The following is a 229,549-nucleotide window of genomic DNA, read 5'->3' as shown; positions in this document are numbered from 1 at the left end:
TCCGTGTGGATGGAGGAAGGCTCACCGCTGTTGGTCTACAGCCGCCGCCAACAGCGGGAACTGGCGGCACGCATGCCAAATACCCCGGTTGAACTGGGCATGAGCTACGGTTCACCCAGCCTGGCACAGGCCATCGACAGCCTGTTGGCGCAGGGCGTGACCAATCTGGTGGTGCTGCCGCTGTATCCGCAATACTCCTGTTCAACCAGCGCAGCGGTCTGGGATGGCATTGCGCGGGTGCTGAAAGGCTATCGCCGCCTGCCGTCGATCGGCTTTATCCGCGATTATGCCGAGCACCCGGCGTATATTCTGGCCTTGCAGCAAAGCGTGGAACGGGCGTTCGCTGAGCATGGCAAACCAGATCGCCTGTTAATGTCATTCCACGGTATTCCAAAGCGTTACGCCACGCTGGGCGACGATTACCCACAACGTTGTGACGATACCTATCGTGCACTGACGGCGGCCATACCGTTGTCTCCAGATCGGGTGATGATGACCTATCAATCACGTTTTGGCCGGGAACCTTGGCTGACGCCGTATACCGACGAAACCCTGAAGAGGTTACCGGCGCAGGGAGTGAAGCATATCCAGCTGATTTGCCCCGGTTTCTCGGCGGATTGCCTGGAAACGCTGGAGGAGATCAAAGAGCAGAACCGCGAGATCTTCCTGAAGGCGGGTGGCGAGAAGTTTGAATATATCCCGGCATTGAATGATGACGCCGCCCACATCGATATGATGCAACAGCTAGTGGCGCAACGGCTGTAATCAAGGCGGTTTTTCGCGCTATGGTTGACAAAATGCCAACGTGAAAGCGCAGCAATCGGGCTGGAATGTGCTAACATTCCCGCCTGTTCACCGCAACTCACCGCCAATCACATGAAATTTCCTGGTAAACGTAAATCCAAACATTATTTTCCGGTTAACGCCCGCGATCCGTTATTGCAGCAGACACAGCCTGAAAGTGAAGTCAGTACCTCTTACGTCGTCGGTATCGATCAGACGCTGGTCGATATCGAAGCTAAAGTGGATGATGCGTTTGTCGAACGCTACGGCCTCAGTCTGGGCCATTCGCTGGTCATTGAAGACGACGTTGCCGAAGCGCTGTATCAGGAGCTTATCGACAATAACCTGATCACTCACCAATTTGCCGGTGGCACCATCGGTAACACCTTGCACAACTATTCGGTGCTGGCGGACGATCGCTCGGTGTTGCTTGGTGTGATGTGCAGCAACGTCAAAATTGGCAGCTACGCTTATCGCTACCTGTGCAATACCTCCAGCCGTACCGATCTCAACTACCTGCAAGCGGTGGATGGGGCCATTGGCCGCTGCTTTACGCTGATTAGCGAAAGCGGCGAGCGCACCTTTGCCATCAGCCCTGGTCAGATGAATCAGCTGCGCCCGGAAAGCATTCCTGAAGAGGTGATCGCCGGGGCTGCGGCATTGGTGCTGACCTCTTATCTGGTGCGTTGCAAACCGGGTGAGCCGATGCCGCAAGCGACCATGCAGGCGATTGAGTTTGCCAAGAAGCATGATGTGCCAGTGGTGCTGACGCTGGGCACCAAATACGTTATTGCGGATAACCCGCTGTGGTGGCGCGACTTCCTTAAGGAACATGTCTCCATTCTGGCGATGAATGAAGATGAAGCGATGGAGTTGACCGGATTGAGCGATCCGCTGATGGCGTCAGAGATGGCGCTGGACTGGGTGGATTTGGTGCTGTGTACCGCGGGGCCGAATGGCCTGTATATGGCAGGCTATACCGAAGAGGCCAACAAGCGTGAGACTCAGCATCCGCTATTGCCGGGCCATATCGCCGAGTTTAACCGTTTCGAATTCAGCCGTGCGATGCGTCGTGAAAGCTGTGAGAACGCACTTAAAGTCTATTCGCACATTGCCCCGTATATGGGCGGCCCGGAAAAGATCATGAATACCAACGGTGCGGGCGACGGTGCGTTGTCTGCGCTGCTGCATGATATCGCCGCTAACGGCTATCACCGCAATAACGTGCCAAATTCCAGCAAGCATGTGCGCAGCTATCTGACCTATTCGTCTTTGGCACAGGTCTGTAAATATGCCAACCGCGTAAGCTATCAGGTGCTTAACCAGCATTCGCCACGTTTGACACGTGGACTGCCGGAGCGGGAAGACAGTCTGGAAGAGTCTTACTGGGAACGGTAAAAACGTCGCATTTTCCCCCCAACCCTCTCCCAAAGGGCGAGGGGGCTGACCAGAGCCCGTGGTTGGACTGTGCTGCTTCGGAAGGTGTTGGGGAATCAACGAACTCGATCGGTCCCCTCTCCTTGGGGTTGGGTGAGGGGCATCAAATGACGCCCCGGCTTAAATCACCACCTCAGATTGGGCAGGCGGCCATCTTCTCTTCTTCCGACAGCGAATCCAGCTTGAGGATATTCAACATGCTGTTGGCGATTTCGCGTTCACCCATCACCACCTGATCGGCACCCCGGTCGGAAATATACGAAACCTCGTCGTCATAATGCGCACGGGCGATAATCTCCAGAGTCGGGCGCTTGGTGCGAGCCGAAGCGACGATCTCACCGGCTTCGTAACCGTTGGGGATAGTCAGCAGCAACCAGCGTGCACAGTCTAGCCGCGCCAATTCCATAATTTCTGGATTAGCCGCATTGCCTAACACTGCCTTGATCCCTTGAGCACGCAGAGCTTCAACCCGCGGGCGGGAGTTTTCTATCACCACCATCGAGACCCCTTCTTCGGTCAGTTTGGCTCCTAACAGGCTGCCCACCCGGCCATAGCCAACTACGACTGCGTGATTGCAGATATCGACCGGGATCTGCTTCTCTTCCTCCACGGCTTCTTCCAGGATCTGATCCTCGATGGTTTCCGTCTTGGCCAGATAGCGCTCCAATAGGGTAAACAGCAGCGGGTTGAGCATGATTGACAGGATCGCCCCGGCCAGCACCAGATTGCGGCCATGCTGATCCATCATACCCAACGTGACCCCCAGTCCTGCCAGAATAAAGGCGAACTCACCAATCTGCGCCAGGCTGGCGGAAATGGTCAGCGCGGTACGCTTGGAGTGGCCGAACATTTTGACCAGCGCGAAGGCCGCCACCGACTTACCAAACAGGATAATCGCCAGAGTAGCCAGCACCGCCAGCGGCTCGTGCAGCAGGATCATCGGATCGAACAGCATGCCGACCGAGACAAAGAACAGCACCGCAAAGGCGTCGCGCAGCGGCAACGTATCGTGTGCCGCCCGGTGGCTCAGTTCTGACTCGTTCAGCACCATGCCGGCAAAGAAGGCACCCAGGGCAAATGAGACGTCAAACAGACCGACAGCGCCGTAGGCAATGCCCAGCGCCAGTGCCAGCACGGCCAGCGTAAACAGCTCGCGTGAGCCGGTACTGGCGGTTCTTGCCAGGATCCAGGGCACCACCCGGCGGCCAACGACAATCATCAGCGCGATAAAGGCAATAACCTTGCCAATGGTGATGGCCAATTCGGTCAGCAGTTGCGTGGTGCTGGCGTTATTGCTGCCGATCATATTGGCAAACGCCGGCAGCAGAACCAGGGCCAGAACCATGGCCAGATCTTCGACAATCAGCCAGCCGATGGCGATCTGCCCACGCTGGCTATCGATCAGTTGCCGTTCTTCCAGCGCGCGCAGCAGTACCACGGTACTGGCGGTGGACAGACACAGGCCGAACACCAGGCCGGAAACCAGATCCCAGCCCATCAGTTTGGACAATCCCATCCCGAGCACCGTAGCAACGGCGATTTGGGCAATGGCCCCTGGGATAGCGATATTTTTTACTGCGAGAAGATCTTTAAGCGAGAAATGGAGACCAACACCGAACATCAGCAGGATCACCCCAATCTCCGCGAGTTCCGGCGCCAATGAGGTATCGGCGACAAAACCGGGGGTAAACGGGCCGGCAAGTACGCCTGCGGCCAGATACCCTACCAACGGGGAGATGCGCAGGCGGTTTGCCAGCATTCCGAAGAGGAAGGCGAGTACTAACCCTCCAACAATAGTGGTGATCAAGGGTGTTGAATTATGCATCCATACTCCTCTGGTTGTGCTCACGGGTGTTACGAAAGGATACATTTAGTTTATTGCATTTGTGCGCGCATTGCTTAGCTAATTTAGCCTTTTGTGTAAAAAACCAGACTAATCGTCTATTTTGGCAGGAGGAAGGTGAATTATGGCTTAATTAACCAGATTAAATGGGGGTAAGGAGTAGATAACCCGGCTTAACCACTTCGCTAAGCCGGGGTGCTGTCAGGGTTATTGCTGGTTATGATCCATATTTGGTAGCAATGCAGTGATAATACCGATAAGCGGCAGGAATGCGCAGATTTGGTAAACCAGCTCAATACTGGTCAAATCGGCAACATAACCAAGAACTGCCGCGCCTAACCCGCCCATACCGAAAGCAAAACCGAAGAATAGTCCGGAAACCATCCCCACTTTACCGGGGATCAACTCTTGCGCATACACCAGTATCGCCGAGAAAGCCGAGGCCAGAATAACCCCGATGATCACCGTTAAAATGCCGGTCCAGTACAGGGATGCATAGGGTAAAGCCAGGGTAAATGGCGCTGCACCCAGGATAGAGCCCCAAATAACATATTTACGCCCGAACTTATCACCCAGAGGCCCGCCAATGATGGTTCCTGCCGCTACGGCAAACAGGAAGGCGAACAGGTGGATCTGGGCATTCTGTATCGAAACACCGAACTTATGCATCAGATAAAAGGTGTAATAGCTGCTTATGCTCGCCAAGTAGAAGTATTTGGAGAATATCAGCACCAGCAGGATGCTTAACGAGAACACTACCGTACGTTTTGGCAGCGGTTTGACCAGGGAAGCGGCTTTTGGCTTGCCTTGGGCCGCCCGATGTTGTTGCTGATACCATTTACTGACCTGGAGCAAAACCACAATGGCCAATAGCGCCGCCAAAGAGAACCAGGCGACATTGCCCTTGCCGTAGGGCGCGATAATCAGCGCGGCTAACAATGGGCCGAGGGAGCTGCCGAAGTTACCCCCTACCTGAAACAACGACTGGGCCAGGCCGTGCCGTCCACCAGATGCCATGCGTGCGACGCGGGATGACTCTGGATGGAACACAGAGGAACCCGTCCCCACCAAAGCCGCTGCCAGCAGCACCAGAGGGAAGGTGTTGGCCACCGAAAGCAGCAGCAAGCCTGACAGCGTGAAGCCCATGCCGATGGGCAGCGAATAAGGCTGCGGATGTTTGTCGGTGTAATAACCAATCAGCGGTTGCAGCAGCGAGGCGGTGAGCTGATAGGTCAGGGTGATCATCCCGATCTGCACAAAGCTGAGGTTGAAGTCGGCTTGCAGGATTGGGTAAATCGCCAGGATCAGCGATTGGATCATATCGTTGAGCAGGTGAGAAACGCTGATAGCACCGAGAATAGAGAACGCCGTGCCCTTAACCGCGCTGCTTTTTACCGGTGCAATAGCCGTTTCACTACGATCAGTCATAGTATAATTAGCCTGGTAAGTGAGAGAGGACAGAGCGACATCTTATAACGTTCATCTTTCGTCCGACAACGGGGTTGCCGATTCTGGTCGATCATTACGTGCTATTGAGAGTGGGCATTGATCGACAGGCCGATCCACCCATCGTTGCCTTTCCGACATAATTTGACGTATGTCGCAAAAAATTGAAATTAGTTGCAGCTGATTCGCGTTACAATTTCGTCCTCATCAAAAATACCCATTATTAACAATGGAGATCTGCCATGCGCTTTTCGCTTCACACCACCGCATGTGCGTTGGCTGTTTCCCTGACGTTGTTTGCGGGAACCGCCAGTGCCTGGGAAAAGGATAAAACCTACGATATCACCATCCTGCACACCAACGACCATCACGGCCATTTCTGGCAGAACGATCACGGTGAGTACGGCCTGGGGGCGCAAAAAACGCTGGTGGACAGCATCCGCAAGGAAGTGGCGGCACAAGGTGGCAGCGTGCTGCTGCTGTCTGGTGGGGATATCAATACCGGTGTACCAGAGTCGGATTTACAGGATGCTGAACCCGATTTCCGTGGCATGACGCTGATTGGTTACGACGCGATGGCAATCGGCAACCACGAATTTGACAACCCGCTCAGCGTATTGCGCCAGCAGGAAAAGTGGGCTTCTTTCCCGCTGCTGTCCGCCAATATCTATCAAAAAAGCACCCAGCAACGCCTGTTCAAGCCTTATGCCCTGTTTGAAAAGCAAGGGGTCAAGATTGCGGTGATCGGCCTGACTACCGATGACACGGCAAAAATCGGCAACCCGGAATACTTTACCGATATCGAGTTCCGTGTCCCGGCACAGGAAGCCAAACAGGTAGTAGATCAGTTGCGCAAAGACGAGAAGCCGGACGTGATTATCGCCGCCACCCATATGGGCCACTACGACGATGGTAATCATGGCTCCAACGCACCGGGGGACGTGGAGATGGCGCGCAGCCTGCCTGCGGGCTACCTGGATATGATTGTCGGCGGGCATTCGCAAAATCCGGTGTGTATGGCGAGTGAAAACCACAAACAGGTGGATTACGTGCCAGGCACGCCTTGTGCGCCAGACCGTCAGAATGGAACCTGGATCGTGCAGGCCCACGAATGGGGGAAATACGTAGGTCGTGCGGACTTCCAGTTCCGCAACGGTGAGCTGAAGCTGGTGCATTACCAACTGATCCCGGTCAACCTGAAGAAAAAGGTAGAGAAGGCCGACGGCACCAGCGAGCGGGTATTTTATACCCAGCAGATCCAGGAAGATCCGGCAATGATGAAACTGCTGACGCCGTTCCAGGATAAGGGGCAGGCGCAGTTGGAAGTGAAGGTGGGCAGCGTTAACGGCAAGCTGGAAGGGGATCGCAGTAAAGTCCGCTTCGTACAGACCAATCTGTCGCGTGTATTGCTGGCCGCACAGATGGAGCGTGCCAACGCTGATTTTGCCGTGATGAGCGGTGGTGGCGTGCGTGATTCGATCGAAGCCGGTGATATCACCTATAAAAACGTGCTGAAGGTGCAGCCGTTTGGCAACACGCTGGTGTATGTGGATATGAAAGGCAGCGAGGTTGAACCGTATCTGGCAGCGGTAGCCAATATGAAGGTGGATTCCGGTGCCTATGCGCAGTTCGCCAACGTCAGCTTGGTGGCGGACGGTAAGGGCGTCAGCGATGTCAAAATCAAGGGCGAACCGTTACAGGCAGACAAAACCTATCGTCTGGCGACGCTGAACTTCAATGCGTTGGGCGGCGATGGCTATCCGAAGATCGACACTCTGCCAAGCTACGTTAATACCGGCTTTATCGATGCGGAAGTGCTGAAGCAGTATATCGAGAAGCACTCACCGCTGGATGCGGCGGCGTATGAGCCTAAAGGCGAAATTGTCTATAAGTAACGTCAGGCGCAGGCGTTAACCTGTGCCACGCTAGGTTTCCTCTCCCTTTGGGAGAGGAAACCTCTTAATCCCGCTTGGCGATCTCGGCAAAGCTACCGGATAGCAGACGGCACAGGTCGCTTGCCGCCAATTCGATATCCAGCCCGCGCTTGCCGCCGGAAACGAAAATGGTGGTGAACTGCTGCGCCGGGGCGTCGATCACCGTCGGGAGGCGTTTCTTTTGCCCGAGCGGGCTGATCCCACCGACCAGATAACCCGTTACTCGCTGTGCGATTGTCGGATCGGCCATTTCGGCCTTCTTGGCTCCGAGCGCCTTCGCCACCTTCTTCAAGTCCAACTGGGTTGCCACTGGTGTCACCGCGACGGCCAGGTTTTTTGCATCACCATTCAGGGCTACCAACAGCGTTTTGTAGACCTGTTCGGCGTTCAGCCCCAGCTTTTTTACCACCTCGTCGCCAAAGTGGGTTTCTTCGCTATCGTGGTGATAAGCGTGGAGGGTGAAGGCCACCTTTTGTTTTTCAAGCAGAACCACTGCGGGTGTCATAGTGTATTTTCCAAAACCGAGGGAAGTTGCAATCGCTGGCAACAAAATTACAAAAATGGAAGCAAATGAGCAACCTGTGCCTAGGAACGTGAAAGGCAGTTGCCAATAGGTTCGTCAGGTTGCTACCCTGTCTATTGTAATCGTTAACACGGTTACTATGCGTATAACTAAAATATGAAAAATTCCTCTTTGACTGGCCAATAGCGATATTGGCCACTTTTTTATCGTGCCTGCAGCATGGCGGGTAAATTGTCCTCGCCATACAGGTGCAAAGCCCCGACCGCCACCACATAGTTGCCTGGCGGTAACGCTTCCAGTTTTTGCTGCCAGTGGCGATTGCGGCGCTGCATCAGAACGTCATACAGCTCGGCGCTGAAGGTGGAGGGGAGTGTTTCCTCCGTGGCGTTTGGCTTGGCATCCAGCCACCAGCTCACCATGGTTTGCAGCAAACGGGCGTTGGTATGCCAGTGCTCCAACGTATCGTGCAGCAGCGCCATGCCGCCTTCTGGCAGTTGCTCCAACATGGTCAGCTGTTCCTCTGCTCCTTCCAGTTCGATCACTGGCGTCTGTTGTACTTTAGCGGCTTGCAGCAACTGGTAATCGATCCCGTATTCGGCGCGTAATCCCAGCCGCTGAGCCTGCCGTGCCTGCATCATCAGCGCAATCTGCCAGCCGGGAAGGGCAGAAAAGCCTGCTACGTCCGCGCCCAGTTCCTGGCATAGCACCCGCAACCGTTGGAATTGTTCATCGCCAAGACGTTGTTCGAGTTCAAGCTGAGGTTCAGCGTGGCCAAAGGGGGAAGAGGAGCCGGTAATATCGGCCTCGACGATCAATGCATCGGCCTGGCGCAGGCGTGCCGCCAACCGGGCAGGCAGAGGCGACATATCGACGGTGCCCATATGAATGCTGCCGACCAGATGCAGCTGGCGATTGCCGCTAAGCCTGATGTCCAAAGCCGGGTAGGTGTAGCTCTGCGGGGAAAGAATACCGAGAAAGGCGGCAATGCGGCGTAACAGTTGACCCATACAGCGTGGCTCCTGATCTTTCTCACCAACTGGCAGGATAGCCGCTGGCTTTTCCCCATGCTAAACGCTAAGTGGCTGACAATAAAGCCCGAGGGCAGAGGAATTATCTCAAAAGGCCGGAGCGCGTTGGCTTGCGCTCCGGTTGAGGGTTACTGCTTGGGTTTAAAACGCAGTAATCGGTTGGCGTTGCTGACCACGGTGATGGAGGAGAGCGCCATTGCCGCCCCGGCGACCACCGGACTGAGCAGGGTGCCCGTCAGTGGGTACAGCACACCGGCGGCAATGGGGATGCCAAGCGCGTTGTAGATAAAGGCCCCGAGCAGGTTCTGCTTCATATTACGCAGTGTCGCCTTTGACAAGGCCAATGCGTCTGCCACACCGTTCAGGCTATGGCGCATCAGGGTGATGGCGGCAGTCTCAATGGCGATATCGCTGCCGCCGCCCATGGCGATCCCGACGTCGGCCTGGGCTAGCGCCGGGGCGTCGTTGATGCCGTCGCCGACCATCGCTACCCGGTGGCCTTGGGCCTGCAGCTGTTTGATCGCTGCGGCCTTACCGTCTGGCAAGACACCTGCAATCACGCGGTCGATACCGGCTTCTTTGGCAATCGCGTTGGCAGTTATCGGGTTATCCCCCGTCAACATCACCAGTTGATAGCCTTGTTGGTGCAGACGCTGCAACGCACTGACGCTGTCGCCGCGTAACGGATCGCGGATGGCGAACAAGGCGGCCGGTTTGCCATTGGCTGCCAACAGCACGGGGGTGATACCGCGTTCGGCCTGCTGCTGTATCTGCTGCGAGAGTGCATCGGTCGCGATCTGATTTTCTTGCAACAGCTTGGCGTTGCCCAACAATAGCTGCACACCTTCAACTTCACCGCTGACGCCGGAGCCGCGCAAGGTGCGGAACTGTTCCACCGCAGGCAAGGGCTGCCCTTCGGCGCGATCGACGATGGCGCGCGCCAGTGGGTGGCTAGCCCCTTGTTCCAGCGCGGCGGCCCAGCGTAATGCCTGCTGCTCATCCACCTGGTTAAAGGTGAGGATTTCCACCACACGCGGTTGGCCTTCCGTCAGCGTACCGGTTTTATCAAACACCAGCGTATCGAGATTGCTGGCCTGTTGCAGGGCATCGGCATCACGCACCAGCACCCCAAACTCTGCAGCCCGGCCAACGCCAGAGATGATAGACATCGGCGTGGCCAGCCCCAGGGCGCAAGGGCAGGCGATGATCAGCACCGTGGTCGCGATCACCAGCGTGTAGACCAACTGCGGCTGCGGGCCCAAAAAGTACCAGATCGCGGCGCTGAACAGAGCAATAGCGACCACGGTGGGGACAAATACCGCCGAGATGCGGTCTGCCAGCTTGCCGATTTCCGGTTTGCTGCTTTGCGCCTGACGTACCAGCTTGATAATGCGAGCCAGCGTGGTTTGGGTGCCAATGGCCGCCGCGCGGAACAGCACGCTGCCGTCATCCACTACCGTACCGGCATGCACGGTATCGCCGACGCTTTTTTGCTGTGGCAGCGCTTCGCCGGTCAGCATGGCCTCATCGATCCACACTTCTCCTTGCACGATCTCACCGTCAACCGGGATACGATCGCCCGTCGTCAGGCGCAATGTCATGCCTAGTTGCACCTCTGCCAGGGGGATACTTTGCTCACCAGATTCAGTCACCAGTCTGGCGGTTGGCGGAGTCAGATCCAGCAGCCGTTCCAGCGCCTGAGAAGAACGCTGGCGTGCGCGTTGCTCCATGGCATGGCCAAGGTTGATCAGGCCAATGATCATCGCACTGGCTTCGTAATACAGATGCCGTGCTTCCATCGGGAAGAAGTCTGGCCACAGGTTGACGCTGATGGAGTACAGCCAGGCGGCACCGGTCCCCAGGGCGACCAGCGTATCCATGGTGGCGCTGCCGTTCATCAGCGAGCGCCAGGCATTGCGGTAGAAGTGGCCTCCGGCAAACACCATTACCGCCAGGGTGATGATGCCGACCACCAACCACGGCCGCTGGGTGTCTGGCGTCAGCGACATGCTGCCACCCAACACGCCCCAGGCCATCAACGGCACGCCCACCGCCAAACCCAATGCAGCCTGCCAGCGGAAGCGTTTCATATTGGCCTGGGCGGTTTGCTGTTGGCGTTCGCGGCGCTCGGTTTCGTCCTGGATCATCTCTGCGCCATAGCCAGCCTTTTCTACCGCCGCGACCAATGCCTGCGGGGTGGCGTTACCGGTAATCAGCGCGCTGCGCTCCGCCAGGTTTACCCGTGCCAGCTCAACGCCAGGGACGTTCTGTAAAGCCGTCTGGACTTTATTGACGCAGCTGGCGCAGGTCATCCCATTGAGCAGCAGTTGGATGCTGTCGTCGGTGTCGATTGCCGGAAGGGAAGAGGGGGCCGCTGCCTGGGTTTCCGGCAAGCTTGGGGCAGATTCAGTCAGCGGCTCAGTTTTTGGGTGGCTATTGGCTCCCGCCTGGCTGGCGTGATAACCCGCATCCTCCACGGCAGCGATGAGCTGCTCTGGGCTAGCATCGCCATAGATTTTGGCACCTTCGATAGTGACATCGGCGGCAATCACACCCGGCACCGCTTCCAGCGCTTTGCGGGTGCTACCCACGCAATGCATGCAGGATAGGCCAGAGAGTTGTAGCTCGGTGTCTGCCTGTTGGGCGATTTCGGCCTGGTAACCAGCGGCAACGACGCTGTCGATCAACTCAGCAGCCGGAGCCGCACCGGTGATTTTGGCGTAGTGAACGTTAACGTTGGCCTGCTCGACATCTGCACGGCTTTCCAAGGCTTTTTTCACCTTTTGCGCGCAGTTCATGCAGGATAATCCCTGCAACGCTAGCACGGTAGTTTGTGACATGATGGCTTTCCTCGCAAAATAATGGCGGTTGACCGCCTGGTTTTCTCCACTAAGAATGAGCTTAAACCTTCCAGCAAGGGTAAGGTCAACCTGATACCAAAGAATTTTTATTAACGGTGTCCACAACGCGACCCCGATTCGACATAAGGCCCGGTAACAGAACCCCCGCCAGAAGCGGGGGAGAGGGGGATGTTATTGCTGGACGTTGCTGATCCGTGATAATGCCGCTTCTGCCAAAAATCCAGAACGACTTTTAAATTCTGGATGCGTGGCCACACAGCGATCTATACGGTCAATCAACGACTTGGGAAGTGTGACGTTGATTTTTTCTGAGCCACCGAGCAGTCGCGACACATCAATGTCTACTACGGCCCAAGTGTAACCAGCAAACTCAGGATCTTTTGCCAGTTTGCCAACACTGGAAACGGCCGGAATATCCTGACCCATTTCGATCAGGACTTCTATGTGGCCAGTAATCGCTTCTTTGGCGGCTGAGATTGCCTCATCCAAGGTATCACCAGCCGAAAAACAGCCTGGTAAATCAGGGACAATCACACCGTATGCGTGGTGATCATCTCCAGCTTCAATTGCAATGGGATAAAACATATTTTAAGCCTCGTCGAGAAAACGGGGTTAAATCCCCGCCTGTTTCCTGATGCTTTTTACCGTGCCTGCCGGTAAATCTTTTTTAGGATGCGGGATGGTAACTAGCCCCGGCTTTGTTGGGTGGGTGAAGTGATGGTGGCTGCCGTTAACTCTGACTAAAATCCATCCATCTGCAACCACATCTTTCATAATCTGTTTGCTGTTCATCTCCCTGCCTTATTCTCGCTCCGTCGAAATAATAATAACTCCAATAACCCTACAATACAAGCCTCATAGGGTTATTGGGGTTATCGATAGCTGTCATCTACCGCGCGAACATTACCTGGCCTTCTTGTGGGGGCAGAAAGCCCTAGTCCTTATATTGCGTCCGTAGATTGAAAGTCAAAAGGGGGTAATAGAAGGATAAAAAGGTTATAGTTTATTACGCTCGCAAAGCCGCCTTGCAGGCTGCTAGCAAAGAATAAGGTCAAGGGGGATAGAGTGAATATCAGCGACGTTGCCAAAAAAACCGGTCTGACCAGCAAAGCCATCCGTTTTTATGAAGAGAAAGGGTTGGTTACTGCGCCGATCCGTACCGACAACGGCTACCGCAGCTACAACGCCCGGCATATTGAAGAGCTGACGCTGCTGCGCCAGGCTCGCCAGGTGGGGTTCAATCTTGATGAGTGCCGCGAACTGGTCGCGTTGTTTAACGATCCGGCGCGTCACAGTGCCGATGTTAAAGCCCGTACGTTGCAGAAAGTCGCCGATATTGAAAAGCACATCAGCGAACTGGGGGAAATGCGTCAACGGCTGCTGGCGCTGGCGGATCAATGCCCTGGCGATGAAGGCGCAGACTGCCCGATCATTAATAACCTGGCAGGCTGCTGCCACTCACGCTAGCGTATTATGGCGCGGATCACCAAGGTGGTGCCTTCGACCGCCACCACTTCAACTTCGGTGCCGATCGGCAGATCCTCGTTGGCTTGCGCACGCCAGCTGCTGTCGGCGATATTGATGCGGCCATGGCCGTTATGCATCGCCTCGGTCAGCGTGGCGCGGGTGCCGATCAACTGCCGGTTACGCTGGTTGAGCACCGGTGACCCGCTGGTCGCCGTTGGCCGCTTGCGCAGCCAATACCACCACAGGTAGGCCACGGCAATGGTCATCACGGCAAACAGAGAACCTTGCCACTCCCAACTCAACTCCGGCAGCAACCAGACAATCACCCCGACGATCACCGCAGAGACACCGCTCCACAGCAGATAGCCGCTGGCACCGAGCATTTCCGCAGCCAACAACAGCCCGCCAAGCGAGATCCAGAACCATTGTGGGTTTGCTGCGATCTGTTCCACCATAATTACTTACCTTTGCTGTCTTTCAGCAACTCGGTAATACCGCCGATAGACCCCAGCAGGCTGCTGGCATCCAGCGGCATCATGATCACTTTGCTGTTATTGGCAGAACCGATCTTTTGCAGCGCATCGGTATATTTCTGCGCCACGAAGTAGTTGACTGCCTGGATGTTACCGCTGGCGATGGCGTCAGAAACCAACTGAGTGGCTCGCGCTTCCGCTTCAGCAGCACGCTCACGCGCTTCTGCCTGCAAGAACGCCGACTGACGCTCCCCTTCGGCTTTCAGGATCTGCGATTGCTTATCCCCTTCGGCGCGCAGGATCGCAGCTTGACGTACCCCTTCCGCTTCCAGAATATCGGCACGTTTGGTACGTTCGGCCTTCATCTGGGCGTTCATCGCCACAATCAGCTCGGCCGGTGGGCGAACGTCACGGATTTCGATACGGGTGATTTTGACGCCCCAAGGGTTGGTGGCCTCATCGACGATATGCAGCAGGCGGCTGTTGATGCTATCGCGCTGCGACAACATTTCGTCGAGTTCCATGGAACCGAGCACGGTACGGAAGTTGGTCATGGTCAGGTTAACGATTGCCTGCTCGAGGTTACTGACCTCATAAGCGGCGCGGGCCGGATCGACCACCTGGATAAAGCAGACGGCATCGATCGCCACGTTGGCGTTATCGCGTGAGATAATCTCCTGGGACGGGATATCCAGCACCTGCTCCATCATATTGATCTTACGGCCAATACGATCCATGAAAGGCACCACCAGGTTTAAGCCCGGCATTAGCGTTTTGGTATAGCGGCCGAAACGTTCTACCGTCCATTGGTAGCCCTGCGGCACAATTTTGATGCTCGAGAAGACGATAATCAACGCGACAACGATCACGATGGGGATAATAGTAAACATGGCACAACCTCCTGTCAGACATATTGCCAGATATTACGCTAGCGCCAGGGAGATTGCCTAATGCATCACGAGGATAAGCCCATTTTTTGCAGAAAATCGCCGGAATTCACCGTGAGCAGGTTGTTTCTACATGCTTTTCTCGACACGAAGAACCTATTGCTGCCAGGAAGTCATGATGGACACTTCCTCTGGAGCCGCGTTGAACTTGCTGAGCGTCACCGTATGACCGTCAGTCAGCAATACGCTGACCGCCATGCCGAGCACGCCGGACTGCAGTGCGGTTTGTTCGATATGCTGAAGTGCTTTGAGACAAACGAATTGCTGCATCTCAGGCAGGTGTTTGAATCTGTCGGTTTGGGTCTTTTTCAAGATCGTTATCCTTTGGCGGTGTCGACTTGCTGACCATGACTCAACAACGGCAGCAGAAAGGGGACCTGGCTTGATTATTTTTTGGGTTCGCCACGCTGGCATCGTGGTGCTCATGCGTTAATTTTTAGATATTTTTACGAACCTACTAGCTACGTAGCAAAACCCTTGTTCGACCTGGCTTTACGTCTCGATGCTACAGATTTTTCTTAGGTATTCCTCACGTTTTAGCCATTATTTTGACGGATGTCAATTTTATTAGCTACTGAGAATGTTTCTCAAAATCAATTAACACGTAGCTATTAGCTCCTTTTTCGGGGGTGTCAGGACTGGGGGAAGCGGGTTTTCCGTAGCTGTGGGGGACGGGATTAATGTGCTAAACTGCGGCAAGTCTGTGGAAGGAAAGAGGAAACCGCAAGGTGGAAAATCAAGCAGAGTTTAAAAGCTATCTGGAACGATTAGACATTGAGCAGCCTGCACTGTGCATTTTGTTGGGCGTGCAGCGCAGTACCTTGAATAAATGGGTCAACGGTACCGTCACCGCTATTCCGGCCATCGCCACGACCGCGGTTAAAATGCTGTGGTTTATCAAAGAGTCCGAACCCGAGCTGTTCCAGCGCTGGATGATGATCCAGGACTTTGGCGTACCGGCAGAGTACGCCACCAATGAGAAGGCGTATGAATTCCTGCACGTGCTGAAGCGGGAGCCTTCGTCGCCGATAAAGAAACTCCGGGCCCAGATAGCGGCCCAGAAGCAATAAATCAACTGCGTTAAACCGGTAAATCGATATCTTGCAGAAAGCCGCTGATACGCTCATCGCGCCGTTGAAACAGCGTGACAATTTCTTCCACGGCTTTACCGCAGTCGTTACGCCAGGCGAGGGAGAGCGGTGAAGGTTGCCGCTGATTGACGACTTCGCGGGTGATCAACTGGCCACTATCCAGATAGGGCTGGCACAGCTTTTTCGGCAAGAACCCGACGCCTAACCCCTGTAGGTGACATTCGAGTTTACTGCGCAGGTCTGGGACTTTAATCTCTTTTTGGCCAGGCAGCAGCCAGGCAACGCGTTTGGTCAGGTTGCGTGAAGTATCTTCCACGTTGATCGCCGGGTAACTGCGTAGCCGATCTTCATGTAGCGCCGTGTCCTGACAGGCGGTGAGCGGATGATCTGGCGTGACCACAAACACCCAACTGATGCCCCCCAATTTCAATACGCTGACGTCATTGGCCAGCGATTCAGATCCGGTGGTGCCAATCGCCAGTTGGAAATCCCCATGTAATAACGAATCCCAGACTCCCATATACACCTGACGCGAGATGTGAAACTGCGTGAAGGGGTAGCGCTGTTGCAGATAGGCCAACAGCCGGGCGACGCTCGCGGGGTTATACAACAGGTTGTTGATCACGATATTGACCTGATGCTCCACACCATCGTTGATCTGGCGTAGTTCATCGGGCATGGAGTCGAGCCAGTTGTGCCATTGGCGGCAACGTTCCAGCAGGTATTCACCGGCAGGCGTCAGGTTGACGCTGCGGGTAGTACGAATGAAAAGCTGGGTGCCGATGCTTTCTTCCAACGTTTTAATGCGGTAACTGATGGTGGCGGTGGTCTTGTGCAGTAATTCGGCGGCGCGGGAAAAGCTCTGACATTCCGCGACCTTGATAAACGATCGAATTGTTTCGTGATCCAGCATTGCGCTTCCTTAACCGGTGCGGCCATCGTTCCCCTAGTGTTGCAAAAGAATTTACTTACCTTAATCGCCATGGGTTAGTCATAAAGCCGCTTCCCGTGATCGCGCTCACGCTTTATCGCCCTTCATCTGTTGAACTCTGCCTAAAGTGACAACTCTGTTAATGAACTGTATCGCGGTGGTTTGTTTTTTAATTGGTTGATTATCAATGTAATATTTTTATGGTGGTGCAAAAAATGTGCGGTCGATCGTATTGTGGAAAATCTTTCCAAGATTAGCTTTTAAATTCTCTGCTACCTGATTAGAGTTAGCGCATTCGGTAATGTTCCTTTTTGAAACGATCCTGGAGAAACTGATGGACCTGATTGCCGTTGAGTTAACGCCTGAAGCCTTTGCCCCTTATGGCAATGTGTTGCAGATCGAGGGCGCGCCTTTCTTTCATATTAATGATGGAAAAACAGAGCGATACCATGACCTTGCTAAAGTAGAAGTCGCTGATGATCACCGGGTGCTGGTCAGCATCAACCGATCTGAACCCTGTACACTTCCGTTGGAGTTCTCAGTTCTGGAGAAACATCCTTTGTCTTCACAGGCTTTTATGCCCATGCGAGGGGAACGCTTTGTGGTGATCGTCGCTGAAGCCGGGGAGGGGGACGAAATCCCGTTGCACACCTTGCGCGCCTTTATTACCAACGGCAGGCAAGGGGTGAATTATCACCGCAACGTCTGGCATCACCCGCTGTTTGCTTATGGCGCGATCACCGATTTTTTCACGGTCGATCGCGGCGGTGTCGATAACTGTATCGTCAAGAATTTGCCGGAGACTTACCGGGTGGTGCTTGGATAGCGCTGTCCCCAAGCGCACAGGCTGTTTATTATAGCCGGGAAACCTTGAGCTAAATAAAGGAAAGCCTGAATGAACGAAGTACGCAGAAAGGGAAGGCCAACGACAGAAGCAGGGGCGACGAAAGGCGCACAGGCGTTGGATCGTGGGTTGGAGATCCTGCAATTTCTGGCCAACGCCGGGGGAAGTTCGTCCGTTTCCGTGCTATCCGAGAAGTTGGCGTTACCGCTATCCACAACTTTCAGATTATTGAAAGTCTTAGAAAAATCGGAATTCGTTTTTCAGGATCCACAGCTTGGCTGGTGGCATATCGGCATCCAGTCGTTTACCGTCGGCGCGGCCTATATGAATGACCGGGACGTGGTTTCGGTGGCCGGGCCTTATATGCGGCGGTTGATGCTGTTGTCAGGCGAAACCGCCAATCTGGCCATCAGGAATAATTTTGACGCCGTGTTGATCCGTCAATGTGAGTGTCAGGCCATGGTGCGGATGTGTGCGCCACTTGGCAGCCGCTTACCGTTGCACGCATCCGGGGCGGGGAAAGCGCTGTTGTACCCGTTGGCGGAAGAGGAGATGCTGGATTTGTTCGTGCGTTCGGGGCTGCACTCGTTTACCCCGAAGACCCTGACCAGCGTCAACCTGTTACGCAAGGATTTAGCGCAATCGCAGGATCTAGGCTACACCGTTGATGCTGAAGAGCACGCACTTGGCCTGAATTGCCTGGCCTCGGCGATCTTTGACCGCAGCAACAACGTGATTGCGGCCATCTCCATTTCGGGGCCCAGTTCGCGAGTCAGCAGCGATCGATTCAAGGAGTTGGGGGAGTTGGTGCGTGATGTGGCCAACGACATCAGCACCGCACTAGGTGAGTCGCGCAGTAAAAAAGACCACTTTTAAAGCAAGGCCTGTAGCCGCGATTGTGGCTACAGGATGAGGACACCTCCCCGTTTATCCCTTAAACGGGTTTTTTTGAACTCACTTTAAATTTGGAAAATTTTTCCAAAAATTTAGGAGAATAGTTAGATGGCAATTATGCGAGCAGTAGATGCGGCAATGTACGTGTTGGCAAAGGAAGGCGTGACGACCGCATTCGGCGTGCCTGGCGCGGCGATCAACCCTTTCTATAACGCGATGCGTCAACACGGCGGCATCAAGCACTATCTGGCGCGCCATGTTGAAGGTGCTTCCCATATGGCGGAGGGCTACACCAGGGCCAAGGCAGGCAATATCGGCGTGTGCCTTGGTACTTCAGGGCCAGCGGGAACGGATATGATCACCGCGCTTTATTCTGCCTCTGCCGATTCCATTCCTATTTTGTGCATTACCGGCCAGGCTCCCCGGGCGCGGTTGCATAAGGAAGATTTTCAGGCGGTAGATATTGAATCGATCGCCAAGCCGGTCACCAAAATGGCGGTCACGGTTATGGAGCCGGCGCTGGTGCCGCGAGTGCTACAGCAGGCCTTCCACCTGATGCGCTCCGGGCGCCCTGGCCCGGTGCTGGTCGATTTGCCTTATGACGTGCAGATTGCCGAGATTGAGTTTGATCCAGAAACTTATTCCTCGCTGGGTGCCTACAAGCCCGCAGCCACGCAGGCGCAAATCGATAAAGCCCTGGATATGCTGTGTGCAGCAAGCAAGCCGCTGATCATCGCCGGCGGTGGCATCTTTAACGCCGATGCGGCCGACCTGCTGCAAGAGCTGGCGGAAACCTGCAACGTGCCGGTGATCCCAACGCTGATGGGTTGGGGCTGCATCCCGGACGATCACCCGCTGATGGCGGGGATGGCCGGATTACAAACCTCGCATCGTTACGGTAACGCCAACCTGCTGGATTCGGATCTGGTGTTTGGCATCGGCAACCGCTGGGCCAACCGCCATACCGGCTCGGTAGATAAATACACCGCCGGTCGTAAGGTGATCCACATCGATATCGAACCGACCCAGCTTGGTCGCGTGATCTGCCCAGATCTGGGCATTGTTTCCGATGCCAAAATCGCTCTGCAAATGTTAGTGGCAAGAGCGCGCGAACGTGCAGACCAAGGGACGTTGCCAGATCGTTCGCAATGGGTGGAAACCTGCCTCCAGCGCAAACAAACGCTGCTGCGTAAAACACACTTCGATAACGTGCCGATCAAGCCTCAGCGCGTTTACGAAGAGATGAACCGGGCGTTCGGGCGTGATGCCTGCTACGTCACCACCATCGGGCTTTCACAAATCGCGGCGGCGCAGATGCTGCACGTGTTTAAACCGCGCCACTGGATTAACGCCGGGCAGGCTGGCCCATTAGGCTGGACCCTTCCTTCTGCATTAGGCGTCTGTGCCGCCGATCCGCAGCGCAAAGTGATCGCGCTGTCGGGCGACTACGACTTCCAGTTCATGATCGAAGAGCTGGCCGTTGGCGCACAATTCAAGCTGCCGTACATCCACGTGGTGGTCAACAATGCCTACCTGGGGCTGATCCGCCAGTCGCAGCGCGGTTTCGATATGGATTACTGCGTCCAACTGTCCTATGAAAACATCAACAACCCGGAAGTGGGCGAATACGGTGTCGATCACGTCAAGGTGGTCGAAGGGTTGGGATGTAAGGCGATCCGCGTGGTGAAACCGGAAGATATCGCTGCGGCCTTCCAGCAGGCGCAAGAGCTGATGCGTCTGCATCAGGTTCCGGTGGTGGTGGAGATTATTCTTGAGCGAGTCACCAACATCTCGATGGGGACGGAGCTGGATAACGTCAATGAGTTTGAACCGGTTGCCGAGTCGCCAGAAGATGCGCCGACCGCAGTCAGCTACTTTAACTATCAGTAGGGAGCAGGCTCATGCCAAAGTTTTCAGCCAACTTATCGATGCTGTTTAATGAAGTCGATTTCATGCAGCGCTTTCGCTGTGCCAAAGAGCAGGGATTCACGGCAATTGAATATATGTTTCCCTACGATTATTCCGTGCAGGCGTTGAAAGGCGCGCTGGAAGAGAATCAACTCACGCAGGTATTACAGAACCTGCCTGCCGGGGATTGGGCTGCGGGGGAACGTGGGATCGCTTGTTTGCCGGGGCGCGAGTCTGAGTTTCGTGATGGCGTAGGCATGGCGGTGGAATATGCCCGTGCGCTGGGGTGTGCGCAGATCAACTGCCTGATCGGTAATCCGGACAAGTCCATCGCGCAGCATAAGACCGATGAGACCGTGGTCGCCAACCTCAGCTATGCAGCCAGAGAGCTGGCCAAGGCCAATATCCGTTTGTTGGTTGAACCGATCAATAAATACGATATGCCTGCCTTCTACCTGCAAACCACTCGCCAGGCGTTGGAACTGATGGACTGGGTGGCCAGCCCCAACCTGTTTATTCAATACGATATCTACCATATGCAGCGCATGGAGGGCGAACTCGCCCAGACCATGGAAAATCTGCTGAGCAAGATTGCCCATATTCAGGTTGCCGATAATCCGGGGCGTCATGAGCCTGGTAGCGGGGAAATCAACTACGACTATCTGTTCCGCGCGCTGGACAAGATGGGTTATAGCGGTTGGATCGGTTGCGAATACAAACCCGCCACCACGACGGCAGCCGGTCTGTCATGGATCAAGCAATATCAACATTGAGGGACATATCATGAAAGTAGGCTTTATCGGTTTAGGGATCATGGGTACGCCAATGGCTGAAAAGCTGATCGCAGGCGGCCATCAGCTGTATGCCAACACCTTGAATCAGGTTCCGCCGGAGCTGGTGGCAAAAGGGGCCATCGCCTGTGCGACGCCAAAACAGGTGGCCGAGCAGGCTGACGTTATTTTTATCATGGTGCCGGATACGCCGCAGGTGGCAGAGGTATTGTTTGCCGCCAATGGCTGTGCCGAGGCGCAGCTCAAAAACAAGATCCTGGTGGACATGAGTTCCATTTCACCGCTGGAGACGAAGGAGTTTGCCAAGCGCATCAACCAACTGGGGGCCGATTATCTGGATGCGCCGGTCTCTGGTGGTGAAGTGGGCGCCAAGCAGGGTAGCCTGACCATTATGGTCGGCGGTGACGAAGCTATCTTTGGGCGGGTAAAACCGCTGCTGGCGCTGATGGGGAAAAACATTACGCTGGTCGGTGGCAATGGCGATGGCCAGACCTGTAAGGTCGCCAACCAGATTATTGTGGCCCTGACCATCGAAGCGGTTTCCGAGGCGCTGATATTTGCTTCCAAAGCAGGTGCCGATCCGGCGCGGGTTCGTGAAGCGCTGATGGGCGGATTTGCCTCATCGCGTATTCTGGAAGTCCACGGTGAGCGGATGATCAAACGAACGTTCGAGCCTGGTTTCCGTATCTCTCTGCATCAAAAGGATCTGAATTTGGCATTACAGGGCGCGAAGTCGCTGGCGCTCAGTTTGCCTAATACCGCCACTTGCCAGGAGTTATTCAACCTTTGTGCGGCCAATGGTGGAAAAGATCTCGACCACTCGGCGTTGGTTCAGGCATTGGAAATTATGGCCAACCATAAAGTGGCTGGCTAAAAGTAAAGTCGTAACAAGTTGCAGGTGCTATCTGCCTGCAACTTGTATCCTGGTTATCGTATTTCTTTAATGGTTATATTCTTGTTTGTCTTGGTATCTTCTTAATATAAAGCTTAGAACATCAGTTTTTAATGAATAATAAATTAGCTTACCTACGCTATTTCCTTATTGAAGATAGGAAGGACTTGTCATGGACTCTATCAATAGCAAGCAACGAGAGATTTACCAGCAGCGCGGTTATCATGAGGATTTATTACCCAAAGAAGCAGATAAGAAAACCTGGAAGGGTATTAACTATTTTACCTTGTGGATGGGGTCGGTGCATAACGTTCCTAACTATGTGGCCGTCGGGGGATTTTTTATTCTCGGGCTTTCTACCTTAAGCATTATGGCCGCCATTATTCTCAGCGCATTTATTATTGCCTTTGTGATGGTGATGAACGGTGCAGCTGGCTCGAAGTACGGTATTCCGTTTGCCATGATCCTGCGCGCTTCCTATGGCGTGCGTGGCGCGTTGTTTCCGGGGATCCTCAGAGGCTGCGTGGCCGCCATTATGTGGTTTGGCTTGCAATGCTATGCCGGTTCGTTGGCCTTCCTGATCCTGATTGGCAAACTGTGGCCGCAGTTTCTGACCTTGGGCGGGGACTTTAACCTGCTGGGGATCGGCCTGCCCGGGCTGATCGCCTTTCTGATTTTCTGGGCAGTAAACGTGGCGATTGGTCTGGGTGGCGGCAGTATCCTCAACAAGTTTACCGCGATCCTCAACCCATGCATTTACGTGGTATTTGGCGGCATGGCTATTTGGGCCATCTCAATTGCCGGTCTGGATAATATCATTGCCTACGTTCCGGCCAATGCCATTACGACCAACAACGGTGGCTTCATGTTCCTGGTGGTGATCAACGCAGTGGTGGCGGTATGGGCTGCCCCGGCGGTCAGCGCTTCGGACTTTACCCAGAACGCCAGCAGCTTCCGTCAGCAGGCCTGGGGACAAACGTTGGGATTGGTGGTTGGCTATCTGCTGTTTGCCGTTGCCAGCGTCTGTATCCTGGCCGGAGCCAGTATTCATTACGGCGTCGATACCTGGAACGTGTTGGATATCGTACAAAAATGGGACAGTATTTTTGCCTCGGTGTTTGCGGTACTGGTGATCCTGATGACCACCATCTCCACCAATGCGACCGGTAACATCATCCCTGCGGGCTATCAGATTGCCGCCATAGCGCCGAAAAAACTCACCTATAAAAATGGCGTAGTGATTGCCAGCATTATCAGCCTGCTTATCTGCCCTTGGAAACTGATGGAGAACCAGGAAAGCATTTACCTGTTCCTGGATGTGATCGGTGGGATTTTAGGGCCGGTGATTGGCGTGATGATGGCGCACTATTTTATCGTGATGCGCAGCGAGATCGATCTCGATACGTTATATACCGAACCCGGCAATTATAAATACTATGATAACGGTTTTAACAGTGTGGCATTTATTGTGACTCTGTTCGCAGTGCTGTTGTCGTTGGGAGGCAAGTTTATTGAAATTCTCGAGCCTTTATCGCGGGTTTCCTGGTTTGTTGGCGTTATCAGCGCATTCTGTTTATATGCGCTTATCAAGAGTAGAGCAGTAGTTAATCGGCAAGAATATACCTGAAGTGAATATGAGAACACGGTCAATTACCCTCAAGTAAAAACATGCTAATTTTATTTCACGAAGGAGAATGATATGTCATACGATTTGATTATTAAAAATGGCAAGGTTGTTTTTGAACACGATGCCGTCATTACCGATATTGCGGTCAAAGATGGCAAGATAGCCGCTATTGGCAACGGCCTCTCCGGGGCCAAAACGGAGATCGACGCCAGCGGAATGGTGGTGGCTCCGGGGATGATCGATGCCCATGCGCACATGTCCGAGCCGGGGCGTACCCATTGGGAAGGGTATGAAACCGGTACGCGTGCGGCGGCTAAAGGCGGCATCACCACCATGATCGAAATGCCGCTGAACCAACTCCCGGCCACCGTCGACCGAGCCTCGATAGAAATGAAGTTCTCGGCAGCGGAAGGCAAGCTCACCATCGATGCGGCCCAGTTTGGCGGTCTGGTTTCCTACAATCTGGACCGGTTGCATGAACTTGATGAGATCGGCGTGGTGGCCTATAAGTGCTTCGTAGCGACCTGCGGCGATCGCAGCGTCAGCAATGATTTCCGCGACGTAAATGATTTTGAATACTTTAAAGGCCTGCAGACCCTGGCCAAGCTGGATCAATTAGTGGCGGTGCATGCAGAAAACGCCCTGATTTGCGATGCGTTAGGGGAAGAAGCCAAGGCAGAAGAGCGTGTGACGGCACATGATTACGTGGCCTCTCGCCCGGTATTTACCGAAGTTGAAGCCATCCGCCGGGTGCTGTATCTGGCGAAGGTCGCCGGTTGTCGCCTGCATATTTGCCACGTCAGCAGCCCGGAAGGGGTCGCGGAGGTGACCCGCGCACGTCAGGAAGGGCAACAGGTTACCTGTGAATCCTGCCCACACTATTTCGTGCTGGACACCGATCAGTTTGCAGAAATCGGCACCCTGGCCAAGTGTTCACCACCGATCCGCGATGCACAGAATCAGCAGGGGCTGTGGGATAAGTTGTTTAACGGTGAAATCGACTGCCTGGTGTCCGATCACTCGCCGTGCCCACCGGATATGAAAGCGGGCAATATCATGCAGGCCTGGGGCGGGATCGCTGGGATCCAGAACTGCGTCGATATCATGTTCGATGAAGCGGTACAGAAAAGAGGCATGACGCTGCCGGTGTTTGCCAAATTGATGGCGACTAACGCCGCCGATATTTTTGGTCTCAAACATAAGGGACGCATTGCCGTAGGGAAAGATGCTGACCTGGTGTTCATCCAGCCGAACAACAGCTACGTATTGGCTACCGGCGATCTGGAGTATCGTCACAAGGTCAGCCCGTATGTGGGGCGTAAAATCAACGCGCGGGTGACCAAAACCATTCTGCGCGGTGAAGTGATTTACGATATCAAAGCGGGCTTTGGTGTGCGTCCAATGGGCAAGTTTGTGCTTAAACATCAGCAATAATATTGGCTAATCAGCGCCCGCCGCAGGGCGGGCGTCTGAATGATGAGATCCTGGATATGAAGGAAGCCCCCATGAACGGGTTGTGTTCCAGCCGTAGCGGCTGGTTATCGGGTTTGCAGTGGTTCTTTTTCATTTTCTGCAATACGGTGGTGATCCCGCCGACCCTGCAATCTGCTTTTAACCTCTCCCCCGATGTGACCTTCTGCATTACCCAGTACACCTTTATCTCAACCGCGCTGGCCTGCCTGGCGCAGGTATTTTTCGGTCATCGGCGGGCGATTATGGAAGGGCCAACGGGCTTATGGTGGGTGACCATCTTAACCCTGACCTTGGCAGAGGCAGCCAACGGTACGCCGTTGCCAGAAATCGGTGGCAGTCTGGCGGTGGGTATTTTGATCTCCGGCATCTTGACCATACTGATTGGGGTTAGCGGATTGGGCTTTCGCCTGGCGCGGCTGTTCCGCCCGGCGGTGATGGCCACGTTTATGTTTTTGCTGGGGGCGCAGCTGATCACCATCTTTATGAAAGGGATGTTGGGGCTGCCTTTTGGCGTTTATACCGGCGTGGTGACCATTAACTACCCGGCCTTTTTCTGGGCATTTACGGTGTTGCTGATGATTATCGGCATCATTGCCTTTTTACCGCGGGCGATCGGCAAATATGCGCTGCTCATCGGCACGCTGCTTGGCTGGGGTATTTACAGCTGGTGGTTTGCGCCAACCGGTGAGCCGATCAAGGGCAGCGGCTGGGTGCTGTTCCCACTAGGCTGGCCGCAGGAATTACATTGGGGGATCGTGATTAGCGCCGTACTGACCGGGTTGGTCAACGTGTCGAATAACTTTGCCGCTATTCATGGCACCGATATTTTTTATACGGATGGCCCGGCGGGCAGAAGCCTGTTTCGGCGCAGCTTTATGGTTTCCGGCGGGTTGACCTGCTTGGCGGCTCCTTTGGGCATAGTGCCATTTTCGCCCTTTGTGTCATCGATTGGCCTGCTGACCCAGACACAAGACAGCAGCCGGCGCTCGTTCATTATCGGTAGCGTGATATTTCTGCTGGTGGGGATTATGACGCCGCTGGCGCAATTCTTCTGTAGCATTCCGCTCACGGTCAGCAGCGCCGTGATGCTGGCATCTTACCTGCCTCTGCTGTTCTCATCGGTGTTGTTTATCAACAAAATCGAACTCAATAGCCGGAACATTTATCGGCTGGCGCTGCCGCTGTTTCTGGGCGTTTTCCTGATGAGCATGCCCTCATCTTTCTGGCAGGGAGTGCCGATCACCATCCGGCCGCTGTTCAGCAATGGCCTGTTGATTGGCGTGCTGCTGGCGGTGTTGGTTGAGAATATCATTCCGTGGGATAAGGTTAAGTAAATGGTATTTGATGTCACTAAACAGCTGCGCCTAATAGTGCTACAGGTGGGGAGCTTGCAGAACGCCGACACGCCGTAAACCCGTCCGTGGGAGCTCGCAGTCGGGCATCCCTGCGCTCAACGGTCGGCTAACCTGTATGTTCCCCGCCAGTCTCGGGCTTGTGGTGTAGCGGTATTAAACTCAGTTATCAGACCTCATCAGTGGATGTCATGAACACCTGTTGGAGGAGGGGCTGGGGGCGAGTTATTGATTGTCCGATGTTAGATAAAAAGCTGTTGCAATAAGTTAGGCCACGCGAGGTACAGCGTGGCCTTTATTTTGGGAAGTCGCTGTTGCTGAGATGAACTCTTCACCTACGAAATAGCTGGGGCTAACAGCTTCCTCTCCCTGTGGGTTAGGGGTTTAGAAGTCGACGTCGCGGTTACAGTCTTTTGAATAGATATAGCTGAACTCTTCCTGGCCCACCGCATAGCCGGCTTGCGGCACGTAGGCGGCCATAAAGATGTAATCCCCTTTCTTGACCGGGATCCACTCGTTGTCCAGGTTATAAACCCCGGCACCGCTGAGAATATACGCGCCATGCTCCTGCACGTGAGTTTCAATGTAGCCATGGCTGGCACCCGGTTTAAAGGACAGGATATGGATGTTCATATCGAACCCCAGATCCTTCGGCAACAGATCCTGCAAGATCACATCGCTCATGCCTTCATAGTGAATTCGTTCCAGCTGGTTGACGTTGTTGCTGACTACATGGGCTTCGTAGCCCTTGATGCGGTTGTAGACGCGCTTATACAGGAACAGCTGGCTTGGTTTGCCACCGTTGGTGTTTTCCAGGCGCAGCATGACGCCCGCCGGGCAATACAGATAACCGCCGGTGGTGAGGGGATAATCGGTGCTGTCGGCGGAGGCGGTAATGTTACCTTCGATCACGTAGACCAAGGTTTCAATATTCTCGCCGCCGAAGCCCTGTTGGTTACGGCCGCCGTCATGCAGCGTCACCAGATAATCGACAAAGGTGGCGCCCAGCTTCGGGGTGGCCAGAATGGTGACGTCGCAGTTCTCAAAGCCAGGGATGTTGTTACGCACCAGGCCATCTGGCGGGATCACCGCATAGTTGTCACGTTTGATAATGGAGCGTGAAGCCAGGATGTCTTTTGGATAGCCAATCTGATTATTAATGTAACCCACGATAATTCTCCTGATTAGTCAGGGCCGCAGCCCTGCAATAAAAATTTATGCCTGCGCCGTCGTCTGGCGTTTATTTTTCTGTTTCATCAATACGTTGACGGTAAAGAAGATCACGGTACCAATCAACAGAATGGCGGCCGAGATATAGAATCCCATCACCTTGGAGCCGGTACTGTCGGAGATCACCCCGGTGAGGAATGGCGCAATTACCGAAGAGGACATGCCGAAGAAGTTAAATACGCCGAAGCTGGTGCCGTAGCCTTTCTTCGGTGCGTTATCTGCCACAAAGGAGATCATGATCGGGTCAACCGCCAGCTTGCCGAGCAGGCCGTACAGCACCAGGCTGATCAGCAGGGTCGTGGAGTCTGGCGAGATCACGGTGCAGACCAGCATCACTGCGGCACAAATTTGCAGGAAGATAATCAGCTGCACTTTCTTGGCGCGGAAACGGTCGGACATGCGGCTGAAGAACAGCGCCCCCGGTACGGATGCAAAGGCAACCAGCGCGGCAGAGAAGCCGATGGCCACGCCTTCAAAGCCACGTTCCTGTTGCAGGAAGGACGGCAACCAGGTCACGATCATGTAGTAGCCATAGCAGGTGGCAAAATACATCACGTAGGCGGAAATCATCCGCAGGCTGAACAACCCACTGACTTCCTCGGTATCTTCAACCACCGTGCTCGTCTTGGCTGCCGGGCTGGCGGCCAGTGAAGCAGTGTAGGAGCCTCCTTTGATCACCAGGAAGAACACCAACGTCATCACCACCAGCAGACCGGTGATGATAAACAGCATGATCTGCCAGTCCATCCCCATGCTTTTCACCAGCAGGCTGGAAGCGATCAGGCCGATGGCCATCCCCAGCGCGGAGCCGCTGTTGATAATGGCGGTAGCCAAACCACGGCGTTCCAACGGGATGTTTTCAGAGGAAAGCGAGTAAGCAGAACCGTAGTAAGAGCCACACCCCATCCCGGCCAGCAGACTACCGGCGTAGATCATGGCCAGGCTGGTGGCGTTACCAATCAGCAAGGTGGCGATGATAAACAGACAAAAGCCCGGGATCAGCACCACTTTCTTACCGAATTTATCCACCAGGATCCCGGCCGGGATCTGCATGCCGGTATAGGCAAAGAAGTAGAAGCTGGCGATCAGGCCCATCTCGGCGTTCGAATGTTCGCCGATGGTGGCTTGCATCTCAGGGAAAATCGGCGTCAGTACCGTGCGATAAATCCAGATCACCGCCCAGCCCAGACACAGAACCACCACGATTTTTTTCCAGTACAGCGGGTCAAACCCGGTGTTGGAGGCGGTTTTACCATTGCTCATAGGCGGGCTCCCTGCTCGGTATAGGCCAGTTGATATAAGGTATGTGCCAGAATTTTCACCCCTTCAGCCAGATCGGCCAGCTCGGTTTTTTCCGCCGGGTTATGGCTGATACCGGCAATGCTGGGCACAAACATCATGACCGTTGGCACGTGTGGGGCAAAAATCTGTGAGTCATGACCGGCGCCGCTGTGGATCATACGGTAGTTCAGCTTGTGGCTTTCGCACAGGTGGCTGACGCAGGCCAGCAGCTGCTTGTCCATCGGGATGGGGGTTTCATCCATCCACAGGTCGATTTCCACCTCGATGCCCATTTCGGCGCAGATGCGCTGGATATCGGCTTCGATCTCCTGGGTAAAGCGCAGCAGCGTCGCTTTGTCGGTGTGGCGGCAATCCATGGTGAAATGGGTAAAGCCGGGTACGACGTTGACGGTATTCGGTTTGGGTTCGACCTTGCCGAAGGTCAGCACCAGCGGGTCGCCTTCCGCTTTGGCCTTGGCGATAGATTCGCAGCAAATCCGGCTGAAGGCATACACCGTATCCTTGCGGTAGCCCATTGGCGTGGTGCCCGCGTGGTTGGCCTCGCCCTTCAGTTTGATATCGTAGCGGCGCTGGCCGACGATGCTGGTGACGACGCCAATGGTTTTTCCTTCGGTCTCCAGCACTTTGCCCTGCTCGATATGCAGCTCAACAAAGGCGGCGATATCCTGGCGCAGCGGCTGGTTTGCCGGGCGGAAGTCAAAACCGGCACCGTGCATGGCATCAACGAAATTCACCCCTTTGGCATCACTGATATTACGCACGTCTTCCGCACGGGCCGAACCGACGATATTCTTGCTGCCCCAGAAAACGTAAGGGAAACGGCTGCCTTCTTCCTCGGCCAGCGAGATGACTTCCAGCGTACGCAGCGGCGTGCCGTGAGTTTCTTGCAGATGCTTGATCGCCAGATAGGCGGCTTCGATGCCAAACTGCCCATCAAGGTTGCCGCCGTTGACGACCGTATCGATATGCGAGCCGGACAGGATCACCTGGTCGGGATATTTGCTGCCTTGCAGACGCCCGGACAAATTGCCGATGGCATCATAGGAGGTTGCCAGACCGGCAGTTTCAAAGGCCTGCTTCAGCGCCTGCTGGGCTGCCACCCATTCAGGGGTATACAGCAAGCGCGTCATGCCACCGCTGGGATCGGCCCCAATCCTGGATAACCAGCCGGAAGTTTCGCTAATTTCTTGTTGGAAATTTTTCATATTTATCTGCCTGCTTGTAACTTCCCTGAGACATGCGCCAACTTTGCTTTGTCGGGAGGGAGATAATGGGAAATGGCGGTGAAAAGAGCATTTCTCCGCCAGCGTGAATTTATCTGCCGCTTAACTGGCAAACGGATCTTTGTGGTCGTAGGAGCGTTGATAAATATCGTCAGATATCAGGTATTGATAAATATCATCGACAATATCGATGCCGTTCTTTTCATTTTCTATTTCACGCATATGGCTACCCTGCCCAGGATAGAGCACTTGTTTCACGCCAGGAGCCGGTTTGATTTCATTCAACTCTCTCATGACCTGGCTGATATGTTTGCGGAAGGTTGCTTCGTTGGTGAAATAGCTTGGGTTGAGCACGATATGCAATTGGCCCAATTCCCGGCCAGCGCTTAAGTCGTGATACATCGAACTGACATGTTTACCGAACGGTAGGCCAAGCAGTACGCCGGAGAGAATATCGACCATCATCATCAGGCCATAACCCTTTGGCCCGGCGATAGGCAACAGCCCGCTGACGGCGAAAGGATCGGTGGTATTTTTACCTTCGCTGTCTACTGCCCAGGTATCCGGTATAGGCACGTTACGTGAGCGGGCATCCAGCACCTTGCCCCAGGCTTGAACCGTGGTGGCCATATCAAAGGTCATGATGTCGTCGCCTTCGGCCGGTGCCGAGAAGGCGATAGGGTTGGTGCCGTAATAAACTTCTGCGCCGCCATAAGGAACGACCATCGGGTCTGATTGACAGACCGAGATACCAATCATGCCAGCACGGGCGGCCTGCTGCACAAAGTAAGACAGCGCGCCACTGTGGCCGATACGCCGAACGCCTACTACCGCCACGCCATTCTCTTTCGCCATTGCGATGGCGTGATCCATACTCAGTTTGGCCGCGACGTGCCCGGCACCGTTGTCGCCATCAAAAACTGCGCTGCAAGGGCCGGTTTTTTCAAAGGTGAAATGCGGGTTGTTATTGGTACCGCCTTTGCTGATACGTTCAGAATAATATTCCACTCTCACTGCGCCATGTGAATGGATGCCGCGCGCATCCGCATGGACCAAAACGTCCGCGACAATCCCAGCGTGTTCCTGGCTCAGGCCTGCGGAGTGGATTTTATTTTGAATCAGTTGATGCAGTTGTTGCTTAGAGACTTTCATAGACAGTCCTTTCGTTACTACGGGTTATTTAAACTATCTCTGACGCCTACTGTATAAACTTGGGTTGGTAATAATGTGATCCAGACGGCTATTATTTTATTGGCTTAAATTTTCATTGAATGACTTTATCATTGTTAGATTATTTTTAACAAAGCCGTCGGTTTCGGCTGACTGAATTTAACTAATCCCCGATAGACTGGATGATTTTTTCTAACAATGGATAAAGTGTGATGACTCTCACCTTAATGACAGGTTTTTATTTGTAGCTTGGCAAGCAAGAATATGGAGTCCGAAATAAATAGGTTGCTAAAAATATCTGAGATATTCCATTGCGAAGTTTAAATGCTGTTTTAAGGATATCACTATGATCCATGCTTTTATCAAAAAAGGGAGCTTTCAGGATTCGGTCAGCCTGATGCTAATTTCCCGTAAACTCAGTGAATCACCCAACGTCGAAGAAATATCGGTCATGATGGGGACGCCGGCCAATAAATCATTACTTGAAGCGACCGGCTTCTGGCATCCGCAATTCAGTGAAGCGACCCCCAATGATATTTGTGTAGCCATCAAAACGGACTCTGCGGATGACAGCATCACCGAGGAGATTGACGAAGCGTTAGGGGCAGCCCTGAAGGCTATTGCCCAGGGGCAGCAAGGTGGTAAACGCCTGCTCAAGGCACGCAGTTGGCGCATGGCGCGGCAGAAGCTGCCGGATGCCAATATGGTGTTGATCTCCATTGCTGGTGAATATGCCGCCGGGCTGGCCGATCAGGCGCTGGACGATGGCTGCAACGTCATGATGTTTTCCGACAACGTCAGCGTCGAGCAGGAAGTGGCACTCAAAACCAAGGCGCGCGATAAGGGCCTGATCGTGATGGGGCCGGACTGCGGCACGGCCAACATTGCCGGAGCACCGCTGGCTTTTGCCAACGTCGCGCCGCAAGGCATGATTGGCATCATCGGCGCTTCGGGTACGGGTATTCAGGAACTGACCTCGCAAATCACTCTGGCCGGGCAAGGCATCTCCCACGCCATTGGCTTGGGCGGGCGTGACTTAACCGCCGAAGTTGGTGGCATCAGCGCTATCAGCGCACTGCACATGTTGGCGGCCGATCCGCAAAGCCAGGTGTTGGCGTTTGTCTCCAAGCCTCCGGCAGAAGCGGTGCGCCAACGGGTGATCGCCGAAATGAAAACCCTTGGCAAGCCGGTGGTTGCGCTATTCCTTGGCGCTAAAATCGCGCAGAAACAGGAAGATAACATTACCTTCGCCAGCACATTGGATGAAGCCGCCCGTCTTGCCGCAATGTTGGCAAACGTGCAGCAGATGGCCGCGCAGCAACCGGCGGTGTCTGGTGGCAAGATCTCCGGCCTGTATGCGGGCGGCACCTTGGCGGCGGAATGCGCCATGCTGCTGGCCGAACGCTTGGGCGTGGAAGCCGATAGCAAGCATCAACACGGCTCAATGCTCGATGCCGACGGGCACCGCATTATCGATATGGGGGACGATTTCTACACCCAGGGCAAACCGCACCCGATGATCGATCCTTCTGCCCGCAATCAGGAAATCGCCCGCCTGGCTCAGCAACCGCAGATTGGCGTGCTGCTGCTGGACGTAGTGATCGGCTATGGTGCGCAGGCCGATCCCGCAGACTCACTAGCTACCGAAGTGAAACGCGTACGCGAAAAACGCGGTAGCGCTCATCCGCTGGCGGTTATCGCCACGGTGACCGGCACCGAGCAGGATCCCCAACGGCGTTCCCAACAGATTGCCACACTCAACGAGGCAGGCATCGCCGTGATGAATTCACTGCCGGAGGCGGTTGCCCTGGCCTGCCAGCTAATCGCTCCCCCAGCGTTGGGCACAGCCGAACCGGCGCCCGCCATGCTGGCCGGTGTTTCCGTGATCAATGCAGGCTTGCGTAGCTTTGCCGACGATCTGCAAACCAACGAAATTTCAGTGGTGCATTACCAGTGGGCTCCGGTGGCCGGTGGTAATCAACGATTAGCTAACATACTGAAAAATTTAAAGTAAGGGATTGATATGTACGCATCTATTGAACAAGCAAATGCTGCCGTTATCGCCAGGATCCGTGAAGCCCGCCCCCATTGGCAGGACGTTGATTTAGCTAAAAACCTGATCCCGCAGTTGGCTCAGGGGAGAAAACTGCTGCATGCCGGGCCGCCGGTAACCTGGCCGGAAATGAGCGGCCCGGTTCGCGGCGCCTGCATCGGGGCCTGCCTGTTTGAAGAGTGGGCCGAAAACGAACAACAGGCGCTGGCGCTGCTGGAAAACGGCGAAGTTGAATTCATCCCTTGCCATAACGTCAGTGCCGTTGGCCCGATGGGCGGCATCACCTCGGCGCATATGCCGCTGGTGGTGGTGAAAAACACCGTTCATGGCAACTATGCCTACTGCAACCTGAACGAAGGGATTGGCAAGGTGATGCGCTTTGGTGCCTATGGGCCAGACGTGCAGGAGCGTCATCGCTGGATGCGGGATTCATTGGCTCCGGTATTGAAAGCCGCGCTGAGTGCTTTTGAAGGCGGCATCGATCTCACCGCCCTGATGGCGCAGGCTATCACCATGGGGGACGAGTTCCACCAACGTAACATTGCCGCGTCCGCGCTGTTGATGCGCCAGTTGGCACCGCAAATCAGCCTGCTGGAACGGGATAAGGCCGAATTGGCCAAGGTGATGCAGTTCCTCAGCATCACCGATCAGTTCTTCCTCAACCTGGCGATGGCCTATTGCAAGGCGGCCATGGATGCCGGGGCAGAGATCAAGCAGGGCACCATCGTGACGGTGATGACCCGCAACGGTAAAAACTTTGGCGTCAAGATCAGCGGCATGGGCGACCAGTGGTTTACCGCACCGGTCAATACGCCGGAAGGCTTGTTCTTCTCCGGTTTTAGCCAGGCCGATGCCAACCCGGACATCGGTGACAGCGCCATTACCGAAACCTTCGGCATTGGCGGTGCGGCCATGGTCGCTGCGCCTGGTGTCACCCGCTTTGTCGGTGCCGCCGGTGGCATGAGTGCCGCGACCGATATCTCGGAAGAGATGGCCGAGATTTACCTGGAACGCAACATGATGCTGCAAATCCCAACCTGGGACTTCCAGGGAGCCTGCCTGGGGCTTGATGCTCGCCGAGTGGTGGAAACCGGCATTACACCGTTGATCAACACCGGGATTGCCCACCGTGAAGCCGGGGTTGGGCAGATTGGTGCCGGTACCGTGCGTGCTCCATTGGGCTGTTTTGAAAAGGCCATCGAAGCACTGGCAGAGAAACTGGGTATCAGCGCGTAAAAAACCGCTTTGCCCGGAGGTGACTCCGGGCTTGGGAGGAAGTTATGGATATCACTGCGTTAGCCGTCAGCCACTCAGCCACACAAGATTACGGTCCGTTGCGCTGCGTGGGGCGTTTCAATAATGCCATCAACTTTCTCTCACCCAACGATCGGCTGCTGACGCTGCACCGGGAAGGGCGCGGGCTTAGCCCAATGGGCTGGGAAATTGGCGATGACGATTTCGATGAAATCTTTGACAGCCTGCCTGCGGCACAGCATTGCCAGCTTTCGCCTAAAGGGATCGAGCTGGAGGATATTGCCATACACCGTCAGGGGAGGCGTCTGGATCTCCGCCTGAACGTGAGTGGTGAAATTGCGCTGCCACCGCTGGCGGTCGCGCTGGCCGATGTTGCCGCCCATACCGGCTTGTTTGGGCGTCTTGGGAGCCTCGTTGAGCAACCGCACTGCCTGGAAATCCGCGCACTACAGAGGCACTTTACTGCCTGGCTGTTGGGACAGGAGGTTGATTGGAGCGCCATGCTTGGCAAAGGACCCGGTTTGACGCCAAGCAATGACGACACGCTGGTGGGCATGTTGCTGGCGGCTCATCTGGATAGCCGTGTGAGTGTCGCAAGGCTGCCGTCCTTTTTTGCCGCCAGCCAACCCTTGAACCAATTGACCACCTTGGTCAGCGTCCACTATTTGCAGTTTGCCGTGCAGGGGATCTTCTCTACCCCGGTACAACTCCTGGCGCGCGCCTTGCTCAGCCCGAAAGAACTGCCCTTCGCCATCAACGACATGTTGGCAACCGGGCATTTTTCCGGCGCGGATACGCTATTGGGCGTTTTGCTGGGCGTCATGGCAATCAATCGCCTTTATTAATTTATCAGCGAGAACCGTGCCGAATACCGTTCGGTAAGGGCAGCTATTACTTAAAAAATGGGTATCTGAATGGAAACGTTAGTAATTGCCTTAGGGGGCAATGCCCTGTTACAGCGTGGTGCGGTGTTATCCGCAGAGAATCAATACCAGAGCATCTCGTTAATTGCCGATGCCATTGGCAAGTTGGCCAAAAAATACCGCATCGCCATTGTACACGGTAACGGCCCACAGGTCGGCCTGCTGGCGTTGCAAAACCTGGCCTACAGCGACGTTCCTCCTTATCCGTTGGATATTCTGGTGGCGGAAAGCCAGGGCATGATCGGCTATATGCTGGCCCAGCAACTCGGCGCGTTCCATCCCGCCCAGCCGGTGTCCACCTTGCTGACTCGCGTCCTGGTGGATAGCGAAGACCCGGCGTATCAGCAACCCAGCAAATTTATCGGGCCGGTGTATGACCCCCAACAGCAAGCCGAGCTGGAACAGAAATATGGCTGGAGCATGAAGCTGGATGGCAAATACCTGCGCCGGGTGGTGCCTTCCCCGGAGCCGAAAAAGATCCTCGATATTGAAGCGATCAATCTGCTGTTGGCGAAAAACCACGTCGTGATTTGCAACGGCGGTGGCGGTATTCCGATGGTCACTAGCGCAGAAGGCATGGTCGGCAGCGAAGCGGTGATCGATAAGGATCTGGCCTCCGCGTTACTGGCAGAAGCGCTGGATGCCGATCATCTGGTGATCCTGACCGATGCGGATGCGGTGTATCAGCATTGGGGCACTCCACAGCAAAAAGCCATCCGTTCGGCCACCACCAAAGAGCTGGCCCCGATGGCGGTCGCCGATGGTTCGATGGGGCCAAAAATCATGGCGGTCAGCCGCTTTGTGCAGCGTAGCGGCAAAGTGGCGCATATCGGTGCTTTGCAAGATATCGAATCGGTACTGGCCGGTACTGCGGGGACATTAATTACGCCGTAATACGGCTTTTCAGTAAACGGGATGGGCGTTCAGCCCATCAAACCAGGGAATATGAATATGCAAACAACAAAAACAGAGCGAATGCCCTATTGGATTAAAACCGTCATTATCTTCTTCCTGGGCTGGGTGGTTATTTACGCCGGACGATCGGTACTCAGCCCCATCATGCCGCAGATCCAAACCGAGTTTGGGCTGTCAAAAAGCCATCTGGGATTAATCAGCAGCCTGTTCTTTCTGACCTACACCATTTTGCAGGTGCCAGCGGGATTATTAGGCGACCGCCTGGGCCGCAAGCGCATTCTGGTTAGCGGCTTCATGCTGTTTGCGCTGTTTATCGCTGCCGTCAGCATTTCATCCAACTTTCTGATTTTCATCGTGCTATGGATGCTGACCGGCGCTTCGCAAGGCGTCTATTACGGCCCGCAGTATGCTCTTTCTTCCGAAGCTATCCCCAAAAAATGGATCACCTTGGGCAGTGCGGTGATCGGCAGTGGCATGTCGTTTGGGATCGCGCTGGGCTATTACCTTTCCAGCTTTATGATCGAGCACTTTCATACCTCGTGGAAGATGCCGTTCCTGGCGATGGCGATCCCGGTATTTATCGTTGCGTTGCTGATGCTGTTTTTCATTCGGGAAAAGGCCCCGCAAAGTGCCAGCGACGCCCCGGCGGCCACGGCAACCAAGAGCGAATTCAGCTTCCTGGATCTGTTTAAGAACCGCAACCTGCTGATGGCGTACATCACCATCTTTTGCTCGATCTACGGCTTCTTCGTGATCATTACCTGGCTGCCGTATTACCTGCAAAAAGAGCGCGGGATGGATATCGTGCATGCCGCCAGCATCGCGTCTATTGTACCGTGGATATCGGTGGTGGGGACGCTGATTTGCAGCTATGTCTCCGACAAACTGGGCCGCAGAAAGCCGGTGGTGCTGTGTATGCTGCCTTTCTCACTGCTGGCGATTTTCGGCATCGTCTATTCCACCAGTGAAGCGGCGTTGATCGGCGTATTGGTACTGTATGGCCTTATCGGCAAGATCAGCCTCAACCCGGTACTGATTGCACTGGTGGCAGATAACGCCCCACGTGCCGCGCTGAGCACTGCTTTCGGGTTGTATAACTTCTTCGGTATGGCGGCGTCGATCTTTGCGCCATACGTGACCGGCTTCATTGCCGACAGTACCGGGACGTTGAATGCGGGCTTCTATTTTGCTGCGATGATCACGGTGGTGGGCTTTATCGCCATGCTGTTTGTCAAAGAGGGGAAAACGGCGCAGGCGGCCTGATGTTTGAGGGGCGCAGCAAGCTGCGCCCTGTTCGATTAATACAGCAGTGAATACAGCTGGCGACGATACTTGGCGGCCAGCGCATCGCCGGTCCCCAGTGCAGCCAGAATATCCATCAGGGTCTTGCGGGCGCTACCGTTAGCCGCCGCCAAATCTTTTTTCAAATGGCCCATCAGCAATTCCAGCGCCTCTTCGTTACGGCCAACCTGATGCAACTGCAAGGCCAACTGAACGGCCAACTCGACGTTTTCCGGCTGTTGCTGAACCTGCTGCTGCAACTGCTGAATTTCCGGCGTATCGGCGGCCTGCTTCATCAGCTCAATCTGTGCGACCAGACCCAGGTAACGAGTATCGCGATCCTGCAATGGAATAGTAGCCAGCACCGCTTCGGCATCTTCCGTCTTGTTCAGGCCAATTTGGGTTTCAGCCAAGGTCAGACCAATATCGCTGCGCTTATTGCTGAGGCTCCAGGCATCTTTCAGCAAAGGCAGAGCGTCAACCGCACGGTCTTGCTGCAACAGTTCGGTGGCTTCTGCCAGCTTGAGATCTTCGGCCTTGGGCAGGAAACGCTGCAAGAACTCGCGGATCATCTCTTCCGGCTGTGGCCCTTGGAAGCCATCAACGGGCTGGCCATCTTTGAACAAATAGACGGTTGGCAGGGAACGCAGGCCAAACTGGGCGGCGATCGCCTGTTCGGTATCGCAATCCACCTTCGCCAGAATGAACTGACCTGCGTATTCCGCCGCCAGCTTATCCAGTATCGGGGTGAGTTGCAGACAGTGCTGGCTGCGATCCGACCAGAAATAGAACAGCACCGGCTGAGACATGGACTGTTCCAGCGTCTGGTGCAGGTTAGTTTCGTTAATATCAACAACGGCTTGAGCTAGCATGGTTTCTCTCTAATCTGTTCTTGCGGAGCCAATTTATTCTAAATGGGGGCGAACTGGCGCGCTTCAACCCTTGCCCCCATTTGCTTAACCATTACTGCGCAGTATCCAGTCCAGCGCACGGCCCGGCAGCAGGCGGCGCAGGATGCTCATGGTATGCGCCAGCAGGGTAACCGGGTAGCGCAGCTTGGCTTTGGGGCTTTCCAATGCGTGACGCAACTTCGGTAATACCGCTTCGGCAGGCAGCGTCAAACGCTTGGCGATGCTCGGGTTATGCACCGGCTTATCGCTTTGCGCCTGATTAACGTTCTGCGTGAAGTGGGTGGTCAGCGGGCCAGGCTCGATCAGGCTGACCTGAATGCCGCTGCCGTGCAACTCCATACGCAATGCATCCGACCAGGCTTCCAGTGCAAATTTACTGGCGGCATAGGCCCCACGCCCGGCGCTGGAGATTAATCCCATCACCGAACTGGTCTGAATAATACGCCCTTCACCGTGCGGCAGCATCGCTGGCAGTAACAACTGGGTGAGCTGATGGGTGCCAAACAGGTTGGCAGAGAATTGCCGTTCCAACTGTTGGCGTGAAATGGAGCTGAGTGGGCCATAAACGCCGAAACCGGCATTGTTGAACAGGCCGTACAGTCGCCCATTGGTCAACTCGATCACCTGTGCGGCGGCGCGCTCTACGCTGGCGCTGTCGTCTAAATCCAGCTCGATGCCTTCCAAGCCGAGTTGACGCATATTTTCCACGTCTTCCGGCTTACGGCAGGCGGCCAGCACGCGATAGCCACGGTTGCGCAGATCCTGCGCCGCAATCAATCCTATCCCGCTGGAACAGCCGGTTATCAATACCGCTTTTTGCATAACTTTACCTAGTAGACAACCCTATTTAGTTAGACTCATGTTTTACTAGAGGTTCCAGCTGTTGCGCCATCCAACTGGTGATAAACGGCTGGGCATCCTGATTAGGGTGCAAGCCGTCATCCTGCATCCATTCCGGTTTGATCACCACCTGTTCCATATAAAACGGCAGCAGCGGAATGTTGTGCTGCTTGGCCAAGGCTGGATACAGTGCACCGAAAGCCTCGGTGTAGCGGCGGCCATAGTTTGGCGGAATATGAATTTGCATCAGCAGCGGTTTGGCACCGGCCTGCAAAACCAGCGTGATAATCTGGTTGAGATCGCGCTCGATATCCGCAGCCGGGAAGCCGCGCAGGCCATCATTGGCGCCCAGTTCGATCAGCACCCAGCGCGGCTGATGCTGTTTTAATAACTCGGGCAGGCGTGCCAGCCCCTGAGCGGCAGTATCGCCACTGATGCTGGCATTCACCACCTGCGGGTGGCCAGGCTGTTTCTGCCACTCATCGGCCAGGCGAGTTGCCCAGGCCTGCGCTACCGGTAACCGATAGCCAGCACTTAAACTGTCGCCTAAAATCAACAAGGTATCGGCAGCCACAGCACGTAAACTGAATAATCCCAACAGCAAAAGGAAGGGAAGATGCCAGCGGAAAACGTTCTTGAAGTTCATCATCTTAGTAAACACGTTGGTCAGGGTGAGCATCAGCTTACCATCCTTACCGGAGTCGAGCTGGTTGTCAAACCCGCACAGACAATTGCGCTGATCGGTGAGTCGGGTTCCGGTAAATCGACCCTGCTGGGCATCCTCGCCGGGTTAGACGATGGCAGCGAAGGGGAAGTTCACCTGCTGGGGGAATCGCTGACCACGCTGGATGAAGAAGGGCGCGCCGCACTGCGGGCGAAAAATGTCGGCTTTGTGTTCCAGTCTTTCATGTTGGTCCCGACCTTGAACGCGTTGGAGAACGTACAGCTACCGGCGCTGCTGCGTGGTGAAAGCGATCGTCAAAGCCGCGACCAGGCGGTGCAACTGCTGGAACAACTGGGGTTAGGTAAGCGCCTAAGCCACCTGCCAGCGCAACTTTCTGGCGGGGAACAACAGCGTGTAGCATTGGCTCGTGCGTTCAGTGGCCGCCCACGGGTACTGTTCGCCGACGAACCCACCGGCAACCTGGATCGCCAGACCGGTGAGCGTATTGCCGATCTGCTGTTCTCGCTTAACCGCGATTTTGCCACCACCCTGATCCTGGTCACCCATGACGAGACCCTGGCGGCGCGTTGTCAGCGGCGGCTGCGCTTGCGTGAAGGCAAGCTGTGGGAGGAAGCATGATTTGGCGTTGGTTCTGGCGTGAATGGCGTTCGCCTTCGCTGCTGATTGTCTGGCTGGCGTTGACGCTGTCGGTCGCCTGCGTGTTGGCTCTTGGCAGCATCAGCGATCGTATGGACAAAGGCTTGAGCCAGCAAAGCCGTGACTTTATCGCCGGGGATCGGGTATTGCGTACCGCGCGCCCGGTGCCGGAAGGTTGGCTGCTCGATGCCCAGCAACAGGGGCTGAAAGTCAGCCGTCAGTTATCTTTCACCACCATGACCTACGCCGGGGATCGCCCGCTGCTGGCCAATGTGAAGGCCACGGATGCGGCCTATCCGCTGTATGGGGAACTGGAAACCCTGCCAGCCAATCTCAAACCCATGCCGGGCAGCGTGCTGGTAGCTCCGCGCCTGTTGGCATTATTGGATATCAAGGTCGGCGATAATCTGGAGGTAGGGGATACTACCTTGCGCATCGCCGGGGAAGTCGTGCAGGAGCCGGATTCTGGCTTCAATCCGTTCCAGACTGCGCCGGGCATCATTATCAATCTGGCGGACGTGGATAAAACCGGGGCGATACAACCGGGCAGCCGCCTGACCTACCGCTATATGTTCGCCGGTTCGCAACAAGATATTCAACGCTATGAAGATCGCCTCAAGCCTCAACTCAAACCCGATCAGCGCTGGTATGGGCTGGAGGAATCTGGCAGTGCGTTAGGCAAGTCTCTCCAGCGTTCCCAACAATTCCTGCTGCTTTCGGCGCTGCTGACCCTGTTGTTGTCGATTGCCGCCGTAGCTGTGGCGATGAGCCACTATTGCCGCAGCCGATATGATCTGATCGCGGTGTTGAAAACCCTGGGCGCCGGCAGAAAAGCGCTCAGCAAGCTGATTATCGGCCAATGGCTGGCGGTATTGTTACTGGCAGGCGCCTGCGGCAGCGTAATTGGTCTTGGGTTTGAGGCGGTATTGATCCGCCTGCTGGCTCCGGTGTTGCCGGGTGAGCTTCCTGCAGCTGGAGCCTGGCCGTGGCTGTGGGCGATGGGCGCACTGGTCATGATTTCGCTGTTGGTCGGGCTACGCCCCTATCGCCAACTGCTGGCCACCCAGCCGCTGCGCGTACTGCGCCGGGACGTGGTGGCAAACGTCTGGCCGCTACGCTATTTCCTGCCTGCTACTGCGGTGATTGTCGTGGGGTTGCTGACGGCATTGATGGGGGCAAGCACGCTGCTATGGTCAATCCTGGCTGGAATGGTGGTGTTGGCCCTGTTACTGGGGGGAATTGGTTGGGGCAGCCTGTTGTTGTTACGCCGTATCACGCTAAAAAATCTGGCGCTGCGCCTGGCGGTAAATCGCCTGTTGCATCAGCCTTGGGTGACCATCAGCCAGTTGGCGGCATTCTCGCTGTCGTTTATGTTGCTGGCCTTGCTGCTGGTATTGCGTGGCGATCTGCTCGATCGCTGGCAACAACAGTTACCGCCAGACAGCCCGAATTATTTCCTGCTGAATATGACGACGGCTCAGGTGCCCCAGGTGAAAGCCTTCCTGCAACAACATCAGCTGCATGAGGAGACTTTCTATCCCATAGTGCGTGTACGCCTGACGGAAATTAACCAGCAGGTGGCAACGGAGCGGGTGCATGAAGACGATCCGGGCGGCGAAGCGGTTAACCGTGAACTGAACCTGACCTGGCAAAGCGATCTGCCTGATCACAACCCACTGACGGCTGGCACCTGGCCGCCGAAAGCAGGCGAAGTTTCGATGGATGAAGGGATTGCCGGCCGGCTCAAGATCAAGCTGGGCGATACCCTGACGTTCAGCGGCGATACCCAATCGTTCAGCGCCAAAGTGACCAGTATGCGGCAGGTGGATTGGGAAAGCCTGAAACCGAACTTCTACTTTATCTTCCCGCCGGGTGCATTGGATGACCAGCCGCAAACCTGGCTGACCAGCTTCCGTTATGACGGTGATGGCAAGGTGCTGACTCAGCTCAACCGCCAGTTCCCAACCCTGAGCCTGCTGGATATCGGCTCGATCCTGAAACAGGTTGGCGGCGTGTTGCAGCAGGTGAGCAGGGCGCTGGAGGTGATGGTGGTGCTGGTGGTGATCTGCGGCGGTTTGTTGTTGCTGGCACAGGTGCAGGTCGGAATGCGTCAGCGTCGGCAGGAACTGGTCGTTTACCGTACGTTAGGCGCTGGCAAGCGCTTGCTGCGAGGCACGCTGTGGTGCGAGTTTGCCTTGCTGGGGCTGGTGGCCGGGATTGCGGCTGCGTTGGGGGCTGAAGCGGCGCTGTGGCTGTTGCAGACTAAGGTGTTCGACTTCCCGTGGGCACCTACGCCGGTGCTGTGGTGGGCGTTACCGTTGCTGAGTGCTTTACTGCTTTCGCTGTGTGGCGGCTGGCTTGGCGTACGTCTGCTACGTGGGCGCGCACTGTTTCGCAGCTATGAAGGTTGACCCCCTCACCCCAACCCTCTCCCACAGGGAGAGGGAGTTGTCCGGAGCGCTTGGTGGGCTTGTGCAGCTTCGGATAGTAGCGAGTAACAAGTCACAAGACAGGTAGGGTATTACGCGAGAAGATCAGCGTACTCGATCGGTCCCCTCTCCCTGTGGGAGAGGGTTAGGGTGAGGGGCTATCCCAGCTTCTGCTGTGCCCAAGCCAAGCCGCTTTGATACTCGGCTGGCAGCAACGGAGCTAGCGCCTGCAATGCTTGCTGTATTGATGCGGCATCAGGATCGTTAAGATTCAGATGCCCGACCTTACGACCTTCACGCACCTCTTTCTCATACCAGTGCAGATGCACCAGCGGTAATGCCAGCCATTGCTGATCCACCGCTGTGCCAATCAAATTGACCATCACCGAGGGCGTGTTCACCACCGGCTTAGGCAACGGCAGCCCCAGGATGGCACGCAAATGCAGTTCAAACTGGCTGATGGAAGCGCCGTTTTGCGTCCAGTGGCCGCTGTTATGCACACGCGGAGCCAATTCGTTGATTAACAGGCTGTCACCGACGATAAAGCATTCCATCGCCATCACGCCCACGTAGTTCAACTCGTTGAGGATCGCGGCCAGCATCTGCTCGGCCTGCTGCTGCAACGCCGGGTTTGGCTGTGGTAGCGCCACGCTGGTACGCAGAATGCCGTCTTCATGCAGATTGTGGGTCAGCGGATAGAATACCGACTGGCCATCGTGACCACGGGCACCGACCAGCGACACTTCGCCAGAGAAATTGATCCCCTGCTCGACGATACATTCGCCATAGTTATCCGCCGGTAGCTCTGCCTCTTGACCAGGGCGCAGACGCCATTGGCCACGGCCGTCGTAACCCCCAACGCGGCGTTTAACAATCGCCAACTCGCCCAAGGTGGCGAACACATGGGGCCATTCGCTAGCGTTTGCCAGCAATTGCCAAGGGGCGGTGGCGAGATGGAGTTGATCGAGCAGTTGTTTCTGAGTTAGGCGATCGGCCAAACGCGGGAAAATATCGCGGTTGACGAAGTTGCTGTGGGTCGCCAACTCGCGGGTGAGGGCGGTTTCCGGCCAGCGCTCGATCTCTGCGGTGATCACCGCATTTTGATACGGCACCGCTTCCGGCTCGGCATCCAGACCAACGGGATAAACCGCAATTCCCAAGGGTTCACCGGCCTGACGCAGCATCCGCCCTAGCTGGCCGTTACCCAGTATGCAAACCGGCTTCATGCGTCCTCCCGTGGGTCCGGGTTATTCAGCACATCGTCGGTCTGAGCCTGACGCCACTGCTTCAAGCGTTGTGCCAGCCCGGCATCGTGCAGCGCCAGAATTTGTGCTGCCAGCAACCCCGCGTTTGCCGCACCGGCTTTACCGATGGCGAGTGTGCCAACCGGAATGCCACGTGGCATTTGTACGATGGAATACAGGCTATCGACACCGCTTAACGCGGCGCTTTGTACCGGCACGCCCAGTACCGGCACCAGCGTTTTGGCCGCCAGCATGCCCGGCAGATGAGCCGCACCGCCGGCACCGGCGATGATCACGTCAAAACCCATGGCGCTGGCATGTTCGGCAAAGCTGAACAGCTTGTCTGGCGTACGGTGGGCAGAGACAACTTCGACATGGAACGGGACATCCAGCAGGGTCAGAACTTCGGCCGCGGACTGCATAGTAGCCCAGTCACTTTTTGAACCCATTACGATTGCGATTTTAACCCCAGCGTTGGCGGCTGAAGTGGCGGTGGCTCCCATGAGTGCATGGCTCCTGTGAATTTGGACAAACGTCGGCTGGCAGGCCGTATGAGGGCGTAGAGCATATCATGGGTAACGGGCGAGGAAAACGGTTGCGTAGCCGGTTTTCACCAGCAAAACGCTGAACATGGCTTAAAAAGGGAACTGGATCAGCTCGACGGCTTCTGCCGTGACTTTAATCATTGAGCCTTCCGCATGCCAGGCACCCAGCACGGCACGATGGGCTTCACCGTCAGGTAATGCCAGCGGATGAATTGCCGGGCGATGAGTATGGCCGTGGATCATCCAGTGGACGTGATTGCGCAACATCGCCTGCTCAACGGCTTGCGGATTGACGTCCATAATCGCGGTGGATTTGTATTGGTTACTTTGCTGGCTACGCGCCCGCATTTTTGCGGCAATCTTCAATCGCCAGCGCAGAGGCAGTGCCAGAAAAGCGCGTTGGATCCAGGTGTTATGAACTTTTTTGCGGAATTCCTGATAGGCCTGATCGTCGGTGCACAGGGTATCGCCATGCAGGATCAGGATTTTGCGGCCATACAGCTCGACGACCTGCTCTTCCGGCAGCAGGATCATGCCGCTCTGCCTGGCAAAACGCTTGCCCAGCAGAAAGTCACGGTTGCCGTGAATGAAGTAGCAGGGCACTCCGGCCTGCTGCAACGCCTTTAGCGCGGTGGCAATTTCGCGATGTAATGGCTCAGGATCGTCATCACCAATCCAGGCTTCGAACAGGTCGCCCAAGATATAAAGTGCGTCGGCGCGAACGGCTTCCCGCTGCAAAAAACGCAGAAAACCGGCAGTAATTGCCGGTTCCTGTGCGCATAGATGCAGGTCTGCGATGAACAGCGTGCTCATGCAGCCGCGATTACTCGCTGACGGTAACGCTGGTGATCACCACGTCTTCAACCGGGACATCCTGGTGCATGCCGCTACGGCCAGTTTTGACGTTTTTGATCTTCTCGACCACGTCCATGCCTTCTGCCACTTCGGCAAATACGCAGTAACCCCAACCCTGTGCGTTTTCAGCACGGAAGTTCAGGAAGTCGTTATCCACTACGTTAATGAAGAACTGGGCGGTGGCAGAGTGTGGATCGTTGGTACGAGCCATTGCCAGGGTGCCACGGGTGTTTTTAAGGCCGTTGTTTGCTTCGTTCTTGATGGTTGCTTTGGTATCTTTCTGATTCATACCTGGTTCAAAACCACCGCCCTGAACCATAAAGCCGTTGATAACACGGTGGAAGATGGTGTTGTTGTAGAAGCCTTCACGGCAGTAGTTCAGGAAGTTTTCAACGGTAACCGGTGCTTTGTCTGCAAAGGTCTTGATAACGATATCGCCGTGATTGGTGTGGAAAGTAACCATAGTTTTAGTCCTAGCAAGATGAAATGAGCTGTCACATGGGAAGGCGTGTGAGCAATCAGACCGACTTTATAACATATCTCAATTAATCAGTCAGCAGTGGCTAGAGTGGCAGTTCTGCGGCAGAAATACCTGTGCTGTAGTCTTGCGTCAGGGGAGGATGTTTCCGATCTTGGGCCATTTTCTGTCGATCAATTCAGCAATCCTTGGGCTTGACCTTGCAATAGAGCAGCCAACGGGTTTCAATATGCGGATATATTTGTTATCACGCACACCACGGACAGCCCTGATGCTAAAGATTTTTAATACCCTGAGTCGTCAAAAAGAGGAATTTAAGCCCATTCATGCCGGTAAAGTCGGTATGTACGTGTGCGGGGTAACCATTTACGACCTGTGTCATATCGGCCACGGGCGTACCTTTGTTGCTTTCGACGTGGTAGCGCGCTATTTGCGCTATCTCGGCTATTCGCTGAACTACGTACGTAACGTGACCGATGTGGACGATAAAATCATTCGCCGTGCGGCTGAGAACGGGGAAACCTGCGATCAGCTGACCACGCGCATGCTGGCAGAAATGCACGCCGATTTTGATGCGCTGCTGATCGATCGCCCGGATCAGGAGCCGCGTGCCACCCAGCATATCGAAGAAATCATCGAGATCACCCAACGCCTGTTGGCGCGCGATCATGCCTACGTTGCCAGCAATGGCGACGTGATGTTCTCTATCGATAGCGATCCACAATACGGCCTGCTGTCTCGCCAGGATCTGGATCAGCTGCAAGCGGGTGCGCGCGTTGAAATCGACGACGTGAAACGCAACCCGATGGACTTCGTGCTGTGGAAAATGTCCAAGCCGGGTGAACCAAGCTGGGAGTCCCCGTGGGGCCCAGGCCGTCCGGGCTGGCATATCGAATGTTCGGCGATGAACTGCAAACAGCTTGGCACCCACTTCGACATTCACGGCGGTGGTTCCGATCTGATGTTCCCGCACCACGAGAACGAGATCGCCCAGTCCAGCTGCGCGCACGACGGCCCGTACGTCAACTACTGGATGCACTCCGGTATGGTGATGATCGATAAAGAGAAGATGTCGAAGTCGTTGGACAACTTCTTCACCATCCGCGACGTGCTGGGCTACTACGACGCCGAAACCGTGCGTTACTTCCTGATGTCTGGCCACTACCGTAGCCAGCTGAACTACAGCGAAGATAACCTGAAGCAGGCTCGTGCCTCACTGGAACGTTTGTACACGGCGCTGCGTGGCACCGATGCTAATGCCATACCTGCCGGTGGCGAAGTCTTCGAAGCGCGCTTCCGTGAAGCGATGGACGACGATTTCAACACTCCGGAAGCCTATTCTGCTCTGTTCGATCTGGCGCGTGAAGTCAATCGCCTGAAGAGTGAAGACATGGCGGCGGCAAACGGGTTGGCGGCAGAGCTGCGTAAACTTGCCAAGGTGCTGGGCTTGCTGCAACAGGAACCCGAGCAGTTCCTGCAAGGCGGCGCGCAGGCGGATGACTCGGAAGTGGCAGAGATCGAAGCGTTGATCAAACAGCGTAACGATGCACGTGCAGCCAAAGACTGGGCATTGGCAGATGCTGCCCGCGATCGGTTGAACGAGATGAACATCGTGCTGGAAGATGGCCCTCAGGGAACCAGCTGGCGTCGTAAGTAAGCTAAGAACTTATTAAGTTAAGAAAACCGGGTGGCGTTTGTCACCCGGTTTTTTTGTGTCTCAGGCATGAGCCTCGTTGAGCAGGCGCTGGTTGATGTAAGCAATAGCCTGCTCTGGGTCCATGATTTTGTTCACCACGTTTGTCACCCCCTGACCAATAATGATCTCCGCATGGCGCAGGTTAAACAACTCACCCTGTAATCCCCGGGATTCGCGGATGCCGCTGCTGGGATTATCCCTCAGCAAATTGAACCACGGATAGAGATGCAGGATACGCTGGTTTTGATAGATGCTGCGATGGGCACTGTTGCCGCCTAACAGCACCAGATGCTCGGTAATTTCTGCCGAATACAGCCAACGAAAGAACTGCTCTACCTGCGCTTTCTTATCACTGAAACGGGACATACCCAGTGAGCCACCACCCATTTGCGGGGTGTTGCCCGGAACGGGGGCGTAACCAATTGCGGGTGATATAGGGCTGTGAGCGACGTCGTTGAACAGATTCATATATATGATCAACATCGCCAACTGGCCCTGCTCAAATTGGGCCACCGAACTGTTCCACCATTCACTGTTCAGATTGGTAGTGACGGTAAGTTGCTGCTGATATTGCCGCAACGCTTCGACGGCCAATGCAAGCTCCAGTTGCACCGGTTTATCCTGGTGCACCAACCTGCCCCCCAGGGCGTAATAGCGCAGCAGATATTCGGTAGCAATCAGCCCTGAACTGCCAAGCGTGGTCGATGAGCCTACCGGACGTTGCGGGTTGCCGGATTGATGAATTGCGGTGAAAAAGGCCGTGATGTCATCAAACTCGTCAAAACTCGTCGGGATTTTCAGCTCTTTGCCCGATTTCTCATAAAACATGCGTTTGACCGTTGGGTCATCGAACAGGTCACGGCGATAAAACAGTAACTGGGTACTGGCATCAAACGGTAACGCATAGGCTTGGCCGTCGATCTGGCTGAAATGATGGCCGATTTCTGCTGAAAAGTTATTCAGCAAGTCTGGCAACTGTGGATCAATCTCCGCTAACGGCGTGAGGGCTTTTTCCGCAAACCAGGGCAGGCAGGCCATATCGATACGCAGTAAATCGTAGTACGGATGCAGATGCAGGTTCGAGAGGATTGCAAACACTTCATCATAAGGATAAACGGCGAGGTTAACCTTGATGCCGGACTGGCGATAGAAGTGCGGCAACAGCTTCTTCAGCGCATCGGTAGAGGGGCTTGGCAGGATCAGCATGTTCAGCGCCTCGGCCTGCTTTGACGTGGCAGGCGCGTAACTGACATCCAGAGCAAACCCACGATTCTCCAGCATCAGCTCGCCAGCTTGCGGCCCCGAACCACAGATATGGCGGGCAATTTCCAGACCCAGCCGGGCGTAATCCATTTGGTAGTTGTACTGATTGCTTACCACAGAGGGTTCATTGTCACTCAGTTGCCAGATCGGGGGGCAGGGGGCTGCGCTACCCAGATAGGCTGCCTGCGTAAGGCATCGGCCTTTCTCAGTATCTTGGGCAATCAGGATTTGTGGTGGCTGGTCAGCAAAAAAAGCAAACGCGGCGGTATGGCATTCGCTGGCCGGTGATGGCATGACCGTCAGCTGGGTCGATGGGCTTAGCTGCGCCAGCGTATTTTTCAACGCATCGACAAAGCAACGGCTGTTGGTATAAGTGAGAGGCTCACAAAGTACACCTACATGTGCAGGCCGATCGCGGGCGACCTCAGTGGCAATTGCCTGACCCGCCTGACCAAAATCCAGACTGAACTTGGCCTGCGCCTGCGTTGGATGGCGATAAACAAACAGGATCTGTTCCGCTGGCAACCGCAGCGTCTGGTAATAACTCTCACTGTCGGCCAGACAAGAGACGGTAACGATGGTTTGGTAGGATTTTGCCGCCAGCGTTTGCAAGATATCCGTTTCGGCAGAGGGGAGATCGTTGGTGACGTAAAGATCCAGAGCGCCTGGGAAAGAGGATTGTAATGATTGCTGGAGCCCGCGGTAGAGCTGGTGATATTGCTCGTTGTTGATATCGGGCAGGATCAGCGCTACGCCACTGTTTTTACTGGCACGCAGTGACTGTGCCTGGGCATTGATCTGATATCCCATCTGCTGGGCAGCCCGTTGAACCGCCTCGATCTTCTCTACGCTGACGTTGCCGCGCCCGTTCAGGACGTTGGAAGCGGTGCCGTGTGATACCCCCGCCAGCTTTGCTATATCCTTGATAGTTGCCATTTTTCCTACCGCCTTGATCGACCTGTTTCGATGCTAACACCGGCATGGTCGCTTCGCTATCTCGATTTCCCTGTAATTGTAAAATTTGGATCGTTCCACACATTGTTGAGCGTTATTTATGCTTTTAACCGTTCTGTTAAATAAAAAAGAAAAGCGACTTAAATTTAACTTGTTGTTATTTTTTGTTTTTATAATTAATTGATTTTTATTGATATTTAATTAAATACTTTGAAGCCGATCACCAATGTCGCTTGCGTCGGTAACCGTTTTTTATCCTCAGGATTATGATTGACACGTTCCAAAATCAACTTCGTGGCTCGGTTTGCCGCAAGGGTTAGGAACGATAGGTCAGTAATTTACTGAATAAAAAGGATAAAAAATGAAAATACATTTCCTGGGATCGGCTGCCTCTGAAGGGATCCCCAATCCGTTTTGCCGCTGTGAACATTGCCAACAGGCCCGTTTCCTGAAGGGGAAAGATCTGCGTACCCACTCCTCGGCGATTGTTGATGATGTGATGCTGATCGATGTCGCTCCCGAGTTTAGCCAACAGCTGTTACGTGATGGGTTGGACGCGAGTGGCATTACCGATCTGCTGTTCACCCATACACATCCAGACCACTTCAACGTCGGTGAGCTGTTTAGCCGGATGGAGGGTTACGGTTTCAATATCGATCACCCGCTGGAGATTTTTGGTAATGACCGGGCGATCAACGGTTGTGCTGCGGTATTGCCGGGCTATAGCAAACAGCGCTTTGCTTTCCACTGCCTGGTGCCGTTCGTCACCGTCGAAAGCCATGGCTACAAAATCACACCGCTGCTGGCCAACCATGCCAAGTGGGAGCTGTGCTACGTGTATGTGATCGAAAAAGACGGCCAGACGATTTTCTATGGCCATGACTCTGGCTGGTTCCCGGAACTGACCTGGCAGTGGCTAGAGGGTAAAGCGTTGGATTTGGTGGTGCTGGAATGCACCTACGGTTTCAACGGCGACGATCGCACTGACAACCATATGAGCCTGGAAACCGTTTTTGCCGCCCAGCAGAAACTGCGTGCGATGGAATGTCTGCATGCTGGCAGCCAGATCGTGGTGTCGCATATTTCTCACAGCGGCAAATTGCTGCATGAGGAGTTGGTAGCGGCCTGCCGCGATAAAAACATCACCGTCGCTTATGACGGCCTGATCGTTAACGTGGCGTAGGGGGAGATCTCATGGACTTTAACAAGACTCCTCGCCTGCTGATCATGATGTTCGTGCAGTATTTTATGCAGGGCGCCTGGAATATGACGATGGGCCTGGTGCTGAGCACCTACGGCATGGCCGCCATTATCGGTTCATCCTATGCGCTGCTGGGATTGGCGACGATACTTTCGCCGCTGTTTATCGGCATGGTCGCCGACCGCTTCTTTGCTTCGCAGAAAGTCATGGGGATCCTGCACCTGATAAACGCCGGAGTGATCCTGTGTGTGCCGCAGTTTATTGAAGCGCAGGACACCACCATGACGTTGGTGATGATCTTCCTGGTCGGCTTGCTGTTCTATCCGACCACCGCGCTGGCTAACAGTATCAGCTTCAGCCATATCAACGGCGTGAAGTATTTCCCGGTGATCCGTGTGTTTGGCACCTTCGGCTTTATGGTGATAGGGTTCATCATCGGGCAGATGGGATATTCCGGCGATACCATGACCTGGTACATTGCTTCGGCTGCCGGGGTGGCATTGGGGCTGTACTGCTTTACTCTGCCGGATACACCGCCGAAGGCCAAGGGTAGCAGCTTCGCCCTGCGTGACTTGCTGTGCCTGGATGCGCTGGCATTATTCAAAGATCGCAATTTCTCCATTTTAATGCTGAGCATCTTTGTATTGATGATCCCCAAAACGGCCTATTCCGCCTATATTCCGGTGTTCCTGAAAGCGCTCGGGTTTGATAACGCTGCCTCCATGATGCAGGTGGGGATCGCCTGTGAAGTGGTGTTTATGTTCCTGCTTTCGTTCTTCCTGCTGAAAGCGGGCTTCAAGGTGACGTTGATGATGGGGGCGGTGTGCTGGATCATTCGCTCGGTGCTGTTCTCCCAGGCCGCGCTTGATGCCAACATGACGTTTGTTTTGATTGGCCTGATGCTGCAAGGGTTCTGCTGGGACTTCTTTTTTACGGTCGGGGATATCTATGTTGACCGCAAAGCGCGGCCAGAAATTAAAGCTCAGGCACAGAGCCTGCGCTTTATCGTCTCTAATGGCTTTGGCTTGCTGTTCGCTTCCACCATTTGCGGCCAGATCTTCAACAACACCGTGACGGAGCAGGGGCCCCAGGCATTGCCGCAGTGGGAAAGCTTCTGGCTGTTCTCGGCGATCATCGCCGCTGTGGTTTCGCTATTCTTCTTTATTTTCTTCAAGGACGATCTTTCCAAAGAGAAAGTACTGAAGCCCGCTCAGCAATAGGGAGCAACATGGACAGCCTGTTATCGGTGCTGGGCGGGTTAGGGCCGCTCCATCTGGCGACGGTAGGCAAGATCGTCGCGGCGTTTGTTCTGGGGGGCGTGATTGGTCTGGAACGCGAATCCAAAGGTAAGCCCGTTGGATTTAAAACCTGCGTGATTATTGCCGTTGCCAGTTGCGTATTAACGGTGGTGTCGATCCAGTCTGCGGAGTATTACGCCGAGATATCCGTCAATATCCGCAGCGACCCGATGCGGCTGGCCGCCCAGATTATCAGTGGGGTCGGCTTCCTGGGGGCCGGTGTCATCTTGCATCGTCGTGATGATGCGATTTCTGGCCTGACGACCGCCGCGATCGTCTGGGCATCGGCGGGCGTCGGGATTGCCTGTGGAGCCAGTTTCTATCTGCATGCGTTATTGGCGACGGCGCTGTTTTTGTTGGCGATAAAGATCAGCCCCTATATTTTCTTGCTGCAATCAAGGAACCAGCACCTGGGGAAGGTCAAGGTACGTCTGATACTCGATGAGAAGGAAGGGCTGCCCTGCCTGATGAGCCAGCTTAACCAGCAGAGAAACCTGATCGATGCGATGACGATACGCGACATCAAAAGACACAAGATTGAAGTGAACTTCAAGCTGACGGTAAGGAAAAGGATGACTCTGGATGAGTTGTACAACATGTTGTGCGGGATTGACCATGTGTGCTCGGTTGCCTTGGATCATTAGGCCGCTTTAGCGGATCAAAAATGCCGGGTAGCTTGGCTGACCCGGCATTTTTTTCTTGGCGCTTGAACAATCAGGCTTTAACCGTGACGCTCATGCCTTTGTAGCTGACCTTCTGGCCATCAACGATCTTGCAGCGCTTACGCGTTTCGACCTGACCGTCTACTTTGACCTGCCCATCGGCGATCACTTCTTTCGCGGCACCGCCGCTGTCGCACCAGCCCTGGAACTTCAGCAGGTCGCACAGTTCGACGTGAGGGTGACTTTCCAGATTAAAAATTTCCATACTGCCTTACTTATTTAGGTTGAACGTCGTGAAATTCCTCGCAGGCTTGCAAGGTATTTTGGATCAGTGTAGCAACGGTCATGGGGCCGACGCCACCTGGAACCGGGGTAATGTAGGCCGCGCGTTCGCTTGCGGCTTCAAAGTCTACGTCGCCGACTACTTTACCACTTTCCAGACGGTTGATGCCGACATCGATCACGATCGCGCCCGGTTTGATCCAATCGCCAGGAATAAAGCCCGGTTTGCCCACGGCGACGATCAACAGATCGGCGTTTTCGATATGGTGACGCAGGTTCTTGGTGAATCGATGCGTAACGGTGGTGGTACAGCCGGCCAGCAACAGCTCCATACTCATTGGGCGGCCAACGATGTTGGAAGCGCCGACGACCACGGCGTTCAGGCCATAGGTATCGATGTTGTAGCGTTCCAGCAGAGTGACAATGCCACGTGGGGTACAAGGGCGCAGTTTGGGCGCACGCTGGCACAGACGGCCAACGTTATACGGGTGGAAACCGTCCACGTCTTTATCCGGGCTAATGCGCTCCAGCACCTTCACGTTATCAATGCCCGCAGGCAGTGGGAGCTGTACCAGAATGCCATCAATTTCTTGGTCGGCGTTTAATCGCTCGATCAACGCCAGCAATTCAGGTTCGGTGGTGGAGGCAGGCAGATCGTAAGAACGGGAGATAAAGCCCACTTCCTCACAGGCCTTGCGCTTGCTGGCGACATAAATCTGCGAAGCCGGATTCTCACCAACCAGTACCACCGCCAGGCCCGGCGCGCGCTTGCCAGCGGCCAGACGTTGTTTCACTTGCTCAGCTACTTCGTTTCTAACCTGCTGAGCAATCGTTTTGCCATCAATAATCTTTGCTGCCATCAGTGAGGAAATCCATCATTTAAGAAAAGCGGGGGATGGCGCTATTTTGTCAGAAGAGAGGCGCGCTGTCAGGCTTTGGATCGGGGTTATGTTGAGAATAAGCACACGATTGCGTCGTGGTTGATGTTTTTTTACGGCAATGGAATGATCCTCGACGTTTTTTATCTCCATTGTCTTCATCTTCAACTCATGGTCACCAGCATACTGAGCAATGGCCTTTCAAGCCGTAGGTCTAAGGGATAAGGTGGGGGAGAGGAGGCGCTTTGAGTGGATATTTACTTAATCAGATCATCGCGTTAGCTTGGCTTTTAACGGTTTATTTGTGCGAAAAATCACCATAAAGCACGCTGTTGGCCAGCACACCAACAAAATGCATTGACTCGTTGACCTCTGACCGTATAATCCAACTCCGCAACTTCGGTTGCCGCATCCGCATTTCAATGCGCCCTTAGCTCAGTTGGATAGAGCAACGGCCTTCTAAGCCGTAGGTCACAGGTTCGAGCCCTGTAGGGCGTACCATCAAATTTCAATGAGTTACGTAATCTTCAATTCAGCCTGAGCCTCTCTGCGTACCGTATTTGTGTCGCAAACATCCAAAGATGTAGTCAATGGGCCTGGTGTCTGGTTAACCAATGAAAGGCGCAGTCAGTGTCGATCATGGGCAATGCAAAATCCTGCCATATCTTCACTTAACCTTATCAATAAAACACCTCAGCCAATACATAGTGTGCATCACCGCCGGTTGTGTGGCACGGGCATGCGTCATGGTCAGCACTTTAGGAATGGCTTATAACCGTTGGTTTTTATGAAAATTTATTTATTGTGTTGGATCAAGGTTTACCATCAATTTCGTTTGTAAAAATGCTACCTAGGATTAGATTGATTACGATTATCACTAACTCTTAATAGGTGCAATATGGTGAATTGGTTCAATCGCGTAATGGATCGCCAGGATCTGGGTAAGTTCATCCTGCGTCTGGCATTCGGCATTATGATGATATTCCATGGATGGCATAAGCTGATCGGCGGCATCGATTATATACAGGGGCTACTGGTGCAGCATGGGCTACCAGGGTTTATCGGTTACGGTGTTTTCATCGGCGAGTTGGTGGCACCCGTGTTGATCATTCTGGGGATTTTTACCCGCCCGGCTGCGTTGGTATTTTCATTTACCATGCTGGCGGCCTACCTGCTGATCGATCCCGGTAAGGCGTTGATGCTGACGAAGGTAGGGGCTTGGGGCGCAGAAGATATGGCCGTGTATTTCTTTGCTGGGCTGGCCATCGCCTTCCTTGGTAGCGGCCGCTATTCGGTGATGAAGAATTCGAATTGGCGTTGAGGGCTGCCGGAAAAGCCGCGTTTAAAAGACAGGGGGCGCACATTGGTTCGCCCCTTAATTGGGGAGATATTTTTTTACGATATACATCAATCAGCTAGAACGTTTACAATAGCGTAAAATTCACTCGAAATGGATTTCTATGGGTAATATCAGCAAGGCTAAACGGGTGTTAGATGAAAACACCAAGGTGCTGTATGGCATCTTTGCCATCATTAGCGGTTCTGGCTAGTAAATTTTTTCACTCGTACTACAGATGCCCTGTTGTGCGGCTAACCTTAACGCAGGTCTAGATGCAATTGCAGAGTACCCCCCACTAGATCAAACGCTGCTCATGCAATTGCATATTATGCATAATGCTATCCATCATCACCTGAACCCTATGGGGCAACACCCCACGCTGACGATAAATCAGAAAGGCTTGCATATCGATACAGCGCTCGCGTTCAATGCAAGGCAACAGTGAACCTGATTCCAGCGCAGAAGCGACGGAGTAGTAGGGGGCATAAACAATGCCCAGCCCCTGTTTTGCCAGCTCGATGGCCGGTAGAATATTGTCGCATATGCTGCTACCGGTGACTGCCACCTGCATCAATTGGCCCTGCGAGCTATAGCTGCTCCAGATATTGTTGCTCCCTCCCAGCACCCGCAAGGTAATGCAGCGATGCTCTTTCAGCTCTGTTGGTTCGACCAGAGGCGCGTTAGCGATATAGCTAGGCGATGCAAACAAGCCGACGCGGAAACGGGTTAAGGGCCTGGCGATCAGGCTTTCATTTTGCGGTTGGAAGAAGCTGATTAGCAGATCGCAGTCACTGTCGAAAACGGCCCCGTACTTTTTCTCACGTTCATCCGGATTGCGGGTTACTAAATCGACGATCAGTTCGGGGTATTCGCGCAGTAAGGGGGGCAGCAGATAACGGGTCAGGAACGAATGGATGCCGATTGGTGCGCCGAGTGTCACTGTGCCGTTCAAGCTGCGTTTATAAGTACCCGACATATCGAGCAGGTTGCTATGTTCATCTAATAGCTGAGTGGCCCGACGTAAAAAATCTTCGCCAAACTCGGTCAAAGACAGCGTGCGCGGAGAGCGTAAAAAGATCTCCAGACCAAGTCGTCGCTCCAGGGCTGTCAGGGTTCGCGACACATTTGACTGCGGCATATCTAACCGTTGAGCGGCCTTGCTGATGCTGGCCGTCTCGGCGACGTAGCGGACGATCCTGAGTTCGTCGATCTTGAAGTCTTTTGGTTTCACTCTGCTCGCCAGTCTGATTCTGTATATCAAAAATGATATACACTTTTGACGGTATTGTCATATGACTTATCAGTAACTAGTGGGTATTATTTTGAACCATTATTTGCTATGTATTAAATTAATATTGGGAATTATGATGAGAATAACGCGTGCGACCATTTTGCCTTTGGTATTAATTCTGGCAGCCTGTTCATCCACGGTCACTGAAAAGGAAAGATACTCAAGATTCCTGAATGATTACAATGATATTACTAAAGGTACATCAGCCTCTGGCAAGGACGTCTTATATTGGAAAGAGACTAACGTTGACTTTGCTAAATACAAATATTTGGTTTACCAGCCGATGATCTACTTCCCTCGGCCGAAACCCACTGAAATGGTAAGCCAGAGTACACTGGATAATATCCTGAACTATACCAACCAGCAGTTTAGGCAGGCGATGGCGTCTCATTTTATCTTAGAGGATATGCCGCGTGAAAATACGCTTATTTTTCGCGGGGCTATAACGGCTATCGATATGCAGAAAAAGGGGCTTCAGGTGTATGAGGTACTGCCAATCACACTTCTGATCGCTGCAACACAGAGTGTGACGGGGCACCGCACCATGGAGAGTTCCGTTTATATGGAAGGCGAGTTTATCGATGCTTCGACCAATCAGCCAGTTATCAAAGTGGTGCGAAAAGCCTCCGGAAATAATTTGAATAATGAAAAATCAAAATTGACAGTGAAAGAGGTTAAAAACGCTATCGATATCATTGCTAAAGACATTAAAGAGTATAAGGCGGCATAAAATCCCGATGAGTTATTCAGCGTAATCAACCAGGGTGTAGCATGTTTCTAGATTATTTTGCTTTAGGCGTATTAATCGCCGTGTTTTTTATTTTATTTTATGGTGTGATTATTATCCATGATATTCCTTATTTGTTGGCCAAGAAGCGGCAACACCCTCATCAAGATGCCATTCATGTAGCGGGCTGGGTTAGCCTGTTTACCCTACATGCTATTTGGCCACTGCTGTGGATCTGGGCAACATTATATCGACCAGAGCGGGGATGGGGTATGGCTGCAAGGGCTGAGCAACCTGAAGTGTTGCAAGCGCGAATTCATCAGTTACAAAGCGAGTTGCAGCGCATGCAGATGCCTGTTGCAGATGAAAGCTCGTTGTCTGATAAAGGTAGTTGAAAAGGTATGGATCTCTTAATTATTCTCAGCTACGTTGCGCTGAGCTACGGCGTATTCAAACTGTTCCGTATCCCAATCAATAAATGGACCGTACCGACCGCAGTACTTGGCGGTATTTTTATCGTGGGTGCTTTGATTCTGGGGATGAATTACAACCATCCATATACCTATCGAGCACAGAAAATCGCTATTTCAGTGCCTATTGTTCCCCAGGTATCGGGAGTGATTGTCGAGGTCACGAATAAGACCAATATGTTATTGCATAAAGGGGATGTGCTGTTTCGCCTTGATGACACCCGTTACCGTGCCCGGCTGAACAAACTGCAGGCAGATCTTGCCAGTACACAAGCGGATGTCAGAACACGGCAGGCTGCGTTGCAAGAGTCTTCAGCCAATGTGCAGCGGGTTTATGCCGAGTATGAACGAACCCGCAAAGATTATCTGCGCTATGCTAAAGGCGCGACAATGGCAGTGAATCCTTTTTCTGAACAAGACATCAGCCATGCCCAGCAGCAGTTCCAAGCGCAATCTGCAGCGCTGCAGGTTGCCAAGTCTCAGCATCAGCAGGCGCGGGAACGGCTTTCGGGCAACTACAACGGTGAGGATGCTCGCATCGCCAGCCTGAAATCACAGATTGCAGAGGCGACCTACAATTTGGAACAAACGACCGTTCGAGCACCAAGCGATGGTTACGTCACTCAAGTGCTGGCAAGGCCAGGCACGACGGCAGTGCGTCTGCCGTTCAAACCGGTGATGACTTTTATTCCGCAGCAAAAACGGCAGGTGGTGGCGGTATTCCGTCAAAACTCGATCTTGCGTTTAACCCAGGGCGACAAGGCTGAGGTGGTATTTAACGGTTTGCCCGGGAAAATCTATGGCGGCTCGGTAACGCGGGTGCTGCCTGTGGTACCCAGCGGCAGCTATCAGGCCAGCGGTGTATTGCAGGGGCTAAATCTCGGCGCTCAGCAAGAGGGGGTTTACGTGATGATTGATTTGGACCCTGTTCCAGACCTCGATAAATTGCCTGATGGGGTCACTGCGCAGACTGCGGTCTATACCGAGCACTTTGAGCATCTTTCCATCATGCGCAAGGTCCTGTTACGTATGACCAGTTGGCTACATTATCTCTATCTGGATCACTAACGGTTAGTTGTACCAAAGGATCGTGCTGCAGACACAAAAAAGCCCGCAATGTGAATTGCGGGTTCAGATTGCTGTAGTGGAACCCATCAACTCTCGGCATTCATTATTTAAGGTTTTCCAGCATTTCATAAATCGTTTTCCCCACCTTCTGGATCGCCCGCTCAATCTCACTGGTCATGGGTTTGCTGTAACTGAGCCGCAGGCAATTGCGGTATTTTCCCGCCGCAGAACTGATAAAGCCGACGGCAATCTGTACGCCCTGTGGCAACAGACAGCGGTTCAGCCGCAGGCTATCGAATCCATAAGGCAGCTCAACCCACAGCATAAAGCTGCCTTGCGGCCTGCTCAGGCAAGTATTCGGTGGGAAATACTTCATGATCCAGCCCGTCATAATGTCGCAATTACGCTGATATTGGCGGCGCATACGGCGTAAATGCTGGAGGTAATGCCCTTGCTTGATAAATTCAGCCATTGCCAGCTGTGGTAACGTGGGAACCCGCCCGGCAGAAATGTATTTCATATGCAGTGCTTTTTCCAGGTAACGCCCTGGCGCGATCCAGCCCACGCGCAAACCGGGCGCAACGGTTTTAGAGAAGGAACTGCACAACAATACGCGACCATCATCATCAAATGAGGCGATGGTCGGTGGACGAGGGTATTGATAAGCGAGTGCGCCATATACATCGTCCTCAATAATGGCAACGTCATAGCGTTGGGCCAGCGTCAACAGCGCTTTCTTGCGCTCATCCGGCATGTTGTAACCCAGCGGATTATTGCAGGTCGGGGTCAGTTGGATGGCCTTGATCGGCCACTGATCCAGCGCCATTTCCAACGCTTCCAGGCTGATCCCCACCACCGGGTCAGTGGGGATTTCTATCACCTTCATCCCCATTCCTTTCAGGGTCTGCATTGCGCCATGAAAGCTGGGTGAATCCACCGCCACGATGTCGCCAGGCTGGCAAACGGCCCCTAAGGCAATAGCCAGTGCGCCATGGCAGCCAGAGGTGATGATGATATTTTCTGCCGACTGATGATTGCCGCTGTCCAGCATCAGGCGGGCAATCTGCTCACGCAACGCCAGGGTGCCGTAAATACTGTCGTAATCCAGCACTTCCTCGCTTTGGTGCAGGCTGATACGGGCGAGCAAACGGCTGAGTATTTTCAGGCCAGGGCCAGAAAGGTCGGGCGTGCCGACACCCAGATGCAGTACATCTTTTTGAGTGCTCCCCCGTAAAAACTCCAGCGTATTTTCCCACTGGGATATCTCGACCGGTCTTTGTGCATGGCTGCATAGCGCAGGTAAAGCTGGCAGGTTTGAGCTACAACGCACGAAGTAGCCCGATTTCGGCCGCGCTTCGATCAGCATGCACTCTTCAAGCTGCCGGTACGCCTGTTGTACGGTGCTGATACTGACCCCATGCTCGTCGCTCAACACACGAACCGAAGGCAACCGCTCTCCGGCAACATACAGCCCTTCTTTGATGCGCTGGCTAAGAATATCGGCCAATTGTTGGTAGCGAGTCATTGATATCACCTGATAAAGAGAGAGGGACCAGTACAGATGGCGCTGATTTTGGCCATTCAGACTGTTTATCACATATCTGTATGGAAATAATAGCCGACTTTTGCATCTGTCAGGTTTTTCGCCAAAGTATCATGCTAATGGCTCAGCTACTAACGGGGAGTCGATAATGAGCAATGTGATTGAAAATCAAATGAATGAAAACGGTTTATCGGCTGCGCGAGCAACACGGAAACGCCGTAATATTGTTGTCCATTTATGGTTGAAAGCATACAGATGGGTAAATCGTTGGAATGAGCGGCGCAAAGCCGCCAATACGCTGGCAAGGCTGAATGGCGATCAGTTAAAGGATATTGGCTTGCATCGAGATGATATCAAGCGTGACTACAGCCGTCCTTTTTGGCGCTGAGAATAAGAAAAAGTGGAAGTCATTCCTCTGTTCGTTAGGTTGTTCGCCGCCAGGGCGATACCGATCGGTGGCTTATCGCTCGGCTAGCTGGTACGGTATCACCTTGATGGAAAGCAAGGACATGGAATGTTAGAGAGTATTGGTGAGCTACTGCACATGGTGTTCAGAGTGATTGTTGGGACGGCTTCATTTTTGCTGGAAGTTGTCTGCGAAATTGGGGATGTCCTGCATATCTCTGGCTCTGGCAAAAGGCGCAAGCGGGGCGGGAAGTTAATCCCGGTGTTGGTGTTTTTGGCCGTTCTGGGTGTGATCTGCTGGTGGCTGTTTTATTAAAGCGTCTGGTTGACTATTCGACGCCTGTTTCACAAGAACCCTTAACCCTAACCGCTGCCTGGGCTTTTGCTGAGGTGTCGTGTGCTACATTAATTTCTTTTCAGGGAGGAAGAGCCAAAAAATGATCCATAACCCTACGCCACTGCTTATATTTCTTTTTCTAGTGTATGTTGTAATACCTCTGTCAGTGATCCTGATTGTTATCGGTTTATTCCGAAGAAAAAGAAAGAAAAGCGGAGTAAGGAGGCTGATAGGGTCCGGCCTTGGTATGCTCGTATGGGCAGTAGTGTGCATTAAGTATTGGTTATGACTTACGGATTGCCTTAGCGCTACTAAAACTGCCAATTGACTCCTTCATCAGAACCTCCCACAACTGATAGTTCTCGATCTGCCAGCGAAGACTGGCCAATCTCACTTAATCACAAATTTTTACAGCAATCCTGGTTGAAACCTTGCAATTTATGAGGTATTTATAAGGTAAGCTTATGGATGGGGTGATTGCAAAATGGAGTGGTTAGTTTTTGGTTTTATTTTACTGGTAATTATTGCGGCGATATTTAAACCGCGTCGCTGTGATGTCTGTAATATTAGTTTCAAGAGAAAATATTTTACCTGGGAGATAGATGGTAAGAAGCAGCATCTGTGTCCTAATTGCAATAGCCAAATGAATAGACGGCAAAGTACACGGCGATTTAAGGATCGATTTGGCTAATCCGTGGGGCGCTCCTGATTATAATGTCGAAAAATCGACCTATGAATCAGCCATCAGCGTGAATGCTATCTATACAATAATTACCATAATAAATTATTACTTCTTGAATAAAATACCGAGAGGGATAAATCCTGTTTGCATTCTTTGACCCGCAATTGAGTGATGACTGCATTTCTAGGGAACAATCCATTTAAAAATTGGCCTGAAATGGCCATATTCAGCGGCGGATAATTTCGCTATGTATTGACTGTCAAAGGAGAGAAGTATGGGACTTAAAACGGGTCCAAAACCAATTGCAGAATCAACCGGTAAAGAGGATAAAAGACGTCGAGTCACGCCAGAGAACAAGCAGAAGCATCCAGATTTGAAAGAGCATGAGCACAAAAAAGGCGACTGACAAACTATCTCGCTAGGGAGGAAGGATGGCTTAATGATGCTATCCCCACACTCATGGAAAATTTAGGCGCTGTAACAGCGCCTATGAACAAAGGATTATCTACTATGTCCAAGTCCGATCATGATTTTGTAAACACGGGTAAAGCAGAGCAGTATGAATTAGAGGACTGGCTATACAAGCGCCACGGGTTCTCTAAAAAACAAGATAATGTGGATAAACTGATAGATATCATCAATACCAAAGTAAAAAACGAAAGTACTGCTGATAACATCACCTGGGCTGAACTCGATGAAGCCTTGAAGAACAATCCTGACTGGTTCAAGTCATTGGTTGCTATTGGCCAGTAACACCAATCAGGTTGTTCTTTCCGTCTGTCCATGCCAGCCAGACGGATTTATCTAAGTAATCGCATAAAACTGCTCGGCTGAGGGGGAGCATCCCCACACTACGTTATTCCAGCCTCGCTAAGGGTAAAGCTTATATTTCTCCCGCAGTTGCAAATAACTATCCACCTCAGGCTGCCACTGAGCCTCGATAAAATTGACCGTTTCATCAACGGACAGCTTTCTATCGCTGGCATCATTGAGCAACGTCACCAGTTTGCTGGTACCGGTGAGCTTGGCTAACCAGGTCGGGCGGATTAAAAAGAACTCCTCCTGATAATCCAGGTACTGCGCCTCTTTTGCCGCTGGGATCACCATCGCAAAGCCTGCATGTTGAAACTTGAACCACCAGTCGACCAGGTAACGGATCGTCGGCTTAACCTGGCTGATATCGGTGCCGGTAAAAATCTCACCACACACCTCTTTCCCTGCCTGTGGCCAACCGGTTTTCTGCTGGTTGCTATCGACCTGATAGCAGGTATTGACGTAAAACTGGCGCGTAGGAAAACCCAGTTGTTCAAACGGATGATCGGAACCTCTGCCCATATTGACGCTGGTGGCTTCAAACAGGCCCAGAGAAGGGTAAAGCTGAATAGCCAAATCGCTGCGCAAGTTCGGTGATGGCCGCACTGGCAGTGAATACGGTGTGTCATGCGTATAGTTAGCCATGCCGATCACCATCAGGTCTTTAGCGGGAAACTGATACTCTTTGATACCAAAAGCCTGCCGGTTGGTATCGTTGAAATTCGTCAACCAACCTTCGCCAGTGATCATGCGGGCAAACTCGCCGGAGGTGAGCCCATGGACCATCGGTATCGGGTGCATGCCAATGCCTGAGATGTTCTGTTCCTCAAGAATGGGGCCATACACATGGCTGCCGAGCGGGTTGGGCCTGTCAAATATCATCATTTGCTTATGGTATTTTTGCAGGCTTTCCAGCATATGGTGCAGGGAGATGGTGTAGGTAAAGAAGCGAACGCCAACATCCTGCAAATCGTAAATCACGATATCGACATTGGCTAACTGCGCCTCGGTGGGATGAGCACGAGCCCGCCCATCTTCATCCCGGCCATATAAAGAAACGATTGGCAGGCCGCTGTTTTTATCGAGATGATTATCGTCACCCAGTCCGGCATCCGCGTTGCCGCGGATACCGTGTTCCACCGAGAACAGGGTCGTCACGGTAAACTGATATTTATCTTGCTCAGAGAGCAGTTTATCGATGGTATGGCGGCCCTGTTTATTGATTGAGCTTTGATTCACCATCAGACCTACCCGCTTGTTTTTAAGCAGTGGCCCATAGGTTTGTTCCTGATCGACGCCGAGTACGATGCCAGGTACAGCGCTGGCATGGCCAGCGCTGAGGGCAAACGATGCGCACAGGAATAATACCGTTTGCAGCAGGTATCTCATTCCTTATTTCCCTCTATTAATGGGATCAAATATCCGTCAGAAGTTATGCCGCAGTTCCAGCGCCCAGAACCAGAAGTTGTTGCTGGTCTTATCACCGTTCATCCAGGTTTGTTCCGGGCGATAGTAACTGTCGACAAACAGCGACGTCTGTTTGGTAAATGGATAGATCGCCTGGAAACCATAGCGGCTGCGGTCCTTCTCTTTATACACCGTCTCCTGGTTTCTGGAGTCGCGGAAGCTTTGCGTCCCTTTGGTCAGCGCCAGCCGGGTATAAGGCATTAACATCACGCCATTATCGAGCTTGTAACGGTAAATCGCCCACAGGAAATGTTCCTTGTTATACAGCGTATTGACCAATTGCTCATCGATATACAGATAGTTGAGCCAGAGGGAGTTTTTCTGGTTAAAGGTAAAATTCGCCCCTGCGAAGTGCTCATTGATCTGGCTCCAGTCGCGTTTGTAGACCCCGTAATCGCCTTTGGCCCGCGCATAGTCCAACTTGCGGTCAATCAGGCGGAAGGAGAGGCTGGCATTAAAGCTCAGGCTATCAGAATATTTGTAGTATGCCTGTGGACGGATCCAGATCTCGTGCCGTTCCTCGCCCTTGCGGATATCTCCTTTATACTCCGGTGCTGCCAGCGCCGGGTTGCTGATGGACGGGAAATGCCAGTTGTCGTTACGGTAGCCCAGGCGCAGTTTGGTGTTGCCACTTTTACCTGCCAGGGTGAAAGGAAACGTTCTGGTGACGCCCGCTTGCCAGCGTGTACGGTCATATTCTGGCGTATTGTCCAGATAGGTTTTCAAAAATTGAACGTCATACATCCACAATGAATCATTCTGGTAAATAAAGGCACCGACATAAGGCGAGGTTGCTACGCTGCCGCGGATATATTTCCAGCGATCGTCACTGTCTATCTCTTGCTCGGTGCCAATATAGGTATCGAAGCGCCAGGTTTGTTGATGCACTTTATCCTGTGCTGCTTTCTTTTCTTGTTCTATTTGCTGAATACGCTTATTGAGTTTAATGATCTCCTGATCATAATCTGTCTCAGACTCATCAGCCAATACCGGTTGCGCCAGGAAAATGGCACTGAAAATCACTAGCCCTGTTAAGATCTTCATGTTTTACCTTCAGAGATTTTTATAATGCTGTTAATCCGTAACCGCGAGGGTAGAGTACATCTTTGTTATCTGGGGTTTTAATATCTACCGGTAATTTACCGCGAGCTGTGGCGAGAATATCTTCTTTTCCGGCTGGACCCTGGAACAGGGTTCTTAAGCCACTGCGAATATTGGTTTCCAGGCTGTTGCGCACGTTATTGGTCACATCAAAACCGGTAATACCATAAATCGCAATATTGGCCTTTACGTCAGATAAATAGGCGATGTCGTACGGGTTGCGCGTCGCAATCACCACCAGAGGAATATTTTTCTTATTGGCGACGTCGATGATCCGCTGTGCATTGGCCGGATTTAACTTCAGATTATAGGTGGCCAGAATAACAAACTGCCGATCTTGCAGTAGCTGTTCAATTTCTGCCGTTGTTAACTGGTCTTGATCCAGTTTAACTACCTGATCCTTGATGTTTAATTCTACCTTCAGCTCATTGGCAATCTGATTCAAATGCTTCTTGATGAGCTCATTGCGTGGGCCTTCATCCGAAAATACCATGATGCTGTTTTGCGCTTTCAGTGGATAAGGCAGGACGCCTTCATTTTTGATCAGCGTAATGGCCTGTTCTGAAATGGCATTTTCCAGATCCTTGTGCGCCTTGGAAGCGACAATAGTTTCAGCCTTGGCTGCATCATGAGGCGCTGGGGAGATGCGCTTATTCAGTTTGGTGTAAATTACGCGCCGGGCAGAATCCTCAATGCGTTGCTTAAACACCGGATCTTTTTCTGCTTCAGCCTGCAAATAAGCGTACAGTTCGCCGAGTTGTTCAATGCTGGCGTTGTCTTTAATGCCGATTGGCATCAACACAATGTCATTACCGGCTAAAATCGCCTGCTTGATTGACCAGTGGCGATCAAAATTACCGGTAATCGCCCCCATATCCATCGCATCCGTCAGGATCAGGCCGTTAAATTTCAGTTGATTGCGCAAGGTATCGGTCAGGATCGCCTTGGACAAGGTAGCCGGAGTACCGATTTTTTCGCCCTTGATGTTGGTCAGGATGGTGCTATCGAGCGCGGGTACCACGACATGAGCGGTCATGATGGCATCGGTAGCTGGCATGACATCGACAAAGGGTTGCAGTTCGGTCTGCTGCCATGAAGCCTTATCCGTATTGACGCTGGGTAAAGCAAAGTGGGTATCGGAAGCAACGTTACCGTGACCAGGGAAATGCTTCAAAGAAGTGAGGACCGGGTATTGGTGAATACCTTCGATATAGCTGCGGGCTAATTTTCCTACCAGAATAGGATCGTCGGAGTAAGAGCGGACGCCGATCACCGGATTATTCTGGTTATTATTGACGTCCACCACCGGGCCAAAGTTAAAGTTAAACCCGAGGCTGGTTAACTCATAACCATGGATATTCCCGGCTTGCTTGGCCAGGTCAGCGATACCCGTAGCCCCCAGAGCCATATTCCCCGGCATCTCGGTGCCAACGCGTAGACGTGTGACATAGCCGCCTTCCTGATCGGTGCTGATAAACAGCGGTAAATTATCGCGTGCGCTCTGGAAGTTATTAATCAACTCAACCGTTTGCGGGGTATTAATCAGGTTTTCACGGAACAGGATCACCGAACCCAAATGATAGTCGGCGATCATTTTACTGACGTTGGCATTCATCTCGGTAAATGGGGTTTTAGTTTCGCTGCTGTTTTCATCCCAGGAACGAATATCAACCATTAACATTTGACCGATTTTTTCTGCCAAACTCATGTTGGCTATGAGCTGCTCTGCCGCATTCTGCGGTGAACGCCACATCTCTTTAAGTTGGTTATCTGGAATGGCGGCAGCATAGCTTCCTGCGCTAAATAGAAACATAGCCGGTATTATTTTTTTCATGAGATCACTCCGAGGTATCAATTTCCGGCGATTGTACATTCCAAAACGCTTAATAAAGTGATAATTATCACAGTTGATCGATTCGTGTTTGTGGGGCGGTAAGGAATAATGGCTATTTTTTATGCTCGTGTTTTATCTTGCCGCTTGGAGGGCAAAGGGATAGCGTAAGGAATAACCATTTAATTATGAGAATATTTTTGGTTAATTATTTAAACCCGGTTGTCTATAGCAAGAAAACTCTTAATACTCCTTTAGTGTCAGTCAATTTGTTCCAGGATCAGTCATCCAGATTGTTAATTGTCATACTCGCGTTCAGCACCATAGGCTTGGCAAGCTCCTTTCGCTGTTGCATTAATGCCAGAAAAATCAGATCCGTCAGGGTATTCTGCGCGGTTCTGGACGAAATCGAAGAGCTACGCCATTCGTTTTCATCCGAGACACTTTCCAGCACGTAATCGGCTATTTTGGCCAAAGGATTGCCTTTGTTGCCGGTTATGGCTATCACCGTCGCGCCTTGGGCTTTGGCCATCGAGGCGGCGATATGCATGTCTTTCCTGCGGCCACTGAAGGAAATCACGATCTGCACGTCTTTGGCCGTCAGCGCTTGAGCGGTGGCAATCTGGACGTGAAGGTCGGCTTCCACCAGGCTCAGGATGCCTATCTTTTGTAATTTATAGCTCAGATCTTTGGCGGTGAGGCCGGAACCCCAAATGCCGACGATCTGCACGCGTTGGGCGTTATCGATGGCATCGACCACCTGTTTGAAAATCGAGAAATTTATCCTTCTGGTCGTTTCCACGATCGCGGCGTTTTTCTCATGGGCCAGCTTTTGTGCCACCACCATCAAGGAATCCTCTGATGAAATGGCGTTATGCAAGGCCTCATGCGGAAAAGACTTGAACAGATTATTTCTACCCAGCTCCTCGCTGATGGCAATTTTCAGGGCAGGGAAGCCTTTCATACCAATCTTCTGGCTAAACTTGACGATGGCAGACTGGCTGACCCCCGCATCTTCAGCAAAGCGCGAAGAGGACATGCTCAGGATCGCTTCCGGGTTATCAAGGATGTATTTGGCGATTTTTTGCTGGTTCTCAGCCAAGCTTGGCAACAACCAGGTGATTTCGTTTAGCACGGACATCAACAATACCTCCGCTGTATGTAATAGATTATTCCAGTCATAGGGGGTTCCATTCCTTTGATTTAGTTATTTGAAATTGTTGAGAATAAATTTTTAAATGGCGATTATTTTTGCGATTTATTCCTCCTGTTGCTAGCCTCGAGAATCGATTTAGCGTGATAATTATCACATTTGTTGAATAAATAATTCCTTAACATTGTCGAAAATCTTAACCCATTGGAAGCCCCCATGAAGATTAATTTAAGCAAGATGGTGACGGAAAGTCGCAACCCGGCCAGTTCGCAAATTGATACGCTGCCCACTCTGGACATGCTCGCAGTGATCAACAGCGAAGACCAAAAGGTGCCGTTGGCGGTCGCCGCCACCTTGCCAGCCGTTGCCAAGGTGGTGGATCTGGTGGTCGAGGCGTTTGCCAACGGTGGCCGCTTGATTTATTGCGGCGCGGGTACCTCAGGCCGGTTGGGGATCCTGGATGCCAGTGAATGCCCCCCGACTTATGGCACCCCGCGTGAGCAGGTGGTTGGGCTGATCGCCGGTGGCCATACCGCGATTTTGCAGGCGGTGGAAAATGCCGAAGATAACCCGGAAATGGGGGCTCAGGACCTACGCGATCTCGGTTTCAACGCGCGTGATGTGTTGGTAGGTATCGCGGCAAGTGGCCGCACCCCGTATGTCCTGGGGGCGATGGCATATGCCCGTAGCATTGGGGCGACTGTCGCAGCTATCTCCTGTAATCAGAATAGTGAGATGAGTCAGGCGGCCGATATTGCTATTGAAGCGTTAGTCGGTCCAGAAGTGGTGACCGGTTCGTCGCGTATGAAAGCGGGCACGGCGCAGAAGTTGATCCTGAATATGATCACCACCGGCGCGATGATCCGCAGCGGCAAGGTCTACAGTAACCTGATGGTCGATGTCGAGGCCACCAACGCCAAACTGGTACAGCGCCAGGTCAATATTGTGGTCGAGGCGACGGAGTGCAGCCCCGAAGAGGCTGAGGACGCGCTTAATCAATGCCAGCGCCACTGCAAAACCGCGATTGTCATGATCCTTGGCGGCCTGTCTGCCCCAGAGGCCAGCGCGGTATTGAGTAAAAACCAAGGATTCATCCGTCAAGCACTGCAAGGGATACAGGCATAACCATGGCGAAAATAACCGTTTCGATGATAGAGCAAATTTTACTTCTGGTAGGTGGCGGTAAAAATATCATTATCTGCGGTAACTGCATGACCAGGCTGCGTCTGACGCTAAAAGACCGTCAGCAAATTCAGCTCGATGAGTTGAAGAAGATACCTGGCGTGATGGGCGTCGTTAACGGCGACGATCAGCTGCAAATTATCCTCGGCCCTGGCAAAGCCCAGACCGCCAGCGAGATGATGAACACGTTGTTATCGGCGCAACCGCAGCAGGAACGGGGGAGTGTTGAGCAACCTGATTTACAGGCCTTGGCAAGCGAAAACAAGCAGCAGATGAAGGCCAAGCAAAACAGCGCGGTGCATAATTTCCTGACTAAATTTGCCACGATTTTTACGCCGTTGATCCCAGGGTTTATTGCCGCAGGGTTGCTATTGGGGATCGCTACTCTGATGCAGCAAACGCTGTTGGTGGAAGGTGTAGCGCCGGCCGCATGGCTAAAGGGGCTGATTGCTTACATGAAAGTGTTCAGCATCGGCTTGTTTACCTTCCTTAGCATCCTGATCGGCTATAACACCCAGAAGGCGTTTGGCGGCACCGGGGTTAACGGTGCGATCATCGCTTCGCTGTTTGTTTTACGCTATGTCCCGGAAGGCACTACCGGCTATTACGCGGGCATGAGTGACTTTTTTGGCCTGGTGATCGATCCGCGCGGCAACATTATCGGCGTTCTGCTGGCCTGTATTCTGGGCGCATGGATAGAAAGGCAGGTGCGCCGGGTTATTCCCGATAATCTGGATATGATCCTGACCTCGTCAATCACCTTGTTGATCACCGGTGCCATTACCTTTGTGGTGATTATGCCGGTGGGTGGCGAGCTGTTTAAGGGGATGTCGTGGCTGTTTATGCACCTGAATGGCAACCCATTCGGTACCGCGATCCTGGCTGGCTTGTTCTTAATCGCTGTGGTGTTTGGTATTCATCAGGGCTTTGTGCCGGTTTATTTTGCCTTGATGGATGCGCAGGGCTTTAACTCACTGTTCCCTATTCTGGCTATGGCCGGTGCCGGGCAGGTGGGGGCGTCACTGGCGCTGTTTGCTCGTTCACCTAAAGGATCACTCCTGCGTACCCAGATTAAAGGTGCCATTTTCCCTGGCCTGCTGGGAATTGGTGAGCCGCTGATTTACGGCGTAACCTTACCGCGCTTGAAGCCATTCGTTACTGCCTGCCTGGGGGGCGCGGTTGGCGGCTTCTTTATCGGCCTGGTTGCCTGGATGGGCTTGCCGGTAGGATTGAATACGGTGTTTGGTCCTTCGGGTCTGGTGTCTATTCCACTAATGACCTCGGCCAAGGGCATTTTCGCCGGGATGCTGGTGTATGTTGCCGGTATTTTGATCTCCTATATTGCCGGATTTATTCTGACCTGGCTGTTTGGCAGCAAGGATGTGGATTTAAGCTGATCATAATCAGGTTTTAACCGGCTTATACCCTAGGGGCGCTGCAATGCAGCGCCCCTAGTCGTCACCACGAACCACAGTAACCCAATATCTATCAAGCCTTGCTGCCTTGCCCAACGCGGCCCCAAACCATCTCGCCCTTATGGAACGTGGCGGTTCTTGGGGATATGCGTGCCACCGCTTCGGCGGAGCAGGAGGCATCGACCAGCACGAAGCTGGCATCGTCCTGGGCTTTCGGCCAGACGCGTTCACCCTTATCGTTCAGCGGCAATACATCACCGGTGGCGATCGCCAGCGAGCGCGACAAGGTTCCCTCATTCGGGCGAATGTAGAGCTGGGCATAGAGGTTGGCTTTCTCCAACATGTCACCCAGGCCATACGGCGACCAATGATCGATCACGCTGTCGGTGCCGGTCATCAAGAACACGCCTTTCTTACGCAATTGGCTGAGCGGCATATGCATAGTGCCAATCGGTACCGTGCTGGCTATGGTGATCTGCTGTGCCGCCATGCGGGTGGCGATCTCGTCAACCTGCTGTTCATTCATCATCGCCAGCGCAAAGGCGTGGCTAATGGTCAGCTTGCCTTTAAGCTGTGGCGTTTTCTCAACGGTTTCCACCATGTAGTTCACCGCCGCGATGCCTGCCGGGCTGGTTTCGTGCAGATGGATATCCACCCCTTTGTTATAATCCAGTGCGATCTGGAACATGCTATCGAGCGACTTTTCCATGGTGCCATCGACGTTGGTCGGATCCAGGCCGCCGACGTAATGTGCTCCCGCCTGCATCGCCTCACGCATCAGCGGTTCTGATTTTGAATACAGCAGGCCATGTTGTGGGAACGCCACAATCTCGCACTCAAAGCCCGATTTGCGGCGTGCCAGCACCTGTTGCAGGTTCTCGAGGTTTTTCAGCCCCGAAGTTGGCTCAACGTTACAATGGCTACGGGCGATGGTAGAGCCATGTGACTGCAGCAAATCGATCAGCCTTTCGGCCCGCTCTTGGGTGTAGGGTTGCAGCTCCGGCAGCATTTTCTGCTCCAGCGCAATCATATCCTTGATGGTGGTGCCTGCCGGGCGATTGAGTGAACGCCATGGGCCGCCGTAAAACGTTTTGTCCAGATGGATGTGCATATCACGCATCGCAGGCAGCAGCAGTTTGCCGGCAGCGTCGTAAACCGGCACGGTACCGTCCGGATGCTGGCGGTTATCGCGCAGGGCAACGATCTTGCCCTGGTTAATCTCCAGCGTTTTCAATTCGGTGCGGGTACCGATCGGTGTTGCTCCGTCAAACTCGAAGCCCGCCTCCAGCAGAACGTTATCTAGATAATAGTGTGGGTCGGTAATTTTCATGCGCTGGTCTGCCTCACAGTTCGCGGTTGCCGGGTTAGCAGCATAACCGACGGAGGAGGTCGTGCCCAATAGCGCACAGGCGGCAGCCACTTTGCCGCTATGGCTCAAAAACTCACGGCGGCTTTTGTTCTCATTCATCTGTGGTTCCCTCTCAGAGGTTAACGATATGGGTGCCCGTTTCTCCGCGCAGTGCGGCAGGCAAGCAATCCGGCGAAGTGATCACGACGCGTTTACCGCCGTCGCGCAAGAACGCCAGGCTGGCGACAATCTTCGGCAGCATGCTGCCCGCAGGAAAATGCCCTTCAGCCATATAACGGGTCATCTCTGCGACGTTCACCTGGCCTAACGCCTGCTGGTTCGGTTTGCCAAAGTGAATGCACACTTGTTCTACGCCGGTAGTGATCACCAGCACGTCGGCACGGATTTCTCTGGCCAGCAATGCGGTGGAGAGATCTTTATCGATCACCGCGTCTACGCTTTGGTAATCGCCCTGCGGATCGCGAATGACAGGAATGCCGCCACCGCCAGCACCAATAACCACGAACCCTTGTTGTGTCAGTGCTTTGATGGCATCAGCTTCCACAATCCTGATCGGTTCTGGTGAGGCGACCACCCGACGATAACCGCGTCCGGAGTCCTCGACAAACCGCCAGCTTGGGTATTGCTGCAATAGCGTGTCGCGCTGCTGTTCGTTAAAGAAAGCGCCGATCGGTTTGGTCGGGTGGGTGAAGCCGGGATCGTTTTTATCCACTTCGACCTGGGTGATCACCGTGACCGCTTTCTGCCCACCGTGCTGCGCCAGGCGATTGTTAAGCGCCTGCTGGATGAGATAGCCGATCCCGCCTTGGGTATCCGCTACGCAGTTGGCCAGCGGGGTCAGGGGCAGCCCTTCATGTTCATGGGCAACCTCTGCACGGCGCAATTCCAGCCCTACCTGCGGGCCGTTGCCGTGGGTGAGTACGATGTGATAATCCGATGCCAGCATTTCCAGCACCGAGTCGGCTACCGCTTTTACCGCCTCGGCCTGATGTTCTACGGACTGGCTGGCGTTGTCTTTGATAATGCTGTTGCCACCAATGGCAACCACCACGAGTTCTTTCATCTGGATTATCCGATTAGCAATGTGGTTTAAAAGGGGCAGGGTGGTGATATTCCCCTCACCCTAACCCTCTCCCAAAAGGAGAGGGGACCGATCGAGTTTGTTGATTTTTCTGCGTAATACCCTGCCTGCTTTCCGAAGCAGTACGAGCTTACCAAGTGCTCCGGACCGCTCCCTCTCCCTGTGGGAGAGGGTTGGGGTGAGGGCTTAGGCTGTCTTGGTGGGTTCCTGCACTGCGGCAACCACCTGTTCACGGCTGTCGAGGAAATGCTTCACTACAAACATGCCTGACATCATCAGGTAAGCCACCACGAACATCATGGAGCTTCCCTCGGCAAAGCCAACGACAGGAGCATGGATCACGCCGAACAACGCCAGCAACGCACCGGTTGCCGCCGCTACCGCACCACGCAGCGGTTTGTTGATGATGGCGAAAATCGCAATACATCCCCACAGCATGCTGGCGAGCGGAGCACCGCTACCCAAATGCACCAGGCCCTGGTAATACACGCCTTTGCTGTGCAGCAACTCTGCGCCCAGCTTGGCTCCCGAGGTGCCCGCCGCCCCTAGCACGCTGTTAACCACGGTTAATCCCCAGTTGGCGATCCATGGGAACAGGCAGATGAAGATGACCGGTACCTCGATCTTCGGCGTTTCCCTCACCACCTGGTTGGCGGTGACCACACCGATAAACACCAGGATGGGCACGATCGCCGTCATTGGGATCACCGCCAGCATAAAGGCACCCAGCCCGAACAGCGGCACCAGGAACATCGTCACGCCGGAAGCCAAGGTGTAACCAATGCTGGCGCCCATCGCTTTCCAACCGGCGTGGCCAACATAGACGGTCACCGGGAACGGGTTACCCAGCAGGCAGCCGAACATGGAGGAAAGTCCGTTAGCCATCATTACCTTACGGGTGTTGTATTCATCACCGGCAGCGTGGGCACTTTCAATGTTTTCCAGGTCAAAGATGTAGTTCGCCAGCCCCAGCGGAACGGCGGAGGCCAGATACGGCAGCGCATGTGGCAGACCCTGCATAAAACTGTCGACATGGAACCCTGGCGGGTTAAAGCCAAAGGAGGACATCGAAGCCTTAATCGCGTCCGGGCTTTGCAGGCCGGAGATCCACGCCAGCGCAGTACCGGCGATCAGCAGTAGCAAACCGGTTGGAATGCGCGCGAAGATCGGCTTTTTGCCAAACCAGTTGATAAAGATCAGCAGCAGCACGATAAACGAGACGGTTGGCGCTTCGAACGCCTGCAACATCGGGTTCATCGCCAGCAGTAACAGCCCCAAACCGGAAAGGCAGGAGAGCAGCACGGTGCGCGGGATCATCTTGCGAATGGTTTCGCCGAGGAATGAGCCGCCCACCAGGATCAGCGCTTCAACAAAGCACCACACCAGGCCGATCGAAATGGCAAAGTCCGCATCGCCGGTAGACTGATAAACCGGCATCAGCACCAGGAAGGTCACGGTAAAAATAGACGGCGCGCTTGGGCCAGAAGGCAGCGCGGTCACATCGCTACGGCCGGTCTGGCGAGCCATTTGCAGGCCAAACCAGGTGTAGCAGATGCTGGCCATCATCACTGCCAGGCCAAAGGCAGGGGCGATGCGCCCGTAAACAATCTCTTTGGGAATACCCACCACAAAGATGAGCAACCCCATCATGGTGAGCAGGTTGGTCAGGTTATTGGTCATCAGCCCGAAGTAGGCCGCCCAGTCACCGCGTTTCCACTCTAATTTCATTTTGTTCATGGAAAATCCTTCACAGGTCGTTTAACAACTTTCGACGATCCACGGGATCGCCATTGGTCCTGCAGGTGAACAACTCTCTGGTGTCAGGTGGGGCTAACGCTGGGTTAGCCCCGTTATTTTTTTATTGGCAATAGTGGTCGCGATAAGTCAGTAAGGCTTTCTCGAAACAGGCGAACGGTGGGTGGACAATCCCGGCACCGATCATGCCGATCCCCGCATCTTTATGGGCAATGGCGGTGTTGATCACCGGCAGAATGCCGCTGCTGCCGACCCTGGTAATATCGATCGCCGTTGGGATCCCCATAAACGACAGCAGTGGGATGGTGACGTTGGGGTTTTCGCCGAGGGTGATCTCACGCATCTGGCGTGAGAAATCGATCGCTTCATCCACCGTGCCCCCGACCAGTGCAACGATGGCCGGGGCGGTCGCCATGGCAAAGCCGCCAATGCCGTAGGTTTCCGTAATGGCGCTGTCGCCGATATCCAGCCCGGAATCTTCGGGCTTGTAACCAGCAAACATCGGGCCAATCACCTGTTGTGCCGGGCCGGTAAACCATTGGCCCGGTAGGCCGCTGATGCGCAGACCAAACTCAACGCCGTTACGCGCCATGGTGGTGACTACGGTGCTGTATTCAATGCCGTGTGCTGCGTCCATTGCTGCTTTGCACATCGCCATCCAGGTCGGGCCGGAGAAGTAATCGCTGCTGGCGACAAAATCAAACACTTCACGTTGTTGCTCAACTGAGTAACCCGTCTGGATAATCCATGGCGTCAGCGCCTGGATCAGCAGTGTGGTGCCCGCGTTGTTACGGTTATGACACTCATCACCCATATGCAGCGCCTGCGCCAGCATCAGCCGCAGGTCAATTTCACCGGCCAGCTTCATGGCATCGCGCAGCATTGGGCCCAGCACATCGCGCATCCAGTTCAGGCGGTCAATTACGCTCTGGTCATTGGCCCCCATGCGCAGGATCTTCGCCATCTGCTCGCTCATGTTGGTATAAGCGCGGTTGCCGTAGGTTTTGTTTTCCACGATGTGCATGAACATTGACGCCGAGGTCACACCCGCCATCGAACCCACGCAATCATGCTCATGGCACGGCGAGAAGATGATTTCGCCAGAGGCTGCCAGTTCCGCTGCTTCCTCGAGGTTGGCCGCCAATCCTTCAAATACCAGCGCACCGGTGACCGCGCCCTTCATTCCACCGCACATCTTTTGCCAGGTGATTGGCGGGCCAGCATGCAAAATGGTGTGGCGAGTCATACCGGGGACGACATTGATCGCCTGGTCGTAACCCACCAGTACCGGATGCGATTGGATAATGCGTTCCAGCGCCAGTTTGTTGGCGGCAGCGACTTTGTCGGCCAGCGCCGGGGAAGCAATCTGGTCGAGGGCTTCAACCACCGCCATATTGCCCTGGCCCGGGGGTGTCCAGTCCAGATGGGTCACTGGAACATGCTGTTTTTTCAAATCGTCGCTGAACATGGCAATGCCGACGTTAATCACATTCAGCGGTTGGTTAAATAACGACTGGCTCATCAGGCTTTCCCTCCTTTACAGACAAATTCACGCGCCAGCAATCCAGTATTGGTGCTGCTGCTCGCCCAGATGACGCCCGCATCGGTGAGCATCTGGCACTGCTGTGGTAACGACGGCGTATCAAGATCGGTGCCCAGCACATAGCCGAGGATCTCCAATGGTCGGCCTTCGCTGGCTGCAATCGCTTTCGCTTCTTTGATCGCATCGATCATCACGCCTACCGGATCCTCGTGGGAACCGAACCCCAGCACGAAGTCCATCACGATCACGGCAACCTCTGGATCGCGCGCTTCCTGCAACAGGCGCTGGATGCGGTTGGTCGGGTCGATCATCGGGTGTGGTTTGCCATTGGTGAAATCATCATCGCCAAAGTCGAGGAAGGTATGTGCCACGCTGCGGTTGAGATCTTGCAGGCGCTTGGCCGGATCGGGTTGAATGTTGCTGTAAACGTCGTCGTGTTTTTCCAATGCGGCAAACATCGCTTCGTCGCACAGGGTGCCGCCACAGAACAGGCCGCGAATATATTTTTGCTGCGGTGTCAGCTTGGCACGCACTTCTTCAATCAGCGGCCAGTTGAGCGGATGCAGGTCGAGAGACTCTTCTTTGATCCCGGTAAGCAGCACTGCCTTTAATGCAGCCTGTTTCGTTGCACGAGCAAACTGCAATCCTGGCTCATCGGCAGGTGGTTCATTACGGCCAAGGAAACAAACCACCACCGGTTTACGGCAGGCGCGGGCGCGTTCCAGCACCGCGCTTGCCACGGCAGGAGCAGGGGGCTTGGAGATCAGCGCGATCACTTCGGTACCGTCGTCCTGCTCTAACATCTCCAACGCATCCAGCATCATCCGGCCGCCAATCTTTTCACTCAGATCGCGCCCGCCGGTACCAATCAGCTGCGAAATGCCGCCGCCAAATTCGTGAATACGCACGCTCAACTCCTGGCTACCGGTGCCGGATGCGCCGATGATGCCAATGTTGCCCCGGCGTACCGCGTTAGCAAAACACAGCGCGGTGCCGTTAATGATGGCGGTGCCGCAGTCTGGCCCCATCATCAGCAGGCCTTTCTCATGCGCCAGCTGTTTCAGTGCCAATTCATCCTCGATAGAAACGTTATCGGAGAACAGCATCACGTTGAGATCGTTTTCCAGCGCCTGGCGGGCTTCACGCGCCGCATACAGCCCGTTGACCGAGATCACCGCAAGATTGCTTTCCGGAATATGGGTTTTCGCGCTGGTAAGGGTGGCATAGCGTGCTTCGTGGCGGCCACCTTGGTCTTTGTGGGTGAACAAGGCTTCGATGGCCAGCAGGTTGGCATCGTTCGCTTCATCGCTGATGCCTTTAATCACGATCATCAGATCGCCATTCTTGGCGGCTGCCAGTTCTGGGGTCAACAAGCCCAGATTCTCCAGCACTCCCTTGTTCATCTCTGTGGCCATGGCCACAAAGGCTTGCTCAACGCCTTCCAGCTTGTTCGCTTTGGTGGAAATAGACATCAGCGAAACGGAATCAAACCAGGTGTTGTTTTTTACAATGATCCTGATGGGCATATTTTTCTCCAAAATATGAGGTCAAGAGACAGGCATCTGCCATGCCATGCAGCATGTCGCAACCCGAACTTGAACCGATCTGTTTAATCTTGTTGATGGTAGCGATAATAAGGTGACGATCGTCGTGTACTAATTTCTCTAACAGCTGGCCGATCACCTGTCGGTAACGCTGATTGATTGCCGCCTCTAAGGTAATAGCGCTCAGTAACGTCGTTTTCTGTTGCGCTTTTTCCAACTCGGCTAAAAATAGTTCGCGATATTTTTTCGCCGGATGCCCGGGCAACAACAATATAGAGCAAAGGCCAACCAGATAATCATCACCGGAAGGCGTCAGGCCAATCCCCAAACCAATGAGGGACTGTATAGCATCGCCGGGATCTTCATTGCGGCGTATCGCCATAAATAATGCGTCGCGATGCAATTGTAATAACCTGGCCATTTCGCGGTGAAATATATTATCGCCACGGTAATTAAAGAGAGAATTACCGGATGCAGCATGTTGATTAAGGCATGCCCCCCATTGGTGCCAGGCAATGTCGGCCCTGTTTGCGTCGGTTAAATACAGCTCGGGCTGTTGCCATATTTGGCAACCGGAAAAATCAATCCAACTGTGTTGGCCTATTTCAATGCCGCCCTGAGAAAACTCGACTCGATCTCCTGGGCTAACTAGTTTGTCGCAGTGCCTGAGCGCTATACGGCAACTATTCGGGGCGTTGTCATACTCGTCGCTTAATAACGTGTAGAGCATGTTCTGCTCGGGGACGAACAGGTTAACCGCGCGGGAAAAAACCTGTTCGACCTGCCCACTTAGCCGTTGACGGGGAAACGCCACCTCCGCCGATAACGCTGTAATGCACTGCCGTAATGGCTGTGCGATAGGGCTTCTCCTCGGGTTAGGCTCCGGCTGCGATCAGCAGTTCAGCAATTTCGCGATAATCTTTTTCACGTGCCAGCGTCAGGGGAGATTTACCATATTTGTCGGTCATATGCGGATTCGCGCCGTGCTCGAGCAGTAATTTTACAATCTCCTGCTGTTTCGCACCGCCATCATTTAACACAATGGCTTCCAGCAGCGGCGTCCAGCCCACAAAATTGGTGTGGTTGACGTTAATTTCGGTACACGTCAATAATTCACGCACGATGTCGACGTGGCCTTTTTCACTGGCTGGGGTAATACCTACGCCGCCAAAACGTGTCAAACGGTCCAAATCCGGGTTTGCTGGCAATACCAGGCGCAGCAGCGTTAAGTCATTATTCAGACAGCTCAGCAGGAAGGGGTTAAAACAGGTCTGATCTTGCTTATCAATATCGGCACCGGCTGCGATTAATAACTCCACACAGTCGTAATGTTTATTCAGGCTGGCAATGGTAATAGCTGTGCGGCCTTGGCGGTTGACGGCATTGATATCTACACCTTTATCCAGGCAGCTTTTCAGCGCCTCGCTATCGCCTTGTTCCGCCGCAAAAAGAAAATCGCTAATCAGCGCTTTATCAGACATATTCTCGCTCCCTATTTTCAGTGGGCTTGGATACTTTCATTGCTACTGAGAATAGCAACAGATGACGGATAAAAACATCCGCTTAAGAATCATTCATCGCAAAGGGAATAATTGTTGAAAACAATTCAACAATAAAGGCAAACTGTGCGTCGGCGCAATCTTTCTCTTATGTTTTGCATCTTTTACCAGGGCAAACGTCCCTGTGGGGAATGGGCTTTCATCTCGCGCCACATCAGGCTCTAAACAAATAATCAGAAGTGTGATTGTCTTCAAATCAGTTGTAATGGCAGTGTTAAATTTTGTTCAATACTGGTTGCGCGTCATAGGATTTGCAAATACATTCAACAATGCGATTCCCCCTCACCCCAACCCTCTCCCACAAGGAGAGGGAGCCAGCGCGGAGTTGCGGTCTGGTGTGGGTGCTAGTCTGCGGCTAGGTCGTAGGTGAGAGGGCAGATACAAAGTTAAGGCCGGATGCATAAGCCAAGTTGTGGCTCGGACAGTTCCCTCTCCCTGTGGGAGAGGGTTAGGGTGAGGGGAGTCATGAATTCTATTTTTACCGAAGAAAACCTGTTGGCATTTACCACCACGGCGCGGTTTGGCAGCTTCAGCAAGGCGGCAAAAGAGCTGGATCTGACGACGTCGGCCATCAGCTACACCATCAAACGCATGGAAACCGGGCTGGACGTGGTGCTGTTTAACCGCAGCACCCGCAGTATTGAGCTTACCGAATCCGGCTTTTATTTCTACCGCAAGGCGACCGACCTGCTCAACGATTTCCATGCCATCAAGCGCGGCATTGATACCATCTCTCAAGGCATCGAGGCGCGGGTACGCATCTGCATCAACCAGTTGCTCTATACCCCACGGCATACCGCCCGGCTGTTGCAGGTACTGAAGAAGCAATTCCCAACCTGCCACATCACGGTGACTACCGAGGTGTATAACGGCGTTTGGGATTCCATCATCAACAATCAAGCCAATATCGCGATTGGCGCGCCGGATACGCTGCTGGACGGTGGCGGGATTGATTACACCGAAATTGGTGCCATCCGTTGGGTGTTCGCCATTTCCCCCGATCATCCCTTGGCCTTTATGCCGGAGCCCATCTCGGAGAGTCAGTTACGGCTCTACCCCAACATCATGGTGGAAGATACCGCGCATACCATCAATAAAAAAGTCGGTTGGTTACTGCATGGGCAGGAAGCAATCCTGGTGCCGGATTTTAACACCAAGTGTCAGTGCCAGATTTTGGGGGAAGGGATCGGCTTCCTGCCGGAGTATATGGCACGCGAACCGGTAGCCGAAGGGCTGCTGGCAACCCGCGCCATTCACAACCCACGGCAGGATTCCAGCATGCTGCTGGCGACTCAACATGCGGCAACCGGGCAGGTCACCCAGTGGATCAAAAAGCAGTTTGCGCCGGGCGGGGTGCTCACCGGGATTTATGCGGATTTGCTCCACCGGGAGTAAAGCAAATCGGATGACTAAAGCAGCGAAGCCCTTTCAGCAACGGGCACCAGGGCGTGGCATAATGCTCGTCACGTTAGTTTATTTGAGGCATGGTTTTAAGCTATGGCGAAACAATCCCCTTGGGTGGCACCGTTAAACCGTTTACCTCTCAGCCTGCGTCCGATTGCCAAAATGCAGCAAAAACACTTTGGTGCGGTACTTAACCCTACGCGCTGGTGGGGGCGATTTCCCTTCCTGTTTTGGCTGGTTGCCTTGTTCGTCGGTTTTCTGGAACGCCGCCGTGCTAGCCTTGATGCGGTGACCCGTTCGCTGGTGATGACCCGCGTTTCTCAGCAGTGCTGCTGTGAATTTTGCATTGATGCCAATAGCCTGCGCCTTGCCGAACGCAGCGGTTCTATGGACAAAGTGCTGGCGGTGGCAAACTGGCCCACTGAGACGCTGTTTAACGAGCGCGAACGCGCGGCGCTGGCCTATGCCGATGCGATGACCGCAACGCCACCGTTGGTCAGCGAAACGCTTAAGCAGGCGCTGAAATCCCATTTTGACGACCAGACGCTAACCGAACTGACGGCGCTGATCGCCTTCCAGAACCTATCCGCGCGCTTTAATGCCGCTCTGGATATCCCCGCGCAGGGGCTATGTTTCACTGGATCGGGGAAACCGCCCCATGTTTGATAGCTACCTGCATTCACGGCTCAAACCCGCATTAAATCGCTTGGTCAGCGTGGTGGATCAACCGGGTGTTTCACCCGATAAACTGACGCTGCTTGGGTTCGCCATTGGCGTACTGGCTTTACCGTTGCTGGCGCTACAGTGGTATGGCGCGGCGCTGGTGGCCATTGTACTTAACCGTCTGTTTGATGGGTTGGATGGTGCTCTGGCCAGAAGGCGCGGGCTAACCGATGCGGGCGGCTTTCTTGATATCTCGCTGGATTTCCTGTTCTACGCGCTGGTGCCATTTGGCTTTATTCTCGCCGACCCGCAGCAAAATGCCTTGGCAGGGGCCTGGCTGCTGTTTGCGTTTATCGGCACTGGCAGCAGCTTTCTGGCATTTGCCGCATTGGCCCAGAAGCACCGGCTTGATAACCCCGGCTACGCGCATAAATCGTTTTATTACCTCGGTGGCTTGACCGAAGGCACTGAAACCATCGCCTTGTTTATTCTCAGCTGCTTGCTGCCGGGAGCATTTGTCTGGCTGGCGTGGATATTTGGTGCGCTATGCTGGATGACTACGCTGACGCGGGTATGGAGCGGTTATCAGACGTTAAAGCGAATGGATCATTCTCCCTCGGGCGAGGGAGAATAAAGAGTAGTAACTCAGAGTTTATCTGGACTGCGATCTCCACTCACCACCGGGTTTTTGGGGTCGCTGCTCCACTCGTACCAGCCGCCATCGTAGACGCCTACGTTTTCCCAGCCCATCGCGCGAGCATACATGAAGGTTTCCGAGGCGCGCCAACCGGTGCCACAGTAGAAGGCAACCTGTTGATTCGGCGTGATGTTCCAACTTTTCCACATGGCGGCGATGTCATCTGGCGTGCGCATGGTGCCATCCGGATTGTGGAAGTCCTCCATATGCGTGGAGTCGGAACCGGCATGCCCCCAGCGTGCTCCGGCAATTTCGCCTTTTGGCTTGATGTAGCTATAGCCGCTGGTGTCACCCACAAACTCGGCCCAGGAACGGATGCTGACCAGTGAAGCATCCTGGCGATGCAACAGCTTGCGTGCCTGTTCGCTATCCAGCATCAACTGCGGCTGCCCAGGAATTGGCGCGCCAAAATCTGCCACGGGCTTAACGTCCGGAGCTAACCCACGTTCAACCGGCAACCCGGAGTCACTCCAGGTTTGCCAGCCGCCATCAAGCAGGCGAACGTCTTTGACCCCGGCATAAAGCATGATTTGTGCGACGCGGGCCGCCGCATACACATCGCGGCCATACAGGATGACGGTGGTATCGTGGCGAATGCCATGTTTGGCAAGCATTGCCTTCAACTGCTCGTCGGAAACCTTGTTCCACAGCGGCTCGCTCTCGACTTCGTTGGTATCGATATAATCTGCGCCGGGAATATGGCCGATCAGATATTTTTTCGGTGCCCCCCAGGCGGCTTCAATCACTTTCCACTCTCCTGCCGGGGCGGCGGTAACCGGTTTGTTCTGCTGGAGATTGTGCAGCCATTGCGGATAAACCAACTGCTCGAAATGTGCCATTTTTTGCAGGCGGGCGGGATCCTGCAAGCCATCGGCAAGTTGCACCACCTGGCTAAAACCGAGTTTGGCCAGACGGGTGGTGACGGCCTGTGTATCCTCATTGTTACCGTACAGCGCAATCAAACCGGCTGGTGAAAGATGGTGCTGCTGCGCCCACGCTTTGATCTGCCCGTCACTCATTAGCGTCAACCAGGATGCAGACAAGTTAAGTGCGGCAGGCTCATGACCTCCTACGCCATCAAGGGATTGCGGCCAACCGTTATAAAATGCGCTTGGGCGAGTATCAATGACTGCACCTTGCTGGGTTTGCACCGTGGCAAGGTTCATCGTGGCGGCGAGGGTGGTGCATGAAAGTCCGGCAAGCAGCAGGGCGGTGGTTAACTGAGAAACACGTTTCATCGTTATAACCTGTATGGATAGCAAAGGAGGCGGCTATTGTGGGCGATCGCGGTGGGGTATTCTTTGCGATACCTCATATCGACAACATTTGTTAGCGTAGCTGGATAACTTTCCCACCCTCTGGGATGTCCTGAGGATCGTGCGTAACCAACACAACCGGCAGTCGCTGTTGTTTTACCCTGTCGTAGACAAACTGGCGAAACTGCGCACGCAGCGTCTGGTCAAGACGAGAGAATGGCTCGTCAAGCAGCAGAGCTTCCGGCTTTGCCAGTAAAGCGCGTACCACACTGACGCGCGCTCGTTCCCCACCGGAAAGCGTGGCCGGATCGCGGCTGGCATAATCGTTCAGACCGATACTCTCCAGCGCCTGCTCAACAAGCCGCTGTCGGTGCCGATGGCCGGTCTCTGCCGTGGGGATTGCCATCGCCAGGTTTTGCCCAACGCTCAGATGGGGAAACAACAGCGCATCCTGAAACAGAATGCCAATCTGCCGCCGTTCAATAGGCAGCGTATCCCGGCGCAGGTCGTTCAGCAGCAACTGGCCGGTGGCACTAAACGCAACGGGTAGCGCGCCAATCATCCAGTTGAGAAACGTGGATTTCCCTGCGCCGGACGGCCCCATCAACGTGATGATTTCGCCCGCAGCGACGTCGAAACCGATGTCTTGCAATAAAGGGCGTGAGCCGTGAAATAACGAACAATGACGGACGGTGAGCATTAGCGTAATCCTTGGCGGTAATGGCCAATCAGGCGGCTTATCTGCAGGGTGAAGATAAACATCCCTGCGGGCAACACTATCTGCAACAGAGCCTGGATCGCCAACTGCTGCGGATCGCCGCCGCTGCTGAGTGCCACGGCTTCGGTGGTGACGGTGGCAAAACGGCCTGCTCCGGCGTACAGCGTTGGCAAATACTGCTCCACGCTGACGGAAAAACCCATCGCCAGTGCGCCGAGCAGTGGGCGCAGCAGCAACGGTATCTTGATGCACCATAAAATTTTCCAGCCTGACCAGCCGAACGTGCGTGCTACCAACGCATGACGAGGATCCAGACGCAGCCACGCCGGTTTTAATACCAGCAGTGTATACGGGACAACCCACAGCAGGTGGCTCCAGGTTACCGCCTGCCAAGTACCTTCCTGCTCAATCCGCAGCAGGATCTGATACTGCCCGGCGGCGAGCGGCAACGCAGGCAAGATCAGTGGCAACAGAACCCAGAGATCAAACCGACGTGGGCAGCCCTCTAGCCACAGCAGAACGATGGCGGTGCCCAACAGGCTGCTCACCAGTGCCAGCCACAACGTGGTCAGCAGCGTATCGTAATCTGCAAGCTGCCAGCCGGAAAGTGATAACGAATTCGGGAACAGAGCGGGATAAAACCAGCCATCGGCCAATGACCAGAGCGAGAGGATTGCCACCGCGGCAAACCCGATGATTGCCAGGCTGGTCGTCATGCCTGCGGAAAAAATGCGGATATCCAGCGCCGAGCGATAGCCTGAAAATTGCCCCAGTCGTGCGCCAACCCAGTGCCACACTATACGCCCGACCAGGATTAACCCGGCCAGGAGCGTCAGCAACAGCAAGGAGGCTGCCATTCCCTTGGCCTGCTGTAATGGATCGCTGTCGTTCATCCATTGCCAGGCCAGTACGGCGAGGGTCGGAGGGTTGCTCGGGCCGAGAATGACGGCCACGTCGACCACCGACAGGCTGTATGCAGTAGTGGCAACCAGCGCCCAACCCAGACGGGGCAGTAGTTGTGGGACCAGCGTCAGCAAGCGGCTGTGCAACGGCCCATAACCCAGGGAACGAGCGATGGTCAGCTGTTGTTCCAGTTGCTGCTGATTAAGCTGAAGGCTGGCAAACCACAGCAGAAACCACGTTTCCTTGAACGCCAGCATGATGCCGAGCGCAACGCCCTCTTTATCCACCGGGAGCTCGAAGGGCAGTAACCGCATTAGCCAACCGTGGTCGCTAAACAGTAATAAAAAACCGCTGGCAAATGCCACGTGAGGAAAAGCCAGCAGCACTGGCAACCGGCGAACGTAGCCTTGCCAGCGTGCGCTGGGCCAGAGGCCGCAAACAATGAACAGGCTAAGACAAAGTGCACCAACTACGCTGATCAAGGTGGAAACCAGCGTAGCAAGCAGCGCAAACGACCATTGTGGATCGAGCCAGATATGCAGCCAAACTTCACTCGCAACCAGCGGGGCCGCCATCAAGGCAAATCCGGGCAGCAGCGGTAAAAAGATCAGGCTCATAAGCAGCCACGCCAGCCCCGATACGAGTGAAAGTCTGTGACTCATCGAGAACCGTAGCGCTGCAACCAGGCTGTTTCGATCGCGCTTACCCAGGCCGCGTGCGGCTCGGCCAGAAATGGCACGCTCTCCTGGCTACGAGGGACCAGCGCTTTCAACTGTGCACCAAGCGGCGCGGGTAACAGATGGGCATCCAGTATGCTGGGATCGCCCCAGACGGCAGGATCGGCCTTGCGGATCTGTGCCTGCGGCGACATCAGGAAATTTGCCACCACCTGTGCTGCCGCGTTTGCCTTGGCGTTGGCAGGAATGGCCACGAAATGCACGTTGCTCAACATGCCCTGCTCGAAGCCAAACGATCGGGCCGTTGCCGCAAGCTGGTGGCGGGCAATCAGATTATCGACGTGTGCAGGATTGAACGTCAGCGACAGCAACAGTTCGCTATCGGCTAACATGCGGTCCATCCGGGCTGGAGTCGGTGGGAAAGCCTTCCCTTGCCGCCACAGATAAGGATGCAAACGGTCGAGGTAGTGCCAGAGCGGCGCAGTTACCCGCTCAAAAGTCGCCGCATCGGGAGCCGAACGCAGAGCCTGCGGTGTTTCGGTCAGCCCCATGAGTAACTGTTCTAAAAAGGCGGTGCCGGTGAAATCCGGTGGGCGGGGGTAGCTGACTTTCCCCGGATGTGCTTTGGCAAAATCCAGCAATGCCTGCTCGCTTCGAGGGAAAACGCTGGTGCGCTCTGTATCGCCAATGAACATCAGCTGCGCGCTGCCCCAAGGGGCTTCAGCCCCCTCGACAGGCTCGGAGAAATCTTCTCGCACGGGTTGGTGCAAATCGACATACTGCCAGTTGGGCAAGCGTTCAGCCCATCCTGCTGCAAGCAGATTGGCACGCTTCAAGGTATGGAAGTTTTCACCGTTCACCCATAACAGGTCAACCGAGCCGTTGGTGGTGCGTCCGACGGCTGCCTCATTCTGGATGCGTTTCACCGCGTCGGCGGCGTCTGCCAGACGCACGACTTTCAGCGTTATGCCGTAATGCCGTTTCATCTCGCCACTCACCCAGTCGAGATAGTTATTCACCGCCGGATCGCCGCCCCAGGCATTGAAGTAGACCGTCTGGCCTGTTGCCTGTTGGCGTAGCTCATGCCAGCCAGGTGGTTGTGCCGTAGAGGAAAAACAGGTTAACCCCAGGCAGAGCAGAAGGGAAAAAAGGCGCAATGTGAAATCCTCAATCAATACCGACAACGGCAATAACCGATTCAGCGTTTACCGGCCAACCAGCGCGATGCCAGCGGCAGTAAGCCAATCAGCGCGAACATCAGCATCATACCGGGGGAGAGCACGTCGGCAAGCGTCTGCAACCGGCTTAACTCACGCCCGGCGTTGAGATAGACCACGATGGCGGGCAGCATCCCGATCAGGCTAACCATAAAATAGCGGCCGATGGAAATCGTCGTCAGGCCCATCAGTAAATTAATCACAAAAAATGGCACTACGGGGGTGAGACGCAACGCAAATAAATAACGGGCGCCGTCTCGCTCCATGCCTCTATTCACCGTCGCCATCATACGGCCAAATCGTCTTTGTACCCAGTCATGCAGCAGATAGCGGCTCATCAGCATGGCAAGCGTCGCGCCACTGGTTGCCGCCAGGGCAACCAGCACGGTGCCCTCAATTAACCCAAACAGTGCGCCACCGAGTACGGTCAGTAGCGTTGCGCCGGGAATGGAAAGCGCGGCGACGAGGAGATAGCAGATGAAAAACAACGCGGCGGCAAGCTGAGGATGCTGGTTGTGCCACCCCATCAGCTGTGACTGGTAATGCTGTAACGTTGTCAGGCTGATCGTTCCCGGTGAGAGATTGACCAGCAGCAGGATAAAGATAGCGATCAGCGCCGCAAAAAGTAACTTACGCATCCGCCTGGTACCGCGTCAGAATGATCAGGTTCAAAATAGCTCCCTTGGCTGGTTTATTCCGCTTGGGCAGGTGGTGGAGTGGCTAGTTCTTCCCCATCGGGGTGTCACATGAAACTAGATAGCGACAACCGATCTCTGTGCAGACTGATGCTAACAGATTGCAAAATATTAACAGAAGGATTGGATAAGTGAAAAACACACTCATAGCCGCAGCCTGTTTGGCATTTTCATTGGCAGCATTAGCTAGCGGTTGGACTGCGTCAGAGATAATTGACGAGATGCGTGGTACGGCAAGTAAGAATGCCGAACTTGCTTCGCAGAATTATCTCAAGGCTCATAAAAAAATGATACTGGAAGTCGAGTTTTATCGGGCTGGCAATCAACAGTTTAAGTTTGATATTCAGGGGCTTGATAGCGCCAAATAAGTAAAGTCATGAACAGCAGGGAGCGGCTTCGTTGGTACTTTTGCCGCTCTTACGGTCTTTTCTCCGTTGTAATTTTGCAGCTCGATCCCTATAATTTAGCCGGCTAAATAAATTGATAGGGGCGCTATGGACTTCCCAGTAAGAAAACTGCCGACCCGCGAAACCCTGATTCGCGTACAGCAACAGCAGGATCTCGAAACGGATGCTTCAGGGGTCGACCTGGTATTAAGCCTGATAGCGACCGCCGATTTGATTCGCTCAACCATCTATGCCCGCCTGGCCTTGCACCACGACCTATCGGAAGGAAAATTCATTCTGCTGATGTCGCTCTATGGTGAAGGAGAGGCCGCTGCCACCGAACTGGCCTTGCGGATCGGCGTCACACCCGCCACGGTCTCGGTGATGGTCAAACGCATGCTGTCTGCTGCCGATCCCTTGATTACCATGAGCAGAACCCAGGCTGATGGCCGAACGCGTATGATCGCGCTAAGCCCTACAGGACGGGAGTTAATCAAGGAAGCGCTGCCCGGCCACCTCAAAGCGATCGGGTCTTTTGCTGAAGTGCTCAGTGGCCAGGAACGCGAATCCCTGATTTCAATGCTGCGTAAACTGCTGCGCACCAGCGCGTAATAAAACCCCAGGATCTGGCGCATTGAAACGTTTTTTAACCATATACTTAGTCGGCTAAATACAATGATAGAACAACAACCCGCTACCTCAAAACCCCTGCTGAAAACGGCTATCACCTTTCTGGTGCTACTGCTGATGGGTTCAAGCCTGATCTATTTTGGTTCAAGAAATGATGCGGTCTCCGTTGCCCAAAGCGTGAAGTCGGGCGTGCTGACCGCAGATAAAATCAATATTTCCTTTGAAAGCGTGGGCGGCAAGCTGAGCCAGCGCCACGTCCAGGAATCTCAGTGGGTAACACAGGGTGAGATCCTGATGGTGCTGGACGAGGTCGATACCAATCTGGCCATCGAGCGCCTTGAGGCGGTTATTCGCTCCCAGCAGGCGCTGATCCGTCAGGAAGAATCGGCTATCCGTATCGCGACCAATGAAACCGCATTAACAGAGACCTCTTCCTGGCGAAAGATCGAAGAAATCCAGGCGGCACTGGGGGCGGCGCGTGCCAGTGAAAACCTTGCCAGCATCGATTTTAACCGGGCCGTTAATTTGAAAAAGGCGGGGCATGTTTCACAGTCAATGCTGGACAACGCCAGAACCAGCCTGACCCAGGCCCGTTCGGCGGTGGTGCAGGCCGAGCGGCAGCTGGCTTCGGCGATGATTGGCACCACGCCGGAACAGATGAAAAATCTGTCGCAGAAGGGCAGTGCGCAGGGCATGCAGCTACAAGCGATAGCCAACTCGCGTGAGTCGATCAAAAATCGGGAAAACATCCTCGATCAGCTCCGGGCGCAGTTAGCCCAGTCCCAGGCCGAACTCAAACAGCTCAACGTTAATCACCAGCGCCTGACGTTGACTGCGCCCGAATCAGGCAAAATATTGAAACTGCTGTATGAACCGGGCGAGATTGTGCCGGTGGGGGCTCCAGCCGTGTTGCTGGAGACCGACCGCAAATACGTGGATATTTACGTCAGTGAAAACATGGTTAGCGCCTATCAGCCCGGTACGACGGTGACCGCCCAGGTCCCGGCTCTGGCAGCCAAGGTTAACGGCGTGGTGCGTTTTGCCAATGCCGCCCCTTCGTTCTCCGATTTACGCATGACCAGAGAACGGGGCCAGGCGGATTTAACCTCCTATCAGGTTCGCATCTATACGGAACAACAGCCCCGGTTGCTGACCGGCATGACGCTCGAGGTGGATGATGAAGAACATCATTAAGTCGATGCTCGATGAGATTGCTGCCATGAGGTCAGGGCACGTGATGCCTTACCACAAAGTCTCCATTGTCGTGGCTGGCATTATCGCGCTGTTATTCTCGCTGGTGTTTTCCCACTCGACCGTGTTTGAAGGCAAGATTGCCGTGATCGATCTGGATGCCTCGCACTATTCGACCGAGCTTATCCAGAAGATTAATACCTCACCCTATATTGAGGTTACTCAGGTTTTCCGTGCGCCGGTTAATCCCGAGACGCTGACCGCTCACGATCGCAATCTGGGCGTGCTCTATATTCCCAAGGGGTTGGAAAAGAGCCTGAAAACCGGCGATAGCACCGTGCGTCTGGGCTACTTTGCCGATCACAGCAACTCATCACAAAACGCCGAGGTGCTGCAAAATCTGAGTGAATATATTCCAGAAATCGGGGCCGAGATTGGCGCAGCCCGTATTGCTGCGCTGAGGCTGGGGGAAACAGGGACCGAAGCCGCATTAAGCCCGATGCAGCTTAAAAACCGTCACCTGTTTAACCCAACCAGCACCGCGACCAACTCGACCAGCATCGCCTTTATCTACTTTTTCTCTTCACTGTTTTACGGGCTGGCGACGTTGATGATCGTCGGCAGGCTGAGAATGACGGGAGCCTGGGAAAACGACGTATTTACCCGGGGGCCGTTAGCCCTGCTGTGCCGGATTGTGCCTTATGCCTTCTTTTACACCACAGGCATTACCGTGATCAGCGCTCTGTTGGTGACCTTTGGGCAACTGAGATTTGCGGGTAACTATTTTTACTATCTGCCAACCATTTTCATGACCGGCCTGGCTTTCGGCTGGTTGGCGTTTATCCTGGCGTGGTCAACCCAACATCCGGGGGAGGGGGCCAGTTTGATGACCTTCCTGGTGCCGCCGGGGTTTATTATGAGTGGTGCAACCATGGCGGTGGGATACCTGCCGCTATGGGCCTACTACGTCAGCTACGCTTTCCCGTTCGTTTGGCAATACCGGTTTTATCGCGACTTTGCCGTGCGCGGTGTAAGCATTGGCGAAATGCTGCCGACTTATGGAGCCTATTTACTGTTTCTGACGGCGATTGCGCTGGGGGTGGTATTACTCTATCACCGAACCCAAAAACGGCTCGGCTGAGCAGCAAACTGCACCTTACAGTGGTTTATTAACCGCGTAAGGTGCAGTGTGTTATGGCAAGTCAAGCCCGCTCCGGAAAATAAAATCGAGAGCTAATGACTGACAGAGTTGAATTAATGGAGTGGTTTATTTATCAGAAACTATATAAAACCCCGCTCACCACATTGACGCTATAATCACGGTCGGTCATCGGGCTATCTTGCGCCGTATCGCTTATCTGCTCATTATAACCCATCAGGAATAGCTGCCAGTTATTATTAACCGCATAATAACTGGCGATAGAAAGATAAGGTGAAAAATCGCTTTTCGCCCGATATTGCTGCATTCCACTGCGCTGGGCTTCCTGTTCGGTGATACCAAAATAATAATTATTAAAGGAGCGATTTTGCCAACGCATACCGATACCCGGGACCAACCGCAGTTTGCCTAACTCGAACGTATACTGATAGCCAACGTCGGCTACCACTCCGTCGCTGTAGCCCAGCACGTCTGTCGCTACCTTGCCGCCCAGGCTCCCCCAACGGGCATGATACTGATAGCCGACACCGGCCATGGCGGTTGCTCGCCGTTTATCCAACCGCTTCATCGCGGGGTCATCGCTATCCGCAGGCTTAAAGCTTAACGGGGAGTAATTCACTGCCAAATGCAGATTGTGGCTCTCCGAATTCAGTATATTAACTCCGACACCTTGGCCGTTAATAAAAAGCTGCTCACCTTGGTAAGTGACAATCGGTAGCGGTATATATTGTGTCTTATAGTCGCGATAGGGGAGTTGCTCTGCCAGTACGCCAGCACCTATCGACCACTCGCTGGCATAGGCATTGCCGGTCAATAATAGCATCGCCAGAGATAATGTTTTAACCGTTGGTAATGACGTGCGAAGAGATAAACAGGAATGTTCCATCATGATAAGTAATCCTATAGTCAGGTCAACAGATTGCCATCAGCCTTTAATGGCCGATAACTAAAATTAACGTTTATGAAGACTGCAATATAACCCTATGGTGCTTAATAAGCCTTGGGTTAGCGGTTGGCTCGATATAAGCCAAGCCGCCATTACCGGGGCAAAGAAAACGTTATTCTTCCCCTTGGATGCTGGCCCCTAATACGGCGGCAAAAGAGCCGGCAACGGCACCGAAGGAGCGCTCAATCAGTAATAGCATGGCCTGCATGCGGGCGGCATGTTCTTCAGGCGTCCAGTTAAACATGTGGTGACCAAACAGAAACAGCGAACCGGCGAGGATGAATTGCACCGTGGACAGCGGATCTTCAACCTGGAACACGCCTTCCCGGTTTCCTTGCTCGACCACTGCCGCCAGGATCGGCCCAAAGGACAGTACCGTTTCAATATTGCTGCGCTCATGCAATGCGCGGTTTTCTGGCCGGTGCAGGTCTTCAACCAGCGCCTGTCCTTCGTCGACGGTTTGATTTTGTGCCGTGATAATGGCGCAGAATTTTTCAATTGCCCCCAGCTGTGGATCGTCGGCAATGCGTTGTGAGCGGGCAACCATGTCGGCGCACAGTTGCTGGGCCAGTGCTGCCAGCACCTCTTCCTTGGATTTGAAGTAATAATAAAACGTGCCTTTGGCGACGCCAGCCTGACGGACGATGGTCTCCACCGAGGTTGAGTCATAGCCCAACTCCTGAAACAGCTCGCCTGCCGCCTGCAAAATTTCTGCCCGGCGCACCTCTGGGGTTTTTACTGTACGTACCATTTTTAATCCCTCTGTTGCGTATGGAATAGCGTCACCTTATTAACTGACTGACGGTCAGTCAATAACTGAATGATCTTTTTTATCGCAGAGAAAAGGGGCATCTGACAGCGGGCTTCTGGTCTATGACAGCAGAAAAGCCCTGACAATATCGATTGCCAAGGCTTGTGTGGGCCAGTCTGAAGTGCTTAGTGGAGTAACGTTCTCGCCTGAGCAACCACGTTATCGACGGTGAAGCCAAACTGTTTAAACAAGAGTTCTGCCGGCGCAGACTCTCCAAAAGTGGTCATGCCGACAACGGCACCGTTCAGGCCCACGTATTTGTACCAGTAGTCGGCGATACCTGCTTCCACGGCCACACGGGCGCTGACCGCTTTCGGCAGCACGGATTCACGGTAAGCGCTATCCTGCCGATCGAAGGCATCAGTGGAGGGCATCGATACCACCCGCACGCGACGGCCTTCGCCGGTCAACTGCTCGTAGGCGCCTACCGCCAGCTCAACTTCGGAACCTGTAGCAATCAAAATCAGTTCCGGCTGGCCCGCACAGTCCTTCAGCACGTAAGCACCACGATAGACGTTGGCGAGTTGCTGCGGCGTACGCGGCTGCTGTGCCAGGTTCTGGCGGGAGAAAATCAGCGCCGTCGGGCCGTCGTTGCGCTCAATGGCGTATTGCCAGGCCACCGCGGATTCCACCTGATCGCATGGACGCCAGGTGCTCATATTCGGCGTTACGCGCAGGCTGGCCATCTGTTCGACCGGCTGGTGTGTCGGGCCATCTTCGCCCAGGCCAATGGAGTCGTGAGTGTAGACCAACACGTTGCGGATTTTCATCAACGCCGCCATGCGTACCGCATTGCGGGCGTATTCCATAAACATCAGGAAGGTCGCGGAGTAGGGTAAAAAGCCGCCGTGGAGGGCGATGCCGTTAGTGATGGCGGTCATGGCAAACTCGCGTACGCCGTAGTGGATGTAATTACCTGCCACATCGTCGCCTAGCGATTTGGAACCAGACCACTGGGTCAGGTTGCTTGGCGCTAAATCAGCAGAGCCGCCAATGAACTCTGGCAAGAGCTGGCCAAAGGTTTCCAACGCGTTTTGCGAGGCTTTGCGGCTGGCAATATTGGCCGGGTTGGCTTGCAGGTGCTCTACAAAGGCTTTGGCTTCGGCTTGCCAGTTGGTCGGTAACTCTCCCTTTACGCGCCGTTGGAACTCGGCAGCCAGTTGCGGGAAGGCGCTGGCATAGGCGGCAAATTTCTCGTTCCAGTGGCTTTCATTGGCCTGACCGGCTGCTTTGGCGTCCCATTTGGCGTAGATATCCTGTGGGATGTCGAAGGCCGGATATTCCCAACCTAGCTGTTGGCGAGTAGCCGCTATTTCGGCATCACCCAAGGGAGCGCCGTGGGCGTCGTGCGTGCCGGCTTTGTTGGGGGAACCGAAACCGATGACGGTTTTGCACATCAGCAGCGAAGGCTTGTCGGTTACTGCCTTGGCTGCCTCGATTGCCGCCCTGATGGCCTCACCATTGTGGCCGTCAATGTCGCGTATCACATGCCAGCCATAAGCCTCAAAACGCCCGGCGGTATCATCGGTAAACCAACCTTCAACGTCGCCATCGATAGAAATACCGTTGTCGTCATACAGCGCGACCAGCTTACCCAGTTTCAGGGTACCGGCCAGCGAACAGGCTTCGTGCGAAATCCCCTCCATCATGCAGCCGTCGCCCATAAACACATAGGTGTGGTGATCGACGATCGGGTGGCCAGGCCGGTTGAACTGGGCGGCCAACGTGCGTTCAGCGAGCGCCATGCCGACGGCGTTGGCTATCCCTTGCCCCAACGGACCGGTCGTGGTCTCCACGCCGGGGGTATAACCCACCTCCGGGTGGCCGGGGGTCTTGGCATGTAGCTGACGGAAGTTTTTCAGTTCTTCCATGGGCAAGTCATAGCCGGTGAGGTGCAGCAGGCTGTAAATCAGCATCGAGCCGTGGCCGTTGGACAGCACAAAGCGATCGCGGTCCGCCCAGGCCGGGTTTTGCGGGTTATGTTTTAAAAAGCCGCGCCATAAGGCTTCGGCCATATCTGCCATGCCCATGGGGGCACCCGGGTGGCCGGATTTTGCCTGCTGTACCGCATCCATGCTTAGGGCACGTATGGCGTTGGCCAATCGGTTGCCGATAACAGCGCTGTGAGTCGTCATGATGTCTTCCTCGAATTCAAAGCATTTCGCGCAGCATGCTTTCAAGCTTTTCCTGATCGGCAGCGAACAAGCGGATCCCCTCGGCCAGTTTTTCCACCGCCATCGGATCGCTGTGATGTTGCCAGAGGAATTCGGCCTGGCTCAGCGGGCTTGGGCGAGAGTGGATCACGGCCTGAACGTCGAGTTTTCTGCTCAGCGGTTCGTTACTGTCTTGCAACTCATTGAGAATATTCGGGGAAATCGTCAGACGATCGCAGCCCGCCAGTTCGGTGACCTGAGATTTTTTGCGGAAGCTCGCCCCCATTACCACCGTTTCATAGCCATGTTGTTTATAGTATTGGTAGATGTTACGTACGGAGGTCACGCCAGGATCTTCGTCCGATTGTTGAAAGACCTCGGGCTGACGAGCCTGATACCAATCATAAATCCTGCCCACAAACGGCGAGATGAGATAAACGCCCGCTTCGGCACAGGCCCGCGCCTGGGCAAATGAGAACAGTAGCGTCAGGTTGCAGTTGATGCCTTCCTGTTCCAGCTCTTCTGCGGCCTTGATCCCTTCCCAGGTTGCCGCCAGCTTGATCAGTAAGCGTGAGCGCTCAATCCCCTGTTCCTGATACAGCGCCACCAGGCGCCGTGCCTTGGCGATACACAGGCCGCGATCCCATGAAAGGCGGGCGTCAACTTCGGTTGAGATACGGCCAGGTACGTGGCGCAACACTTCCGCGCCAATGCTGACGGCAACCAGGTCGCTGGCGTTGACCAGTTGAGTGTCCAGCGAACCTCCCTGGCGTTTTGCCATGCCGACCGCATCACGGATGATCCCTTGGTACTGCGGCAACTGAGCTGCTTTAAGGATCAGGGAAGGGTTGGTGGTAGCATCCTGAGGTGAAAATTGTTTGATGGCGTCAATATCCCCGGTATCCGCAACCACTACGGTGTAGCACTTTAAGCTCTCTAATTGGTTCATAATGCCCTCTCTTCCAGAGTCAGATGGTTAATTGGCCAGATGCTGGTTCTGGTAATAATCAATACGCTCGACCTTGACGCTGGAACCGCCGCCTTCGAACTCTGAATTCAACCAGGCATCAATGATTTTTTTGGCCAACTCTGGGCCAATAACCCGCGCGCCAAGGGTGATGATTTGTGCGTTATTACTTTTACGCGCTCTCTCGGCTGAAAATGTGTCGTGACATTGAGCCGCTCGGATACCAGGGACCTTATTAGCTACAATGCTCATGCCAATACCGGTACCGCAAATCAGAATGCCTCTGGCAAACTTGTCTTCTTTAATTGCCATGGCGACCGCGTCCGCAATATCGGGATAATAGCGGTTGTCCGGTTGTTTATCGCTACTGAAATCCACCCAGGTAATATTCAGTGAGTCGAGATGGTTGGTAATAATGCTGCGAAATTCCCAGGCAGCATCGTCTGCTCCAATAGCAATGGGTTTCATAATAGATATCCTTTACAACAGATTGAAAGTCACCGTTATCGGGTGCCCGTTTAATTAATGCTTTGCAAATACAGTAATATTACCCTGGACCTGTAATTGGCACGGTGGCTCACCGAGCAGATGCACCGTACCCGGGAGTTCAGGCTCGGTGCCGCCATCAAACAGCAGGGTGATATGGCCCAGTTCTGCCAGATTATGGCTGGCAACGCCCCCGACGGCGGTGATCGGGTAAATCGTGTCAAATATTTCGAGATACTGATCGGTCGCCAGTGGCACTATTAATTCCCCCTCACGATGTACCACGCAGTAATCAATAATATCTTTAGGAGCGCGATCGCTAAATAATACCAGGCGTTTCTCTTCCAGAAATAGGGCGGCCTGTTCGCCAATCGCCGAAATCTCTGCCTGCCAAATAATCTTCTTCATCCCGTTCTCGCTATTTGGGTTTATCTGCCGGATCCGTCAGCGGCTGTGTGCTAAGCGACTCTGCGGCGGCGGGAGCCGTAATCAGCCCTTTGGCCTTCAGTCGTTTATCAAACCAGGCGACCAGCAGCGGTGCCGTCAGCATGGTGATGATACTGGCGGTGGCCAACTGTGCCGTGGCGGCGTCAACAAAGGAGTGCAACAGCGGATCAGCCTGGGCAACCATGGCTGGCGTCAAGGCGGAGCTGGCTGCGGTGGTCCCCAATGCGGCACCGAGCGCGGTCTTTTTCTTCAGGAACAGGTTATAGAGGAAATAGAACACGATACCGGTCAGGGCGGAGATGACACCCAGTACAATGCCGGACAGGCCAGCGGTGAACACGGTGTTCATGCTGGAGTTGGCACCGATGGCAAACGACATGATGATAATCACCAGCGGCTGAGCGGAGGCGCACAGTTGCTTGAATTTCTCATCCAGGTTGCCCCACATCATGCCGATAATTAACGGGATCAGCATCGACAGCAGCGCCGAGAACGGGATATTTGCCAGGCCGCTGACGCCCAATACCACCATGGTGACGAAGGGGCCGTCCTTCACACAGAACACCGAGATGGCACCCGAGTCGCTGGCATCACCGTAGTTGCTGCATAATGCAATATACAGTGAGCTGTTGGAACTGGTGATACAGGCCACAAAAGCCAGCGTGGAGATGCCAATAAAACCGGCCGGGCCAAAGAATGACCCCATCAACCACACCGCCAGCGCACCGGCGATGAATTTCAGCGATAGCAGCACTGCGCCCTTGTAGAGCGGCAGCCCGGCCTGGCGGATGTTGATAGACGAGCCGCAGATCAGCAGGAAGATGCCCATCATGGCGCTGGAACCCGATTTAAACAACGCGCTGGTCGGCCCGCCGATTTGCAGTACGCTTGGGAAGAATGTATTGATCAATATTGCTGTTATCAGAGGGATAATAATCAGCCCGCCGGGAACCTTGTTCATTTTGTCAAATATAGCGATATTTTTCATGGCGTTTCTCTTATTGTAGGGTAGAGCTATCTCTGGGCTATCGTTAGCCCATGCCAAAAAACATGTTTATTGCTACTTAATTACTGCATGGCTTCCCGGTGAATATGTTCGATAATGGTATTAATCACCTCATCTGGCCCGGTTAATCCGCCTTTACCGACGCAGACCAGTCCTTCATATTCCCCGCCGATAATTTTCACCAGATCGGTCTGGGGAATAACATAATCCACCATTTCAATGCCGCTGGCACCGAGCTGTTTTAATACGCTCACCATGGTGTCCCCACCCGTCATATATAACCCGCGGATCTCCGGGCCAGCGCAACGCAATACGGCCTTAACGATATTACCCAGCCCCTGATTGATATTTTCTGCCGCCTCACCATGCGCCAGACCAAAGCGCTGTTCTTCTTCATTGAGATCCAACAGGCGGCCGGTCAGGGCTGATTCAAACACAAAAATGGCATTCTGGTGATTGCGTACGCACTCCTGGGCCTGCAACACCACACGTTCGACTTCAATATCGGCAGCGTGCTCCTTGTCGAGCAGCAATTCCGCATCCACCGGGATATGGCAAACTCGCTCGTCATGCTCGATCAACGCCTTGAGCTGCCTTTTGGTGACTGGTGTTGCGCTGCCTGCTACCGCAATGATTGAGCCTTGCTGCTGGCTTTTCGGCAAGCTCGGTTTCTCGCTGCGTCCATCGTTATGCACCATGCCCCGCGCCCATGCCAACCGCTCGGTGAAGGGGCCAGGATCGACGGCCAGTACGTTCCAGTTGAGATTGACCACGGCCTGAGCAATATTTTCCACATCGTTGAGCGAAATCGCATCTACCACGATCACGCGCGATCCGGCTTGCTGTTGGGCTATCAAGGCTTCGCCGATGCGTTCATGGCCTTTCAGTACGCAAGAGAGCGGGATATGGCTGACCTGATGATGCGTTTGGGCACGCAGCAAGTCAGGGACGAAGGTTTCGGTCACCGGGGTGCGCACATCCTTCGCCACATCGGTGCAGGAGAGGGCGATTGAGTCGATAACCGAATAGCCACCGACCAGAATGCGGCGCGATTGCGGCATGGCGGGCACGACCACGGCTACGGTTTCCTGCGGCAGCACTTCCAGCATCGCATCAATTTCAAAGCCGATGCCACCGCGTAAAGTGGTATCCACACGTTTGGTAAAGTAGCGCGCCCCGCGTGCCTGGAGCATCTGGGTGGCATTGCGCACGCGGCTTTGCGCTTCGGCTTTCGGTAATGGGCGGCTGTCGCTGCTGATCACCATGGCCTGCCATGTGGATTCACTGGCAGTAAAGGAGTCGGTATCGAAGAACGCCGCCGTTTTGATCCCGCTGCGCGCCAACACCACGCCAAGGGTGGTGGCTCCGGTCAGGTCATCCGCAACAATCCCCAACTGGCCCTCATGGCCACCTTCGCTGCACAAGTGAATGCCGGCTGGCGTTACGCCGGACACATAGATATCTTCGCGAATATACATGGCCAACGGGCCGGTCTTGCCCGTCGGATGCAGGTTGATGGTCGGAATGCCCCGCTTGGGATAGAGGCCGCAGCGCAGCGTCCCCCCGCAGTCAATCACCATCAGGCCAATTTCCTGCTCTGCGGGTTCACCGTGTTTAAACACGTCCACAGATTCCCAACCGGTCAGTTCCATCAACCGGTCAACGACGGCGGGACGGATCCCACCGGTGATATAGGCGATTTTTTTCCCTGGCACCACCTGTACGGCCAAAGGCCCGCCCCAGCCTCTACTACCCCTGGTCACTTCGAGATAACGGTTCATCGGTTTATCCTTATAATGTTGAATGAGCTAGGACTGGTGCTTCATTTTCCAGTAGCGGCTGGCCACCAGGGTTGATTCCAACATGCTGACGGTGCCCGCCTTGCCGCTGCCTGCAATGTCGAAGGCGGTGCCGTGATCTACCGAGCTGCGCATAAATGGCAGGCCGAAGGTAATGGTGATCGAACGTTCAAAATCGAGCGTCTTGCAGGCGATGTGCCCCTGATCGTGATACAGCGACAGAATGGCGTCGTAGGTACCCTGCTTGCCGATATGGAACACCGAGTCCGCCGGGATTGGCCCAATGGCGTTAATCCCCATTTCCTGAGCCGCTTTCACCGCCGGGATCAGGTTGTCTCTTTCTTCATGACCAAACAGACCGTTATCGGAAGCATGTGGGTTCAGCGCGGCGACCGCGATACGTGGGTTTTTGATATTTAACGCGGTGAACTCATGGTGGATTTGCTGCACGCAGGCCAGTACGCGCTCTTTGTTGGCGTAGTCGCAGGCATCTTTCAACGCCATATGGCGGCTGACGAAGAACACGCGAAGCTTTTGCACGTGGAACATGGTCAGGCCGTAATCGGAGCCGGTTTCAACCTGGAAGATCTCGGTATGCCCCGGCAGTTTGCAGCCGGCCAGCTTGATGGCTTCCTTATGGATTGGCGCGGTAGAGACCACATCCACCAGACCTGCCATACCCAACTCGATGGATTTCATCACGTAATCCAGCGACATCTGCCCGGCCAACTGCTGGATTTTTCCCCATTCGATGCTGTCACAGTCGTAGTCGCCGGTTTCCAGCACGTCCAACGTCCCAAAGGTAAATTTCGCTTCGCCAGGGGAGGTGATGACGTTGATCGCAAAGTCACAGTTTTTGATCGCCATGGCGCGCTTGATGATGGGCACCGAGCCGATCAGGAACGGATGGCACTCTTCATACACGCCTTGGTCCATCATGGTGGCAATTGAGATTTCTGGGCCAACGCCAGCAGGATCGCCAATGGTCAGAGCAACAACGGGTTTTTTCACAATGGACATACGTTCACCTTTTGCTTGAATCGGATTACTTGAGTGTTCAAAAGTTCAGTTGATGATCTTTTGATGTGGTTGATGGTAAGCTTGTCACAGGAAAAAACTCCGATTTCGATCACATATACCGCAAAATGCCGATCTAAAAGCTGATGTCGTGATGTGATAGATGTTTTTTCTATAATTATAAGTTTCGTTAATGAGCTTTTGTTACGCTGTTGTGAAGCGCGCTAAGGCAACAAAGGAGAGCAAATGAAAAAGATCATGATCGGTACCAGTTGGAAGATGAACAAAACGTTGCAACAGGCCATAGACTACTGCGAGGTATTGGCGAGCCAACTGAACGACTCGGCTGGGGCCTTTATTCAACCTTTTGTTATTCCGCCCTTCACCCTGATCAGGGAAGTCACCGAACGGCTGCGGCGGCAGGGCGTCGATTGCCTGACGGGCGCGCAAAATATACATTATGCCGATGCGGGTGCCTGGACAGGCGAAGTCTCAGCCGCCATGGTGGCGGATTGCGGAGCCACGCTGGTGGAGCTGGGCCATTCGGAGCGGCGTCACTTTTTTGCCGAGAATGATGCGGATATCAATAAAAAGGTGCACAGTGCATTGCGCCATAACCTGCGTCCCTTGGTGTGTGTGGGTGACAGCTTGCAGGAAAAAGAGTGGGGCGTATCCAGTGAGAGCGTGATCCGGCAGATGAAGATCGCACTGGCCGGGCTGAGCCCCACACAGGTAGCAAGCGTCATTATTGCCTATGAACCGGTATGGGCCATTGGGGAAGGCGGCACGCCAGCTTCGGCAGAGGAGGCCCAGGCAGTCCATCATGCGCTACGTCAGGCCTTGATCGCCCGCTATGGCAGCCAAATTGCGCAGAGCGTGACCTTGTTGTACGGCGGGAGTGTTAATCCACAAAATACCCGCCAATTGATCCGCTGTGCGGATATTGATGGACTGTTTATTGGCAGAGCCGCATGGCTGGCCGCAGACTTCTGCCAACTGATACAAAGCGTCTCGGCAATGTTGGACGAGCAGGGTGCGTTATCAACCGATCACGACAGAGCAATGAGTTAAATCATGAGAGAATCTGATTCAGACGGCGAACTCCTGACGGAGATCGCGGTGGCGTATTATGAGAATGAGCAGACCCAGGAGGAGATCGCCAGCCGGTTTGGCATCTCGCGGATTAAAGTGGGGCGGCTGCTCAAGCGGGCGCGGGCGGAAGGGATTGTCGAAATCAATGTGCGTTACCATCCGGTATTCAGTTCGCAGATAGAACAGCAGTTGATCAAAAGCTTTGGCATCAAACGTGCCCTGATCGCGCTGGATCATCCCGATGAAAACGAGCAGCGCCAGCAGGTGGCTTCTCTGGTTTCCACCTACCTGTCCACCAGCCTGAAAAATGGCATGACCGTTGCCGTAGGGCAAGGCCGTAACGTGGCCGCGGTGGCCAGCCACGTTGGCGTGTTCCCCGAGCGCGAGTGCAAATTTATCTGCGGCATTGGCGGCACCCGGCGTGAAGGCGAGTTGATTGATGCCGATCACATCAGCCGGCATCTGGCGCGCAAATTCAATGCCAGCAGTGAAACGCTGTACGCCCCGGCCTATGTGGAAACCCCCGAGCTAAAATCGGCGTTTATGCAAAATCGGCTGATCGAGGAAACCATCGGGCGGGCCAGCAGGGCAGATATCGCGCTGGTGGGCCTGGGGGACATGAACGAAAACAGCTTTATGGTGCAGCTCGGTTGGTTTACCTCGCAGGAGATTATCACTGCGCGGCAGAAGCAGGGGGTAGTGGGCGATATCGCTGGTTATGCTTTCCTGGACATTCAAGGGAAGCCGGTGGATACCGTGATGAATGACCGGGTGATTGGTTTGGGTCTGGAGCAGTTGCGCCGCATCCCGATAGTAATTGCCATCGCTTCTGAAAATACCAAAGCCACGGCGATACTGGCCGCACTGCGTTCGGGCATTATTGATGTGATCGCCACCAGCGCCAGCAATGCCCATGCGGTTCTGAGCCTGAATCAGGCAAAGTGGTAAGCCAGCTATCCCCTCACCCTAACCCTCTCCCACAGGGAGAGGGGACCGAACGTGCCACTTTGTAGTTACTGCATTCATCTTCTACATCAGAAAAAATTCTATACCTGACCACAACTCCGGACTGCTCCCTCTCCTTTTTGGGGAGAGGGCTGAGGTGAGGGGGAGCAGCAAGCACTCTCCACCACTTTCCTTTTACCGCTGATTGGTTATCTTCCTGTAACTACAAAGAGTTAGTTCGAGTTTGCGCTGCCTCGCAAAATTTAATCAACAACGCAACAACCCCTCGGAACTTGACCAAAGACAACATTTTTTGTGTGGTCTATGGTATCCCTACGCACGGTGTAATGTCGAAAATCTGTTCTAACAAGAACTTAACTACTAATAAAAGCACTGCTCCCAAGCAGGCAAAATGGATGGGATGCTTATGAACAAGGTAAGCAAGTTATTGATGCTATTTCTGGCAGGGATGTACGCGGTATTTCTCTCTTTTTCGGCACAGGCGCAAGCAACACCTGCCGCCACGCCGCAGAAGGTTGAAGCCAAGAATGAAACCTTCTCCGCACCTCACCCTGACCAATATCAGTCCTGGAAGGCGACTTCCGAGCAGTCCGATCGGGTAGATGCTTTGGCTGGCGACCCGCGCCTGGTCATTCTCTGGGCCGGATACCCCTTCGCCAAGGATTACAACAAACCACGCGGCCACGCCTATGCCATGACGGATATCCGTGAAACCTTGCGGACCGGCGCACCAAAAACCGCAGAAGACGGCCCGCTGCCGATGGCCTGCTGGAGCTGTAAAAGCCCGGACGTCGCCAGGGTGATCGCCGAACAGGGCGAAGCGAGCTATTTCCACGGTAAATGGGCGCGTGGCGGGCCGGAAATCGTCAACAATCTCGGCTGTGCGGATTGCCACAATACCGCTTCCGCCGATTTTGCCGCTGGCAAACCTGCGCTGCACCTTTCCCGCCCTTACGCGGCTCGTGCCATGGAAACGATCGGCAAGCCGTTTGACCAGGCTGGCCGCTTCGATCAGCAATCAATGGTGTGTGGGCAGTGCCACGTTGAATACTACTTTGATGGTAAAGACAAAGCGGTGAAATTCCCTTGGGACAAGGGCACCACGGTCGATGATATGGAAGTTTATTACGACAAGATCGAGTTCGCCGATTGGACCAACCCGCTGTCCAAAACGCCAATGCTCAAGGCTCAGCACCCGGAATATGAAACCTGGAGCGCGGGCATCCACGGCAAGAACAACGTCACCTGTATCGACTGCCATATGCCGAAAGTGCAAAACGCCCAAGGCAAGATCTATACCGATCACAAGATTGGCAATCCGTTCGATAACTTCGATCAGACCTGCAAAAACTGCCACACCCAGGATAAAGCCAGCATGCAGGCGGTGGTAGAGAAACGTAAGCAGGATATCAACGAGATCAAGCTGAAGGTGGAAGACCAACTGGTCCACGCCCACTTCGAAGCGAAGGCGGCCTGGGATGCCGGTGCCACCGAAGCCGAGATGAAACCAATCCTGACCAACATCCGCCATGCGCAATGGCGTTGGGACTTTGCCATCGCCTCCCACGGTATTCATATGCATGCGCCAGAAGTTGCGTTGCGCATCCTGGGCACCGCGCTCGATCAGGCGGCACAGGCTCGTACTCAGCTCATTCGTCTGCTGGCGACCAAGGGCATCACCCATGAAATCCAGCTGCCGGACATTTCCACCAAGGAAAAGGCCCAGTTGGCGGTAGGCATGGATATGCCACAGCTGAATGCCGAAAAGCAGGAGTTCCTCAAAACGGTGGTACCGCAGTGGGACGAGCAGGCACGTAAAGCCGGGCTGTTAGGCAAATAACCCCTCCGCCCCGTGCGCGGGGCGTAAACAAATGGAGTCAATATGAGCGTACTGCGTTCGTTATTAACTACCGGGGTGCTTGCTTGTAGCCTTTGGCTGACAGTATTACCGGTATCGGCCCAGACCGACAGCCCCGCGGTGCAGCAGCCATCGGCGGAAGTCACCTTGCAACGTAATCCGGATGAGGCCTGCTTGCGCTGCCATAAGCCGCAGCAGAATGCGATGCACGGCAAACATGCGGGAGCCGTTAACCCGAATAACAAATTACCGCTGACCTGTACCAACTGCCACGGTTCACCCTCCCTGCATCACCGTGAGGGCGTAAAGGATGTGATGCGTTTCAACGAGCCGATGTTCGGCGTGGAACAGCAAAACAGCGTTTGCATGTCCTGCCATTTGCCAGAGACGCTGCAAAAAGCCTTCTGGCCGCATGATGTGCATTTGGCCAAGGTCAGCTGTGCCAGTTGCCATACGCTGCATCCGCAGCAGGATAAGGTGCAGGGGCTGAACGACAAAGGGCGGATCAAGCTCTGCGTCGACTGCCATCGTCAACAACAGGATGATCCCGCGTTTAATCCAGCGTCCGTAAGGCTGGATAAGGGGCAGCCATGAGCTGCTCACGGCGCCGTTTTATCGTAGGAATGGGCGTATTGGCCGCAGGCTCGAGCGTGGCGGAAAAACTGTTGGCGCGCACCATGAACGTCAACGGCATCCGCTACGGCATGATCCACGATGAGTCGCGTTGCATCGGCTGTACCGCCTGTATGGATGCCTGCCGTGAAGTCAATCAGGTGCCGGTGGGCGTTTCACGCCTGGAGATTATCCGTAGCGAACCGATAGGCCAATTTCCGGAGGTGAAATACCGGTTTTTCCGCCATTCGTGCCAGCACTGCGATGACGCTCCCTGTGTGCATGTCTGCCCAACGGGGGCCTCGTTTATCGATGCCGCCAGTGGCATTGTCGATGTGAACCCGGATCTCTGCGTCGGTTGCCAATACTGCATCGCTGCTTGTCCTTACCGGGTGCGCTTTATTCATCCGGTGAGCAAAACGGCGGATAAATGCGATTTTTGCCGCAAGACCAACCTGCGTCAGGGCAAGCAGCCAGCCTGTGTGCTGTCGTGCCCGACCAAGGCACTAACCTTTGGCAATCTGGACGACCCAAACAGTGATGTCTCGCGTCTGTTGCAGCAAAAGACCACTTATCGCTACAAGATAGCGCTAGGGACCCGGCCGAAAATGTATCGCGTGCCGTTTAAATATGGGGAGACCAGCCAATGACTTCCGCATTTCATTTTGACTCTCTGGTCTGGGACTGGCCCATCGCGATCTATCTGTTTCTGATCGGCATCTCCGCCGGTTTGGTCACGCTGGCTATCCTGTTGCGCCGCTATCATCCAGAGGAGGGGACGGCAAGCAGCCGGGTGATGTTGACCACGCTGTTTGTCGCGCCAACCTCGGTGCTGCTTGGGCTGCTGATCCTGGTCTTCCACCTGACTCGTCCGTGGACCTTCTGGAAACTGATGTTCCACTACAGCTTCACCTCGGTGATGTCGATGGGGGTGATGCTGTTCCAGGTCTACATGCTGGTGCTGGTAGTCTGGCTGGCGCTGATCTTCCGTGACGAGGTGGCGGCACTGCAACAGCGCTGGCTGCCAAAGTTGGCAGTGATCCCCCGCCTGTTGCAGCGCTTGCTGCCGCTGCTGCGGCCAATCGAAACGGTGATGCTGGTGTTGGCGGTGCTGTTGGGCGCTTATACCGGCTTCCTGCTTTCGGCGCTGAAGTCATACCCGATGCTGAATAACCCGCTGTTGCTGGTGCTGTTCCTGTTCTCTGGCGTTTCGTCCGGGATTGCGGTGGCATTGCTGGTGGCTGCCTTCGGGCCGAAAGGCCATCTGCACAGCCGGGAGGTGCATTTCCTGCATCGTTTGGAAACGCCGGTGGTGTGGCTGGAGATCTTCCTGCTGGCGGCATTTTTCATCGGTCTGGGGCTGGGGGATGATGGCAAACTACGTTCGCTGGCTGCCGCACTTGGCGGCGGATTCTGGGCCTGGTGGTTCTGGCTTGGCGTTGTCGGCTGTGGGCTGGTTTTGCCATTGCTGCTGAAAGCCCTGGGCTGGGGGAAAGCGCATTTCCAGATCCTGGTGATCAGCGGCGCCAGCCTGTGTGGCGTGCTGTTGCTGCGTTATTTTATTCTGTATGCCGGGCAGATGACCGTTGCCTGAACGCTTACCCGTCGTCTTTCAAGCCGCAGCGTTGTTACCTGCACTTGCCCACCCCAGTCACTTACTAAAAGTAAGCTCCTGGGGATGAACAAGCTTGTCGCCTAGCTGCGACTTGAAATCCATAGGGTAGAGCAGGACAGATAGAAGAGAATAAGGCGGTAGATGTGTTGTGGTTACCCGAACTGGGATTTATGGCGTTACTGCTGGCCTGCGTGGCATCGCTCTCGCTGGCTGGCATCACGCTGTCGGCTTTGCCAGGCCGCCGCTGGCGTGGGTTATTGCCAGTTCGCGGCTGGAGCCTGGCCATCTTTGTGCTCATCGCTCTGTCTTTCGCCATTCTGCTACAGCTGTTTTTGCGTAATGACTTCTCGGTCATGTACGTAGCGCAACATGGTCACAGCCAGTTGCCAGCGTTAATGAAGGCCGGGGCGCTGTGGGGCGGGCACGAAGGCTCGCTGTTGCTGTGGCTACTGTGCCTGGCGGGTTGGTCTGCCTGCTTTGCGCTGTTCAGCCCCAAATCAATGCGTTCACTCCAGCCGCTCACTCTGGCCATTTTGGCGCTGATCGTCGGCTGTTTCCTGCTGTTCATCCTGTGCTTCTCCGATCCTTTTGTTCGCCTGTTTCCCGCTGCGGCACAAGGGCGCGATCTGAACCCGATGCTGCAACATATCGGCCTGATCCTGCATCCTCCGCTGCTTTATTTGGGCTATGCCGGATTTGCTACCTGCTGCGCTCTGATGCTGGCCGCCTTGCTGCAAGGGGAATTTAACGCCCAGATTGCCGGGCAGTGCCTGCGCTGGGCCAAACCGGCCTGGTGTTTTCTCACCGCCGGGATCATTTTGGGTTCCTGGTGGGCCTACAGCGAGTTGGGCTGGGGCGGCTGGTGGTTCTGGGATCCGGTGGAGAATGCTTCGTTACTCCCTTGGCTGACCGCGACCGCCCTGTTACATAGCCTAGCGGTCGGACAGCGTACCGGCGGACTGCGCCATTGGTCGCTATTGCTGACGTTGGGCACTTTTGTTCTTAGCCTGCTGGGCACCCTGATTGTTCGCTCCGGTATCCTGGTTTCGGTGCACGCCTTTGCACTGGATGAGCAACGTGCGTTGCCGCTGTTTATCCTGTTTGCGTTCCTTAGCGGCTCCTCATTCCTGATTTATGCGTTACGCGCCAACCGGGGGAAATCTGCCACGTCGCCGGTGAAGCCTGCGTTGCTCGGTGCGTTGTTACTTCTAAGTTCCGCTGCCCTGATTGTGCTGGTGGGCACCTTATACCCGATGTTTTACCGGATGATGGGCTGGGGGCAAATCTCGGTCGGTGCGCCTTATTTCAATCTGGTGCTGTTGCCATTCGGGCTGTTGGGGCTGGTATTGATGTGTTACGGCGGTTTTAGACGGCGGCGCTATGCCCAGTGGATCGCCCATGCCGGGGTGTTGTTGACCGCGTTGGGCATCGCGAGTTCTGCGTTGCAACGCCATGAGGTCAGCCTGAATGTCACCGTAGGCGAAACCATCACCTTGGCGGGATACCAGTTTGCGTTGCGTTCGGTAGATTTACAGACCCAGGCGAATTTCACCAGCGAGCAAGCGATGATTGAGGTCACCCGGCAAGGCAAACCCGTGGCGCAATTGACGCCGGAACGGCGGTTTTACACCGCCCGCCGCCAACAGATGTTTGAACCGGGGATCGACTGGAACGCCTTCCATGACTGGTATGTGGTGATGGGGGAAAAAAGTGGCGAGCAACGTTATGCCATGCGTTTTTATGTGCAGACCGGTATCCGTTGGATCTGGTGGGGAGGGGCGTTGATGATAATTGGCGTATTGTCCGCCGGTTGGCACAGGAGGCAAGCATGCGCTGGTTAATCGCTCTTGTGCTGTGGGGGAGTATCCAGTTGCCGCTGGCGGCCCAGATCGTCGATACCTGGGCATTCTCCACGCCGGAAGTACAGGAAAGAGCGCTGGCGGTGGCAGGCCAGATCCGCTGCCCGCAGTGCCAGAATCAAAGTTTATTAGAGTCCAATGCCCCGGCGGCGGTAGCCATGCGTCATGAGGTGTTTGCCATGACCGAACAAGGCAAAACGCAGGCCGAAATCATCAATTTTATGACGGCACGCTACGGCAACTTTGTGCGTTATCAACCCGCGCTCGAGGTCTCGACGTTGCTACTTTGGGGGCTGCCACCGCTGATGTTAGGAGCGATCGGGCTAGTATTATGGCGGCGACGGAGGGCTGAATGAAGCGACGTATTTCTCATTTGCTGCTGATCGGGCTGGTGCTTGGCCTCACTGCGGTTTGGTACGTGGCCAGTGGCCGCCCGGCCATGGTGTTGGCCGAACAGCATAAGCGCAGTCTGCCTGTACCACCACTCACGCCTCAACAGCAGGCAGACAGCGAGTTGCAGCAGTTACAATTAAAGATCGACCAGTCGCCGCAAGACAGCGTGTTGTGGGCACAGCTGGGGGAATATTATCTGTTTAACGATAATTTTGCCGATGCCCAGGCGGCTTACCAGCAGGCGTTGGCTCTGCGGGGGCCGAATGCGGAACTGTACTCGGCGCTGGCGACGGTACTGTATTATCAGGCAGGGCAGCGAATTACCCCGCAGGTGGAAAGCAATATACAACAGGCTTTGGCGCTGGATAAGGATGAAGTCTCGGCGCTGATGCTGCTGGCTGCCGATGCCTTTCTGCATACGGAATATGCCAAGGCGATCGGCTTGTGGCAACGTCTGTTGGATAGCCAGTCGCCACGGGTGAATCGCCCGCAGCTGATTGAGGCCATCAATATGGCCAAGCTGTTGCAGCGTCCGCAAAATATCCCCTCACCCTAACCCTCTCCCAAAAGGAGAGGGGACCGAACGTGCTACATATTGACATCAGTTTTTAACCACAACACCGTGCCAGCTCCCTCTCCTGGGCGTGAGATCACTCCGCGCGAATAAACGTCACCAATCTAGGCTGAGCAATTCGCTGATAATCTTCGGTGTTGAGCACCAGCGAGCGCTCAAGCGTACCCGCGTTAAAGGCCAATTCGTCAAAGCGTTCAAACAGCAGTGGGTCAGCGACCAGCAACAGATCCGGGTGCAAGCTAAACGGTGGGATCGCACCAAACACGCAGTCGGTCAGTTGTTCGACCTCAACTGGGCTGGCCAATGAGGCACGAGTCCCCCCGATACCCTCTGCCAACGCGCCGAGATCGGCCTGCCGATCGGCGGGCAGGATGGCCAGCACGTGCTGCTTGATGCCGTTGCCCTTCACGTGGCATACCAATGCTTTCGCCCCTTGTCCCAACTGGGTGCCGCGTATCTTGGCGACCTCTTCGGATTTGCCTGCCGAGGGGTGTTCGACCACGCGATAGCGCGCCTGCTGTTGGTCAAGAAGGGACGTTAAACGGCTAAAGGTTGCGGTAGACATGCCTTGTTCTCCTGAGCTTTGATTTTTCAGCCCCTATCATAACGCGTTGTAACCACGGAAGGCTCAAGCAAATTGTTCGTTAAAGCGCGGGCTATTTTTTTGTTTTGACGGATAATACGCAATTATGAAACGGGATTTTAATTTTTTAAAGGGAAGGGGCGTGAAAACTAACGTGTCGTTGTTTACCCAGCCGAAATTTGTTTGGCTGTGTGCGGCTTTCTGCTGTTTGCTGTGGGGCAGTGCCTATCCGGCCATTAAAAATGGCTATGAAATCTTTCAGATTGCTACCGGCGATCTCCCCGGCAAGATTGTGTTTGCTGGCTATCGCTTTGTGATCGCCGGGGGATTACTGCTGCTGTTCGCCCTGTGGCAGGGGAAAGCCATTGGCCGTTTGACTCGGCGGCAGTATTCACAACTGGTCGTATTAGGTGGGACGCAAACGGCACTGCAATACGTGTTTTTCTATATCGGTCTGGCCTACACCACCGGCGTCAAAGGGTCGATCATGAATGCCACCGGCACCTTCTTCAGCGTGCTGTTGGCGCACTTCATCTATCACAATGACCGCCTGAGCATGAACAAGATCGTCGGCTGCGTACTGGGATTCACCGGGGTGATGGTGGTCAACTTCAACAGCCAACTGATGGACTTCAGTTTTAGCTGGTTGGGGGATGGTTTTGTGGTGATCGCCGCATTTATCCTTTCCGCCGCCACGCTATATGGTAAACGCATTTCGCAGACGGTCGATCCGACCATCATGACCGGCTGGCAACTGGCCATCGGCGGTGTGATGCTGACGGTGGGGGGGTATTTGGCCGGAGGCAGGCTGACATTCCACGGTTGGGAGTCAGTGGCAATCCTGAGCTACCTGGCGCTGCTGTCATCGGTCGCTTTTGCGCTCTGGAGCCTGCTACTGAAATATAACCGCGTCGGCATGATCGCGCCGTTCAACTTCCTGATCCCGGTTTCCGGTGCGGTACTGTCGGCCATTTTCTTACAGGAAAGTATTATGGAATGGCGTTATGCCCTGGCGTTGGTGCTGGTGTGTTTTGGTATCTGGCGGGTCAATGTGGTGCGCAAAACGGCACCGTAGGGGCACAGCATGTGAACTGAACTCCAAATGTCAGACTCCTCACTTTTCCGAAGGCTTTTCCATGTTAAGTATTAGGGAAACGCGTTATGAATTAGTGGGAGAGCAAGGTGGAGCTGAGGCAGTTACGCTATTTTGTACGAGCCGTTGAGCTAGGTAGCATGGGCCAGGCCGCGCTCGACCTGAATATTGGTGTCTCGGCCCTGAGCCAGCAAATAAGCCGGCTTGAAAGCGAACTGTCAATTCGGTTACTGCAAAGGACCTCGCGCGGTATCGTTGCCACCGATGCTGGTCTGGCTTTTTTCACCCAGGCTCAACTCACTTTACGCCACGCCGATGATGCCGTGCGTGCGGCCAAGCAGGCACGGCTATCTGGGCACGTCAGCGTCGGGATGGCGCCAAGCACCGCTTCGGTTCTCGGGCTGGCGTTTATTCTGGCGATGCGGGAGCGCTATGCCGATATCCGTCTGCATGTGGTGGAGAGCCTGTCGGGCAATCTGGCTGCGATGATCAAAGCCCGCCAGTTGGATCTGGCCGTGGTGTTCCAGAATAAAAAGTTACAGACCTGGAGTGCGATCCCGGTATTGGAAGAACGATTGTTTCTGATTGGCACACAGGAGATCGTCGGCCGTTTTCAGGGCGAGGCGATGACGCCAGAAGCCTTTGCTGCACTACCGCTAATTTTGCCCAGCCAGACCCACGGTTTGCGGGCGTTGTTGAATACCAGCTTTGCCCGTCAGCAGTTGGAGTTAAATATTCTGGCAGAGATAGATGGGCTGGCGCTGTTGATGGATGCCGTTCGCCAAGGGCTCGGAGCCACCATTCAGCCCGGCGCGGCTATCTCACGTATTCTGGACGACAACCTCAAAGTGATAGAAATAGACAACCCGGTGTTAAGTCGCCCCAATTTTCTGGTCAGTCTTTCCGATGATGAGCTCTCACCCGTAGGCCTGGCGGCAAGAGTCGTACTGCAAAGCGTGATCCGCCAATTGGTCACGCAGGGCCATTGGCCGGGAGCGACCCTTTACTAACCCTAAACCCCTGTTAAGCATTGCCCCGTAGCTGCCCTTGATGCCAGAGGTTACATTTTGATCACAAAAGGATAACACCTAGAGGGTGGCTATGTTTGACGTTGTGGTCATTGGTGGGGGCAATGCGGCGCTGTGTGCGGCGTTAACGGCGCGGGAAAGCGGAGCGTCAGTCTTATTGCTGGAGGCTGCGCCAAAAGAGTGGCGCGGTGGTAATTCTCAGCACACGCGCAATTTACGTTGTATGCATGATGCACCACAAGATGTGTTGGTCGATAGCTATCCCGAAGAAGAGTTCTGGCAAGATTTGCTGAAAGTGACCGGTGGATTGACGAATGAACCTTTGGCCAGAATGGTGATCCGGGCGTCATCGACCTGCCGGGAATGGATGAAAAAGCACGGTGTCCATTTTCAACCACCGCTTTCCGGTGCTCTGCATGTTGCCCGTACCAATGCCTTCTTTATGGGCGGCGGTAAGGCATTGGTTAATGCTTACTATCGCAGTGCCGAAAAAATGGGGGTGGTGATCCGCTACCACAGCCCGGTGGATGCTATTGAGCTACAAGACGGGCAGTTTGTTGCGGTACGGGTTGGTGAGCAACGCATTGAGGCCCGTGCCTGCGTGTTAGCCGCTGGTGGGTTTGAATCCAACCGTGCCTGGCTGCGTAAAGCCTGGGGGCAAAACGCCGCAGGCGAATGGCCCGCGGACAACTTTCTGATCCGCGGTACCCGCTTCAATCAAGGTGTATTGCTCAAATTCATGATGGACGCCGGGGCCGATGTGATTGGCGATCCTTCACAATCCCATTGCGTGGCCATTGATGCCCGTGCCCCGTTGTATGACGGCGGGATATGCACCCGCGTCGACTGCGTTTCGCTGGGCGTCATGCTCAATCGCCTGGCCCAACGTTTTTACGATGAAGGGGAAGATTTCTGGCCTAAACGCTATGCGATCTGGGGGCGACTGGTCGCGCAACAACCCGGCCAAATCGGCTATTCGATCATCGATAGCAAAGCCGTTGGGCGTTTTATGCCGCCGGTTTTCCCCGGGGTAAAAGCCGATAGCCTGGCGGATCTGGCTCTGCAACTCGGGTTGGAGCCTGGGCCGTTTGTACAGACCATCGACGCCTATAACCGCGCCTGCCAGCCAGGTACGTTCAACCATACGGTCTTGGACGATTGCCATACTTTAGGTCTGACCCCGGCGAAAACTCACTGGGCTTTACAGATCGACACCCCCCCTTTTTATGGCTACGCCCTGCGACCCGGGATCACCTTTACCTATCTGGGTTTGAAAGTGAATGAGCATGCCGCCGTCCATTTTAACGGCCAGCCTAGCCGCAATCTGTTTGTGGCCGGAGAGATGATGGCGGGAAATGTGCTTGGCAAGGGGTACACCGCTGGCGTGGGAATGTCTATTGGCACGGCTTTTGGTCGTATTGCCGGTTATCAGGCGGCACTGGCCGCAGCGCGGGAGATCAGCCATGAAACAGCTTGAATTATTGATCCGTGAAGCCCAATCCCTGACAGACAACGAACAGGAAGTGCAGCGGGTGATGCAAATCTGCAACGCCTGCCGCTACTGCGAAGGATTTTGCGCCGTCTTCCCCGCTATGACCTACCGGCTGACGTTTGGCAAGGCTGATATCAACTACCTGGCGAATCTGTGCCATAACTGCGGTGCCTGCCTGCACGCCTGTCAGTACGCGCCGCCTCATGAGTTCGGCGTTAATGTGCCGCAGGCGATGGCCAAAGTACGGCTCGAAACCTATCAGGAATATGCCTGGCCTGCCAGTTTTGGTGCCTGGTATAAGCGGGCAGGGGTGGCGGTAGTGCTGGCGCTGGCCTTTGGTATTGGGCTGTTTTTGCTGCTGGTAATGGCTCTGGGAGGGACCTTGATCCATGCGCCGATGGCCGGCGATTTTTATCAGATCTTCCCGCACAACCTGTTGGCCGTGATGTTTGGCAGCGTGTTCCTGTTTTCTATCGGTTCATTGTTGTTCAGTACCCGCAGATTCTGGCGTGAGATCTCATCGGAGGGCAGAAGTTTGCCCGCAATGGCGGAAACAGCCCGGAATGTGCTGACCTTGACCTATCTGGATGGTGGGCATGGGGAAGGCTGTAACGATGAGGATGATGCCTTCACACTGCGGCGTCGCCGTTTTCACCACTTCACGTTTTACGGGTTTATGCTGTGTTTTGCCTCAACGCTGGTCGCTACCGGTTATCACTTCCTGCTGGGGTTAGAGGCACCGTATGACCTGCTGAGCGTGCCGGTGATACTGGGTACGCTGGGTGGTGTGGGGCTGATTATCGGCCCGGCAGGGTTATTGTGGCTGAATCTGCGGCGCAATCCGGCCCACGGCGACGCGGCACAAAAACCGATGGATCGTGGTTTTATCCTGTTATTGCTGTTGGTCAGTGCGACCGGTATTGCCTTACTGGCTGGCCGTGATACTTCGCTGATGGGAGCACTACTGGCGGTGCATCTGGGAACGGTGATGGCACTGTTTTTAACCCTGCCTTACGGTAAGTTTGCTCATGGTTTTTATCGTACCGCAGCACTATTAAAGTGGGCGATAGAAAAAAGGCGTAAAGCCTGATTCAAACTCAACGTGTTTACTCAATCTACCCTACAAAACAATATAAATATGGCGACTGATGATTGCCATGGAGAGTGTATACAATGGTTGAAAACTCAGTTAAAACTGCGCCCTCACGCTTCGCCAAGTTAGGGGCCATACTTCGTGTGACCAGTGGCAATTTTCTTGAGCAATTCGACTTCTTTCTGTTCGGGTTTTATGCCACCTATATCGCTAAAACCTTTTTCCCGACCGAGAATGAATTTGCTTCATTGATGCTGACATTCGCCGTATTTGGTGCCGGATTTCTGATGCGCCCGATTGGGGCTATCGTGCTCGGCGCCTATATCGACCGGATTGGCCGCCGTAAAGGGCTAATGGTGACGTTATCGATTATGGCCTGTGGTACTTTGCTGATTGCTCTGGTGCCCGGCTATGCCACTATCGGCCTGTTAGCGCCAGCGTTAGTGTTGTTAGGCCGTTTGCTACAGGGGTTCTCTGCCGGTGTCGAACTGGGCGGTGTGTCGGTTTATCTGGCTGAAATTGCCACTCCGGGGAATAAAGGGTTTTATACCAGTTGGCAGTCTGCCAGTCAGCAAATTGCTATTATTGCGGCGGCCGTGATTGGGTATTATCTGAATGCTCATCTGACGCCAGCGGAAATATCGGCATGGGGCTGGCGTATTCCATTCTTTATTGGTTGCATGATCATCCCGTTGATTTTTGTATTACGCCGTTCACTGGTAGAAACCGAAGAGTTTCTTAACCGCAAGCATCGGCCTGACACGCGGGAAATTCTTTATACGGTGGTACAGAACTGGCAGGTGATTCTGGCCGGTATGCTGTTGGTAGCCATGACGACGACGACCTTCTACTTTATCACCGTTTATACGCCCACTTATGGCAAAAGTGTGTTGCATCTGAGCGCCGAGGATAGCCTGATAGTGACCATGCTGGTGGGGTTGTCCAACTTCTTCTGGTTGCCCATCGGCGGGGCCATCTCCGACCGCATAGGCCGCAGAGCGGTGTTGATGACCATCGCCGTGCTGGCATTGCTGACCACTTACCCGGCGCTGGAATGGCTGACTCAGGCACCAAGTTTTGCACGCATGACGGCGGTCTTGCTGTGGCTGTCATTTTTCTTTGGTATGTACAACGGTGCGATGGTCGCAGCATTGACCGAGGTCATGCCCGTCTATGTGCGGACGGTGGGTTTTTCATTGGCATTCAGCCTGGCCACCGCCGTGTTCGGCGGGCTGACGCCAATCATATCAACCGGCCTGGTGGAGATCACCGGCAGTAAAAGCTCCCCTTCATACTGGTTGATGTTCGCCGCATTTTCCGGATTGATCGCTACCTGGATGCTATTTTTCCGGTTGGTTAAACACGGCAAGGCGGTGAGTGAGGGCGCATAACTCATTCTATGTTCGCTGGAGGTTGGTTTGCTAAAAATGGCTGCGCTTTGCGTGGCCATTGCCATTTATCAAGCAGCATGCTCAACCAGCAATTGGTTAATTTGCGAACTTGATCACTTGACTGATCAACTGATCTTGCCCTATGTTGAAACAACCTTCTTTTCTGTTCCAGGGAGTTGTTCTCATGGGATCCATCCGCACGTTAAACGGTGATATTGCTGCCAGCCAGCTTGGCGTAACCTACAGCCACGATCATATTTACTGTATTCCTCCCTATTGGGCCGAGCGCCAGGATGACGATCTGCTGTTGGACGATCTCCAGGCTTCAGAACGCGAACTGGCCGATTTTCGTCAGGCCGGCGGCAATGCCATCTATGACGCCACCGCCCCCGATTATGGGCGTCAGGTGGTTGCCGTAGCCGAGATGGCCAAGCGCCAGCAACTGCATATCATTGCCACGGCGGGTTTTAACAAAGGGTTCCTGTGGAGCAGCAAACGGCCAGGCTCGACACAAAGCTTTGCCGAGTGGATTGAAGGGGCCTCGATTGATGAATTAGCGGAACACGTCAGCCGTGAAGTTACCGAAGGTATCGAGGGCAGCCAGTATCGGGCTGGAGTGGTGAAATGCGGTACCGGATATAACACCATCTCCCCGTTGGAACGTAAAACCATGGAAGCGGTCGTCAGGGCACAGCAAAGCACGGGTGCTCCGATGCACAGCCACACGGAAATGGGCACCATGGGGTTGGAACAGGCACAGATATTTCAAGGTTTGGGGCTGGATTTGTCCCGCCTCTGTTTTGCTCATATGGATCGTAATCCCGATCCGTGGCTGCACCGTCAGATTGCCAACACCGGGGCATTTCTCTCCTTTGACGGTATGAGCCGCATAAAATATTACCCGGAACATATCCGTACGCAGGCCATTCTGGCGCTGTGCCAACGCGGTTATCAGAAACAAATTCTTATCGGCGGCGATTTCGCCCGTAAATCCATGAGCGCCCACTACGGCAAAGGTGGCCTGGGGCTGAAATTTATTCTGGCCGATTGGCGGCCAAGATTTATTGAGGAGGCACAAGAGGCCGGATTTGATGGCGAAGCCCTGCTGCATGACTTCTTGGTAGCAAACCCGGCGCGCTACTTTGCTTTTGGCTAAGGAGGCGGCATGAGACTGCATGAGCTGAATGAGCAACAGGCCAAACAGGCATTGGCGCAAGCGCAGATCGCGTTGTTGCCGCTGGGCGCGGTGGAACCCCACGGCGATCATCTGCCGTTGGATACCGATAATCTCTTGGCCGAGCGATTTTGTGCCTTGCTGGATGAACAACTGGGCGAGGCTGCGCTCAGCCTGCCGGTGGTGTCCTACAGTCAGGTGTGGTCACTGCGTGGGCACGCAGGGGCGATCGACATTGGTAACGACCTGCTGACGCAATTATTGCTCTCGCTGGCACGCAATATGGCCGGTTACGGCATCACTACCACGGCGGTAATCAATGCGCACTACGGCAATTTTGATGCCATCAAGGCCGCCGCCAGGCAGTTGAAGGAGGAGGGCATCACGCTGCTCAGCTATAGCTGGGCCGGTATGGACAGCTGTGTCCAGCGGTTAAGGACCTCTGCCGTTGCCTATCCCGGCTATATGCACGCGGACGAGGTCGAGACCTCCCTGATGTTGGCATTGGCATCCGAACACGTCGATATGACGTTGGCACGCTCACATTACCCCGAATTCCCAGAGAATTTCCGCTATCAGCCGGTGCATTGGACGGAGTTTGCCGACTATGCCGTACTGGGCGATCCTCGCTGCGCCAGCAAAGAGAAAGGACAGGCGTTTGTGCAGCAGGCGTTGCAGACCACTCTGGCTTCCATTCGTCAGCACTTGGCCACAGGAGGCCGCGATGATCGTTCGTCAGGCAATTGATATTGATAACCCGGCTGGTAACGCTGTGGAAGCCATTCAGGCGGCAGGTCTGGCGCTTTGCCAAGCCGGTGCTTGCAGTGCGGAATATGTTCAGGCGATGGTGGCCAGCTATCAGGAGTTTGGCCCTTACTTTGTGATTGCCCCCGGATTGGCGATGCCACATGCCCGCCCGGAGCAAGGGGCGATCAAGGCGCAGCTGAGCCTGGTTCGGTTGCGTGAGCCGGTCGTTTTTGGCCATGCGGAAAACGATCCGGTTCAGGTTTTGCTGGGGCTGTCTGCCACCAGCAGCGATCGGCATATTCAACTGATCCAGCATATCGTCACCCTGCTGGCGGATGAGAATAACCTGCATATCTTGATGAATTCCCGCGATCCTGAGCAGTTGTATCAACTGATAGCCAGCGCGAAATAAGCAGGCCTTGATGAGTTAACACGGAGTGATGCTAATGAAAATCCTGACGGTATGCGGTTTGGGCATGGGATCGAGCCTGATTTTAAAAATGAACGTTGAGACGGTGTTAAAACTGCATGGGATCCAGGCTTCGGTGGAGCATATGGATGTTTCTTCGGCGGCCTCTGCCAATGCCGATCTGGTGATCACCAATGCCGAACTGGTGGATAACCTGCGGCATCTCGCCTGTCCGGTAGCGATCGTGAATAACTACATCGACAGCAAAGAGATCGCCCAGGCGCTGGAGCAGGCCGGCATTCTGCAACGGGGGAGCTAACCATGAGCGAATTTCTGGGGGTATTGCGCTGGATCACGGTCAATATTTTTGGGGAGGCGTCGATTTTAATCGGCCTGATTGTGTTGCTGGGCCTGGTATTACAAGACAAACCGCTGGCGGATATTGTTTCCGGCACCTTGAAAGGCATTTTGGGGTTTCTGATTATCGGCGCAGGGGCGGGGATTATTGTCTCGGCTCTGCTGATTTTCCAACCCATCTGGACGGAAGTCTTCGGCCTGAGCTCAATGAATCTGACCAACATTATCGGCCAGGTACATTTCACAGAACGCTATGGCAGCAGCGTGACCATCGCCATCGCCGGCGGGTTTGCACTTAACCTGTTGCTGGCTCGGCTGACGCGCTTTAAGTATATCTATCTGACTGGCCACATGATGTTCTGGACCACGATGATTTTTGCCGGGGTGATGGTCAACAGCAACCCGGCCATTTCCGGTCTGCAACTGACGCTGATGCTGACGGTGATTATGGGCGTGTACTGGACGTTGCAGCCCGCGCTGGTGCAACCCTGGGTGCGCAAGATCACCGGCAACGACAACGTGGCGTTGGGCCACACCTCGGCCTCCGTCGCCTTGCTGGGGGCGTTGTTTGGCCAACTTTTCGCGGCTAACAAGATCAGTTCTGAAGATATCAAGGTACCGAAAAAGCTTGGTTTTCTGCGCGACTCCAACGTAGTGACCGCCCTGACCATGTCGCTGCTGTTCTTTATTGGTACCTTTATTCTGCAAATCAAAGGAACGCCGAAAGCGGCTGAAATCCTGGCGCAGTCTGGCGATCTGAGCTTCTACATCTATGCGTTGAAACAGTCGCTGATGTTTACCGGTGGCATTGCCGTGGTCCTGCTTGGCGTGCGGATGTTTATCGGTGAAATGGTGCCGGCGTTTAACGGCATTGGTTCGCGTTTGGTGCCCGGAGCCAAGCCGGCGCTGGATTGCCCAATCCTGTTTAACTATGCCCCTAATGCGGTGGTGCTGGGCTTCGTCGGTGCCTTTGTTGGTTCACTGTTGTGGCTCACCCTGATCGGCCGCTATACCGGCTACGTCTTTATCCCCAGCATGATTGTCATTTTCTTCCATGCCGGTACGGCCGGGGTGTTTGGCAATATCACCGGAGGTTATAAGGGGGCACTGCTGGCTGGATTTATCACCTCTACCGTGGTGGCCTGGGGGCAGTATTTCTGCGTCAGTTACTTCATCAGCGACACCATTCCTGATACCGCCTTGTGGGCCGGTGACAGCGATATGTTTGTGCTGGCACCGTTGATCGCAGCGCTAACCCGACTGCTGACATTCTGAGGAAAAGCCATGAGCAAGGCATTGACCCAATACTACGAGCAAATCCGCCAGAAGCTGGCCCAGTTGGAGCAACAGCCTGACACGCTACGGCGCGCCGCAGAAGTGATGACCGAGACGGTGCTGGCCGGTGGGGATCTGTTTGTGTTCGGCGCCAGCCACGCCGGTATTCTGGCGGAGGAAATGAGCTATCGGGCCGGAGGGTTGGCTATCGTCAATCCGTTATTTACGCCGGCATTGATGCTCAATGTCCGGCCATTGACGCTGACCAGTGCGGTGGAAAACGTTGAGGGACTGGGGCGGGTGCTGATAGAGCAATCGCCGCTGAAAGCGGGGGATACGTTGCTGATCCACTCGGTTTCCGGTCGTAATGCCATAACCATCGATGTTGCGCTGGCCGCGCGGGCAGCGGGCGCCAAGGTGATTGCCATCACCAGTCTGGCTACCGCTGCGCGGGTGACGTCCCGGCACTCCAGCGGCCAGTTGCTGGTGGATATCGCCGATATCACCATTGATAACCAATGCGAGTATGGCGATGCCGCCGTCAGCCTGCCGGGATTGGCCCAAAAGGCGGCACCGTTATCGACCATCATGGGGGCGACGATCGCCAACAGTCTGGTGCTGCGGATCTGCGAACTGATGCAGCAGCAACAGCGTACGCCGCCGATCCTGGCGAGCGCAAACATAGACGGCAATCATCAGATAAATCAGGATATACTTGACGCTTACAGGAGCCAAATACACTACCTCTGAGTGGAGCACGAGTATGTTTGAGTCGGATGGATTGCCACTGTATCTCAGGATAAAGGGTATTATCCTGCAACGGATCATCACCTTTACCTATGACGATAAACTGCCCGGTGAACTGTTGCTCGCCGATGAGTTTAAAGTTGCCCGCGGTACCATCAAGCAAGCGATAGATTCGCTGGCCAGCATTGGCATGGTGCACCGGGAGCAGGGTAAAGGGACCTTTATCAATCGGGATGCGTTGCATAAACATTACACCGACCTGCCGGATGTGCTGCTGACCTTCAATTCGGCCAAGCCGGTTGAGGTAGAGATCCTTTCCCTGTTATCGACCATGGCTAATCAGCAGGAGGCCGAGCGGATGAATCTGGATTTGGGTCATCAACTGATGCGTCTTGAGCGGTCATTTATGCAGGGGGGAAAAGTGGTGGGTCACTCGATCACCTACTTGAATGGCCGGGTGTATAACGATCTGAGCCATGTTGATGGCAGCAGCCCGTTGTATGAACAGCTGCGGGAAACGTTTGGTTATTCCCCAACCAAGGCGACGGAACGTTATTTGCCGGTGATCTGCGATGCCAAATTGGCCAGTTTGTTGAATATCGAACCAGGTTCGGCCTTGTTCAGAATAGAGCGTACGGCCAGCAATCTGGACGATGTGGTGCTTGAATACAGCGTCACCCATACTCAGGAGGCCGCTCTGTCGTTACAGATCGTCGCGAATCAGAGCGTGGTGAACCAGCAATGGAACTGTACCATCAATAAGGCTCAGTGAAAGATCCGTCCCCTCTTAGCAGAGGGGAGCAGGCCAGGTTAGACCATCGGCCGGATGTAGTCCCACAGGCGTTCCCAGTTAATCAGCACCAATACCACGGCGGCAGCAAACAGAATAAACATGATCTTTGAGAACATGATATCAACACTCCTTGTTAATAAATTCGGGATTTTTCCCCTCACCCTAGCCCTCTCGCGCAAGGAGAGGGAACCGATCGAGTTCGCTGAAATACTCCTGCTTCCCGAAGCAGCACAGTCTCATCCACGACGCCGGGCAGCTTGGGGGGAGGGGTATTTTTAGGCAGTGTACAGGGGCTGAACGAGGCGATATAGAGGTGGCAGCAGAATTCGGAAAAGACTGGGTAGGTAGTCAAATAATGGCCAGTCGGCGAGGATTTGATGATAGGGCAGAGATTTCCCTGCCCGAGTCTTAAGAGCACGCTAATTCAGGATACCGTTTAGCACCAGCATGGTAATCATCCCTCCCGCAGCCGGGATCAGCGTACGGCGGACGATCATAAACGGCGAGCACTCACCGGCTTTACTGACGGCAATGATCACCCCGGCCACCGGGGAAATCGATCTTCCCATCCCCGCCATTAACTGCATCGGCAGGATCATGCTGACGGCACTCTCGCCAAACTTGGCGGCAATGCCAGGAGCCAGCCCCGAGAAGGAGAAAAATGCAGCCACGCCTGAACCGGTCAGCGCGGCGGTCACGCAGACCAGCAGAGCCATCACTATTGTCATACTGCCAAAACCAAAGCCCGCGGTCTGAACGGTGTGGATAATGAAGTCAACGGCCCCGATAATCTGCAAGCCCTGGGCGAAAACGTCGGCACACACTAACAGGGAAACGATGCTGGTAAACATGGTTCCCATGCCTTTGAAAAATACCTGCACGCCCTTGCAAGCAACTTTGAAATCCCGCCTGACCAGTAATTCGCAGAAAAATGCCAGCAGGGTGCCGATAATCATTGCCGTTACCACGTCAATCTTGATGCTGCTGACCACCAGCGGGCTGAAGACGATCACCAGTATCACCGGGAATACCGGCAGGAAGGCGTAGAAAGCCGGCACCTTGGCCAAGTCTTCGCTGGTCTGCTGCTCTACTTGCTGTTGGGCGACGATATGCCCGTCCTTCGCGTCAAAGTAGCGTGCGGTAAAGAAGATCAGTACCGCGACCGCCAGCATCACGCCGGTAGCGACCGGCAACTGATAGTGGGCAAAGTAGACCGCAGTTTCCATACCGGCGTGTTTGGCTGCCAGGTTGGCGGTACCCACCGCCGGGCCGAGATCCATAAACGCCGACATACCGATCATTGAGGCGGCGGCGGCCTTACTGACCCCTAGCCGCACCAAGACCGGGAAGAAGGTGACCAACAGCAGCATCGCCAGGCCGGCCGCGCTGGAAATCGCCACGTGCAGCAACTGGGATAACACGTAGCCGATCGCCAGGATCAGATAAGGCGCCTTGATCATCTGCAAGGGTTTGATACACAGGTTCACCATCGAGTTCGAGGCTTTGATGTGATCCATATAGTCGGCAAAGCCACCTGCCGCCATAATGATCAAACCAATGCCCGCCACCTGGGTGGTCAAAGACTCTTTGACGAAGGCGAAAATATCGCCGCCTACCCAGCCGATGGATTTTGCCTTGCCGTACAGTATCGATTGCTCAGGAAAGAATAGCGCCGTGATCAGCAATAAACTCAGCCCGGCCAGCAACAGCACCGTTTGCGGCTGGTAGTTTTTGATAATAAACCAGGCCGCCAGTACGGTAACGATCATCCCGATGATAAATCCAGCCATCATTGCCCCCTTTATGCGTGATTGGCGAAAAACTCATGCAATAGCTTGTTGTAATAATCCGGAGCCTGGAAATAGGGCGCATGTCCCATGCCGGGCATCTCGATATGCTGGGTATAGGGCACCAACGCCAATAGGTCGGCTTTCAACTGCGGTTGTACCACCGTGTCTTTTTCGCCCGTCAGGATCAGCGTTGGCATCCTGAGCTGCGGCAATAGCGGGCGGTTGTCGGCTAGCTGCAACATGCGGGTGGCACGCCTCAGGCCTTCCAGGTTGGTGCCTGCCGCAATTTCTGCTGCATAGTCCAACACCGCCGCAGGCACCTCCGGGAATGGCAGTAGATCCCGTGCGCGGTTTCTGCCGTAGGCTTCGCGACCGATTTCGGCCAGTTCTTGCAGCCGTTTTTCCAGCTTCTCCGAGCTGGGCGCGGTCTCCGGTGCGCCATAGCCGGGATGGGTGCAAGACAGCACCAGGTTTTTCACCCGCTCGGGATGAAGAGCGGCATAACGGCTGGCAACGGTACCGCCCATGGAGTGCCCGACGAGGGAAACTTTCTCTGATCCACAGTGTTGCACCCACTCATGCAGCATCTGTACGAAAGCATCGATATCGGCGGGAACCAGCGCAGAGTCGGCATAGCCCGGCGCATCCCAGGCCATGACGCTGTAGTGAGGAGCAAAGGCGGCAAACTGGAATGGCCAGGCTTTGGCGCTGCCCAGAATACCGTGTAAAAAGATCAGGGTTTCACCCTCACCACAGGCGCGGAAAGATAAATTCCCCTGCGAGGTACGCAGAATTTGCTGTTCAGGGCAAACAGGAATTGCGCTGTTTTCACTGCTCATGATAAAGCCTCTTTTTATGCAATAGGTGTTCGTCACGGCGTTAGGGAACGCCGTTGATGATCAATAAAAATAAACTCAGGGGAGGTGTGGACGTAATATTATTTATTAAATACGTTAAACGCCTCAAATAACGATTCCATGACATGGAAATTGTCGTTCAGTTCATGACTCTTCACTTCGCCCATAAAATTAACCAGGGCTTCAATCAGCACGAACCCGGCGCTACGGCTGCTGAACAGCCCGCTGTGCTGGCTCTCCATCAGCAACATGGCACTGGCGAAGTGGCTGAACGGGTTGACCGCTTTATCGGTGATGACGATAGTATCCCCGCGGTTTTGGTAGAACCATTTGATCAGCCGCGTCGTCACGCTGGAAAACCGGTAATAAGAGATCGCCAGCAGCACATCGCCTTTTCTTGAGTCGATGAGTTTATGCGGCAAGTTGGCAATATTGGCATCCAGCAGCACAATGTCTTTTTTAATATAGCGGCCAAGCAGATAAAAATATTCGGCTAAGGAGTGTGCCGTTGCGCTGCCAATCACATAAAGCCTTTTTTGCGGATCGCAGATTAGCGCGATGGTCTTTTCCAAATCCTGCCGATTGATATTTTTCAACGTACTGTTGATATTATCGGTGATCTCGCTGCAATGTTTTTCAATGTATTCAATACCGTTTTTTCTGTCCTTACTGTTGTCGAAACGTTCGATGGGAGAGATGTTTCTGCGTTGCTCAGGCTCGATAGTTGACTCTTTGAAGTCACGAAACCCCGTAAAGCCGAGCTTCATCATGAATCGTCCCAAGGTCGACTTGGCTATGTTGATCTCATGGCAAACATCAATCACTTTGCTGTAGGGAATGGATTCAAAATGCTTGTCAAAATAGTCGATGATCCGCCGATCCGTGTCGGTCAGATTATCAATACCGGCAATACGTTGAGAGAATTCCGCTCTGTTCATGTCCGTTTCCCCTCTACGTAATTTCATCCTTCATTAATAACAAAACCCAAGGGAGAAAAAAGGGGAATCAAAAATTCCCTTGTCAGAAGTGTGTGTCATCTCTCATTCCCTTCTGACCCGCGCTACTGCCCGCCCAGGCAGCAGCGCGGGCTCCGCGAGTTACGGCTTGGCCTTGAAGTCACCGTGCTGTTCAAACCAGGCAAATTGCTCGGCACCGTAGGCAGACATTTTCGAGCCGCTATGCCCTACGTCGGGCAAGGTGGTAAAGCGCCAGTTGAAGTCGACCTTATAGCGTTTGGCTTTCTGCTGCGCCGTCAGGAAATAGTTTTGTGCCCGGGTTAACCGGCTATCCCCCTGAGCCATGGCTTCATAAGAGCGACGCAGCAAGGGGTGGTAGGGATCGTTATCTTTTTCGCCAACGGTGATCAGCACCGGTTTGGCAAAGTAGTCGGCCAGCTGCTTTTGCGTCACTTTTACCGGCGCTTTGTCCAGGCCGTACGGCCAGAGGTTTTCCACATCTGGCATGGTCCACCATCCTGCTGCCGCACAGATGGCGGCTTTGACGTTAGCCTCCGGCACCAGGGTCAGCATGCGGTGAACAAATTGGCAGCCAGCGCTGTTACCAAATAAATAATAGTTCTTCTGCTTGGTAATCCCTTGTTGTTGCAGGTCGGCAAACAGGTCATCAATGACCGTGAAGGCCCATTCTCCTTTGGGGTTGGCCTGGTGGGTTTTGGCATTTTCTATATTGCCCAGATTATAACCGTCATTGCCGGGGTAATCGGCTTCGGAGAAACGCGGGGCGATGACGATAAGTTGGTTCTTCTTGGCATTTTCTACCCACGAATCACGATACTCAGCGGCATTACGGTTCAGACCGGTCAGGACAAAGACCACCGGCGTGTTGGCATCGGCACCAGGGGGTTGGTAGCTGAAGACTTCCATCTTCTTGCCGGTTTGTGGCACGGTAAAATCGAAGCTGCCGCTCTCTTTGGGCAGTGCGGCAGCGTGGCTGAGGTTGGCACACAATGCCAACACGGCGAATAAACTGAGTTTGTTGTACATGTTTTCCATCCTTGTGCGGTGATTAAAATTCGTAACGTAACCCAAGTACCCACAGGTTTTCTGCCGAGTCATAGCTTTGCCGATCGTCATAAATGTAGGTAGCAGAAAGGTGGACGTCTTTTTTCAGTCGGTATTCCAATTCGGAGATCCACTGTTTGCGATGGGCATAATCATTCTCGGATTCTATCAACTGAGAGTAACCACCGCGCAGTGCGACTTTGCTGGTAAACCAGTATTCAGCCAGTGAGTCGAAAGCATCGTAATCTTTGTCCGGCTTGCCAGTTTGCTGATAGGTTTGACGGCCAACGTTAATACCGAGATATCCCTTGCCGTAATTGAGGCGTACGCCTGCCCCTTTCTGGGTGTAGTCAGTGTAGTTGCCGCTCAAGGTGGTATTCTTGGGATCTTTAGTCATTTTCTGCCAGGCAATCACCGGTTTGATTTTTAGTGGCGTGCCCATCACCGGCAGTTCAAAAGCATAGCCCAGGCTGGCCATGTAGCCATCGTCAACCGTGCTGTCACCTGCGCCATTGCCCATGACGTAGGCAGTGCGAATGTCTAGCCCTCCATGGGTATATTCATATTGTAGTGTGCCGTCCTGACGGTTCCATTGATAGGAAGAGTCGATACGTGTGCCAACCCAGTTGGAGTAAACGTTAGCCGTGTAGTTCATATAGCGATCGGTGATCCCCATCCACTGATACATCGGGTTTCGCGTACGACCCACCATGAATTTACCCAGATCTTTACCGTCGATGCCGATATAGCCATAGCGGATATCCCAGTTATCTTCGGTGTTCTTGGTGTCATTCTTTTGCGTGTTCACCTGCCATTCCAATTTGCCGAACAGGCCAAACTGTTCATCCAGCTGTTGTTTGGCTTCAAAGCCCAGCCGGCCGGTCAGGTTGGTGGCATTGGTATGTTCTGCGGTCCATTCATTGCCGGTTTGCGCCTCGATACGGCCATATATATCGAGTTGTGTTCCTTTACTGTTATATACCGTTACCGCCTCGGCGGCGCTGGTGGCTAGCAGGGCAGGGAAGAGTAGGGCCAGAGGTATTATCTTCATTTTATCATCCTGTGTTAAATAAAACGTTTTTCTTGTTATTTTTTATAAAAATAAGGCGTACTAAAGCGACTCACTGAAAAACATCATGAGCTGTGGGATAAGCGTTAATTTATCTAACGCTTTGTGCGGTAGGTGATGAGTTTTCTTTATTTAATAACCAGCAGATAATAGCTTGCCAATGAGCAGCCTACGATGCACATGATTTCATTCTGCTAAGAAGTTAAAAATTGCTTTTTTAGTTATCGTCCTCCTGGTGATTAATTTATACCCTATAGGAAGACGAAAGTTGTTGTGAACGGGAATCAACAATTCCCTGGTTAAATATGTGAGTGCTGACACATAGTTAAAGTCAGGGAGAAAAATAGCGGGTGAAATGAAGGGTATTGTTCTTGGCAAGGAGGAGACAATTTACCAATAAAAAGCCCCCGCACCACGTGGATCGTGCAGGGGCTTCAGCAAGGCAAGGACGTTACTTCTTCTCTACGGCTGCCTGAATGGCGTCTGCCAGAGAGCTGACGTGCTTTTCTGCCGTTTTCAGCTGGTATTCGACACCGTTACCGTCGTTGGTGTCGGACAGCGTGGCTTTCAACAGTTCCAATGCTGCCTGCACCGCCAGTAATCTGCGTTTTTGCTCTTCAGTTGGAGCGATCCCAGAGCCAAAATAATTCTCTAACATATTCATTTCCTTTCGCTAGACCTACCGAAATGGCAGACAACACAGGTTACATGGGGGGGATCCCCACCATTTTCAAGGCATTGCCCTGAGTTCTGCCTATGGTTCCAACGGTTTTGAGCCATTTTGGCGCGCACTGTTGATCCAGGCAAACGAACCCATCAGCGCAATTACCGTCAGTAAAATATACTCCAACGACATGGCATATACCCCCTGGATGGCGTAAATCACTACGCTGATCACGTCGATCACCACCCACAGCAGCCAGTTCTCTACGTATTTGCGCGTCATCAGCACCATGGCGGCGATTGACAGTACCAGCATGGTGGAATCCCACAGAGGGAAGGCGTCTGGCTGCAGCTCAGGCATCACTACCGACAGCCCCATTCCCTGCATAATGCCGATGGCAATGCGTGTCAGCACGGCAAACACCGGATCGATAAACAGCGACATCAGGCCGATGGCTACCACGCAAACTACCAGCAGCGTGAGGGCCTTTTGCCGTGGCAGCCAACGAATTTTCAGTGCGGCTTCATTATTTTCATTCTGACGGCTCCAGGCGTACCAGCCGTACAGGTTGGCGACGAAGAAAAACACCTGTAACAGCAGGCTGGCATATAGCTGGATCTGGAAGAAGATTGCGGCAAACAGCGTGACGTTAATTAAACCAAACAGGTAGTTGATAATCTTCTCTTTGCTGGCAAACCAGATGCACAGCAGGCCAAACACCGTACCAATGGCTTCGATCCATGACAGCGCATAGCCGCCTTCGCCCAGAGGAATATTGACCATGACGTTATTGATGCTGAAGAAATCCATTATTGCGTCCTCTCAAGATGATCCTGATACAGCGTTTCGAGTGCGAGCACGATTTCGCGTTCCTCGCCACGTTGGCAGCAATGCTCCTGCTGTTGATAGTCGTTGATGCTCTGCTCCAGGTAGCCCTGATGTTCCACCACCACGTTCAGGATAGAAGCAATGCGCATATTACGCAGTGCGCCAACGACCATTAGCGGGGCGGTTTCCATATCGGCGGCGAGAATACCCTTGGCCGACCAAAAATCGGTGATCTCCTGTTCCCGATCGGTGTAGAAACTATCATGGCTACGGACATAGCCGCAGTGCGTGCTGTATCCCAGCTTTTTGGCCTGCTGGCGCAGTAGGTAGACCAGGCCACTGTCGGCACTGGCCGGGTAGGCCGCAGGAATATAGGCGTTGCCGGTGCCTTCGTCGCGCACCGCCGCGCTGGCGATCACCAGATCGCCCAGTTTCATTGCGGTTTGCATTGCGCCGCAACTACCAATGCGTATCAGGCAATCTACGCCAATCTGATGCAGTTCTTCGGCGGCGATGGCCGTCGATGGGCCGCCCATGCCGGTGGAAATCACCAGCACTTCCACACCACGAAACCAACCGCGTAGCGCCCGGTATTCGCGGTTTTGGCCAAAATCTTCCACCTGCTCCAGAAAGCGGGCAACGTGTTCGACGCGTTGCGGATCCCCCGGTAACAGCGCGTAATGGGCGTGGGTCATCTGCCGGCTAAGCCGGATATGGGGTTGTAGTTGAGTCATCGAACTTACCTGCGTTTATACGGGTTGGCGCTATGGCCAAAAATTAAAACCCGGCCTGTTGGTGTAAGCGCGCTGGGTCAACCACCGCAATCCGTTCACCATTGACCGTAATAATCTGCTGCTCGCGCAGTTCAAACAGGATGCGGTTAATGCTGCGTGGGGCTACGGCAAACTGTTCGCTGAGCTGTTGTTTATTAATGGTGATCTCTTCACTTTTGGCTCCCTGGTGTTGGTAGCTTTGCCACAGCGCATGACAGACGCGCTGGTGCAATGAATAGAGGCTGTCTTCGCCGGCTTTTTTCGAGAGTTGGTAGTACTGGCTGCTGAACGACTGAATGATTTTCTGGTTGAAGTAATTGTCGACCGTCAGCCAGTGGCAGAAGTCGGCGCGTGAAAGCGTCAGTAGCGTCACCTCGCTGGTCGCTTCAACCGAGCAGATATACGGCCGTTGCTCAAATATTTCCAACTCACCCAGCATATCTCCGGCATGGTAGCGCGCCTGTAAATATTTACGCCCGTCGTCGGCGTGAATAAATACGTCTACGTTGCCCTGGGCGATCAGGTGAAATTCATCACAAATTTCATTCTGTTGGCAGATCAGCGTGCCTGGCCTGACTTGCTGCAACTGCCAGCGGCGTAGAATAGCCAACGGACAGTATTTCAGCAGGTCGTAAAGTAGCGCATCCCCGGTGACTAACTCGATAACGCTCAGCCACTCACTGTTTTTTTTGTCGTTCTGCATAGCGCTAACTATAAAGTTCTCCGGCAGGTAAGGACAGGACGCCAGTCCGACGGCAAGAGTAAAAGAAGGGTAAAACTGGAAGCTGGCTCTGATATTAGAATATTGGCCGGGACATTTGTCCCAACTTGTTTATTGGCAGGGTGGTGGTGTGATGGCGCTCACAAATAACATGGGGAAAGTGGGAGAGGAAGGCCGATGGGGAAACTATTCCCCATCGGTTGTCGCACAACTTACTGTTTAGGGAAGTTCACAATGTCCGTCACCATATCATCAATGGCTTTCTTCACGTCGGCCAAGGTGATTGGGGCGTTTGCGTTACTGACCGTTTTACCCAGGCTTTTACGCACTACGGCCATCACCGTTTTACCGGTATCCTGATCGACCAGTTGGATTTCCATGAATAACGCGGTGTCTTGCGTTCTATGCCCGCTGGCCGCCATGCTGGTGGCGATCACGGCAGTCACAGGCAGCACTTCATAGAATTGCACATCTTCGTTTTGTGCGGTGACCGCGGTAATGGCGACTTTAGCGATCAGCACACGTTTACCTGCTGGGCTAGGCAGCAGGGTAGTACGCTGTGCCACGGCATTTCTTAGCGTGGTGCTGGCGTATTCTCTAATCTGATCCAGCGTTTGCTGACTTACACGCTCAGTCGGTTTGGCCGGTGGGAAGAATACCAACGGGGCAATATAGATGCCACGATAGTTAGACTCTTTAAAATCAGGGGAGATCCAGCGCAGCACCTCATGCCCGCTGGGGGTAGTCACTTTTTGCAGTTTACTGTAGTCCTGCAGGAAGCCAGAATACTGGGTGGAATCTGCGACCTTGGAAGAACATCCCGCCAACAACATACCCGCAGCCAAAACGGCCGCGGCAACGCCAAAACGATTTTTTTTCATATACTTCCCATCATGAAGTAGGTTTAGTTGTGCCTGAAAAAATATAGCACCATCCGGTAGAATAAGACATTAGATAGCTCTTACTGGAAACGGTGTTGTTACAAATTAACTTTTGTTGTTGCGGGGATCACAGGTTAATAAACTTCGGCGGTATGGCTTGGGCCAAGGGTTGTTATGCAAGGGGCAATCGACGCGCTACACGCGTGAAAGAAAATATGTTGCCATTGGTTACAATTAATCACCTGCCAGAGTGAAAAATCGCAGGTTTGTCAGTGCCTTCCATCAAGCGTTACATCTGTCGCATCATCCTTACCCAGGCATGACAATTCTATACACTCGCGCTGGTAAAGTGATTTCAGCCCGATGATGTTGTGTTAGTCCTGTAGTGTATTACCATCCCTTTGACTTTATCCCGCCTTGTGCGGGATTTTTTTTGCCTGAACCAGAGGCTGGCTTAATGCGTTAGCCTTCCCGACAGTGATGAGATATCGCGGGAGGTTTTTCCGTTCAAGCGGGGAGGGGGGCCGGTGCGATCCACTTTTTCTGCACAATTGCAGGTTATGATAAACCGGTTATTAGCCCGTTTGGGTTGACACTGCATTTCGTAACCTTGTGCCCGGTTCCTAGCCGGGCTTTTTTACGCCCAAGGCCTGCTTAAGCTTGGTGCTTTACAATCAGCCACCGCGCAGGCCTCTGAGCTGCGTCGTAACTGTCAATTTAGCGACTGCCCACGCCATTTTGCGGGCTTTTTCCATTGCGCTTCTGTTAGCGTTGCTGGAAAATAACCATCCTCTAGTGAGAAGAGTCTTAATTTATTCCCCTTTAATTTCCCTTTGTTGGCTATTTTTGTGGTGTTAACAATTTAGACTATGCTTTTAACAATCGTTTTCGCTGAACGGATGAGTCTTGAGAACATCGCTTTAATTTTCAACGGCGAATTAAACTAATAAGGCATGTTCGGCTTTTTAATTGATTTGATTGATCATTTTAATGTGGTGCTGTCGCTCATTGTTACTTTTGGGGAAAGAAAGCATGCTTATAGTCAGTTTTGTTATCATTGCCTCGCGGGTTATTTCATGAGCAAAGAAGTACAGGTTAAACAGCGTTTGCCAGCGACGGTTCTGCTGTTCAATGTATTTTTACTGGCCTATCTGCTTTCCTTATTTGGCATTTTTACCCGCCCGTTAGGGTCACTTTCGCTGTTTTGGCCAGTGAATGCCATTTTGCTTGGTTTGATGCTGCGCAAACCAGGCTATGCGACGCCACTGGGCTGGGGAGCAACCTACCTTGGCATGATCGCCGCCGATCTGAGTACCGGTGAAAACTGGCCATTGGCACTTTGGCTGAATGCCTGCAATATGGCGTTGATTGCCACCGGTTATGCCGTGATGTTGATGTTACCCAAGTCTCAACGCCGTATGGGTAAGCCCCAGGCGATCCTCTATATGTTTACCGCTTGCCTGCTGGGGGCCGCTTTGTCGGCAACGCTTTCGGTGCTGCGTACGGACAGCCAGTACAACAATACGCTGATCGTTGCCTGGGTATCCTGGTTTAGCGAACAGTTCTCTACCAACCTGTTAATCCTGCCGGTGGTGCTGGCCGCACCACGTTTAAAGCAGCTGCTGCGCCTGCAATTTGGCTGGCAATGGCGTGCCAGCATGCCTCTGCTGGCGCTGTTGCTTTCGCTGACGCTCAGCGTGTATATCGGTGGGCCGGGCGCGATAGCCTTCCCCATTCCCGCACTGCTATGGTGCGCCGTGCGTTACCAATTATTTACCGTCACCTTGCTGACGTTTCTTACTGGCGTGACGGAGATTGTCAGCATTTCTGCCAATCTGATGTTATATGAAACGCCGGGATCGCGTGGGGCGGTGATGGATACCCTGATGTCGGCCCGCTTGGGGATTGCCATGCTGGTGATGGGGCCATTGATCTTGTCCAGCTCGATTGCCGTGAGCCGTAAACTGCTACGCCGGCTGGAACACAGTGCCAACCACGACTTCCTGACCGGGGCGTTGGCGCGCAGTGCGTTAACGCGTAAAGGCAGGGAAATGCTGGAGGAGAAGCGGCGTGCCAACGAGCCAGTGTCACTGCTGTTAATCGATATCGACCACTTCAAATTGATCAATGATACCCACGGGCACGCCATCGGTGACCACGTTTTGGCGGCATTCGCCCATATTCTGCGGCGGGAGCTACGCCACGATCAGTTATTTGGCCGTCTGGGGGGCGAGGAGTTTGCCATTATGCTGCCCCGGGTGCTGGGAACGCAGGCGGTAGCTTTGGGGGAATATCTGCGCAAGCGGATAGAAAACGCTGAACTTAACCCCAACGGTAAGGCACCGTTGCGGATCACCATCAGCGTGGGGGTGGCGAGTTTAGCGATAAATGAGATGAAGTCGTTGGAGCAGTTGATGAATATGGCCGATATCGCGTTGTATCGCGCCAAATCCCAGGGGCGTAACCGCGTCGAATCGTTTAACCGGGTCAGCGGTAACGGCCTTAACCATGTGATATTCAAATAGCCTCTTAACCCTGTTTAGGCGTGAATTGTGTCCCGCAGTTAGGGCAAATCAGGGTGCTGAGTTTACGCAGTTTTGAACATTGCTGATCTGTGACATACGCACATTTTGGGCAGGCAATTTGAGTGGTGCGGTTATTGAAACCTTTAACGCTGGTAGATTCAGACATGGTGCGTACCTGTGTCAGGTGAAAACCCACGCTAACACAGGTGCTATTAAATTGCTTTGAATGTTTTCAGCGTTACAGGTTGTTTAACGCTTCCAGCGTTTCGTCGATATCGACTTCATGCTCGGAGAAGGTATGTGTCGCGTTCTGGAAGGTGGTGATCGACAGCATACGCAGCGTTTCCGTGGCCTGCGGCGGTGCTTCGGCCACCTGCGGGCGGATGCGGTTCATCAGCAACCCGACGGACAGCACGGTATTCTCTTTATCAACCTCCACCTTGACCGGCACTTCTTTGGTAAAGGTAGTGAAGGATTTGATGCTGGAGATTTTAATTCTCTCGTTGGCAATGGTGATGTACTTGCTTGGCGCCTGTACCTTCACCGCATAGGCCGATGGCCCTCTGGTGTTATTGGTCGGCTCAAAAGTCACCAGCGCGTTTTTCTTAATCAGCTCTGGGTTTTGCACTTTAATCACGTGAAAATAACGATTTTCCCCGTTCTCGTCGGTGATAAAACCGAAGCCTTTGTCCTCAAAAAAAGTCGTTATCTTGCCGTTCATGGTCATTCTCATCAGGTCGTTCGTAACAGCGCTAATGATAGCGCGTAATGCCGCGCAGTGACAGAGGAGCGGTGTTTCATCGGTGACTCAACGGTTTTTTGGCGGTTCGGGCTGCTTTGGCAATCTCTGGTAACCGAGGACATCAATTTACATCGCAAATAACCGACTTTTTCACTTTTTATCGATTTTATGTGATCTGTGTTGTGGACAAAATCCCGTCTAATTGCTGTACTGTATTGGACACACATTCTGTGTCTTACATTCACGTTAAAGGTATGTTTGATGTCTAAGATTAAAGGTAGCGTTAAGTGGTTTAATGAATCTAAAGGTTTCGGCTTCATTACTCCAGAAGATGGTAGCAAGGACGTTTTCGTTCACTTCTCTGCCATCGCTAGCAATGGTTTCAAAACTCTTGCTGAAGGCCAGCGTGTAGAATTTGAAATCACGAACGGTGCCAAAGGGCCATCTGCTGCTAACGTTATCGCTATCTAAGCTACAGTAGCCAAAATTGTTAAAACCCGCTCCATGAGCGGGTTTTTTATGCGTTTTTTTCAGACCGCGGGAAGATCTACTGAAACAGATAAAGCTTGATGAAGGCCAGCACGATCAGCGCGCACGCTAAGGTGACAATCCATTCAGTGGTGGTTTTTGGCAGGCTAAACATTCAATTCCTCACTCAGGCCAGGTTACTGAGCGAGGATTATCCCGATGGCAGCTTAAGACAACATTAAGCTGCGCGAGTTTATTGGCCGTAGAACGCTCTGACCAGCATAAAGGCCAACAGGGTCATGGCCAGCGAACCCGCCAGGTTGAGTAGCATATTGGTGACGGCCCAGACCAGGCGTCCGTCCTGCAACAGATAAACTACTTCGAGCGAGAAGGTGGAGAAGGTGGTCAGCCCGCCGCAAAAGCCAGTAGTGATCAGTAGTTTCCACATCGGATCAATGTGCGTCATACGGGTAAACAATGCCAATGCCAGGCCGATGATAAAGCCCCCTACCAGGTTGACCGTCAAGGTACCCAGCGGAATATGTTGATGCAGAGGATTGAGCTTAAGACTTACCGCCCAACGCAACACGCTACCCAAACCACCGCCAATAAAAACTGCCAGTAAAGAACTCAACATGGTGTTAAAACCCTTTCATAAAGAGGGAAGATGTTCAGAAAGGTTCAGGCACAGGCCTACGCACCTCTCTGAGAGGTTACGTAGACATCATCAGCCTGCGAAGGCGGTTATGGAGGAATGTCATCTCCGTCTGTTGGCACGAAGCGATCGCGCCTGGCAGATTTTACACCTTGTTGTTGACGTTTTGTAGTGGCGGGTGAAATCGGAGAAACTGTTCACTGGTGTTGTTATTTCCCCTCACCCCAACACTCTCCCGCGATACCAGCGGGGTATCCCATTAACTCTGGTTTAGGGAGAGCGGGCTAGTCCTGAGCCGTAGTCATAAACAAGCGCTAATTTGTGGCACGTTCAGCCCCCTCACCTTGTAACTTTACCAACTGATTAATCTACCAACTTAATAAGCTAGTGAGCTAGCATTGATGTTCGGCTCGTTCCTGGCGGTTACGGCCATTGTTTTTTGCTTTGTACAGCGCGATATCGGCGGCTTTCAGCCACTCTTGGTAGCCGGGCATCTCGGACTGATAATCGGCGATTCCAGCGCTGATATTCAACTTTAGTCCCGGAGCTTCACGGAAAACCACTTCGTTCAGGCGTTGCTGAATGCGGTGGAGTGCCAGGCTGGCCTGTTCGGCGCTGGTATTGGGCAGCACCGCGCCAAATTCATCACCACCATAGCGGCCAACGATATCCACCGCCCGTAGTCCCAGCACCAACTCTTCTGCCAGCACGATCAGCGCCTCATCCCCCAGTCCATGGCCAAAGGTGTCGTTGATGGCTTTGAAATGGTCAATATCCATCAGGATCAGCGTCGCCGTGTGGTTATAGCGTCGGCAGCTATCGAACTCATTATGCAGCAGGTGTTCCCAGTGGCGGCGGTTATACAGGCCGGTCAAACCGTCGCGCATGCTGATACGCAATAACTCCTGCTGCTTTTCTGCCAGCCGTTTGGCGGTTTGATAGGTCACGTAGCCCAGGAATATTGGATAGATGAAGATCATTGGCAGGCACAGATAAACCTGCAACGGCGTAGATTGTGGCGTAAAGGGGAACCCCAGCAGCGCACTGGTTGCCAGCGCCCCGACGATTTGTGCCACCAGTCCTTTAACAAACAGGGAAGGCCCGCCGGAGGCAATATTGTTCATTCCCATCATCGACAGGATCACCACCGCAGGCAGTGCATTGAATTGCATGATGGCGATCCACATACCGCCCAGCAGTGCGTCGATCAGCAGGTTGCGGATCTCGGTGGCATAGGTATTTTCACTGCGGATGGCCCACTGATAAGCGATATGTGGCCAGATAAAGCCGTTAATCACCAACAGTATCCACACGCCAATCGGCGGGTGCAGCGGGTAGAGTGCCGTGAATACGCAAAAGAAGCCAATCCCCAGGCCGACAATACGTGGCAGGTAGAGTCGCCTGGCGAAGTTGAGGCCTGAACGTCGGGTGTTAATAGCCGATGGAGCTGTTGGCATCCAATGTTTCCCTGTGATGAACTGAGCAACCGAGCTGGCGCTGGAAAAAAGCAAAGGAGTAAAATATATGCCCTATAATCTAAGCATAGAACATCTCGGGTAGATCTCATCCTGTTACATGTTGTTGTTGTTTCAACCGCGAGAAAGTCGCTAAATACCTGCAGACAAAGTTTGTTCCCGCGCTGCGCCCTTGCAGCCATTAATGAATAAAGAAGGTGAATATGGAAGGTATCAGTATTACCAAGCTACTGGTAATTGCGGTGTTGATCGTGTTGCTGTTCGGTACCAGCAAACTGCGTACTCTGGGCGCGGATCTGGGTGCGGCGCTGAAAGGCTTTAAAAAAGCGGTGGGTGACGACACCCCTCCGGCACAGAACACGGCTGAAACCCCAGTGGTACAGCAGAGCGTCGAAAAGAAAGACGTCTAACGCCGTTTGCTGTTAACCAATAAAAAACGGATGCCGCAAGGACATCCGTTTTTAGCGTTTTTAACCGCCGAAGCGTAACAAAAGATTACCGCGTTTACTTCACTTCCAGCCCTTTGGCCTGCAGGTCTGCATGATAGGACGAGCGCACAAATGGGCCGCAGGCAGCATGGGTAAAGCCCATTGCCATCGCTTCTTCTTTCATTTCGTCGAACTCCGCCGGGCTGACATAGCGCTGCACGGGCAGATGGTGACGGCTTGGCTGCAGATACTGGCCCAGCGTCAGCATGGTGACGCCATGACGACGCAGATCGCGCATCACTTCCACGATTTCCGCGTTGGTTTCACCCAGGCCAACCATCAGGCCCGATTTGGTTGGGATCGACGGGTGGGCTTCCTTAAAGCGTTCCAGCAACTTCAATGACCACTCGTAGTTAGCCCCTGGGCGTACCTGGCGATAGACTCGCGGCACGTTCTCCAGGTTGTGGTTAAATACGTCTGGCGGAGTGGCGGTGAGGATCTCCAGAGCACGATCCATACGGCCACGGAAGTCTGGTACCAAGGTTTCGATTTTGATGTTCGGGCTTTTGGCACGGATGGCGGTAATGCAGTCGGCAAAGTGCTGTGCGCCACCGTCACGTAAATCATCACGGTCAACCGAGGTGATCACCACATAGCGCAGTGCCATGTCGGCAATGGTCTGCCCCAGTTTTTCCGGTTCGTTGGCATCGGGGGCTACCGGGCGGCCGTGGGCCACGTCGCAGAATGGGCAACGGCGGGTACAAATGGCACCCAGGATCATGAAGGTGGCGGTACCGTGGTTAAAGCACTCAGACAGGTTCGGGCATGAAGCCTCTTCGCACACCGAATGCAGACCGTTTTTACGCATCGCGGCTTTGATACCTTGGATGCGCGTAGAGTCGGCAGGGAGTTTGATCTTCATCCACTCGGGTTTGCGTAACAGCTCCTGGCGTTCGGTGACCACCGTTTTTACCGGGATCAACGCCATTTTGTCTGCATCGCGGTACTTAACGCCGCGTTCCATCTGAATCGGTTTACTCATAATCGTGCAGGTTCCAGTTACGAAGCTCGACCGTCTGGTAGCCGAGTAAATGTACAAATTCCTGTACCAGAAGGGGATGCACATCGGCAATCCCGACACCTGGTGCCAGCGCGCTGACTTGTGTCATCTGCATTCCGGCATAACCGCAAGGGTTGATGCGTTGGAAAGGGGTGAGATCCATGGCGACATTCAGGGCCAGGCCATGAAATGAGCTGCCTTTGCGGATCCGCAAACCTAATGAACAAATCTTTTGTTCACCCACGTACACGCCGGGCGCATCCGGGCGCGCGCGTGATTCGATCTTGAAATGGGCGAGGGTATTGATAACGGTCTCTTCCAAGGCCGTGACGAGTTGGCGCACACCCACTTTATTGCGTTTAAGATCCACCATCACGTATAGCACCTGCTGGCCGGGGCCGTGATAGGTGACCTGGCCGCCGCGATCGCTCTGGATCACCGGGATATCGCCAGGCATCAGCAGATGTTCTGCCTTACCGGCCTGGCCCTGGGTGAACACGGCCTGATGCTGCACCAGCCACAATTCATCGAGCGTGGACTCGTCGCGGTGATTGGTGAAGCTGTGCATGGCTTGGGATACAGGCTCATAGGGCTGCAACCCCAGCTGACGGAGAATGATCGTATTGTGTTGCAAGCGGGGCATCGTCAGGTTACAGAAGTGGTAAAAACATTATACCGGGCGCTCCGGCCCGCGACCAGCATTTATCCCTGGCGAACCAGGGCAACCCGGGCAACGGTGGCGTTGATCCAGGTTGGCTGGCAGGGAGTTATGCTGTAATTACAGCACCATACGGACAATTTCAATGTTGCCCAACTCTTCATATAACGTTTCCACCTGATCGATATGGGTGGCGGTGATGGTGATGGAAACGGAGTGGTAGTTGCCTTTGCTGCTCGGTTTAACCTGCGGGTTGTAATCCCCTGGAGCATGGCGCTGTACCACTTCAACCACCTGGTCTACCAGCTCGGGATGTGCCAGGCCCATTACCTTGTAGGTAAAGGTACAAGGGAATTCGAGCAGTTCGTTCAGTTTAGTTTTTTGCATGTGGGTGCGCTCCAGCTGTGGCGGATCTCTAAATTATAACTCCCGCCGGAGCGGGAGTTAGTGTTAATTGTTATATGGGGCTGAAATCAGCCGATTCAAGGGTTAGCCGAACCAGTGATGGAACATCAGGCGGATATAATCCACGATACGGCCGAAGAAACCCCCTTCTTTCACTTCGTTCAGCACCACCAGTGGGCGCTGATCGATGGTTTTGCCATCCAGTTGGAAGTTGATGGTGCCGACCACCTGGTTTTTGGCCAGTGGGGCATGGATTTCCGGCGTATTTAGCACGTAGCTGGCTTTCAGATCTTTCATGCGGCCGCGTGGGATGGTCAGGTAGGCATCTTTGTCTACGCCCAGCTCTACGCGATCGGCATCACCGAACCACACGGGTTCAGAGGCGAACTCTTTGCCTGCTTTCAATGGCGCGACGGTTTCAAAGAAGCGGAAGCCCCAGGTCAGCAGTTTCTTGCTCTCGGTTTCGCGGCCTTTGTAGGTACGGCCACCCAGCACGGCGGAGATCAGACGCATCTGGCCTTCGGTTGCCGACGCCACCAGGTTATAACCCGCCGCGTTGGTATGGCCGGTTTTGATCCCATCGACGTTCAGGCTGGTATCCCACAGCAGACCGTTACGGTTCAGCTGACGGATATTGTTAAAGGTGAACTCTTTTTCTTTATAGATAGCGTATTCGTCCGGCACATCGCGGATCAGCGCCTGGCCGATCAACGCCATATCACGCGCCGAACTGAACTGACCTTCAGCATCCAGGCCGTGTACGGTCTGGAAATGGGTGTTTTGCAAACCGAGTTGCTTAACGTAGGTGTTCATCAGGTTAACGAACGCATCCTGGCTGCCAGCGACGTAGTCAGCCATCGCGACGCAGGCATCGTTACCGGATTGCAGGTTGATACCACGGGTCAGCTTGGAAACCGGTACGCGGTCACCCGGCTTGAGGAACATCAGAGAGGACCCTTTGAACACCGGGTTGCCGGTGGCCCAGGCGTCCTGACCGACGGTAACCATATCTTCCTGGCCAATCTTGCCGGATTTCAGCGCCTGGCCGATGACGTAGCTGGTCATCATTTTTGTCAGGCTGGCTGGGTCGCGACGTGCATCGGCGTTAGATTCCGCCAACACTTTACCGGAGTTGTAATCAATCAGGATGTAGGCCTCGGCATCAATCTGCGGCACACCCGGGATCATGGTTTTAATATTAACGTCGTCTGCGTGGGCAACTGACGCTGCGCTGAGCGCGATGGCCGTGCCAAGCGTGAGGCTTTTGATTAAGCGAAAAGAGGTTACCTGTTTCATGATCGGGACTACAACACCGTAAAAGTTAAGTGAAAAAACGAGTCACACTATAGCAGACGGGGCCTTGGCAGGCATTAGCCATTCGGCCGACAGAGGGGGGTTTACACAGATTTACCTGAAAGAAAATGTTTCAGGAAGGTAAACGACCTGCTGTCGGCGGCCTAGCCCAGCCAAGTTTCACGGCTAGGGTGCAGCGGTAATAAAGGACTGTTGTTGTGCCTCACTGGCCAGGCGCTGTTGCAATTGCGCTGCCTGCTGGCGATTGCTGAACGGACCAAGCTGCACGCGATAGACGGCCCCGTTGGCGTCAACCTTACCGGGAACGCCAAACTGCTGGCTCAGCTGTTGTTGCCAGCTTTGCGCACGTTCGGCATTGCTCAGGGCACCTACCTGGACGACATAGCTGCCGCTGGCACTACTGGTTGCCGCGGCGCTGGCCACGACCGGGGCGGCAGTTGGCGCGCTAATCACCGGCTGAGGTTCAGTACCCTCCAAGACGCCAGGGGCTAACGGCTGCGGTGCACCAAGGAAACCGCCGCTGCGGCCGCTGGAGGCGGCAGGGATATTGTCATTACCGCTCATGCTGTTGCTGTCCATCGTTTGCACGGCAGGGGCGGCAACCGGTGCGGCTTGCTGCATCTGCGTGTCCATACCGCCGCCGGAATCGAGATCCGGGCGTGGAGGCAGGGCGTAGCTCTGTTTGGCGACGACGGTACCCACGGTGCCTGGGCCGCTCAGGGTGCCGTCTGGGGCGACGCTGATAAAGTCGACTTTTACCTTGGTGTTATTAGACAGATTGAGGCGATCGGCCGCGGCTTTGGACAGATCAATAATCCGGCCTGGGGTGTAAGGGCCACGATCGTTTACGCGCACCACCAGTTGACGGCCATTGGCCAGGTTGGTGACGCGCACATAGCTTGGGATGGGTAAGGTCGGATGCGCAGCGGTCAGCGCATTGGGATCGAACTGTTCACCAATGGCGGTGGTGTTACCGTTGGCCTCTTCGCCGTACCAGGCCGCCAGGCCGGTTTGCGAGAAGTTCTGCGGGTTCTGCACGATACGATAAGTGTCGCCATTAACCTTATAATCCTGCATCGTGCCAGGGTTATAGGGTTCATAGTGAGGCTCCACGCCGCCGATTTCGGTCACCGGGCCGTTGTAGGCCTGTTGCACCGGTGCCTGTGTTTCTTCCGTCGTGGTCACACAGCCGGAAAGTAATACCGCAGCAGCAACCGCGCCGACCCAAAGCCATTCCTTACGCATTGCACACCTCTTATAGATTTTTAGACAACATTTTCCGATGCGTGTGGATCGACATCACGATGCCGAACCCAGCCATGAGTACGATCAGTGCCGAACCCCCGTAACTGACCAAAGGCAAAGGTACGCCAACTACCGGTAAAATACCACTGACCATACCAATGTTAACAAACACATAGACGAACAGGATCAGCATCAGCCCACCGACCATCACGCGGCCAAAGGTGGTCTGTGCCTTGGCGGCGATCATCAGCCCACGGATAATCACCAGCAGATACAGCAACAGCAGTACCAGCACGCCAATCAGGCCTAGCTCTTCTGCCAATACCGCAAAGATAAAGTCGGTGTGGCGTTCCGGCAGGAACTCCAACTGGGATTGCGTGCCATGCAGCCAGCCTTTCCCTGACAGCCCGCCGGAGCCGATGGCGATTTTCGACTGAATAATATGATAACCCGCCCCCAATGGATCGCTTTCCGGATCGAGCAGCATCATCACGCGGTCACGCTGATAGCCGTGCATCAGGAAGAACCACAGGACGGGAATAAAGGCAGCCAACGCCACGGCAGCTACGGCGATCAACTTCCAGCTCATCCCCGACAGGAACAGCACAAACAGGCCGGAAGCGGCGATCAGGATCGACGTCCCCAGATCGGGCTGTGCGGCAACCAGCAAGGTCGGCAAGAAGATCAGCACCAGCGCGATGCCGGTGTTTTTCAGCGAAGGTGGGCACACGTCACGGTTCATAAAGCGAGCGACCATCAGCGGCACGGCGATCTTGGCGATTTCCGAAGGCTGGAAGCGCACAAAGCCCAAATCCAGCCAGCGTTGTGCCCCTTTACTGATTTGGCCGAAGGCGTCCACCAGGATCAGCAGTATCACGCAGAAAATATACAGGTAAGGCGCCCAGCTTTCATAAACCCGCGGTGGGATTTGCGCCATCACGCCCATTACGATCAGCCCCATCAGGATCTGACCGATTTTGCGTTCCATCATGCCCATATCCTGGCCGCTGGCGCTCCACATCACCACGGAGCTGTAGACCAGCAGGGCCAGAATAAACAACAGGAATGTGGGGTCGATATGGATTTTGGTCCAGATTGAGCCCTTTTGTTGGCTTTCAGTCATGTTGTCCCTTAATCACCTTCTATACCTGGCGGCAGCGGCACTGCATCCGGTAATTGCGTATTGTTGTCGCCCAACAGGATGTGGTCGAGGATTTGGCGGGTGATAGTGCCTACCGCCGGACCTGAACCGCCGTTCTCCAGAATGATGGCGACCGAAACCGTCGGGTTATCAAACGGCGCAAAGGCGGTCATCAATTTATGGTCTCGCAGGTGTTCAGCGAGTTTATGGGCGTTATAGGTTTCATAGCCGAATACCTGCGCGGTACCCGATTTTGCCGCGGCTTTATACGGTGTCTTTTCAAAGAACTTGCGTGCCGTGCCGTTAGGCCGGTTGGCAACGCCGTACATGCCGTCTTTGGCTATTTCCCAGAAGCCTGAATGAATATCGCCGATCTGCTTGGTCTCTTTCTGCCGGAACGGCACCAATACGCCGTTGATCTTGGTACTTTGCAGCAGGTGCGGATCTTTGACGTTACCGTCGTTAATCAGGGTGTTCAGCGCCTTGGACATCTGGATCGGCGTCGCGGTCCAGTAGCCCTGGCCGATGCCCACCGGAATGGTGTCCCCCTGATACCAAGGTTTTTTGTAACGTTTGAATTTCCAGTCGCGCGTTGGCATCAGGCCGGAGCGCTCTTCGGAAAGGTCGATACCGGTGTATTCACCGTAGCCGAACTTGGTCAGCCAACTGGACAGGCGATCGATCCCCATATCGTAAGCCACCTGATAGAAGTAGGTATCCGCAGATTCCTCCAGCGCTTTGGTGACGTTGAGGCGGCCATGCCCCCATTTTTTCCAGTCGCGGAAGCGTTTCTCTGAACCTGGCAATTGCCACCAGCCCGGGTCGAACACCACGGTATTTTTGGTGATCACCCCGGCGCTCAGGGCTGAAACGGCAATATAGGGTTTGACCGTGGAAGCCGGTGGATAGACCCCTTGGGTGGCACGGTTGATCAGCGGGCGGTTCGGATCGTTGAGCAGCCCCTGATAATCCTTGTTGGAGATGCCATCAACAAACAGGTTCGGATCGTAGCTGGGGTTGGAAACCATCGCCAAAATGCCCCCGGTGCGCGGATCGCTGACCACCACGGCGGCGCGGCTGCCCACCAGCAACTGCTCGATGTAGCGTTGCAGGTTGAGATCCAGCGTCAGATAGACGTCTTTACCGGCGGAGGGCGGTTGCTCATGCAACTGGCGGATCACCCGGCCACGGTTGTTGACTTCAACTTCTTCATAGCCGGTTTTGCCATGCAGGACATCTTCATAGAAGCGCTCGATCCCCAGCTTGCCGATATCATGGGTATTGGCATAGTTGCGTAATTGGCCTTCTTTATCCAGGCGCTCAAGGTCCCGTTCGTTAATTTTCGATACGTAACCGATCACATGGGTGAGGGCAGAACCATAAGGATAATAGCGGCGTTGATAGCCTTTGACTTCCGCACCGGGGAAGCGGAATTGGTTGACCGCAAAGCGGGCCACCTGCACTTCGGTCAGCGGTGTTTTTACCGGGATCGACACGAAACGGCGCGAGCGCTTGCGCTCTTTTTCAAAGTTGGCGATATCCTCGTCGGTGAGGTCGACCACCGGGCGCAGGGCTTCCAGCGTGGCTTTCAAATCGTCCACTTTCTCCGGCATCAGTTCCAGCTGGTAAATGGTGCGGTTAAGGGCCAGCGGTGTGCCGTTGCGATCGTAAATGATGCCGCGACTGGGGGCGATAGGCAGCAGCTTGATGCGGTTTTGATTGGAACGGGTGCGGTAATCTTCAACGCGTACGATTTGCAGATTATACAGATTGGCAATCAGGATGCCTGTCAGCACCAGAATGATAAAAAACGCCACCACGGCGCGGCGTACAAACAGGGCAGACTCGGCCGTATAGTCGCGAAAAGGGTTACGTTCTATTTTCATCCCGCTGCTTTTTTCACTCTGTAACTATCACCACCGGTCACTCCCGGTGGTAAGGATGATTGGTAGTAATACTCCAGGCGCGGTAGAGGCTCTCGGCCACCAAAACACGCACTAAAGGATGCGGTAACGTTAACGGGGAAAGCGACCAACTCTGTTCAGCGGCAGCTTTACAGGCCGGAGACAGCCCTTCAGGGCCGCCAATCAGCAGGCTGACGTTGCGGCCATCCTGCTTCCAGCGTTCAAGCTGTTGTGCTAACTGGGGCGTTTCCCACGGGGTTCCTGGGATATCCAGCGTAACGATGCGGTTGCCTTTGCCCACCGCTGCCAGCATCTGCTCGCCTTCCTTTTCCAGAATGCGTTTGATATCCGCATTCTTGCCGCGTTTGCCTGCCGGGATCTCGGTCAACTCAAACGGCATATCTTTCGGAAAGCGGTGCAGGTAATCCATAAAGCCGGTCTGCACCCAGTCGGGCATTTTGGTGCCGACTGCAACCAATTGCAGTTTCACCGCTTAACTCCAGAGCTTTTCCAGTTCGTACAGCTGGCGACTTTCTTCTTGCATCACGTGCACAATCACTTCACCCAGATCGACCACGACCCAGTCGGAGACGGCCTGGCCTTTCATGCCGTACAGTTCCATACCGGCGGCACGGGACTCTTGCACGACGTGTTCGGCGATCGACATCACATGGCGGCTCGAGGTGCCGGTACAGATGATCATGCAGTCGGTGATGCTGGATTTACCCTGAACATTCAGAGCGATAATATCCTGGCCTTTCAGGTCATCAATTTTATCGATGACGAAATCTTGGAGCGCTTTACCTTGCAAAGGTTCCCCCTTGGGAGTGTTCTGTTCATCAGGACGCTATGGGCAACTGCCCAAAGTCACTGGCCTGAATCGTGATGGTTTCGGCAGGATGCCGCTGAAAGCCTGCTGGTTTTGCCCAGCTAGCCAAGGTCCTTGGGGTTTTCAGCGGCTACCTGAAAAATAGCGGCGCAGTATAGCATGCGGCCTATCGATATAAACCCTGTAACTCGATATAACGCTGCACTGCGCGTGGCAGTAAATCGTCACAGCTGATGCCTTGATGGCGACGCTGGCGTATCTCGGTGGCGGATATCTCCAGTAAAGGGGTATCTGCCAGGTAGATAAACCCGTGCGGCTGGCGGCTGAGTAAGGTGGCATCATCGATCTGGTGCTGTTCCAGCCAGCGTTGCAGCGCTTGTGTCTCCATCTGCTGCTGGTAACCCGGGCGCGCCAGCACCAGCAGGTGGCAGAAGTGCAACAGATCTTGCCAACGGTGCCATTTGTGCAGGCTCAGCAGCGAATCCTGGCCAATAATAAACGCCAGAGGCGCTGCGGCGCCACGTTCTTTACGAATCGTTTCGAAAGTCTCGACGGTATAAGACGCGGTGGTGCGATGCAGTTCACGATCGTCCACGGAAAACAACGGGTTACCGGCGATAGCCAGTTCAACCATGGCGAGCCGCTGCTGCGCGTTGGCTTCTGGCTGTGGGCGATGAGGCGGTACATGGTTGGGGAGTAATGTAACCCGATCAAGGCCCACATCTTTAGCCAACGCTTCCACCGGGCGCAAATGACCGTAGTGGATCGGATCGAAGGTGCCACCGAAGAAGGCGTGCAGGGAATGTGGCTGTTGTGGGCTAGTAGGCATCGGTGACGCTCGTGGCCAGAGGTTTGCCGCAAAGCAGCATCGACAGGGTTTCCAGCTCCGGCCATACCGACTGACCGTAGTCTTTCTTGAGCGTGAGCTCAATTTGCGCCAGTAAATGTACCGCCTGTCGCAACTGCTGGCCCGACAGGCGTTGCAGAGCCTGGGTGATCAGGCTACGGCGGTTTTGCCAGACTTTTAGCTGATCGAACAGCGTACGTAGCGGGGTGTTAGCCATGCGGCGTTGCAGGTTCAGCAGCATCAGCAGTTCCCGTTGCAGGGTACGCAGCAGGATCACCGGCTCGACATCCTCTTGTTGCAGTTGCCGCAAGATATGCCAGGCACGTTTGCTCTTGCCTGCCAGTAGCGCATCCAGCCAGTGGAACGGGCTGAAGTGGGCGGCATCGTTAACCGCCTGCTCTACGCGGGGCAGCGTCAGTTTGCCATCAGGATGCAGCAGCGACAGCCGTTCCAACGCCTGCGAAAGTGCCAGCAGGTTGCCTTCATAGCAGTAACACAGCAACTGATTGGCCGCGTCATCAAGATCCAACTGCATCGATTTGGCTCGCAGGGCTACCCAGCGTGGCAGTTGGGCCTGTTCCGGCGTTTGGCAGCTGATCATGGCACCATTGGGGCTGAGTGCCTTGAACCAGGCGCTATTTTCCTGGGCTTTGGTCAGGCGCGGGCCGCGCAGAACCAACAAGATATCGTCATGCAACAAAGCGGCCAGTTTGACCAGTTGTTCGCCGATCGGGGCCGTTGGGCCATTCTCGGGGAAAAACAGTTGCAGAGTTTGTCGGCTGGCAAACAGGCTCATGGCCTGGCAGATGCTGAAGATGGCATCCCAGTCGGTATGCACATCCAGCGAAATGCTGTAATGCTCGGTGAACTGTTGTTGTTGGGCGGCCTGGCGGATCAGATCCTGGCTTTCCTGTAGCAACAAGGGTTCATTCCCGCTCAATAAATAACAAGCGCGCAGCCCCTCTCGGAGCTGCGCGGCAAGTTGTTCAGGATAAAGACGGATCATTGTGTTGCAGTACTGGCCGCTTTTTCACCAGCGATCGCGGCTTTTTCTTGCGTCTCTTGCACCGCCGCGTGCACCGCCAGCATCTTACGCAGAATTTGCTGGGCAGCCTGCTCACGCATTTCCTGCATGATGATTTCCTGTTCGGAGTCTTTGGCCAAGGCGGTTAACGGGTTATCAAAGAACGAACGGAAGACTTTGACATTAATCGGGTAAATGTCATGGCCTGGGATCAGCACCTGAGCCTGTACCGTCATCACCATTTGATACTCCGCCGTTTTACCATCCTGGAAGATCGACACCGTATCCTGGCTTTGCGTCGAATTGACGATGCGCAGTGACGGGACTTCCTTGTGGGCCGGATCGTATTTAACCACGCTGGCACCGCTCAGACGCAATTGCTCGCGCACCGCACGGGTCAGTGGGCCAAAGGGATCGTAGCTGTCCAGGATCAGCGTATGCAATTCTGTGGGCACCTGCGCGTTGCCGCGCAGATGAAAACCGCAGCCGGCGGTGACAAGCACCGCCAACCCCAGCAACAACGTCAGAATACGAAGTCGCACAAAGCCTCCTTGAGTTAACCCACAACCAGGTTAAGCAATTTGCCTGGAACATAGATCACTTTACGTACCGTGACCCCTTCCAGATATTTGGCCACCAGATGTTCCTGAGCGGCGCGCTCACGCACTTGTTCTTCGGTGGCATCAGCTGGTACGGTGACTTTTGCCCGTACTTTGCCGTTAACCTGTACCACGACCAGTTTGGAGTCTTCCACCATGGCCGCTTCGTCTGCCTCAGGCCATGGAGCAGTATCTACATCACCTTCAGCACTCAACGCTTGCCACAGGGTGAAACAGACGTGCGGCGTGAACGGATACAGCATGCGAACCACGGCCAGCAAGGCTTCTTGCAGCAGGGCGCGATCCTGTTCAGTTTCCTGCGCTGCACGGCCCAGCTTGTTCATCAGCTCCATCACGGCGGCGATGGCGGTGTTGAAGGTCTGGCGGCGGCCGATATCGTCGGTCACTTTGGCGATGGTTTTATGCACGTCGCGGCGCAGCGCTTTCTGATCTTCATTGAGCGCGCTGACGTCCAGTGGCTGAACGGCCCCTTTCTCAACGTGGTCGTAAGCCAGCTTCCAGACGCGTTTCAGGAAGCGGTTAGCCCCTTCAACGCCGGATTCTTGCCATTCCAGCGTCATTTCTGCCGGGGAAGCAAACATCATGAACAGACGCACGGTATCCGCGCCGTATTTCTCTACCATCACCTGCGGGTCGATGCCGTTGTTCTTCGACTTCGACATTTTGCTCATGCCAGCATAGACCAGTTCGCGGCCTTCTGGATCGGTCGCTTTGACAATGCGGCCTTTCTCATCACGTTCGACGGTAGCATCAACCGGCGATACCCACACGCGTTCACCACTGTTGCCGGTGTAGTAGAAGGCATCGGCCAGCACCATCCCCTGGCACAGCAGGCGTTTGGCCGGCTCGTCTGAATCGACCAGACCCGCGTCGCGCATCAGCTTGTGGAAGAAGCGGAAATACATCAGGTGCATGATGGCGTGTTCGATACCGCCAACGTATTGGTCGACAGGCAGCCAGTAATTGGCCGCCGCCGGATCCAGCATCCCTTTATCGTACTGCGGGCAGGTGTAGCGCGCGTAGTACCAGGAAGACTCCATAAAGGTGTCGAAGGTGTCGGTTTCACGCAGCGCCGGCTGGCCGTTAACGGTGGTTTTTGCCCACTCCGGATCGGCTTTGATCGGGCTGGTGATACCGTCCATCACCACGTCTTCCGGCAGGATCACCGGCAGTTGGTCTGCTGGCGTTGGCATCACTGTGCCGTCTTCCAGCGTCACCATTGGGATTGGTGCACCCCAGTAACGTTGACGGGATACGCCCCAGTCGCGCAGACGGTAGTTCACTTTACGCTGACCCACGCCTTGGGCGACCAGCTTGTCGGCGATGGCGTTAAAGCCAGCCTGGTGATCCAGACCGTCGAATTCGCCGGAATTGAACAGCGTGCCTTTTTCGGTCATCGCTTCGGCGGTGACGTCTGGCTTGCTGCCGTCCAGGTTCAGGATCACCGGTTTGATCTGCAGATGGTATTTAGTGGCAAATTCCCAGTCACGCTGATCGTGGCCAGGAACGGCCATCACCGCGCCGGTGCCGTATTCCATCAACACGAAGTTGGCTACCCAGATCGGCAGCTTCTCACCGCTCAGTGGGTGAATGGCAAACAGGCCGGTGGCCATGCCTTTCTTCTCCATGGTCGCCATTTCGGCTTCGGCAACCTTGGTGTTGCGGCATTCGTCGATAAAGTCGGTCAGCGCCGGGTTATTGATCGCACCCTGTTGTGCCAGCGGGTGTCCGGCGGCAACGGCCACATAGGTGGCTCCCATAAAGGTGTCTGGGCGAGTCGTGTAAACGGTGACTTTTTCAGCGCTGTCGGCGACGTCGAAGGTGATTTCTACCCCTTCGGAACGGCCAATCCAGTTGCGCTGCATGGTTTTCACCTGCTCTGGCCAGCTTTCCAGCGTGTCCAGATCGTTGAGCAGTTGATCGGCGTAATCGGTGATTTTAATAAACCACTGCGGGATCTCTTTACGCTCAACCTTGGTATCGCAGCGCCAGCAGCAGCCGTCGATTACCTGTTCGTTGGCCAGCACGGTCAGATCGTGTGGGCACCAGTTCACCGCCGAGGTCTTCTTGTAGACCATGCCTTTTTCGTACAGCTTGGTGAAGAACCACTGTTCCCAACGGTAGTAGTCAGGATCGCAGGTGGCGATCTCGCGATCCCAGTCATAGCCGAAGCCCAGCAGTTTCAGCTGGTTCTTCATGTATTCGATGTTGTCGTAGGTCCATGGGGCCGGAGCGGTGTTGTTTTTTACCGCCGCGCCTTCTGCCGGCAAGCCAAACGCATCCCAGCCAATCGGCTGTAGCACGTTTTTACCCAGCATACGCTGGTAGCGGGAGATCACGTCGCCAATGGTGTAGTTACGAACATGACCCATGTGCAGGCGACCAGAAGGGTAGGGCAGCATGGATAGGCAGTAATACTTTTCCTTGCTGGCGTCTTCGGTAACCTTGAAAGTTTGCTTCTCTTGCCAGTGAAGCTGTACGTTCGATTCTATCTCTTCGGGGCGGTATTGCTCTTGCATGGCGGCCGATGGTCCTGTAGGTGTGTAACAGCTACATCCGTAGCATTCTGTGAGTATCTTTAGATCTGCATAGCATAGCTGATAAGACCTGTCGGCAACAACACCAAGCGCCCCGACTCGGCGTATTAAAAAAATAACCGTGCCATGATGCGACTCACAATCTGCCAATCCCTCACCTTGCCAAGCCACATCAGTGATTTACGACTAAAATAATAACGAGTAGTTTGAGGGGAGAAGTCCTGTCGCAGTAGTTCATCTAGGAGAAGCTATGAACAAGGTTGCTCAGTATTACCGCGAGTTGGTGACGTCGCTGACGGAACGTTTAAAGAACGGCGAACGTGATATTGACCAATTGGTCGCCAGCGCCGAGAAACGCTTGAACGAAGTGGAGGAGCTAAGCCGTACGGAAGTGGAGCAGTTAACCCGGGCGGTGCGCCGCGATTTGGAGGAGTTTGCCCGCAGCTATGAAGAAAGCCGCGAGGATTTCACCGACAGCGTGTTTATGCGCGTGATCAAGGAGAGCCTGTGGCAGGAACTGGCGGATATCACCGATAAAACCCAGTTGGAGTGGCGCGAGGTGTTCAAGGATGTCAGCCATCACGGTGTCTATCACAGCGGCGAGGTGGTCGGGTTGGGTAATCTGGTGTGTGAGAAATGTCATCACCATCTGGCTTTCTATACGCCAGAAGTGCTGCCGCTATGCCCGAAGTGCGGTCACGATCAGTTCCAGCGCCGGCCGTTTGAACCTTGATATATTGGCAGAGATGTTAGGTTAAATAGCTGTGACGATGGATGTTACAGCTGGGGATTATGTAGAACGCCGACACGCCGTAAACCCGTCCATGGGGGCTCGCAATCGCGCATCCCTGCGCTCAACGGTCGGCTAACCTGCATAATCCCCACCTGCCAGAGACCTCGGCGTAGCGGTAAAAAGCGGGTTCGGAGTTGTGTTCAGGTGCAGGGGGGAGTTGTCACGGGGCTGATGCAGAGAGTGTCGTAAAGTTGTGGCACATTCGGTTCCCTCATCCCAACCCTTTCCCAAAGGGCGAGGGAACTGTCTGGAGCACTTGGTTGGTTTGTGCTGCTTCGGGAAGTAGGGAGTAAAGGAATTACGCAGAAAAATCAACAAGTCCTCTCATCCAAGGTGTATCACCGTATTTTCAGGCCCGCTCGATCGGTTCCCTCTCCTGGGGGAGAGGGTTAGGGTGAGGGGGAATTTAATAACGGGAAACGCACTCAACCAGCAGATCGATAAAGCCCTGGCGGTTGATATGAGTCAGCACTTCGACGTTGGCCGGTTTCCCGTTTTGACCAAACTCATCCACCACCGTCATACCCACGGTATATTGCCCTTGGGTTTCCACACCAACCCACAGTTCACGGCTTTCAAACAGCTCCGGAGCCAGCAGCCAGGCGATGGTGCAAGGATCGTGCATGGCAGCACCGGGCAGGCCACGTGGGTGGCTGAGATACAGCGGCAGATAGAAATCAAGCATGCTGGCTACCGCTGCCGCCACCGGATTATTAATGCTGCGGATGCGTTCGATATCCTGCGGTAACACCAATGCCTGATGGGTGACGTTCAGCCCGGCCATGGTCAGCGGTACGCCGGATTGCAGCACGATTTCGGCCGCTTCCGGATCGACATAGATATTGAATTCGGCTACCGGCGTGGTGTTGCCCGCATTCATCCCACCGCCCATAAACACGATGCGTTCGATCTTCTCTTTCAGCTCGGCGTGCTGTGATAGCAGCAAAGCGATGTTGGTCATCGGGCCGGTCACTACCAGCGTCATCGGCTCAGGGCTGGAGCGCAGCAGGTCGGCAATCAGTTCGACCGCCGTCTGTTTTACTGGCTGGAAGCTAGGGGCGGGCAGATGGGTATTGCCCATGCCGGTATCACCGTGCACGTAATCGGCAATCACCAGATCGCGCATCAAGGGCTTGGCGGCACCGCCAGCGACCAGAACGTCTGGCCGTTGCATCAGCGTCAGCAGGCCGAGCGCGTTATGCAGGGTTTTTTGCGGTGTCTGGTTACCGGCAGAAGTGGTAACGGCTTTGACATCCAAGGTTGGGGCGCGTAGCGCCATGGCAAGGGCAATAGCGTCATCAAGGCCTGGGTCACAATCGATAATAATGGGGCGGGGCATCACTTTCTCCTTCAGCGTTATAGTTATGCTGTGAGGATCGGGGGAAAGCGTGAAAGAAACAAGCACTATTGATGCGCCCTGAGAACCAGGGCGCATCTGGCGGATCAATGCAGGATTTTGGCCAGGAAGTCTTTGGCACGCTCGGACTGCGGGTTGTTGAAGAAGTCATCTTTATTGGTGTCTTCGACAATCTTCCCTTCATCCATAAAGATCACCCGGTGGGCCACTTTACGGGCAAAGCCCATTTCGTGAGTTACCACCATCATGGTCATCCCTTCCTGTGCCAGTTTCACCATGACGTCCAGCACCTCGTTGATCATTTCCGGATCCAGCGCAGAGGTTGGCTCATCGAACAACATGGCAATTGGGTCCATGCACAGCGCGCGGGCAATCGCTACACGCTGCTGCTGGCCACCGGAAAGTTGCCCAGGGAATTTGTTGGCATGTGCAGACAGGCCTACACGTTCGAGCAGTTTCAGGGCCTTATCCTGCGAGGCTGCCTTGTCGCGCTTGAGGACTTTGACCTGTGCCAGTGTCAGGTTCTCGATGATCGACAGATGGGGGAACAGCTCGAAATGCTGGAACACCATCCCCACCTTGGAGCGCAACTGCGCCAGGTTGGTGCTCTTGCTGTTGACCTGAATGCCGTTAACTTCGATATCGCCTTTCTGGATCGGCTCCAGCCCGTTAACGGTTTTAATCAGGGTCGATTTACCTGAGCCGGAAGGACCGCAGACTACCACCACTTCGCCTTTTTTGACTTCGGTGGTGCAGTCGGTCAGAACCTGAAAGTGACCGTACCACTTAGAAACATTTTTCAGGGATATCATCAAACAGTCCTTTTCTTCAAATAGCTTACCAGCGCCGAGGCGGCGAGACTGATAACAAAATAGACCAAACCGGCGAACAGGATCATTTCCACCTGCGTACCGTCGCGCTCACCAATGGTTGACGCGGTGCGGAAGAAGTCGGCCAGGCTAAGTACGTAAACCAGCGAGGTGTCCTGGAACAGCACGATCCCCTGGGTCAGCAGCAGCGGCACCATGGCACGGAACGCCTGCGGCAGGATCACCAGCCGCATTGATTGCCACTGGGTCATGCCCAACGCCAGCGAGGCAGAGGATTGGCCGCGCGAAACGCTCTCAATACCTGCCCGGATAATCTCCGAGTAGTAGGCGGCTTCAAACAGTGAAAAGGCTACCATAGCCGAGATGAGGCGAATATCGGTTTTCGGTGACAGCCCAAGAACTTGTTGTAATAAGCTTGGAACCACCAGATAGAACCACAGCAGCACCATCACCAGCGGTACGGAACGGAACAGGTTGACGTACAGCGCCGCGAACCAGCTAATCACCTTGATCGACGACAGGCGCATCACCGCCAGAACGGTGCCCCACAGGATACCGAACACAATCGCCGTCACGGTGATTTTCAGCGTGACGACCAGCCCTTGCAGCAGGTACGGGAAGCTTGGGACAATCGATCCCCAATCAAATTGGTACATTATTTACTCCCCATATGGCCAGGTAACTGCACTTTCTTCTCGACGATGCGCATAAACAGCATGATCACGGCGTTGATCGCGACATAGGCGAGGGTGATGGCAGTAAAGGATTCATAGGCGTGTGCGGAGTAATCCAGCAGCTTACCGGCCTGCGCGGCCATGTCCACCAGCCCGATGGTCGAGGCGATAGCGGAGTTTTTTACCAGGTTGAGCATTTCCGAGGTCATCGGTGGCACGATCACTCGGTAGGCGTTAGGCAACAGCACATAGCGATAGGTTTGTGGCAGCGTCAGACCCATTGCCAGCCCGGCAGCCTGTTGTCCGCGTGGCAGGGATTGGATCGCGGCACGCACCTGTTCGCAGACGCGAGCGGCGGTAAATAGCCCAAGGCACAGCATGGACGAAACGAAGAATTGCACGTTGGGATCGAGTTCGCTCTTGAACCACATGCCGAGCTCGGCCGGCAGCAGTTCCGGCATCACCAGATACCAGGTAAAGAATTGGACGATTAAGGGCACGTTACGGAACAGTTCGACGTAACAGGTCCCTAGTGAGGAGAGAAAACGGTTGGGTACGGTGCGTAAGATACCGAACAGTGAACCGACAAAGAAGGCAATAATCCATGCACAGACGGAGAGGGCGACCGTGACCTGAAAGCCAGACCAGATCCAGCCCAGATAGGTGGTATTCCCAAACGGGGCCTGCTGCAGGAAGATACCCCAGTTCCAATCTATTGACATAACAAACTCCGCTAAACAGGTGTAGAACACCTTACAACTTGATGACCGTTCGCCTACCCGGTAGGCCGGGCCGTGTCAGGAAAAAATGCGGGAGGGGAACGGCCTCCCGCATCACTGTCTGTCCTGTTAACAGTCATCTACAACAGCCAGCTCGGGCTGGCTTTATCTTTTAGATTAGTTCAGTGCTTTGTCGTTAGGTTGTTTAAACAGTTGCTTCATGTCGTCAGACAGGTCGAAGTTCATGTTGAGATTTTTTGGTGGGATTGGCTGTTTGAACCAGACGTCAAACCACTTGGCAGCCTGGCCAGAGGTCTGAGCCTGTGCGATGGTTTCATCCACCAGCTTTTTGAACTCAGGATCGTCTTTACGCATCATGCAGCCATAGGCTTCTTTGGACTGCGGGGTGGCAATGATTTCCCACTGATCCGGCTGCTTGGCCTTGGCGCGTTCGCCTGCCAGCAGGGCATCATCCATCATAAACGCCACGGCACGGCCACTTTCCAGGGTGCGGAATGAGTCACCGTGGTCTTTGGCACTGATGATGCGCATTTTCATCTGATCTTTGTCGTTCAGCTTGTTGAGCAGTACTTCGGACGTGGTGCCTGAAGTGACGACCACCGCTTTACCGGCCAGATCTTTAAAGTCTTTGATGTCCGAGCCTTTCTTGACCAGCAGACGGGTACCGACGACAAAAATGGTATCAGAGAATGCGGCCTGTTTCTGGCGCTCGAGGTTGTTGGTGGTGGAACCACACTCGAAATCGAAGGTACCGTTCTGCAATAGCGGGATACGGTTTTGCGAGGTGATCGGCAGCATTTTCACCTGCAGATTCGGCTCGTTCAATTTCTTCTTGATAGCATCAACGATTTGGTTGGAATAGTCCTGGGAGTAACCCACCACTTTCTGCTGATTATCATAGTAGGAGAACGGCACTGAGGATTCACGGTGGCCGACAACAATCACGCCGTTATCTTTGATCTTTTTCAGCGTGCCGGTCAGTTCTTCTGCATGGGCTACGCTACTCGCCATCCCGATCAGCAATAACGATAACGCCAACTTACGCATTTGCATGGTCCAACTCCTATGCTGTTGTGATTACCCGCCCTCTGGGAGTGCGGGTGAAAGCGGTTAGAACTATAAAGATAGTCTTAGACCCGATTCCCGATAGAAAATAACCGATTGTGAACAAGATGAAACTAAGTTGTTTCATTTTTTGCGACATCACGCGCACCAAATCAATGCAATAAACCCCTGATGCACCACTTGGGTGCGAAGCTTGCTCTGGGGTTGTGCATCATTGGCTCTCTCTGGACAGGGCTGAATAAACCTAGCCCCTGCAAGATGACGTTCACCGGCTAGACAGATTAATTAAAGCAAGGAGCATGCCAGAAACGGCGAGGAGGGAAGATGTTACTGGGAAGTGAAGAAGGGCACGGTCAGGCACCGTGCCCTGAGCGCGTTTATTTGCTGCGGCGGCCAACCAGCAGCGCGAGGCCCGCCATCAGCACGGTGATGATCCACACTGGCGCAGAGCCAAAGCGGGCATACGGCGTGATACCGGTGGTTGGGGTAACCTTCACTTCCAACACCTGACGGGTGAACTGCGGGATGGAGGCCAATACTTCGCCTGTTGGCCCAACGGCGGCGGTGATGCCGTTATTGGTGCTGCGTAGCAACGGCCTGCCCAGCTCCAATGAACGCATACGCGCCATCTGGAAGTGCTGCCACGGGCCGATGGAGTGGCCGAACCAGGCGTCGTTGGACACGGTCAGCAGGAAGTTGGTATCCGGACGGAAGTTGTCGCGCACCTGCTGGCCCAGCACGATTTCATAGCAGATGGCTGCCGTCAGGTTGTACCCACGCACGCTGAGCTGTGGCTGCACGTAGTCACCGCGGCTGAACGAGGACATTGGCAGGTCAAATAACGGAGCCAACGGACGCAGCAGCGTTTCCAACGGCACAAATTCACCGAATGGCACCAGGTGATGTTTGTCATAGCGATTGGCTGCCGGGTAGCTGTAAGGCTTTTCCTCACCAAGCACGATCACGCTGTTGAAGAACTTTATGCCTTGCGGCGTAGCGCGTGCGTCCACAATACCGGTGATCAGGCTGCTGTTCTTGGCGCGCATCAGATCGTCCATCATGGTCAGGAAACCGTTCTGATTGCTCTCCACATCGGGAATGGCGGATTCCGGCCAGATGATGATCGGCGTTTTGCCCATCAACGGACGGCTCTCATCCAGATAGGTTTGCAGCGTGCTGAGCAACGCCTTCGGATCCCACTTCATCGACTGCTCGATATTGCCCTGCACCATGGCGACGTTCACCGCTTTATCCGGCTGCGGTGTAAACCAGTGGATCTGGCGCAGTGGCCACGGCAGCAGCAGCATGGCGATAGCAATTACCGCCGGGGTGATGCGCCGTTGATTGACGGCAAACACCAGCAGGCCGCTGAGGGACATCAGGAGCAGGGTGATCGCATCCATGCCCAGCAACGGCGCAATGCCTTTCAGCGGGCCGTCGATCTGGGTGTAACCGAATTGCAGCCAAGGGAAACCGGTAAGTACCCAGCCACGCAGGAACTCGGTCAGTTGCCACAGTGCCGGAGCGGCAATCGCCAGACGCCACCAGGTGGTGCGTGGCCAGAGGCGCGTCAGCAAACCGGCGAACAACCCGGTATACAGCGAAAGGTAGGCGGCCAGCAACACGACCAGGAAGATATTGATGGCAAACGGCATGCCGCCAAAATTGGCAATGCTGACGTACACCCAGTTCACGCCGCTGCCAAACAGCCCCAAACCCCAACAAAAGCCGAGCAGGGCGGATTGTTTGGTGGTGCGGTTGAGGGTAACAGCCAACAGGCCGAACAGCGAGACAATGGCGGCAGGCCAGATATCATAAGGGGAGAAGGCCAGCGTGCCACAGGCACCGGTCAAAAGCGCCAGCAGGGCGCGTACCCGCTGGCGATCAAGTAATGAGGCTTTAACCATGTGTGAGTTATTCTTCCAGTTTCGGTTGCGGGGCGTCGTCCGGAATTTTGACATGAACCTGGATGATACGTCGACTGTCGGCCATCGCAACCTTAAATAGGTAACCTTCGATTTCAATGGTTTCCCCACGGGCAGGCAGGTGGCCGAAGGCTTGCATCACCAGGCCGCCGATGGTGTCGACCTCGTCGTCGCTGAAGTGGGTGCCGAAGATGTCGTTGAAGTCTTCGATCGGTGCCAGCGCACGCACGGTGAACATGTGGCGGCTCAGTTGGCGAACGTCGCGATCTTCCTCATCGTCATATTCGTCTTCGATTTCCCCGACAATCAGCTCCAGAATGTCTTCGATGGTCACCAGACCAGAAACGCCGCCGAATTCATCAATGACAATCGCCATGTGATAACGCTGGGAGCGGAACTCCTTCAGCATCCGGTCAACCCGCTTGCTTTCCGGCACCACAACCGCGGTACGCAGCACCTTGTCGATGCTGAATGGCTCGGAGTCTGCGCGCATAAACGGCAGCAGGTCCTTGGCCATCAGAATGCCTTCGATGTGATCTTTATCTTCGCTGATCACCGGGAAGCGCGAGTGGGCGGATTCGATAATCACGTCCAGGCACTCTTCCAGCGTCTGGTTACGCTTGAGCGTCACCATCTGGGAGCGTGGGATCATGATGTCGCGCACGCGCTGCTCGGCGATATCCATCACGCCTTCCAGCATGTCACGGGTATCGGGATCGATCAGGTCGTTTTGCTCGGAATCACGGATCAGCTCTACCAGATCGCCACGGTTTTTCGGTTCACCGTGGAACAGCTGGTTAAGGATAAGAGTAAAGAACCCCTTCTTGGGACTGGGGCTGTCATTGTTGGATGAATGGTCGTCGCTCATGGCGTTTTAGTTAATATCACTCTATTGAGTTATCAAAATTAGCGACAGCCCCATAGGGGGCTGCGGGGTGCTCAGCTAACATCAGGTGGGATCTTTTTCCGCGAGGTAAGGGTCCGGGTAACCCATCTCCTGCATAATCTCGGTTTCCAAAGATTCCATTTCTTCGGCTTCATCGTCTTCGATGTGGTCATACCCTAGCAGATGAAGGCTACCGTGAACAACCATATGCGCCCAGTGTGCTTCCAGCGCTTTCTGTTGTTCAACCGCTTCCTGTTCAACCACTTGACGGCAAATAATCAAATCACCCAACAGCGGCAGTTCGATTTCCGGTGGCGCCTCGAACGGGAATGATAACACGTTGGTGGGCTTGTCTTTACCACGATAAGTCAGGTTTAGCTCATTGCTTTCCGCCTCGTCCACCAGACGGATGGTCACTTCGGCCTCTTCCTGAAACTGTGGCAGCACACCTTCCAGCCAGCGCTGGAAAGTGGCTTCATCTGGTAATCCTTCACTGCTGGCGCAGGCAATTTGTAAATCCAGAATAACCTGGCTCATGGCGTTTCCTGTTCGGAGGCAACCGGTGCCTCACGTCTACGTTGTTCGGCGATGGCATCTTTGCGCTGTTGTTCGGCGGCTTCCCAGGCTTCATAGGCGATAACCACACGAGCGACAACCGGGTGACGCACCACGTCTTCACTGTGGAAGAAGTTAAAGCTGATCTCTTCCACTTCAGACAGCACTTCCACCGCATGGCGCAGGCCGGATTTCTGATTGCGTGGCAGGTCGATCTGGGTCACGTCGCCAGTGATCACCGCTTTCGAGTTAAAACCGATGCGCGTCAGGAACATCTTCATCTGCTCGATGGTGGTGTTCTGGCTTTCATCGAGAATGATGAAAGCGTCATTCAGCGTACGGCCACGCATGTAGGCCAACGGCGCAACTTCGATCACGTTGCGCTCGATCAGCTTCTCTACGCGCTCGAAGCCCAGCATTTCAAACAGGGCGTCATACAGCGGGCGCAGATATGGGTCGACTTTCTGGCTCAGGTCGCCCGGCAGGAAGCCCAGCTTCTCGCCTGCTTCAACCGCAGGGCGGGTCAGCAGGATACGGCGGATTTCCTGACGCTCCAGTGCATCCACCGCTGCGGCAACCGCCAGATAGGTTTTACCGGTACCCGCCGGACCAACGCCGAAGGTGATGTCATGGGCGAAAATATTGGCGATGTACTGCGCCTGGTTCGGCGTGCGGGGCTTGACCATGCCGCGCTTGGTCTTGATGGTGACCGATTTGCCGTAATCCGGCACGCTCTCGGCGACTTGCTCCAGCACCCGGCTCTCTTTGATGGCCAGGTGGATTTGCTCCGGGTCGATATCTGGCGTCACGCCACGGATCGGCGCGGTATCAACATACAGATGGCGCAGGATATCGGCGGCGGCAACCACGCACAGGTTTTTACCAACCAGCTTGAAGCGGTTGTCACGGCGGTTGATTTCAATCCCCAGCCGGCGTTCGAGTTGTTTGATGTTGTCATCAAACGGGCCACACAGGCTCAACAGGCGTTGATTATCTGCGGGCTCCAACAGGATTTCTTGTGTTGCGACGTTCAAACGATTCCTCAAGGCTCAACAGGGCCTGGTTGATGTCACGTTACGCGATTTCAGCGCGCACACTACCTTGAATTATTCATGGTGTACCGCACCGACGCAAGTTTACCTCTGATCTATCTGTGCGCGGGGGAAGGAATTCAAGGGGGGATGGGGCAGAATTGGGCCAAATAAGTTGGCCCAACAGGAGGTTAAGCGGCGAAATCAGTTCTTTTTCACAAACTCGGATTTCAGCTTCATCGGGCCAAAGCCGTCGATCTTGCAGTCGATATTGTGATCGCCTTCCACCAGACGGATGTTCTTCACCTTGGTGCCGATCTTCAGCATGGAGGAGCTGCCTTTGACCTTCAGATCCTTGACCACGGTAACCGCGTCGCCGTCGGCCAGCAGGTTGCCGTTGGCATCTTTGACGATCAGGGTATCGGCATCTTCAACGGCCACGCTATCGCTCCACTCGTGGGCGCACTCTGGGCAGATGAACATGGCGTTATCCTGGTAAGTGTATTCGGAATTGCACTTCGGGCAGTGTGGGAGTTGCATTATTGTGTCGCCTTATCATCAAAATAAAAAAACAAAATTACCGGACAGTGACTGCCCGGCAGAGAAAAAGGAAAATGCCAAGGTGGCGGGGCGATTAAGGTTGGTAGCTACCGACGCCCAGCTCATCTTCCTTACGGGTACGTGCTATCACCGCTTGAGGTGATTGGTGCACGCGCAGTTCCATCTGCTGTTCGGTGCGGACCAGGGTGCCGCGCAGAGAGTTGGTTAACACTTCAGTAATTTCGACGTCGACGAACTGGCCGATCAAATCTGGTGTCCCCTCAAAGTTGACCATCCGGTTGCATTCGGTACGGCCAGAGAGTTCCATCAGGCTTTTGCGGGACGTCCCCTCGACCAGAATGCGTTGCACGGTGCCCAGCATACGGCGGCTGAACTGCATTACCTGCTGGTTGATGCGCTCTTGCAGCAGATACAGACGCTGCTTTTTCTCTTCTTCGCTGACATCGTCCACCATGTCTGCCGCCGGGGTCCCGGGGCGTGAAGAGTAGATAAAGCTGAAGCTGGTATCGAAGTTCACCTGAGCAATCAGGTTCATGGTCTGTTCAAAGTCAGCGTTGGTTTCCCCTGGAAAACCGATAATGAAATCGGAGCTGAACTGGATATTCGGCCGTGCCTGACGCAGCTTGCGGATAATCGCTTTGTATTCCAGCGCCGTATGCGCGCGTTTCATCATGGTCAGAATACGATCTGAACCGCTTTGTACCGGCAGATGCAGGAAGCTGACCAGTTCGGGCGTATCTTCATACACCGCAATAATATCGTCGCTGAACTCAATCGGGTGGCTGGTGGTGAAGCGGATGCGATCGATACCGTCGATAGAGGCCACCAGACGCAGCAGTTCGGCGAAGGAACAGATGCCGCCGTCATAGGTTGCGCCACGATAGGCGTTGACGTTCTGGCCCAGCAGGTTGACTTCACGCACGCCCTGGGCGGCAAGCTGGGCGACTTCGAACAGCACATCGTCGCTGGGGCGGCTGACTTCTTCACCACGGGTGTACGGCACCACGCAGAACGTACAGTATTTGTTGCAGCCTTCCATGATCGAGACAAAGGCGGTTGGCCCATCGGCACGGGGTTCCGGCAGGCGATCGAACTTTTCGATTTCCGGGAAGCTGATGTCAACGATCGGGCTATGCGAACCGCGCACGTGATTGATCATCTCCGGTAGGCGATGCAAGGTCTGTGGGCCAAAAACGATGTCAACGCACGGCGCGCGCTGGCGCAGATGCTCACCTTCCTGCGAAGCAACGCAACCGCCGACGCCAATAATCAGGTCGGGATTGTTCTTCTTCAGCAGCTTCCAACGGCCCAACAACGCGAAAACCTTTTCCTGCGCCTTCTCGCGGATCGAGCAGGTATTAAGCAGCAACACGTCCGCCTCTTCAGCGTTTTCAGTCCACTCGAAGCCGTGTGTGCTTCCCAGTAAATCCGCCATTTTCGATGAGTCGTACTCATTCATCTGGCAGCCCCAGGTTTTGATATGTAGTTTTTTCGTCATTGACTTGCCATTACTCAGTGCGGAGAGAAAATTGCGTTACGCGCCATGCAGGAAGACCATTGTAATCATTTGGCGCGCTGGTGACCAGCGAAGCGACCGCGACTAAAAATCCGGTATACTGATCCCATATGCCTTCACTGGCCAATTTAACGAAAAGTATAGCCAAATGAACACTTCACAGAAACGCTTTGATGCCGTGGTGGTTGGCGGTGGGATGGTTGGGGCTGCCGCCGCGCTGGGGCTGGCCCGATCCGGATTGACGGTGGCACTGTTAGAACACGAAGCCCCAGAGGCGTTCGATCCCCAAAGCCCGCCGGACCTGCGGATTTCCGCCATTGGCTGTACCTCCGTTGGCCTGCTCAAGCAGCTTGAAGCCTGGCCTGCAGTGTTGCAGATGAGATCGGCTCCGTACCGCAGGCTGGAAACCTGGGAATGGGAATCCTCGCGGGTAGCGTTTGACGCGGCAACGCTTGGGTTGCCGGAATTGGGGTTCATGGTCGAAAACCGTATTTTGCAGCTCGCTTTGTGGCAGCAGTTGGAGCAATGCGAGAATTTAACGCTGTACTGCCCTGTCCGGCTGCAAGCGCTGCAGCGGGCCGATGACCACTGGCAGGTCACGTTAAGCTCGTCAGAGACGTTACAGACGCGTTTGGTGGTGGGTGCCGATGGGGCTCACTCACAGGTGCGCAAGTTGGTGGCAATTGGCACCAGCGGTTGGCAATACCGTCAGGCCTGCATGTTGATCACCGTGGAAACTGACCAACCGCAGCAGGACGTGACCTGGCAGCAGTTCCTCCCTTCCGGCCCGCGTGCGTTCCTGCCGCTGTACGATCGCTGGGCCACGCTGGTGTGGTACGACAGTCCGCAGCGTATCCGGCAGTTGCAGGCGCTGCCCATGGCACAACTCGAACAGGAGATTGCGGCAGCCTTCCCATCTCGCCTGGGTAACGTGAAAGCCCATGCCGCCGGATCTTTCCCGTTGGTACGCCGTCATGCGCAACGCTATGTGCAATCTGGGCTGGTGCTGCTCGGTGATGCGGCGCACACCATCAACCCGCTGGCCGGGCAGGGGGTAAACCTCGGCTATCGCGATGTGGATGCATTATTGGCGATCGTGGCCGATGCCCGTGAGCAGGGAGAGGATTGGGCGAGTGAGCCGGTGCTGATGCGCTATCAGCGCCGTCGTCGTACCGATAACCTGCTGATGCAAAGCGGCATGGATCTGTTCTATACCGCTTTCAGCAATAACCTGGCTCCGCTGGGCGTGGCGCGCAATCTGGCGTTGATGGTAGCTGAGCGGGCGGGCAATCTGAAAGAGCGGGCATTGAAATACGCATTAGGGCTGTGATGGCAAAAACCGAACGGGTTCGGTTCCTCATGCCAAATCTAGGGGCGCTGCACGCTGCGCCCGATTAGTTCGTCCGTTATTCCAAACGCAGAAAAGCAAAAAGCCCGCCGAAGCGAGCTTTTCTAAATTTGGCTGGGGTGCCAGGATTCGAACCTGGGTATGCTGGTATCAGAAACCAGAGCCTTACCGCTTGGCGACACCCCAATGGTAAAACAAAACAGTATGGTGGCTACGACGGGATTTGAACCTGTGACCCCATCATTATGAGTGATGTGCTCTAACCAGCTGAGCTACGTAGCCGTTTTACTATTTCTTAATGCTGGTCAACGGTGTTGTATGGCTGGGGTACCTGGATTCGAACCAGGGAATGCTGGTATCAAAAACCAGTGCCTTACCGCTTGGCGATACCCCAATAACACAATTAACTTTTTTACAGCGCCCCATCCTGAAAAAGATGGCTGGGGTACCTGGATTCGAACCAGGGAATGCTGGTATCAAAAACCAGTGCCTTACCGCTTGGCGATACCCCAATAGCATATCATCTTGTTACAGCGAACCACCTGAAAGATGGCTGGGGTACCTGGATTCGAACCAGGGAATGCTGGTATCAAAAACCAGTGCCTTACCGCTTGGCGATACCCCACCTGCTGTATGCAGACCGATGAGAGAGAATGGTGCGGGAGGCGAGACTTGAACTCGCACACCTTGCGGCGCTAGAACCTAAATCTAGTGCGTCTACCAATTTCGCCACTCCCGCAAAAAAGATTGGTGGCTACGACGGGATTCGAACCTGTGACCCCATCATTATGAGTGATGTGCTCTAACCAACTGAGCTACGTAGCCATCTTTTTTCGCGCAACCTTCATCGGCGTTGCGGGGCGCATTATGCGTATATGGTCGATTTGCGTCAACTAGTTTTTTCCCGAAAAAGCGACTGCACGCGTTGTTTGACTGGGTTGTGAACAGTATGGTGATAAAAGCGGCAGTTCGGGCGATTAATGGTTGAAAACATCAACAAAAATGCCCCTCACCCCAGCCCTCTCCCAAAGGGCGAGGGAGCTGTCTGGCGTTGTTGATAGGTAATGTGGTATTCCGTAGGGGCGCCGCATGCTGCGCCCGTGCTGAGGTCAGGTTCTGGCGTTAAAATGTAGCACGTACGGTCCCCTCTCCCTGTGGGAGAGGGTTAGGGTGAGAGGGTTACTTATAGGCAGATTGGTGTACGCCTACGGCACGGCCTGAAGGATCGTCCATGCTTTTGAAGGACTCGTCCCATTCGATGGCTTTTGCCGACGAGCAGGCTACGGACGGGCCACCCGGGACACATTCTGCTGCGCTTGGCAGAGGGAATAGTTCTTCGAAGATCTCGCGGTACAGGTAGCCTTCTTTACTGGTTGGCGTGTTGTACGGGAAACGGAAACGTGCGGTTTCCAACTGTTGGTCGCTGATCTGCTTGGCGGCCACTTCTTTCAGCGTATCGATCCAGCTGTAACCCACGCCGTCGGAGAACTGCTCTTTCTGGCGCCAGGCCACGCTGGCCGGCAGGTAAGACTCGAAACACTGGCGGATAATGTGTTTTTCCATCTTGCCGTTGCCGCACATTTTATCCTGCGGGTTGATGCGCATTGCCACGTCGAGGAAGTTTTTATCCAGGAACGGTACGCGGGCTTCCACACCCCAGGCAGACATCGCTTTGTTGGCACGGGCGCAGTCGTACATATGCAGCGCCAGCAGTTTACGTACGGTTTCCTCATGGAATTCTTTGGCGTTTGGCGCTTTATGGAAGTACAGATAGCCGCCGAACACCTCATCCGCCCCTTCGCCAGACAGCACCATCTTGATACCCATCGCCTTGATTTTACGCGACATCAGGTACATCGGCGTAGAAGCACGGATGGTGGTCACATCGTAGGTTTCGATGTGGTAGATCACATCGCGGATAGCGTCCAGACCTTCCTGCACCGTGAAGTGAATTTCATGGTGAACGGTGCCCAGGTGGTTAGCCACTTCTTTGGCAGCACGCAAATCCGGTGAACCTTCCAGCCCGACGGCGAAGGAGTGCAGCTGCGGCCACCAGGCTTCGCTCCGCTCATCATCTTCGACCCGGCGTGCGGCATACTTTTTAGTGATGGCAGAAATCACCGAAGAGTCCAGCCCGCCAGAGAGCAACACGCCGTAAGGCACGTCGGACATCAGATGGCTTTTTACCGACTCTTCCAGCGCGTTGCGCAGGGCGTTGGCATCGGTAACGTTGTCTTTGACGTTGTCATAATCGAACCAGTCACGCTGATAATATTCGCGGATCTCACCCTCTTTGCTCCACAGGTAGCTGCCTGCCGGGAACTCTTTAATGCTGCGGCAAATCGGCACCAGCGCTTTCATTTCAGAAGCAACAAACAGGTTACCGTGCTCATCGTGGCCCATATACAGCGGGATGATGCCGAGATGGTCGCGGCCAATCAGGTAAGCGTCCTGTTCGGTGTCGTACAGGGCGAAGGCAAACATACCTTGCAGATCGTCCAGGAAGTCCGGGCCTTTTTCCTGATACAGCGCCAGGATCACTTCACAGTCGGAGGCGGTCTGGAATTCATAGCGTTCACCCAGTTGCTGGCGCAGGGCCTGGTGGTTATAAATCTCACCGTTAACCGCCAATACGTGGGTGTGCGCAGCGTTATACAGCGGTTGAGCCCCGTTGTTCACATCAACGATCGACAGACGCTCATGAACCAGAATGGCTTTATCGCTGGCGAACACGCCGGACCAGTCCGGGCCGCGATGGCGCATCAGGCGAGACAGTTCCAACGCTCTTTTACGCAATTCAACCGGATCGGACTTCAGATCGAGCACACCGAAAATAGAACACATACAAACTCTCCTAACGACATTTTGTGGCGGTGATGTGATGTTGTACAGCGCGCCTGCATACTCAGTAACGGTGCGGCTCTGCTGCCTTCTGATAATGAAAATGCGTCAAAAGCCGAGGTACATGCAAGCGATTTAACGTTGCGCTGAAAAATAGTCTGGAGGGGAGTGGTTAAAATTAGCGGATATTCATTTTTTAAGGATATAAATTATCGAATCGCTAATTTTTTGCCGAATGGGTAGCGGCAGGGGGAAATTTTCTGGCGTTCATTGTGGATCCGGCGATCGGTGCTTCCCCCTCACCCCAACCCTCTCTCCCAAAGGGCGAGGGAGCCAGTACGGAGTCGTGGTCAGATGTAGGGGATCGTTTTCGTGGGAATGTCAGGTACAGGAGTTAATTCGTGGCACGTTCGGTCCCCTCTCCTTGTGGGAGAGGGCTAGGGTGAGGGGCCTAAAAAATATTGATATCGGCGACAGAAGGGAAGATATAGCTCGGGCGGAACGGCATGTTTTCGACATCGTTCAACGTTGAGACGCCAGACAACACCAGCACGGTTTCCAACCCGGCCTGGAAGCCCGCCAGAATATCGGTGCGCAGGTTGTCCCCGACGATCACCGTCTCTTCCGAATGGCCCTGCATCTTGTTCAGCGCGGCGCGGATAATCCATGGGCTAGGCTTGCCGACGTAAAACGGCTTACGGCCGGTGATCTTCTCGATCGGTGCACAGAGTGCTCCACAGGCCGGAGTGAAACCGTGGCCGTGGGTATCCGGGTTGGTAGCGATAAACCGCGCCCCGTTGTTCACGAAGAAGGCCGCTTTATGCATCATGTCCCAGTTGTAGGAACGGGTTTCGCCCACGATCACGAAATCCGGGTTGATATCGGTGATGGTAAAACCGGCCTTGTAGAGTTCGTGGATCAGCGCACCTTCGCCCACCACATAGGCTTTCTTACCTTCCTGACGGCGCAGGAAATCGGCCGTCGCCATGGCGGAGGTATAAAACGCGCTTTCCGGCACGTCCAGGCCTGCGGCGGCAAAGCGGTTGGCCAGATCCTGCGCAGTTTGTGAAGGGTAGTTGGTTAGCACCACCAGCGGCATTCCCTGTTCCTGAATACGAGCCAGGAACAGATCGGCACCAGGGATTGGGGTATTGTCATGCAGCAGCACGCCGTCGATGTCACAAATCACGTTTTTGATAGTCATTGTTGCTGGTCTCATGATGAACGGCAGGGCAAAAAGCCAGAAATGCCACCCTGCCAAACAGGCAGTTTAACTTTCTAGCAGCCGTTGGAGAAGTACACCGTTGAGCATGGCCCGTTTAGCCAGGGCAAAAGCACCGATCGCTGAACGATGATTGAGTTCGGAAGTGACCACCGGCAGGTTGCTGCGGAACTCCTTCAGCACCTGGGTGTTGATGCAACTTTGGATGGCAGGTAACAACACCTTGTCCGCTTCGGTGATTTCACCGGCTATCACCACTTTTTGTGGGTTGAACAGGTTGATGGCGATGGCGACCGCTTTGCCCAGGTAACGGCCAACGTGTTCGATCACTTCGCTGGCCAGCAAGTCACCCCGATTGGCGGCTTTGCAGATCGCGCCAATGCTACAGTCGTCCAGCGTCATTTTGCTGGGGTAGCCCTGTGTCAGCAGGTGACGTACGCGTTGTTCGATAGCGGCGTTGGCCGCTACGGTTTCCAGGCAACCGAAGTTACCGCAATGGCAGCGCTCGCCGAGTGGATCGATTTGAATATGGCCGATTTCGCCCACGTTGCCGTTATTACCGAGGAAGATGTGGCCGTTGACGATGATCCCGGCGCCGGTGCCCCGGTGCAGGCGCACCAGAATGGAGTCTTCACAATCCCGGGTGGCTCCGAAGTAGTGCTCCGCCAGGGCCAGGCTGCGGATATCGTGGCCAACAAAGCTGGTGACGTTGAAGCGTTGCTGAAGATGATCGACCAGAGCCCAGTTGTTGACGCTGATGTGCGGCATATAGCGCACCACGCCTAAAGCCGGATCGACCAGGCCAGGCAGGATCACGGCAATGGCGATCAGTTCGCGCAGTTTGCGCTGATAGCTGTCGATAAACTGGGCAATGGCGTTGAGCAGTGCGTTTTCCAGTGTCTCCTGGGTGCGTTCCGGCAGCGGGTAATGTTCCTCTCCGAGCGACTTGCCGCCCATATCGTACAGGGTGATGGTGGCATCATGCCGGCCCAGGCGAACGGCAACGGTGTGGAAATTGCGGGTTTCACTGACAATGGAAATGGCACGGCGACCACCGGTGGAGGCTTGCTGATCGACTTCTTTGATCAGCCCGCGCTCCAACAGTTGGCGAGTAATTTTAGTGACGCTGGCGGGGGCAAGCTGGCTGAGTTCGGCGATCTGAATGCGTGAGATCGGGCCTTGCTGGTCGATCAGGCGATAAACTGCCGCGCCGTTAAGTTGCTTAACTAAATCAACATTCCCTATTTGTGCTTGTCCGCCAGTGCTCATCAATAATGTTACTCGCTGTTCATGGATTAAACCTCGTTGCCGTTAACGAGGGTCTTGGTGATCTGATAATCACGGGTAAATGCGGTCAGGTTCGCAACCTTGCCGGCTTCGATGGTGCCTAAGCGCTGGTCGACACCGATGGCGCGTGCCGGATAGAGCGTTGCCATACGCAGTGCTTCGTCCAGTGCGATACCGACGTGCTCTACGCTGTTCTGCACTGCTTCAATCATGGTCAGTGCGGAGCCACTCAGGGTGCCGTTTTCGTCAACGCACAGGCCGTCACGATAATATATGGTTTTACCCGCGAAGATAAACTGGTCGATATCCGCGCCCGCAGGGGCGGTGGCATCGGTAACCAGCACCAATTTATCACCTTTTACCCGTTTGGCGTTACGGATACTCGCCCAGGCCACGTGGTGACCATCGGCAATGACGCCGGTATACACTTCTGGCGTATCGAAGATCGCGCCCATCAGGCCCGGTTCGCGGCCACTGATAGTCGGCATGGCGTTATACAGGTGGGTGGCGAAGGTAATGCCTGCGGCGAAACCAACGCGTGCCTGATCGTAAGTGGCGTTGGAGTGGCCAGCGGAAACCACGATCCCGGCGTCGCTCAACTGCTTGATAAAGTGTGGCTCCACCATTTCTGGTGCCAGGGTCACTTTGGTGATCACGTCGGCATTGGCGCACAGGTAGTCGATCATCTCGCTGGTTGGTTTGCGGATAAACGCCGGGTTGTGGGTGCCTTTCTTCTCCAGGCTCAGGTACGGCCCTTCCAGATGCAGACCAAGCGCCTGATTGGGATGGTTCTTCAGATAAGCGCGCATCACGTTGATGCCGTGCTTCATATAATCGTCGCTGCAGGTGATCAGCGTAGGCAGATAGCTGGTACAGCCGGATTTCTCGTTGGCGCGCTGCATTATTTCCAGCGTGGTTTCCGAGATGGCTTCCAGTGAGTCGTTAAATTGCACGCCGCCGCAGCCGTTAAGCTGCACGTCGATAAAACCGGGGGCTAGGATGGCGCCACCCAGATCGCGCGTTTCGATGCCTGCTGGCAGTTCGGCCAGTGGGCAGACTCGTTCAATCAGGCCATCAGCAATCACTACCGCATGGTCATCAAGCACGTCGTGGCCGGTAAAAATCCGGCATTGGGTTAAAGCGAACATGTAGCCCCCTGCAAATAAATTAAAGACTATTAACGCTTTCCGCTTCTAATTCGCGGAAATACTTAACGGTTTTCACTTTCAGTTCCATGGTGGACGGTTCGTCACAAACGACCACGGCTTTAGCGTGCAGTTGCAGGCAGCTAATGGTCCACAGGTGGTTGATGCAGCCTTCCACGGCGGCTTCCAGTGCTTGCGCCTTGCCACGGCCGGTGACCAGGATCATGACTTCTTCGGCATCCAGCAGGGTACCCACGCCGACGGTCAGGGCATATTTTGGCACCTGGCTGACGTCACCGTCGAAGAAGCGCGAGTTGGCAATGCGGGTTTCTTCGGTCAGCGTTTTGATACGGGTGCGTGAAGCCAGGGAAGAAGCCGGTTCGTTGAACGCAATGTGGCCATCGAAGCCCACGCCGCCCATGAACAGATTCACTTTGCCATAGGACTTCATCTTGGCTTCGTACTGACGGCACTCTTCGTCAACGTCCGGCGCGTTGCCGTTCAGCAGGTTGATGTTCTCGCGTGGAATATCAACGTGGTCGAAGAAGTTGCGGTACATGAAGGTGTGGTAGCTTTCCGGGTGTTCCTGCGGCAGGCCAACATACTCATCCATGTTGAAGGTGACAACGTGCTTGAAGCTGACTTCGCCGGCTTTGTGCATCGCGATCAGATGTTTGTAAGCTTCCAGCGGGGTGCCACCGGTCGGCAGGCCGAGTACGAACGGGCGATCTGCAGTCGGTTTGAAGGCATTGATACGCTGAACGATATGGCGTGCGGCCCATTTGCCGACTTGAGTTGTGTCTTGTAGTGGGATAAGTCTCATCGTACACCTCTAGGTAGAATAAACTGTGTCTATACTGGTACGGGCAACAGCCCTAGCTTAAAGCGTAACTCAGCTTTGTGAAGCTGGTGTCAGTCATTAACGCCCGTTTGATTTTTTGAATGATAAAATAAGTTTTGTGCGATGGCTAGCAATGTGGCAGTTTAACACTACTTTTTGGTGACATTTGTCACAAAAAAGGAGGTTTTAATTTGCGATACGAAATAATTTTTTTACACTCCGCATGAGTGATACGTGCCAAGCGTTATTTCTAAAAAGGTAGTGAGTTATCTCAATAAACTGCCAATAGGGTCCGGCATCGGACGAATAGGGGGAAAAGGTGAACATTCTTAGTTATTTACAAAAGGTGGGTCGGGCCTTGATGGTTCCGGTTGCCACACTGCCAGCCGCGGCCATCCTGATGGGCGTGGGTTACTGGATTGACCCGGTTAGCTGGGGTGGGGACAACGCTCTGGCAGCCTTGTTCATCAAATCCGGTTCGGCCATTATCGATCATATGTCGGTCCTGTTCGCCATTGGTGTGGCTTACGGTATGTCCAAAGACAAAGACGGTGCGGCTGCACTGACCGGTTTTGTCGGTTTCCTGGTGGTGACCACACTGTGTTCACCGGCCGCCGTATCCATGATTCAGAAGATCCCTCTCGATCAGGTTCCTGCTGCCTTTGGCAAGATTGAGAACCAGTTTGTGGGTATTCTGGTCGGTATCATCTCTGCTGAAGTCTACAACCGTTTCAGTGGTGTTGAACTGCCGAAGGCGCTGTCGTTCTTCAGTGGCCGCCGTCTGGTACCTATCCTGATCTCCTTCCTGATGATCCTGGTTGCCTTCATCCTGATGTACATCTGGCCGGTGGTGTTTAACGGCCTGGTCAGCTTCGGTGAGCAGATCCAAAAGCTCGGCTCAGCCGGTGCCGGTATCTACGCCTTCTTCAACCGTCTGTTGATCCCGGTCGGCCTGCACCATGCGCTGAACTCGGTATTCTGGTTTGACGTTGCCGGTATTAACGATATCCCTAACTTCCTGGGTGGTTCACAGTCTATCGAAGCGGGTAAAGCCGTGGTGGGTATCACTGGTCGTTACCAGGCGGGCTTCTTCCCAATCATGATGTTCGGTCTGCCGGGTGCAGCACTGGCCATCTACCACTGCGCACGTCCCGAGAACAAAGCAAAAGTACTGGGTATCATGATGGCGGGGGCGTTCGCTGCCTTCTTCACCGGGATCACCGAGCCGCTGGAATTCTCCTTCATGTTCGTGGCTCCGGTGCTGTATGTGATCCACGCCGTGCTGACCGGTATCTCTGTGTTCATCGCAGCCAGCATGCAGTGGATTGCCGGTTTCGGCTTCAGTGCCGGTCTGGTGGATATGGCGCTGTCATCGCGTAACCCGCTGGCCACACACTGGTACATGCTGATCCCGCAAGGCCTGGTGTTCTTCGCTATCTACTATGTGGTGTTCCGCTTCACCATCAAGAAATTCAACCTGATGACCCCAGGCCGTGAACTGGCCGTGGCCGGTGACGAAACCGACGGTTATGACGTGGATACCGCTGCCGGTACCAACGAAGATGAAACCACTACCCTGGCTCGTCGTTATGTGAGCGCCATTGGCGGTTCCGACAACCTGACCGGGATTGATGCCTGTATCACCCGTTTGCGTCTGAACGTGAAAGATTCTGCCCTGGTGAACGATGCTCTGGCCAAACGCCTGGGTGCCTCTGGCGTGATCCGTCTGAACAAGCAAAGCGTGCAGGTCATTGTCGGTACCCGTGCCGAACTGATTGCCAGTGCCATGACCAAAGTCATCGCAGCAGGCCCGGTAGCGGCAGCCGCTGCTCCAGCCGCCGCAGCCGCCGCGGCAGAAGTTAAACCGCAGGCTGTTCCTAACGTAGCCAAAACCGTGCTGGAAGCGTTAGTCGCTCCGGTAACTGGTGAAGTGGTTGCCCTGGATCAGGTGCCGGACGAAGCCTTCGCCAGCAAAGCGGTCGGTGACGGTGTGGCTATTCGCCCAACCGATAAAACCGTAGTCGCCCCTGCCGATGGTACCGTGGTGAAGATCTTCAACACCAACCACGCTTTCTGCCTGGAAACGGACAAAGGCGCGGAGATCGTCGTGCATATGGGTATCGATACCGTGGCGCTGAACGGTCAGGGCTTCAAACGCCTGGTGGAAGAGGGTGCGCAAGTGAAAGCAGGCCAACCGATCCTGGAAATGGATTTGGACTACCTGAACGCTAATGCACGCTCGATGATCAGCCCGGTAGTGGTCAGCAATGCTGATGACTATGCAGGCCTGACGGCGTTGGCAACCGGCAATGTGGTTGCAGGCCAGACCAAGCTGTTCGAAATCCAGAAATAACGGGGTTTAACCCTGAAGCCGCCCGGGCGTTAAACGAGCGGTGAACAGTCTGAGCGGGAAAAGAGCGATCTTTTCCCGCTTTTTTGTTTTTGTACTAGGGGAACTTGACGAATAACGGTTGTTTCTGGACTCTGCTTATTGGAACATAGGGGGTTATGTGTAGCGCAATGCATTCGAGGAATAGTGACATGAGTGAGGCAGAAGCCCGCCCAACCAATTTTATCCGTCAGATCATTGATGAAGATCTGGCATCAGGGAAGCATACGTCGGTTCATACGCGCTTCCCACCGGAGCCCAATGGCTACCTGCATATCGGCCATGCCAAGTCCATTTGCCTGAACTTTGGTATCGCCAAGGACTATCAGGGCCAATGTAACCTGCGCTTCGATGATACCAACCCGGTTAAAGAAGACATCGAGTTTGTCGACTCCATCAAGCACGATGTGGAGTGGTTAGGCTTTACCTGGAGCGGCGACGTTCGTTATTCCTCGGACTATTTCGATCAACTGCACCAGTATGCGGTTGAGCTGATCAACAAGGGCCTGGCCTATGTTGATGAACTGTCTCCCGAGCAGATCCGTGAATATCGTGGCTCGCTGACGGCACCGGGCAAAGACAGCCCGTACCGTACCCGTACGGTTGAAGAGAACCTGGCGCTGTTCGAGAAGATGCGTAACGGCGAGTTTGCCGAAGGTACCGCTTGCCTGCGCGCCAAGATCGATATGGCTTCGCCATTTATCGTCATGCGCGATCCGGTGATCTACCGTATCAAGTTTGCCGAACACCACCAGACCGGCAACAAATGGTGCATCTACCCGATGTACGATTTCACCCACTGCATTTCCGATGCGCTGGAAGGGATCACCCATTCGCTGTGTACTCTGGAGTTCCAGGATAACCGCCGTCTGTACGACTGGGTGCTGGATAACATCACCATTCCATGCCACCCGCGTCAGTACGAATTCTCACGCCTGAATCTCGAATACGCCATCATGTCCAAGCGCAAGCTGAGCCAACTGGTGACCGAGAAGATTGTCGAGGGCTGGGATGACCCACGTATGCCGACCGTTTCCGGCCTGCGTCGTCGTGGCTACACGGCCGCCTCCATTCGCGAGTTTTGTCTGCGTATCGGCGTCACCAAACAGGAAAATAACGTCGAGATGATGGCGCTGGAGTCCTGTATTCGTGACGATTTGAACGAACACGCACCGCGCGCTATGGCCGTGCTGGATCCGGTGAAGGTGATCATCGAAAACATGTCGCAAGATGTGGAAATGGTGACCATGCCTAACCATCCGAATAAGCCGGAAATGGGCAGCCGTGAAGTGCCATTCAGCCGCGAAGTGTATATCGATCGTGCAGACTTCCGCGAGGAAGCCAACAAGCAGTACAAGCGCCTGGTGCTGGGCAAAGAAGTTCGCCTGCGCAATGCGTATGTGATCAAGGCTGAGCGCGTAGAGAAGGATGCAGAGGGCGAAATCACCACCATTTTCTGCACCTACGACCCAGAGACGCTGAGCAAAGATCCTGCCGATGGCCGCAAGGTAAAAGGCGTGATCCATTGGGTGTCTGCGGCGCACGCCTTACCGGCAGAGATCCGCCTGTACGATCGCCTGTTCAGCGTAGCTAACCCAGGGGCGGCAGAGGACTTCCTCGCCACCATCAATCCGGAATCGCTGGTGATCAAGCAAGGCTTTGTCGAACCAAGCCTGGCGGGTGCCCAGCCGGAGAAAGCCTACCAGTTCGAGCGTGAAGGCTATTTCTGCGCCGACAGCCGTTATTCTACGGCCGAACGCCTGGTGTTTAACCGCACCGTCGGCTTGCGCGATACCTGGGCCAAGATTGGCGCCTAAGCGTTAATTAGCCATCGTTTGATATAGCGCAGCCTCGGCTGCGCTTTTTTTATCTGCAAAACCAATCCCTCGTTTTCCTCCTGTGCATCGCAGGTCAATTACCAAGAATTAACCTGGGTGGGCTGGGAGCCTGACCAAATCATGCTGACCTATATATTCGCGATGCGAATTAATATCATTTAGAGAGCGCTCTCATTTTTGCGTGGCAAAGTTGCTTTATTGTGCTGAAACCTTTCAATTAGCAAGGGATTGGCATTTAAATAATTGTTATCAACTGATTTAATTGTATTTTTTGTCAAAAAAGTGACCTGGATCGGTATTGTAACGAAATATCATCAATGTGTGCACCTTGTCATACTTTGACAAAGTCATCGCATTTTTCATTTGATAATTCGCGTCGCGAAAAATAGTCTAGCTACAGTTCCAAGGCCGCGGAGAATTATCTCCCTCCGGCACAATTTTACCCGATTCGGGTTTTTTATTAGCGACCGTGCAGGGCAGTGGTGAACGCAGGCGGGCGCACTTTAAAGTCAAGTCAAAAAGAGGAATGATCTTATGGGTACGCACGGTGCTCAGCGTAACACGCTGGCGCTCGCTGTCGCGGGTGCAATACTAGGAAGCGGATTTGTCATGGCCCCGGAAGCACAAGCTGAAGGGTTTATCGACGACTCAACCCTGACCGGTGGGGTGTACTACTGGCAACGTCAACGCGATCGCAAAGACGTTGAAACCGGTGAGTTTAAAACCAACCTCTCTCACTCCACCTGGAACGCCAACCTTGATTTCAATTCGGGCTATGCGGCGGATATGTTTGGTATCGACGTGGCGGCGTTCACCGCTATCGAAATGGCCGAATCCAGCGAGAGTGGTCACCCGAACGAAATCGCTTTCTCCAGCAGTAACCGTACCTATGATGAAGATTACTCAGGCGATAAAAGCGGCATCAGCCTGTATAAAGCAGCCGGTAAGTTCAAGTATGGCCCGGTCTGGGCGCGTGCCGGTTATATCCAGCCTAGCGGGCAAACGTTGCTGGCCCCGCACTGGAGCTTTATGCCGGGTACCTATCAGGGGGCTGAAGCCGGTGCCAACTTTGACTATGGCGATTCGGGTGCGCTGAGTTTCTCCTACATGTGGACCAACAAGTACAAAGCGCCTTGGCATATCGAGATGGATGACTTCCGTCAGAACGATCGCAAGACCGACGTTTCCTACCTGCACTCACTGGGTGCCAAATATGATTTCAAAAACAACCTGGTGCTGGAAGCTGCGTTCGGCCAGGCACAAGGCTACGTGAATCAGTATTTCACCAAAGCGTCTTACAAGTTTGATGTTGCTGGCAATCCACTGACCACCAGCTACCAGTTCTACGGTGCCGAAGACCGCATCGGCGACAATAACGATCCAAACAGCATTTACGATGGTCTGGCATGGTTGCAGGCGTTGACCTTCGGCTATACCACCGGTCAATTCAACTGGCGTCTGGAAGGCACCATGGTCAAGGCGGAAGGTAACCAGGGTTTCTTCCTGCAACGTATGACCCCTACCTACGCCTCTTCCAACGGCCGCCTGGATATCTGGTGGGATAACCGCTCCGACTTTAACGCCAACGGCGAGAAAGCGCTGTTCGGTGGCGTGATGTATGACCTGAGCAACTGGAACCTGCCTGGCATGGCCGTCGGTGCTTCCTACGTTTACGCCTGGGATGCCAAGCCAAGCACCAACCCGATTTACGATCAGAGCCAGCGCCTGAAAGAGAGCGCTTACAGCCTGGATGCGATGTACACCATGCAGGAAGGGCGCGCCAAAGGCACCCTGTTCAAACTGCACTTCACGCAGTATGACAACCACTCCGATATCCCAAGCTGGGGCGGCGGTTACGGCAACATCTTCCAGGACGAGAAAGACGTCAAATTCATCGTTATTGCACCGTTCACCATCTTCTAATGCTCTCCCCGGTGGCTCAGGCTGCCGGGGAAACGTCACAGGACTATAACCATGAAGAAACTGATGTTGATTTTGGCCGCCGTTGCCGGGCTTAGCGCCTGCTCGCAATCTGTCGCGCCACCGGAAGATGCCAAGCTGCGCCAGGCCTACACCGCGTGTATCAATACCGCAGAAGGGTCACCAGAAAAATTGCAGGCTTGCCAGGCAGTGTTGAACGTCTTGAAACAAGAGAAGCAGCACCAACAGTTTGCTCAACAGGAAACCGTACGGGTGCTGGATTATCAAAGCTGCATTCAGGCCGCCCACACCGGCAATGGCCAGGCGTATGACGCCAAGTGCGGCAAACTGTGGCAAGAAATTCGCGCTAACAACAACTGAGCAGGCAAAAGGATTGCAGATGAACAAGTTTAAGATGAGTGCTCTCGCCGCCCTGACGGCTACCGTTGGACTATTGGGCAGCGTAGGTTCTGCCATGGCCAATCAGCAGGTGGTTGATCAACTCAGCCAGTTGCAGGTCAATCTGAAGATGCTGGACAACCGCGCAGCCGAGAACGGCGTAGACTGTGCCAAACTGGGTGCCGACTGGGCATCCTGCCACAAGGTGTTAATCACCCTGACCAACGGCAACCAGGAAATCAAAGACAAAGACTGGGCGATCTATTTTCACAGCCCGCGCCAAACGCTGAAGGTCGATAACGACCAGTTCAACATCACCCACCTGACCGGCGATCTGTATAAGCTGGAACCGACGGATAAATTCACCAGCTTCCCGGCCAATCAGGCGGTGGAAATCCCGATTATCGCGGAATACTGGCAGCTGTTCCGCACCGACTTCCTGCCGCGCTGGTATGCCACTTCCGGCGATGCCCAGCCGAAGATCCTGTCGAATACCGATACCGAAGATGTTAACCAGTTTGTGGCTCCGTTCACCGGTGACCAGTGGAAGCGTACCAAGGATGACAACAATATCCTGATGGTGCCAGAAAGCCGCTTCACCAAGAATCAGGAACTGAAAGTGTTGCCAGCGGCGACGCTGCGCGGCCAGATCATCCCAACGCCGATGGAGGTTAAAGTCCATTCGCAGGATGTTGATCTGAGCAAGGGCGTGGCACTGGAACTGAGCGCCTTGACCAAACCTGCGGCGGATGCGGCAGCCGAGCGTTTTGCTCTATTGGGCATTAAGAACCAGGCTGGTGGTTATCCGATCAAGACGGATATCAAGCCTGCCGCATTTAAAGGCGATCTGGCCGTTCCGGGAGCTTATCAGCTGAAGATTGGTGAGAAAGGGGCCGAGATCGTTGGTTTCGATCAGACCGGGGTGTTCTATGGTCTGCAATCTATCCTGTCGCTGATCCCATCGGATGGCAGCATGAAGATCGCCACGCTGGATGCCAAAGATGCACCGCGCTTCCAGTATCGCGGCATTTTCCTGGACGTGGCGCGTAACTTCCATCATAAAGACGCCGTGTTGCGCCTGCTGGATCAGATGGCGGCGTACAAGCTGAACAAATTCCACTTCCACCTGACCGATGACGAAGGCTGGCGCATCGAGATCCCTGGCTTGCCAGAGTTGACCGAAGTGGGGGGCCAGCGCTGCCATGATCTGAGTGAAACCACCTGTCTGATGCCGCAATACGGCTCTGGCCCGGCACCGCACGGCGGCTTCTTCTCCCGTCAGGACTATATTGATATCGTCAAATATGCTCAGGCTCGCCAGATTGAAGTGATCCCTGAGATCGACATGCCAGCGCACGCCCGCGCGGCGATCGTTTCCATGGAAGCACGCTACAAGAAACTGCTTGCCGAAGGGAAAGAGAAAGAGGCTAATCAGTTCCGCCTGGTGGATCCGACCGATACTTCCAACACCACCTCGGTACAGTATTTCAACCGTCAGAGCTACCTGAACCCCTGCCTGGACTCATCCAAGAACTTTGTGGATAAAGTGATTGGCGAAGTGGCTCAGATGCACAAGGAAGCTGGCCAGCCGCTGCAAACCTGGCACTTTGGTGGCGACGAGGCGAAAAACATCCGCCTGGGCGCTGGCTATACCGACGTGAAAAATCCGGAAGCCGGCAAGGGCATCCTCGACCTGAGCAAAGAAGACAAGCCGTGGGCCAAGTCGCAGGTTTGTCAGGCCATCATCAAAGACGGCAAAGTGGCCGATATGGAACACTTGCCAAGCTACTTCGGTCTGGAAGTCAGCCAGTTGGTGAAAGCGCACGGCATTGACAGAATGCAGGCGTGGCAAGATGGCCTGAAAGATGCCAAAGACTCGCAGGCCTTTGCAACCAAGCACGTTGCCGTGAACTTCTGGGACACCCTGTACTGGGGCGGTTTCGACTCTGCTAACGACTGGGCGAACAAAGGCTACGACGTGGTGATCTCCAACCCGGATTACGTCTATATGGACTTCCCTTATGAAGTCAGCCCGGATGAGCACGGTTACTACTGGGGCACCCGCTTCAGCGATGAGCAGAAGATCTTCAGCTTCGCGCCGAACAACCTGCCGCAGAATGCCGAAACCTCGGTGGACCGCGACGGTAACCACTTCACCGCCAAAAGCGACAAACCATGGCCGGGTGCCTATGGTCTTTCCGCCCAACTGTGGAGTGAGGTGGTGCGTACCGATCAGCAGATGGAATACATGATTTATCCACGTGCCGTGTCGGTAGCAGAGCGTGCATGGCACCGCGCGAGCTGGGAGCAGGATTACAAAGCTGGCCGTGAGTACAAAGGTGGCGAAACCCATCAGGTTGATACCAAAACCCTGGATCAGGACTGGCTGCGCTTTGCCAACCTGATTGGGCAACGTGAGTTGGCCAAGATGGATAAAGCGGGCGTGAGTTATCGCTTGCCGGTGCCAGGGGCGCGCATCGTGGCTGGCAAGCTGGAGGCGAATATTTCTCTGCCGGGCCTGGGCATTGAATACTCTACCGACGGTGGCAAACAGTGGCAGCGTTATGACGATAAAGCGCGCCCTGCGGTGGCTGGTGATGTGCAAATCCGTGCGATTAGCCCGGATGGTAAGCGCTTCAGCCGCGCCGAGCCGGTGAAGGCATAAGTAAGATTGGTCCAGCTACGTGTCGGTAGCTGGGCCAAGGTAGTGCGCTGTGAGAGAAAACTGCAATTGTGTTAATTGAGTGGATACTTTTCCCCGGTGCTGTCCGGGGATTTTTTTGTCTGTAGTTTGCTCGTTTCCCCTCACCCCAACCTCCCAAAGGGCGAGGGAGCTGGTTCAGCACCGTCGGCAGGTTATGTGGCACTGCGTAGGGGCGCTGCATGCTGCGCCCGTGTTGAGGCCAGACGCGGGATTCAAATTGTGGCACAATCAGTCCCCTCTCCTTGTGGGAGAGGGTTAGGGTGAGGGCATTTCTCGGCCATAAAAAAACCGCCAGCTAGGCGGTTTTTGCGTTCTGGCGAGCCAGGATCAGTTTTTGTTGTGCAGCGTTTCGTTCTCGCGGCAATCACCGGTTTCACAGTGGCCGTACAGGTACAGGCTGTGGTTGGTGAGCTTGATACCGTGTTGTTTGGCGATATCGCGCTGACGCACTTCGATGGATTCGTCGCTGAACTCGATCACTTTGCCGCAGTCCAGGCAAATCAGGTGATCGTGGTGAAGTTGCTGAGTCAGTTCGAATACCGACTTGCCACCTTCAAAATTGTGGCGGGTCACAATGCCGGCGTCGTCAAACTGGTTCAGCACGCGATACACGGTGGCCAGACCAATTTCTTCGCCCATATCTATCAGTTTCTTGTACAGATCTTCCGCACTGACGTGATGGCATTCCGGATCCTGCAAGACTTCCAGGATTTTGAGTCGCGGAAGAGTGACTTTCAAGCCAGCCTTCTTCAGTGCGGTGTTGTTATCAGTCATGCGGATTCAGTCCTGTTACTATGCTAATCAAGTTGAGGCGTTTTCGCCTATGGCATCGGTCGGCACAAAGAGTTAATTGCGTCTCATTATAGAACCGGTTGCCGTAAATAGAAACTGCCGGTTGTTAACAAAGATATCTTTGCACTATTGCATGAGGCACATGCAACGTCTTGATGGGTGGGATAAACAGATGTCTCAGTTTACCTTGGCGAGGTAGGAAGTTACAAACTTGTAGCTTCTATTGCTCTAATCCGTGAAGCCGATAACAGTCCTGCAGTGATATAGCGTTTAAAACAGGGGGCGCAGTATGCGGCACCCCTGTCATGTCGCCGTAGCAGGGCGTTAGCCGACGATCTCGGCCAGGCTCAGCTCTTCACTGATTTGTTTGACCCAGGCGTCTACACGTTCGTTGGTCAGCTCTGGTTGACGATCTTCGTCAATGGCCAGACCGATAAAGTGATCGTCATCTGCCAGACCTTTGGAGGCTTCAAAATGGTAGCCTTTAGTTGGCCAATGGCCGACGATGGCCGCACCGCGTGGTTCAATGATATCGCGGATGGTGCCCATCGCATCACAGAAATATTCCGCGTAGTCTTCCTGGTCGCCACAGCCGAACAGTGCTACCAGCTTGCCGTTAAAATCGATGTCTTCCAGCGTCGGGAAGAAATCATCCCAGTCACACTGTGCTTCGCCGTAGTACCAGGTCGGGATGCCGAGCAGCAGGATATCAAAGGCTGCCAGATCTTCTTTGCTGCTTTTGGCGATGTCGTGGATTTCTGCCACGTCGTTGCCGAATTTTTGGTTGAGTGCCTTTTGGATCATCTTGGCAATGTTTTCGGTATTGCCAGTGTCGCTGCCAAAGAAAATGCCTACATGAGCCATAGTAAAAATAACCTTTTAATTCAAATGAATGTGTTGCGTAAACGCGGCCTGAGGTGCTGCCAGGGGCAGGTTTGCTCAGCCGTAAATGCATATCATGCCAGAAATTTGCCCTGAGGTTTTATCGCGTTTATGCGATACCTGTGGGGATTGATAAAAGTGGTACCGATCTGGCGTCATCCTTAACGCCGTGCTGCGCGTGCGGCAGCAGAGATCAGTGTTCTGGCTGTTCTTCCGCCAGTTGGGCCAACAGCATTTGTTCGATCAATTCGCTGCGGCTGATATTGCGCTGGTCTGCCAGTTTGTTGAGAGCATCTACCGCGTCTGCGTTGATTTTCAGCTCCACACGCCGTAATCCACGTACTTTGTCCCGTCGTAGCTGATTACGCTTATTGATTCTAAGCTGTTCATCACGGGAAAGCGGGTTGGTTTTCGGGCGCCCTGGACGGCGTTCATCTGCGAACAGATCCAGCGTCGTGCGATCCGTTTGTTCTTTTGCCATTGTTGCGCTACTGCAAGGGAGTTTGCATCAAAAAGCGGTTTACGCTTCCAGACGGTTCGATTTACACAATTCGGGCTAAAAAACCCTAACCCAAATTCACCCCCAGCCAAGCGCAACTTCACACCTGGACAGGGTGGCAAAATTATAGCGCGCCATATTACCCCAGCAGGTGGAGCAACGACAATGCCTAACTTAGCCACAAACGCGCTAAGCCGTTCTCTCTAGCGCGTTTTTTCGCCAGTCAGGCTCCGGGCTGGTCAATAAAGCGGTGAATTGCCCGTAACACGGCGTCCGGTTTCTCCGCATGCACCCAGTGACCAGCGCCGGCAACCACATAGGCGCGAGCCTGCGGGAACTGGCGGGCGATATCATCGCGATAGCTGTCTTGTACGTAAGGCGAGAGGCCTCCGCGGATAAACAGCGTCGGATGTGGCCAAGGTGGAACTTCCTGCCAGCCGATGATATTGGCGTATTGCTCGATCAACACCGGCAGGTTGAAGCGCCAGCTGCCAGCATGAAAAGATTTCAACAGAAACTGGATCACGCCTTCTTCATCCAGCGTTTCCCGCATTAACTGCGCAGCCTGCTGGCGTTGGGTGATACCGGCATCGGTAACGGCTTGCAGGGCGGTGAAGATCTGGTCATGGCGGCGGGTGTCATAATCCACCGGGGCGATATCGATCGCGACCAGCCGCTCAATCCGCTCAGGGGCCAGCGCGGTCAATGCCATCGCCGCCTTGCCGCCCATCGAGTGGCCGATCACGATGGCTTGCTCGATTTGCAGGTCGTCCAACAGCGCCAATAAATCTTGCGCCATCGCCGGGTAGGTCATCTCTGCCGAGCGGGGTGACAGCCCGTGATTACGCAGATCGACCTTGATGACCGTATGCTGCTGGTTGAGGTCGCGGGCCAGTACGCCCAGGTTATCCAGATTGCCGAACAGACCGTGGATCAGCACGATGGGCAAAGTCGTGGGTGTGGCGGCATCGAAGGCCAGTAATTGGTAATGTAATTTCATGGCAAAGTTCAAGACTTGGGGGTAATGAGTTAGGGTATCATGATTGCAGAGATATTGGTTTGCTTGCAGAATGTGGCGGATATTTCATGGTATGGTGAGGGATTGGCAACCGCGGCAGTAGGCAATTGTCTGCTTTTGCCGTTTGAGGGAACATTGTGGTGTCCGCTCCCGCGCTTTTAACCTTATAATCCCATGGCTTGAATGCACCAAGTGGCTTCAGGTTCATAAGTAGAAAAAACGTACTGGATAAAGATGAAAACTATTGAAGTCGACGAAGAACTTTACCGCTATATTGCCAGCCATACGCAACATATCGGTGAAAGCGCGTCTGATATTTTACGGCGTATGTTGAAGTTTACCGCAGGCCAGCCCGTACGCACGGCGCCTGTGGTTGCCGGTGGGCAGGCAGAGCCGTCTGCGGCTACCGTTGCCGCACCGCGGCCACGCGATCGCGTACGTGCCGTGCGCGAGCTGCTGCTGTCGGACGAATATGCCGAACAGAACAAGGCTGTAAATCGTTTTATGCTGGTACTTTCCACCTTGTACACGCTGGATGCTGCCGGTTTCGCCGCCGCAACGGATTCGTTGCATGGCCGTACCCGGACCTATTTCGCCGGCGATCAGCAAACGCTGCTGGCCAACGGGACGCATACCAAGCCCAAGCACGTGCCAGGTACCCCTTACTGGGTGATCACCAATACCAATACCGGCCGCAAACGCAGCATGATCGAACACATCATGCAGGCCATGCAGTTCCCTGCAGAGCTGATCGAGAAAGTTTGCGGCACCGTCTAATTTAGCGAACAGCCCGTCACGGTGGCCGTAAGCGACTCATTGCCCGGCCACAGTACTGGCATTATAGGGAGTAGTCGATGGCGAATGACCCACGTGCCGGGCAACCCGCTCAGCAAAGTGATTTGATCAACGTAGCCCAACTGACGTCGCAGTATTATGTACTGCAACCCGAGGTCGGTAATGCCGCTCATGCGGTAAAATTCGGTACTTCAGGGCATCGTGGCAGTGCGCTACGCCAAAGTTTTAACGAGGCACATATCCTGGCGATCGCTCAGGCCATTGCCGAAGTACGTCGACAACAGGGCACCACTGGCCCTTGCTACGTCGGTAAAGACACCCATGCGCTGTCCGAACCTGCCTTTATTTCCGTGCTGGAAGTGCTGACTGCCAACGGCGTCGACGTGGTGGTGCAGGAAAACAACGGCTTTACGCCAACCCCTGCCGTGTCACACGCTATCTTGTGCTTCAACCGTAAAGGGGGCGCACAGGCAGACGGCATCGTTATTACCCCTTCGCATAACCCACCTGAAGACGGCGGCATCAAATACAATCCGCCAAACGGTGGCCCAGCCGACACCAACCTGACTTCGGTGATCGAAAAGCGTGCCAACGAACTGCTGAGCCTCAAGCTGCAGGGCGTGCAACGCCAATCGCTGGAACAGGCCTGGAACGGCGGCCATCTGCATGCGCAGGATCTGGTGCAGCCTTACGTGGAAGGGCTGGTGGACATTGTCGATATGCCAGCCATTCAGCGCGCAGGCCTGAAGCTGGGTGTCGATCCACTCGGCGGTTCCGGCATTGCCTACTGGCAGCGCATCGCCGAGCACTACAAGCTGGATCTGACGCTGGTCAATGACTCTATCGATCAGACCTTCCGCTTTATGCACCTCGATCATGACGGCATCATCCGTATGGACTGCTCGTCGGAGTCAGCAATGGCTGGCCTGCTGGCGCTGCGCGACAAGTTCGACCTGGCGTTTGCCAACGATCCTGACTATGACCGTCACGGTATCGTCACGCCTGCGGGCCTGATGAACCCGAACCACTATCTGGCCGTGGCCATCAATTACCTGTTCCAGCATCGCCCGCAATGGGGCGCTAACGTTGCCGTGGGTAAAACGCTGGTTTCCAGCGCGATGATTGACCGCGTCGTGGCCGATCTGGGCCGCAAGCTGGTGGAAGTGCCGGTTGGTTTCAAATGGTTTGTTGATGGGCTGTTCGATGGCAGCTTCGGCTTCGGCGGTGAAGAGAGCGCCGGGGCTTCCTTCCTGCGCTTTGACGGCACGCCTTGGTCTACCGATAAAGACGGCATCATCATGTGCCTGCTGGCGGCAGAGATCACTGCGGTGACCGGTGAAAATCCGCAGCATCACTATGACGAGCTGGCCATGCGTTTCGGTGCGCCAAGCTACAACCGCATCCAGGCTCCGGCCACTTCCGCACAGAAAGCGGCATTGTCCAAGCTGTCACCAGAGATGGTGAAGGCCAGTACCCTGGCGGGTGATCCTATCACCGCACGTCTGACGGCGGCACCGGGTAACGGTGCGTCCATCGGCGGCCTGAAAGTGATGACCGACAATGGCTGGTTTGCCGCTCGTCCTTCGGGCACGGAAGAGGCTTACAAAATCTACTGTGAAAGCTTCCTGGGTGCCGAGCACCGGGCTAAGATCGAACGTGAAGCGGTTGAGATCGTGAGCGAAGTGTTAGCTTCAGCAAAATAAATCTCGCTTCAGTAAAGAATAAAGCGCTGTTATTACAGCGCTTTTTTTATGCCTGTTATTTAGATATATCTAAATTGACTTTGCCTCTTGCACATTTAGATATATCGATCTAGATTATCGTCATCGAAGGGATTTAGATATATCTAAACCCATCGGTGCTCAAATTATCAACTCAAGAGGTAACCACCATGATGTTTAACCGATTTGCACGTCATCACTCCCATGATCATCACCAACAGCGGGAAGAGGGGCATTGCCACCACCGCCGTGGCGGCCGTCACCACTTTGCTGGCCGTGGCGAACACGGGCGCGGTGGTGAAGAACATGGCCGGGGCGGGCGTGGGCGTCAGCGCCTGTTTGAACATGGCGATCTGCGTCTGGTGCTGTTGGCGCTGGTCGAGCGTAAACCTAGCCACGGCTATGAACTGATTAAAGCGATTGAAGAGGCGTCTTCAGGCCTGTATGTGCCAAGCCCGGGCGTGATTTATCCAACCCTCACGCTGCTGGAAGAGCAGGATTTCCTGGAACCGGCGGTGGCTGGCAACGGTCGTAAGAGCTATCAGATTACCGATCTTGGCAAGCAGGAACTGCAAAAGCATCAGGCGGCCATCGAAGTGATTTTTGCCCGCTTGGCTGGCGCCGGACGCGATCATCGCCATGAAGGGAACCTGGCCGAAGGGATCTCCGAAGCCATGCACCGCCTGCGCTACTTGCTGCGTGGCAACATGATGCGCGCGGATTTGACCCAGGAGCAGGTTGGCCGCATTAACCAGGCATTGCTGACCGCCGTGGAAGCTATCGAAGCTGAAATGGTGCAAACACAGCCACAGGAGGATAACTGATGCCAGGCCACCGTTTCCGCATTACCGTCGAAGCCCTGACAGACCGTAAAGGCGAACCGGTCGACAAGCCAGAATTAGTGTTTGAGGTAGAAAATCACGACGATATTCTGGAGATTGTTGAGCGCATTCAGGGCCGAGAGGATCTGAACTTTGGCGAACAGAACAGCGCGGCCTTTGCCGTCGGGCTGAAGCTGTTCTCCGAAGTGATGATGGAACACCGCAAACACCCGCTGTTTGCTCCGCTACGTGACTCGTTTAAGGCGTTTATGATCGGCTTGAAGAAGGGGCCAACTGCATAACACATTTTCCGCGGGGTTAGGGCATAAACCGATAACCGACGCCGGTCTCAGTGAGCAGGTGCCTGGGCCGCGCCGGATCGGCTTCCAACTTTTGCCGCAGATGCCCCATATAGATGCGTAGATAATGGCTGTGTTCGACATAGTTTGGCCCCCAGACGTGGCTGAGTAACTGCCGCTGGGTGATCACCTTGCCAGAGTTGGCTAACAGCTCGGACAACAAACGAAATTCGATGGGCGTCAGATGCAGATCTTCACCGTTACGCATGACGCTGCGGTTGATCAGATCGACGGTGATATCAGAGAAGCTGACCAACGGGCTTTCCTGCTGGTTATTGGCGTGGCGGCGCAGTGCAACCCGCACCCGAGCCAGCAGTTCACCGATGCCGAACGGCTTGCTGAGATAGTCATCGGCACCCGCATCCAATGCGGCAATCTTGTCCTCTTCGGCATGGCGGGCGGAAAGGACAATCACCGGCACGGCGCTCCATTGACGCAGATCGCGAATGTAGTCCAGCCCGTCGCCATCGGGCAATCCCAAATCGAGAATGATCAGATCCGGCTTGCGTGTGCCAGCCTCGATCAGCCCGCGTTGCAAGGTTTCACTTTCAAACACCCGTAACCCCTCGCTTTCCAGTGCAGTGCGCACAAAGCGACGGATCTCTTTCTCATCTTCTACAATCAGAATGTTAGTCGGCGACGTGGTCACGGGGTCTCTGCTCTTCGGTTATAAGTCAAAATCTGCTCCATCCAACTCGGGTGGTTTTTCCAGCGGTAGCATGAAGTGGAAGCTGGCTCCGCCTTCGGCACGGTTCTCGGCCCAGATACGGCCACCGTGCACTTCAATAATGGCACGACAAATTGCTAATCCCAACCCTACGCCAGGGATCGCCGACTCTTTATTGCCACGGGAGAACTTGTCAAAAATCAGCTGCGTCTGCTCCACCGGAATACCAGGGCCGTTATCCCAAACCTCAACCTCCAACCACTCTGGCAGGGCATGGGCGCGGATCCCGATGATAGCATCGGCACCGGCATATTTATTGGCATTCTCCACCAGATTGGTAAACACTCGTTCCAGCAGGCTGCCGTCACAGTTAATCAGCACCATTTCTGCTGGCAGCTCGACCTTGATCTCGTGTAATACCAGCAGCGGTTCCAGCATATGCAGCGAGGCACCGACAATCTCCTCCAACGACTGCCACTCTTTGCGCAGATTAAACCCACCGGACTGAATGCGCGCCATATCCAGCAGATTGTTGACCAGACGGGTGGTGCTCAACACCTGTTGGCGGATTTGGCTGGCTTGCGGGGCGTGGCTGGAACCTTCGGTCGCCAGATCCAGCGTCAGAATTTCCGCCTGTCCAAACAGCACGGTGAGCGGAGTACGCAGATCGTGAGAGAGGGCGGCCAACAGCGAGTTGCGCAGTTGTTCGCGTTCGGCATCCAGCTTGGCCTCTTCGGCACTGCGTGCCAGATGCAGGCGCTCCAGGGCGCTGGCGATCAGCACTGCAAAGGTCTGTAGCAGCCGCTGTTGCTCCGGCACCATCAGTTGGCGCAGGTTGTTCGGCTCTATCGCCAGCAGGCCGAAGGTCTGTTTAGAGGTACTGAGTGGCAGCAGTTGGTACGGAACACCGGGCAGGGTGTCGGTACCGGCCCCGGCGGGCATGCCTTTGCCATAGCTCCAGCGGGCGATGGCTTCATCCACCGACAGCAGGCCGCCTTCTTCCCCCACCATCTGTTTTAAGGAACCATCCTCTTGCGGCAGCAACAGCACGGTTTTGGCCTGGAAACTGCTGGAGATAAAATGACGGCTGGTTTTAGCGATGTCTTCTTTGGTCAACGCCTGACTCAGCCCGCGAGACATCTCGTAAAGATGCCGCGCCCGTTGTTCTCGATAACGCGCTACCCGAGCCTGATAACGCACGCCGGCGGTCAGGTTACCAATGGTGATACCGACGATCAGCATCACGGCAAAGGTCAGCAGATATTGCATATCGCTGACGGCGAACGACCATTCGGGCTGCACGAAGAACAGATCGAAACTGGCGACGTTGATCACCGCAGCCAGTACCGAAGGCCAGCGCCCGAAAAACAGTGCGACAATGGCCACGCCCAGCAGATAAACCATCACCAGGTTGGCCGAATCAAAGCCCGGCAAGAGCCATTGCGACATCAGCGTGATAAGGGCGCACAAGGCAACGGCCACGGCACAGCCCCGCAATTGGAAACGCCATTTTTCGTTAAAGGTGCGGTTATCGTGCTCTTTTGCCTGCGGCTGCGGCGTGTCGTTTTCCAGCGCCACAATCACCAGATCGAGATCCGGACCTAGCTGGCCAAGGCGTTCGGCAAAGCTGCCGCGCAGCCTCCAGCGTTGCTCACTGCGGCGGCCAATAATGATTTTGCCCAGGTTGTGTTCCCGGGCATAGCGCAGTACCGCGCGTTCTTCTGAGGGATCGGAAAGGGTTGCGGTTTCTGCCCCTAATTCTTGTGCCAGCCGCAGCGCCTGCAGAATGGCCCGCCGTTGGTTTTCCGGCAGACGGTGTAGCTTAGGCGTTTCGACATACACGGCATGCCAGTCGCAACCCAGGCGAGCTGCGAGCCTGGCTGCAATGCGCACCAGCTTTTCGCTACCGCTGTTATGGCCGACACACAGTAGAATACTGTCACGGGTATGCCAGACCTTTTCGCGGCCCTGGCTGTCGCGGAAGGCCCGCATCTGATCGTCTACACGGTCAGCGGTACGGCGCAGAGCCAATTCACGCAGGGCGATCAGATTACCTTTACGGAAGAAATGCTCGATGGCGCGTTCGGCCTGACCAGGAATATAAACCTTGCCTTCGTTCAGCCGCTGGCGCAAATCGTCAGGGGGCAGGTCGACCAACACTACTTCGGCAGCTTCATCAAACACGTGATCGGGCACCGTTTCTCTCACCCGTACTCCGGTGACGCCACCGACGACGTCGTTCAGGCTCTCCAAATGTTGCACGTTGACCGTAGTCAGCACATCGATACCGGCATCCAGCAGTTCGTCCACATCCTGCCAGCGTTTGGGATGGCGCGAGCCTTGGGCATTACTGTGCGCCAGTTCATCCATCAGGATCAGCGCCGGATGACGAGCCAAAGCGGCATCAAGGTCGAATTCCTGCACCTGGCGACCGCGATGGTGGATACGCTTTTGTGGCAGGACAGACAGCCCTTGCAACAACGCCGCCGTTTCGGCGCGGCCGTGGGTTTCTACCACGCCAATCAGCACGTCTAGCCCTTGCGCGCGTTGTCGCTGCGCTTCCTGCAACATGGCGTAGGTTTTACCTACCCCGGCACAGGCGCCGAAAAACACTTTCAGCTTGCCGCGTGGTTTTTCATTGGCCAGTGCCAGCAGGCTGTCCGGATCCGGGCGTTGCAGTTCGTCATCCACCATCAAAGTTCCTAGTTAGTCTTAACCATAATTGCTGCGCCTAATGGTGCAACAGGTAGGCGTCATGCAGATCACCGGCACGCCGTGAACCCGTATATGCGCTCAACGGTCGGTTAACTGCATGACGCCCACCTGTCTCAACCTTTTGATGTTGCGGTATGCAATAAGGCAAGTTGATCTTATTTTAATGCATCCAGTGCCATATTCAGCTTCAGCACATTGACCACCGATTCCCCCATAAAATTGGGCGTGGCGCGATCGGTGTTTTCATCGATCAGTTTGGCAATCTGTTCCTGCGGCAACTGACGAGCATTGGCGACACGCGCTAGCTGGTACTGGGCGGCAGCCAGCGAAATCTGCGGATCCAATCCACTGCCGGAAGAGGTTAACAGATCGACCGGGATCGGTCCGCTCATGGCCGGATTAGCCTGACGCAGCTGCGTGGCCCGCTCGGCGATAGCCTTATCCAGCGCCGGGTTGGTGGCTGCCAGATTACTGCCGCCTGATGCCAGCGCATTATAGGCCGAATCGCTGGTGGCAGAAGGGCGGCCCCAGAAATAACCCGGCTGTGTGAAGTTCTGGCCAATCAACGCTGAGCCGACCGCTTTATCCCCTTGATAGAGTAACGTTCCGTTGGCCGCACCGCTGAACAGCAGTTGCGACAGCCCGGTGGTGAGCAAAGGATAAGCGATACCGGTGATCGCCGTCAGCAGGATCAGCATAACCAGAGAAGGACGTAAATAAGACATCATGATTTCCTTAATTATCCTAGCCGGCCATATTCAGCGCGGTTAACAGCAGGTCGATGAGTTTGATCCCGACGAACGGCACCAGCAGGCCACCTACACCATACAACCACAGGTTACGGCGTAGCAGTGCGGCAGCGCTCATCGCCTTATAGCTCACCCCTTTCAATGCCAGCGGGATCAGGAAGACGATCACCAGGGCGTTGAAGATCACCGCCGACATAATTGCCGAGGCGGGGGAGTGCAAGTGCATCACGTTCAGCGCATTCAACTGCGGATAGGTTGCCGCGAAAGCCGCTGGAATAATGGCAAAGTATTTCGCCACATCGTTGGCAATGCTGAAGGTGGTCAGTGAACCGCGCGTCATCAGCATCTGTTTACCGATATGCACCACTTCGATCAGCTTGGTCGGGTTGGAGTCCAGATCGACCATGTTGCCCGCTTCCTTGGCCGCCTGCGTCCCCGAGTTCATGGCAACCGCGACGTCGGCTTGCGCCAGCGCCGGGGCATCGTTGGTGCCGTCGCCGGTCATCGCGACCAGGCGTCCTTCTGCCTGGTACTGACGGATCAGCGCCAGTTTGGCTTCTGGCGTGGCTTCCGACAGAAAGTCGTCCACACCGGCTTCGGCGGCGATGGCGGCGGCGGTCAAACGGTTATCCCCGGTGATCATCACCGTTTTGATGCCCATTTTGCGCAGCTCGGCAAAGCGTTCTTTAATCCCGCCTTTAACGATATCTTTTAGCGCCACTACGCCCAGCACGCGTGGTCCTTCGGCAACCACCAGCGGTGTACCGCCGGTGCGAGCAACGCTTTCTACCAGTTCGTCCACCGCACGTGGGAAGTGGCCCTGGTTAGATTCTACGTGGCGGCGAATGGCGTCCACCGCGCCTTTGCGGATCATCCGATCCTGCACGTTGACGCCGCTCATGCGGGTTTGTGCAGAGAAAGGAACAAAGGTGGCATTCAACGCCTGCAAGTCGCGTTCGCGCAGATTGAAGCGCTGCTTGGCCAGCACCACGATACTGCGGCCTTCTGGCGTTTCGTCGGCCAACGAAGAAAGTTGGGCGGCATCGGCCAGCTCTTGCTCTTTGACCCCTGGGGCTGGCAGGAACTCGGACGCCTGCCGGTTACCGAGGGTGATGGTGCCGGTCTTATCCAGAAGCAACACGTCAACATCACCGGCAGCCTCAACGGCGCGCCCGCTGGTGGCGATTACGTTGGCCCCCAGCATGCGGCTCATCCCGGCAACGCCGATGGCGGACAGCAGCCCACCAATGGTGGTCGGGATCAGGCAGACCAGCAGGGCCACCAACACGGTGATCGACACTATACTGCCGCTGCCTGCGGCTTCCACGCTGTATTGCGAGTAAGGGAACAGGGTGGCGGTCGCCAGCACGAACACGATAGTCAATGCCACCAGCAAAATGGTCAGTGCCACTTCGTTCGGGGTTTTACGGCGTTTTGCCCCTTCGACCATGGCAATCATGCGATCGAGGAAGGTTTCCCCTGGGTTGACGCTGCACTGCACCACCAGCCAGTCGGACAGGATACGTGTCCCGCCGGTCACTGATGAGAAGTCACCGCCCGATTCACGGATCACCGGCGCGGATTCACCGGTGATGGCGCTTTCATCAACCGAGGCACCGCCTTCCAGCACTTCGCCATCGCAAGGGATGGTATCGCCGGCTTCCACCAGCACGATATCCCCTTTGCGCAGGCTCTCGGCCGAGACTTTCTCGGTAGCCCCGTCATGCTTCGGCGTGGCGAGTTTTTTCGCCCAGCTGGTTTTCTTGGTGCCCCTCAGGCTTTCCGCCTGAGCCTTGCTGCGTCCTTCCGCCAGCGCTTCGGCGAAGTTGGCGAACAGTACGGTAAACCACAACCACATGGCGATGCTGCCGGTAAAAGCCGCACTGCCTTCGGCGTTACCCGACAGGACCACCAGCCAAATGATCGAGGTCAGGATACTGCCGAGGTACACTACGAACATCACCGGGTTACGCCACTGCACGCGTGGGTCCAGCTTTTTCACCGCATCGATCAGCGCGGTACGCATCAGTGCCGGTTCAAACAGTGCGCGTTGTTTGCGAGTCATCTTTTTCTTCTCTCTGTTATGACTTAGTTTGCCAACCACAATTGCAAATGCTCGGCTACCGGGCCTAGCGCCAGTGCGGGTACGAAGGTCAAGGCTCCCACCAGCAGGATGGTGCCGACCAGCAGACCGATAAAGAGCGGCCCGTAGGTTGGCAGCGTGCCGTTGCCCGCTGGCTGGCGTTTTTTGACACATAGCGAACCTGCAATAGCCAGCACCGGCAGGATCACCCCGAAGCGGCCAACAAACATCGCAAAGGCCAGCAACAGGTTGTAGAACGGCGTGTTGGCGCTCAGGCCAGCAAAGGCGCTACCGTTGTTATTGGCGGCCGAAGAGACGGCATACAGCACTTCACTGAAACCATGTGCCCCAGGGTTGAGGATGCCAGCACGGCCCGCATCGGTAGCAATCGCCAGCGCGGTTCCCAACAGCACCAATGTCGGTGTTACCAGGATCGCCAGTGCGGTCATTTTCATGTCATAAACATCGATCTTCTTACCGAGATACTCCGGCGTACGGCCAATCATCAGCCCGGCGATAAACACCGTCAGCAGCACGAACAGCAGCATGCCGTACAGGCCAGAGCCGACGCCGCCGAATACCACCTCACCAATCTGCATCAGCCACATCGGCACCATGCCGCCCAGCGCGGTAAAGGAGTCATGCATGGCGTTGACGGCACCACAGGAGGCCGCGGTGGTCACCACTGAGAACATGCTGCTGGCTAGAATGCCGAAGCGGGATTCTTTCCCTTCCATATTGATGTTGCTGCTACCGCCCAGCGCACTCAGGTGCGGGTTGCCTGTCAGTTCAGCGTTCATCACCACGATCACCGCAATGATGAAAATCAGCGCCATGGCCCAGATCAAAGCGTGGCCCTGACGGTTTTCACCGGCTACCTGCCCAAAGGCGAAGCACAGGGCGCAAGGGATCAGGAAGATCGCCAGCATCTGTACAAAGTTGGTCAGCACGGTCGGATTTTCAAACGGATGTGCCGAGTTGGCGCCGAAGAAACCGCCACCGTTGGTGCCGAGCATCTTGATCGCTTCCTGTGAGGCCACTGGCCCCATCGGCAACGTCTGCTGCGCGCCTTCCAAGGTTGTCACATGCAGGTAAGGCAGGAAGTTCTGCAATGTCCCCTGGCTGACGAAGAACAGCGCAATCAGCAGCGACAGCGGCAACAGCACATACAGGGTAATGCGCAGGATATCGATCCAGGCGTTACCGATGGTGGCGCTGGAACGGCGTGCAAAGGCCCGGATCAGGGCAAAGGCTACGGCGATACCGGTAGCGGCGGAAAGGAAGTTCTGTACCGTCAGCCCGGCCATCTGGCTGAGATAGCTGAGGGTATTTTCACCGCTGAAAGCCTGCCAGTTGGTGTTGGTGACGAAGCTGACGGCGGTGTTAAACGCCAAATCCCAGGATAAGCCGGGGAACCCTTGCGGGTTGAGCGGTAGCGACCCTTGGGCCATCAGCAGCACCAACAGCAGCACCAGGCCGAGGACATTGAACCACAGGATCGCCAGCGCATACTGCCACCAGGTCATTTCGGCGGTGTCATTGCCGCAGCAGCGCCAGATGGCCGCCTCCACATGACGTAGCACCGGCAGAGGCTCTCCTTCTATCAGGCGAGCCATAAAGCTGCCCAGTGGACGGGCCAGCACCAGAAGCACCAGCATAAAGCTGGCGATCAGCAAGAAGGCTGAAGCTGCCATCAGAAGTCCTCCGCATTAAACAGGGCATAGACCAGATAGCCCAACAGCAGCAGGACCAACAGCGCACCACCAATAACGCTGAAACTCACGGGACACCTCCAGAGGTGTTGTTTTTGATAGCCTGAGTGTAGGGAGGGCAGTAAAAAGAAGATGAAAAAATAGCGGGGTCGGGTGTAAAAAAAGTATAAAAATGACTGAAATATCGGCAGAAAACGCGAGACTGACAGTGTTGCCCCCCAGCCCTCTCCCAATATAAATTCCAGAGATCGAATGAGCACTGTAATAGAGAGAGGGGGCAAGCCCGAGCAGCAGTCAGGCGCAGATGTCAATTTGTAGCACGATCGGTTCCCTGTGGGAGAGGGTTAGGGTGAGGGGATATAACCACAATGCAACCAATGTTAAGTTTGTTATTAACCTAAGTGTAACAAAATTACGTTATGGTGGCTTTTTTGCGCTATTTTTGTCCATTTTAGTGGTCGGATGAGTTGTAAAATTACACTCTATGCGGTAATATTTTGCTCAGTTTCCATTTAGTCATCATTTTTGTTTGGCATTGCGTCGGGTCCTGACAACCTGACGCGGATGTTTTAAGGAGGTTCGCATGTCTAACTATCACGCCTATCCGTTGCATCGGGTCCTCCTGCGCCGCAGCGCAGTGATCCTGGTTGGTGTTCTTGCCCTGCCGGTGATGCTGTTCCGTGACGATCGCGCACGTTTTTACAGCTATTTACACCGCGTGTGGTCCAAAACCAGCAATAAGCCGGTCTGGCTGCAACAGGCGGAAACGGCGTCCTGCGATTTTTACTGATCCAGGCCTGTCGTCATAGCTCTGAACCCTCGCCCTGTGGCGGGGGTTTTTGCGTTTTAGGCTGCAGCAACGCTCGAATTCCTCTACACTTTTAGCCAGATACGCCGAGCAGGAGACATGACATGAATGACAAGATCCCCGTCGGGATCAGCGCCTGCCTGTTGGGCAGTGCGGTGCGTTTTGATGGTGGCCATAAGCGCTGTGAATTTGCCGTGGAGCAATTGGCCCCTTACGTGCAGTTTGAGCCGATTTGTCCCGAGATGGCGATTGGCCTGCCAACGCCACGACCTGCGCTGCGTCTGGTTAAAGGCCCGCAGCAGATCTGGCTGCGCTACAGCAACGATGCCAGCGTCGATCTCACTGAACAGATGCAGCAGTTCTCCCAACAGCGGGTGAGCCAGCTGCAACACCTGTGCGGCTACATTGTCTGTTCCAAATCGCCTACCTGCGGAATGGAACGGGTCAAGCTCTGGGAGGAGAACGGCCTGGGGGCGCGTAAAAGTGGCGTAGGGTTGTTTACCGCCGAGCTGCTCCAGCAAATGCCGTGGTTGCCAGTGGAAGAGGAAGGTCGCCTGAACGATCCCGTGCTGCGGGAAAACTTTGTTGAACGGGTGTTTGCCCTTTATGAACTGAATATGCTGTGGCGTAAGGGGTTAACTCGTGGTGGCCTGATTGCATTTCATAGCCGTTATAAACTTTCACTGTTGGCACATTCACAGCCGGAGTACCGCGAACTGGGGCGTTTTGTCGCGGATATTGAAAGTTGGCAATCGCTCGATGCCTTTGCGGTGGAATATCGTCAACGCCTGATGAGGCTGTTGCAACACAAGGCGACCCGGCGTAATCACACCAACGTATTAATGCACGTTCAGGGCTATTTCCGTCGCCAGCTCAGCAGTGCCCAGCGCCAGGAACTGGCCCGGCTGATCGACCATTATCGTCAGGGAATGCAGCCGCTGCTGGCACCGATTACGTTATTAAAACATTATATGGCCGAATATCCTGATAGCTATCTGGCGCAACAGCGCTATTTTGAGCCCTATCCAGAGGCGCTACGCCTGCGATACGGCCATTAACCTGCAAGGAGTGTCATGACCACTCATTTAGTCTGGTTGCGTAATGATTTACGCATTACCGACAATAAAGCCCTGTCTGCCGCCTGTAGCGATCCGCAAGCCAAGGTGCTGGCGGTGTTTATCGCCACTCCTGACCAGTGGCGGCAGCATCAGATGGCTCCCCGCCAGGCGGCGTTTATCCACGCCAATCTGCTGCAAGTGCAAGCGGCGTTGGCGGCTCGGGGCATTGAGCTGATCTGTCATCAGGGCGACGATTTTTCCGGTTCGGTGAACTGGCTGGTGGATTTCTGCCAGCAGCGACAGGTTTCGGCCCTGTTCTACAACCGCCAGTATGAAATCAACGAACGCCAACGTGATGCCCGCCTTGAGCAGGCGTTGGCCGGGCAGGTGAGCTGTCACAGTTTTGACGATAGCCTGCTGTTACCCCCAGGCAGCGTGCAAACCGGCAACGGTGAGATGTACAAGGTCTACACGCCTTTTCGCAAAGCCTTTCTTCAACGCTTGACCGAATCCGATGTGAATTCTTTGCCTGCTCCACGTCCACGTGGGGAAGCCGTTGAGTTTAGCGCCCCGGCGGCGTTCGATTATCCCTTGGTAGAGGTAGGCGAACGTTATCCCGCAGGCGAAGAGGCGGCGTTGCAAAGGCTGCGGGCGTTTTGCCGCGAGCAGGTGCAAGACTACGTCAAGCAGCGCGATATTCCGGCGATTGATGGCACCAGTAATTTGTCACCTTATCTGGCCATCGGCGTCATTTCTCCGCGCCAGTGTGTCAACCGTCTGCGAGTGGAATGCCCCGAGGTGCTGGAAAACCCGGAGAGCGGCGCTTTCTGTTGGCTTAATGAACTGATCTGGCGTGAGTTTTATCGTCACCTGATGGTGGCGTATCCTGCGTTATGCAAGCACCGTCCCTTTATCGCCTGGACGGATAAGGTATGCTGGCAGAGCAACGACGCGGCGTTACTGGCCTGGCAGCAGGGCAATACCGGTTATCCGATAGTCGATGCTGCCATGCGTCAGCTCAATCACACCGGCTGGATGCATAATCGCCTGCGCATGATCGCCGCCAGCTTCCTGGTGAAGGATCTGCTGATCGACTGGCGTGCTGGTGAAAGCTACTTCATGTCTCAGCTGCTGGATGGCGATCTGGCCGCCAACAACGGTGGCTGGCAGTGGGCGGCCTCCACCGGTACCGATGCCGCACCGTATTTCCGCATCTTTAACCCGACCACGCAGGGCGAACGTTTTGATCCAAAAGGCACTTTTATTCGTAAATGGTTGCCTGAACTGGCGGAAGTACCGGACAATGAGCTCCATCAACCCCATCGCTGGGCGGAAAAGCAGCAGCGGGTACTCAACTATCCGCAGCCGATAGTCCAACACCAGCAGGCTCGGCTGGCTACGTTGGCGGCTTTTGAAGCGGCCAAGCGAGGGGGCATTTAAAGCAACAGCAAGGAGCTTCCTGATGATGAAGAAACTACTGGCCCTGTGCCTGGGCGGCTACTCCGCACTGGCCTTGGCCGGTTTTGACGTAGTGGCGCTGGGCGTCGACGGCGGCGTCAGCGATGGCAATCTGACTTCTTATCTGATCCGCAGCGATAGCCAGACGCAGTATCTGGCACTGGATGCCGGTACGTTGCTGCCGGGCATTGCCAAAGGGCTGGAAAAGGGCAGTTTTCCGCAGGTTACGCCCGAACTGGCCGCTCCCTACACGCCTCAGGGCTATATTTTCCGTCAGCTGATTGGCGGTTACTTCATCAGTCACGGCCATCTGGATCACGTTGCCGGGCTGATCCTGGGTTCCCCGGAAGACAGCAAGAAAACCATTTATGCGCAGGCCGATACCGTCTTGACGTTGCGCAATCATTACTTTAACTGGAAGGCCTGGCCAAACTTTACCGACGCTGGCAACGGCTCACGGTTGGGCACTTACCGTTTGCAAACGGTACGCCCGCAGCAACGCGTTACCCTGGGCCTGACCGGTTTGAGCGGCGTGATGTACTCATTGAGCCACGATCGCTACCCTTCTTCGATGCTGTTGGTGTCTGACCGAGAAGGCTCCTTCGCCTACTTTGGCGATACCGGGCCAGACGCGCTGGAACAGTCGCGCAATCTGGATACCGCCTGGCGCGAGTTGGGGCCGCTGATTGCGCAGAAAAAGCTGAAAGGCATGATTATCGAAACCTCCTACCCGAACGAGGTGGACGACAAGCACCTGTATGGCCATCTGACCCCGGCCTGGCTACTGAAGGAGCTGAAAAACCTCCAGCAGTACAGCGGCGGTGAGGGATCGTTAAAAGATCTGCCGGTGGTCATCAGCCACATCAAACCGAGCCTGAAACAGGGAGAGGATGTGCGTGCCACCATCAAACAACAGCTGGATCAGGGCAACGATCTGGGCGTTAAGTTTATCCTGATGGCACAGGGCGATCGGCAACAATTTTGAATAACAGTGAGATGACTATGCGTAACCTCGATCTGGAACATCTGATCAACACCGAACTCAACTGTGCGGCCTTCCAGGACTACGCGCCGAACGGCCTGCAGGTGGAAGGGCGGGCACATGTGCAGCGCATCGTGACGGGAGTGACGGCCTGCCAGGCGCTGTTGGATGCGGCGGTAGAACATCAGGCGGATGCCATTGTGGTGCATCATGGTTACTTCTGGAAAAACGAAGCGCCAGCGGTGCGCGGCATGAAGCGTAACCGGCTGAAAACCCTGCTGAGCAACGATATCAACCTGTATGGCTATCACCTGCCGCTGGATGCTCATCCACAGCTGGGGAATAACGCGCAGCTGGCGCAGACACTCGGGATCCGGGTAATTGGCGAAATCGAGCCTCTGGTGCCACATGGTGAATTTGAGCAACCGCTCAGCGCCGGTGAGTTGCAACAGCGTATTGAAAACCGCCTTGGTCGTGCGGTATTGCACTGTGGCGATAATGCGCCTCAGGCTATCCGCCGGGTCGCCTGGTGTACCGGCGGCGGCCAGGGATTTATCGATAGCGCTGCGCGATTTGGCGTTGATGCCTTTATCAGCGGCGAAGTTTCTGAGCAAACTATCCATACCGCGCGGGAGATGGGCGTACATTTTTTTGCCGCCGGTCATCACGCCACGGAACGCGGTGGGATCAAGGCGTTGGGCGAGTGGTTGGCGCAACATCACGGCTTTGACGTCACCTTTATCGATATCCCTAATCCGGCCTAATTCCCAAAGGGTTCGGAAAAACGAACCCTTTTGTCCTGTTTATCCCTTATCTTTCCGAAGGTTGCTCTCTTGACAGCCGGCGCTGCGTCCCGCATAACTGATACGCTTTTCAAATAATAAAATACCTTGTGAACTGCAAGTTGCCTTCAGGCGACCCGTGCATTCGTTCGTGTGCGGTCAGTCGTGCTGCGGCTTGCAACAAGACGAGGATAAGGAGAACGGGGTGCAACGAGCACAATATTACCTGCTAGGGGAACGCGCTGTAGTGCTTGAATTGGCACCCCCGGTGACGCTGCAAAGCCAGCAGCGCATCTGGGCATTGGCAGAAAAGTTAAATCACCACACTGATGTACGGGAAGTGGTGCCGGGGATGAATAACCTGACGCTGTTGCTGTATACGCCGCAGGCCGATGCCGAAGCGATGCTGGAACTGCTGCGTCAAGGATGGGAAGGTAACGAAAGTCTGGTACCGGAATCCCGTGATGTGGATATCCCGGTGATCTATGGCGGCGAATATGGCCCGGATCTGGAAGAAGTCGCACGGCATACCGGGATGACGCCGCAACAGGTGGTCGAATGCCATTCATCGACCGCTTATGTGGTGTATTTCCTGGGCTTCCAACCTGGCTTTACCTATTTGGGGGGGATGCCTGAGCGTCTTGCCACTCCCCGCCGTGCGGAACCGCGCCTGTCGGTTGCTGCAGGTTCCGTGGGGATCGGTGGCGGCCAGACGGGGATCTACCCACTGGTTACGCCGGGTGGCTGGCAACTGATTGGCCGTACGCCGCTGGCGCTGTTTAACCCTCACGAGATGCCACCGACGCTGCTGCGCCCAGGCGATAACGTGCGCTTTGTGCCACAGAAGGAGGGCGTATGCTGAAGATCTTGCGAGCCGGTATTTACACCACCGTCCAGGACCTGGGGCGCAACGGTTTCCGGCGTTTGGGCATCAGCCAGGGCGGAGCACTGGATCTCCCCGCGCTGAAAATAGCCAACCTGCTGGTGGGCAATGCGCCCGAAGCGGCCGGGCTGGAGATCACGCTGGGGCAGTTCAGTGCCGAATTTACCCATAATGGCTGGATCGCGCTGACCGGAGCAGGCTGTGATGCACAACTGGACGGCAAATCCTTGTGGACGGGTTGGCGCTATCCGGTCAAAAAAGGCCAGCAGCTGACGCTGAAAATGCCGAAACGCGGGATGCGCAGCTACCTGGCGGTGTCTGGCGGTATCAACGTGCCGGAAATGCTTGGCTCACGCAGTACCGATCTGAAAGCCGGCTTCGGTGGATTGGAAGGTCGGCAACTGAAAGAAGGCGACGTGTTGCCAGCGGGTAAGCCGCAGGCGTTGCCAAGTACGGTCATTGGCGTGAAACAACCGCTGTTCAACAACCGGATCAGGGTCTTGACCGGGCCGGAGTATGACGAGTTCAGCCAACAGGCGCAGGACGACTTCTGGCGTACCGCCTGGCAGCTCAGCCCGCAGAGTAACCGCATGGGGTATCGCCTGCACGGCGGTAGCGCCCTGACACGTACCACTGAACGGGAAATGCTCTCGCATGGTCTGATACCTGGCGTCATCCAGGTTCCCCATAACGGGCAACCGATCGTCTTGATGGCCGATGCTCAGACAACTGGCGGCTACCCACGCATTGCCTGCGTGATCGAAGCCGATCTCTTCCATTTGGCGCAGATCCGTCTGGGGGATGCGATTCATTTTATTCCCTGCACTTTGGCAGAGGCACAACGCGCCAAGGCCGAGCAGGATCACTTTATTCAACAGATTGCCTGGGGGGTTCAATGATCGTCGATTTAAATGCCGATCTCGGTGAAGGCTGCGCCAATGACCACGCGCTGTTGCAGTTGGTGAGTTCGGCCAATATTGCCTGCGGCTTCCATGCCGGAGATGCACAGACTATGCGTCAGTCGGTACGTTGGGCGCTGCAATATGGCGTGGCGATCGGCGCTCATCCCAGCTTCCCGGATCGGGAAAACTTTGGCCGTACCCGGATGCAGCTACCGGTGGAAACGGTCTATGCCCAAGTGGTGTATCAACTGGGAGCGCTGGCCGCCATTACCCGAGCTGAAGGCGGCGTAATGGTGCATGTGAAACCACACGGCATGCTCTACAACCAGGCGGCGGTAGAACCTGCATTGGCCGAAGCCATTGCCCGTGCGGTATATGCGGTAGATCCTGCATTACGTCTCGTGGGGCTGGCTGGCAGTGAGTTGATCCGCGCCGGTGAAAAACTGGGGTTGGCAACGCGCCAGGAAGTGTTTGCCGATCGCGGCTATCAGGCCGATGGAACATTAGTGCCTCGTGGGCAACCAGGAGCCATGATCGCCAGTGATGAGTTGGCATTGGAGCAAACGTTGGAAATGGTTCGCCATCAGCGTGTCCGTACCGTTGAGGGGGGCTGGGCCAGCGTCAAGGCTGAAACCGTCTGCCTGCATGGCGACGGCGAACATGCGCTGGCCTATGCCAGGAAGCTGAGAGAGAGCTTTGCTCTGCAGCAGATTGGCGTCAGTGCCGCATAAAAAATAATGATGACAGCAAACACAACATTGCCCATCACACCCAGGGCGATAAGAGGGAAATGGATATGGAACAAGCAGTAAACCTCTGGCCACTGATTGGCATCGCCGCCATCGTGGTTGGATTTGTGTTACGTTTTAACCCGGTGCTGGTGGTGATCGCCGCTGGCATTATCACCGGGCTGGCGGCATTGATGCCGTTAGACGTGATTTTGGAAAAACTCGGTGAGGGTTTTCTCAATACCCGCAACCTGCCACTGATCCTGCTGCTGCCACTGCCGATTATCGGGCTGTTGGAGCGCCATGGCCTGAAAGAGCGGGCGCAGGCGTGGATCGCCAAAATAAAAAGTGCTACCGCCGGACGTTTGCTGATTGTCTACCTGTTTGTCCGTGAAGTGACTGCGGCAATGGGGCTGACCAGCCTGGGTGGCCAACCGCAGATGGTGCGTCCGTTGCTGGCACCGATGGCGGAAGGTGCCACGGAAAACCGCTATGGCGATTTGCCGGACCATGTACGTCACCGTCTGCGTGCCATGTCCGCTGCAACCGATAACGTCGGGTTGTTCTTTGGCGAAGATATCTTTGTCGCCTTTGGCGCGATCATCTTTATGCATAACTTTATGCTGGAATCTGGCGGCATTCAGACTGAGCCGCTGCATATTGCGTTGTGGGGGATCCCAACGGCGATCTTTGCCTTCCTGATCCACTCTTTCCGCTTGTACCGCATGGATAAACAACTCACTGCCGAACTGAACAAGCTTAATCAGGCAGCGATGCAGGCGAAGGGAGAAGGCCAATGATTTTCCAACAACAGTATCTCTACTGGCTGGCGGGGGCGGTATTACTGATCGTCGCTGCGATGTCATTTCGTGATAAGGCCAACCCGCGCCGTGTGACTACCGGCCTGTTCTGGGCCTTGTACGGGTTGATCTTCCTGGTTGGCGACTGGACCTACGGCCTATTTGGCAGCGGGGCGGAGGCCAAACGTCAATTGCATATCGTCGTCGGGGGGCTGGTCGTCGTGATGGCCCTGATTGCCGGTTTTGGCGGCGTTCGCCTCGGCAGCTATCATCAGCGCAGTCAGCAAGAGCGTGAAACCAGTGCTAAACGCCTGGGCAACCGTCTGTTTGTTCCTGCGTTGGCGATCCCAGTCGTAACGGTGATCGGCGTGCTGATGTTCAACAATATCCCTGCCTTGCAAACCACGGTGTTTGGCAGCGGCAACCACTCTACCTTGATCACGCTGTTCTCCATGACCGTCGGCTGTCTGCTTGGCTTGCTCATTGCGGTGAAGATGACGCATGAGAAGGCATCGCAGCCAGTGCAGGAAGCCCGTCGCTTACTGGACTCCATCGGCTGGGCCTTTATCCTGCCGCAGATCCTGGCAACCCTCGGCCTGCTGTTTACCACGGCGGGTGTCGGTACCGCAGTCTCTCATCTGACGCAGGAATACCTGGCGGTAGATAACCGCTTTGTTGCCGTGGCGGTGTATGCCATCGGTATGGCGGTGCTGACTATGGTGATGGGCAACGCATTTGCTGCCTTCCCGATTGTGACTGCGGGGATTGGTATTCCCATTCTGGTGCTGCAACACGGCGGTAATCCGGCGGTGATGGCGGCGATTGGTATGTTCTCCGGCTATTGCGGCACGCTGATGACGCCGATGGCTGCTAACTTTAATATTGTACCGGCGGCGTTACTGGAGTTGCCGGACAAAAATGCGGTCATCAAGGCGCAGATACCGACCGGGGTCACGTTGCTGCTGGTTAACGTATTCCTGCTCTATTTCCTGATGTTCCTCTAGGAGAACGCATGCAGAAAGTATTGATTACCGGCTTTGAGCCGTTTGGCGGCGAGCGTGTTAACCCTTCCTGGGAAGTGGTAAAGCAGCTTAACGATCTGGAGCTTGGTGGGGCGCATATTATTGCGCGCCAACTGCCTTGTGTGTTCGGAGAGGCGTTGACGGTGTTGAACGCGGCCATTGACGAAGTCCAGCCGGTCATGGTGTTGGCGATCGGCCAGGCCGGTGGACGCACCGACATTACGCTGGAGCGGGTTGCCATTAACGTCGATGACGCGCGTATTCCCGACAATCAGGGGCAGCAGCCGATCGACCAGGCCATTGTGGCAGACGGCCCGGCGGCCTATTTCAGCACCTTGCCGATCAAGGCGGTGGTGAATGCGATGTGTGAGGCCGGCATTCCGGCTTCGGTATCACAAACCGCCGGAACCTATGTCTGTAACCATGTGATGTATGGCCTGTTGCATCGTTTAAGCGGGCAGCAGGCGGTGAAAGGGGGATTTATCCATATCCCTTATCTGCCTGAACAGGCGGCACAGCATCCTGGTGCACCGAGTATGGCTGCCCAGACGGTGCTGTTTGCCTTGGAAATGGCGATTTCGATTGCCTTGCAGGTAGAGCATGACTTGAAAGTGGTGGGTGGCGCCACGCACTGAGGTCATTTATGCTACCTCAAGGTTAACCTTAGGGTTCGGCTTGCCGGACCCTTTTCAATTAAGGAGTGGTCTATGCCGGAAGGGCCGGAGATCCGCCGGGCGGCAGATAAGCTGGCGGCGGTGATGATCGATCATCCGCTGACCGAAGTCTGGTTTGCTTTCCCCCAACTGAAACACTATCAGAACGAACTGATCGGCGAACGTATCACCGCCATCGAACCGCGTGGTAAAGCCTTGTTAACGGATTTCTCCAATGGGTTGACCATGTACAGCCATAACCAGCTTTATGGCGTATGGAAGGTGGTGCAGGCAGGTGAAACGCCGGAAACCAAGCGTGATTTGCGTGTACGGTTGGAGACGGCAGAGTGGGCGATTTTGCTGTACAGCGCTTCGGATATCACCATCGCACCACGCGGTGAGATTGAACAGCATCCGTTTTTACAGCGTATTGGACCTGACGTGCTGGATATGGCGCTGACCGTGGAGCAGGTAAAGCAGCGTCTGCTTTCGCCAGCGTTTTGTAAACGTCAGCTGGGCGGGATGCTGTTGGATCAGTCTTTTCTGGCGGGGTTGGGTAACTATCTGCGCGCCGAGATTTTATGGCAGGCGGAGCTGGCGCCCAAGCATAAGCCGCAGGATCTGACTCCTGAGGCGCTGGATAAGTTGGCGCAGGCGTTGCTGGAAATTCCGCGAATTTCTTATCACACCCGTGGTCAGGTCGATGAAAATCGCCATCACGGCACGCTATTCAGCTTCAAGGTGTTCCATCGCAGCGGTGAGCCTTGCCCACGTTGTGGGGCGATGATCGAGAAAATGGCGTTATCCTCACGGCCATTCTATTGGTGCCCGGTTTGTCAGCGATAACCCATAAAAAACGCTGCCGGTGAGGCAGCGTTGGTCATTAGCAGTATTGGAGCGAACATAACGCCCCTGCCAAGGTTTACTTTTTAACCTGAGACTTGAACTCACGCTCGGCATAGCCGGTATACAGCTGACGTGGGCGGGCGATCTTGATGCCTTCGTCGTGCATTTCGTTCCAGTGAGCGATCCAGCCGATGGTACGGGCAATGGCGAAGATCACCGTAAACATGGAAGAAGGAATACCCATCGCTTTCAGGATGATACCTGAGTAGAAATCGACGTTCGGGTACAGTTTCTTCTCGATGAAGTACGGGTCGTTCAGCGCGATGTGTTCCAGCTCCATCGCGACCTGCAGCAGGTTGTCGTCTTTTTTGTTCAGTTCTTTCAGCACTTCGTGACAGGTTTCACGCATCACGGTGGCGCGTGGATCGTAGTTCTTGTACACGCGGTGGCCAAAGCCCATCAGGCGGAACGAGTCGTTCTTGTCCTTGGCACGCTTGATGAATTCAGGAATGTGCTCAACGGTTTTGATCTCTTCCAGCATCTTCAGTGCCGCTTCGTTGGCACCGCCGTGTGCAGGCCCCCACAGAGAGGCGATACCGGCCGCGATACAGGCAAACGGGTTGGCGCCAGAAGAACCGGCGGTACGCACGGTAGAGGTTGAGGCGTTCTGCTCATGATCGGCGTGCAGGATCAGGATACGGTCCATGGCGCGTTCCAGCACCGGGTTTACCACGTACTCTTCGCAAGGGGTGGCAAACATCATACGCAGGAAGTTACCGGCGTAGGACAGATCGTTACGTGGGTAAACAAACGGTTGGCCGAGAGAATACTTGTAACACATCGCTGCCACGGTCGGCATTTTGGACAGCAGACGGAACGCGGTAATTTCACGGTGACGTTCGTTGTTAACGTCCAGCGCATCGTGATAGAACGCCGCCAGAGCACCGGTCACGCCGCACAGCACCGCCATCGGGTGCGAGTCACGGCGGAAACCACGGAACAGATGGGTGATCTGGTCGTGGATCATGGTGTGACGGGTTACCGTGGTTTTAAAGGTTTCGAACTCTTCCGCGCTCGGGGTTTCGCCGTACAGCAGGATGTAACACACTTCCAGGTAGGAAGAGTCTTTCGCCAACTGCTCAATCGGGAAGCCACGGTGCAGCAGGATACCTTTGTCGCCGTCGATAAACGTGATTTTGGATTCACAGGATGCGGTAGAGGTAAAGCCGGGATCAAATGTGAAATAACCTTTGGAGCCCAGGGCGCGTACGTCGATCACATCAGGACCCAGTGAAGGGGTGAGTACGCCCAGTTCGATCGGAGCTTCGCCGTTGTTGATGCTTAGCGTCGCTTTCTTATCAGTCATTTACAATCTCCTTAACGCCTTATTTTAAAAACCTCTAACAACTGAAATACCTTAAATCTCCGCAGGTTGCCCGCATTAAAGTCGAGCGAACGCTAACTCTGTGAGCGACAGCGCATTTACGCTGGTAGGGGACAGAGTGCGCACCAGGCGAACAAGACGGGTTAGCAGCCGTTAACGATTCATCGGGATTCGTTATTTTCTTTTAATCATTAACCTACGATATGTTTGGAATTTTAACCACATACACTGTTGCATAACTTACGCGTAGGGGGAAGTGTATCCGGTGACCGCTAGTGCATCATAGGGCTGATCGCTACCCTATTTGTAATGGAAATGTTGATCTCTTGTCAAATCAGATAATTAATTTAGTGTTAAATGTAATAATCGTGATCTAAATCACTGTTTAGGGGAAATGTGACCAAAGGGATTGTATGGGAATTGTAATAAGAATGTGAACCTCCTATACTGCCGCCAGGTCTCCGGATTACCCTGAAGTAGGAGCACCCAGCGTTATTACTACGCGCCGTTTAAGCACTAGGATGTCCATGTTTGAGCGCGTGAGGTGTAAGAGTGAAAACTCTTGACGCTGTCTGATCCCCACCCAGGCCCGGAGGAAGGAAAATAATAAGAGCTGTGTGGGCAAAACCGTGAAAAAACAAAGACCTGTCAATCTGGATCTGCAAACGATCCGGTTTCCTGTAACTGCGATAGCGTCCATCTTACACCGAGTCTCTGGCGTAATTACTTTCGTTGCCGTGGGCATTCTCCTCTGGCTGCTGGGCATCTCTCTCTCTTCTCAAGAGGGCTTCCTGTACGCTGCCTCCATCATGAATAGCTTCTTCGTCAAATTCATTTTCTGGGGGATCCTCACCGCGCTGGCCTATCACATTTGCGGTGGCATTCGCCACTTGTTAATGGATTTTGGCTATATCGAAGAGAGTTTAGCCGCAGGTACCCGTTCTGCCCAGGTGGCGTTCGGTCTGACCGTCGTGCTGTCAATTCTGGCTGGAGTCCTCGTATGGTAAGCAACGTTTCTGCATTAGGGCGTAACGGAGTACACGACTGGTTGTTACTGCGTGCTTCCGCCATCGTCATCACCCTGTATGTTATCTATATCCTGGGCTTCGTCATTACGGCTCCGGACATCACCTATGAAATCTGGCGCGGCTTCTTCGCCACCTCCATCACGAAAGTATTCACCTTGCTGACATTGCTGTCGATCCTGGTTCACGCCTGGGTGGGAATGTGGCAGGTGCTGACGGACTATATCAAGCCTCTGGCATTACGCCTGGTGCTGCAACTGGCGATTGTTGTCACGTTGCTGGTCTATTTACTGTACGGAACAATCGTAGTGTGGGGTGCGTAAATGAAACTGCCAGTCAGAGAGTTTGATGCAGTTGTTATCGGTGCAGGTGGCGCAGGTATGCGCGCGGCACTGCAGATTTCCCAGGCAGGCTCAACCTGTGCCCTGCTGTCCAAAGTATTCCCGACCCGTTCCCATACCGTGTCTGCACAAGGCGGCATTACCGTAGCCCTGGGCAACAACCACGAAGACAACTGGGAATGGCATATGTACGACACGGTGAAAGGTTCCGACTATATCGGTGACCAGGACGCCATTGAATATATGTGTAAAACCGGCCCGGAAGCGATTCTGGAACTGGAACATATGGGCCTGCCGTTCTCCCGTCTGGACGATGGCCGTATCTATCAACGCCCGTTTGGCGGCCAGTCACTGAACTTTGGTGGCGAGCAGGCGGCCCGTACCGCTGCGGCGGCAGACCGTACCGGTCACGCGCTGTTGCACACCCTGTATCAGCAGAACCTGAAAAACCACACCACCATCTTCTCCGAATGGTATGCGCTGGATCTGGTGAAAAACCAGGATGGTGCGGTCGTCGGTACCACCGCGATCTGTATCGAAACCGGTGAAGTGGTGTACTTCAAGGCCAAGGCAACCATCCTGGCGACCGGCGGGGCAGGGCGTATTTACCAATCCACCACCAACGCCCACATCAATACCGGTGACGGTGTCGGTATGGCGCTGCGCGCCGGCGTGCCGGTGCAGGATATGGAAATGTGGCAGTTCCACCCAACCGGTATTGCCGGTGCGGGCGTGCTGGTGACCGAAGGCTGCCGTGGTGAAGGCGGTTACCTGCTGAACAAGCATGGCGAACGCTTCATGGAACGTTATGCGCCAAACGCCAAAGATCTGGCGGGCCGTGACGTGGTCGCTCGCTCCATCATGATTGAGATCCGTGAAGGCCGCGGCTGTGACGGTCCTTGGGGCCCACACGCCAAGCTGAAACTGGATCACCTGGGCAAGGAAGTGCTGGAATCCCGCCTGCCGGGCATTCTGGAACTGTCCCGTACCTTCGCTCACGTCGATCCGGTCAAAGAGCCTATCCCGGTCATTCCTACCTGCCACTATATGATGGGCGGTATTCCGACCAAAGTGACCGGCCAGGCGCTGACCGTGAACGAGAAAGGCGAAGATGTGGTGATCCCGGGCCTGTTCGCTGTTGGCGAAATTGCCTGCGTATCGGTACACGGCGCCAACCGCCTGGGTGGCAACTCGCTGCTGGACCTGGTGGTGTTCGGTCGTTCAGCCGGTATGCACCTGCAAGAGTCGTTGGCAGAGCAGGGCGAAAGCCGTGACGCCAGCGAATCGGACGTCGAGGCCTCGCTGGATCGTCTGAACCGTTGGAACAACACCCGTTCGGGTGAAGATCCGGTGGAGATCCGCAAGGCACTGCAATCCTGTATGCAGCATAACTTCTCGGTATTCCGTGAAGGTGATGCGATGGCGAAAGGGTTGGAAGAGTTGAAAGTGATCCGTGAACGTCTGAAGAACGCACGCCTGGACGATACCTCCAGCGAGTTCAACACCCAACGCATCGAATGCCTGGAGTTGGATAACCTGATGGAGACCGCGTATTCCACCGCCGTGTCGGCCAATTACCGCACCGAGAGCCGTGGCGCCCATAGCCGCTTTGACTACCCGGAACGTGATGATGCCAACTGGCTGTGCCATTCGCTGTATCTGCCGCAATCGGAAAGCATGACGCGTCGTGAAGTCAACATGCAACCGAAGTTGCGCGCGGCATTCCCGCCGAAAGTGCGTTCTTACTAATTGCGGAGCTCGATTGATGAAACTTGAATTCTCTATCTATCGCTACAATCCGGATGTCGATAGCGCCCCGCATATGCAGGATTTCACCCTGGAAGCGGAAGAAGGGCGTGACATGATGCTGCTGGATGCGTTGATCCAGCTGAAAGAAAAAGACCCGACCTTGTCGTTCCGTCGCTCCTGCCGTGAAGGCGTGTGCGGCTCAGACGGCATCAATATGAACGGTAAGAACGGTCTGGCCTGTATTACCCCGGTCTCGTCGTTGCGTAAAGGCAACAACAAGATTGTGATCCGCCCGCTGCCGGGGCTGCCGGTGGTGCGCGATCTGGTGGTGGATATGGGGCAGTTCTACACCCAGTACGAAAAGATTAAGCCGTTCTTAATCAATGATGGCAAGAATCCTCCGGCGCGTGAGCACCTGCAAACGCCGGATCAGCGGGAAAAACTGGACGGATTGTACGAATGTATTCTCTGCGCCTGTTGTTCCACCTCTTGTCCATCGTTCTGGTGGAACCCTGACAAGTTCGTTGGCCCGGCAGGTCTGTTGGCGGCGTACCGCTTCCTGATCGACAGCCGTGATACGGAAACTGAAGCACGATTGGATGATCTGAACGACGCTTTCAGTGTTTTCCGCTGCCATAGCATTATGAATTGTGTCAGTGTATGTCCTAAGGGCTTGAATCCGACCCGTGCAATTGGTCATATCAAGTCTATGCTGCTGCAACGCGGCGCATAAACAGAACGAGATGCTGCGCCGGTGCGGTTTCCGGCGCACATCACCAGAGGGCATCTCTAAAAACTGACCCGTGATTGTGGTTACAGGCAATCAGGTTTGTCCCGCCGGTTTTTAGAGGTTCCTTGTAAGGGGCCGCAAGGTCCAAAACAGAACGTGCATTAGCGTGATAAGCACGTCGAGTGAACCGTTAAACGTACCATTACGGTAATTATGTTAACCACGGCGAAAACTGAAGCTTTAAAGCTTAAGGGATCAAAATGCAGAACGGCGCAATGAAGGCCTGGCTGGATTCCTCCTATCTGGCGGGCGCGAACCAGTCCTACATAGAGCAGCTCTATGAAGACTTTTTAACCGATCCGAGTTCCGTTGAAGATAGTTGGCGTTCAATTTTCCAGCAACTACCAACTGCGGGTGTCAAACCCGATCAGCTCCACTCCCAAACGCGAGATTACTTCCGCCGCCTGGCGAAAGATTCTGCTCGTTATAACACCACCATCAACGATCCAGAAACCGATGCCAAGCAGGTCAAGGTCTTGCAGCTGATCAACGCCTTCCGCTTCCGTGGGCATCAGCACGCCAACCTTGACCCGTTGGATCTGTGGAAACAGGAGCGTGTGCCCGATCTCGATCCGGCGTATCACAACCTGACCGAAGCCGACTTCCAGGAAACCTTCAACGTGGGTTCTTTTGCCATTGGCAAAGAAACCATGAAGCTGAGCGACCTGTACGCCGCGCTGAAACAGACCTACTGCGGTTCGATCGGCGCCGAGTACATGCACATCACCAATACCGAAGAGAAACGCTGGATCCAACAGCGCATAGAATCGGTAGCGGGGCGTGCCAGCTTCGGCAACGACGAGAAACGCCGTTTCCTGAGTGAACTGACGGCAGCCGAAGGGCTGGAGCGCTACCTGGGTGCCAAATTCCCTGGGGCCAAACGCTTCTCGCTGGAAGGCGGTGATGCGTTGGTACCGATGTTGAAAGAGATGGTGCGTCACGCAGGCAAAAACGGCACGCGTGAAGTGGTGCTGGGCATGGCCCACCGTGGTCGTCTGAACGTGTTGATCAACGTGCTGGGTAAAAAACCGGCCGACCTGTTCGACGAGTTTGCTGGCAAACATAAAGAACATCTGGGCACCGGTGACGTGAAATATCACCAGGGCTTCTCCTCCGACGTTGAAACCGAAGGCGGCATGGTTCACCTGGCGCTGGCGTTTAACCCGTCGCATCTGGAAATCGTCAGCCCGGTGGTCATGGGGTCTGTTCGTGCCCGTCGCGATCGTCTGGACGAAGCGCGCAGCAACATGGTGCTGCCAATCACCATTCACGGTGACGCGGCAATCACCGGGCAGGGCGTGGTGCAGGAAACCCTGAACATGTCGCAGGCTCGCGGTTATGAAGTCGGCGGCACGGTGCGTATCGTCATCAACAACCAGGTAGGCTTCACCACCTCCAACCCGTTGGATGCGCGTTCCACCCAGTACTGTACCGATATTGCCAAGATGGTGCAGTCGCCGATCTTCCACGTGAACGCTGATGATCCGGAAGCGGTAGCCTTTGTTACCCGCCTGGCGTTGGATTTCCGTAACACCTTTAAACGTGACGTGATGATCGATCTGGTCTGCTACCGCCGTCATGGGCATAACGAGGCCGATGAGCCAAGTGCAACCCAACCGGTGATGTACCAGAAGATCAAGAAACACCCGACGCCACGCAAACTCTACGCTGACGTATTGACCGAACAGAAGGTTGCCAGCCTGGAAGATGCCACGGAAATGGTCAACCTGTATCGCGATGCTCTCGATCGCGGTGACTGCGTGGTTGAAGAGTGGCGTCCGATGAACCTGCACTCCTTTACCTGGTCGCCATACCTGAACCATGAGTGGGACGAAGAGTACCCAAGCAAGGTTGAGATGAAGCGTCTGCAGGAACTGGCTCGTCGTATCAGTACCGTGCCTGAAGCGATTGAAATGCAGTCGCGCGTAGCGAAAATCTACGGCGATCGCGCCGAAATGGCCGCAGGCAACAAACCGTTCGACTGGGGCGCGGCAGAAACGCTGGCTTACGCCACCATGGCAGATGAAGGCATCCCGATCCGTATCTCCGGTGAAGATGCTGGCCGTGGCACCTTCTTCCACCGCCATGCGGTGGTGCACAACCAGAAAAATGGTTCTGTCTATGTCCCGCTGGCCAACATCCACAGCGGCCAGGGCGAATTCAAAGTCTGGGACTCGGTGCTGTCAGAAGAAGCCGTTCTGGCCTTCGAATATGGCTACGCCACCGCAGAACCGCGTACCCTGACCATCTGGGAAGCGCAGTTTGGTGACTTTGCCAACGGTGCTCAGGTGGTGATCGATCAGTTCATCAGTTCCGGTGAGCAGAAATGGGGCCGTATGTGTGGCCTGGTGATGCTACTGCCGCACGGTTACGAAGGCCAGGGCCCAGAGCACTCCTCTGCGCGTCTGGAACGTTACCTGCAGCTGTGTGCAGAACAGAACATGCAGGTGTGCATTCCGTCCACTCCGGCACAGGTCTACCACATGCTGCGCCGTCAGGCGTTGCGCGGTATGCGCCGTCCGTTAGTGGTGATGTCACCGAAATCCTTGCTGCGCCACCCGCTGGCAATCTCTTCTCTGGAAGAGTTGGCAAACGGCACCTTCCAACCGGCAATTGGTGAAATTGACGAGCTGGATGCCAAAGCGGTTAAACGCGTAGTGCTCTGTTCTGGTAAGGTTTATTACGATCTGCTGGAGCAACGCCGCAAGAACGACCAGAAAGACGTGGCCATTGTACGTATCGAGCAACTGTATCCGTTCCCGCACCAGGCCGTTCAGGCGGTGTTGGAGCAGTATGCTCACGTACATGATTTCGTCTGGTGTCAGGAAGAGCCGTTGAACCAGGGCGCCTGGTATTGCAGCCAACACAACTTCCGTGAAGTGATCCCGTTTGGGGCCTCTTTACGTTACGCAGGACGTCCAGCCTCTGCCTCTCCGGCAGTGGGTTATATGTCCGTACACCAGAAGCAGCAACAGGCTCTGGTGAATGACGCGCTGAATATTGAATAAAAATTTAAAGGAAAGCTAATGAGTAGCGTAGATATTCTGGTTCCTGACCTCCCTGAATCCGTTGCCGATGCAACCGTCGCCACCTGGCATAAAAAACCGGGTGATACCGTCCAACGTGACGAAGTACTGGTTGAAATCGAAACCGATAAAGTGGTGTTGGAAGTGCCAGCCAGTGAAGCCGGCGTGCTGGAAGCGATCCTGGAAGACGAAGGGGCAACCGTGACTTCACGCCAGCTCCTCGGGCGCATCCGTCAGGGCGATAGCTCTGGCAAACCGACCGAAGTGAAGGCGCAGAGCGTTGAGGCCACTCCGGCACAGCGTGCGACCGCCAGCCTGGAAGAAGAGAGCAACGATGCACTCAGCCCGGCGATCCGCCGCCTGATTGGCGAACACGACCTCGATGCTGCCGCCATCAAAGGGAGCGGCGTGGGTGGCCGTATCACTCGTGAAGACGTTGAAGCGCACCTGGCCGCCAGCAAGAAAGCGGCACCGGCGGCAGCGCCTGCTGCTGCGCCACAGCCTGCCTTGGGCGGCCGTAGTGAAAAACGTGTGCCGATGACCCGCCTGCGCAAACGCGTGGCCGAGCGCCTGTTGGAAGCGAAGAACAGCACCGCGATGCTGACCACCTTCAACGAAATCAACATGCAGCCGATCATGGATCTGCGCAAGCAGTACGGTGAAGCCTTCGAAAAACGCCACGGTGTCCGTCTGGGCTTTATGTCCTTCTACATCAAAGCGGTCGTCGAAGCGCTGAAACGCTTCCCGGAAGTGAACGCCTCCATCGACGGTAGCGACGTGGTTTACCACAACTACTTCGATATCAGCATTGCGGTATCGACCCCACGTGGCCTGGTAACCCCGGTACTGCGTGACGTCGACTCCATGAGCATGGCGGACATCGAGAAGAAAATTAAAGAGCTGGCGATCAAGGGCCGTGACGGCAAATTGACCGTGGAAGAACTGACCGGCGGTAACTTCACCATTACCAACGGCGGCGTCTTCGGTTCACTGATGTCTACCCCGATCATCAACCCACCGCAGAGCGCCATCCTGGGTATGCACGCCATCAAGGATCGCCCAATGGCGGTCAATGGTCAGGTGGTGATCCAGCCGATGATGTATCTGGCTCTGTCTTACGATCATCGTCTGATCGATGGCAAAGAGTCGGTGAGTTATCTGGTGACGGTGAAAGACATGCTGGAAGACCCGGCTCGTCTGCTGCTGGACGTTTAATCCCTGCAAGGGCGCGGTGTTGCCGCGCCCACACCCTGTGCTATGTGGCCGACAAGTCATGCGGGAACCCGCAAAAATGACCCGGCTGAAACTTTCAGACCTGAATGGATAGAACATCATGAATTTACACGAATATCAGGCAAAACAGCTGTTTGCTCGGTATGGCATGCCAGCACCAACCGGTTACGCCTGTACCACTCCGCGCGAAGCAGAAGAAGCCGCATCTAAAATCGGCTCCGGCCCGTGGGTGGTAAAATGTCAGGTTCATGCTGGCGGCCGTGGTAAAGCTGGTGGCGTTAAAGTCGTTAACAGCAAAGAAGATATCCGTGCCTTTGCCGAAGCCTGGCTGGGTAAACGCCTGGTGACCTACCAGACAGATGCGCTGGGCCAACCGGTTCACCAGATCCTGGTAGAAGCGGCCACCGATATCGACAAAGAGCTGTATCTGGGTGCGGTTGTTGACCGCGCCAGCCGTCGCGTGGTGTTTATGGCATCCACCGAAGGTGGCGTTGAAATTGAGAAAGTTGCGGAAGAAACTCCGGAGCTGATCCACAAAATGACCATCGATCCACTGGCAGGCCCACAGCCTTACCAGGGTCGTGAGCTGGCGTTCAAACTGGGTCTGACCGGTAAGCAAGTTGGCCAGTTTGCCAAGATCTTCATGGGGCTGGCGACGCTGTTCCTGGAACGAGACCTGGCGATGGTTGAGATCAACCCGCTGGTGGTGACCAAGCAGGGCGATCTGATCTGCCTGGACGGTAAGCTGGGTGCCGATGGTAACGCCCTGTTCCGTCAGTCTGAACTGCGTGAAATGCGCGATCCTTCGCAGGAAGACGAGCGTGAATCCCGTGCGGCCCAGTGGGAGCTGAACTATGTTGCTCTCGACGGCAACATCGGTTGCATGGTGAACGGTGCCGGCCTGGCCATGGGTACCATGGACATCGTGAAACTGCACGGTGGCGAACCTGCCAACTTCCTGGATGTGGGCGGTGGCGCAACCAAAGAACGCGTGACCGAAGCCTTCAAAATCATCCTGTCTGACGACAAGGTGAAAGCGGTTCTGGTTAACATCTTCGGTGGTATCGTCCGTTGCGACCTGATCGCCGACGGTATCATTGGCGCGGTAGCCGAAGTGGGCGTTAACGTCCCGGTGGTGGTGCGTCTGGAAGGGAACAACGCCGAACTGGGCGCCAAGAAACTGGCGGACAGCGGTTTGAATATCATTGCTGCGACCAGCCTGACTGATGCGGCTCAGCAAGTTGTTGCGGCAGTGGAGGGTAAATAATGTCCATTTTAATCGATAAGAACACCAAAGTAATTTGCCAGGGTTTCACCGGTAGCCAGGGTACCTTCCACTCCGAACAAGCTATCGCTTACGGCACCAAAATGGTCGGTGGCGTAACTCCAGGGAAAGGGGGCACTCAGCACCTGGGCCTGCCGGTGTTCAACACCGTGCGTGAAGCTGTAGAAGCGACCGGCGCTACCGCGTCAGTTATTTACGTACCTGCGCCGTTCTGCAAAGACTCCATTCTGGAAGCCATCGATGCAGGCATCAAACTGATCATCACCATCACCGAAGGTATCCCAACTCTGGATATGCTGACCGTGAAAGTGAAACTGGATGAAGCTGGCGTGCGCATGATCGGCCCGAACTGCCCAGGTGTGATCACCCCGGGAGAATGTAAAATCGGTATCATGCCTGGTCATATCCACCTGCCAGGCAAAGTGGGCATCGTTTCTCGTTCAGGTACTCTGACCTATGAAGCGGTAAAACAAACCACTGACGCCGGTCTGGGGCAGTCTACCTGCGTGGGTATCGGTGGCGACCCGATCCCGGGGTCCAACTTTATCGATATCCTGAAATTGTTCCAGGAAGATCCACAAACCGAAGCTATTGTGATGATCGGTGAGATTGGCGGCAGCGCGGAAGAAGAAGCGGCAGCCTATATCAAAGAGCACGTCACCAAGCCGGTTGTGGGTTATATCGCTGGCGTTACCGCGCCTAAAGGCAAACGTATGGGCCACGCTGGTGCCATCATTGCCGGCGGTAAAGGGACTGCGGATGAGAAGTTCGCGGCTCTGGAAGCGGCAGGAGTGAAAACCGTACGCAGCCTGGCTGATATCGGTGATGCCGTGAAAGCGATCCTGAATCGTTAATACCGCATAGTAAATAATATTATCTCGACATGTTTGGCCGCCCATTGGGCGGCCTTTTTTATGTAAGCGTTTGACAACAAAACGTGTTTTGCAAGGCGCTGGTGCTAGAGTTGATAACGGGAAGCCCAGCATTTACAGCTTCTGAGATCAACCTCGCAACATGGTCTATGATTACTTAGCAAAAAGCAGATTTGTGAGTTAACTCACTACAATCGCCATTGAATATAAAAAGTTAATACACGACGCAGTTAATGACTTAATTAATACAATGGGGGTTCTTTTAAATCACATTTATTTAACACAAAAATACCAATAAAAAACAATTGAGAAATTACTTAACATGACACTAGGTAAATTAGCGGAAAAGCGACAATCGATATGGAAATAATATGCAGATATGCTTAAATTGTCCTGGATCAATATAGGCCTAACTACCTATTTAGGCTGATTTTTGACCTGTAGCCAAAAGTCCAACCTGTGTCACGTAAATACCTATTTATTGTGAGGGCTTTGGCGAGTATCATGCCATTGTGTAATTACGGATGGTTGATCTTGTTGCATTTGTTACCCGCTGTCGGTTTTCATTGGTGCGTTTTGCTCCTGCCCCTGGTGGTCTGGCACTGAATGTACGGTTGAAAGCGGAGAGGCTGGATCAAATTTTGTTGTGTTTAAGGGCATTCACTGCGGGGCGTTACCGGCTACTCTTTCGGGAGTAATACCGATAACCGCAAGTCGGAGTCTTCCTGCGAGGAGCAAGGAGTCAAGATGTTTGATATTGTCGAACTGTCGCGCTTACAGTTTGCTTTAACGGCGATGTACCACTTCCTGTTTGTCCCATTAACGCTGGGTATGGCGTTTTTGCTGGCGATTATGGAAACGGTATATGTGCTGTCCGGCAAACAAATTTATAAAGATATGACCAAATTCTGGGGCAAGTTGTTTGCAATCAACTTTGCTCTGGGTGTGGCCACCGGGTTGACCATGGAGTTCCAGTTCGGGACCAACTGGTCGTACTTCTCTCATTACGTCGGTGACATCTTCGGGGCCCCTCTGGCTATCGAAGGTCTGATGGCGTTCTTCCTGGAATCGACGCTGGTTGGTCTGTTCTTCTTCGGCTGGGACCGCCTGAGCAAGATCCAACACATGACCGTTACCTGGTTTGTCGCCCTTGGCTCAAACCTGTCTGCGTTGTGGATCCTGGTCGCTAACGGCTGGATGCAAAACCCAATCGCCTCCGACTTCAACTTCGAAACCATGCGTATGGAGATGATCAGCTTCTCCGAACTGGTTCTGAACCCGGTCGCACAGGTGAAGTTTGTTCACACCGTGGCTTCTGGCTACACCACCGGCGCGATGTTCGTGTTGGGTATCAGCTCTTACTATCTGCTGAAAGGGCGTGACATCGCCTTTGCCAAGCGTTCGTTCGCCATTGCTGCCAGCTTCGGTATGGCTGCTATCCTTTCCGTGATCGTGCTGGGTGATGAATCCGGTTACGAAATGGGGGACGTGCAGAAAACCAAACTGGCTGCCATTGAAGCGGAATGGGAAACTCAACCGGCTCCGGCTGCATTTACCCTGTTCGGTATTCCGAATCAGGAGAAAATGGAGAACTCCTTCGCGATCCAGATCCCTTGGGCGCTCGGCCTGATCGCTACCCGTTCCATCGACACCCCGGTTATCGGCCTGCGCGATCTGATGGTTCAGCATCAGGTGCGTATCCGTAACGGTATGAAGGCTTACCAGTTGCTGGAAGAGCTGCGCAGCGGCAATACCGATCCGGCAGTGCGTAGTGCGTTCAACGATACCAAGCAGGATCTGGGCTATGGCATGCTGCTCAAGCGCTACACCGAAAACGTCAGCGACGCCACGGAAGCGCAGATCCAGCAGGCAACCAAAGATTCTATCCCGCGTGTGGCTCCACTGTACTTCGCCTTCCGTATCATGGTGGCTTGTGGTGTGCTGATGCTGTTTATTATCGGCCTGTCGTTCCTGAGCGTCGTACGTGGTCGTATCGGCCAGAAGAAATGGCTGCTGCGTGCCGCGCTGTACGGTCTGCCATTACCTTGGATTGCAGTAGAAGCGGGCTGGTTCGTGGCAGAGTATGGCCGTCAGCCGTGGGCGATAGGTGAGGTGCTGCCAACCGCAGTCGCGACCTCTTCGCTGACCGCAGGCGACATTCTGTTCTCGATGGGGCTGATTTGCGGCTTGTACACCCTGTTCCTGGTGGCTGAAATGTACCTGATGTTCAAGTTTGCACGTCTGGGTCCAAGCAGCCTGAAAACTGGCCGCTATCATTTTGAACAACCGACTGCCGCCGTGCAGGAAGCGCGCTAAACAGGAGTCCAAGATATGTTTGATTATGAAGTACTGCGATTTATCTGGTGGCTCCTGGTTGGCATCCTGCTGATCGGTTTCGCCGTCACCGACGGTTTCGATATGGGTGTCGGTATTCTGATGCGCATCATCGGTAAAACCGATACCGAGCGTCGGGTAATGATCAACGCCATCGCCCCGCACTGGGACGGTAACCAGGTGTGGCTGATCACCGCCGGTGGCGCACTGTTCGCCGCCTGGCCGATGGTTTATGCCGCCGCGTTCTCTGGTTTCTATGTGGCCATGATCCTGGTGCTGGCTTCCTTGTTCTTCCGCCCGGTCGGTTTTGACTACCGTTCGAAGCTGGAGAACAGCCGCTGGCGTAACATGTGGGACTGGGGCATCTTTATCGGTAGCTTCGTGCCTGCGGTGGTATTCGGTGTCGCGTTCGGTAACCTGTTGCAGGGCGTGCCGTTCCATATCGACGAATATCTGCGCCTGTTCTACACCGGCAACTTCTTCCAACTGCTGAACCCGTTTGGTTTGCTGGCCGGTATTGTCAGCCTGACCATGCTGGTGACTCAGGGGGCAACCTACCTGCAGATGCGTACGACTGCCGAAATCCACCTGCGTTCACGCGCAGCGGCGCAGATTTCTGCGCTGGTGATGGGCGTATGCTTCCTGTTGGCGGGTATCTGGCTGGTGAACGGCATCGACGGTTTCGTGGTTACCTCAGCACTGGATACGGCGGCGCAATCCAACCCGCTGCGTAAAGAAGTGGCTCATCAGGCGGGTGCCTGGTTGATCAACTACAACAAGTATCCAATCCTGTGGGCACTGCCGGCGTTGGGCGTGGTTCTGCCACTGTTCACCATCCTGTTTGCCCGTTTGGACAAAGCTGCGATGGCGTTCCTGAGTTCATCACTGACGATTGCCTGTGTGATCTTGACGGCTGGGGTAACCATGTTCCCGTTCGTTATGCCATCAAGCACCGTGCCTAACGTCAGCCTGACCATGTGGGATGCGACTTCCAGCATGTTCACACTGCAGGTGATGACCGTTGTTGCGATTATCTTCGTGCCAATCGTGCTGGCGTACACCGCTTGGGCGTACTACAAAATGTTTGGTCGCCTGGATAAGAACTTCATCGAAAAAAATAAGCATTCGCTGTACTAAGCAAAAGGAGCTAAACCATGTGGTATTTTGCCTGGATCCTCGGAACGCTTCTTGCCTGTGCCTTCGGTATCATCACGGCGCTGGCGCTTGAGCACAGTGAAGATTCAAAAGCGCAGCAAGACGGTAAGTGATGAGTTCGTCACTGGCTGACAAGCTGTACGCCATCACCGACAAGGGTCCGGTTCGGGCCCTTTCATTGGTACTGGCGGTGATTTTAGCGGGATGTATCTTTTGGGATCCTAGCCGCTTTGCTGCACACACCAGCTCGATAGAGATTTGGCAAGGCATCTTGCTGATCTGGGCGGTGTGTGCGGGCATCGTTCACGGTGTCGGCTTCCGGTCTCAGAGCACGTTTTGGCGTGCATTTTTCGCGCCATTACCTGCAATTGTGATCCTGGCCGCAGGATTACTTTACGTTTCTTTATAATCTATTACGCATCCCCCTGATTATGGGCCGTTCAGGCCCATAATTATTTTCATTCCCATTAAGTAACCCATTCCCAACCCGATCCGTCTTGCGTATAGTAGCAATCGTCAAATTGTCTTGCTGGGAAGTCGAGTGAGTAATAAGTTGTTTCGATGGCCGGTTCGTGTCTACTTTGAGGATACAGATGCCGGTGGTGTGGTTTACCACGCCCGTTACGTCGCTTTTTATGAAAGAGCGCGCACTGAGATGCTGCGTCAGCACAACTTTCATCAACAGCAGCTGCTCAGTGAAGACCATGTCGCTTTCGCTGTCCGGCGTATGACGGTGGATTACCTGTTCCCTGCACGTCTTGACGATCTGCTGGAAGTGCAGAGCAATATCACCTCGATACGCGGGGCATCTCTTACGTTTGCTCAACGCATTGTTAATTCTGACGGTACTCTTTTGAGTCAGGCCGATGTATTGATTGCATGCATTGATCCACACCAAATGAAGCCGATAGCGCTTCCTAAGTCTATTGTCGCGGAGTTTAAGCAGTGACTGACATGAACATCCTAGATCTATTCTTGAAGGCGAGCCTGCTGGTCAAGTTTATCATGCTGATTTTGATATGCTTCTCAGTGGCTTCTTGGGCGATCATCATCCAGCGGACGCGCATTCTCAATGCGGCCACTCGCGACGCCGAAGCCTTCGAAGACAAATTCTGGTCTGGTATCGAGCTTTCTCGTCTGTATCAGGAAAGCCAGGCACGTCGCGATAGCCTGACTGGGTCAGAGCAGATTTTCCATTCCGGTTTCAAAGAGTTTGCCCGCTTGCACCGTGCCAACAGCCATGCGCCAGAGTCGGTGATTGAAGGGGCTACGCGTGCGATGCGCATCTCGATGAACCGTGAGCTGGAAACGCTGGAAAACCATATTCCGTTCCTCGGCACCGTCGGTTCCATCAGCCCGTATATCGGCCTGTTTGGTACCGTGTGGGGGATTATGCACGCCTTTATCGCCCTGGGCGCGGTGAAACAAGCCACCTTACAGATGGTTGCACCGGGTATTGCCGAAGCGCTGATCGCCACGGCTATCGGTTTGTTTGCCGCGATCCCTGCCGTTATGGCCTATAACCGTCTTAACCAGCGCGTTAACAAGCTTGAGCAGAATTACGACAACTTTATGGAAGAGTTCACCGCTATTCTGCATCGTCAGGCCTTCTCCAGCGACAGCAAATAAGAAGTAGGAGGTAGCATGGCGAGAGTTCGTGGTCGTAACAAGCGTGAGCTGAAGTCGGAAATCAACATTGTTCCGCTGCTGGACGTCTTGTTGGTGCTGTTGCTGATCTTTATGGCAACCGCGCCCATTATCACTCAAAGCGTTGAAGTTGATTTGCCCGATGCCACCGATTCTAAAACGGTGTCCAGCGACGATAACCCACCGGTGATCCTGGAGGTTTCCGGCGTGGGTCAGTACACCCTGGTGGTGGATCACAACCGTATGGAGCTGTTGCCGCCTGAGCAGGTGGCGGCCGAGGCCAAGTCGCGTCTGGCAGCTAATCCGAAGACGGTGTTTTTGATCGGTGGGGCCAAGGAAGTACCGTACGATGAGATTATCAAGGCATTGAATATTCTGCATCAGGCGGGAGTCGCTTCCGTAGGGTTGATGACCCAGCCAATCTAACCGTAAGGTCAGTGGCAACCCGGTTCCTGCCCTGTGGCGCAGGAACCCCGTTTAAGCAGCAGTTTTTGGGATTCTATTTTGGTAAAGGCAACTGAGCAAAATGATAAGCTGAACCGTTCCGTGATTGTTTCGGTGGTTCTGCACATTCTATTGATTGCCCTGTTGATCTGGGGTTCGCTGTACGAAAATACTGAAATGAGTAGTGCAGGCGGCGGCGGTGATGGTTCTGTAGTTGGGGCCGTGATGGTTGATCCCGGGGCGGTGGTTGAGCAGTACAATCGCCAGCAGCAACAGAGCAGCGATGCACAGCGTGCAGAAAAGCAGCGCCAGAAGAAGGCGGAGCAGCAGGCTGAAGAGCTGCAGCAGAAGCAGGCGGCGGAACAGCAGCGCCTGAAAGAACTGGAACAAGAGCGTTTGGCCGCGCAGGAAAAAGCCGCGCAGGACGCCAAGGCACAGGCCGAACAGCAGAAGAAAGCCGCCGAGCAGCAGCAACAGGCCGCTGAACAGCAGAAAGCGGCAGAAACCGCCGCGGCGAAGGCCAAAGAACAACAGAAGGCAGCCGAACAGGCTGCGGCGAAAGCCAAAGCCGAGGCGGATAAAATAGCCAAGGCTCAGGCAGACGCACAGCAGAAAGCCGAGGCGCAAGCCAAGAAAGAAGCTGCCGCCGCCGCCGCTGCCAAGAAGCAGGCGGAAGAGGCGAAGAAAGAAGCCGCAGCGGCAGCTGAACAAAAAGCTGCCGAGGCCGCAGAGAAGAAAGCCGCTGCCGACGCCGAGAAGAAGGCCGCAGCAGAGGAAGCGAAAAAAGCCGCCGCTGCCGAGAAGGCTGCTGCTGCCAAGAAAGCCGCAGATGCCAAGAAGAAGGCCGCCGAAGCTGCTAAGCAGTCAGCCGACGTAGATAATCTGTTTGGTGATTTAGCTGATGGTAAAAACGCGCCGAAAGGCGGCGGAGCTGCCAAAGCGAAAGGTGACGGTAAACCGGCAGGGCAGGGTAATGCTAAGACTGCGGGGGCAAGTGGTGCTGAAATTAATAGCTATCTGGGGCAGATTAAGCAGGCAATAGAAAACAAGTTTTATGATGCTGACCTTTACAAAGGAAAAACTTGTGACTTACGTATTCAACTAGCACCAGATGGATTCTTGAAAAGCGTAAAAGCTGAGGGGGGAGATCCCGCCTTGTGCCAAGCTGCAATCGCGGCGGCTAACCAGGCTCGTATTCCTAAGCCACCGAGCCAGGCAGTGTATGAGGTATTTAAGAATGCTCCCCTTACATTTAAGCCGTAATAATGATTGTTTTAACCGAGTAAAGTGCATGGATGTGCCAAGGTAGCCAACAGGGAATATGTAGTTTTGTTGGCGTTGGTTTGTTAAAATTCTGCTAAATTATCGCAGGCATCCCGCCTGGATAAGGGAGATGAGATGAAGCAGGCATTTCGAGTAGCGTTAGGTCTTATTGTTCTGTGGGCGTCCGTGCTGCATGCGGAAGTTCGCATTGAAATCACCCAAGGGGTCGACTCCGCTCGCCCGATTGGCGTGGTGCCATTTAAATGGGCGGGTCCAGGCACGCCTCCTGAAGATGTTGGCCAGATCGTAGGTGCAGATCTACGTAACAGCGGCAAATTCAATCCGATTGATGTGGCACGTATGCCGCAGCAGCCGACTACCGCGGCCGAAGTTACGCCTGCGGCCTGGACTGCGCTGGGCATTGATGCCGTCGTGGTTGGTCAGGTTCAGCCTGGTGCCGACGGCAGCTATCTGGTTTCCTACCAACTGGTCGATACGTCAGGCGCGCCTGGCACCGTGTTGGCGCAGAACCAGTTTAAAGTGACCAAACAGTGGCTGCGTTATGCGGCTCATACCGCCAGCGATGGCGTATTTGAGAAGCTGACCGGCATCAAGGGCGCATTCCGTACCCGTATCGCCTACGTAGTGCAGACCAACGGCGGGAAATTCCCGTATGAACTGCGCGTATCGGATTACGACGGCTACAACCAGGTGCCAGTGCATCGCTCACCAGAGCCACTGATGTCACCAGCCTGGTCACCAGATGGCAGCAAGCTGGCCTACGTAACCTTTGAGAGCGGTAAATCAGCGCTGGTTGTGCAGACGTTGGCTAACGGCGCAATCCGTCAGATTGCCTCATTCCCACGTCACAACGGTGCTCCAGCGTTCTCTCCAGACGGTAGTCGCCTGGCTTTCGCGCTGTCTAAAACCGGCAGCCTGAACCTGTATGTGATGAACCTCGGCTCTGGCCAAATCAGCCAGATCACCGATGGCCGTAGCAACAACACCGAACCGAGCTGGTTCCCAGATGGTCAATCTCTGGCTTATACCTCTGACCAGGGCGGTCGCCCACAGATTTATAAGGTTGGCGCTAACGGCGGCGCACCACAGCGCCTAACCTGGGAAGGAGCCCAGAATCAGGACTCCGATGTGAGCTTTGATGGCAAATTCCTGGTGATGGTGAGCTCCAACAATGGGGTTCAGCATATCGCCAAACAAGATCTCGGATCGGGAGCCGTTCAAATGTTAACGGACACGTTCCTGGATGAAACGCCTAGTATCGCACCAAACGGCACCATGGTGATCTATAGCTCCACGCAAGGTATGGGCTCCGTGCTGCAGTTGGTATCGACTGATGGGCGTTTCAAAGCGCGTCTTCCGGCAACCGATGGACAGGTCAAATTCCCTGCCTGGTCGCCGTATCTGTGATGCATGTGTAAAATATGTATGGCAAAAACTATAAAAGGATCAAAGAAATGCAACTGAACAAAGTGCTGAAAGGGCTTCTGCTGGCACTGCCAGTTCTGGCTGTAGCGGCTTGTAGTTCTAACAAAAGCGCGAATAACGATCAATCCGGTATGGGCGCTGGCACTGGTACAGAAAACGGCAGCAGCAACCTGTCTTCTGAAGAACAAGCACGTTTGCAGATGCAAGAACTGCAACGTAACAACATTGTTTACTTCGGCCTGGACAAGTATGACGTTAGCTCTGAGTTCGCTCAGATGCTGGATGCGCATGCTGCTTTCCTGCGTAACAACCCATCCTACAAAGTGACTGTTGAAGGTCATGCGGATGAGCGCGGCACGCCAGAATACAACATCGCTCTGGGTGAGCGTCGTGCTAACGCAGTTAAAATGTACCTGCAAGGCAAAGGCGTTTCTGCTGACCAGATCTCTATCGTTTCTTACGGTAAAGAGAAGCCAGCAGTACTGGGCCACGACGAAGCAGCCTATGCTAAAAACCGTCGTGCAGTTCTGGTTTACTAAGAGAATCGCATGAACAGTAACCTCAGACATCACCTGTTGAGTCTGGCGTTACTGGTTGGCGTAGCGGTCCCATGGGCCGCTACTGCCCAAGCGCCAATCAGTAATGTCGGCTCCGGCTCGGTCGAAGACCGTGTCACATCACTTGAGCGTATCAGTAATGCTCAGGGCCAGCTTTTGAACCAACTCCAGCAACAACTCTCTGACAATCAACGTGATATCGATACGCTTCGTGGGCAAATCCAGGAAAGTCAGTATCAGTTGAATCAGGTGGTTGAACGCCAGAAACAGATCTATCAACAGATGGATAGCCTTAGCCAGGGTGGCGCACAGAATTCCGCTGGCGCAGCAGCAGGGGCCGCAGGTGGTACAGCCGCCGCGGCGTCCTCTGACGGCGCTGGCAGCGCTCCTGCGGGGGCGACAGCCGCTGCGGCTAGTACGGGCGATGAAAACAGCGACTATAACGCCGCTGTTTCACTGGCGCTGGAAAAAAAGCAGTACGACCAGGCGATCTCCGCTTTTCAGGCTTTCATAAAGCAGTATCCGAAATCCACTTACCTGCCTAATGCCAACTATTGGCTGGGGCAGTTGTTCTACAACAAGGGTAAGAAGGAAGACGCGGCATACTATTATGCAGTGGTGGTCAAGAGTTACCCAAAATCACCCAAGGCGCCGGACGCAATGTATAAAGTTGGGGTGATCATGCAGGAAAAAGGTCAGGCTGATAAAGCCAAAGCCGTTTACCAGCAGGTGATCAAATCGTACCCGACCAGCGATGCGGCCAAGCAGGCCAAGAAACGCGAAGCCAGTTTGTAAGTAAAAAAATGAGCCCAGAAGTTAGTCGATTTGACCGAATTCTGGGCTCATTCGCGTGAAGAACAAGCAGTTGAACCTACTGCACCAAAATTTAGGTTGCGCTGCCGAGATAAATTAGTAATATATGCCGCCGTTGCCAAGACAACTTGCAAAGTGTTAAAGCAGCTAGGAAATTGGGTCGTTAGCTCAGTTGGTAGAGCAGTTGACTTTTAATCAATTGGTCGCAGGTTCGAATCCTGCACGACCCACCAATTTTCGAAGAGTTGGTATAGTGTGGAATCGTAAAGGATGAGAACCGTCAAAGGTTCGAGCC

Annotated in this window: 214 protein-coding genes, 9 tRNA genes and 1 riboswitch (1 of these 224 cut by a window edge); of the genes, 109 read left to right on the top strand and 114 right to left on the bottom strand. The window is 54.4% G+C overall.

Annotated elements, in window-relative coordinates:
* Together hemH and ACRDCA_RS07125 are read left to right on the top strand one after the other, a co-directional pair.
* Positions 1-765: the 3' portion of a ferrochelatase gene (hemH, locus tag ACRDCA_RS07130; protein ID WP_438688900.1), read on the top strand. The gene continues 198 nt to the left of window position 1, outside the view; only the last 765 of its 963 coding nucleotides appear in the window; its start codon lies off the left edge, out of view; it ends in the stop codon at positions 763-765.
* Between the two features lie 111 nt (positions 766-876).
* Entirely contained in the window at positions 877-2,181 is a 1,305-nt protein-coding gene (locus ACRDCA_RS07125; RefSeq protein WP_438688899.1) for an inosine/guanosine kinase, read from the top strand.
* Between the two features lie 172 nt (positions 2,182-2,353).
* Here ACRDCA_RS07125 and ybaL read toward each other — a convergent pair whose 3' ends face one another.
* The gene (gene ybaL / locus ACRDCA_RS07120; protein ID WP_438688898.1) at positions 2,354-4,045 is read right to left on the bottom strand and encodes a YbaL family putative K(+) efflux transporter; all 1,692 of its coding nucleotides are present in this window, start codon (positions 4,043-4,045) and stop codon (positions 2,354-2,356) included.
* A 225-nt stretch (positions 4,046-4,270) separates the two neighbouring features.
* Positions 4,271-5,491 carry an MFS transporter gene (locus tag ACRDCA_RS07115; RefSeq protein WP_438688897.1) on the bottom strand — a complete coding sequence of 407 codons (1,221 nt, stop codon included), beginning with the start codon at positions 5,489-5,491 and terminating at the stop codon, positions 4,271-4,273.
* A gap of 260 nt (positions 5,492-5,751) precedes the next feature.
* Between ACRDCA_RS07115 and ushA the strand changes: the two genes are divergently transcribed.
* The gene (gene ushA, locus ACRDCA_RS07110) at positions 5,752-7,404 is read left to right on the top strand and encodes a bifunctional UDP-sugar hydrolase/5'-nucleotidase UshA (RefSeq protein WP_438688896.1); all 1,653 of its coding nucleotides are present in this window, start codon (positions 5,752-5,754) and stop codon (positions 7,402-7,404) included.
* A gap of 64 nt (positions 7,405-7,468) precedes the next feature.
* On the opposite strand, the gene ybaK is transcribed toward ushA, so the two are convergent.
* The 5 genes from ybaK to ACRDCA_RS07085 all read right to left on the bottom strand — a co-directional run bounded on the left by ybaK (position 7,469) and on the right by ACRDCA_RS07085 (position 12,647).
* Complete coding sequence (gene ybaK / locus ACRDCA_RS07105; protein ID WP_438688895.1) at positions 7,469-7,948, bottom strand: Cys-tRNA(Pro)/Cys-tRNA(Cys) deacylase YbaK; 480 nt, start codon at positions 7,946-7,948, stop codon at positions 7,469-7,471.
* A gap of 221 nt (positions 7,949-8,169) precedes the next feature.
* Positions 8,170-8,973 carry a TraB/GumN family protein gene (locus ACRDCA_RS07100; RefSeq protein ID WP_438688894.1) on the bottom strand — a complete coding sequence of 268 codons (804 nt, stop codon included), beginning with the start codon at positions 8,971-8,973 and terminating at the stop codon, positions 8,170-8,172.
* Between the two features lie 149 nt (positions 8,974-9,122).
* Positions 9,123-11,834: a copper-exporting P-type ATPase CopA gene (gene copA, locus ACRDCA_RS07095; protein WP_438688893.1), complete on the bottom strand. Its 2,712-nt coding sequence runs from the start codon at positions 11,832-11,834 to the stop codon at positions 9,123-9,125.
* 192 nt (positions 11,835-12,026) lie between these two features.
* The gene (locus ACRDCA_RS07090; protein WP_438688892.1) at positions 12,027-12,440 is read right to left on the bottom strand and encodes a type II toxin-antitoxin system HicB family antitoxin; all 414 of its coding nucleotides are present in this window, start codon (positions 12,438-12,440) and stop codon (positions 12,027-12,029) included.
* 27 nt (positions 12,441-12,467) lie between these two features.
* Positions 12,468-12,647 carry a type II toxin-antitoxin system HicA family toxin gene (locus tag ACRDCA_RS07085; RefSeq protein WP_438688891.1) on the bottom strand — a complete coding sequence of 60 codons (180 nt, stop codon included), beginning with the start codon at positions 12,645-12,647 and terminating at the stop codon, positions 12,468-12,470.
* A gap of 273 nt (positions 12,648-12,920) precedes the next feature.
* Here ACRDCA_RS07085 and cueR point away from each other — a divergent pair, with 273 nt between their 5' ends.
* The gene (gene cueR / locus ACRDCA_RS07080) at positions 12,921-13,322 is read left to right on the top strand and encodes a Cu(I)-responsive transcriptional regulator (RefSeq protein WP_438688890.1); all 402 of its coding nucleotides are present in this window, start codon (positions 12,921-12,923) and stop codon (positions 13,320-13,322) included.
* Here the strand turns inward: cueR and ACRDCA_RS07075 are convergent.
* The 3 genes from ACRDCA_RS07075 to ACRDCA_RS07065 all read right to left on the bottom strand — a co-directional run bounded on the left by ACRDCA_RS07075 (position 13,319) and on the right by ACRDCA_RS07065 (position 15,054).
* The gene (locus ACRDCA_RS07075; RefSeq protein ID WP_438688889.1) at positions 13,319-13,777 is read right to left on the bottom strand and encodes an NfeD family protein; all 459 of its coding nucleotides are present in this window, start codon (positions 13,775-13,777) and stop codon (positions 13,319-13,321) included. The two genes, cueR and ACRDCA_RS07075, sit on opposite strands and share 4 nt — an antisense overlap.
* 2 nt (positions 13,778-13,779) lie before the next feature.
* Complete coding sequence (locus ACRDCA_RS07070) at positions 13,780-14,685, bottom strand: SPFH domain-containing protein (protein WP_438688888.1); 906 nt, start codon at positions 14,683-14,685, stop codon at positions 13,780-13,782.
* Between the two features lie 153 nt (positions 14,686-14,838).
* Entirely contained in the window at positions 14,839-15,054 is a 216-nt protein-coding gene (locus ACRDCA_RS07065) for a hypothetical protein (protein WP_438688887.1), read from the bottom strand.
* A 416-nt stretch (positions 15,055-15,470) separates the two neighbouring features.
* Here ACRDCA_RS07065 and ACRDCA_RS07060 point away from each other — a divergent pair, with 416 nt between their 5' ends.
* Positions 15,471-15,812 carry a hypothetical protein gene (locus tag ACRDCA_RS07060; protein WP_438688886.1) on the top strand — a complete coding sequence of 114 codons (342 nt, stop codon included), beginning with the start codon at positions 15,471-15,473 and terminating at the stop codon, positions 15,810-15,812.
* Positions 15,813-15,822: 10 nt separating this feature from the next.
* Here ACRDCA_RS07060 and allS read toward each other — a convergent pair whose 3' ends face one another.
* Positions 15,823-16,746, bottom strand: a complete 924-nt coding sequence (gene allS / locus ACRDCA_RS07055) for an HTH-type transcriptional activator AllS (RefSeq protein WP_438688885.1) — start codon at positions 16,744-16,746, stop codon at positions 15,823-15,825.
* 352 nt (positions 16,747-17,098) lie between these two features.
* Here allS and ACRDCA_RS07050 point away from each other — a divergent pair, with 352 nt between their 5' ends.
* The 8 genes from ACRDCA_RS07050 (at position 17,099) to ACRDCA_RS07015 (ending at position 26,527) form a co-directional block, all read left to right on the top strand.
* A complete protein-coding gene (locus ACRDCA_RS07050) occupies positions 17,099-17,590 on the top strand; it encodes an ureidoglycolate lyase (protein WP_438688884.1) in 492 nt (163 codons plus the stop codon).
* Between the two features lie 69 nt (positions 17,591-17,659).
* A complete protein-coding gene (allR, locus tag ACRDCA_RS07045) occupies positions 17,660-18,484 on the top strand; it encodes an HTH-type transcriptional repressor AllR (protein ID WP_438688883.1) in 825 nt (274 codons plus the stop codon).
* Positions 18,485-18,610: 126 nt separating this feature from the next.
* Positions 18,611-20,392: a glyoxylate carboligase gene (gcl, locus tag ACRDCA_RS07040; RefSeq protein WP_438688882.1), complete on the top strand. Its 1,782-nt coding sequence runs from the start codon at positions 18,611-18,613 to the stop codon at positions 20,390-20,392.
* Between the two features lie 11 nt (positions 20,393-20,403).
* On the top strand, positions 20,404-21,183 hold the full coding sequence (gene hyi / locus ACRDCA_RS07035) for a hydroxypyruvate isomerase (RefSeq protein ID WP_438688881.1): 780 nt from the start codon (positions 20,404-20,406) through the stop codon (positions 21,181-21,183).
* Positions 21,184-21,193: 10 nt separating this feature from the next.
* Entirely contained in the window at positions 21,194-22,075 is an 882-nt protein-coding gene (gene glxR, locus ACRDCA_RS07030) for a 2-hydroxy-3-oxopropionate reductase (protein ID WP_438688880.1), read from the top strand.
* 190 nt (positions 22,076-22,265) lie between these two features.
* Entirely contained in the window at positions 22,266-23,720 is a 1,455-nt protein-coding gene (locus ACRDCA_RS07025; RefSeq protein WP_438688879.1) for an allantoin transporter, read from the top strand.
* 72 nt (positions 23,721-23,792) lie between these two features.
* Positions 23,793-25,154 (top strand): allantoinase AllB, encoded by a 1,362-nt coding sequence (gene allB / locus ACRDCA_RS07020; protein ID WP_438688878.1) that lies wholly within the window; start codon positions 23,793-23,795, stop codon positions 25,152-25,154.
* Positions 25,155-25,225: 71 nt separating this feature from the next.
* Positions 25,226-26,527: a uracil/xanthine transporter gene (locus ACRDCA_RS07015; protein ID WP_438689026.1), complete on the top strand. Its 1,302-nt coding sequence runs from the start codon at positions 25,226-25,228 to the stop codon at positions 26,525-26,527.
* A 402-nt stretch (positions 26,528-26,929) separates the two neighbouring features.
* Here the strand turns inward: ACRDCA_RS07015 and allE are convergent, their stop codons facing one another.
* The 4 genes from allE to allD form a co-directional block, all read right to left on the bottom strand.
* Complete coding sequence (gene allE, locus ACRDCA_RS07010) at positions 26,930-27,715, bottom strand: (S)-ureidoglycine aminohydrolase (protein ID WP_438688877.1); 786 nt, start codon at positions 27,713-27,715, stop codon at positions 26,930-26,932.
* A 45-nt stretch (positions 27,716-27,760) separates the two neighbouring features.
* On the bottom strand, positions 27,761-29,038 hold the full coding sequence (locus ACRDCA_RS07005) for an MFS transporter (RefSeq protein WP_438688876.1): 1,278 nt from the start codon (positions 29,036-29,038) through the stop codon (positions 27,761-27,763).
* The gene (allC, locus tag ACRDCA_RS07000) at positions 29,035-30,282 is read right to left on the bottom strand and encodes an allantoate deiminase (RefSeq protein WP_438688875.1); all 1,248 of its coding nucleotides are present in this window, start codon (positions 30,280-30,282) and stop codon (positions 29,035-29,037) included. The genes ACRDCA_RS07005 and allC overlap by 4 nt, the downstream gene beginning before the upstream one ends.
* Before the next feature lie 120 nt (positions 30,283-30,402).
* Positions 30,403-31,452: an ureidoglycolate dehydrogenase gene (gene allD, locus ACRDCA_RS06995; RefSeq protein WP_438688874.1), complete on the bottom strand. Its 1,050-nt coding sequence runs from the start codon at positions 31,450-31,452 to the stop codon at positions 30,403-30,405.
* Between the two features lie 364 nt (positions 31,453-31,816).
* Between allD and ACRDCA_RS06990 the strand changes: the two genes are divergently transcribed.
* The 5 genes from ACRDCA_RS06990 to ACRDCA_RS06970 all read left to right on the top strand — a co-directional run bounded on the left by ACRDCA_RS06990 (position 31,817) and on the right by ACRDCA_RS06970 (position 37,878).
* Positions 31,817-33,484, top strand: coding sequence for an acyl-CoA synthetase FdrA (locus ACRDCA_RS06990; protein ID WP_438688873.1), 1,668 nt, complete (start codon positions 31,817-31,819; stop codon positions 33,482-33,484).
* Positions 33,485-33,493: 9 nt separating this feature from the next.
* A complete protein-coding gene (locus ACRDCA_RS06985) occupies positions 33,494-34,759 on the top strand; it encodes a DUF1116 domain-containing protein (protein WP_025121613.1) in 1,266 nt (421 codons plus the stop codon).
* A gap of 44 nt (positions 34,760-34,803) precedes the next feature.
* Positions 34,804-35,622, top strand: coding sequence for a DUF2877 domain-containing protein (locus ACRDCA_RS06980; RefSeq protein WP_438688872.1), 819 nt, complete (start codon positions 34,804-34,806; stop codon positions 35,620-35,622).
* A gap of 69 nt (positions 35,623-35,691) precedes the next feature.
* Positions 35,692-36,594 (top strand): carbamate kinase, encoded by a 903-nt coding sequence (locus tag ACRDCA_RS06975; protein WP_438688871.1) that lies wholly within the window; start codon positions 35,692-35,694, stop codon positions 36,592-36,594.
* A gap of 57 nt (positions 36,595-36,651) precedes the next feature.
* Positions 36,652-37,878 carry an MFS transporter gene (locus ACRDCA_RS06970; RefSeq protein ID WP_438688870.1) on the top strand — a complete coding sequence of 409 codons (1,227 nt, stop codon included), beginning with the start codon at positions 36,652-36,654 and terminating at the stop codon, positions 37,876-37,878.
* A gap of 35 nt (positions 37,879-37,913) precedes the next feature.
* Here ACRDCA_RS06970 and ACRDCA_RS06965 read toward each other — a convergent pair whose 3' ends face one another.
* The 3 genes from ACRDCA_RS06965 to tesA form a co-directional block, all read right to left on the bottom strand.
* A complete protein-coding gene (locus tag ACRDCA_RS06965) occupies positions 37,914-38,768 on the bottom strand; it encodes a co-chaperone YbbN (RefSeq protein WP_438688869.1) in 855 nt (284 codons plus the stop codon).
* A gap of 84 nt (positions 38,769-38,852) precedes the next feature.
* A complete protein-coding gene (locus ACRDCA_RS06960; RefSeq protein ID WP_438688868.1) occupies positions 38,853-39,629 on the bottom strand; it encodes an SDR family oxidoreductase in 777 nt (258 codons plus the stop codon).
* Positions 39,630-39,654: 25 nt separating this feature from the next.
* Entirely contained in the window at positions 39,655-40,293 is a 639-nt protein-coding gene (tesA, locus tag ACRDCA_RS06955) for a multifunctional acyl-CoA thioesterase I/protease I/lysophospholipase L1 (RefSeq protein ID WP_438689025.1), read from the bottom strand.
* Between tesA and ybbA the strand changes: the two genes are divergently transcribed.
* The gene (gene ybbA, locus ACRDCA_RS06950; RefSeq protein WP_438688867.1) at positions 40,264-40,950 is read left to right on the top strand and encodes a putative ABC transporter ATP-binding protein YbbA; all 687 of its coding nucleotides are present in this window, start codon (positions 40,264-40,266) and stop codon (positions 40,948-40,950) included. The genes tesA and ybbA overlap by 30 nt on opposite strands.
* Entirely contained in the window at positions 40,947-43,379 is a 2,433-nt protein-coding gene (gene ybbP / locus ACRDCA_RS06945) for a putative ABC transporter permease subunit YbbP (protein WP_438688866.1), read from the top strand. The genes ybbA and ybbP overlap by 4 nt, the downstream gene beginning before the upstream one ends.
* Before the next feature lie 176 nt (positions 43,380-43,555).
* On the opposite strand, the gene purK is transcribed toward ybbP, so the two are convergent.
* From purK to ppiB, 4 genes are all read right to left on the bottom strand, one after another.
* Positions 43,556-44,623 carry a 5-(carboxyamino)imidazole ribonucleotide synthase gene (gene purK / locus ACRDCA_RS06940; protein WP_438688865.1) on the bottom strand — a complete coding sequence of 356 codons (1,068 nt, stop codon included), beginning with the start codon at positions 44,621-44,623 and terminating at the stop codon, positions 43,556-43,558.
* A complete protein-coding gene (purE, locus tag ACRDCA_RS06935; protein ID WP_438688864.1) occupies positions 44,620-45,144 on the bottom strand; it encodes a 5-(carboxyamino)imidazole ribonucleotide mutase in 525 nt (174 codons plus the stop codon). Before purE ends, purK begins: the two co-directional genes overlap by 4 nt.
* A gap of 132 nt (positions 45,145-45,276) precedes the next feature.
* Complete coding sequence (locus ACRDCA_RS06930; protein WP_438688863.1) at positions 45,277-45,999, bottom strand: UDP-2,3-diacylglucosamine diphosphatase; 723 nt, start codon at positions 45,997-45,999, stop codon at positions 45,277-45,279.
* A 10-nt stretch (positions 46,000-46,009) separates the two neighbouring features.
* Positions 46,010-46,504: a peptidylprolyl isomerase B gene (gene ppiB / locus ACRDCA_RS06925; protein ID WP_438688862.1), complete on the bottom strand. Its 495-nt coding sequence runs from the start codon at positions 46,502-46,504 to the stop codon at positions 46,010-46,012.
* 286 nt (positions 46,505-46,790) lie between these two features.
* Here ppiB and cysS point away from each other — a divergent pair, with 286 nt between their 5' ends.
* Positions 46,791-48,176, top strand: a complete 1,386-nt coding sequence (gene cysS / locus ACRDCA_RS06920) for a cysteine--tRNA ligase (protein WP_438688861.1) — start codon at positions 46,791-46,793, stop codon at positions 48,174-48,176.
* Between the two features lie 60 nt (positions 48,177-48,236).
* Here the strand turns inward: cysS and ACRDCA_RS06915 are convergent, their stop codons facing one another.
* Entirely contained in the window at positions 48,237-50,414 is a 2,178-nt protein-coding gene (locus ACRDCA_RS06915; protein ID WP_438688860.1) for an extracellular solute-binding protein, read from the bottom strand.
* 379 nt (positions 50,415-50,793) lie between these two features.
* Here ACRDCA_RS06915 and ACRDCA_RS06910 point away from each other — a divergent pair, with 379 nt between their 5' ends.
* Genes ACRDCA_RS06910 through ACRDCA_RS06900 form a run of 3 tightly spaced genes read left to right on the top strand, consistent with a single transcriptional unit; the run spans position 50,794 to position 53,575 of the window.
* Positions 50,794-51,615, top strand: a complete 822-nt coding sequence (locus ACRDCA_RS06910) for an MBL fold metallo-hydrolase (protein WP_438688859.1) — start codon at positions 50,794-50,796, stop codon at positions 51,613-51,615.
* A gap of 11 nt (positions 51,616-51,626) precedes the next feature.
* Positions 51,627-52,853, top strand: coding sequence for an MFS transporter (locus ACRDCA_RS06905; RefSeq protein WP_438688858.1), 1,227 nt, complete (start codon positions 51,627-51,629; stop codon positions 52,851-52,853).
* Positions 52,854-52,861: 8 nt separating this feature from the next.
* Complete coding sequence (locus tag ACRDCA_RS06900) at positions 52,862-53,575, top strand: MgtC/SapB family protein (RefSeq protein ID WP_438688857.1); 714 nt, start codon at positions 52,862-52,864, stop codon at positions 53,573-53,575.
* 70 nt (positions 53,576-53,645) lie between these two features.
* On the opposite strand, the gene ybcJ is transcribed toward ACRDCA_RS06900, so the two are convergent.
* Together ybcJ and folD are read right to left on the bottom strand one after the other, a co-directional pair.
* Positions 53,646-53,858, bottom strand: coding sequence for a ribosome-associated protein YbcJ (gene ybcJ, locus ACRDCA_RS06895; RefSeq protein WP_025121631.1), 213 nt, complete (start codon positions 53,856-53,858; stop codon positions 53,646-53,648).
* A gap of 10 nt (positions 53,859-53,868) precedes the next feature.
* Positions 53,869-54,735, bottom strand: coding sequence for a bifunctional methylenetetrahydrofolate dehydrogenase/methenyltetrahydrofolate cyclohydrolase FolD (folD, locus tag ACRDCA_RS06890; RefSeq protein ID WP_438688856.1), 867 nt, complete (start codon positions 54,733-54,735; stop codon positions 53,869-53,871).
* Positions 54,736-55,177: 442 nt separating this feature from the next.
* Here folD and ACRDCA_RS06885 point away from each other — a divergent pair.
* Positions 55,178-55,254, top strand: a tRNA-Arg gene (locus ACRDCA_RS06885).
* A gap of 397 nt (positions 55,255-55,651) precedes the next feature.
* A complete protein-coding gene (locus ACRDCA_RS06880) occupies positions 55,652-56,074 on the top strand; it encodes a DoxX family protein (protein ID WP_438688855.1) in 423 nt (140 codons plus the stop codon).
* Between the two features lie 313 nt (positions 56,075-56,387).
* On the opposite strand, the gene ACRDCA_RS06875 is transcribed toward ACRDCA_RS06880, so the two are convergent.
* The gene (locus ACRDCA_RS06875) at positions 56,388-57,323 is read right to left on the bottom strand and encodes a LysR family transcriptional regulator (protein WP_438688854.1); all 936 of its coding nucleotides are present in this window, start codon (positions 57,321-57,323) and stop codon (positions 56,388-56,390) included.
* Positions 57,324-57,459: 136 nt separating this feature from the next.
* Between ACRDCA_RS06875 and ACRDCA_RS06870 the strand changes: the two genes are divergently transcribed.
* From ACRDCA_RS06870 to ACRDCA_RS06860, 3 genes are read left to right on the top strand one after another with little or no spacing between them, the layout of a single operon-like run.
* Positions 57,460-58,113, top strand: coding sequence for a DUF3313 domain-containing protein (locus ACRDCA_RS06870; RefSeq protein WP_438689024.1), 654 nt, complete (start codon positions 57,460-57,462; stop codon positions 58,111-58,113).
* A gap of 41 nt (positions 58,114-58,154) precedes the next feature.
* Positions 58,155-58,505: a DUF3302 domain-containing protein gene (locus ACRDCA_RS06865; RefSeq protein WP_438688853.1), complete on the top strand. Its 351-nt coding sequence runs from the start codon at positions 58,155-58,157 to the stop codon at positions 58,503-58,505.
* 6 nt (positions 58,506-58,511) lie between these two features.
* Positions 58,512-59,648, top strand: coding sequence for an HlyD family secretion protein (locus tag ACRDCA_RS06860; RefSeq protein ID WP_438688852.1), 1,137 nt, complete (start codon positions 58,512-58,514; stop codon positions 59,646-59,648).
* Between the two features lie 103 nt (positions 59,649-59,751).
* Here the strand turns inward: ACRDCA_RS06860 and ACRDCA_RS06855 are convergent, their stop codons facing one another.
* Positions 59,752-61,173, bottom strand: a complete 1,422-nt coding sequence (locus ACRDCA_RS06855) for a PLP-dependent aminotransferase family protein (RefSeq protein ID WP_438688851.1) — start codon at positions 61,171-61,173, stop codon at positions 59,752-59,754.
* 166 nt (positions 61,174-61,339) lie between these two features.
* On the opposite strand from ACRDCA_RS06855, the gene ACRDCA_RS06850 reads away from it, so the two are divergent.
* The 4 genes from ACRDCA_RS06850 to ACRDCA_RS06835 all read left to right on the top strand — a co-directional run bounded on the left by ACRDCA_RS06850 (position 61,340) and on the right by ACRDCA_RS06835 (position 63,368).
* Entirely contained in the window at positions 61,340-61,579 is a 240-nt protein-coding gene (locus ACRDCA_RS06850; RefSeq protein WP_438688850.1) for a DUF1127 domain-containing protein, read from the top strand.
* Positions 61,580-61,705: 126 nt separating this feature from the next.
* Complete coding sequence (locus ACRDCA_RS06845; RefSeq protein WP_438688849.1) at positions 61,706-61,912, top strand: hypothetical protein; 207 nt, start codon at positions 61,706-61,708, stop codon at positions 61,910-61,912.
* Positions 61,913-62,889: 977 nt separating this feature from the next.
* Positions 62,890-63,021, top strand: a complete 132-nt coding sequence (locus tag ACRDCA_RS06840; RefSeq protein WP_438688848.1) for a hypothetical protein — start codon at positions 62,890-62,892, stop codon at positions 63,019-63,021.
* 104 nt (positions 63,022-63,125) lie between these two features.
* On the top strand, positions 63,126-63,368 hold the full coding sequence (locus ACRDCA_RS06835) for a hypothetical protein (RefSeq protein WP_438688847.1): 243 nt from the start codon (positions 63,126-63,128) through the stop codon (positions 63,366-63,368).
* Positions 63,369-63,485: 117 nt separating this feature from the next.
* Here ACRDCA_RS06835 and ACRDCA_RS06830 read toward each other — a convergent pair whose 3' ends face one another.
* From ACRDCA_RS06830 to ACRDCA_RS06815, 4 genes are all read right to left on the bottom strand, one after another.
* Positions 63,486-64,817 carry an exo-beta-N-acetylmuramidase NamZ family protein gene (locus ACRDCA_RS06830; protein ID WP_438688846.1) on the bottom strand — a complete coding sequence of 444 codons (1,332 nt, stop codon included), beginning with the start codon at positions 64,815-64,817 and terminating at the stop codon, positions 63,486-63,488.
* Positions 64,818-64,853: 36 nt separating this feature from the next.
* Positions 64,854-65,939 (bottom strand): hypothetical protein, encoded by a 1,086-nt coding sequence (locus ACRDCA_RS06825; RefSeq protein ID WP_438688845.1) that lies wholly within the window; start codon positions 65,937-65,939, stop codon positions 64,854-64,856.
* Between the two features lie 19 nt (positions 65,940-65,958).
* On the bottom strand, positions 65,959-67,830 hold the full coding sequence (locus tag ACRDCA_RS06820) for a glycoside hydrolase family 3 protein (RefSeq protein ID WP_438688844.1): 1,872 nt from the start codon (positions 67,828-67,830) through the stop codon (positions 65,959-65,961).
* A gap of 277 nt (positions 67,831-68,107) precedes the next feature.
* Positions 68,108-68,968: an SIS domain-containing protein gene (locus ACRDCA_RS06815; protein ID WP_438688843.1), complete on the bottom strand. Its 861-nt coding sequence runs from the start codon at positions 68,966-68,968 to the stop codon at positions 68,108-68,110.
* A 228-nt stretch (positions 68,969-69,196) separates the two neighbouring features.
* On the opposite strand from ACRDCA_RS06815, the gene murQ reads away from it, so the two are divergent.
* A complete protein-coding gene (murQ, locus tag ACRDCA_RS06810; RefSeq protein WP_438688842.1) occupies positions 69,197-70,105 on the top strand; it encodes an N-acetylmuramic acid 6-phosphate etherase in 909 nt (302 codons plus the stop codon).
* Between the two features lie 2 nt (positions 70,106-70,107).
* A complete protein-coding gene (gene murP / locus ACRDCA_RS06805) occupies positions 70,108-71,559 on the top strand; it encodes a PTS N-acetylmuramic acid transporter subunit IIBC (RefSeq protein WP_438688841.1) in 1,452 nt (483 codons plus the stop codon).
* Between the two features lie 91 nt (positions 71,560-71,650).
* Here the strand turns inward: murP and ACRDCA_RS06800 are convergent, their stop codons facing one another.
* From ACRDCA_RS06800 to ACRDCA_RS06770, 7 genes are all read right to left on the bottom strand, one after another.
* Positions 71,651-73,045: an amidohydrolase family protein gene (locus tag ACRDCA_RS06800; protein ID WP_438688840.1), complete on the bottom strand. Its 1,395-nt coding sequence runs from the start codon at positions 73,043-73,045 to the stop codon at positions 71,651-71,653.
* A gap of 13 nt (positions 73,046-73,058) precedes the next feature.
* Positions 73,059-74,009, bottom strand: a complete 951-nt coding sequence (locus ACRDCA_RS06795; protein ID WP_438688839.1) for a carbamate kinase family protein — start codon at positions 74,007-74,009, stop codon at positions 73,059-73,061.
* 204 nt (positions 74,010-74,213) lie between these two features.
* Positions 74,214-75,764: a xanthine permease gene (locus ACRDCA_RS06790; protein ID WP_438688838.1), complete on the bottom strand. Its 1,551-nt coding sequence runs from the start codon at positions 75,762-75,764 to the stop codon at positions 74,214-74,216.
* Between the two features lie 121 nt (positions 75,765-75,885).
* Positions 75,886-77,304, bottom strand: coding sequence for an oxamate carbamoyltransferase subunit AllG family protein (locus tag ACRDCA_RS06785; protein ID WP_438688837.1), 1,419 nt, complete (start codon positions 77,302-77,304; stop codon positions 75,886-75,888).
* Positions 77,304-78,851, bottom strand: a complete 1,548-nt coding sequence (gene fdrA, locus ACRDCA_RS06780) for an acyl-CoA synthetase FdrA (protein ID WP_438688836.1) — start codon at positions 78,849-78,851, stop codon at positions 77,304-77,306. The genes ACRDCA_RS06785 and fdrA overlap by 1 nt, the downstream gene beginning before the upstream one ends.
* The gene (locus ACRDCA_RS06775; protein ID WP_438688835.1) at positions 78,811-79,599 is read right to left on the bottom strand and encodes a DUF2877 domain-containing protein; all 789 of its coding nucleotides are present in this window, start codon (positions 79,597-79,599) and stop codon (positions 78,811-78,813) included. The genes fdrA and ACRDCA_RS06775 overlap by 41 nt, the downstream gene beginning before the upstream one ends.
* A gap of 145 nt (positions 79,600-79,744) precedes the next feature.
* Positions 79,745-80,350: an ankyrin repeat domain-containing protein gene (locus ACRDCA_RS06770; protein ID WP_438688834.1), complete on the bottom strand. Its 606-nt coding sequence runs from the start codon at positions 80,348-80,350 to the stop codon at positions 79,745-79,747.
* 543 nt (positions 80,351-80,893) lie between these two features.
* Between ACRDCA_RS06770 and ACRDCA_RS06765 the strand changes: the two genes are divergently transcribed.
* The 3 genes from ACRDCA_RS06765 (at position 80,894) to ACRDCA_RS06755 (ending at position 83,129) form a co-directional block, all read left to right on the top strand.
* Complete coding sequence (locus ACRDCA_RS06765; RefSeq protein ID WP_438688833.1) at positions 80,894-81,823, top strand: LysR substrate-binding domain-containing protein; 930 nt, start codon at positions 80,894-80,896, stop codon at positions 81,821-81,823.
* A gap of 102 nt (positions 81,824-81,925) precedes the next feature.
* The gene (locus ACRDCA_RS06760; RefSeq protein ID WP_438688832.1) at positions 81,926-82,498 is read left to right on the top strand and encodes a carboxymuconolactone decarboxylase family protein; all 573 of its coding nucleotides are present in this window, start codon (positions 81,926-81,928) and stop codon (positions 82,496-82,498) included.
* The gene (locus ACRDCA_RS06755; protein WP_438688831.1) at positions 82,491-83,129 is read left to right on the top strand and encodes a CDP-alcohol phosphatidyltransferase family protein; all 639 of its coding nucleotides are present in this window, start codon (positions 82,491-82,493) and stop codon (positions 83,127-83,129) included. The genes ACRDCA_RS06760 and ACRDCA_RS06755 overlap by 8 nt, the downstream gene beginning before the upstream one ends.
* A gap of 11 nt (positions 83,130-83,140) precedes the next feature.
* Here the strand turns inward: ACRDCA_RS06755 and ACRDCA_RS06750 are convergent, their stop codons facing one another.
* From ACRDCA_RS06750 to ACRDCA_RS06730, 5 genes are all read right to left on the bottom strand, one after another.
* Positions 83,141-84,430, bottom strand: a complete 1,290-nt coding sequence (locus ACRDCA_RS06750) for a rhodanese-like domain-containing protein (protein WP_438688830.1) — start codon at positions 84,428-84,430, stop codon at positions 83,141-83,143.
* Positions 84,431-84,521: 91 nt separating this feature from the next.
* A complete protein-coding gene (locus tag ACRDCA_RS06745) occupies positions 84,522-85,148 on the bottom strand; it encodes an ATP-binding cassette domain-containing protein (RefSeq protein ID WP_438688829.1) in 627 nt (208 codons plus the stop codon).
* Positions 85,148-86,686 (bottom strand): ABC transporter permease, encoded by a 1,539-nt coding sequence (locus ACRDCA_RS06740; protein WP_438688828.1) that lies wholly within the window; start codon positions 86,684-86,686, stop codon positions 85,148-85,150. Before ACRDCA_RS06740 ends, ACRDCA_RS06745 begins: the two co-directional genes overlap by 1 nt.
* Before the next feature lie 41 nt (positions 86,687-86,727).
* The gene (locus ACRDCA_RS06735; RefSeq protein ID WP_438688827.1) at positions 86,728-87,903 is read right to left on the bottom strand and encodes an ABC transporter substrate-binding protein; all 1,176 of its coding nucleotides are present in this window, start codon (positions 87,901-87,903) and stop codon (positions 86,728-86,730) included.
* Positions 87,904-87,944: 41 nt separating this feature from the next.
* Entirely contained in the window at positions 87,945-88,601 is a 657-nt protein-coding gene (locus ACRDCA_RS06730) for a TVP38/TMEM64 family protein (protein WP_438688826.1), read from the bottom strand.
* Between the two features lie 188 nt (positions 88,602-88,789).
* On the opposite strand from ACRDCA_RS06730, the gene ACRDCA_RS06725 reads away from it, so the two are divergent.
* The 4 genes from ACRDCA_RS06725 (at position 88,790) to ACRDCA_RS06710 (ending at position 92,006) form a co-directional block, all read left to right on the top strand.
* A complete protein-coding gene (locus ACRDCA_RS06725) occupies positions 88,790-89,026 on the top strand; it encodes a hypothetical protein (protein ID WP_438688825.1) in 237 nt (78 codons plus the stop codon).
* A gap of 126 nt (positions 89,027-89,152) precedes the next feature.
* Complete coding sequence (locus tag ACRDCA_RS06720; RefSeq protein ID WP_438688824.1) at positions 89,153-89,656, top strand: MarR family winged helix-turn-helix transcriptional regulator; 504 nt, start codon at positions 89,153-89,155, stop codon at positions 89,654-89,656.
* A gap of 135 nt (positions 89,657-89,791) precedes the next feature.
* On the top strand, positions 89,792-90,868 hold the full coding sequence (locus ACRDCA_RS06715) for an HlyD family secretion protein (protein WP_438689023.1): 1,077 nt from the start codon (positions 89,792-89,794) through the stop codon (positions 90,866-90,868).
* Positions 90,852-92,006, top strand: a complete 1,155-nt coding sequence (locus ACRDCA_RS06710; protein ID WP_438689022.1) for an ABC transporter permease — start codon at positions 90,852-90,854, stop codon at positions 92,004-92,006. The genes ACRDCA_RS06715 and ACRDCA_RS06710 overlap by 17 nt, the downstream gene beginning before the upstream one ends.
* A gap of 133 nt (positions 92,007-92,139) precedes the next feature.
* Here ACRDCA_RS06710 and ACRDCA_RS06705 read toward each other — a convergent pair whose 3' ends face one another.
* The 9 genes from ACRDCA_RS06705 to pdxA all read right to left on the bottom strand — a co-directional run bounded on the left by ACRDCA_RS06705 (position 92,140) and on the right by pdxA (position 101,659).
* On the bottom strand, positions 92,140-92,913 hold the full coding sequence (locus tag ACRDCA_RS06705) for a MipA/OmpV family protein (RefSeq protein ID WP_438688823.1): 774 nt from the start codon (positions 92,911-92,913) through the stop codon (positions 92,140-92,142).
* 169 nt (positions 92,914-93,082) lie between these two features.
* Positions 93,083-93,721, bottom strand: a complete 639-nt coding sequence (locus ACRDCA_RS06700) for a TetR/AcrR family transcriptional regulator (RefSeq protein ID WP_438688822.1) — start codon at positions 93,719-93,721, stop codon at positions 93,083-93,085.
* Positions 93,722-93,906: 185 nt separating this feature from the next.
* Positions 93,907-95,916 (bottom strand): transketolase, encoded by a 2,010-nt coding sequence (gene tkt, locus ACRDCA_RS06695; protein WP_438688821.1) that lies wholly within the window; start codon positions 95,914-95,916, stop codon positions 93,907-93,909.
* Between the two features lie 16 nt (positions 95,917-95,932).
* Positions 95,933-96,883: a transaldolase gene (tal, locus tag ACRDCA_RS06690; RefSeq protein ID WP_438688820.1), complete on the bottom strand. Its 951-nt coding sequence runs from the start codon at positions 96,881-96,883 to the stop codon at positions 95,933-95,935.
* Between the two features lie 27 nt (positions 96,884-96,910).
* Complete coding sequence (locus tag ACRDCA_RS06685) at positions 96,911-97,369, bottom strand: RpiB/LacA/LacB family sugar-phosphate isomerase (RefSeq protein WP_438688819.1); 459 nt, start codon at positions 97,367-97,369, stop codon at positions 96,911-96,913.
* Between the two features lie 54 nt (positions 97,370-97,423).
* Entirely contained in the window at positions 97,424-97,795 is a 372-nt protein-coding gene (locus ACRDCA_RS06680; RefSeq protein WP_438688818.1) for a PTS glucitol/sorbitol transporter subunit IIA, read from the bottom strand.
* A gap of 10 nt (positions 97,796-97,805) precedes the next feature.
* Positions 97,806-98,822 (bottom strand): 2-keto-3-deoxygluconate permease, encoded by a 1,017-nt coding sequence (locus tag ACRDCA_RS06675; protein WP_438688817.1) that lies wholly within the window; start codon positions 98,820-98,822, stop codon positions 97,806-97,808.
* 80 nt (positions 98,823-98,902) lie between these two features.
* Positions 98,903-100,621 carry a four-carbon acid sugar kinase family protein gene (locus ACRDCA_RS06670; RefSeq protein WP_438688816.1) on the bottom strand — a complete coding sequence of 573 codons (1,719 nt, stop codon included), beginning with the start codon at positions 100,619-100,621 and terminating at the stop codon, positions 98,903-98,905.
* A 27-nt stretch (positions 100,622-100,648) separates the two neighbouring features.
* Positions 100,649-101,659, bottom strand: coding sequence for a 4-hydroxythreonine-4-phosphate dehydrogenase PdxA (pdxA, locus tag ACRDCA_RS06665; RefSeq protein WP_438688815.1), 1,011 nt, complete (start codon positions 101,657-101,659; stop codon positions 100,649-100,651).
* A gap of 243 nt (positions 101,660-101,902) precedes the next feature.
* Between pdxA and ACRDCA_RS06660 the strand changes: the two genes are divergently transcribed.
* The 9 genes from ACRDCA_RS06660 to ACRDCA_RS06620 all read left to right on the top strand — a co-directional run bounded on the left by ACRDCA_RS06660 (position 101,903) and on the right by ACRDCA_RS06620 (position 110,607).
* On the top strand, positions 101,903-102,727 hold the full coding sequence (locus ACRDCA_RS06660; RefSeq protein WP_438688814.1) for a triose-phosphate isomerase: 825 nt from the start codon (positions 101,903-101,905) through the stop codon (positions 102,725-102,727).
* 3 nt (positions 102,728-102,730) lie between these two features.
* Entirely contained in the window at positions 102,731-103,696 is a 966-nt protein-coding gene (locus ACRDCA_RS06655; RefSeq protein WP_438688813.1) for a sugar-binding transcriptional regulator, read from the top strand.
* 466 nt (positions 103,697-104,162) lie between these two features.
* On the top strand, positions 104,163-105,554 hold the full coding sequence (nrfA, locus tag ACRDCA_RS06650) for an ammonia-forming nitrite reductase cytochrome c552 subunit (RefSeq protein WP_438689021.1): 1,392 nt from the start codon (positions 104,163-104,165) through the stop codon (positions 105,552-105,554).
* A gap of 42 nt (positions 105,555-105,596) precedes the next feature.
* Positions 105,597-106,166: a cytochrome c nitrite reductase pentaheme subunit gene (gene nrfB / locus ACRDCA_RS06645; protein ID WP_025123736.1), complete on the top strand. Its 570-nt coding sequence runs from the start codon at positions 105,597-105,599 to the stop codon at positions 106,164-106,166.
* Positions 106,163-106,834 carry a cytochrome c nitrite reductase Fe-S protein gene (nrfC, locus tag ACRDCA_RS06640; RefSeq protein WP_438688812.1) on the top strand — a complete coding sequence of 224 codons (672 nt, stop codon included), beginning with the start codon at positions 106,163-106,165 and terminating at the stop codon, positions 106,832-106,834. The genes nrfB and nrfC overlap by 4 nt, the downstream gene beginning before the upstream one ends.
* Entirely contained in the window at positions 106,831-107,778 is a 948-nt protein-coding gene (gene nrfD, locus ACRDCA_RS06635) for a cytochrome c nitrite reductase subunit NrfD (protein WP_438688811.1), read from the top strand. Before nrfC ends, nrfD begins: the two co-directional genes overlap by 4 nt.
* A 191-nt stretch (positions 107,779-107,969) precedes the next feature.
* Entirely contained in the window at positions 107,970-109,640 is a 1,671-nt protein-coding gene (gene nrfE / locus ACRDCA_RS06630) for a heme lyase NrfEFG subunit NrfE (RefSeq protein WP_438689020.1), read from the top strand.
* The gene (locus ACRDCA_RS06625; protein ID WP_438688810.1) at positions 109,628-110,014 is read left to right on the top strand and encodes a cytochrome c-type biogenesis protein CcmH; all 387 of its coding nucleotides are present in this window, start codon (positions 109,628-109,630) and stop codon (positions 110,012-110,014) included. Before nrfE ends, ACRDCA_RS06625 begins: the two co-directional genes overlap by 13 nt.
* The gene (locus tag ACRDCA_RS06620) at positions 110,011-110,607 is read left to right on the top strand and encodes a TPR domain-containing protein (RefSeq protein ID WP_438688809.1); all 597 of its coding nucleotides are present in this window, start codon (positions 110,011-110,013) and stop codon (positions 110,605-110,607) included. The genes ACRDCA_RS06625 and ACRDCA_RS06620 overlap by 4 nt, the downstream gene beginning before the upstream one ends.
* Before the next feature lie 94 nt (positions 110,608-110,701).
* Here the strand turns inward: ACRDCA_RS06620 and ACRDCA_RS06615 are convergent, their stop codons facing one another.
* Entirely contained in the window at positions 110,702-111,190 is a 489-nt protein-coding gene (locus ACRDCA_RS06615; protein WP_438688808.1) for a YbaK/prolyl-tRNA synthetase associated domain-containing protein, read from the bottom strand.
* 124 nt (positions 111,191-111,314) lie between these two features.
* On the opposite strand from ACRDCA_RS06615, the gene ACRDCA_RS06610 reads away from it, so the two are divergent.
* The 12 genes from ACRDCA_RS06610 to ACRDCA_RS06555 all read left to right on the top strand — a co-directional run bounded on the left by ACRDCA_RS06610 (position 111,315) and on the right by ACRDCA_RS06555 (position 122,786).
* On the top strand, positions 111,315-112,283 hold the full coding sequence (locus ACRDCA_RS06610; RefSeq protein ID WP_438688807.1) for a DMT family transporter: 969 nt from the start codon (positions 111,315-111,317) through the stop codon (positions 112,281-112,283).
* Positions 112,284-112,390: 107 nt separating this feature from the next.
* Positions 112,391-113,311: a LysR family transcriptional regulator gene (locus ACRDCA_RS06605; RefSeq protein ID WP_438688806.1), complete on the top strand. Its 921-nt coding sequence runs from the start codon at positions 112,391-112,393 to the stop codon at positions 113,309-113,311.
* Between the two features lie 91 nt (positions 113,312-113,402).
* Positions 113,403-114,806, top strand: a complete 1,404-nt coding sequence (gene tcuA, locus ACRDCA_RS06600; protein ID WP_438688805.1) for an FAD-dependent tricarballylate dehydrogenase TcuA — start codon at positions 113,403-113,405, stop codon at positions 114,804-114,806.
* On the top strand, positions 114,793-115,911 hold the full coding sequence (gene tcuB, locus ACRDCA_RS06595; protein ID WP_438688804.1) for a tricarballylate utilization 4Fe-4S protein TcuB: 1,119 nt from the start codon (positions 114,793-114,795) through the stop codon (positions 115,909-115,911). The genes tcuA and tcuB overlap by 14 nt, the downstream gene beginning before the upstream one ends.
* Positions 115,912-115,994: 83 nt before the next feature.
* A complete protein-coding gene (locus ACRDCA_RS06590) occupies positions 115,995-117,305 on the top strand; it encodes an MFS transporter (RefSeq protein WP_438688803.1) in 1,311 nt (436 codons plus the stop codon).
* 184 nt (positions 117,306-117,489) lie between these two features.
* Positions 117,490-118,461, top strand: a complete 972-nt coding sequence (locus tag ACRDCA_RS06585) for a phosphotriesterase family protein (RefSeq protein WP_438688802.1) — start codon at positions 117,490-117,492, stop codon at positions 118,459-118,461.
* A 9-nt stretch (positions 118,462-118,470) separates the two neighbouring features.
* Entirely contained in the window at positions 118,471-119,226 is a 756-nt protein-coding gene (locus tag ACRDCA_RS06580; protein WP_438688801.1) for a creatininase family protein, read from the top strand.
* Positions 119,204-119,638, top strand: a complete 435-nt coding sequence (locus ACRDCA_RS06575) for a PTS sugar transporter subunit IIA (protein WP_438688800.1) — start codon at positions 119,204-119,206, stop codon at positions 119,636-119,638. Before ACRDCA_RS06580 ends, ACRDCA_RS06575 begins: the two co-directional genes overlap by 23 nt.
* Positions 119,639-119,672: 34 nt before the next feature.
* Entirely contained in the window at positions 119,673-119,954 is a 282-nt protein-coding gene (locus tag ACRDCA_RS06570; protein WP_438688799.1) for a PTS sugar transporter subunit IIB, read from the top strand.
* A gap of 2 nt (positions 119,955-119,956) precedes the next feature.
* Entirely contained in the window at positions 119,957-121,267 is a 1,311-nt protein-coding gene (locus ACRDCA_RS06565; RefSeq protein WP_438688798.1) for a PTS ascorbate transporter subunit IIC, read from the top strand.
* 9 nt (positions 121,268-121,276) lie between these two features.
* Positions 121,277-122,017 carry a sugar isomerase domain-containing protein gene (locus tag ACRDCA_RS06560; RefSeq protein WP_438688797.1) on the top strand — a complete coding sequence of 247 codons (741 nt, stop codon included), beginning with the start codon at positions 121,277-121,279 and terminating at the stop codon, positions 122,015-122,017.
* Positions 122,018-122,030: 13 nt separating this feature from the next.
* Complete coding sequence (locus tag ACRDCA_RS06555; protein WP_438688796.1) at positions 122,031-122,786, top strand: GntR family transcriptional regulator; 756 nt, start codon at positions 122,031-122,033, stop codon at positions 122,784-122,786.
* Between the two features lie 440 nt (positions 122,787-123,226).
* On the opposite strand, the gene dcuC is transcribed toward ACRDCA_RS06555, so the two are convergent.
* From dcuC to ACRDCA_RS06505, 10 genes are all read right to left on the bottom strand, one after another.
* Positions 123,227-124,597, bottom strand: coding sequence for a C4-dicarboxylate transporter DcuC (gene dcuC, locus ACRDCA_RS06550; RefSeq protein WP_438689019.1), 1,371 nt, complete (start codon positions 124,595-124,597; stop codon positions 123,227-123,229).
* An 11-nt stretch (positions 124,598-124,608) separates the two neighbouring features.
* A complete protein-coding gene (locus tag ACRDCA_RS06545) occupies positions 124,609-125,436 on the bottom strand; it encodes an alpha/beta fold hydrolase (protein ID WP_438688795.1) in 828 nt (275 codons plus the stop codon).
* 98 nt (positions 125,437-125,534) lie between these two features.
* Positions 125,535-126,392, bottom strand: a complete 858-nt coding sequence (locus ACRDCA_RS06540; RefSeq protein ID WP_438688794.1) for a MurR/RpiR family transcriptional regulator — start codon at positions 126,390-126,392, stop codon at positions 125,535-125,537.
* 159 nt (positions 126,393-126,551) lie between these two features.
* Positions 126,552-127,457, bottom strand: a complete 906-nt coding sequence (locus ACRDCA_RS06535; protein ID WP_438688793.1) for a hypothetical protein — start codon at positions 127,455-127,457, stop codon at positions 126,552-126,554.
* A gap of 22 nt (positions 127,458-127,479) precedes the next feature.
* Positions 127,480-128,526: a porin gene (locus tag ACRDCA_RS06530; protein ID WP_438688792.1), complete on the bottom strand. Its 1,047-nt coding sequence runs from the start codon at positions 128,524-128,526 to the stop codon at positions 127,480-127,482.
* A gap of 469 nt (positions 128,527-128,995) precedes the next feature.
* Complete coding sequence (locus ACRDCA_RS06525) at positions 128,996-129,202, bottom strand: hypothetical protein (protein ID WP_021180021.1); 207 nt, start codon at positions 129,200-129,202, stop codon at positions 128,996-128,998.
* Positions 129,203-129,298: 96 nt separating this feature from the next.
* Entirely contained in the window at positions 129,299-130,018 is a 720-nt protein-coding gene (gene pnuC, locus ACRDCA_RS06520; RefSeq protein ID WP_438688791.1) for a nicotinamide riboside transporter PnuC, read from the bottom strand.
* Entirely contained in the window at positions 130,018-130,770 is a 753-nt protein-coding gene (locus tag ACRDCA_RS06515) for a nucleoside phosphorylase (protein ID WP_438688790.1), read from the bottom strand. The genes pnuC and ACRDCA_RS06515 overlap by 1 nt, the downstream gene beginning before the upstream one ends.
* Positions 130,771-130,813: 43 nt before the next feature.
* Positions 130,814-131,512: a Crp/Fnr family transcriptional regulator gene (locus ACRDCA_RS06510; RefSeq protein ID WP_438688789.1), complete on the bottom strand. Its 699-nt coding sequence runs from the start codon at positions 131,510-131,512 to the stop codon at positions 130,814-130,816.
* Between the two features lie 230 nt (positions 131,513-131,742).
* On the bottom strand, positions 131,743-132,411 hold the full coding sequence (locus ACRDCA_RS06505; RefSeq protein WP_438688788.1) for a DUF3313 domain-containing protein: 669 nt from the start codon (positions 132,409-132,411) through the stop codon (positions 131,743-131,745).
* A gap of 1,076 nt (positions 132,412-133,487) precedes the next feature.
* Here ACRDCA_RS06505 and ACRDCA_RS06500 point away from each other — a divergent pair.
* Positions 133,488-134,936 (top strand): diguanylate cyclase, encoded by a 1,449-nt coding sequence (locus tag ACRDCA_RS06500; RefSeq protein WP_438688787.1) that lies wholly within the window; start codon positions 133,488-133,490, stop codon positions 134,934-134,936.
* Positions 134,937-134,940: 4 nt separating this feature from the next.
* On the opposite strand, the gene ACRDCA_RS06495 is transcribed toward ACRDCA_RS06500, so the two are convergent.
* Positions 134,941-135,102 carry a YnfU family zinc-binding protein gene (locus ACRDCA_RS06495; RefSeq protein WP_438688786.1) on the bottom strand — a complete coding sequence of 54 codons (162 nt, stop codon included), beginning with the start codon at positions 135,100-135,102 and terminating at the stop codon, positions 134,941-134,943.
* A gap of 72 nt (positions 135,103-135,174) precedes the next feature.
* Complete coding sequence (locus ACRDCA_RS06490) at positions 135,175-135,657, bottom strand: cold-shock protein (protein WP_438688785.1); 483 nt, start codon at positions 135,655-135,657, stop codon at positions 135,175-135,177.
* A 282-nt stretch (positions 135,658-135,939) separates the two neighbouring features.
* Between ACRDCA_RS06490 and cspE the strand changes: the two genes are divergently transcribed.
* A complete protein-coding gene (gene cspE, locus ACRDCA_RS06485) occupies positions 135,940-136,149 on the top strand; it encodes a transcription antiterminator/RNA stability regulator CspE (RefSeq protein ID WP_002210315.1) in 210 nt (69 codons plus the stop codon).
* 250 nt (positions 136,150-136,399) lie between these two features.
* Here the strand turns inward: cspE and crcB are convergent, their stop codons facing one another.
* Positions 136,400-136,783 (bottom strand): fluoride efflux transporter CrcB, encoded by a 384-nt coding sequence (crcB, locus tag ACRDCA_RS06480; protein ID WP_438688784.1) that lies wholly within the window; start codon positions 136,781-136,783, stop codon positions 136,400-136,402.
* Between the two features lie 74 nt (positions 136,784-136,857).
* Positions 136,858-136,920, bottom strand: a riboswitch (Fluoride riboswitch).
* A gap of 273 nt (positions 136,921-137,193) precedes the next feature.
* Positions 137,194-138,258: a diguanylate cyclase AdrA gene (gene adrA / locus ACRDCA_RS06475; RefSeq protein ID WP_438688783.1), complete on the bottom strand. Its 1,065-nt coding sequence runs from the start codon at positions 138,256-138,258 to the stop codon at positions 137,194-137,196.
* A 221-nt stretch (positions 138,259-138,479) separates the two neighbouring features.
* Here adrA and tatA point away from each other — a divergent pair, with 221 nt between their 5' ends.
* Positions 138,480-138,686, top strand: coding sequence for a Sec-independent protein translocase subunit TatA (gene tatA, locus ACRDCA_RS06470; protein ID WP_438688782.1), 207 nt, complete (start codon positions 138,480-138,482; stop codon positions 138,684-138,686).
* Positions 138,687-138,780: 94 nt separating this feature from the next.
* On the opposite strand, the gene lipA is transcribed toward tatA, so the two are convergent.
* From lipA to leuS, 13 genes are all read right to left on the bottom strand, one after another.
* The gene (gene lipA / locus ACRDCA_RS06465; protein ID WP_074027919.1) at positions 138,781-139,746 is read right to left on the bottom strand and encodes a lipoyl synthase; all 966 of its coding nucleotides are present in this window, start codon (positions 139,744-139,746) and stop codon (positions 138,781-138,783) included.
* Positions 139,739-140,407: a lipoyl(octanoyl) transferase LipB gene (gene lipB, locus ACRDCA_RS06460; protein WP_025123416.1), complete on the bottom strand. Its 669-nt coding sequence runs from the start codon at positions 140,405-140,407 to the stop codon at positions 139,739-139,741. Before lipB ends, lipA begins: the two co-directional genes overlap by 8 nt.
* A 135-nt stretch (positions 140,408-140,542) precedes the next feature.
* On the bottom strand, positions 140,543-140,809 hold the full coding sequence (gene ybeD / locus ACRDCA_RS06455; RefSeq protein WP_021180010.1) for a DUF493 family protein YbeD: 267 nt from the start codon (positions 140,807-140,809) through the stop codon (positions 140,543-140,545).
* 102 nt (positions 140,810-140,911) lie between these two features.
* Entirely contained in the window at positions 140,912-142,123 is a 1,212-nt protein-coding gene (gene dacA, locus ACRDCA_RS06450) for a D-alanyl-D-alanine carboxypeptidase DacA (protein ID WP_438688781.1), read from the bottom strand.
* A gap of 183 nt (positions 142,124-142,306) precedes the next feature.
* The gene (gene rlpA, locus ACRDCA_RS06445) at positions 142,307-143,386 is read right to left on the bottom strand and encodes an endolytic peptidoglycan transglycosylase RlpA (protein WP_438688780.1); all 1,080 of its coding nucleotides are present in this window, start codon (positions 143,384-143,386) and stop codon (positions 142,307-142,309) included.
* A 10-nt stretch (positions 143,387-143,396) separates the two neighbouring features.
* Positions 143,397-144,509, bottom strand: coding sequence for a peptidoglycan glycosyltransferase MrdB (gene mrdB / locus ACRDCA_RS06440; RefSeq protein WP_025123419.1), 1,113 nt, complete (start codon positions 144,507-144,509; stop codon positions 143,397-143,399).
* A gap of 8 nt (positions 144,510-144,517) precedes the next feature.
* On the bottom strand, positions 144,518-146,413 hold the full coding sequence (mrdA, locus tag ACRDCA_RS06435; RefSeq protein WP_438688779.1) for a peptidoglycan DD-transpeptidase MrdA: 1,896 nt from the start codon (positions 146,411-146,413) through the stop codon (positions 144,518-144,520).
* Positions 146,414-146,450: 37 nt separating this feature from the next.
* Positions 146,451-146,921 (bottom strand): 23S rRNA (pseudouridine(1915)-N(3))-methyltransferase RlmH, encoded by a 471-nt coding sequence (gene rlmH, locus ACRDCA_RS06430; RefSeq protein WP_025123421.1) that lies wholly within the window; start codon positions 146,919-146,921, stop codon positions 146,451-146,453.
* A 3-nt stretch (positions 146,922-146,924) separates the two neighbouring features.
* Entirely contained in the window at positions 146,925-147,242 is a 318-nt protein-coding gene (rsfS, locus tag ACRDCA_RS06425) for a ribosome silencing factor (RefSeq protein ID WP_438688778.1), read from the bottom strand.
* 184 nt (positions 147,243-147,426) lie between these two features.
* Complete coding sequence (gene nadD, locus ACRDCA_RS06420; protein ID WP_438688777.1) at positions 147,427-148,089, bottom strand: nicotinate-nucleotide adenylyltransferase; 663 nt, start codon at positions 148,087-148,089, stop codon at positions 147,427-147,429.
* Entirely contained in the window at positions 148,079-149,113 is a 1,035-nt protein-coding gene (holA, locus tag ACRDCA_RS06415) for a DNA polymerase III subunit delta (protein WP_438688776.1), read from the bottom strand. The genes nadD and holA overlap by 11 nt, the downstream gene beginning before the upstream one ends.
* Positions 149,110-149,673 carry an LPS assembly lipoprotein LptE gene (gene lptE / locus ACRDCA_RS06410; RefSeq protein WP_438688775.1) on the bottom strand — a complete coding sequence of 188 codons (564 nt, stop codon included), beginning with the start codon at positions 149,671-149,673 and terminating at the stop codon, positions 149,110-149,112. Before lptE ends, holA begins: the two co-directional genes overlap by 4 nt.
* A 14-nt stretch (positions 149,674-149,687) precedes the next feature.
* Positions 149,688-152,270: a leucine--tRNA ligase gene (gene leuS, locus ACRDCA_RS06405; RefSeq protein ID WP_438688774.1), complete on the bottom strand. Its 2,583-nt coding sequence runs from the start codon at positions 152,268-152,270 to the stop codon at positions 149,688-149,690.
* 268 nt (positions 152,271-152,538) lie between these two features.
* Between leuS and ACRDCA_RS06400 the strand changes: the two genes are divergently transcribed.
* On the top strand, positions 152,539-153,021 hold the full coding sequence (locus ACRDCA_RS06400; protein WP_025123427.1) for a zinc ribbon-containing protein: 483 nt from the start codon (positions 152,539-152,541) through the stop codon (positions 153,019-153,021).
* A 466-nt stretch (positions 153,022-153,487) separates the two neighbouring features.
* Here ACRDCA_RS06400 and rihA read toward each other — a convergent pair whose 3' ends face one another.
* The 11 genes from rihA to miaB all read right to left on the bottom strand — a co-directional run bounded on the left by rihA (position 153,488) and on the right by miaB (position 164,203).
* Positions 153,488-154,420 (bottom strand): pyrimidine-specific ribonucleoside hydrolase RihA, encoded by a 933-nt coding sequence (gene rihA, locus ACRDCA_RS06395; RefSeq protein WP_438688773.1) that lies wholly within the window; start codon positions 154,418-154,420, stop codon positions 153,488-153,490.
* A gap of 104 nt (positions 154,421-154,524) precedes the next feature.
* Positions 154,525-155,250, bottom strand: coding sequence for an amino acid ABC transporter ATP-binding protein (locus ACRDCA_RS06390; protein ID WP_025123429.1), 726 nt, complete (start codon positions 155,248-155,250; stop codon positions 154,525-154,527).
* Positions 155,250-155,924 (bottom strand): glutamate/aspartate ABC transporter permease GltK, encoded by a 675-nt coding sequence (gene gltK, locus ACRDCA_RS06385; RefSeq protein WP_438688772.1) that lies wholly within the window; start codon positions 155,922-155,924, stop codon positions 155,250-155,252. Before gltK ends, ACRDCA_RS06390 begins: the two co-directional genes overlap by 1 nt.
* Positions 155,924-156,664 carry an amino acid ABC transporter permease gene (locus ACRDCA_RS06380; protein WP_438688771.1) on the bottom strand — a complete coding sequence of 247 codons (741 nt, stop codon included), beginning with the start codon at positions 156,662-156,664 and terminating at the stop codon, positions 155,924-155,926. The genes gltK and ACRDCA_RS06380 overlap by 1 nt, the downstream gene beginning before the upstream one ends.
* Positions 156,665-156,838: 174 nt before the next feature.
* A complete protein-coding gene (locus ACRDCA_RS06375) occupies positions 156,839-157,735 on the bottom strand; it encodes an amino acid ABC transporter substrate-binding protein (RefSeq protein WP_438688770.1) in 897 nt (298 codons plus the stop codon).
* A gap of 389 nt (positions 157,736-158,124) precedes the next feature.
* Positions 158,125-159,654, bottom strand: a complete 1,530-nt coding sequence (gene lnt / locus ACRDCA_RS06370) for an apolipoprotein N-acyltransferase (RefSeq protein WP_438688769.1) — start codon at positions 159,652-159,654, stop codon at positions 158,125-158,127.
* A gap of 7 nt (positions 159,655-159,661) precedes the next feature.
* Positions 159,662-160,540, bottom strand: a complete 879-nt coding sequence (gene corC / locus ACRDCA_RS06365; RefSeq protein WP_025123433.1) for a CNNM family magnesium/cobalt transport protein CorC — start codon at positions 160,538-160,540, stop codon at positions 159,662-159,664.
* A gap of 81 nt (positions 160,541-160,621) precedes the next feature.
* The gene (gene ybeY, locus ACRDCA_RS06360) at positions 160,622-161,095 is read right to left on the bottom strand and encodes an rRNA maturation RNase YbeY (RefSeq protein ID WP_025123434.1); all 474 of its coding nucleotides are present in this window, start codon (positions 161,093-161,095) and stop codon (positions 160,622-160,624) included.
* On the bottom strand, positions 161,092-162,147 hold the full coding sequence (locus ACRDCA_RS06355; RefSeq protein WP_438688768.1) for a PhoH family protein: 1,056 nt from the start codon (positions 162,145-162,147) through the stop codon (positions 161,092-161,094). The genes ybeY and ACRDCA_RS06355 overlap by 4 nt, the downstream gene beginning before the upstream one ends.
* Positions 162,148-162,348: 201 nt before the next feature.
* Positions 162,349-162,684, bottom strand: coding sequence for a zinc ribbon domain-containing protein YjdM (locus tag ACRDCA_RS06350; protein ID WP_025123436.1), 336 nt, complete (start codon positions 162,682-162,684; stop codon positions 162,349-162,351).
* A gap of 94 nt (positions 162,685-162,778) precedes the next feature.
* Positions 162,779-164,203 (bottom strand): tRNA (N6-isopentenyl adenosine(37)-C2)-methylthiotransferase MiaB, encoded by a 1,425-nt coding sequence (miaB, locus tag ACRDCA_RS06345; protein WP_438688767.1) that lies wholly within the window; start codon positions 164,201-164,203, stop codon positions 162,779-162,781.
* Positions 164,204-164,369: 166 nt separating this feature from the next.
* On the opposite strand from miaB, the gene ubiF reads away from it, so the two are divergent.
* Positions 164,370-165,551 (top strand): 3-demethoxyubiquinol 3-hydroxylase, encoded by a 1,182-nt coding sequence (ubiF, locus tag ACRDCA_RS06340; RefSeq protein ID WP_438688766.1) that lies wholly within the window; start codon positions 164,370-164,372, stop codon positions 165,549-165,551.
* Positions 165,552-165,680: 129 nt separating this feature from the next.
* Here ubiF and ACRDCA_RS06335 read toward each other — a convergent pair.
* The 12 genes from ACRDCA_RS06335 to nagB form a co-directional block, all read right to left on the bottom strand.
* Positions 165,681-165,755 (bottom strand) — tRNA-Gln (locus ACRDCA_RS06335).
* A gap of 19 nt (positions 165,756-165,774) precedes the next feature.
* A tRNA-Met gene (locus tag ACRDCA_RS06330) sits at positions 165,775-165,851 on the bottom strand.
* A 37-nt stretch (positions 165,852-165,888) separates the two neighbouring features.
* Positions 165,889-165,963: transfer RNA gene (locus tag ACRDCA_RS06325), tRNA-Gln, on the bottom strand.
* A gap of 43 nt (positions 165,964-166,006) precedes the next feature.
* Positions 166,007-166,081 (bottom strand) — tRNA-Gln (locus ACRDCA_RS06320).
* Between the two features lie 38 nt (positions 166,082-166,119).
* Positions 166,120-166,194, bottom strand: a tRNA-Gln gene (locus ACRDCA_RS06315).
* Between the two features lie 29 nt (positions 166,195-166,223).
* A tRNA-Leu gene (locus tag ACRDCA_RS06310) sits at positions 166,224-166,308 on the bottom strand.
* Between the two features lie 9 nt (positions 166,309-166,317).
* Positions 166,318-166,394: transfer RNA gene (locus tag ACRDCA_RS06305), tRNA-Met, on the bottom strand.
* A gap of 354 nt (positions 166,395-166,748) precedes the next feature.
* Positions 166,749-168,413, bottom strand: coding sequence for an asparagine synthase B (asnB, locus tag ACRDCA_RS06300; RefSeq protein ID WP_438688765.1), 1,665 nt, complete (start codon positions 168,411-168,413; stop codon positions 166,749-166,751).
* A 448-nt stretch (positions 168,414-168,861) separates the two neighbouring features.
* Entirely contained in the window at positions 168,862-169,614 is a 753-nt protein-coding gene (locus tag ACRDCA_RS06295; protein WP_438688764.1) for an HAD-IIA family hydrolase, read from the bottom strand.
* 66 nt (positions 169,615-169,680) lie between these two features.
* Positions 169,681-170,901: a DNA-binding transcriptional regulator NagC gene (gene nagC / locus ACRDCA_RS06290; protein WP_438688763.1), complete on the bottom strand. Its 1,221-nt coding sequence runs from the start codon at positions 170,899-170,901 to the stop codon at positions 169,681-169,683.
* 26 nt (positions 170,902-170,927) lie between these two features.
* The gene (gene nagA, locus ACRDCA_RS06285) at positions 170,928-172,067 is read right to left on the bottom strand and encodes an N-acetylglucosamine-6-phosphate deacetylase (RefSeq protein WP_438688762.1); all 1,140 of its coding nucleotides are present in this window, start codon (positions 172,065-172,067) and stop codon (positions 170,928-170,930) included.
* A gap of 19 nt (positions 172,068-172,086) precedes the next feature.
* Positions 172,087-172,887 (bottom strand): glucosamine-6-phosphate deaminase, encoded by an 801-nt coding sequence (gene nagB / locus ACRDCA_RS06280; RefSeq protein ID WP_325981229.1) that lies wholly within the window; start codon positions 172,885-172,887, stop codon positions 172,087-172,089.
* A 337-nt stretch (positions 172,888-173,224) separates the two neighbouring features.
* On the opposite strand from nagB, the gene nagE reads away from it, so the two are divergent.
* From nagE to ACRDCA_RS06255, 5 genes are all read left to right on the top strand, one after another.
* Positions 173,225-175,258: an N-acetylglucosamine-specific PTS transporter subunit IIBC gene (gene nagE, locus ACRDCA_RS06275; RefSeq protein ID WP_438688761.1), complete on the top strand. Its 2,034-nt coding sequence runs from the start codon at positions 173,225-173,227 to the stop codon at positions 175,256-175,258.
* Positions 175,259-175,446: 188 nt separating this feature from the next.
* On the top strand, positions 175,447-177,111 hold the full coding sequence (gene glnS, locus ACRDCA_RS06270; protein ID WP_438688760.1) for a glutamine--tRNA ligase: 1,665 nt from the start codon (positions 175,447-175,449) through the stop codon (positions 177,109-177,111).
* A 555-nt stretch (positions 177,112-177,666) separates the two neighbouring features.
* The gene (chiP, locus tag ACRDCA_RS06265; protein ID WP_438688759.1) at positions 177,667-179,055 is read left to right on the top strand and encodes a chitoporin ChiP; all 1,389 of its coding nucleotides are present in this window, start codon (positions 177,667-177,669) and stop codon (positions 179,053-179,055) included.
* Between the two features lie 51 nt (positions 179,056-179,106).
* Complete coding sequence (chiQ, locus tag ACRDCA_RS06260; RefSeq protein ID WP_438688758.1) at positions 179,107-179,433, top strand: ChiQ/YbfN family lipoprotein; 327 nt, start codon at positions 179,107-179,109, stop codon at positions 179,431-179,433.
* A gap of 19 nt (positions 179,434-179,452) precedes the next feature.
* Entirely contained in the window at positions 179,453-182,116 is a 2,664-nt protein-coding gene (locus ACRDCA_RS06255) for a beta-N-acetylhexosaminidase (RefSeq protein ID WP_438688757.1), read from the top strand.
* Between the two features lie 366 nt (positions 182,117-182,482).
* On the opposite strand, the gene fur is transcribed toward ACRDCA_RS06255, so the two are convergent.
* The 4 genes from fur to ybfF all read right to left on the bottom strand — a co-directional run bounded on the left by fur (position 182,483) and on the right by ybfF (position 185,340).
* On the bottom strand, positions 182,483-182,929 hold the full coding sequence (gene fur, locus ACRDCA_RS06250; RefSeq protein ID WP_025120278.1) for a ferric iron uptake transcriptional regulator: 447 nt from the start codon (positions 182,927-182,929) through the stop codon (positions 182,483-182,485).
* Between the two features lie 342 nt (positions 182,930-183,271).
* Positions 183,272-183,811: a flavodoxin FldA gene (gene fldA, locus ACRDCA_RS06245; RefSeq protein WP_438688756.1), complete on the bottom strand. Its 540-nt coding sequence runs from the start codon at positions 183,809-183,811 to the stop codon at positions 183,272-183,274.
* 211 nt (positions 183,812-184,022) lie between these two features.
* Entirely contained in the window at positions 184,023-184,310 is a 288-nt protein-coding gene (ybfE, locus tag ACRDCA_RS06240; protein WP_021805298.1) for a LexA regulated protein, read from the bottom strand.
* 241 nt (positions 184,311-184,551) lie between these two features.
* Positions 184,552-185,340, bottom strand: coding sequence for an esterase (gene ybfF, locus ACRDCA_RS06235; protein ID WP_438688755.1), 789 nt, complete (start codon positions 185,338-185,340; stop codon positions 184,552-184,554).
* Positions 185,341-185,580: 240 nt separating this feature from the next.
* Here ybfF and seqA point away from each other — a divergent pair, with 240 nt between their 5' ends.
* From seqA to ACRDCA_RS06215, 4 genes are all read left to right on the top strand, one after another.
* On the top strand, positions 185,581-186,123 hold the full coding sequence (seqA, locus tag ACRDCA_RS06230) for a replication initiation negative regulator SeqA (protein ID WP_438688754.1): 543 nt from the start codon (positions 185,581-185,583) through the stop codon (positions 186,121-186,123).
* Between the two features lie 77 nt (positions 186,124-186,200).
* On the top strand, positions 186,201-187,844 hold the full coding sequence (gene pgm, locus ACRDCA_RS06225) for a phosphoglucomutase (alpha-D-glucose-1,6-bisphosphate-dependent) (protein WP_438688753.1): 1,644 nt from the start codon (positions 186,201-186,203) through the stop codon (positions 187,842-187,844).
* 191 nt (positions 187,845-188,035) lie between these two features.
* The gene (locus tag ACRDCA_RS06220) at positions 188,036-188,686 is read left to right on the top strand and encodes a PadR family transcriptional regulator (protein WP_438689018.1); all 651 of its coding nucleotides are present in this window, start codon (positions 188,036-188,038) and stop codon (positions 188,684-188,686) included.
* Complete coding sequence (locus ACRDCA_RS06215) at positions 188,686-188,985, top strand: DUF3861 domain-containing protein (protein WP_438688752.1); 300 nt, start codon at positions 188,686-188,688, stop codon at positions 188,983-188,985. The genes ACRDCA_RS06220 and ACRDCA_RS06215 overlap by 1 nt, the downstream gene beginning before the upstream one ends.
* A gap of 16 nt (positions 188,986-189,001) precedes the next feature.
* Here ACRDCA_RS06215 and kdpE read toward each other — a convergent pair whose 3' ends face one another.
* The 6 genes from kdpE to ACRDCA_RS06185 all read right to left on the bottom strand — a co-directional run bounded on the left by kdpE (position 189,002) and on the right by ACRDCA_RS06185 (position 197,039).
* Positions 189,002-189,691: a two-component system response regulator KdpE gene (gene kdpE / locus ACRDCA_RS06210; RefSeq protein ID WP_438688751.1), complete on the bottom strand. Its 690-nt coding sequence runs from the start codon at positions 189,689-189,691 to the stop codon at positions 189,002-189,004.
* Between the two features lie 18 nt (positions 189,692-189,709).
* Positions 189,710-192,403 (bottom strand): two-component system sensor histidine kinase KdpD, encoded by a 2,694-nt coding sequence (kdpD, locus tag ACRDCA_RS06205; protein WP_438688750.1) that lies wholly within the window; start codon positions 192,401-192,403, stop codon positions 189,710-189,712.
* A 176-nt stretch (positions 192,404-192,579) separates the two neighbouring features.
* The gene (gene kdpC, locus ACRDCA_RS06200) at positions 192,580-193,149 is read right to left on the bottom strand and encodes a potassium-transporting ATPase subunit KdpC (protein WP_438689017.1); all 570 of its coding nucleotides are present in this window, start codon (positions 193,147-193,149) and stop codon (positions 192,580-192,582) included.
* Between the two features lie 19 nt (positions 193,150-193,168).
* On the bottom strand, positions 193,169-195,238 hold the full coding sequence (gene kdpB / locus ACRDCA_RS06195) for a potassium-transporting ATPase subunit KdpB (protein ID WP_438688749.1): 2,070 nt from the start codon (positions 195,236-195,238) through the stop codon (positions 193,169-193,171).
* A gap of 23 nt (positions 195,239-195,261) precedes the next feature.
* Positions 195,262-196,950, bottom strand: a complete 1,689-nt coding sequence (gene kdpA / locus ACRDCA_RS06190) for a potassium-transporting ATPase subunit KdpA (protein WP_438688748.1) — start codon at positions 196,948-196,950, stop codon at positions 195,262-195,264.
* Positions 196,950-197,039 carry a K(+)-transporting ATPase subunit F gene (locus ACRDCA_RS06185; protein ID WP_037375124.1) on the bottom strand — a complete coding sequence of 30 codons (90 nt, stop codon included), beginning with the start codon at positions 197,037-197,039 and terminating at the stop codon, positions 196,950-196,952. Before ACRDCA_RS06185 ends, kdpA begins: the two co-directional genes overlap by 1 nt.
* Before the next feature lie 512 nt (positions 197,040-197,551).
* On the opposite strand from ACRDCA_RS06185, the gene ACRDCA_RS06180 reads away from it, so the two are divergent.
* From ACRDCA_RS06180 to nei, 12 genes are all read left to right on the top strand, one after another.
* Positions 197,552-197,758, top strand: a complete 207-nt coding sequence (locus ACRDCA_RS06180; protein WP_025120266.1) for a YbfA family protein — start codon at positions 197,552-197,554, stop codon at positions 197,756-197,758.
* Between the two features lie 122 nt (positions 197,759-197,880).
* Positions 197,881-198,834, top strand: coding sequence for a YbgA family protein (locus ACRDCA_RS06175; protein WP_438688747.1), 954 nt, complete (start codon positions 197,881-197,883; stop codon positions 198,832-198,834).
* Between the two features lie 15 nt (positions 198,835-198,849).
* Positions 198,850-200,274, top strand: coding sequence for a deoxyribodipyrimidine photo-lyase (phrB, locus tag ACRDCA_RS06170; RefSeq protein WP_438688746.1), 1,425 nt, complete (start codon positions 198,850-198,852; stop codon positions 200,272-200,274).
* A gap of 22 nt (positions 200,275-200,296) precedes the next feature.
* Complete coding sequence (locus ACRDCA_RS06165; protein WP_438688745.1) at positions 200,297-201,277, top strand: MBL fold metallo-hydrolase; 981 nt, start codon at positions 200,297-200,299, stop codon at positions 201,275-201,277.
* A gap of 17 nt (positions 201,278-201,294) precedes the next feature.
* The gene (locus tag ACRDCA_RS06160; protein WP_438688744.1) at positions 201,295-202,038 is read left to right on the top strand and encodes a type 2 GTP cyclohydrolase I; all 744 of its coding nucleotides are present in this window, start codon (positions 201,295-201,297) and stop codon (positions 202,036-202,038) included.
* 223 nt (positions 202,039-202,261) lie between these two features.
* Positions 202,262-202,918: a 5-oxoprolinase subunit PxpB gene (pxpB, locus tag ACRDCA_RS06155; RefSeq protein WP_438688743.1), complete on the top strand. Its 657-nt coding sequence runs from the start codon at positions 202,262-202,264 to the stop codon at positions 202,916-202,918.
* A complete protein-coding gene (gene pxpC / locus ACRDCA_RS06150; RefSeq protein ID WP_438688742.1) occupies positions 202,912-203,838 on the top strand; it encodes a 5-oxoprolinase subunit PxpC in 927 nt (308 codons plus the stop codon). The genes pxpB and pxpC overlap by 7 nt, the downstream gene beginning before the upstream one ends.
* A complete protein-coding gene (gene pxpA / locus ACRDCA_RS06145) occupies positions 203,835-204,572 on the top strand; it encodes a 5-oxoprolinase subunit PxpA (protein WP_438688741.1) in 738 nt (245 codons plus the stop codon). Before pxpC ends, pxpA begins: the two co-directional genes overlap by 4 nt.
* Positions 204,573-204,637: 65 nt before the next feature.
* Positions 204,638-205,369, top strand: coding sequence for a DUF969 domain-containing protein (locus tag ACRDCA_RS06140; RefSeq protein WP_438688740.1), 732 nt, complete (start codon positions 204,638-204,640; stop codon positions 205,367-205,369).
* On the top strand, positions 205,366-206,373 hold the full coding sequence (locus tag ACRDCA_RS06135) for a DUF979 domain-containing protein (protein ID WP_438688739.1): 1,008 nt from the start codon (positions 205,366-205,368) through the stop codon (positions 206,371-206,373). The genes ACRDCA_RS06140 and ACRDCA_RS06135 overlap by 4 nt, the downstream gene beginning before the upstream one ends.
* 8 nt (positions 206,374-206,381) lie before the next feature.
* Positions 206,382-207,026, top strand: coding sequence for a pyroglutamyl-peptidase I (pcp, locus tag ACRDCA_RS06130; protein WP_438688738.1), 645 nt, complete (start codon positions 206,382-206,384; stop codon positions 207,024-207,026).
* A gap of 72 nt (positions 207,027-207,098) precedes the next feature.
* Positions 207,099-207,890, top strand: coding sequence for an endonuclease VIII (gene nei / locus ACRDCA_RS06125; RefSeq protein WP_438688737.1), 792 nt, complete (start codon positions 207,099-207,101; stop codon positions 207,888-207,890).
* A gap of 76 nt (positions 207,891-207,966) precedes the next feature.
* On the opposite strand, the gene ACRDCA_RS06120 is transcribed toward nei, so the two are convergent.
* A complete protein-coding gene (locus ACRDCA_RS06120) occupies positions 207,967-209,256 on the bottom strand; it encodes a citrate synthase (protein WP_438688736.1) in 1,290 nt (429 codons plus the stop codon).
* Positions 209,257-209,891: 635 nt separating this feature from the next.
* Between ACRDCA_RS06120 and sdhC the strand changes: the two genes are divergently transcribed.
* The 20 genes from sdhC to ACRDCA_RS06020 all read left to right on the top strand — a co-directional run bounded on the left by sdhC (position 209,892) and on the right by ACRDCA_RS06020 (position 229,487).
* Positions 209,892-210,281, top strand: coding sequence for a succinate dehydrogenase cytochrome b556 subunit (sdhC, locus tag ACRDCA_RS06115; RefSeq protein WP_438688735.1), 390 nt, complete (start codon positions 209,892-209,894; stop codon positions 210,279-210,281).
* Complete coding sequence (sdhD, locus tag ACRDCA_RS06110) at positions 210,275-210,622, top strand: succinate dehydrogenase membrane anchor subunit (RefSeq protein ID WP_438688734.1); 348 nt, start codon at positions 210,275-210,277, stop codon at positions 210,620-210,622. Before sdhC ends, sdhD begins: the two co-directional genes overlap by 7 nt.
* Positions 210,623-212,389 (top strand): succinate dehydrogenase flavoprotein subunit, encoded by a 1,767-nt coding sequence (gene sdhA / locus ACRDCA_RS06105; RefSeq protein WP_411751177.1) that lies wholly within the window; start codon positions 210,623-210,625, stop codon positions 212,387-212,389.
* A 16-nt stretch (positions 212,390-212,405) separates the two neighbouring features.
* Complete coding sequence (locus ACRDCA_RS06100) at positions 212,406-213,122, top strand: succinate dehydrogenase iron-sulfur subunit (protein WP_438688733.1); 717 nt, start codon at positions 212,406-212,408, stop codon at positions 213,120-213,122.
* Positions 213,123-213,379: 257 nt separating this feature from the next.
* On the top strand, positions 213,380-216,187 hold the full coding sequence (gene sucA, locus ACRDCA_RS06095) for a 2-oxoglutarate dehydrogenase E1 component (protein ID WP_438688732.1): 2,808 nt from the start codon (positions 213,380-213,382) through the stop codon (positions 216,185-216,187).
* A gap of 18 nt (positions 216,188-216,205) precedes the next feature.
* A complete protein-coding gene (gene odhB / locus ACRDCA_RS06090; protein ID WP_438688731.1) occupies positions 216,206-217,420 on the top strand; it encodes a 2-oxoglutarate dehydrogenase complex dihydrolipoyllysine-residue succinyltransferase in 1,215 nt (404 codons plus the stop codon).
* Between the two features lie 118 nt (positions 217,421-217,538).
* Complete coding sequence (sucC, locus tag ACRDCA_RS06085) at positions 217,539-218,705, top strand: ADP-forming succinate--CoA ligase subunit beta (protein WP_004949756.1); 1,167 nt, start codon at positions 217,539-217,541, stop codon at positions 218,703-218,705.
* The gene (gene sucD / locus ACRDCA_RS06080) at positions 218,705-219,577 is read left to right on the top strand and encodes a succinate--CoA ligase subunit alpha (RefSeq protein WP_024483143.1); all 873 of its coding nucleotides are present in this window, start codon (positions 218,705-218,707) and stop codon (positions 219,575-219,577) included. The genes sucC and sucD overlap by 1 nt, the downstream gene beginning before the upstream one ends.
* A gap of 765 nt (positions 219,578-220,342) precedes the next feature.
* Positions 220,343-221,911: a cytochrome ubiquinol oxidase subunit I gene (cydA, locus tag ACRDCA_RS06075; RefSeq protein WP_438688730.1), complete on the top strand. Its 1,569-nt coding sequence runs from the start codon at positions 220,343-220,345 to the stop codon at positions 221,909-221,911.
* A gap of 15 nt (positions 221,912-221,926) precedes the next feature.
* Positions 221,927-223,066 (top strand): cytochrome d ubiquinol oxidase subunit II, encoded by a 1,140-nt coding sequence (gene cydB / locus ACRDCA_RS06070; protein ID WP_438688729.1) that lies wholly within the window; start codon positions 221,927-221,929, stop codon positions 223,064-223,066.
* A 17-nt stretch (positions 223,067-223,083) separates the two neighbouring features.
* Positions 223,084-223,197, top strand: coding sequence for a cytochrome bd-I oxidase subunit CydX (cydX, locus tag ACRDCA_RS06065; RefSeq protein ID WP_021805265.1), 114 nt, complete (start codon positions 223,084-223,086; stop codon positions 223,195-223,197).
* Positions 223,197-223,493, top strand: a complete 297-nt coding sequence (gene ybgE, locus ACRDCA_RS06060; protein WP_438688728.1) for a cyd operon protein YbgE — start codon at positions 223,197-223,199, stop codon at positions 223,491-223,493. Before cydX ends, ybgE begins: the two co-directional genes overlap by 1 nt.
* Before the next feature lie 132 nt (positions 223,494-223,625).
* Complete coding sequence (ybgC, locus tag ACRDCA_RS06055; RefSeq protein WP_438688727.1) at positions 223,626-224,033, top strand: tol-pal system-associated acyl-CoA thioesterase; 408 nt, start codon at positions 223,626-223,628, stop codon at positions 224,031-224,033.
* Complete coding sequence (gene tolQ, locus ACRDCA_RS06050) at positions 224,030-224,713, top strand: Tol-Pal system protein TolQ (protein WP_024483139.1); 684 nt, start codon at positions 224,030-224,032, stop codon at positions 224,711-224,713. The genes ybgC and tolQ overlap by 4 nt, the downstream gene beginning before the upstream one ends.
* 15 nt (positions 224,714-224,728) lie before the next feature.
* Entirely contained in the window at positions 224,729-225,157 is a 429-nt protein-coding gene (gene tolR, locus ACRDCA_RS06045) for a colicin uptake protein TolR (protein ID WP_021805261.1), read from the top strand.
* Positions 225,158-225,235: 78 nt separating this feature from the next.
* Positions 225,236-226,438, top strand: coding sequence for a cell envelope integrity protein TolA (tolA, locus tag ACRDCA_RS06040; protein ID WP_438688726.1), 1,203 nt, complete (start codon positions 225,236-225,238; stop codon positions 226,436-226,438).
* Between the two features lie 135 nt (positions 226,439-226,573).
* On the top strand, positions 226,574-227,866 hold the full coding sequence (tolB, locus tag ACRDCA_RS06035) for a Tol-Pal system beta propeller repeat protein TolB (RefSeq protein ID WP_025120243.1): 1,293 nt from the start codon (positions 226,574-226,576) through the stop codon (positions 227,864-227,866).
* 47 nt (positions 227,867-227,913) lie between these two features.
* Positions 227,914-228,423: a peptidoglycan-associated lipoprotein Pal gene (gene pal / locus ACRDCA_RS06030; RefSeq protein ID WP_021805257.1), complete on the top strand. Its 510-nt coding sequence runs from the start codon at positions 227,914-227,916 to the stop codon at positions 228,421-228,423.
* Between the two features lie 9 nt (positions 228,424-228,432).
* Positions 228,433-229,236, top strand: a complete 804-nt coding sequence (gene cpoB, locus ACRDCA_RS06025; RefSeq protein ID WP_438688725.1) for a cell division protein CpoB — start codon at positions 228,433-228,435, stop codon at positions 229,234-229,236.
* 175 nt (positions 229,237-229,411) lie between these two features.
* Positions 229,412-229,487, top strand: a tRNA-Lys gene (locus ACRDCA_RS06020).
* Positions 229,488-229,549 lie beyond the last annotated feature (62 nt).

The organism is Serratia sp. (in: enterobacteria) (assembly GCF_051654945.1).
Lineage (GTDB): Bacteria > Pseudomonadota > Gammaproteobacteria > Enterobacterales > Enterobacteriaceae > Chania.
The sequence above is the reverse complement of the archived record's forward strand: the minus strand, read 5'-3'. Positions and strand labels throughout refer to the sequence as shown.

What these genes read in the sequence shown, in the direction of transcription:
- ACRDCA_RS07125 (WP_438688899.1), top strand. Translation starts at nt 877, where the DNA reads ATGAAATTTCCTGGTAAACGTAAATCCAAACATTATTTTCCGGTTAAC.
- ybaL (WP_438688898.1), bottom strand. Translation starts at nt 4,045, where the DNA reads ATGCATAATTCAACACCCTTGATCACCACTATTGTTGGAGGGTTAGTA.
- ACRDCA_RS07115 (WP_438688897.1), bottom strand. Translation starts at nt 5,491, where the DNA reads ATGACTGATCGTAGTGAAACGGCTATTGCACCGGTAAAAAGCAGCGCG.
- ushA (WP_438688896.1), top strand. Translation starts at nt 5,752, where the DNA reads ATGCGCTTTTCGCTTCACACCACCGCATGTGCGTTGGCTGTTTCCCTG.
- ybaK (WP_438688895.1), bottom strand. Translation starts at nt 7,948, where the DNA reads ATGACACCCGCAGTGGTTCTGCTTGAAAAACAAAAGGTGGCCTTCACC.
- ACRDCA_RS07100 (WP_438688894.1), bottom strand. Translation starts at nt 8,973, where the DNA reads ATGGGTCAACTGTTACGCCGCATTGCCGCCTTTCTCGGTATTCTTTCC.
- copA (WP_438688893.1), bottom strand. Translation starts at nt 11,834, where the DNA reads ATGTCACAAACTACCGTGCTAGCGTTGCAGGGATTATCCTGCATGAAC.
- ACRDCA_RS07090 (WP_438688892.1), bottom strand. Translation starts at nt 12,440, where the DNA reads ATGTTTTATCCCATTGCAATTGAAGCTGGAGATGATCACCACGCATAC.
- ACRDCA_RS07085 (WP_438688891.1), bottom strand. Translation starts at nt 12,647, where the DNA reads ATGAACAGCAAACAGATTATGAAAGATGTGGTTGCAGATGGATGGATT.
- ACRDCA_RS07075 (WP_438688889.1), bottom strand. Translation starts at nt 13,777, where the DNA reads ATGGTGGAACAGATCGCAGCAAACCCACAATGGTTCTGGATCTCGCTT.
- ACRDCA_RS07070 (WP_438688888.1), bottom strand. Translation starts at nt 14,685, where the DNA reads ATGTTTACTATTATCCCCATCGTGATCGTTGTCGCGTTGATTATCGTC.
- allS (WP_438688885.1), bottom strand. Translation starts at nt 16,746, where the DNA reads ATGCTGGATCACGAAACAATTCGATCGTTTATCAAGGTCGCGGAATGT.
- ACRDCA_RS07050 (WP_438688884.1), top strand. Translation starts at nt 17,099, where the DNA reads ATGGACCTGATTGCCGTTGAGTTAACGCCTGAAGCCTTTGCCCCTTAT.
- allR (WP_438688883.1), top strand. Translation starts at nt 17,660, where the DNA reads ATGAACGAAGTACGCAGAAAGGGAAGGCCAACGACAGAAGCAGGGGCG.
- gcl (WP_438688882.1), top strand. Translation starts at nt 18,611, where the DNA reads ATGGCAATTATGCGAGCAGTAGATGCGGCAATGTACGTGTTGGCAAAG.
- hyi (WP_438688881.1), top strand. Translation starts at nt 20,404, where the DNA reads ATGCCAAAGTTTTCAGCCAACTTATCGATGCTGTTTAATGAAGTCGAT.
- glxR (WP_438688880.1), top strand. Translation starts at nt 21,194, where the DNA reads ATGAAAGTAGGCTTTATCGGTTTAGGGATCATGGGTACGCCAATGGCT.
- ACRDCA_RS07025 (WP_438688879.1), top strand. Translation starts at nt 22,266, where the DNA reads ATGGACTCTATCAATAGCAAGCAACGAGAGATTTACCAGCAGCGCGGT.
- allB (WP_438688878.1), top strand. Translation starts at nt 23,793, where the DNA reads ATGTCATACGATTTGATTATTAAAAATGGCAAGGTTGTTTTTGAACAC.
- ACRDCA_RS07015 (WP_438689026.1), top strand. Translation starts at nt 25,226, where the DNA reads ATGAACGGGTTGTGTTCCAGCCGTAGCGGCTGGTTATCGGGTTTGCAG.
- ACRDCA_RS07005 (WP_438688876.1), bottom strand. Translation starts at nt 29,038, where the DNA reads ATGAGCAATGGTAAAACCGCCTCCAACACCGGGTTTGACCCGCTGTAC.
- allC (WP_438688875.1), bottom strand. Translation starts at nt 30,282, where the DNA reads ATGAAAAATTTCCAACAAGAAATTAGCGAAACTTCCGGCTGGTTATCC.
- allD (WP_438688874.1), bottom strand. Translation starts at nt 31,452, where the DNA reads ATGAAAGTCTCTAAGCAACAACTGCATCAACTGATTCAAAATAAAATC.
- ACRDCA_RS06990 (WP_438688873.1), top strand. Translation starts at nt 31,817, where the DNA reads ATGATCCATGCTTTTATCAAAAAAGGGAGCTTTCAGGATTCGGTCAGC.
- ACRDCA_RS06985 (WP_025121613.1), top strand. Translation starts at nt 33,494, where the DNA reads ATGTACGCATCTATTGAACAAGCAAATGCTGCCGTTATCGCCAGGATC.
- ACRDCA_RS06980 (WP_438688872.1), top strand. Translation starts at nt 34,804, where the DNA reads ATGGATATCACTGCGTTAGCCGTCAGCCACTCAGCCACACAAGATTAC.
- ACRDCA_RS06975 (WP_438688871.1), top strand. Translation starts at nt 35,692, where the DNA reads ATGGAAACGTTAGTAATTGCCTTAGGGGGCAATGCCCTGTTACAGCGT.
- ACRDCA_RS06970 (WP_438688870.1), top strand. Translation starts at nt 36,652, where the DNA reads ATGCAAACAACAAAAACAGAGCGAATGCCCTATTGGATTAAAACCGTC.
- ACRDCA_RS06965 (WP_438688869.1), bottom strand. Translation starts at nt 38,768, where the DNA reads ATGCTAGCTCAAGCCGTTGTTGATATTAACGAAACTAACCTGCACCAG.
- ACRDCA_RS06960 (WP_438688868.1), bottom strand. Translation starts at nt 39,629, where the DNA reads ATGCAAAAAGCGGTATTGATAACCGGCTGTTCCAGCGGGATAGGATTG.
- ybbA (WP_438688867.1), top strand. Translation starts at nt 40,264, where the DNA reads ATGCCAGCGGAAAACGTTCTTGAAGTTCATCATCTTAGTAAACACGTT.
- tesA (WP_438689025.1), bottom strand. Translation starts at nt 40,293, where the DNA reads ATGAACTTCAAGAACGTTTTCCGCTGGCATCTTCCCTTCCTTTTGCTG.
- ybbP (WP_438688866.1), top strand. Translation starts at nt 40,947, where the DNA reads ATGATTTGGCGTTGGTTCTGGCGTGAATGGCGTTCGCCTTCGCTGCTG.
- purK (WP_438688865.1), bottom strand. Translation starts at nt 44,623, where the DNA reads ATGAAGCCGGTTTGCATACTGGGTAACGGCCAGCTAGGGCGGATGCTG.
- purE (WP_438688864.1), bottom strand. Translation starts at nt 45,144, where the DNA reads ATGGGAGCCACCGCCACTTCAGCCGCCAACGCTGGGGTTAAAATCGCA.
- ACRDCA_RS06930 (WP_438688863.1), bottom strand. Translation starts at nt 45,999, where the DNA reads ATGAGCACGCTGTTCATCGCAGACCTGCATCTATGCGCACAGGAACCG.
- ppiB (WP_438688862.1), bottom strand. Translation starts at nt 46,504, where the DNA reads ATGGTTACTTTCCACACCAATCACGGCGATATCGTTATCAAGACCTTT.
- cysS (WP_438688861.1), top strand. Translation starts at nt 46,791, where the DNA reads ATGCTAAAGATTTTTAATACCCTGAGTCGTCAAAAAGAGGAATTTAAG.
- ACRDCA_RS06915 (WP_438688860.1), bottom strand. Translation starts at nt 50,414, where the DNA reads ATGGCAACTATCAAGGATATAGCAAAGCTGGCGGGGGTATCACACGGC.
- ACRDCA_RS06910 (WP_438688859.1), top strand. Translation starts at nt 50,794, where the DNA reads ATGAAAATACATTTCCTGGGATCGGCTGCCTCTGAAGGGATCCCCAAT.
- ACRDCA_RS06905 (WP_438688858.1), top strand. Translation starts at nt 51,627, where the DNA reads ATGGACTTTAACAAGACTCCTCGCCTGCTGATCATGATGTTCGTGCAG.
- ACRDCA_RS06900 (WP_438688857.1), top strand. Translation starts at nt 52,862, where the DNA reads ATGGACAGCCTGTTATCGGTGCTGGGCGGGTTAGGGCCGCTCCATCTG.
- ybcJ (WP_025121631.1), bottom strand. Translation starts at nt 53,858, where the DNA reads ATGGAAATTTTTAATCTGGAAAGTCACCCTCACGTCGAACTGTGCGAC.
- folD (WP_438688856.1), bottom strand. Translation starts at nt 54,735, where the DNA reads ATGGCAGCAAAGATTATTGATGGCAAAACGATTGCTCAGCAGGTTAGA.
- ACRDCA_RS06880 (WP_438688855.1), top strand. Translation starts at nt 55,652, where the DNA reads ATGGTGAATTGGTTCAATCGCGTAATGGATCGCCAGGATCTGGGTAAG.
- ACRDCA_RS06870 (WP_438689024.1), top strand. Translation starts at nt 57,460, where the DNA reads ATGAGAATAACGCGTGCGACCATTTTGCCTTTGGTATTAATTCTGGCA.
- ACRDCA_RS06865 (WP_438688853.1), top strand. Translation starts at nt 58,155, where the DNA reads ATGTTTCTAGATTATTTTGCTTTAGGCGTATTAATCGCCGTGTTTTTT.
- ACRDCA_RS06860 (WP_438688852.1), top strand. Translation starts at nt 58,512, where the DNA reads ATGGATCTCTTAATTATTCTCAGCTACGTTGCGCTGAGCTACGGCGTA.
- ACRDCA_RS06855 (WP_438688851.1), bottom strand. Translation starts at nt 61,173, where the DNA reads ATGACTCGCTACCAACAATTGGCCGATATTCTTAGCCAGCGCATCAAA.
- ACRDCA_RS06850 (WP_438688850.1), top strand. Translation starts at nt 61,340, where the DNA reads ATGAGCAATGTGATTGAAAATCAAATGAATGAAAACGGTTTATCGGCT.
- ACRDCA_RS06845 (WP_438688849.1), top strand. Translation starts at nt 61,706, where the DNA reads ATGTTAGAGAGTATTGGTGAGCTACTGCACATGGTGTTCAGAGTGATT.
- ACRDCA_RS06840 (WP_438688848.1), top strand. Translation starts at nt 62,890, where the DNA reads ATGGGACTTAAAACGGGTCCAAAACCAATTGCAGAATCAACCGGTAAA.
- ACRDCA_RS06835 (WP_438688847.1), top strand. Translation starts at nt 63,126, where the DNA reads ATGTCCAAGTCCGATCATGATTTTGTAAACACGGGTAAAGCAGAGCAG.
- ACRDCA_RS06830 (WP_438688846.1), bottom strand. Translation starts at nt 64,817, where the DNA reads ATGAGATACCTGCTGCAAACGGTATTATTCCTGTGCGCATCGTTTGCC.
- ACRDCA_RS06825 (WP_438688845.1), bottom strand. Translation starts at nt 65,939, where the DNA reads ATGAAGATCTTAACAGGGCTAGTGATTTTCAGTGCCATTTTCCTGGCG.
- ACRDCA_RS06820 (WP_438688844.1), bottom strand. Translation starts at nt 67,830, where the DNA reads ATGAAAAAAATAATACCGGCTATGTTTCTATTTAGCGCAGGAAGCTAT.
- ACRDCA_RS06815 (WP_438688843.1), bottom strand. Translation starts at nt 68,968, where the DNA reads ATGTCCGTGCTAAACGAAATCACCTGGTTGTTGCCAAGCTTGGCTGAG.
- murQ (WP_438688842.1), top strand. Translation starts at nt 69,197, where the DNA reads ATGAAGATTAATTTAAGCAAGATGGTGACGGAAAGTCGCAACCCGGCC.
- murP (WP_438688841.1), top strand. Translation starts at nt 70,108, where the DNA reads ATGGCGAAAATAACCGTTTCGATGATAGAGCAAATTTTACTTCTGGTA.
- ACRDCA_RS06800 (WP_438688840.1), bottom strand. Translation starts at nt 73,045, where the DNA reads ATGAATGAGAACAAAAGCCGCCGTGAGTTTTTGAGCCATAGCGGCAAA.
- ACRDCA_RS06795 (WP_438688839.1), bottom strand. Translation starts at nt 74,009, where the DNA reads ATGAAAGAACTCGTGGTGGTTGCCATTGGTGGCAACAGCATTATCAAA.
- ACRDCA_RS06790 (WP_438688838.1), bottom strand. Translation starts at nt 75,764, where the DNA reads ATGAACAAAATGAAATTAGAGTGGAAACGCGGTGACTGGGCGGCCTAC.
- ACRDCA_RS06785 (WP_438688837.1), bottom strand. Translation starts at nt 77,304, where the DNA reads ATGAGCCAGTCGTTATTTAACCAACCGCTGAATGTGATTAACGTCGGC.
- fdrA (WP_438688836.1), bottom strand. Translation starts at nt 78,851, where the DNA reads ATGCCCATCAGGATCATTGTAAAAAACAACACCTGGTTTGATTCCGTT.
- ACRDCA_RS06775 (WP_438688835.1), bottom strand. Translation starts at nt 79,599, where the DNA reads ATGCTCTACACGTTATTAAGCGACGAGTATGACAACGCCCCGAATAGT.
- ACRDCA_RS06770 (WP_438688834.1), bottom strand. Translation starts at nt 80,350, where the DNA reads ATGTCTGATAAAGCGCTGATTAGCGATTTTCTTTTTGCGGCGGAACAA.
- ACRDCA_RS06765 (WP_438688833.1), top strand. Translation starts at nt 80,894, where the DNA reads ATGAATTCTATTTTTACCGAAGAAAACCTGTTGGCATTTACCACCACG.
- ACRDCA_RS06760 (WP_438688832.1), top strand. Translation starts at nt 81,926, where the DNA reads ATGGCGAAACAATCCCCTTGGGTGGCACCGTTAAACCGTTTACCTCTC.
- ACRDCA_RS06755 (WP_438688831.1), top strand. Translation starts at nt 82,491, where the DNA reads ATGTTTGATAGCTACCTGCATTCACGGCTCAAACCCGCATTAAATCGC.
- ACRDCA_RS06750 (WP_438688830.1), bottom strand. Translation starts at nt 84,430, where the DNA reads ATGAAACGTGTTTCTCAGTTAACCACCGCCCTGCTGCTTGCCGGACTT.
- ACRDCA_RS06745 (WP_438688829.1), bottom strand. Translation starts at nt 85,148, where the DNA reads ATGCTCACCGTCCGTCATTGTTCGTTATTTCACGGCTCACGCCCTTTA.
- ACRDCA_RS06740 (WP_438688828.1), bottom strand. Translation starts at nt 86,686, where the DNA reads ATGAGCCTGATCTTTTTACCGCTGCTGCCCGGATTTGCCTTGATGGCG.
- ACRDCA_RS06730 (WP_438688826.1), bottom strand. Translation starts at nt 88,601, where the DNA reads ATGCGTAAGTTACTTTTTGCGGCGCTGATCGCTATCTTTATCCTGCTG.
- ACRDCA_RS06720 (WP_438688824.1), top strand. Translation starts at nt 89,153, where the DNA reads ATGGACTTCCCAGTAAGAAAACTGCCGACCCGCGAAACCCTGATTCGC.
- ACRDCA_RS06715 (WP_438689023.1), top strand. Translation starts at nt 89,792, where the DNA reads ATGGGTTCAAGCCTGATCTATTTTGGTTCAAGAAATGATGCGGTCTCC.
- ACRDCA_RS06710 (WP_438689022.1), top strand. Translation starts at nt 90,852, where the DNA reads ATGAAGAACATCATTAAGTCGATGCTCGATGAGATTGCTGCCATGAGG.
- ACRDCA_RS06705 (WP_438688823.1), bottom strand. Translation starts at nt 92,913, where the DNA reads ATGATGGAACATTCCTGTTTATCTCTTCGCACGTCATTACCAACGGTT.
- ACRDCA_RS06700 (WP_438688822.1), bottom strand. Translation starts at nt 93,721, where the DNA reads ATGGTACGTACAGTAAAAACCCCAGAGGTGCGCCGGGCAGAAATTTTG.
- tkt (WP_438688821.1), bottom strand. Translation starts at nt 95,916, where the DNA reads ATGACGACTCACAGCGCTGTTATCGGCAACCGATTGGCCAACGCCATA.
- tal (WP_438688820.1), bottom strand. Translation starts at nt 96,883, where the DNA reads ATGAACCAATTAGAGAGCTTAAAGTGCTACACCGTAGTGGTTGCGGAT.
- ACRDCA_RS06685 (WP_438688819.1), bottom strand. Translation starts at nt 97,369, where the DNA reads ATGAAACCCATTGCTATTGGAGCAGACGATGCTGCCTGGGAATTTCGC.
- ACRDCA_RS06680 (WP_438688818.1), bottom strand. Translation starts at nt 97,795, where the DNA reads ATGAAGAAGATTATTTGGCAGGCAGAGATTTCGGCGATTGGCGAACAG.
- ACRDCA_RS06675 (WP_438688817.1), bottom strand. Translation starts at nt 98,822, where the DNA reads ATGAAAAATATCGCTATATTTGACAAAATGAACAAGGTTCCCGGCGGG.
- ACRDCA_RS06670 (WP_438688816.1), bottom strand. Translation starts at nt 100,621, where the DNA reads ATGAACCGTTATCTCGAAGTGACCAGGGGTAGTAGAGGCTGGGGCGGG.
- pdxA (WP_438688815.1), bottom strand. Translation starts at nt 101,659, where the DNA reads ATGTCCATTGTGAAAAAACCCGTTGTTGCTCTGACCATTGGCGATCCT.
- ACRDCA_RS06660 (WP_438688814.1), top strand. Translation starts at nt 101,903, where the DNA reads ATGAAAAAGATCATGATCGGTACCAGTTGGAAGATGAACAAAACGTTG.
- ACRDCA_RS06655 (WP_438688813.1), top strand. Translation starts at nt 102,731, where the DNA reads ATGAGAGAATCTGATTCAGACGGCGAACTCCTGACGGAGATCGCGGTG.
- nrfA (WP_438689021.1), top strand. Translation starts at nt 104,163, where the DNA reads ATGTACGCGGTATTTCTCTCTTTTTCGGCACAGGCGCAAGCAACACCT.
- nrfB (WP_025123736.1), top strand. Translation starts at nt 105,597, where the DNA reads ATGAGCGTACTGCGTTCGTTATTAACTACCGGGGTGCTTGCTTGTAGC.
- nrfC (WP_438688812.1), top strand. Translation starts at nt 106,163, where the DNA reads ATGAGCTGCTCACGGCGCCGTTTTATCGTAGGAATGGGCGTATTGGCC.
- nrfD (WP_438688811.1), top strand. Translation starts at nt 106,831, where the DNA reads ATGACTTCCGCATTTCATTTTGACTCTCTGGTCTGGGACTGGCCCATC.
- nrfE (WP_438689020.1), top strand. Translation starts at nt 107,970, where the DNA reads ATGGCGTTACTGCTGGCCTGCGTGGCATCGCTCTCGCTGGCTGGCATC.
- ACRDCA_RS06625 (WP_438688810.1), top strand. Translation starts at nt 109,628, where the DNA reads ATGCGCTGGTTAATCGCTCTTGTGCTGTGGGGGAGTATCCAGTTGCCG.
- ACRDCA_RS06620 (WP_438688809.1), top strand. Translation starts at nt 110,011, where the DNA reads ATGAAGCGACGTATTTCTCATTTGCTGCTGATCGGGCTGGTGCTTGGC.
- ACRDCA_RS06615 (WP_438688808.1), bottom strand. Translation starts at nt 111,190, where the DNA reads ATGTCTACCGCAACCTTTAGCCGTTTAACGTCCCTTCTTGACCAACAG.
- ACRDCA_RS06610 (WP_438688807.1), top strand. Translation starts at nt 111,315, where the DNA reads ATGAAACGGGATTTTAATTTTTTAAAGGGAAGGGGCGTGAAAACTAAC.
- tcuA (WP_438688805.1), top strand. Translation starts at nt 113,403, where the DNA reads ATGTTTGACGTTGTGGTCATTGGTGGGGGCAATGCGGCGCTGTGTGCG.
- tcuB (WP_438688804.1), top strand. Translation starts at nt 114,793, where the DNA reads ATGAAACAGCTTGAATTATTGATCCGTGAAGCCCAATCCCTGACAGAC.
- ACRDCA_RS06590 (WP_438688803.1), top strand. Translation starts at nt 115,995, where the DNA reads ATGGTTGAAAACTCAGTTAAAACTGCGCCCTCACGCTTCGCCAAGTTA.
- ACRDCA_RS06585 (WP_438688802.1), top strand. Translation starts at nt 117,490, where the DNA reads ATGGGATCCATCCGCACGTTAAACGGTGATATTGCTGCCAGCCAGCTT.
- ACRDCA_RS06580 (WP_438688801.1), top strand. Translation starts at nt 118,471, where the DNA reads ATGAGACTGCATGAGCTGAATGAGCAACAGGCCAAACAGGCATTGGCG.
- ACRDCA_RS06575 (WP_438688800.1), top strand. Translation starts at nt 119,204, where the DNA reads ATGATCGTTCGTCAGGCAATTGATATTGATAACCCGGCTGGTAACGCT.
- ACRDCA_RS06570 (WP_438688799.1), top strand. Translation starts at nt 119,673, where the DNA reads ATGAAAATCCTGACGGTATGCGGTTTGGGCATGGGATCGAGCCTGATT.
- ACRDCA_RS06565 (WP_438688798.1), top strand. Translation starts at nt 119,957, where the DNA reads ATGAGCGAATTTCTGGGGGTATTGCGCTGGATCACGGTCAATATTTTT.
- ACRDCA_RS06560 (WP_438688797.1), top strand. Translation starts at nt 121,277, where the DNA reads ATGAGCAAGGCATTGACCCAATACTACGAGCAAATCCGCCAGAAGCTG.
- ACRDCA_RS06555 (WP_438688796.1), top strand. Translation starts at nt 122,031, where the DNA reads ATGTTTGAGTCGGATGGATTGCCACTGTATCTCAGGATAAAGGGTATT.
- dcuC (WP_438689019.1), bottom strand. Translation starts at nt 124,597, where the DNA reads ATGGCTGGATTTATCATCGGGATGATCGTTACCGTACTGGCGGCCTGG.
- ACRDCA_RS06545 (WP_438688795.1), bottom strand. Translation starts at nt 125,436, where the DNA reads ATGAGCAGTGAAAACAGCGCAATTCCTGTTTGCCCTGAACAGCAAATT.
- ACRDCA_RS06540 (WP_438688794.1), bottom strand. Translation starts at nt 126,392, where the DNA reads ATGAACAGAGCGGAATTCTCTCAACGTATTGCCGGTATTGATAATCTG.
- ACRDCA_RS06535 (WP_438688793.1), bottom strand. Translation starts at nt 127,457, where the DNA reads ATGTACAACAAACTCAGTTTATTCGCCGTGTTGGCATTGTGTGCCAAC.
- ACRDCA_RS06530 (WP_438688792.1), bottom strand. Translation starts at nt 128,526, where the DNA reads ATGAAGATAATACCTCTGGCCCTACTCTTCCCTGCCCTGCTAGCCACC.
- ACRDCA_RS06525 (WP_021180021.1), bottom strand. Translation starts at nt 129,202, where the DNA reads ATGTTAGAGAATTATTTTGGCTCTGGGATCGCTCCAACTGAAGAGCAA.
- pnuC (WP_438688791.1), bottom strand. Translation starts at nt 130,018, where the DNA reads ATGGATTTCTTCAGCATCAATAACGTCATGGTCAATATTCCTCTGGGC.
- ACRDCA_RS06515 (WP_438688790.1), bottom strand. Translation starts at nt 130,770, where the DNA reads ATGACTCAACTACAACCCCATATCCGGCTTAGCCGGCAGATGACCCAC.
- ACRDCA_RS06510 (WP_438688789.1), bottom strand. Translation starts at nt 131,512, where the DNA reads ATGCAGAACGACAAAAAAAACAGTGAGTGGCTGAGCGTTATCGAGTTA.
- ACRDCA_RS06505 (WP_438688788.1), bottom strand. Translation starts at nt 132,411, where the DNA reads ATGAAAAAAAATCGTTTTGGCGTTGCCGCGGCCGTTTTGGCTGCGGGT.
- ACRDCA_RS06500 (WP_438688787.1), top strand. Translation starts at nt 133,488, where the DNA reads ATGAGCAAAGAAGTACAGGTTAAACAGCGTTTGCCAGCGACGGTTCTG.
- ACRDCA_RS06495 (WP_438688786.1), bottom strand. Translation starts at nt 135,102, where the DNA reads ATGTCTGAATCTACCAGCGTTAAAGGTTTCAATAACCGCACCACTCAA.
- ACRDCA_RS06490 (WP_438688785.1), bottom strand. Translation starts at nt 135,657, where the DNA reads ATGAACGGCAAGATAACGACTTTTTTTGAGGACAAAGGCTTCGGTTTT.
- cspE (WP_002210315.1), top strand. Translation starts at nt 135,940, where the DNA reads ATGTCTAAGATTAAAGGTAGCGTTAAGTGGTTTAATGAATCTAAAGGT.
- crcB (WP_438688784.1), bottom strand. Translation starts at nt 136,783, where the DNA reads ATGTTGAGTTCTTTACTGGCAGTTTTTATTGGCGGTGGTTTGGGTAGC.
- adrA (WP_438688783.1), bottom strand. Translation starts at nt 138,258, where the DNA reads ATGCCAACAGCTCCATCGGCTATTAACACCCGACGTTCAGGCCTCAAC.
- tatA (WP_438688782.1), top strand. Translation starts at nt 138,480, where the DNA reads ATGGAAGGTATCAGTATTACCAAGCTACTGGTAATTGCGGTGTTGATC.
- lipA (WP_074027919.1), bottom strand. Translation starts at nt 139,746, where the DNA reads ATGAGTAAACCGATTCAGATGGAACGCGGCGTTAAGTACCGCGATGCA.
- lipB (WP_025123416.1), bottom strand. Translation starts at nt 140,407, where the DNA reads ATGCCCCGCTTGCAACACAATACGATCATTCTCCGTCAGCTGGGGTTG.
- ybeD (WP_021180010.1), bottom strand. Translation starts at nt 140,809, where the DNA reads ATGCAAAAAACTAAACTGAACGAACTGCTCGAATTCCCTTGTACCTTT.
- dacA (WP_438688781.1), bottom strand. Translation starts at nt 142,123, where the DNA reads ATGAAACAGGTAACCTCTTTTCGCTTAATCAAAAGCCTCACGCTTGGC.
- rlpA (WP_438688780.1), bottom strand. Translation starts at nt 143,386, where the DNA reads ATGCGTAAGGAATGGCTTTGGGTCGGCGCGGTTGCTGCTGCGGTATTA.
- mrdB (WP_025123419.1), bottom strand. Translation starts at nt 144,509, where the DNA reads ATGACTGAAAGCCAACAAAAGGGCTCAATCTGGACCAAAATCCATATC.
- mrdA (WP_438688779.1), bottom strand. Translation starts at nt 146,413, where the DNA reads ATGAAAATAGAACGTAACCCTTTTCGCGACTATACGGCCGAGTCTGCC.
- nadD (WP_438688777.1), bottom strand. Translation starts at nt 148,089, where the DNA reads ATGCCTACTAGCCCACAACAGCCACATTCCCTGCACGCCTTCTTCGGT.
- holA (WP_438688776.1), bottom strand. Translation starts at nt 149,113, where the DNA reads ATGATCCGTCTTTATCCTGAACAACTTGCCGCGCAGCTCCGAGAGGGG.
- leuS (WP_438688774.1), bottom strand. Translation starts at nt 152,270, where the DNA reads ATGCAAGAGCAATACCGCCCCGAAGAGATAGAATCGAACGTACAGCTT.
- ACRDCA_RS06400 (WP_025123427.1), top strand. Translation starts at nt 152,539, where the DNA reads ATGAACAAGGTTGCTCAGTATTACCGCGAGTTGGTGACGTCGCTGACG.
- rihA (WP_438688773.1), bottom strand. Translation starts at nt 154,420, where the DNA reads ATGCCCCGCCCCATTATTATCGATTGTGACCCAGGCCTTGATGACGCT.
- ACRDCA_RS06390 (WP_025123429.1), bottom strand. Translation starts at nt 155,250, where the DNA reads ATGATATCCCTGAAAAATGTTTCTAAGTGGTACGGTCACTTTCAGGTT.
- gltK (WP_438688772.1), bottom strand. Translation starts at nt 155,924, where the DNA reads ATGTACCAATTTGATTGGGGATCGATTGTCCCAAGCTTCCCGTACCTG.
- ACRDCA_RS06380 (WP_438688771.1), bottom strand. Translation starts at nt 156,664, where the DNA reads ATGTCAATAGATTGGAACTGGGGTATCTTCCTGCAGCAGGCCCCGTTT.
- ACRDCA_RS06375 (WP_438688770.1), bottom strand. Translation starts at nt 157,735, where the DNA reads ATGCAAATGCGTAAGTTGGCGTTATCGTTATTGCTGATCGGGATGGCG.
- lnt (WP_438688769.1), bottom strand. Translation starts at nt 159,654, where the DNA reads ATGGTTAAAGCCTCATTACTTGATCGCCAGCGGGTACGCGCCCTGCTG.
- corC (WP_025123433.1), bottom strand. Translation starts at nt 160,540, where the DNA reads ATGAGCGACGACCATTCATCCAACAATGACAGCCCCAGTCCCAAGAAG.
- ybeY (WP_025123434.1), bottom strand. Translation starts at nt 161,095, where the DNA reads ATGAGCCAGGTTATTCTGGATTTACAAATTGCCTGCGCCAGCAGTGAA.
- ACRDCA_RS06350 (WP_025123436.1), bottom strand. Translation starts at nt 162,684, where the DNA reads ATGCAACTCCCACACTGCCCGAAGTGCAATTCCGAATACACTTACCAG.
- miaB (WP_438688767.1), bottom strand. Translation starts at nt 164,203, where the DNA reads ATGACGAAAAAACTACATATCAAAACCTGGGGCTGCCAGATGAATGAG.
- ubiF (WP_438688766.1), top strand. Translation starts at nt 164,370, where the DNA reads ATGAACACTTCACAGAAACGCTTTGATGCCGTGGTGGTTGGCGGTGGG.
- asnB (WP_438688765.1), bottom strand. Translation starts at nt 168,413, where the DNA reads ATGTGTTCTATTTTCGGTGTGCTCGATCTGAAGTCCGATCCGGTTGAA.
- ACRDCA_RS06295 (WP_438688764.1), bottom strand. Translation starts at nt 169,614, where the DNA reads ATGACTATCAAAAACGTGATTTGTGACATCGACGGCGTGCTGCTGCAT.
- nagC (WP_438688763.1), bottom strand. Translation starts at nt 170,901, where the DNA reads ATGAGCACTGGCGGACAAGCACAAATAGGGAATGTTGATTTAGTTAAG.
- nagA (WP_438688762.1), bottom strand. Translation starts at nt 172,067, where the DNA reads ATGTTCGCTTTAACCCAATGCCGGATTTTTACCGGCCACGACGTGCTT.
- nagB (WP_325981229.1), bottom strand. Translation starts at nt 172,887, where the DNA reads ATGAGACTTATCCCACTACAAGACACAACTCAAGTCGGCAAATGGGCC.
- glnS (WP_438688760.1), top strand. Translation starts at nt 175,447, where the DNA reads ATGAGTGAGGCAGAAGCCCGCCCAACCAATTTTATCCGTCAGATCATT.
- chiP (WP_438688759.1), top strand. Translation starts at nt 177,667, where the DNA reads ATGGGTACGCACGGTGCTCAGCGTAACACGCTGGCGCTCGCTGTCGCG.
- chiQ (WP_438688758.1), top strand. Translation starts at nt 179,107, where the DNA reads ATGAAGAAACTGATGTTGATTTTGGCCGCCGTTGCCGGGCTTAGCGCC.
- ACRDCA_RS06255 (WP_438688757.1), top strand. Translation starts at nt 179,453, where the DNA reads ATGAACAAGTTTAAGATGAGTGCTCTCGCCGCCCTGACGGCTACCGTT.
- fur (WP_025120278.1), bottom strand. Translation starts at nt 182,929, where the DNA reads ATGACTGATAACAACACCGCACTGAAGAAGGCTGGCTTGAAAGTCACT.
- fldA (WP_438688756.1), bottom strand. Translation starts at nt 183,811, where the DNA reads ATGGCTCATGTAGGCATTTTCTTTGGCAGCGACACTGGCAATACCGAA.
- ybfE (WP_021805298.1), bottom strand. Translation starts at nt 184,310, where the DNA reads ATGGCAAAAGAACAAACGGATCGCACGACGCTGGATCTGTTCGCAGAT.
- seqA (WP_438688754.1), top strand. Translation starts at nt 185,581, where the DNA reads ATGAAAACTATTGAAGTCGACGAAGAACTTTACCGCTATATTGCCAGC.
- pgm (WP_438688753.1), top strand. Translation starts at nt 186,201, where the DNA reads ATGGCGAATGACCCACGTGCCGGGCAACCCGCTCAGCAAAGTGATTTG.
- ACRDCA_RS06220 (WP_438689018.1), top strand. Translation starts at nt 188,036, where the DNA reads ATGTTTAACCGATTTGCACGTCATCACTCCCATGATCATCACCAACAG.
- ACRDCA_RS06215 (WP_438688752.1), top strand. Translation starts at nt 188,686, where the DNA reads ATGCCAGGCCACCGTTTCCGCATTACCGTCGAAGCCCTGACAGACCGT.
- kdpD (WP_438688750.1), bottom strand. Translation starts at nt 192,403, where the DNA reads ATGGTGGATGACGAACTGCAACGCCCGGATCCGGACAGCCTGCTGGCA.
- kdpC (WP_438689017.1), bottom strand. Translation starts at nt 193,149, where the DNA reads ATGTCTTATTTACGTCCTTCTCTGGTTATGCTGATCCTGCTGACGGCG.
- kdpB (WP_438688749.1), bottom strand. Translation starts at nt 195,238, where the DNA reads ATGACTCGCAAACAACGCGCACTGTTTGAACCGGCACTGATGCGTACC.
- kdpA (WP_438688748.1), bottom strand. Translation starts at nt 196,950, where the DNA reads ATGGCAGCTTCAGCCTTCTTGCTGATCGCCAGCTTTATGCTGGTGCTT.
- ACRDCA_RS06180 (WP_025120266.1), top strand. Translation starts at nt 197,552, where the DNA reads ATGTCTAACTATCACGCCTATCCGTTGCATCGGGTCCTCCTGCGCCGC.
- ACRDCA_RS06175 (WP_438688747.1), top strand. Translation starts at nt 197,881, where the DNA reads ATGAATGACAAGATCCCCGTCGGGATCAGCGCCTGCCTGTTGGGCAGT.
- phrB (WP_438688746.1), top strand. Translation starts at nt 198,850, where the DNA reads ATGACCACTCATTTAGTCTGGTTGCGTAATGATTTACGCATTACCGAC.
- ACRDCA_RS06165 (WP_438688745.1), top strand. Translation starts at nt 200,297, where the DNA reads ATGATGAAGAAACTACTGGCCCTGTGCCTGGGCGGCTACTCCGCACTG.
- ACRDCA_RS06160 (WP_438688744.1), top strand. Translation starts at nt 201,295, where the DNA reads ATGCGTAACCTCGATCTGGAACATCTGATCAACACCGAACTCAACTGT.
- pxpC (WP_438688742.1), top strand. Translation starts at nt 202,912, where the DNA reads ATGCTGAAGATCTTGCGAGCCGGTATTTACACCACCGTCCAGGACCTG.
- pxpA (WP_438688741.1), top strand. Translation starts at nt 203,835, where the DNA reads ATGATCGTCGATTTAAATGCCGATCTCGGTGAAGGCTGCGCCAATGAC.
- ACRDCA_RS06140 (WP_438688740.1), top strand. Translation starts at nt 204,638, where the DNA reads ATGGAACAAGCAGTAAACCTCTGGCCACTGATTGGCATCGCCGCCATC.
- ACRDCA_RS06135 (WP_438688739.1), top strand. Translation starts at nt 205,366, where the DNA reads ATGATTTTCCAACAACAGTATCTCTACTGGCTGGCGGGGGCGGTATTA.
- pcp (WP_438688738.1), top strand. Translation starts at nt 206,382, where the DNA reads ATGCAGAAAGTATTGATTACCGGCTTTGAGCCGTTTGGCGGCGAGCGT.
- nei (WP_438688737.1), top strand. Translation starts at nt 207,099, where the DNA reads ATGCCGGAAGGGCCGGAGATCCGCCGGGCGGCAGATAAGCTGGCGGCG.
- ACRDCA_RS06120 (WP_438688736.1), bottom strand. Translation starts at nt 209,256, where the DNA reads ATGACTGATAAGAAAGCGACGCTAAGCATCAACAACGGCGAAGCTCCG.
- sdhD (WP_438688734.1), top strand. Translation starts at nt 210,275, where the DNA reads ATGGTAAGCAACGTTTCTGCATTAGGGCGTAACGGAGTACACGACTGG.
- sdhA (WP_411751177.1), top strand. Translation starts at nt 210,623, where the DNA reads ATGAAACTGCCAGTCAGAGAGTTTGATGCAGTTGTTATCGGTGCAGGT.
- ACRDCA_RS06100 (WP_438688733.1), top strand. Translation starts at nt 212,406, where the DNA reads ATGAAACTTGAATTCTCTATCTATCGCTACAATCCGGATGTCGATAGC.
- sucA (WP_438688732.1), top strand. Translation starts at nt 213,380, where the DNA reads ATGCAGAACGGCGCAATGAAGGCCTGGCTGGATTCCTCCTATCTGGCG.
- odhB (WP_438688731.1), top strand. Translation starts at nt 216,206, where the DNA reads ATGAGTAGCGTAGATATTCTGGTTCCTGACCTCCCTGAATCCGTTGCC.
- sucC (WP_004949756.1), top strand. Translation starts at nt 217,539, where the DNA reads ATGAATTTACACGAATATCAGGCAAAACAGCTGTTTGCTCGGTATGGC.
- sucD (WP_024483143.1), top strand. Translation starts at nt 218,705, where the DNA reads ATGTCCATTTTAATCGATAAGAACACCAAAGTAATTTGCCAGGGTTTC.
- cydA (WP_438688730.1), top strand. Translation starts at nt 220,343, where the DNA reads ATGTTTGATATTGTCGAACTGTCGCGCTTACAGTTTGCTTTAACGGCG.
- cydB (WP_438688729.1), top strand. Translation starts at nt 221,927, where the DNA reads ATGTTTGATTATGAAGTACTGCGATTTATCTGGTGGCTCCTGGTTGGC.
- cydX (WP_021805265.1), top strand. Translation starts at nt 223,084, where the DNA reads ATGTGGTATTTTGCCTGGATCCTCGGAACGCTTCTTGCCTGTGCCTTC.
- ybgE (WP_438688728.1), top strand. Translation starts at nt 223,197, where the DNA reads ATGAGTTCGTCACTGGCTGACAAGCTGTACGCCATCACCGACAAGGGT.
- tolR (WP_021805261.1), top strand. Translation starts at nt 224,729, where the DNA reads ATGGCGAGAGTTCGTGGTCGTAACAAGCGTGAGCTGAAGTCGGAAATC.
- tolB (WP_025120243.1), top strand. Translation starts at nt 226,574, where the DNA reads ATGAAGCAGGCATTTCGAGTAGCGTTAGGTCTTATTGTTCTGTGGGCG.
- pal (WP_021805257.1), top strand. Translation starts at nt 227,914, where the DNA reads ATGCAACTGAACAAAGTGCTGAAAGGGCTTCTGCTGGCACTGCCAGTT.
- cpoB (WP_438688725.1), top strand. Translation starts at nt 228,433, where the DNA reads ATGAACAGTAACCTCAGACATCACCTGTTGAGTCTGGCGTTACTGGTT.